Source organism: Clostridium sp. FP2, from assembly GCF_011065955.2.
GTDB classification, from domain to species: domain Bacteria; phylum Bacillota; class Clostridia; order Clostridiales; family Clostridiaceae; genus Clostridium_AD; species Clostridium_AD tagluense.
On the sequence record NZ_JAAMNI020000001.1, the window covers coordinates 1,441,789 to 1,672,474 of the forward strand.

The 230,686-nt window shown below is 31.4% G+C and carries 215 protein-coding genes, 5 pseudogenes and 1 CRISPR repeat array (2 of these 221 running past the window's edge); of the genes and pseudogenes, 166 read left to right on the top strand and 54 right to left on the bottom strand.

All coding sequences use genetic code 11. The features are described from left to right. Positions 1-86, bottom strand: partial view of an HAD family hydrolase gene (locus G9F71_RS06680; protein WP_164951246.1) — the 5' portion only. It extends 625 nt beyond the left edge of the window; 86 of the gene's 711 nt are visible here — the first part of the coding sequence; the start codon lies at positions 84-86; its stop codon lies off the left edge, out of view. Positions 87-326: 240 nt separating this feature from the next. Here G9F71_RS06680 and G9F71_RS06685 point away from each other — a divergent pair, with 240 nt between their 5' ends. Then, the gene (locus G9F71_RS06685; protein ID WP_164951247.1) at positions 327-1,490 is read left to right on the top strand and encodes an iron-containing alcohol dehydrogenase; all 1,164 of its coding nucleotides are present in this window, start codon (positions 327-329) and stop codon (positions 1,488-1,490) included. Positions 1,491-1,579: 89 nt separating this feature from the next. On the opposite strand, the gene G9F71_RS06690 is transcribed toward G9F71_RS06685, so the two are convergent. After that, the gene (locus G9F71_RS06690) at positions 1,580-1,750 is read right to left on the bottom strand and encodes a hypothetical protein (protein WP_164951248.1); all 171 of its coding nucleotides are present in this window, start codon (positions 1,748-1,750) and stop codon (positions 1,580-1,582) included. A gap of 271 nt (positions 1,751-2,021) precedes the next feature. On the opposite strand from G9F71_RS06690, the gene G9F71_RS27560 reads away from it, so the two are divergent. The 4 genes from G9F71_RS27560 (at position 2,022) to G9F71_RS06715 (ending at position 6,231) form a co-directional block, all read left to right on the top strand. Then, entirely contained in the window at positions 2,022-3,383 is a 1,362-nt protein-coding gene (locus G9F71_RS27560; RefSeq protein WP_164951249.1) for a tetratricopeptide repeat protein, read from the top strand. A gap of 77 nt (positions 3,384-3,460) precedes the next feature. Continuing rightward, positions 3,461-3,994, top strand: coding sequence for a GNAT family N-acetyltransferase (locus G9F71_RS06705; protein WP_164951250.1), 534 nt, complete (start codon positions 3,461-3,463; stop codon positions 3,992-3,994). Between the two features lie 226 nt (positions 3,995-4,220). Further along, on the top strand, positions 4,221-5,486 hold the full coding sequence (locus tag G9F71_RS06710; protein WP_164951251.1) for an MFS transporter: 1,266 nt from the start codon (positions 4,221-4,223) through the stop codon (positions 5,484-5,486). A gap of 151 nt (positions 5,487-5,637) precedes the next feature. Beyond that, on the top strand, positions 5,638-6,231 hold the full coding sequence (locus G9F71_RS06715; protein ID WP_164951252.1) for an ArsR/SmtB family transcription factor: 594 nt from the start codon (positions 5,638-5,640) through the stop codon (positions 6,229-6,231). Here G9F71_RS06715 and G9F71_RS06720 read toward each other — a convergent pair. Continuing rightward, entirely contained in the window at positions 6,224-6,901 is a 678-nt protein-coding gene (locus G9F71_RS06720) for a GNAT family N-acetyltransferase (protein ID WP_164951253.1), read from the bottom strand. The genes G9F71_RS06715 and G9F71_RS06720 overlap by 8 nt on opposite strands. A 32-nt stretch (positions 6,902-6,933) precedes the next feature. After that, positions 6,934-7,380 (bottom strand): GNAT family N-acetyltransferase, encoded by a 447-nt coding sequence (locus G9F71_RS06725; protein ID WP_164951254.1) that lies wholly within the window; start codon positions 7,378-7,380, stop codon positions 6,934-6,936. Between the two features lie 255 nt (positions 7,381-7,635). Here G9F71_RS06725 and G9F71_RS06730 point away from each other — a divergent pair, with 255 nt between their 5' ends. From G9F71_RS06730 to G9F71_RS06765, 8 genes are all read left to right on the top strand, one after another. Beyond that, on the top strand, positions 7,636-9,459 hold the full coding sequence (locus G9F71_RS06730; protein ID WP_187353497.1) for an ABC transporter ATP-binding protein: 1,824 nt from the start codon (positions 7,636-7,638) through the stop codon (positions 9,457-9,459). Then, positions 9,460-11,256, top strand: a complete 1,797-nt coding sequence (locus tag G9F71_RS06735) for an ABC transporter ATP-binding protein (protein WP_164951255.1) — start codon at positions 9,460-9,462, stop codon at positions 11,254-11,256. 109 nt (positions 11,257-11,365) lie between these two features. After that, the gene (locus G9F71_RS06740; RefSeq protein WP_164951256.1) at positions 11,366-11,512 is read left to right on the top strand and encodes a hypothetical protein; all 147 of its coding nucleotides are present in this window, start codon (positions 11,366-11,368) and stop codon (positions 11,510-11,512) included. Between the two features lie 217 nt (positions 11,513-11,729). Further along, the gene (locus G9F71_RS06745; RefSeq protein WP_164951257.1) at positions 11,730-12,398 is read left to right on the top strand and encodes a hypothetical protein; all 669 of its coding nucleotides are present in this window, start codon (positions 11,730-11,732) and stop codon (positions 12,396-12,398) included. Positions 12,399-12,501: 103 nt separating this feature from the next. Further along, positions 12,502-13,701 carry a glucosaminidase domain-containing protein gene (locus G9F71_RS06750; RefSeq protein ID WP_164951258.1) on the top strand — a complete coding sequence of 400 codons (1,200 nt, stop codon included), beginning with the start codon at positions 12,502-12,504 and terminating at the stop codon, positions 13,699-13,701. 134 nt (positions 13,702-13,835) lie between these two features. Next, positions 13,836-14,738 carry a GNAT family N-acetyltransferase gene (locus G9F71_RS06755; protein ID WP_164951259.1) on the top strand — a complete coding sequence of 301 codons (903 nt, stop codon included), beginning with the start codon at positions 13,836-13,838 and terminating at the stop codon, positions 14,736-14,738. A 267-nt stretch (positions 14,739-15,005) separates the two neighbouring features. Continuing rightward, the gene (locus G9F71_RS06760) at positions 15,006-15,560 is read left to right on the top strand and encodes an RNA polymerase sigma factor (RefSeq protein WP_164951260.1); all 555 of its coding nucleotides are present in this window, start codon (positions 15,006-15,008) and stop codon (positions 15,558-15,560) included. After that, positions 15,561-17,114, top strand: a complete 1,554-nt coding sequence (locus G9F71_RS06765; RefSeq protein ID WP_164951261.1) for a DUF4179 domain-containing protein — start codon at positions 15,561-15,563, stop codon at positions 17,112-17,114. A 58-nt stretch (positions 17,115-17,172) separates the two neighbouring features. Here the strand turns inward: G9F71_RS06765 and G9F71_RS06770 are convergent, their stop codons facing one another. Further along, the gene (locus tag G9F71_RS06770) at positions 17,173-17,364 is read right to left on the bottom strand and encodes a hypothetical protein (RefSeq protein ID WP_164945436.1); all 192 of its coding nucleotides are present in this window, start codon (positions 17,362-17,364) and stop codon (positions 17,173-17,175) included. A gap of 175 nt (positions 17,365-17,539) precedes the next feature. Here G9F71_RS06770 and G9F71_RS06775 point away from each other — a divergent pair, with 175 nt between their 5' ends. The 6 genes from G9F71_RS06775 (at position 17,540) to G9F71_RS06800 (ending at position 20,745) form a co-directional block, all read left to right on the top strand. Next, entirely contained in the window at positions 17,540-18,118 is a 579-nt protein-coding gene (locus tag G9F71_RS06775) for a 5' nucleotidase, NT5C type (protein WP_164951262.1), read from the top strand. A gap of 193 nt (positions 18,119-18,311) precedes the next feature. After that, positions 18,312-18,716 carry a VOC family protein gene (locus G9F71_RS06780; RefSeq protein ID WP_164951263.1) on the top strand — a complete coding sequence of 135 codons (405 nt, stop codon included), beginning with the start codon at positions 18,312-18,314 and terminating at the stop codon, positions 18,714-18,716. A gap of 12 nt (positions 18,717-18,728) precedes the next feature. Continuing rightward, complete coding sequence (locus tag G9F71_RS06785; RefSeq protein ID WP_164951264.1) at positions 18,729-19,073, top strand: histidine phosphatase family protein; 345 nt, start codon at positions 18,729-18,731, stop codon at positions 19,071-19,073. Between the two features lie 5 nt (positions 19,074-19,078). Continuing rightward, the gene (locus G9F71_RS06790) at positions 19,079-19,564 is read left to right on the top strand and encodes a hypothetical protein (protein ID WP_164951265.1); all 486 of its coding nucleotides are present in this window, start codon (positions 19,079-19,081) and stop codon (positions 19,562-19,564) included. 84 nt (positions 19,565-19,648) lie between these two features. Continuing rightward, complete coding sequence (locus G9F71_RS06795; protein ID WP_164951266.1) at positions 19,649-20,359, top strand: HAD family hydrolase; 711 nt, start codon at positions 19,649-19,651, stop codon at positions 20,357-20,359. A 62-nt stretch (positions 20,360-20,421) separates the two neighbouring features. Then, the gene (locus tag G9F71_RS06800; protein ID WP_164951267.1) at positions 20,422-20,745 is read left to right on the top strand and encodes a thioredoxin family protein; all 324 of its coding nucleotides are present in this window, start codon (positions 20,422-20,424) and stop codon (positions 20,743-20,745) included. 56 nt (positions 20,746-20,801) lie between these two features. Here the strand turns inward: G9F71_RS06800 and queC are convergent, their stop codons facing one another. Genes queC through queD form a run of 4 tightly spaced genes read right to left on the bottom strand, consistent with a single transcriptional unit; the run spans position 20,802 to position 23,169 of the window. Beyond that, on the bottom strand, positions 20,802-21,458 hold the full coding sequence (queC, locus tag G9F71_RS06805; RefSeq protein ID WP_164951268.1) for a 7-cyano-7-deazaguanine synthase QueC: 657 nt from the start codon (positions 21,456-21,458) through the stop codon (positions 20,802-20,804). Between the two features lie 17 nt (positions 21,459-21,475). Then, positions 21,476-22,066 (bottom strand): GTP cyclohydrolase I, encoded by a 591-nt coding sequence (folE, locus tag G9F71_RS06810; protein ID WP_125006600.1) that lies wholly within the window; start codon positions 22,064-22,066, stop codon positions 21,476-21,478. A gap of 4 nt (positions 22,067-22,070) precedes the next feature. Next, a complete protein-coding gene (gene queE / locus G9F71_RS06815; protein WP_164951269.1) occupies positions 22,071-22,736 on the bottom strand; it encodes a putative 7-carboxy-7-deazaguanine synthase QueE in 666 nt (221 codons plus the stop codon). 1 nt (position 22,737) lies between these two features. Continuing rightward, positions 22,738-23,169: a 6-carboxytetrahydropterin synthase QueD gene (queD, locus tag G9F71_RS06820; protein ID WP_125006596.1), complete on the bottom strand. Its 432-nt coding sequence runs from the start codon at positions 23,167-23,169 to the stop codon at positions 22,738-22,740. A 391-nt stretch (positions 23,170-23,560) separates the two neighbouring features. On the opposite strand from queD, the gene G9F71_RS06825 reads away from it, so the two are divergent. The 10 genes from G9F71_RS06825 (at position 23,561) to G9F71_RS06870 (ending at position 34,305) form a co-directional block, all read left to right on the top strand. Next, complete coding sequence (locus G9F71_RS06825; RefSeq protein ID WP_164951270.1) at positions 23,561-25,066, top strand: DUF1846 domain-containing protein; 1,506 nt, start codon at positions 23,561-23,563, stop codon at positions 25,064-25,066. Positions 25,067-25,357: 291 nt separating this feature from the next. Then, on the top strand, positions 25,358-26,044 hold the full coding sequence (locus G9F71_RS06830; RefSeq protein ID WP_164951271.1) for a response regulator transcription factor: 687 nt from the start codon (positions 25,358-25,360) through the stop codon (positions 26,042-26,044). 1 nt (position 26,045) lies between these two features. After that, entirely contained in the window at positions 26,046-27,020 is a 975-nt protein-coding gene (locus tag G9F71_RS06835; protein ID WP_224626235.1) for a sensor histidine kinase, read from the top strand. A 195-nt stretch (positions 27,021-27,215) separates the two neighbouring features. Continuing rightward, entirely contained in the window at positions 27,216-27,974 is a 759-nt protein-coding gene (locus G9F71_RS06840; protein WP_164951272.1) for an ABC transporter ATP-binding protein, read from the top strand. After that, entirely contained in the window at positions 27,961-28,473 is a 513-nt protein-coding gene (locus tag G9F71_RS06845; RefSeq protein WP_224626238.1) for an FtsX-like permease family protein, read from the top strand. Before G9F71_RS06840 ends, G9F71_RS06845 begins: the two co-directional genes overlap by 14 nt. Positions 28,474-28,502: 29 nt before the next feature. Next, complete coding sequence (locus G9F71_RS06850) at positions 28,503-29,867, top strand: ABC transporter permease (protein WP_224626240.1); 1,365 nt, start codon at positions 28,503-28,505, stop codon at positions 29,865-29,867. A 165-nt stretch (positions 29,868-30,032) separates the two neighbouring features. Further along, positions 30,033-30,815 carry a MerR family transcriptional regulator gene (locus tag G9F71_RS06855; protein ID WP_164951273.1) on the top strand — a complete coding sequence of 261 codons (783 nt, stop codon included), beginning with the start codon at positions 30,033-30,035 and terminating at the stop codon, positions 30,813-30,815. 201 nt (positions 30,816-31,016) lie between these two features. Continuing rightward, complete coding sequence (locus tag G9F71_RS06860) at positions 31,017-32,306, top strand: ATP-binding protein (RefSeq protein ID WP_164945447.1); 1,290 nt, start codon at positions 31,017-31,019, stop codon at positions 32,304-32,306. 119 nt (positions 32,307-32,425) lie between these two features. Further along, on the top strand, positions 32,426-33,142 hold the full coding sequence (locus G9F71_RS27565; protein ID WP_224626644.1) for a response regulator: 717 nt from the start codon (positions 32,426-32,428) through the stop codon (positions 33,140-33,142). Positions 33,143-33,273: 131 nt separating this feature from the next. Beyond that, complete coding sequence (locus tag G9F71_RS06870; protein WP_164945448.1) at positions 33,274-34,305, top strand: PTS sugar transporter subunit IIC; 1,032 nt, start codon at positions 33,274-33,276, stop codon at positions 34,303-34,305. Positions 34,306-34,401: 96 nt separating this feature from the next. Here the strand turns inward: G9F71_RS06870 and G9F71_RS06875 are convergent, their stop codons facing one another. Continuing rightward, a complete protein-coding gene (locus G9F71_RS06875) occupies positions 34,402-35,160 on the bottom strand; it encodes an acyl-CoA dehydratase activase (protein WP_164951274.1) in 759 nt (252 codons plus the stop codon). Further along, on the bottom strand, positions 35,148-36,158 hold the full coding sequence (locus G9F71_RS06880) for a 2-hydroxyacyl-CoA dehydratase family protein (protein WP_164951275.1): 1,011 nt from the start codon (positions 36,156-36,158) through the stop codon (positions 35,148-35,150). Before G9F71_RS06880 ends, G9F71_RS06875 begins: the two co-directional genes overlap by 13 nt. A 601-nt stretch (positions 36,159-36,759) precedes the next feature. On the opposite strand from G9F71_RS06880, the gene G9F71_RS06885 reads away from it, so the two are divergent. Together G9F71_RS06885 and G9F71_RS06890 are read left to right on the top strand one after the other, a co-directional pair. After that, entirely contained in the window at positions 36,760-38,247 is a 1,488-nt protein-coding gene (locus tag G9F71_RS06885) for an MBOAT family O-acyltransferase (protein WP_164951276.1), read from the top strand. 168 nt (positions 38,248-38,415) lie between these two features. Continuing rightward, the gene (locus G9F71_RS06890) at positions 38,416-39,447 is read left to right on the top strand and encodes a hypothetical protein (protein ID WP_164951277.1); all 1,032 of its coding nucleotides are present in this window, start codon (positions 38,416-38,418) and stop codon (positions 39,445-39,447) included. Positions 39,448-39,530: 83 nt separating this feature from the next. Here G9F71_RS06890 and G9F71_RS06895 read toward each other — a convergent pair whose 3' ends face one another. Continuing rightward, complete coding sequence (locus tag G9F71_RS06895) at positions 39,531-40,406, bottom strand: 3D domain-containing protein (protein ID WP_164951278.1); 876 nt, start codon at positions 40,404-40,406, stop codon at positions 39,531-39,533. Between the two features lie 578 nt (positions 40,407-40,984). On the opposite strand from G9F71_RS06895, the gene G9F71_RS06900 reads away from it, so the two are divergent. Then, a complete protein-coding gene (locus tag G9F71_RS06900; protein WP_164951185.1) occupies positions 40,985-41,209 on the top strand; it encodes a hypothetical protein in 225 nt (74 codons plus the stop codon). On the opposite strand, the gene G9F71_RS27735 is transcribed toward G9F71_RS06900, so the two are convergent. Together G9F71_RS27735 and G9F71_RS06910 are read right to left on the bottom strand one after the other, a co-directional pair. Next, positions 41,120-41,308 carry a sporulation initiation factor Spo0A C-terminal domain-containing protein gene (locus tag G9F71_RS27735; protein ID WP_224626242.1) on the bottom strand — a complete coding sequence of 63 codons (189 nt, stop codon included), beginning with the start codon at positions 41,306-41,308 and terminating at the stop codon, positions 41,120-41,122. The genes G9F71_RS06900 and G9F71_RS27735 overlap by 90 nt on opposite strands. A gap of 58 nt (positions 41,309-41,366) precedes the next feature. After that, the gene (locus G9F71_RS06910) at positions 41,367-41,864 is read right to left on the bottom strand and encodes a response regulator (RefSeq protein ID WP_224626244.1); all 498 of its coding nucleotides are present in this window, start codon (positions 41,862-41,864) and stop codon (positions 41,367-41,369) included. A 135-nt stretch (positions 41,865-41,999) separates the two neighbouring features. On the opposite strand from G9F71_RS06910, the gene G9F71_RS06915 reads away from it, so the two are divergent. The 8 genes from G9F71_RS06915 to G9F71_RS27230 all read left to right on the top strand — a co-directional run bounded on the left by G9F71_RS06915 (position 42,000) and on the right by G9F71_RS27230 (position 51,615). Further along, positions 42,000-42,146: a hypothetical protein gene (locus G9F71_RS06915; RefSeq protein ID WP_164951279.1), complete on the top strand. Its 147-nt coding sequence runs from the start codon at positions 42,000-42,002 to the stop codon at positions 42,144-42,146. A gap of 209 nt (positions 42,147-42,355) precedes the next feature. Next, complete coding sequence (locus G9F71_RS06920; protein WP_164945454.1) at positions 42,356-43,054, top strand: FadR/GntR family transcriptional regulator; 699 nt, start codon at positions 42,356-42,358, stop codon at positions 43,052-43,054. A 213-nt stretch (positions 43,055-43,267) separates the two neighbouring features. Further along, positions 43,268-44,056: an electron transfer flavoprotein subunit beta/FixA family protein gene (locus tag G9F71_RS06925; RefSeq protein ID WP_164951280.1), complete on the top strand. Its 789-nt coding sequence runs from the start codon at positions 43,268-43,270 to the stop codon at positions 44,054-44,056. A 17-nt stretch (positions 44,057-44,073) separates the two neighbouring features. Next, the gene (locus G9F71_RS06930; RefSeq protein WP_164951281.1) at positions 44,074-45,282 is read left to right on the top strand and encodes an electron transfer flavoprotein subunit alpha; all 1,209 of its coding nucleotides are present in this window, start codon (positions 44,074-44,076) and stop codon (positions 45,280-45,282) included. An 83-nt stretch (positions 45,283-45,365) separates the two neighbouring features. Next, positions 45,366-46,763, top strand: a complete 1,398-nt coding sequence (locus G9F71_RS06935) for an FAD-binding oxidoreductase (protein WP_164951282.1) — start codon at positions 45,366-45,368, stop codon at positions 46,761-46,763. A gap of 81 nt (positions 46,764-46,844) precedes the next feature. Continuing rightward, complete coding sequence (larA, locus tag G9F71_RS06940) at positions 46,845-48,119, top strand: nickel-dependent lactate racemase (RefSeq protein WP_164951283.1); 1,275 nt, start codon at positions 46,845-46,847, stop codon at positions 48,117-48,119. A 224-nt stretch (positions 48,120-48,343) separates the two neighbouring features. Next, positions 48,344-51,352: a DEAD/DEAH box helicase gene (locus G9F71_RS06945; protein WP_164951284.1), complete on the top strand. Its 3,009-nt coding sequence runs from the start codon at positions 48,344-48,346 to the stop codon at positions 51,350-51,352. Between the two features lie 131 nt (positions 51,353-51,483). Further along, positions 51,484-51,615: a hypothetical protein gene (locus G9F71_RS27230; protein ID WP_263488177.1), complete on the top strand. Its 132-nt coding sequence runs from the start codon at positions 51,484-51,486 to the stop codon at positions 51,613-51,615. Between the two features lie 138 nt (positions 51,616-51,753). Here the strand turns inward: G9F71_RS27230 and G9F71_RS06950 are convergent, their stop codons facing one another. After that, positions 51,754-52,152, bottom strand: coding sequence for a YmaF family protein (locus tag G9F71_RS06950; RefSeq protein ID WP_164951285.1), 399 nt, complete (start codon positions 52,150-52,152; stop codon positions 51,754-51,756). 239 nt (positions 52,153-52,391) lie between these two features. Between G9F71_RS06950 and G9F71_RS06955 the strand changes: the two genes are divergently transcribed. Beyond that, on the top strand, positions 52,392-52,805 hold the full coding sequence (locus G9F71_RS06955; protein ID WP_164951286.1) for a hypothetical protein: 414 nt from the start codon (positions 52,392-52,394) through the stop codon (positions 52,803-52,805). A 239-nt stretch (positions 52,806-53,044) separates the two neighbouring features. Here G9F71_RS06955 and G9F71_RS27740 read toward each other — a convergent pair. Both G9F71_RS27740 and G9F71_RS27745 read right to left on the bottom strand, forming a co-directional pair. Beyond that, positions 53,045-53,578: pseudogene (locus tag G9F71_RS27740) on the bottom strand (DUF2935 domain-containing protein); the annotation flags it as partial. 38 nt (positions 53,579-53,616) lie between these two features. Further along, a pseudogene (locus G9F71_RS27745) lies at positions 53,617-53,919 on the bottom strand (DUF2935 domain-containing protein); the annotation flags it as partial. 853 nt (positions 53,920-54,772) lie between these two features. On the opposite strand from G9F71_RS27745, the gene G9F71_RS06965 reads away from it, so the two are divergent. The 3 genes from G9F71_RS06965 (at position 54,773) to G9F71_RS06975 (ending at position 57,306) form a co-directional block, all read left to right on the top strand. Further along, entirely contained in the window at positions 54,773-55,066 is a 294-nt protein-coding gene (locus G9F71_RS06965; RefSeq protein ID WP_164951287.1) for a hypothetical protein, read from the top strand. A gap of 548 nt (positions 55,067-55,614) precedes the next feature. Then, positions 55,615-56,226 carry a recombinase family protein gene (locus G9F71_RS06970; RefSeq protein WP_164951288.1) on the top strand — a complete coding sequence of 204 codons (612 nt, stop codon included), beginning with the start codon at positions 55,615-55,617 and terminating at the stop codon, positions 56,224-56,226. A 735-nt stretch (positions 56,227-56,961) separates the two neighbouring features. After that, positions 56,962-57,306: a hypothetical protein gene (locus G9F71_RS06975; protein WP_164951289.1), complete on the top strand. Its 345-nt coding sequence runs from the start codon at positions 56,962-56,964 to the stop codon at positions 57,304-57,306. Positions 57,307-58,127: 821 nt separating this feature from the next. Here G9F71_RS06975 and G9F71_RS06980 read toward each other — a convergent pair. Further along, a complete protein-coding gene (locus G9F71_RS06980; RefSeq protein ID WP_164951290.1) occupies positions 58,128-59,861 on the bottom strand; it encodes a glycosyltransferase in 1,734 nt (577 codons plus the stop codon). Between the two features lie 263 nt (positions 59,862-60,124). On the opposite strand from G9F71_RS06980, the gene G9F71_RS06985 reads away from it, so the two are divergent. The 4 genes from G9F71_RS06985 to G9F71_RS07000 all read left to right on the top strand — a co-directional run bounded on the left by G9F71_RS06985 (position 60,125) and on the right by G9F71_RS07000 (position 66,588). After that, positions 60,125-61,864 carry a glycosyltransferase gene (locus G9F71_RS06985; RefSeq protein WP_164951291.1) on the top strand — a complete coding sequence of 580 codons (1,740 nt, stop codon included), beginning with the start codon at positions 60,125-60,127 and terminating at the stop codon, positions 61,862-61,864. A 246-nt stretch (positions 61,865-62,110) separates the two neighbouring features. After that, positions 62,111-63,457, top strand: a complete 1,347-nt coding sequence (locus tag G9F71_RS06990; RefSeq protein ID WP_224626246.1) for an NTTRR-F1 domain — start codon at positions 62,111-62,113, stop codon at positions 63,455-63,457. A 460-nt stretch (positions 63,458-63,917) separates the two neighbouring features. Next, positions 63,918-65,339, top strand: a complete 1,422-nt coding sequence (gene ltrA, locus G9F71_RS06995) for a group II intron reverse transcriptase/maturase (RefSeq protein ID WP_164951293.1) — start codon at positions 63,918-63,920, stop codon at positions 65,337-65,339. A 166-nt stretch (positions 65,340-65,505) separates the two neighbouring features. Then, positions 65,506-66,588 (top strand): glycosyltransferase, encoded by a 1,083-nt coding sequence (locus G9F71_RS07000; protein ID WP_164951294.1) that lies wholly within the window; start codon positions 65,506-65,508, stop codon positions 66,586-66,588. A gap of 88 nt (positions 66,589-66,676) precedes the next feature. Here G9F71_RS07000 and G9F71_RS07005 read toward each other — a convergent pair whose 3' ends face one another. After that, positions 66,677-68,266, bottom strand: a complete 1,590-nt coding sequence (locus G9F71_RS07005) for a glycosyltransferase family 2 protein (protein WP_224626248.1) — start codon at positions 68,264-68,266, stop codon at positions 66,677-66,679. Between the two features lie 317 nt (positions 68,267-68,583). Here G9F71_RS07005 and G9F71_RS07010 point away from each other — a divergent pair, with 317 nt between their 5' ends. The 5 genes from G9F71_RS07010 to G9F71_RS07030 all read left to right on the top strand — a co-directional run bounded on the left by G9F71_RS07010 (position 68,584) and on the right by G9F71_RS07030 (position 72,455). Then, positions 68,584-69,369, top strand: a complete 786-nt coding sequence (locus tag G9F71_RS07010) for a glycosyltransferase family 2 protein (RefSeq protein ID WP_164951296.1) — start codon at positions 68,584-68,586, stop codon at positions 69,367-69,369. A 31-nt stretch (positions 69,370-69,400) separates the two neighbouring features. Then, positions 69,401-70,162 (top strand): glycosyltransferase family 2 protein, encoded by a 762-nt coding sequence (locus G9F71_RS07015; RefSeq protein WP_164951297.1) that lies wholly within the window; start codon positions 69,401-69,403, stop codon positions 70,160-70,162. 79 nt (positions 70,163-70,241) lie between these two features. Continuing rightward, a complete protein-coding gene (locus G9F71_RS07020; protein ID WP_164951298.1) occupies positions 70,242-70,934 on the top strand; it encodes a glycosyltransferase family protein in 693 nt (230 codons plus the stop codon). Between the two features lie 38 nt (positions 70,935-70,972). Beyond that, positions 70,973-71,701 (top strand): glycosyltransferase, encoded by a 729-nt coding sequence (locus tag G9F71_RS07025; protein WP_164951299.1) that lies wholly within the window; start codon positions 70,973-70,975, stop codon positions 71,699-71,701. A 46-nt stretch (positions 71,702-71,747) separates the two neighbouring features. After that, a complete protein-coding gene (locus G9F71_RS07030) occupies positions 71,748-72,455 on the top strand; it encodes a glycosyltransferase (protein WP_164951300.1) in 708 nt (235 codons plus the stop codon). Positions 72,456-72,624: 169 nt separating this feature from the next. Here the strand turns inward: G9F71_RS07030 and G9F71_RS07035 are convergent, their stop codons facing one another. Next, positions 72,625-73,893, bottom strand: a complete 1,269-nt coding sequence (locus G9F71_RS07035; protein WP_164951301.1) for a nucleotide sugar dehydrogenase — start codon at positions 73,891-73,893, stop codon at positions 72,625-72,627. 219 nt (positions 73,894-74,112) lie between these two features. Here G9F71_RS07035 and G9F71_RS07040 point away from each other — a divergent pair, with 219 nt between their 5' ends. Next, positions 74,113-75,258 (top strand): aminotransferase class V-fold PLP-dependent enzyme, encoded by a 1,146-nt coding sequence (locus G9F71_RS07040; RefSeq protein WP_164951302.1) that lies wholly within the window; start codon positions 74,113-74,115, stop codon positions 75,256-75,258. 202 nt (positions 75,259-75,460) lie between these two features. Next, a complete protein-coding gene (locus G9F71_RS07045; RefSeq protein ID WP_164951303.1) occupies positions 75,461-75,721 on the top strand; it encodes a DUF3343 domain-containing protein in 261 nt (86 codons plus the stop codon). 86 nt (positions 75,722-75,807) lie between these two features. Here G9F71_RS07045 and G9F71_RS07050 read toward each other — a convergent pair whose 3' ends face one another. Then, the gene (locus tag G9F71_RS07050; RefSeq protein WP_164951304.1) at positions 75,808-76,566 is read right to left on the bottom strand and encodes a glycosyltransferase; all 759 of its coding nucleotides are present in this window, start codon (positions 76,564-76,566) and stop codon (positions 75,808-75,810) included. A gap of 139 nt (positions 76,567-76,705) precedes the next feature. Between G9F71_RS07050 and G9F71_RS07055 the strand changes: the two genes are divergently transcribed. Beyond that, positions 76,706-77,680: a glycosyltransferase family 2 protein gene (locus G9F71_RS07055; protein WP_164951305.1), complete on the top strand. Its 975-nt coding sequence runs from the start codon at positions 76,706-76,708 to the stop codon at positions 77,678-77,680. A 62-nt stretch (positions 77,681-77,742) separates the two neighbouring features. On the opposite strand, the gene G9F71_RS07060 is transcribed toward G9F71_RS07055, so the two are convergent. Continuing rightward, entirely contained in the window at positions 77,743-78,525 is a 783-nt protein-coding gene (locus tag G9F71_RS07060) for a hypothetical protein (protein ID WP_164951306.1), read from the bottom strand. A 174-nt stretch (positions 78,526-78,699) separates the two neighbouring features. On the opposite strand from G9F71_RS07060, the gene G9F71_RS07065 reads away from it, so the two are divergent. Beyond that, positions 78,700-80,292, top strand: coding sequence for a hypothetical protein (locus tag G9F71_RS07065; RefSeq protein ID WP_164951307.1), 1,593 nt, complete (start codon positions 78,700-78,702; stop codon positions 80,290-80,292). 319 nt (positions 80,293-80,611) lie between these two features. Here the strand turns inward: G9F71_RS07065 and G9F71_RS07070 are convergent, their stop codons facing one another. From G9F71_RS07070 to rfbA, 3 genes are all read right to left on the bottom strand, one after another. Next, positions 80,612-81,271, bottom strand: coding sequence for an acetyltransferase (locus G9F71_RS07070; RefSeq protein ID WP_202017980.1), 660 nt, complete (start codon positions 81,269-81,271; stop codon positions 80,612-80,614). Between the two features lie 42 nt (positions 81,272-81,313). Beyond that, positions 81,314-82,390, bottom strand: coding sequence for a DegT/DnrJ/EryC1/StrS family aminotransferase (locus G9F71_RS07075; RefSeq protein WP_164951309.1), 1,077 nt, complete (start codon positions 82,388-82,390; stop codon positions 81,314-81,316). A gap of 285 nt (positions 82,391-82,675) precedes the next feature. Then, complete coding sequence (gene rfbA, locus G9F71_RS07080; protein WP_164951310.1) at positions 82,676-83,578, bottom strand: glucose-1-phosphate thymidylyltransferase RfbA; 903 nt, start codon at positions 83,576-83,578, stop codon at positions 82,676-82,678. A 413-nt stretch (positions 83,579-83,991) separates the two neighbouring features. On the opposite strand from rfbA, the gene G9F71_RS07085 reads away from it, so the two are divergent. After that, positions 83,992-85,476: a glycosyltransferase gene (locus G9F71_RS07085; protein WP_164951311.1), complete on the top strand. Its 1,485-nt coding sequence runs from the start codon at positions 83,992-83,994 to the stop codon at positions 85,474-85,476. Between the two features lie 185 nt (positions 85,477-85,661). On the opposite strand, the gene G9F71_RS07090 is transcribed toward G9F71_RS07085, so the two are convergent. Further along, the gene (locus G9F71_RS07090; protein ID WP_164951312.1) at positions 85,662-87,446 is read right to left on the bottom strand and encodes a glycosyltransferase; all 1,785 of its coding nucleotides are present in this window, start codon (positions 87,444-87,446) and stop codon (positions 85,662-85,664) included. A gap of 200 nt (positions 87,447-87,646) precedes the next feature. Between G9F71_RS07090 and G9F71_RS07095 the strand changes: the two genes are divergently transcribed. The 12 genes and pseudogenes from G9F71_RS07095 to G9F71_RS07150 all read left to right on the top strand — a co-directional run bounded on the left by G9F71_RS07095 (position 87,647) and on the right by G9F71_RS07150 (position 98,552). Further along, positions 87,647-87,943 carry a hypothetical protein gene (locus tag G9F71_RS07095; protein ID WP_164945477.1) on the top strand — a complete coding sequence of 99 codons (297 nt, stop codon included), beginning with the start codon at positions 87,647-87,649 and terminating at the stop codon, positions 87,941-87,943. A gap of 79 nt (positions 87,944-88,022) precedes the next feature. Beyond that, positions 88,023-88,343 carry a hypothetical protein gene (locus tag G9F71_RS07100; RefSeq protein ID WP_164945478.1) on the top strand — a complete coding sequence of 107 codons (321 nt, stop codon included), beginning with the start codon at positions 88,023-88,025 and terminating at the stop codon, positions 88,341-88,343. A 141-nt stretch (positions 88,344-88,484) separates the two neighbouring features. Further along, a complete protein-coding gene (locus G9F71_RS07105) occupies positions 88,485-90,506 on the top strand; it encodes a glycosyltransferase (RefSeq protein ID WP_224626250.1) in 2,022 nt (673 codons plus the stop codon). 2 nt (positions 90,507-90,508) lie between these two features. Further along, positions 90,509-91,585: a non-hydrolyzing UDP-N-acetylglucosamine 2-epimerase gene (wecB, locus tag G9F71_RS07110; protein WP_164945480.1), complete on the top strand. Its 1,077-nt coding sequence runs from the start codon at positions 90,509-90,511 to the stop codon at positions 91,583-91,585. Between the two features lie 12 nt (positions 91,586-91,597). Beyond that, positions 91,598-92,458, top strand: coding sequence for a dTDP-4-dehydrorhamnose reductase family protein (locus G9F71_RS07115; RefSeq protein WP_164945481.1), 861 nt, complete (start codon positions 91,598-91,600; stop codon positions 92,456-92,458). A gap of 79 nt (positions 92,459-92,537) precedes the next feature. Beyond that, positions 92,538-93,554: an SDR family NAD(P)-dependent oxidoreductase gene (locus G9F71_RS07120; protein ID WP_164951314.1), complete on the top strand. Its 1,017-nt coding sequence runs from the start codon at positions 92,538-92,540 to the stop codon at positions 93,552-93,554. 154 nt (positions 93,555-93,708) lie between these two features. Further along, positions 93,709-93,807, top strand: a pseudogene (locus G9F71_RS07125) (ribosomal protein L7/L12); the annotation flags it as partial. Positions 93,808-93,828: 21 nt separating this feature from the next. Then, positions 93,829-94,425 carry a sugar O-acetyltransferase gene (locus G9F71_RS07130; protein ID WP_164945483.1) on the top strand — a complete coding sequence of 199 codons (597 nt, stop codon included), beginning with the start codon at positions 93,829-93,831 and terminating at the stop codon, positions 94,423-94,425. 168 nt (positions 94,426-94,593) lie between these two features. Beyond that, on the top strand, positions 94,594-95,037 hold the full coding sequence (locus G9F71_RS07135) for a tellurite resistance TerB family protein (RefSeq protein ID WP_164945484.1): 444 nt from the start codon (positions 94,594-94,596) through the stop codon (positions 95,035-95,037). Between the two features lie 187 nt (positions 95,038-95,224). Further along, positions 95,225-96,154 (top strand): ABC transporter permease, encoded by a 930-nt coding sequence (locus tag G9F71_RS07140; protein WP_224626252.1) that lies wholly within the window; start codon positions 95,225-95,227, stop codon positions 96,152-96,154. Between the two features lie 10 nt (positions 96,155-96,164). Further along, positions 96,165-97,046 carry a carbohydrate ABC transporter permease gene (locus G9F71_RS07145; protein ID WP_164951315.1) on the top strand — a complete coding sequence of 294 codons (882 nt, stop codon included), beginning with the start codon at positions 96,165-96,167 and terminating at the stop codon, positions 97,044-97,046. Positions 97,047-97,094: 48 nt separating this feature from the next. Next, positions 97,095-98,552, top strand: coding sequence for an extracellular solute-binding protein (locus G9F71_RS07150; protein ID WP_164951316.1), 1,458 nt, complete (start codon positions 97,095-97,097; stop codon positions 98,550-98,552). Positions 98,553-98,677: 125 nt separating this feature from the next. Here the strand turns inward: G9F71_RS07150 and G9F71_RS07155 are convergent, their stop codons facing one another. Then, positions 98,678-101,179, bottom strand: a complete 2,502-nt coding sequence (locus G9F71_RS07155) for a M4 family metallopeptidase (protein ID WP_164951317.1) — start codon at positions 101,177-101,179, stop codon at positions 98,678-98,680. 684 nt (positions 101,180-101,863) lie between these two features. On the opposite strand from G9F71_RS07155, the gene G9F71_RS07160 reads away from it, so the two are divergent. The 3 genes from G9F71_RS07160 (at position 101,864) to G9F71_RS07170 (ending at position 106,214) form a co-directional block, all read left to right on the top strand. Continuing rightward, a complete protein-coding gene (locus G9F71_RS07160; RefSeq protein ID WP_164945488.1) occupies positions 101,864-103,531 on the top strand; it encodes a DNA repair helicase XPB in 1,668 nt (555 codons plus the stop codon). 73 nt (positions 103,532-103,604) lie between these two features. Beyond that, a complete protein-coding gene (locus G9F71_RS07165) occupies positions 103,605-105,314 on the top strand; it encodes a helicase-associated domain-containing protein (protein ID WP_164951318.1) in 1,710 nt (569 codons plus the stop codon). 63 nt (positions 105,315-105,377) lie between these two features. Continuing rightward, positions 105,378-106,214 (top strand): Rpn family recombination-promoting nuclease/putative transposase, encoded by an 837-nt coding sequence (locus G9F71_RS07170; protein ID WP_164945490.1) that lies wholly within the window; start codon positions 105,378-105,380, stop codon positions 106,212-106,214. A 339-nt stretch (positions 106,215-106,553) separates the two neighbouring features. Here G9F71_RS07170 and G9F71_RS07175 read toward each other — a convergent pair whose 3' ends face one another. Then, a complete protein-coding gene (locus G9F71_RS07175; RefSeq protein ID WP_164951319.1) occupies positions 106,554-107,012 on the bottom strand; it encodes a rhodanese-like domain-containing protein in 459 nt (152 codons plus the stop codon). A 399-nt stretch (positions 107,013-107,411) separates the two neighbouring features. On the opposite strand from G9F71_RS07175, the gene G9F71_RS27750 reads away from it, so the two are divergent. The 14 genes and pseudogenes from G9F71_RS27750 (at position 107,412) to serS (ending at position 130,737) form a co-directional block, all read left to right on the top strand. After that, positions 107,412-107,498: a helix-turn-helix domain-containing protein gene (locus tag G9F71_RS27750; RefSeq protein ID WP_164951415.1), complete on the top strand. Its 87-nt coding sequence runs from the start codon at positions 107,412-107,414 to the stop codon at positions 107,496-107,498. Positions 107,499-107,545: 47 nt separating this feature from the next. Next, positions 107,546-107,867: pseudogene (locus G9F71_RS07185) on the top strand (RNA-guided endonuclease TnpB family protein); the annotation flags it as partial. Between the two features lie 466 nt (positions 107,868-108,333). Continuing rightward, the gene (locus tag G9F71_RS07190; RefSeq protein ID WP_164951320.1) at positions 108,334-109,323 is read left to right on the top strand and encodes a helix-turn-helix transcriptional regulator; all 990 of its coding nucleotides are present in this window, start codon (positions 108,334-108,336) and stop codon (positions 109,321-109,323) included. Between the two features lie 140 nt (positions 109,324-109,463). Further along, positions 109,464-112,511, top strand: a complete 3,048-nt coding sequence (cas10d, locus tag G9F71_RS07195; RefSeq protein ID WP_164951321.1) for a type I-D CRISPR-associated protein Cas10d/Csc3 — start codon at positions 109,464-109,466, stop codon at positions 112,509-112,511. A 2-nt stretch (positions 112,512-112,513) separates the two neighbouring features. Next, positions 112,514-113,488 (top strand): type I-D CRISPR-associated protein Cas7/Csc2, encoded by a 975-nt coding sequence (cas7d, locus tag G9F71_RS07200; RefSeq protein ID WP_202017982.1) that lies wholly within the window; start codon positions 112,514-112,516, stop codon positions 113,486-113,488. Positions 113,489-113,490: 2 nt separating this feature from the next. Continuing rightward, complete coding sequence (gene cas5d, locus G9F71_RS07205; RefSeq protein ID WP_164951322.1) at positions 113,491-114,150, top strand: type I-D CRISPR-associated protein Cas5/Csc1; 660 nt, start codon at positions 113,491-113,493, stop codon at positions 114,148-114,150. Then, positions 114,147-116,516, top strand: coding sequence for a type I-D CRISPR-associated helicase Cas3' (cas3, locus tag G9F71_RS07210; protein WP_164951323.1), 2,370 nt, complete (start codon positions 114,147-114,149; stop codon positions 116,514-116,516). The genes cas5d and cas3 overlap by 4 nt, the downstream gene beginning before the upstream one ends. 104 nt (positions 116,517-116,620) lie before the next feature. After that, entirely contained in the window at positions 116,621-117,382 is a 762-nt protein-coding gene (cas6, locus tag G9F71_RS07215; protein WP_164951324.1) for a CRISPR-associated endoribonuclease Cas6, read from the top strand. After that, a complete protein-coding gene (cas4, locus tag G9F71_RS07220) occupies positions 117,361-117,981 on the top strand; it encodes a CRISPR-associated protein Cas4 (protein WP_164951325.1) in 621 nt (206 codons plus the stop codon). Before cas6 ends, cas4 begins: the two co-directional genes overlap by 22 nt. Before the next feature lie 5 nt (positions 117,982-117,986). Beyond that, positions 117,987-119,018, top strand: coding sequence for a CRISPR-associated endonuclease Cas1 (gene cas1, locus G9F71_RS07225; protein WP_164951326.1), 1,032 nt, complete (start codon positions 117,987-117,989; stop codon positions 119,016-119,018). Between the two features lie 17 nt (positions 119,019-119,035). After that, entirely contained in the window at positions 119,036-119,308 is a 273-nt protein-coding gene (gene cas2, locus G9F71_RS07230) for a CRISPR-associated endonuclease Cas2 (RefSeq protein WP_164951327.1), read from the top strand. A 165-nt stretch (positions 119,309-119,473) separates the two neighbouring features. After that, positions 119,474-125,162: direct repeats of the CRISPR family, unit length 37 nt; unit sequence ATTCCTAAAGACATTAAGCTCCATTGGAGATTGAAAC. 430 nt (positions 125,163-125,592) lie between these two features. Beyond that, positions 125,593-127,269 (top strand): methyl-accepting chemotaxis protein, encoded by a 1,677-nt coding sequence (locus G9F71_RS07235; RefSeq protein WP_164951328.1) that lies wholly within the window; start codon positions 125,593-125,595, stop codon positions 127,267-127,269. 23 nt (positions 127,270-127,292) lie between these two features. After that, a complete protein-coding gene (locus G9F71_RS07240) occupies positions 127,293-128,414 on the top strand; it encodes a 4-hydroxybutyrate dehydrogenase (protein WP_164947822.1) in 1,122 nt (373 codons plus the stop codon). A 1,048-nt stretch (positions 128,415-129,462) separates the two neighbouring features. Continuing rightward, a complete protein-coding gene (gene serS / locus G9F71_RS07245; protein WP_164951329.1) occupies positions 129,463-130,737 on the top strand; it encodes a serine--tRNA ligase in 1,275 nt (424 codons plus the stop codon). An 86-nt stretch (positions 130,738-130,823) separates the two neighbouring features. On the opposite strand, the gene G9F71_RS07250 is transcribed toward serS, so the two are convergent. Then, complete coding sequence (locus G9F71_RS07250; RefSeq protein WP_164951330.1) at positions 130,824-132,023, bottom strand: hypothetical protein; 1,200 nt, start codon at positions 132,021-132,023, stop codon at positions 130,824-130,826. 447 nt (positions 132,024-132,470) lie between these two features. Between G9F71_RS07250 and G9F71_RS07255 the strand changes: the two genes are divergently transcribed. The 3 genes from G9F71_RS07255 to G9F71_RS07265 are packed head-to-tail and all read left to right on the top strand — an operon-like array spanning position 132,471 to position 135,087. Next, a complete protein-coding gene (locus G9F71_RS07255; protein ID WP_164951331.1) occupies positions 132,471-133,388 on the top strand; it encodes a metal ABC transporter substrate-binding protein in 918 nt (305 codons plus the stop codon). A 53-nt stretch (positions 133,389-133,441) separates the two neighbouring features. Beyond that, entirely contained in the window at positions 133,442-134,245 is an 804-nt protein-coding gene (locus G9F71_RS07260) for a metal ABC transporter ATP-binding protein (protein ID WP_164951417.1), read from the top strand. Further along, the gene (locus tag G9F71_RS07265; RefSeq protein WP_124997512.1) at positions 134,245-135,087 is read left to right on the top strand and encodes a metal ABC transporter permease; all 843 of its coding nucleotides are present in this window, start codon (positions 134,245-134,247) and stop codon (positions 135,085-135,087) included. The genes G9F71_RS07260 and G9F71_RS07265 overlap by 1 nt, the downstream gene beginning before the upstream one ends. Positions 135,088-135,175: 88 nt before the next feature. On the opposite strand, the gene G9F71_RS07270 is transcribed toward G9F71_RS07265, so the two are convergent. The 7 genes from G9F71_RS07270 to G9F71_RS07300 form a co-directional block, all read right to left on the bottom strand. Further along, on the bottom strand, positions 135,176-135,985 hold the full coding sequence (locus G9F71_RS07270) for a TIGR03943 family putative permease subunit (protein WP_164951332.1): 810 nt from the start codon (positions 135,983-135,985) through the stop codon (positions 135,176-135,178). 14 nt (positions 135,986-135,999) lie between these two features. Beyond that, positions 136,000-137,571: a permease gene (locus G9F71_RS07275; RefSeq protein WP_164951333.1), complete on the bottom strand. Its 1,572-nt coding sequence runs from the start codon at positions 137,569-137,571 to the stop codon at positions 136,000-136,002. A gap of 14 nt (positions 137,572-137,585) precedes the next feature. Continuing rightward, on the bottom strand, positions 137,586-138,578 hold the full coding sequence (locus G9F71_RS07280; protein ID WP_164951334.1) for a GTP-binding protein: 993 nt from the start codon (positions 138,576-138,578) through the stop codon (positions 137,586-137,588). A 182-nt stretch (positions 138,579-138,760) separates the two neighbouring features. Next, positions 138,761-139,378 carry a hypothetical protein gene (locus G9F71_RS07285; RefSeq protein WP_164951335.1) on the bottom strand — a complete coding sequence of 206 codons (618 nt, stop codon included), beginning with the start codon at positions 139,376-139,378 and terminating at the stop codon, positions 138,761-138,763. 1 nt (position 139,379) lies between these two features. Next, positions 139,380-140,168: a hypothetical protein gene (locus G9F71_RS07290; RefSeq protein WP_164951336.1), complete on the bottom strand. Its 789-nt coding sequence runs from the start codon at positions 140,166-140,168 to the stop codon at positions 139,380-139,382. After that, a complete protein-coding gene (locus tag G9F71_RS07295) occupies positions 140,152-141,021 on the bottom strand; it encodes an ABC transporter ATP-binding protein (protein ID WP_164951337.1) in 870 nt (289 codons plus the stop codon). Before G9F71_RS07295 ends, G9F71_RS07290 begins: the two co-directional genes overlap by 17 nt. Before the next feature lie 12 nt (positions 141,022-141,033). Then, positions 141,034-141,396, bottom strand: a complete 363-nt coding sequence (locus G9F71_RS07300) for a GntR family transcriptional regulator (protein WP_124997526.1) — start codon at positions 141,394-141,396, stop codon at positions 141,034-141,036. 243 nt (positions 141,397-141,639) lie between these two features. On the opposite strand from G9F71_RS07300, the gene G9F71_RS07305 reads away from it, so the two are divergent. Continuing rightward, positions 141,640-142,209, top strand: coding sequence for a GDSL-type esterase/lipase family protein (locus G9F71_RS07305; protein ID WP_164951338.1), 570 nt, complete (start codon positions 141,640-141,642; stop codon positions 142,207-142,209). A 409-nt stretch (positions 142,210-142,618) separates the two neighbouring features. Here the strand turns inward: G9F71_RS07305 and G9F71_RS07310 are convergent, their stop codons facing one another. Both G9F71_RS07310 and G9F71_RS07315 read right to left on the bottom strand, forming a co-directional pair. Beyond that, a complete protein-coding gene (locus tag G9F71_RS07310; RefSeq protein ID WP_164951339.1) occupies positions 142,619-143,464 on the bottom strand; it encodes a DUF2785 domain-containing protein in 846 nt (281 codons plus the stop codon). 122 nt (positions 143,465-143,586) lie between these two features. Then, positions 143,587-144,372 carry a GNAT family N-acetyltransferase gene (locus G9F71_RS07315; protein WP_224626255.1) on the bottom strand — a complete coding sequence of 262 codons (786 nt, stop codon included), beginning with the start codon at positions 144,370-144,372 and terminating at the stop codon, positions 143,587-143,589. A gap of 635 nt (positions 144,373-145,007) precedes the next feature. Between G9F71_RS07315 and abc-f the strand changes: the two genes are divergently transcribed. After that, a complete protein-coding gene (abc-f, locus tag G9F71_RS07320; RefSeq protein ID WP_164951340.1) occupies positions 145,008-146,621 on the top strand; it encodes a ribosomal protection-like ABC-F family protein in 1,614 nt (537 codons plus the stop codon). Between the two features lie 20 nt (positions 146,622-146,641). Here the strand turns inward: abc-f and G9F71_RS07325 are convergent, their stop codons facing one another. After that, positions 146,642-147,616, bottom strand: a complete 975-nt coding sequence (locus G9F71_RS07325; protein ID WP_164951341.1) for a glycoside hydrolase family 73 protein — start codon at positions 147,614-147,616, stop codon at positions 146,642-146,644. A 317-nt stretch (positions 147,617-147,933) separates the two neighbouring features. Here G9F71_RS07325 and G9F71_RS07330 point away from each other — a divergent pair, with 317 nt between their 5' ends. The 4 genes from G9F71_RS07330 (at position 147,934) to G9F71_RS07345 (ending at position 153,246) form a co-directional block, all read left to right on the top strand. Then, a complete protein-coding gene (locus G9F71_RS07330; protein ID WP_164951342.1) occupies positions 147,934-148,620 on the top strand; it encodes an ABC transporter ATP-binding protein in 687 nt (228 codons plus the stop codon). 12 nt (positions 148,621-148,632) lie between these two features. Next, on the top strand, positions 148,633-151,137 hold the full coding sequence (locus tag G9F71_RS07335) for an ABC transporter permease (RefSeq protein ID WP_187353498.1): 2,505 nt from the start codon (positions 148,633-148,635) through the stop codon (positions 151,135-151,137). 113 nt (positions 151,138-151,250) lie between these two features. After that, complete coding sequence (locus tag G9F71_RS07340) at positions 151,251-151,961, top strand: response regulator transcription factor (RefSeq protein WP_164951343.1); 711 nt, start codon at positions 151,251-151,253, stop codon at positions 151,959-151,961. A gap of 43 nt (positions 151,962-152,004) precedes the next feature. Continuing rightward, on the top strand, positions 152,005-153,246 hold the full coding sequence (locus G9F71_RS07345; protein ID WP_164951344.1) for a sensor histidine kinase: 1,242 nt from the start codon (positions 152,005-152,007) through the stop codon (positions 153,244-153,246). A gap of 41 nt (positions 153,247-153,287) precedes the next feature. Here G9F71_RS07345 and G9F71_RS07350 read toward each other — a convergent pair whose 3' ends face one another. Continuing rightward, complete coding sequence (locus G9F71_RS07350; protein WP_164951345.1) at positions 153,288-154,340, bottom strand: HD-GYP domain-containing protein; 1,053 nt, start codon at positions 154,338-154,340, stop codon at positions 153,288-153,290. 220 nt (positions 154,341-154,560) lie between these two features. After that, the gene (locus G9F71_RS07355; RefSeq protein WP_124997546.1) at positions 154,561-154,866 is read right to left on the bottom strand and encodes a hypothetical protein; all 306 of its coding nucleotides are present in this window, start codon (positions 154,864-154,866) and stop codon (positions 154,561-154,563) included. Between the two features lie 144 nt (positions 154,867-155,010). Between G9F71_RS07355 and treR the strand changes: the two genes are divergently transcribed. The 3 genes from treR (at position 155,011) to treC (ending at position 159,114) form a co-directional block, all read left to right on the top strand. After that, positions 155,011-155,721, top strand: coding sequence for a trehalose operon repressor (gene treR / locus G9F71_RS07360; protein WP_164951346.1), 711 nt, complete (start codon positions 155,011-155,013; stop codon positions 155,719-155,721). Between the two features lie 205 nt (positions 155,722-155,926). Continuing rightward, on the top strand, positions 155,927-157,363 hold the full coding sequence (gene treP / locus G9F71_RS07365; protein ID WP_164951347.1) for a PTS system trehalose-specific EIIBC component: 1,437 nt from the start codon (positions 155,927-155,929) through the stop codon (positions 157,361-157,363). A 92-nt stretch (positions 157,364-157,455) separates the two neighbouring features. After that, on the top strand, positions 157,456-159,114 hold the full coding sequence (gene treC / locus G9F71_RS07370) for an alpha,alpha-phosphotrehalase (RefSeq protein ID WP_164951348.1): 1,659 nt from the start codon (positions 157,456-157,458) through the stop codon (positions 159,112-159,114). Between the two features lie 139 nt (positions 159,115-159,253). On the opposite strand, the gene G9F71_RS07375 is transcribed toward treC, so the two are convergent. Next, positions 159,254-160,729: a 4Fe-4S dicluster domain-containing protein gene (locus tag G9F71_RS07375; RefSeq protein ID WP_164951349.1), complete on the bottom strand. Its 1,476-nt coding sequence runs from the start codon at positions 160,727-160,729 to the stop codon at positions 159,254-159,256. A gap of 374 nt (positions 160,730-161,103) precedes the next feature. On the opposite strand from G9F71_RS07375, the gene G9F71_RS07380 reads away from it, so the two are divergent. Both G9F71_RS07380 and G9F71_RS07385 read left to right on the top strand, forming a co-directional pair. Then, a complete protein-coding gene (locus G9F71_RS07380) occupies positions 161,104-161,574 on the top strand; it encodes a gamma-glutamylcyclotransferase (protein ID WP_164951350.1) in 471 nt (156 codons plus the stop codon). A gap of 21 nt (positions 161,575-161,595) precedes the next feature. Then, positions 161,596-162,249, top strand: a complete 654-nt coding sequence (locus tag G9F71_RS07385) for a (Fe-S)-binding protein (RefSeq protein WP_164951351.1) — start codon at positions 161,596-161,598, stop codon at positions 162,247-162,249. Between the two features lie 92 nt (positions 162,250-162,341). Here the strand turns inward: G9F71_RS07385 and G9F71_RS07390 are convergent, their stop codons facing one another. The 5 genes from G9F71_RS07390 to G9F71_RS07410 all read right to left on the bottom strand — a co-directional run bounded on the left by G9F71_RS07390 (position 162,342) and on the right by G9F71_RS07410 (position 167,876). Then, a complete protein-coding gene (locus tag G9F71_RS07390) occupies positions 162,342-163,046 on the bottom strand; it encodes an MIP/aquaporin family protein (RefSeq protein ID WP_164944980.1) in 705 nt (234 codons plus the stop codon). Between the two features lie 80 nt (positions 163,047-163,126). Beyond that, a complete protein-coding gene (gene glpK / locus G9F71_RS07395; protein WP_164951352.1) occupies positions 163,127-164,620 on the bottom strand; it encodes a glycerol kinase GlpK in 1,494 nt (497 codons plus the stop codon). 169 nt (positions 164,621-164,789) lie between these two features. Further along, positions 164,790-165,155: a DUF1667 domain-containing protein gene (locus G9F71_RS07400; protein WP_124997564.1), complete on the bottom strand. Its 366-nt coding sequence runs from the start codon at positions 165,153-165,155 to the stop codon at positions 164,790-164,792. A 6-nt stretch (positions 165,156-165,161) separates the two neighbouring features. Next, positions 165,162-166,421: an NAD(P)/FAD-dependent oxidoreductase gene (locus G9F71_RS07405; RefSeq protein ID WP_164951353.1), complete on the bottom strand. Its 1,260-nt coding sequence runs from the start codon at positions 166,419-166,421 to the stop codon at positions 165,162-165,164. Positions 166,422-166,436: 15 nt separating this feature from the next. Then, a complete protein-coding gene (locus tag G9F71_RS07410) occupies positions 166,437-167,876 on the bottom strand; it encodes an NAD(P)/FAD-dependent oxidoreductase (RefSeq protein WP_164951420.1) in 1,440 nt (479 codons plus the stop codon). A gap of 419 nt (positions 167,877-168,295) precedes the next feature. On the opposite strand from G9F71_RS07410, the gene G9F71_RS07415 reads away from it, so the two are divergent. Then, positions 168,296-168,868: a glycerol-3-phosphate responsive antiterminator gene (locus G9F71_RS07415; RefSeq protein ID WP_124997569.1), complete on the top strand. Its 573-nt coding sequence runs from the start codon at positions 168,296-168,298 to the stop codon at positions 168,866-168,868. Between the two features lie 152 nt (positions 168,869-169,020). Here G9F71_RS07415 and G9F71_RS07420 read toward each other — a convergent pair whose 3' ends face one another. The 4 genes from G9F71_RS07420 to G9F71_RS07435 form a co-directional block, all read right to left on the bottom strand. Continuing rightward, entirely contained in the window at positions 169,021-169,854 is an 834-nt protein-coding gene (locus tag G9F71_RS07420) for a carbohydrate ABC transporter permease (protein WP_164951354.1), read from the bottom strand. Further along, entirely contained in the window at positions 169,851-170,714 is an 864-nt protein-coding gene (locus G9F71_RS07425) for a carbohydrate ABC transporter permease (protein ID WP_164951421.1), read from the bottom strand. Before G9F71_RS07425 ends, G9F71_RS07420 begins: the two co-directional genes overlap by 4 nt. A gap of 163 nt (positions 170,715-170,877) precedes the next feature. Then, the gene (locus G9F71_RS07430; RefSeq protein ID WP_164951355.1) at positions 170,878-172,200 is read right to left on the bottom strand and encodes an ABC transporter substrate-binding protein; all 1,323 of its coding nucleotides are present in this window, start codon (positions 172,198-172,200) and stop codon (positions 170,878-170,880) included. A gap of 320 nt (positions 172,201-172,520) precedes the next feature. Further along, on the bottom strand, positions 172,521-172,685 hold the full coding sequence (locus G9F71_RS07435; RefSeq protein WP_164951356.1) for a hypothetical protein: 165 nt from the start codon (positions 172,683-172,685) through the stop codon (positions 172,521-172,523). Positions 172,686-172,881: 196 nt separating this feature from the next. Between G9F71_RS07435 and G9F71_RS07440 the strand changes: the two genes are divergently transcribed. From G9F71_RS07440 to G9F71_RS07745, 62 genes and pseudogenes are all read left to right on the top strand, one after another. Beyond that, positions 172,882-173,301: a HutP family protein gene (locus tag G9F71_RS07440; protein ID WP_124997577.1), complete on the top strand. Its 420-nt coding sequence runs from the start codon at positions 172,882-172,884 to the stop codon at positions 173,299-173,301. Between the two features lie 304 nt (positions 173,302-173,605). Beyond that, positions 173,606-174,616, top strand: coding sequence for an ABC transporter substrate-binding protein (locus G9F71_RS07445; RefSeq protein WP_164951357.1), 1,011 nt, complete (start codon positions 173,606-173,608; stop codon positions 174,614-174,616). Next, entirely contained in the window at positions 174,616-175,509 is an 894-nt protein-coding gene (locus tag G9F71_RS07450) for an ABC transporter permease (protein WP_164951358.1), read from the top strand. Before G9F71_RS07445 ends, G9F71_RS07450 begins: the two co-directional genes overlap by 1 nt. After that, the gene (locus G9F71_RS07455; protein ID WP_124997583.1) at positions 175,493-176,287 is read left to right on the top strand and encodes an ABC transporter ATP-binding protein; all 795 of its coding nucleotides are present in this window, start codon (positions 175,493-175,495) and stop codon (positions 176,285-176,287) included. The genes G9F71_RS07450 and G9F71_RS07455 overlap by 17 nt, the downstream gene beginning before the upstream one ends. Positions 176,288-176,437: 150 nt before the next feature. Further along, entirely contained in the window at positions 176,438-177,442 is a 1,005-nt protein-coding gene (locus tag G9F71_RS07460) for a type II CAAX endopeptidase family protein (RefSeq protein WP_164951359.1), read from the top strand. Between the two features lie 77 nt (positions 177,443-177,519). Continuing rightward, on the top strand, positions 177,520-177,960 hold the full coding sequence (locus G9F71_RS07465) for a GNAT family N-acetyltransferase (protein ID WP_164951360.1): 441 nt from the start codon (positions 177,520-177,522) through the stop codon (positions 177,958-177,960). Positions 177,961-178,038: 78 nt separating this feature from the next. Then, positions 178,039-178,740 carry a response regulator transcription factor gene (locus G9F71_RS07470; RefSeq protein ID WP_164951361.1) on the top strand — a complete coding sequence of 234 codons (702 nt, stop codon included), beginning with the start codon at positions 178,039-178,041 and terminating at the stop codon, positions 178,738-178,740. A 105-nt stretch (positions 178,741-178,845) separates the two neighbouring features. Further along, entirely contained in the window at positions 178,846-179,757 is a 912-nt protein-coding gene (locus tag G9F71_RS07475; protein ID WP_164951362.1) for an ABC transporter ATP-binding protein, read from the top strand. Next, positions 179,750-180,490: a hypothetical protein gene (locus G9F71_RS07480; RefSeq protein WP_164951363.1), complete on the top strand. Its 741-nt coding sequence runs from the start codon at positions 179,750-179,752 to the stop codon at positions 180,488-180,490. The genes G9F71_RS07475 and G9F71_RS07480 overlap by 8 nt, the downstream gene beginning before the upstream one ends. An 18-nt stretch (positions 180,491-180,508) precedes the next feature. Continuing rightward, a complete protein-coding gene (locus G9F71_RS07485; RefSeq protein WP_164951364.1) occupies positions 180,509-181,195 on the top strand; it encodes an ABC transporter permease in 687 nt (228 codons plus the stop codon). Positions 181,196-181,301: 106 nt separating this feature from the next. Next, a complete protein-coding gene (locus tag G9F71_RS07490; protein WP_164951365.1) occupies positions 181,302-182,225 on the top strand; it encodes an ABC transporter ATP-binding protein in 924 nt (307 codons plus the stop codon). Next, on the top strand, positions 182,218-182,961 hold the full coding sequence (locus G9F71_RS07495) for an ABC transporter permease (RefSeq protein WP_164951366.1): 744 nt from the start codon (positions 182,218-182,220) through the stop codon (positions 182,959-182,961). The genes G9F71_RS07490 and G9F71_RS07495 overlap by 8 nt, the downstream gene beginning before the upstream one ends. Positions 182,962-183,051: 90 nt before the next feature. Further along, positions 183,052-183,957, top strand: coding sequence for a sensor histidine kinase (locus tag G9F71_RS07500; RefSeq protein ID WP_164951367.1), 906 nt, complete (start codon positions 183,052-183,054; stop codon positions 183,955-183,957). Between the two features lie 130 nt (positions 183,958-184,087). Then, the gene (locus G9F71_RS07505) at positions 184,088-184,333 is read left to right on the top strand and encodes a hypothetical protein (protein ID WP_164944966.1); all 246 of its coding nucleotides are present in this window, start codon (positions 184,088-184,090) and stop codon (positions 184,331-184,333) included. A gap of 26 nt (positions 184,334-184,359) precedes the next feature. Continuing rightward, a complete protein-coding gene (yidC, locus tag G9F71_RS07510; RefSeq protein WP_164951368.1) occupies positions 184,360-185,004 on the top strand; it encodes a membrane protein insertase YidC in 645 nt (214 codons plus the stop codon). A 211-nt stretch (positions 185,005-185,215) separates the two neighbouring features. After that, on the top strand, positions 185,216-186,385 hold the full coding sequence (locus G9F71_RS07515; RefSeq protein ID WP_164951369.1) for a 1-propanol dehydrogenase PduQ: 1,170 nt from the start codon (positions 185,216-185,218) through the stop codon (positions 186,383-186,385). Positions 186,386-186,609: 224 nt separating this feature from the next. Continuing rightward, the gene (gene eutS, locus G9F71_RS07520; protein ID WP_124997607.1) at positions 186,610-186,954 is read left to right on the top strand and encodes an ethanolamine utilization microcompartment protein EutS; all 345 of its coding nucleotides are present in this window, start codon (positions 186,610-186,612) and stop codon (positions 186,952-186,954) included. A gap of 9 nt (positions 186,955-186,963) precedes the next feature. Beyond that, positions 186,964-187,395 carry a EutP/PduV family microcompartment system protein gene (locus G9F71_RS07525; RefSeq protein WP_164951370.1) on the top strand — a complete coding sequence of 144 codons (432 nt, stop codon included), beginning with the start codon at positions 186,964-186,966 and terminating at the stop codon, positions 187,393-187,395. Between the two features lie 38 nt (positions 187,396-187,433). Continuing rightward, entirely contained in the window at positions 187,434-188,006 is a 573-nt protein-coding gene (locus G9F71_RS07530; protein ID WP_124997611.1) for an ANTAR domain-containing response regulator, read from the top strand. Beyond that, positions 187,999-189,408, top strand: a complete 1,410-nt coding sequence (locus G9F71_RS07535) for a sensor histidine kinase (protein WP_164951371.1) — start codon at positions 187,999-188,001, stop codon at positions 189,406-189,408. Before G9F71_RS07530 ends, G9F71_RS07535 begins: the two co-directional genes overlap by 8 nt. Positions 189,409-189,586: 178 nt before the next feature. Continuing rightward, on the top strand, positions 189,587-191,020 hold the full coding sequence (gene eutA, locus G9F71_RS07540; protein ID WP_164951372.1) for an ethanolamine ammonia-lyase reactivating factor EutA: 1,434 nt from the start codon (positions 189,587-189,589) through the stop codon (positions 191,018-191,020). 22 nt (positions 191,021-191,042) lie between these two features. After that, positions 191,043-192,407: an ethanolamine ammonia-lyase subunit EutB gene (locus G9F71_RS07545; RefSeq protein WP_164951373.1), complete on the top strand. Its 1,365-nt coding sequence runs from the start codon at positions 191,043-191,045 to the stop codon at positions 192,405-192,407. An 18-nt stretch (positions 192,408-192,425) separates the two neighbouring features. After that, positions 192,426-193,304, top strand: coding sequence for an ethanolamine ammonia-lyase subunit EutC (gene eutC / locus G9F71_RS07550; protein ID WP_164951374.1), 879 nt, complete (start codon positions 192,426-192,428; stop codon positions 193,302-193,304). Positions 193,305-193,334: 30 nt separating this feature from the next. Then, on the top strand, positions 193,335-193,988 hold the full coding sequence (gene eutL / locus G9F71_RS07555; protein WP_124997621.1) for an ethanolamine utilization microcompartment protein EutL: 654 nt from the start codon (positions 193,335-193,337) through the stop codon (positions 193,986-193,988). A 14-nt stretch (positions 193,989-194,002) separates the two neighbouring features. Next, the gene (locus G9F71_RS07560; protein ID WP_164951375.1) at positions 194,003-194,608 is read left to right on the top strand and encodes a BMC domain-containing protein; all 606 of its coding nucleotides are present in this window, start codon (positions 194,003-194,005) and stop codon (positions 194,606-194,608) included. Continuing rightward, positions 194,608-196,074 carry an acetaldehyde dehydrogenase (acetylating) gene (locus G9F71_RS07565; protein WP_202017984.1) on the top strand — a complete coding sequence of 489 codons (1,467 nt, stop codon included), beginning with the start codon at positions 194,608-194,610 and terminating at the stop codon, positions 196,072-196,074. The genes G9F71_RS07560 and G9F71_RS07565 overlap by 1 nt, the downstream gene beginning before the upstream one ends. A gap of 45 nt (positions 196,075-196,119) precedes the next feature. Next, positions 196,120-196,416: a BMC domain-containing protein gene (locus G9F71_RS07570; protein WP_124997627.1), complete on the top strand. Its 297-nt coding sequence runs from the start codon at positions 196,120-196,122 to the stop codon at positions 196,414-196,416. A 151-nt stretch (positions 196,417-196,567) separates the two neighbouring features. Further along, complete coding sequence (locus G9F71_RS07575; RefSeq protein WP_164951376.1) at positions 196,568-197,323, top strand: cobalamin adenosyltransferase; 756 nt, start codon at positions 196,568-196,570, stop codon at positions 197,321-197,323. A 13-nt stretch (positions 197,324-197,336) separates the two neighbouring features. Next, on the top strand, positions 197,337-197,963 hold the full coding sequence (gene eutD, locus G9F71_RS07580) for an ethanolamine utilization phosphate acetyltransferase EutD (RefSeq protein WP_164951377.1): 627 nt from the start codon (positions 197,337-197,339) through the stop codon (positions 197,961-197,963). 48 nt (positions 197,964-198,011) lie between these two features. Then, positions 198,012-198,767: a hypothetical protein gene (locus G9F71_RS07585; protein ID WP_207712070.1), complete on the top strand. Its 756-nt coding sequence runs from the start codon at positions 198,012-198,014 to the stop codon at positions 198,765-198,767. A gap of 74 nt (positions 198,768-198,841) precedes the next feature. Then, on the top strand, positions 198,842-199,123 hold the full coding sequence (locus tag G9F71_RS07590; RefSeq protein WP_164951379.1) for a EutN/CcmL family microcompartment protein: 282 nt from the start codon (positions 198,842-198,844) through the stop codon (positions 199,121-199,123). 65 nt (positions 199,124-199,188) lie between these two features. Next, positions 199,189-200,301, top strand: a complete 1,113-nt coding sequence (gene eutH / locus G9F71_RS07595) for an ethanolamine utilization protein EutH (RefSeq protein WP_164944953.1) — start codon at positions 199,189-199,191, stop codon at positions 200,299-200,301. A gap of 87 nt (positions 200,302-200,388) precedes the next feature. Then, positions 200,389-200,841: an ethanolamine utilization protein gene (locus G9F71_RS07600; protein WP_164951380.1), complete on the top strand. Its 453-nt coding sequence runs from the start codon at positions 200,389-200,391 to the stop codon at positions 200,839-200,841. 135 nt (positions 200,842-200,976) lie between these two features. Further along, a complete protein-coding gene (locus G9F71_RS07605) occupies positions 200,977-201,291 on the top strand; it encodes a hypothetical protein (RefSeq protein ID WP_164951381.1) in 315 nt (104 codons plus the stop codon). A gap of 147 nt (positions 201,292-201,438) precedes the next feature. Next, entirely contained in the window at positions 201,439-201,930 is a 492-nt protein-coding gene (locus G9F71_RS07610; protein WP_124997643.1) for a molybdenum cofactor biosynthesis protein B, read from the top strand. A gap of 204 nt (positions 201,931-202,134) precedes the next feature. After that, positions 202,135-203,094, top strand: a complete 960-nt coding sequence (gene moaA, locus G9F71_RS07615) for a GTP 3',8-cyclase MoaA (protein ID WP_164951382.1) — start codon at positions 202,135-202,137, stop codon at positions 203,092-203,094. A gap of 18 nt (positions 203,095-203,112) precedes the next feature. Beyond that, positions 203,113-203,592, top strand: a complete 480-nt coding sequence (moaC, locus tag G9F71_RS07620) for a cyclic pyranopterin monophosphate synthase MoaC (protein WP_164951383.1) — start codon at positions 203,113-203,115, stop codon at positions 203,590-203,592. Continuing rightward, positions 203,592-204,026, top strand: coding sequence for an MOSC domain-containing protein (locus G9F71_RS07625; RefSeq protein ID WP_164951384.1), 435 nt, complete (start codon positions 203,592-203,594; stop codon positions 204,024-204,026). Before moaC ends, G9F71_RS07625 begins: the two co-directional genes overlap by 1 nt. A gap of 349 nt (positions 204,027-204,375) precedes the next feature. Beyond that, positions 204,376-205,356: a lipoate--protein ligase gene (locus G9F71_RS07630; RefSeq protein ID WP_164951385.1), complete on the top strand. Its 981-nt coding sequence runs from the start codon at positions 204,376-204,378 to the stop codon at positions 205,354-205,356. 25 nt (positions 205,357-205,381) lie between these two features. After that, on the top strand, positions 205,382-206,242 hold the full coding sequence (gene lipA, locus G9F71_RS07635; protein WP_164951386.1) for a lipoyl synthase: 861 nt from the start codon (positions 205,382-205,384) through the stop codon (positions 206,240-206,242). 785 nt (positions 206,243-207,027) lie between these two features. Further along, positions 207,028-208,110, top strand: a complete 1,083-nt coding sequence (locus G9F71_RS07640; RefSeq protein WP_164951387.1) for a hypothetical protein — start codon at positions 207,028-207,030, stop codon at positions 208,108-208,110. 4 nt (positions 208,111-208,114) lie between these two features. Next, positions 208,115-208,381 carry a hypothetical protein gene (locus G9F71_RS07645; RefSeq protein WP_164951388.1) on the top strand — a complete coding sequence of 89 codons (267 nt, stop codon included), beginning with the start codon at positions 208,115-208,117 and terminating at the stop codon, positions 208,379-208,381. A gap of 486 nt (positions 208,382-208,867) precedes the next feature. Then, positions 208,868-209,161, top strand: a pseudogene (locus G9F71_RS07650) (BMC domain-containing protein); the annotation flags it as partial. A 6-nt stretch (positions 209,162-209,167) separates the two neighbouring features. Further along, positions 209,168-209,479, top strand: a complete 312-nt coding sequence (locus G9F71_RS07655; RefSeq protein WP_224626647.1) for a BMC domain-containing protein — start codon at positions 209,168-209,170, stop codon at positions 209,477-209,479. 78 nt (positions 209,480-209,557) lie between these two features. Next, positions 209,558-211,048, top strand: coding sequence for an aldehyde dehydrogenase family protein (locus G9F71_RS07660; RefSeq protein ID WP_164951390.1), 1,491 nt, complete (start codon positions 209,558-209,560; stop codon positions 211,046-211,048). A gap of 99 nt (positions 211,049-211,147) precedes the next feature. Continuing rightward, the gene (cutC, locus tag G9F71_RS07665; protein ID WP_164951391.1) at positions 211,148-213,688 is read left to right on the top strand and encodes a choline trimethylamine-lyase; all 2,541 of its coding nucleotides are present in this window, start codon (positions 211,148-211,150) and stop codon (positions 213,686-213,688) included. Positions 213,689-213,806: 118 nt separating this feature from the next. Beyond that, complete coding sequence (cutD, locus tag G9F71_RS07670) at positions 213,807-214,757, top strand: choline TMA-lyase-activating enzyme (protein WP_164951392.1); 951 nt, start codon at positions 213,807-213,809, stop codon at positions 214,755-214,757. Between the two features lie 43 nt (positions 214,758-214,800). Further along, entirely contained in the window at positions 214,801-215,154 is a 354-nt protein-coding gene (locus G9F71_RS07675) for a BMC domain-containing protein (RefSeq protein WP_164944940.1), read from the top strand. Next, positions 215,151-215,615 carry a EutP/PduV family microcompartment system protein gene (locus G9F71_RS07680; RefSeq protein WP_164951393.1) on the top strand — a complete coding sequence of 155 codons (465 nt, stop codon included), beginning with the start codon at positions 215,151-215,153 and terminating at the stop codon, positions 215,613-215,615. The genes G9F71_RS07675 and G9F71_RS07680 overlap by 4 nt, the downstream gene beginning before the upstream one ends. Beyond that, the gene (locus G9F71_RS07685) at positions 215,612-216,298 is read left to right on the top strand and encodes an ethanolamine utilization protein (protein WP_164951394.1); all 687 of its coding nucleotides are present in this window, start codon (positions 215,612-215,614) and stop codon (positions 216,296-216,298) included. The genes G9F71_RS07680 and G9F71_RS07685 overlap by 4 nt, the downstream gene beginning before the upstream one ends. Continuing rightward, complete coding sequence (gene eutJ / locus G9F71_RS07690) at positions 216,280-217,125, top strand: ethanolamine utilization protein EutJ (RefSeq protein ID WP_164944937.1); 846 nt, start codon at positions 216,280-216,282, stop codon at positions 217,123-217,125. Before G9F71_RS07685 ends, eutJ begins: the two co-directional genes overlap by 19 nt. 17 nt (positions 217,126-217,142) lie before the next feature. Then, positions 217,143-217,448, top strand: coding sequence for a BMC domain-containing protein (locus tag G9F71_RS07695; RefSeq protein ID WP_124997675.1), 306 nt, complete (start codon positions 217,143-217,145; stop codon positions 217,446-217,448). Beyond that, a complete protein-coding gene (locus G9F71_RS07700; protein ID WP_124997677.1) occupies positions 217,442-217,705 on the top strand; it encodes a EutN/CcmL family microcompartment protein in 264 nt (87 codons plus the stop codon). Before G9F71_RS07695 ends, G9F71_RS07700 begins: the two co-directional genes overlap by 7 nt. Positions 217,706-217,813: 108 nt before the next feature. Next, the gene (locus tag G9F71_RS07705) at positions 217,814-219,142 is read left to right on the top strand and encodes a 4Fe-4S dicluster domain-containing protein (RefSeq protein WP_164951423.1); all 1,329 of its coding nucleotides are present in this window, start codon (positions 217,814-217,816) and stop codon (positions 219,140-219,142) included. Position 219,143: 1 nt separating this feature from the next. Continuing rightward, positions 219,144-219,692, top strand: a complete 549-nt coding sequence (locus G9F71_RS07710; RefSeq protein WP_124997681.1) for a BMC domain-containing protein — start codon at positions 219,144-219,146, stop codon at positions 219,690-219,692. A 37-nt stretch (positions 219,693-219,729) separates the two neighbouring features. Further along, the gene (locus G9F71_RS07715) at positions 219,730-220,440 is read left to right on the top strand and encodes a cupin domain-containing protein (RefSeq protein WP_164951395.1); all 711 of its coding nucleotides are present in this window, start codon (positions 219,730-219,732) and stop codon (positions 220,438-220,440) included. Between the two features lie 32 nt (positions 220,441-220,472). After that, positions 220,473-221,129: a BMC domain-containing protein gene (locus tag G9F71_RS07720; RefSeq protein ID WP_164944935.1), complete on the top strand. Its 657-nt coding sequence runs from the start codon at positions 220,473-220,475 to the stop codon at positions 221,127-221,129. A 68-nt stretch (positions 221,130-221,197) separates the two neighbouring features. Further along, positions 221,198-222,733, top strand: a complete 1,536-nt coding sequence (locus G9F71_RS07725) for an acetaldehyde dehydrogenase (acetylating) (protein WP_164951396.1) — start codon at positions 221,198-221,200, stop codon at positions 222,731-222,733. 1 nt (position 222,734) lies between these two features. Then, positions 222,735-223,385: a phosphate propanoyltransferase gene (locus G9F71_RS07730; protein ID WP_124997688.1), complete on the top strand. Its 651-nt coding sequence runs from the start codon at positions 222,735-222,737 to the stop codon at positions 223,383-223,385. 27 nt (positions 223,386-223,412) lie between these two features. Next, positions 223,413-223,712, top strand: a complete 300-nt coding sequence (gene eutM / locus G9F71_RS07735) for an ethanolamine utilization microcompartment protein EutM (protein ID WP_124997690.1) — start codon at positions 223,413-223,415, stop codon at positions 223,710-223,712. An 82-nt stretch (positions 223,713-223,794) separates the two neighbouring features. Further along, entirely contained in the window at positions 223,795-224,094 is a 300-nt protein-coding gene (gene eutM, locus G9F71_RS07740) for an ethanolamine utilization microcompartment protein EutM (protein WP_164944933.1), read from the top strand. Between the two features lie 162 nt (positions 224,095-224,256). Then, entirely contained in the window at positions 224,257-224,910 is a 654-nt protein-coding gene (locus G9F71_RS07745; protein WP_164951397.1) for a heterodisulfide reductase-related iron-sulfur binding cluster, read from the top strand. A gap of 155 nt (positions 224,911-225,065) precedes the next feature. On the opposite strand, the gene G9F71_RS07750 is transcribed toward G9F71_RS07745, so the two are convergent. The 3 genes from G9F71_RS07750 to G9F71_RS07760 form a co-directional block, all read right to left on the bottom strand. Further along, entirely contained in the window at positions 225,066-225,836 is a 771-nt protein-coding gene (locus tag G9F71_RS07750; protein WP_164951398.1) for a helix-turn-helix domain-containing protein, read from the bottom strand. Further along, a complete protein-coding gene (locus G9F71_RS07755) occupies positions 225,833-227,032 on the bottom strand; it encodes a sensor histidine kinase (RefSeq protein ID WP_164951399.1) in 1,200 nt (399 codons plus the stop codon). Before G9F71_RS07755 ends, G9F71_RS07750 begins: the two co-directional genes overlap by 4 nt. Positions 227,033-227,274: 242 nt before the next feature. Next, a complete protein-coding gene (locus G9F71_RS07760) occupies positions 227,275-228,414 on the bottom strand; it encodes a 1-propanol dehydrogenase PduQ (protein ID WP_187353499.1) in 1,140 nt (379 codons plus the stop codon). Between the two features lie 297 nt (positions 228,415-228,711). Between G9F71_RS07760 and G9F71_RS07765 the strand changes: the two genes are divergently transcribed. Both G9F71_RS07765 and G9F71_RS07770 read left to right on the top strand, forming a co-directional pair. Then, a complete protein-coding gene (locus G9F71_RS07765) occupies positions 228,712-229,626 on the top strand; it encodes a phosphotransferase (RefSeq protein WP_164951400.1) in 915 nt (304 codons plus the stop codon). A gap of 483 nt (positions 229,627-230,109) precedes the next feature. Continuing rightward, on the top strand, positions 230,110-230,686 hold the 5' portion of the coding sequence (locus tag G9F71_RS07770; RefSeq protein WP_164951401.1) for a hypothetical protein. The gene runs 515 nt beyond the window's last position; 577 of the gene's 1,092 nt are visible here — the first part of the coding sequence; the start codon lies at positions 230,110-230,112; its stop codon lies beyond the right edge, outside the window.

Below are 230,686 nucleotides of genomic sequence, written 5' to 3' on the forward strand. Positions count from 1 at the left end.
GAAAGCTCTTCAAAATATAGTTTTTCAAATAGAATCATGTCTATAGGAAGTAAGGTACCATCTAGATCAAATAATATTGTATTCATTTATTTACACCCCTTAAATTTAAATAATTATTAATTTTTTATATTATAGGCAATAAAGAAATATTATGTTTAATTTCGAATTTTGTCAATGAAAAATATCGGTATCATTATAGTAACTATATGTTAAAAAAGTGTGTACTTGCATTGAATGATTATAGTGGTAAAATTAAAGTTGTACAATAAAAATTGTAATAAAGGGAGAGGATGCCCTTTGTTTAAAAATAAAAGGAGAGATTATTAATGAAAAATTTTAATTATTCAATTCCAACTAAGGTGTTTTTCGGTAAAGACAAAATAAATGTACTTGCTAGGGAAATAAAAAACTACGGTTCTAAGGTATTGCTTGTTTACGGAGGCGGTAGCATAAAGAAAAGTGGATTACATGACAAAATTACTGGAATATTAAAAGCTAATAATATTAGTTTTTGGGAACTTGCAGGAGTAGAACCAAACCCAAGAGTAACCAGCGTAAGAAAAGGCGCTCAGCTTTGCCGTGATAATAAAATAGACCTTATACTTGCAGTAGGCGGCGGAAGCTCTATTGACTGTGCAAAGGTTATAGCAGCAGCTTACTACTATGAAGGAGATGCATGGGATATAGTGCTGGATCCAAGTAAAATTAAAAAGGTGCTTCCACTTGCTACTATATTAACACTAGCGGCCACTGGTTCGGAAATGAATGCAGGAGCTGTAATTACAAACTTTGAAACAAAGGAAAAATTAGCTACAGGACATGAAGATATGGCACCTAAGTTCTCTATATTAGATCCTACTTATACCTTCACATTGCCTGTAAAACAAACAGCAGCAGGTACTGCAGATATAACTAGTCATATTTTTGAGGTATATTTTAGCAGTACAAAAGAAGCATTTTTGCAAAATAGAATGGCTGAGGGAATGCTTAAAACTTGTATAAAATATGGTCCAATAGCTCTAAAAGATCCAGAAAATTATGAAGCAAGATCTAATTTAATGTGGACTTCAAGTCTAGCAATAAATGGACTTATAAGCTACGGTAAAGAAACAGAGTGGAGTGTTCATGCAATGGAACATGAATTAAGTGCATACTATGATATTACTCATGGAGTGGGTCTTGCAATTTTAACACCACACTGGATGAAATACATTTTAAATGATGCAACTTTAGATAAATTTGTTGAATATGGAGTAAATGTTTGGAATATTGACGAAAATGGAGAAAAATATGCAATAGCTAACGCAGCAATTGAAAAAACAAGAGAATACTATAATTCCTTAGGAATTCCTTCTTCATTAAAGGAAGTTGGCATCAATGAAGAAAAATTAGAGGAAATGGCAAAGCAATCTATAAGAAGAGGTAAACTAGGAAATTTCAGAGTTTTAGAAGCAGAAGATGTGCTTAGTATATTTAGAGCAGCATTATAATATACTGCATATGAAAAAATAGACTAGTATAATGACTAGTGATTTTTGGGAAATACCAAAGTATAAAAAGCTCCAAAATCTTAGAAGTATTAAGATTTTGGAGTTTTTATATTTTTAACGATGGGTTGGTCTAATAAGTATGCTCGTTTATTAAAAGGTTTCACACCATCTTCTTCATCAAATTTTAAATATTTGTTGCCTGTGGCTATCCTTGCCTTTTCTGTTTCTGATTTAAGAAGGTAAAGCTCCTCATAGAACATAATCCCTCTGTTAGAGATATAATCTATCTGTTATTGATAATAATATGCTTGGATTATGTTATTATAGTTAGGGGCGTTTTAAAAGTCCTTAAATTATAGGAAGAAAAGAATAGAAGTTAATGGTCAAGATGATATATTTAAGAAATTTGGAAAAGTTTTTAGTAAATTGTCCGCCTAAAGCTCCTTTCAAAATAATTAGTCAGAATGATAGGTATTTGATACAGGAGACTAATTATAATAATTTTACGAAAATCAAAAGGAGAAAATTAAAATGAAAGATTATGACAAAATATTAGATAGTTCATCTGATACACCCGCAAATGAGATTAAAAAAGCATATTTTCAAATGGCAAGAAGGTATCTACCAGATAGATATCCAAATGAATTTATGGAAATAGGAAGGGCATATGAAACCTTAAGTAATGAAAAAACTAAAAAAGAATATGACATGCTTGCATCAATGTCAAACATGACTCACATAGACCTTGAGCGTGCTAAGAAATTTTTAGAAGAAAATGAGATATCAAAAGCTATAAGTATTTTAGAAGATATTTTGATTAGGCAGCCAGAGCTTTTAATACCTAAAAGTTTACTGGGTGAAGTATATATAACCAATGGTAACAGCGGGAAGGCAGTCAAAATATATGAGGATCTTGTAAAAAAGGAACCTGATAATGCTGGATTTAGAGGGCATTTGGCTTATGCTTATATTCAAAGAAAGTATAATAAAAAAGCTATTAAAGCTTTTGAAAGTGCAATAAAACAAGATGATGAGAATATTTCATTATGGTTTGGACTTAGTGAAGCATATATCCAAAGTGATTTACCTAGGGAGGCTAAGAAGACTTTAAACAAGACTATAGAAATAGGTTCTTCAAAAGAAATGGATATTACTAGTCTTTATTTTAAAATTATATTTATAGATGTGGAAACAGATTCACAGGAAGAGATGATGGAGGATTTAGACAAGCTTATAAATGTTGCTATGCAAAAGGATGAACTTAGAGAAAATGTGGCATGGGATCTTGTTGAAGTGTCTAAATTGATTATAGGTAGTGGACTGACTACTGAGGCTATAGTTGTGGCTGAGACAGCCTTAAGATTAAGACCGGGAGACAAAAGTATTCTAACATTAAAAGATGAATTTAGTGAATTTGAAAAAATTCAAGTGCCCTTTGAGGCGTTTTCAGAAGATGACAGATTTCATGAGGATATTGTAACCCTTATAGCAATGGAAGTTGTTCCTATAGATGCAATGGATATGAAAAAGGAAGAGCATAAGGATTATAAGACTATGATTGAGACGTCATTGTTAATTGAGTGTGAAAAATATGTAAGTGATATAAAAAGAATAAAAAAATATTATCCAGAGCTTTATAAAGTGAAAGAGGGATTTTTTGAAGCTATTTTGAATAGTGAAAATTCACAGAAATTGCTAGAAAAACATGAAAAAGAATTTAATAAAATGGGTTTTTCAAATGAAATGATAGATCAGTATGATTTAGATGTGGATAGTTTTGATGAAGAGATAGAAGAACCCTTTGTTAGAGAAGAAGAGAAAACAGGAAGAAATGACCCATGTCCCTGTGGAAGTGGGAAAAAATATAAAAAATGTTGTGGTAAGAATATATAATTCTTTCCCTTGATTCAACTATATAATGTATGCAAAAATATACATGTAACAAAATAGAAAAACTTGGGGGAAAATAAATGATAGAAGTAACTACTCAAAGACTAAAAATTATACCATTAGATATTGAAAATTATAGATTATATATAGAAAATTCTAATGAAATGGAAGAAAATTTAGGCTTGAAAATAACTAACAAGATATGGGATGAAAATATTAAAGGTGCTTTTCAATATAGATTTAAAAAGGTTTCTGAAAATAAGGAGCGATATTTGTGGGAAACCTTATGGATTGTCATATGCAAAGAGGAAAATCGTGAGATAGCAAGTCTTATGATAAAAGGTTATCCCAATGAAAAGGGTGAGGTCATAATAGGTTACGGTACAAATGAAACTTTCCAAAACAAAGGATATATGACTGAAGCCGTAGAAGGATTAATAAAATGGATATTTACAAATCCCAAAGCCTTATCAATTGTAGCGGATACTGAAAAAACTAATATTGCATCTCATAGAGTATTAGAGAAAAATGGATTTATTAAATATAAGGAAAGTGTTAAAACATCAGATGAGGGAGAAGTAGAGGAACTAGTATGGTGGAGGCTTGTTAAATAAAAATTTTGTGAAAGATTAGTTAAGATGAACTAATAAAAATGGGGGCATTTCATATACCTTAACGATAGATAAAACCATGTAGGTACTTGTACCTTATGGTTTTTTGTTTTGAAAAATAAATTATAGAATATTGAATTATATGTTTACTTTTCCATAATATGATGTTAAAATTATTTTAACGTTAAAATAATTTTGACGTTAAAAAATTTTAGAGGGGGTATTATAAATGGAAACTGTAGTAACAAATAAAAAAAATGGAATTAAGGAGTTACTTCCTCATAAAAGTTATGTAACTTTAGTCTTTGCAAATATTATATCTCGTTTTGGTGATTCATTGGATTCTATTGCTTTTGGATGGATGGTTTACATTTTAACAGGTTCAAAACTTTTACTAGGTACACTTTTAGCTGTAAATGCAGTTCCCAATATTCTATTTAGTGTTTTTGCAGGAGTATTAGTAGACAGATTAAAGAAAAAATCTGTACTAATAGTAGGATATATAGGAAGAGGCATTATGGTATCTATAGTAGCTTTTTTATTTATGACAAAATCATTAAGACCGTGGCATTTATTTATATTCACATTTATAAGCTCAACATTCGAGAGCTTTACATCACCTGCACAAAGCTCTATATTACCCCTACTTTTACCTAAAGAACTTTTTTTAGCAGCTAACGCTATATCTACATCTGCATATAAATTTGCTGAACTTATTGGACTCGGTGCAGCTACGGCTATTATTACCGTTTTTGGAATTTCTGGTGCATTCTTTATTGATGGAGCAACTTTTTTTATAGCTGCTATTCTCATACTTTTTATTAAAGTGAAAAATGATATAAGCAGTATTGTTAAATTAACTTTAAACTCTTATTTTGCTGAACTTAAAGAAGGGTTTTCATTTATCAAAAACAATAAATTATTACGTACTATTATAATATTATTTGCACTAATAAACTTATGTCTTTCCCCTGTAGGTGTTATGTTACCAGCATTTGTTAAAGAGAACTTGAAAAGTGGTGTCGAGATGCAAAGTGTTCTAGGAATTTCATTAACAGTAGGAATGATACTGGGAGGATTTTTAGTAGCACAAATTGGTTCCCATTTTAAAATATCAACTCTTATTATATTAGGTTTCTTTTCCCTTGGTATAAATTATGCTTTACTTTATATACCAGGGAATGTTATCACTAATACTAATATATCTTGCATTTTAGCAAGTGTATTATTTGGATTAATCGGATTGGCAGTACCGGTCATTTCAAGCCCGGTATCCACCTATTTCTTAAATGTAACTCCAAGAGAAATATTAGGTCGTGTATCTGCTGTAGTAGGTATGGTATCTATGTGTGCTCTTCCATTGGGAAGTGCTACTTCTGGAGTTGTAAGTGAATATATTTCAATATCAGTTTTATTTGCAGCAATGGGAATAATAATAATTTTAATATCTTTATTACTTGTTTTTAATAAAAAATTTCGTGAAGCAACTGAGTAAAGGAGTAAGGGTATAGATTGCTAAAGTGATGATTTCTCCCCTAAGGTATCTTCAAAAATTAGTCAGTATGAAATTTTTGAAGATACTTAATTGTTTTTTTATATATGATTCACCTAAAAATAAGTTATAATAGGATTAGAGGTGATATACAATGGATGAATCAAAAATATTATCAACCATAGAACAGGTAAAGGCAATATCTGACCCTTACAAATTTAGAATTCTAAAAACTTTTCAAGCTATAAATGAACCTGCTACTGTAAAACAGGTAGCAGACTATTTAAATGAAGTTCCGGCAAAAGTATATTATCACGTGAAAAAAATGGAGAAGTTAGGCATACTACAACTTATATTTACTAAAGAGATAAATGGTATAATTGCTAAATATTACGAACCCACAGCATCACATTTTGAAGTGAAATGTGATGATAACATAGATGATGCCTATAAAGCTGTAATGTTAGGTGAGACACAAATAATGATTGCTGAAATTTACAATAATAGCAAGAATATTTTTTTAGAAGACATAAGTCTTAGTGAAAAAAATGATAAAAAACCCGAAAGTAAATTAACTATGGCAGATTTATATCTTACAGAGAATCAGTCAAAAGAGTTTTCTAAATACATAGAAGATTTTATCTTAGAACATGGGATTAAGGACAAAAATGCTACTGATGTAAATAAATATCATTGTTTTATGAGTTTTATAAAATTAAGTGATGATAGTAATATTAAGCCTAAATAACCCTATTTGGGTACATACTCCAAAAGCCAATATCCTTAAACCCTAATCTTCTATAAATAGCTCCCGCTTTAGGGTTTCTATAAAATAAACATAGTGTTTTGCCTTGTGCTATCATATCATCACATAACATTTTTATACAAGCAGAGGCAAATCCCTTCCCTCTATAATCTCTATCTGTCATTACACTCAAAACCATTGCAGATATGCTATTTTCTGCTGAAGTTTGGGCATATGAAACTATTTTACCATCACATTCTATAAAATATACGTGGGTTGTACCTGATTTAATATTATTTATAAGAATTTCTTTGAATTTTTTATTTCCATTACTAAATTCTTTGATTGTATTTTTTAGTCTTACTATTTTAGCTATATCATCTAAAGTAGCTATTTTAACTTCCAAAGTTTCTTCTATTACGAAATCCGAATTTATGTCATTTAATACTGCAAAATGATGTTGTTCTGGCTGATCAAGTTGGAGTGATGTTCCTTCAAATTTCAAGATAACCTCAGTTTTTTCAACCAACATGCTAAAATCTTTATTATTAATTAACTCCACATACCCTTGTAAATCATAATCACCTTTTGAATAAACCATAAATGCGTTAAAATATCGCACAAGTACTGACTCTAATTCTCCCCCAAAATTTAAATTTTCTAAATTGTACATATTCTTTTCAATTCGTTTATTCCAGCTTAAATTTAATATTTAAGCACATAAAATACTTCATCATCTGCCTCTAGTCCAGTAATTCGCGGCTTAAATCCAAAACTAGAATATAAACTTTCCGCTACTATACTTTCTGGATGGAAGCTCAACCATATTTCATTAAAATCATTTTCACTTTTAATCTTCTTTAATATTCCATCCAAAGCACATTTTCCATAACCTTTTCCTTGATAGTTCTCATCAATCATAAAACGAAATAAACACATAGTATTGTCTGCTATATCCACACCATACATTGCAAAACCTATCATTTCATTGCCAGTATATATGCCTAAAGCAGTCCAAGTAGGATTAAACTTCCACTCAGCTATTGAAACTACATTTGGGTGCGGCAAATATGCCTCTTGCTCCTTTTTGATTTTTAAGGTAACACATTCGCTCCAATTGTTTTCATCTATTTCCCTTAAAAATATGTTCATTGTGATCTACCTCTCTTTGTTTTTTTTGTTACCTTTTTAAACTTAAAGGCTTATTACCATATGTATTCATTCAAAGAATGTAACATATATATAATTTTAACAAAATATTTCATGTTTTCCAAGCTGAAAGTTAATTAAAATAATATTTTCCCAAAAGATTCCTATCAATTAGTGTAAAATTGGTTTGTTTACATTATATAAAAAAAATGTTATTATTTATATTAATTAGAAGCAAAATACAGGAGGGGGATTCGTTTGAAAAAAAACAAATACCAAGAAAATAGAAGTGTTATGACAAATATCAAGTTTTTAGTTGCAAATGCATGGAAATGGGACAAGGGTTTATTCGGATATTTTGGATTTTACACAATTTTAACAGCTATGCTTCCATTTATAGGTATATTTGCTCCTAAGTTTTTGATTGATGAATTAACTGGGGCAAAAAGAACTGATATTTTAATGATGATTCTTGTCATTTTCTTTGTTCTTTCAGTAACTGTTAATTATTTGGTAGCTTATTTAGGGGGAGCATATTACCCTAAAATGATTAAGATAAGATTTAAGTTTATTACTATGATGCAGAAGAAAAGCATGACAATGGATTTTAAATATACAGAAGATCCTAAAACCCTAAATGATATTGAAAATGCATGGAGCGCAGCTGAGAATAATGATAATGGAATAGAGGGTGTATTTCATAGGTTATTTGCTTTGTTTGGAAGTGCAATTGCTTTTATGGGATATATTGCTATTGTTTCAACTTTAAATCCATTTATACTTTTGTATCTCCTTGCTAATGTGTTAATAATATATTTTTTAACACTTAAAGTTAAAAGATATGAGCACAGTAGAAAAGATGATATATCTGAATTAAATAGAAAATCAGGGTATGTATATAATATCATGCATGATTTTTCTTATGGCAAGGATATAAGAATATATGGCCTTGGAAATTGGTTTTCAAAGAAATTTAAAAATTTTAGGGGTGAAAAAGTTAAAATAAATGAAAAAATAAAATATAAGTATTTTGTAGTATCAGCATTTGATGTGATGCTTCTCTTATTTCGCGAAGGTATTATTTATGCTTATTTAATTTATAGAGTAATATATAAAGGTATGGGAATTGGTGATTTTTCTATGTACTTTGTTACAATAGGTGGATTTGCAACTTGGATGCAAAATATCATGACGGATATAGCACATATAAGGGCTCAAAACTTATATATAAATGATTATCGTGATTTTTTAGAATTTGATGATGGAATATTAAACCCAAATCCAAAGCCTATTCCAGATAAAACTCCATATGAAATTGAATTTAAAAATGTTGCTTTTAAATATCCTAACAGTGAAAAATATATTTATAAAAATTTATCCTTAAAAATAAAAGCTGGTGAGCGACTTGCTATAGTTGGAATTAATGGTGCAGGAAAAACTACCTTTGTAAAGTTGATAACAAGACTTTATGAGCCAATAGAAGGAAAAATATTACTTAATGGGGTAAATATTGCGAGTTTTGATAAGGATGAGTATTATAAAAAGTTTTCTGTTGTGTTTCAAGAAATAAAGATGCTTGCCTTTTCAGTAGCAGAAAATGTTGCATTGGTAAGCGAAGGTAATATTGACCGTGAAAAAATTAATAAATGTATTGATAAAGCAGGAGTAGCTGCTAAAATTAATTCATTAGAAAAGGGCATTGATACAAGTGTTTTAAAGATACTTGATGAAAAAGGGGTAGAGTTCTCAGGAGGAGAAAATCAAAAGCTTGCGTTAGCACGAGCGCTTTATAAAGAAGGAGACATTATAGTTCTAGATGAGCCTACAGCTGCCCTTGATCCGATTGCAGAATATAATATTTATAGAGGCTTTGACGAAATGATAGGGAATAAAACTGCAATATATATTTCACATAGACTTTCAAGTACACGTTTTTGTGATGTTATAGCATTTTTTGAAGATGGTGAAATTAAGGAATACGGTACTCATGATGAGCTTTTAAGTAAAGATGGAAGGTACGCTGAAATGTTTAATATACAAGCGCATTACTACAAGGAAAAAACTTTAGAGGAGGTTATATAGATGAAAAATGATAGATTAGCAGGACTCAAAAAAGACTTTGAAATTATGAGATATTTTCTAAAGTTATCTTCTAAAATGTCTAAAAGCTATATACCAGTTTTATGTTCATCTGCAATATTTAAAGCTATAACCCCCTTTATTAATATCATTATGCCTAAATTTATCATAGATGAACTTTTAGGACAGAAGAGAGTAAATGTTTTTATAATGTTAGTTTCCATTATTGTAGTAGCAAATGGAATTTTAAATCTTATTAGTAGATGGATTGATACCTTAGTGGACATAAAAAACATGGAGATAATAAATGGTTTTGATTTATTGATTGGACAAAAAATAATGGATATGGATTTTGAGAAAATTGAAGATCCAGATATATTAAACTTAAAAGAAAGAGCTATATTTCCTTTGCGTAATCAAGGCGTTTTAGAACGTATGATAAAATGCATAGTAGATTCAATCTCACAATTTGTTACTGCCATAGGTCTTTTAGTAGTAATATCAACATTGAATTTCCTTATAGTTTTTCTAATACTGGGAATCGTTTTACTTAATTCATTTTTATTTAAGAAATCACAGGCGGCGCAGTATAAATTTCATGGGGAGTTAATCCCTCTTAATAGAAAATTCGGATATTACGCAAAAATAACTTCGGATTTTTCTATGGGTAAAGATGTGAGATTATATAACATAAGGCCGCTTATCGTGGAGAAAATAGAAGGTTATAATGAAAAGAGTGTTGAATGCTTTGGAAAGCTATTTAGGCTCATGGGAAAATATAATGGGTTAAATGAAGTCAATATGCAGCTTCAAATGATAGTTGTTTATGCTTATATGACCTATAAGGTATTTAAAAATAGTATTGGAATAGGTGATTTTACAATGTATATAAGCGCCGCTAATAAATTTAGCACATCTATATCTGATTTCTTTAAAAGTTTTATAGAGTTTAGACAAATGTGTAGATATCTTGATTTATATCTGGAATTTGAGCAGATAGAATCTTCTAAAAATAAAGAGGGTAAAAGGATTGAAAATATAAATGAATGCAATATTGAGTTTAAAAATGTATCATTTAAATATCCAAGAAGTGAAAATTATACCTTAAAGAATGTATCTATTAATATTAATAATGGTGAAAAATTATCTGTAGTAGGGCTAAATGGTGCAGGAAAAACCACCTTTATAAAACTTCTTACAAGATTGTATGAGCCCGCAGAAGGTGAGATTTTACTTAATGGCGTTAATATAGGTGAATATAATTATGATGATTATATGAAGCTTTTATCGGTAGTTTTCCAGGATTATAAACTATTGGCGTTTTCAGTTAAAGAAAATATTGCTTTTGAAGAATATAAAAGTGTCAGCGATAATGAAATAATGGAGGTGCTTAATAAATCTGGATTAGAAAAGGCTATTAAAAAGCTAGATAAAGGAATATACACATCTATTTATAAAACCTTTGATAAGGATGGTATAGAATTTTCAGGAGGACAATCTCAAAAGTTAGCAATGGCTAGGGCCGTATATAAAAATGCTCCAATTGTGGTTTTGGATGAACCAACAGCAGCCCTTGATCCAATTGCTGAATTTGAAATTTATACTAGATTTAATGAACTTATAGGAGATAAAACTACAATATACATTTCTCATAGGCTATCAAGCTGTAAATTTTGTGATAAAATTGCTGTGTTTCATAAAGGTGAGATTGTTCAATATGGAACCCATGATGAATTAATCAAAGAATCAGGAAGTCAGTATGAAGCTATGTATATGGCGCAGGCACAATACTATGTGTAAACTTGTTAAGGAAGGATTAATAAGTGTATAAAAAGGGAGAGTTATTTATATAATGGTACCTATAGGAAGGACATTTTGAAAAAAAGTGTTTGGACTATAGGTAATTTTTTTGTATAATTTTGAATTTGTACAAGCTTTTTTAGATTTTGCTAAAGAAAAGTATGATCTGACAAGCATAGGATTATTAGTAGCTAAATTTAATGACATTTCAGAAGGAAAGTTCTTTACTTTTATAAGTAGAGGACTTTTCTTTTAAATATTGATAATTCAAAATAATAATAAAGATTTAGAATGTGGAATAAATTATGACTGAAATGGGTATATTAGCTAAAGGTGTAAAAAATCAAGTTTAATTATATACGGAGCAGAAATAGTAAACTAGAATTATAAAGGATTCTTACTAGCTAGGGTAAAAGTATTATAGTCATTCTGTTAGCACATATTATAACTAGGTGGTTGCAAGGAGAAGCAAAATGGAAAAGTATGTTTATGTTATTATTTCAAGAACACCAACTTACACAGGAAAGATAATTAGAAAGTTTTTAAGAGCAAAATATAATCATGCTTCAATTAGCTTAGATGAAAATCTAAGCCAAATGTATTCCTTTTGTAGACTGTCAGTTAGCAATCCTCTTGTAGGTGGTATTATCAGGGAAAGTGTATTTACACTTAACATGGGAGTTAAGGATGATGTTCCTATTAATGTATATCGCATACCTGTAACTTCAGATCAATATGAACTAATAAGTAAATTTATATATGATGTATATAATGATTCTGAGGTATATTACTACAATTTACTTCAAGCCATTGGGATTATTTCTAATAAAAAGCATGCTCTTTATAAGACCTATATATGCTCTGAATTTGTAATGAAAGCCTTAAGCAAGGGAGGAATACAGCTTACTTCCTTAGAATTCTATAAGATAACGCCAACAGATATTTGTGGAATTATGAGGAGATTTATTTATTATTCAGGAAATCTCAAGGATTATCCATTCAAACAAAATATAAAAACAAAAGATGATGAGTTTTTCTTTTGTAAGACAGGGCTTATTTATGAAGGGATGCATACAGTTAGTCACTTTTGGAAGGTTATGTCTAGGGATAGGAATAGCAAAAAGGGTAGAAGAGAATTTTAAATTGGAATTTATATCAATACAAGGTATAATATTGATACAAAACTAATTAAAAAAATGCTTAAAAGCCCTTTAAAATATATTTGTTTGGAGTAGTGTTAAAGTTATGAAGAATGTAATTGATGAATTAAAAGGCTCCTTTGTTTTGACAAGGCAAGAGATAGAAAAAATAAAATTATATGTTGTGAAAAAATATCCTAATAATTCTTCTAAAGAAAATGCCTCCATATTATCACGGACTATGTATGAAATTATTGATAAGAATTTAGAAGGAATAAATAGAGAAGACAAGCAGAATATTAAAAGAAATATCATGCAAAGCACAATTTTAAAAAACAAGGACAATATATTAAAATCGGATGTTTTTAATGCTTTCATTATTGAATCAGAAGAAAATCCACAGCTAAAAACTTCACTTATTAAATGGATAAATAAAAACCAAAAAAATACTGTATCCCAAGAAGATTTTGAAAAATATGTGGGGTCATTGAATGTGTCAAATGATATTGAAAAGTTACCTTATAAAAGAGCTGAATTAGCAACTATGGATAATGTGGTTAAATTTAAGGGGGCATCAATTTGTAAACATAATTCTAAAAACTTAATATGTAAATATAAAAGGGGACTAGCAGTAAGGATTAATAGTGCTTCTGAAACAATAAATATGATGTTGGAGGTTGTTGCAAACAAGATTTCATCTACAAAAATAGCCCTTTCTGTATTAATCTTATTGATATTATCTTTATATTCCTTAAATAATCCTATTAATATTAGTAAAATCATAGGAGATGAAAATAAAAATAAAAATGAAATAAAGCAGAAGGATGTATTAAGTAGTGATAAATATGATTTATTTGTTGCAGATGCAATGAGCTATCATCCTCACCTGCCTGAGTATTTTAATTATAAAACCATTGATAAAGGCAAATTATTAGAATTTTTAAATTCAAGAAATTCAATACTTGCTGAGGAACCATATTTCTCTGCTATAATTAGAACTTCTAAAGAGTTTAATTTAAATCCACATATCTTATTTGCTATTACAGGACAGGAACAGTCTTTTGTTCCAAAGAGCCATGAAAATGCACAAAAGATTGCAAACAATCCCTTTAATGTATTCCATAGTTGGAAGGAATATAATACTGATATCTATGATTCTAGCAGAATAGCTGCTAGGACTGTTATTAATTTATCTAAGGACAAGCCTACTAATATGGATATTTTTGATTGGATAAATAGTAAATATGCAGAGGATAAGAGTTGGGGAAAAGGAGTTAAAGAGATTTTTGAAGAACTTGGTGAATAATAAAATATAACTAGGAATTTAATTTGTAGTGATTGAATTGTTAAAAAACAAATATAATTGTTTTTTACATTGAGCTGGACTAAAATATAGGTTATATTTTAAGTAGGAATTTTAAAATTAGGGAGGAAAAAATAATGGACAATCACCAGCATACTATTACTATGACTATGAAGTTGGAATTAAATCAAGAAGATTATGCAGCTATTAAAGCTCTAGAAGCTGTTTGCTGTGAAAAACAAAAAACTGAGTTAAAATTAGAACTTGAATTTAAAATGCAGAAAAGAAAAAACTCCATAAAAAATAAGATTATGGCAGAATTTTTCTATTATGATAATGAAATTTTAGTAGGTTATTTAGGTTTATGTAATTTCCATGGAACTTCAGTAGAAGTTAGTGGTATGGTACACCCTGAGTTTCGTCGTAAAGGAATTTTTAAAAAGTTATATTTGCTTGCTAAGGAAGAATGGCAAAAAATAAACCCGGCAGAGGTGTTACTGCTATGCGACCATACATCCATTCCTGGTTTAGCTTTTATAAATCACATTGGAGCTGAATATGGATCTGCAGAGTATAAGATGTGTTTGAATAAAAAAAAATTTGAGTCTAATCCGAACCAGGTTATTAAGCTTAGAATGGCAACTAATGATGATGCACCTGAAATTGAAAGACAAAGTTCTATTTATTTTGGATTACCAGAAGAAGAGGTTGATGATAAAGAGGACTTAGAAAAACCAACCATTCAGCTAGATAATAATTTTATCAGCTATATTGCGGAGCTTAAGGGGATAATTATAGGTAAGGTTCATATTAGTGTCACTGATAATGAAGGGTTTATTTATGGATTTGGAGTAATTCCAGAATATAGAGGAAAGGGCTATGGACGAGAAATTTTGTGCTTAGCACTGGATATATTGAAGAAAAAACAGGTAGACAATATTTTTCTTGAAGTTGCTACAGAAAATAAAAAAGCACTTGGACTTTATGAATCTTGTGGGTTTGAAGAAATTTCTGTAATGGATTATTATATAGTATTTTAAAACATTAAGGACTGACATCGGCAGTCCTCTTTTTATTGATTTTTCTTCAAATTCATATTTGAAGTATTCATTGGGTGTGAAAATAATATTATATAGAAATTAATATTATGATAAAAAAATATATAAAATGTATAAGTAAACACCTGCTTTTAGTTTTGTGGATGTTTATTTTTTATACAAATTAATATTTGTGAAAATAGCATAATTAAATGGAACTTTTTACATAGATTGAAACTCTAATTGTATGAAAAGGGGTGAATAAGAATAATGATTGAGTTAGTTAGCAAATTAATATATCACAAGAAAAATAACAAAGTTAAAAATATGTTTATTGAGCGGATAAAGAAAAAAGATATGAATGCATTAATAAATTGGATGGAGGGAAAAAAAGACAAATACTATAAGATCGGATGGTGTTATTTATGTAATCAGTATGATATAGAAGATGTATTTCAAACAACTATTATAAAGGGTTATGAAAATATATGGCAGTTAAAAGAAGAAAGGTATTTTGAAACATGGATAACCTCAATATTTATAAATGAATGTAAAAAAATAATTAAAAATAAAAAAAGAAGCATTCCTTTTGAAAATATTCACCAGGCAAATACTTCATATGAAGATCACACAAATTTTGAATTTATAGAGCAATTAAATAAACTAGAGGATATTCATAAAGAGGTAATTCTACTTAAGTATATTAGTGGATATTCTCAAGAAGAAATATCAAAATCACTCCATATACCAGTAGGTACAGTTAAGTCAAGAATTTATAGAGCCTTAAAAGCATTGAAAAATCAAATAAATAAGGAGGGAGTATAATTGAATTGTGAAGATATTGGAGAGAAATTAATAGAATATATAGATGATAGTTTAGATGAACAAGAAAAAAAAATAATAGCAGAGCATATAAAAGAATGTGAGCAGTGTAGGCTAGAGTTAGAAGAATTACAAAGTATAACTTTATATGTAGAAAATAAAAAACAAGAGATAATAACACCGAATAATTTATTTAAAAATATCAAAGTAAAACTAAGCAATAAACCAAGCTTCAAAATGAAAAAAAGAGGAGTTAAGGTAACGGTTATAGCAGCTGCAATGGTTGTATTACTAACAGTGACAGTATTTGCTGTTGAGAAATTGAATTTATCCCTTAAATGGTGGCAAAAGACCTCTGTTAAGGAAAACAGTGCTATTGAACAATTAATAAAGGAGGGGTATGGGCAAACAGTGGATCTTTCGGTCAGTGATAATAATATAAAAATCACCATTGAAAATATAATTGGTGATGATTTAAATACTTTAGTAACCTTTAAGATAGAGGATTTACAAAAAAAAGAAAAATATGTATTAGATTTAGCAGATGGAATTGTGGCTGATGGAGATTTTAATAATAAGGATAAAAAATTTGATAAAAATATAGGAGGATTTATGAATTTTTATTCTGATAATCCTTATGTGCAAAGAGGTTGTATAACACTTAACCCTGTCACTAAAAAACAGTCAATGCTTCATTTGGTTATTAATAAAATTAATAAGATGGGAAGCAGAGAAGTTGTAGTAAAGGGAAAATGGGAGTTTAATATTCCCGTTACTAAATATGAATCTAAAACCTATATTTTAAATAAGGAAATGATTATTGATGAGCATAAGCTTACCTTTGAAGAGGTAATAATTGCGCCAACTGCAACAGTGTTAAAATATAAAGACAAAAGAAATAGTGTTAAAGGCTACAGCATTGATTATTTTTCAAATATTACGCTTATAGGTAGCGGAAAAGAATATAAAGAAAAGGTTATGGGAAGTGGCAATTATTATAGCAGTGGTGGTAATGGGTGGGATGGAAGTACAGTAGAGTTTGATTCTATGTATATTGATAACCCAGGTAAGGTTAAGATTAAAATGGGAAAATATGGAATAAATATAAATAATTTTAAAAAATTCAACATTGATATGAACAAAGCATTTCCGCAAGAGTTTGAATATATGGGAAGCAAAATAATAATTAAAGACATTATGCTTCAGCAAGATACCGCTAAAATAATTATAACAGAATCACTTGACAATAGAAATTATGAAAATTTAGATATGGGAATTAAATGTGCTAATAATATTTCTATAACACAAGTACAACAATGTGATGGATATACTATTGATAAAGACAGAACAAAGGTTAGTATGAGTGAAGGCTTCTTTGCTGGGGATGAATTAAATAAACCTAAGAGCTATGTAACAAAGAGAACTATAACCTTGAAAAAGGCATCTCCAATAGAGAAGAAGGATAAAATACAAAAAATAATTCCTATGACATTAGATATTAATGGATATAGCGAAACTAGATATATTGATAAAAGCATAAAAGTAAAATTACACTAATAGAAAAAGTAAAGATGCCAAGTGCCACCCATGTGGCACTTGGCATCTTTACTTTTTCTTACCAGGTATGTCCTTCAGAGCATTTATGATTACCAGAATGTCCTTCACACAATTCACATTTTCGCACGTTGCACTTAGGACAGGAATGACTGCAATGAGCTGTAGTTTCATCATTATTAGAAGAATTAATTAGTTGGCCTTTAACTAATAGTTCCTTTTGCATAAAACCGTCATATGGTAAATTTGACATTTTACAACAACTCCCTTGTAGTTTATTCTTATAGTTATTATTTGATATTTAATGATTTATATTCGCAGTTTAAATATTACTAAAATTCTCAAAATTTAAACAAATCATAATACAAGTTTAACTTGTTCTTAACTTTTAACGCATATAATAAAAGCATAAGGGAGATGAAGATAATATGAAAAATTTAAATATATGCATTGATATTGATGGGACAATAACGGATGCTTATTATTGGCTTAATATTACTAATAAATATTTTAACAAAAATATAACTGAAAAGCAGATAACTAAATATTATATCCATGAGGTAATGGGCATTAAGCAGAGCGAATATGAGGAATTTTATGAAAAAAATAAAATTCAAATTCATTCAGAACAAAAGCTTCGCGAAGATGTGCAAATTGTTATAAAAAAACTAAGTCTTATGCATAATATATTTTTCGTTACGGCAAGAGAAAAATCACTTACTATGTTAACTCATTCATATCTAAGGAAAAATGAGATTCCATATGATGATTTGTTTGTTTTAGGTAGCCATTATAAAGTGGATAAAGCAAGAGAATTAGAGTGCAATGTGTTTATTGAAGATAATTATGATAACGCAGTTCAGCTATCAAAGGCAGGATTGAAGGTTCTTTTATTAGATACTAATTATAATCGAAAGCCACTAAATGAAAATATAATTAGGGTTTTTAGTTGGAAAGAAATATACTCAATAATAGATAAACTGATATTACAATGCAAAGCAATGTAATATCAGTTTATTTTATTATCAGGCATGACCATCAGAGTATTTATAATTATTCATTAGTTATAAAGAGGGTAACATATAACAAAATATAGAAATTAATGTTATAATTAGGGCGTAAACAAGCTACAGTTTAGTGGATTCTTGTATAATAATACAAAATAAATTGTACAACTACATATATAAAGGAGACTATACTATGAACGTAAAAATGCTACACCATGTCTGTATCCAAACAGAAAAATATGAAGAATCACTTAAGTTTTATACTGAAATTTTAGAATTTGAATTAGTTAAAACAGCAGTAAATTTCCATAAACGAGATTTTAATACATGGTTAAGACTAGGAACATTTATGATCGAATTACAGACTGCTAAAAAGGGAGATAAATTAAAGGATTGGAGTTCGTTAAATGAAGGCATAGTACATATGTGTTTTTTAGTTGATAGTGTTCAGGTCGAGTTTGAGAGGATAGAAAAATTAGGTTATGCCAACTTTAAGATTAAAAATGGAGAAAAAATTTATAAAGTTGGAGATGGATATTTATTTAAAATTAAAGCACCAGAAGGTACTGAAATTGAAATAAGGGATATGCTAATATAAAAATCTATACAATTGCTACAAGATGATTTCATGGAAGAATTTTTAAAACATAAAATAGATATACCCTATCCAGAGGGTGAATGTGGCAAGGATGTTTGGGAACGCTCAATAAAAGTAATAAATGAAATTACAAGTAGTGATTTGAATAATGTAGCAGTTGTTACACACGGTGGCGTAATTAGAGCTCTAATAAGTGGGTTTTTAGGACTTGCACAAGAAAGAAGATTTTATATAGGGTTTCCTCCAGAAAATTGTAGCATAAGTATTATAAAATATGATAAAAGCACTGGAGAATTTTATGTTCATTGTGTTAATGATTATGCTCATTTAGAAGAATTAGAGGATAAAAGAGCTTAGAAAATTTGGAATCTATTTTTTCGGGTTTTGTATTCCAAAATAAAAATTTAATTGGAAGTGTATTTCCTGTTATGGTAGCTTTTAGCATATTAGTTTTCGATAATACAATTAAAAAGTATAAAAAGCAAGAGCATAGTAGAAAGAAAATGTTGGTAGATATTTTCACTCAGTGTGATATTTATATAATTATATATGGACTGATTGTATTTGTTTTTAAAATAGAAATAATGCTGATTATCAAAATAATGATTATCCAGATATTTATATTAATTTATTCTATTTCTAAACATTCTGTTTCTAAAGCAAGTTATAAAATGAAAGTAATTTTTAATATATTATTCTTTTCCATCGCTATAGGAATAGGAATGTACTCAATTTACGTAACAAATGAGAAAATTAATTCAATTGACATGCTACTATATTCAATAGTTTCAGCATCAGCAGTATCGGCACTGTTTTGTAGCTTTATTAAATTAGATACCAATAGTTAATAAAAGAAAAATAGTAGATGATTAGTAATTAAAACTAGTTAAAGATGCCAATTGCCACGTGGGTGGCACCTGGGGGGGATAAAAATGATAGATACTAAAAATATAAAAGCAATATTATTTGATTCTGGGCGCGTACTTAATAGAGCTAGAACAGGGCATTGGTTTATGCCACCAAATTTTTTTAAATATGTTGATAAGAATAAATTTGAAAATTTAAATATAGATCTCGTAGAAAAAGCATTTTATAAAGGCGATGAGTACTTTCATAAGCATCCACTAATATTAACTGAAATAGAAGAATTAGAACATTTTATAGAATTTTATAATATATTTGCAAAGGAGCTACCAGAGCTTGGGATAAGTGCGGAGTATATTATAGAATTAGCTAGAGATACAGTTTATAATGATGAAAAATTTGAATTTTATAAAGATGTATTTCAAGTTATACCAAGATTAAGTCAGCATTATAAGCTAGGGGTAGTATCCGATACTTGGCCTTCACTAGAGCGTGTATTTAAAAATGCTGGCTTAAGAGAATACTTTTCTACCTTTGTTATGTCTTCCGTGATTGGGGTATTGAAACCACATGAGCTAATGTTTAATACAGCGATTTCTGGGTTAAACATTAGGCAAGAAGAAGCGATATTTATTGATGATAATATTGTGAACGTTGAAGCGGCTATAAAGCTCGGCATGCAGGGAATTCTGATATTAAGGGGAGATGAATTAGAAGAGTGTACAGATGTTAAATGTGTTGATGATTTAAGTGAGCTTGAAGAGCTATTAGTGAGGTAGACTTTTAAAAAAATCCGGATAAAGTTGTGTATTGACATTTGTAAATACTAGGAGGAATAATAATGATAGAGTTAGATACTTTAGAGGAAATGGATGAGTTCATAAAAAATAATACAATAGCAATGTTTTACTTTAGTTCAGAAAGCTGCAGTATATGTGGCTCATTACTTCCGAAAATTGAGGAAATGTTAATTAAATTTCCCGAAATTAAGATAAGTAAAATTAAAGTTGATACATTTACCAAGGCAGCAGGACAGTACTCAATATTTACTTTGCCTGGAATTATTGTTTATATTGAGGGTAAAGAGGTTATTCGCGAGGCAAGATTTATTAGCGTTGAAATGCTAGAAGAAACTATAGAGAGATATTATAGTCTTTTGTTTTAAAAAAACAAAAAACAAGGCTTAGTAAACATTAAAATTTACTAAGCCTTGTTTCATTTTTAAAGGTATTTTTCTTTGAATTCCAAATATCCTTTTTTTCTCAATTTACAAGAAGGGCAGTCCCCACAACCATTACCTTTTATTCCATTATAACAAGTTAAAGTATCCTTTTTAACTACAGGGAGTACTCCTAAATCATAAGCCATTTTCCAAGTTTCTGCTTTGTTAATCCACATTAAAGGGGTTTCAATTACAAAATCATAGCCCATAGCTAAGTTTAAGGTAACATTCAAGGATTTTATAAACACATCTCTACAATCTGGGTAACCACTAAAATCACTTTGAGATACACCAGTTATAATATTATTTATCCCTCTTTGCTTTGCAAATACCGCTACAAAGGTTAAGAATAATAAGTTTCTTCCATCTACAAAGGAATTAGGGACACCATCACTGGGAGCATCAGTGTCTACTTCCATATCTTTTCTTGTTAAGGAATTTGGTGCTAACTGATTTAAAAGATTTAGGTCTAAAGAATGATATTCTACACCATGTTTTTTACATATATCCTTTGCACAATCTAGTTCTAATATATGTTTTTGACTATAATCAAAAGATACAGCTATAACCTCTTTATATTTCTTTAACGCCCAAAACAGGCAAGTTGTGCTATCTTGTCCACCACTGAATACTACTACTGCTTTTTCACTATTCATTACTAATACACCATCCTTTATTTATTATAAAGCATCATCAATTTATTATTCAAAATTACATCCGTGTTAAATCTTCCTCTAAAAGTAGTTGACATTGTTTTAGTGCCTGGTTTTTTTATTCCGCGAGTTGTCATGCAGCCATGTTCACCTTCTATAATAATGGCCACATCCGGGGAGTTAGTTACCTTCTGCATAATATCAGCTATGTCTGTTCCTATTCTTTCTTGAAGTTGCAATCTGCGACCTACCATATCAGCTATTCTTGCTATTTTACTTAGTCCAATAATCTTTTTAGTAGGGACATATGCAACTGAAACTTTCATATTATACATAAGGGCTAAATGGTGTTCACAATGGCTGAATATTTGGATATCTTTCATTATAACTATATCCAGGGAGTCATCATTAACTATTAAATCATCAACAAACGTTGTATTAAACATCTCAGCAATTTCATCATTGCTATAGCACATGCCAGCGAATACTTCTTCATACATCTTGGCTACACGTGCAGGGGTATCTTTAAGTCCCTCACGACATGGGTCATCACCTAAAGCTATTAAAATTCCTCTTATATGTTCTTCTATTGCTTTTGTATCAATTGCCATAATTTTATACACCTCTCTTATTTGGATCCCAGATGATTTTATGAAGTTGAATTTGAAGATTAACACCATTCATTTTATTATCCTTCATAAAGTCTACAATCATCTCTAGGTCAATTTGTCCAAATACTGGACTAATATATACATTGGTTTTATTAGAAAGCTCATATTTATCTATTATGAATTTGGTCTTTTGTAAATCTTCATTGCTACCACACACAAATTTAACAGTATCTTTATAACTTAAAGATGCAAAGTTATCTAAATTCATTTTATCTTCCATATTACTCCAGGGTAATTTATAATCCATATTAAAGCTGGGCGGATTTTCTATAATGTTAAATTCATTTAAAGAGGCACTGCCATTAGTTTCAATTTCAATATGAAGCAAGCTATCTTTAGAAAGCATTTCTAACAATTCTATAATTCCTTCTTGAAGTAAGGGCTCGCCACCGGTTAAGGTTACATTTTTAATTTCGGTAGATTTAATATATTTATATATGTCTGTTGCTGTCATGAGGTCATAACACACATCGGGAGTATTAGCCCAAGTGGTATCGCAGTAGCTACAATTTAAATTACAGCCTGCAAATCTTATAAATACTACAAGCTGACCTGAAAGAGGACCTTCTCCGTTGACGCTTGTGAACTTTTCAACTACTTTAAATTTCATTTTAACGTGCCTCGCTTTCTTCATATGTTGCACTGTTAGTTGGTGTTTCATAAACCGTAGTTCTTTTTACATTATAGCCTATATCCTTCATTAGTTTAAAGAAAAACCCTGCAAAGTTTTCTGCTGTTGGTCTAAAATCAACCACAATCACATTAAAGCCATCTTGTTTTATACAATTTAAGGTTTCGAAACGCATAGTGCCTTCTTGCACTATTAAGGCGTGGTCATAACAATCTACCATGGCTTTAACATCTTTTTTTAAATCCCCAAAATCTATTACCATACCATCAAGTTGACCGCCTTTTAGCAAGGTTTCTGATTGTACGTAAACTTCAACCTTCCATCTATGTCCGTGAATATTTGAACATTTTCCCACGTAACCAGAAAGAAAATGTGCACTGTCAAAGCTATGTTCTGCCTTTAAAATATACATATAGGACACTCCCCCTAGAATTTATGTTAATTTAATTATTATTTTTCCCGAAATCTACATAATTTTTATATTTTATAGTTTTTTTATAAATAAAAAAGGGCATAATACACCCTATACAAAAAAAAGCTACCTAAAACGGTAGTTACGTCCTAGTTTTGTTTATAGACAGGATGGTTTAGAACTGTCTTATTAAGTTTTAACATTTTTATGGTACTATAAATTACTTGCTATGTCAAATTTCAATTACAATTTCAGTTTACTTTAAACTAAAATTGTGTAATAATATTAAGTTGTAAAAGCAAATTTAATTGTATTATTTATGGTAAAATATTGGTTATAAAATATTTGTTATAAAATATCTAAAAAATAACGGTGCAAGTGAGGAGTAATAATGAAAATAGGATTTGATCAGAAAAAATATTTAGAAGAACAATCAAAGTTTATCTTAGAAAGAGTTAATGATTATGATAAGTTATATTTAGAATTTGGTGGGAAACTTTTCAATGATCTTCATGCAAAAAGAGTTTTGCCAGGTTTTGATGAAAATGCAAAAATTAAGTTACTACATAAATTAAAAGAAAAAGTTGAGGTTATTATTTGTGTATATGCAGGAGATATCGAAAGAAACAAAATAAGAGGGGACTATGGTATCACTTATGATGTGGATGTCTTAAGATTAATTGATGATTTACGCGCTTATGAACTTGATGTAAATAGCGTTGTTATCACTAGATATGATGAGCAACCAGCAACTAAGATTTTTATAAATAAGCTTGAACGCAGAGGCATAAAAGTATATAAACATAGGGCAACTAAAGGATATCCTTCAGATGTAGATGCAATTGTAAGTGATGAGGGATATGGTAAAAATCCATTTATTGAAACAACAAAATCTATTGTGGTTGTAACTGCACCAGGACCAGGAAGTGGTAAGCTAGGTACTTGCCTTAGTCAACTTTATCATGAACATAAGCAAGGAAGAGCTGCCGGTTATTCAAAATTTGAAACCTTCCCAGTATGGAATGTTCCACTAAAGCATCCACTAAATATTGCATACGAAGCTGCAACAGCAGATCTTAACGATATAAATATGCTGGATTCCTTCCATTTTGATGCTTATAATAAGATATCTGTAAACTATAACCGTGATATTGAGACTTTTCCTGTACTTAGGAGAATTATAGAAAGAATAACAGGAGAAGAAGCTGTTTATAAATCTCCAACAGATATGGGAGTTAATAGAGTAGGATTTGGAATTATTGACGATGAGGTTATAAAAGAAGCATCTAAACAAGAAATAATAAGAAGGTATTTCAAAACAGGTTGTGAATATAAAAAAGGTTATATAGATAAAGAAACCTTCGAGAGAGTAAAGCTTCTTATGGAAGAACTTAATTTAAAACAGCAAGATAGAAAAGTTGTTATGCCTGCAAGAGAGCGCTCAGCTAATTTAAAGCAATGTTCTAATAAAAATGAAGCTTGCCCAGCACTTGCAATAGAGCTTAATGATGGAACAATATTAACTAGTAAAAGTTCAGATATAATGGATGCAACAGCTGCTATAATTTTAAATGCTGTTAAATATTTTGCAAATATAGATGACGAAATTCATCTTATTTCTCCAGTTATACTTGAGCCAATTATAAATCTAAAATCAAAAATATTGGGCAGTAAGAAACCAGCTTTAGATTGTGAAAATGTACTAATTGCACTTAGTATATGTGCTGCTACTAATCCAACAGCAAAGGTAGCTATGGATAAGTTAGTAATGTTAAAAGGATGTCAAGCTCACTCAACCACAATTGTAAGTACAAATGATGAGCAAACTTTTAGAAAGCTTGGTATAGATATAACATCTGATGCAGAATACGCAACGGAAAGTCTTTACTACATATAGTGCCACACATGTGGCAAGTGGCATGGTGTAAGTCAAAAAAATGTCATCCGCGTGATAAATGGTAAATTATACAAATAAATAATAGGGATAGTTAATAACTTTAATAAATTATTAACTGTCCCTATTATTTTGTTTTATTATTTGTTTGAAATTATCCTATAGATAGTAGTATAAAATAATAAAAGTAACGACTATAAATGATAGAGTAGACTTATTATTGGTAATGAGATGATTAATAGCAAAAAAAATAGTATGATTAATATTAACTTGTGTTGAAAGGGGATAAATTATATGTATAAAGTATTATTAATTGAAGATGATAGTTCAATTTCTGAATTGTTGGCAAATCATATAGAGAAATATGGTATTGAATGTTTAGTATGCACTGATTTTGATAATGTTACTGAGGAATTTATAAAAATTGATCCTCACCTTGTATTAATGGATGTTAATTTGCCTAAATACGATGGATTTTACTGGTGCAGAAAATTAAGACAAATATCAAAATGCCCAATCATATTTATTTCAGCAAGACTTGGTGACATAGATCAGGTATATGCTATGGAAAATGGTGCTGATGATTATATTACAAAACCATTTTCATTTGACATTGTTCTAGCAAAAATAAATGCCAATTTAAGAAGGGTATATGGAGATTATGCAAAGGAGCAACAAGAGCGAACACTGATAAAGGGAAGTTTAATATTCTATTTTGAAAGTCTTATTATTGAGAATGATGCTAAAAAAGTAATGCTTACAAAGAAGGAAGGAACCCTTGCAGCAGTTTTGATAGAAAATTCTCCAAAGGTTTTAAGTCGTGAAAAATTACTTGCCAAGATTTGGGATGATGAAAGCTTTGTTGAGGAGAACACACTAAATGTCAATGTTGCCAGACTTCGAAAAAAATTTGAGGAAATCCATGCAAAAGTAGAAATTGAAGCAGTACGTGGACTAGGCTATCGTCTAATTGAGGTGTAATATGAAATTATTTTTAAAGGATATTATGGGATTCGTAATACTTTATATAGTTAGCTTTATAGCTTTAGTATTTCTTTATAAGAAATTAGATGGTTTTGAGCAAAACATGGGTTATTTTATATTCTTAAGTTCATTTTTACTCTTTTGTTTTTTAATATACAGGTATATTTCAAATAGACAACTTTATAGAAAGCTTTCAGAAAAACCAGAACACATTGAAGACATGTTAACTCAAGATGCTCATTCAGAATTAGAAAAAGCTTTTTCAAAAAACATGCAGGAATATATGAAACTTTACAACAGTGAAATAAACAGTTTGGAAAATGCTCAAAAAGAGTATAAAATAATGCTAAATCAATGGGTACATCAGATGAAGACACCTATTTCTGTTATAAATCTGCTGGCTGAGAATAATATGGATAATACAGATTTTCAAAAGGTGATATTTCAAACTCAAAGACTTGATTATGATCTCTTACAAATATTAACTTTTCTTAGGATGGATGATTTTGCAAAAGACATGAAAATCGAAAATATAAATCTTAAAGAAACTGTTTTACAGGTAGTAAATGAGTTGAAAGAATTTTTTATTATTCAATCTGTATTTCCAAAAGTATCAATACCTACTGAGTTAATTATAAACACAGATAAAAAATGGTTAAAATATGCAATTTATCAAATAATAAATAATGCTATAAAATATAGCGATAAAAATAAAATTGTCAATATAAACTCATATGTGGAAAAGGATATGCTTATTCTTGAAATTAGAAATGAAGGTGTAGGTATAAAAAAAAGCGATATTAACAGAGTTTTTAATTTATTTTTTACTGGTGACAATGGTCGTACTTTTGGAGAATCAACTGGAGTAGGATTATATATTGTAAAAAAAATAATGGATTTGCTGGGACATAAAATTTATGTGAAATCAAAGCCAGGAGAACAAACAACATTTTATATGCATTTTAAGTCTTGATAAATATTTCAGGGCTTTTTTTATTACAAAGATGTAATGAAAGTGAAATGTTAATAAATTGTTGGAATTAGAACATTGAAGTATTATTAATGTAATAAGAGGAACAAAATGCTTGTTCATGGTATGAAAAAAATATCACATTGCTTAATAGTGACTAGCAAATGATAACTTAAAAAAATTGAAGGAGGATTTATTATGAGTATATTAGAAGTAAAACAGCTTGAAAAAATATATTGTGGCAAAGTAAACTATACAGCTTTAAATGGTGTGAGTTTTGACTTGGAAGAGGGTGAATTTGTTGCTATAATGGGACCTTCAGGTAGTGGAAAGACCACTTTGCTTAATTGTGTGTCTACAATTGACAGCCCTACCGGTGGGCAAATTATAGTAAATGGTAAGGAACCTCATGAATTAAATAATGATAAGCTTGCGAAATTTAGAAGGCAGGAACTTGGTTTTGTTTTCCAAGATTTTAATTTGGTAAACACCTTGACTGTAGAGGAAAATACAATTTTGCCTCTTACTCTTGATAGCATTCCAGAAAAAACTATGAATAAGCGATTGAAAAGTGTAGCGGAACTACTCAGTATTGAAGATCTACTTAAAAAGCGCACCTTTGAAATCTCTGGTGGTCAAGCTCAGAGAGTGGCAATTGCTAGAGCAATAATTCATGAACCTTCTTTACTTCTTGCAGATGAACCCACAGGTAACCTAGATTCAAAAGCTGTGAAAGACGTAATGGATCTTTTTGCATCAATAAATAAAAGTCTTCATACCACAATTTTAATGGTTACCCATGATGCTTATGTGGCCAGTTTTTGTAGTAGAGTAATTTTTATTAAAGATGGGAAATTATATAACGAAATTCATTGCGGACATAATAAAAGTGAATTTTATGGAAAAATTATTGATATGCTAAGCTTTTTGGGAGGGGAAAGAAATGACCTTAAATAAACTTGCTTTAAATAATGTGGTAAGGGATAAGTGGACATATTTTGCATACTTTTTAAGCAGTATGTTTTCGGTTTTTATATTCTTTTCTTTTTCAGTTTCAATGTTTCATCCTGATTTAAGCATTATCCAAAATGGCTCTGCACTATCCATGGCGATGGCGGCTGGAGCTACGCTTGTATATGTTTTTTCATTTATGTTTATCTCTTATTCTGTAAGAGCTTTTATGAAATCTCGGAAAAAAACTTTAGGACTTTTCACAATAATGGGTGCATCCAAGAAGCAACTTAATAAAATGATATTTAAAGAAAATATGCTCATCGGTGTTGCAGCAATAATAACGGCAATTATATTTGGACTTGTGTTTTCACCACTTTTTTTAATGCTTGCAAAAAAAATAATGGTTGTTGAAGGTTTTGCAATGTATGTTCCAATTAAAGCCATACTTTTGACTTTTGGTATGTTCTTTATATTATTTTTAATAATATCACTTATTTCTTAATTTTTATTGGCAAAGAAAAGGTTATAAAAATGTTGAAATCAGATAAAACAGATGAAAGGGAGATGGTATTCTCACTTTTATTTATGATAATTGGAGTATTAATAATTTTATCTTGTATTTTTATCTTTCTATTTTATAGTAAAGTTGATGCATTGAAGGCTTTTATGGATACTGGAATGGGTACTTGGTTGATGTTTGGAGTTCTTCTAGTTGTAATATATATTTTATATGTACAAATATCAATTTTAATAATAGAAAGTATGAAAAAAAGAAAAATGTATCATAGAAGAACCAATATGATTATAATAGCTGATATTAAATCAAAACTTCGTGAAAATGTAAAAATGATGTATCTTATTACGATTTTATTTACAGTAGCATTTTATACAATTGTTATGCTTTATGCTCAAAATATAGATGTGGAAAAGAATACAAAGGCTAATTTTCCACTTAACTATATTTATGTATCACAAAGCAATAATAATCATGAAAAGGAACATGTAAAACTGCTTCAGGATGCTTTAAGCGGAAAAAATGGGTATGAAGAATATAAATATAAAGTAAAGTATAAAGGTGAAGATAATAGAAATGGCATAATGTCTGAGAGTGAGTATAATTTAGCTTTAAAGGGTACTTATGGTAAATCAATTTCACTTAAAAAGAATGAGGTTTATATAGTGAGTGGTTCACCAAAAATTATGCCACCTAATTACATAAGCAATCAGATAAAAAGAAGTTTAGAAAAAGAAGGGGTTACGCCCATTGTAGCAGGCATAAGTAAACAAAATATAACACCATCAGGCTTTTTTGACACAATCACCATATTTAATGATGAAATATTAAGGGAATTAGATAGAAAAGAAACTTATAATGTTGTGAAAATTTATGGGTATAATACAAATAGCTGGAAAGAAGAAGGAAATATTACAAAAAAATTGAAATCAAAGATAATAATGGAGAAAGAATATAAGTTTGGATTTTTTAGTGCAAATGAACTTTTAGAAACTGAAAAAAATTCTAAAAACCTTATGCTTTATGTAGGCTTTTCTATAAGTTTAATTTTTGTTATTGCAGCTTCAAGTATGATATATTTCAGACTTATTACAGAACTTGAAAAAGAATGTGTTAAGTTTAAAGGAATAGTAAAGCTTGGCCTTTCAAAAAAAGAACTTTCGAAGATTATATCTACACAGAATTTTATATTGATGTTTGTTCCATTTCTAGTAGCGCTAATATTGCTCTTTATAGGCATAGGATCTACAAGTAACAATTCAGGTAAATCATATTTTACAGTTGCACTGTCCTGTTCTGCAGCATTTTTAATGATTCAGAGTATGGGTTATATTATGGTGAATTCAAAATATAAAAAGGCTGTATTCAAAGAAGTTATTTAATATTAAAAATTCATATTGACTCTGACCTAACGTTATAGTTTATTATAAATTTATAGGAGGATAATAGTAAATGCATTTATAGTTTGACACTTTAGTGCATGTATCATAAAAAATCATGAGAAGCTTGGAAGGTGATTACTAATTAAGAATAGTGGAGTTGATTTTATGCCTTATAAAATAAAAGAAGTAGCTGATATTGTTGGGGTAAGCGTACGTACACTTCATCATTATGATCAAATTGGTATATTAAAGCCAGATTCTGTAACAGCAGCCGGATACAGACTTTACAATGATGTTGACCTTGAAAGATTACAGCAAGTTTTGTTTTTTAAAGAACTGGATTTCAATTTGGAAGAAATAAAAGAAATTTTAGATAATCCAGACTTTGATAGAAAACATGCATTAAGAGCTCACAGAGAACTACTGATAGAAAAAAAGAAGAGACTAAGTAAGATAATAAAATCTGTAGATAAAACTATAGATTCCATTGAAGGAGGAATAGATATGAATAACAAGGAAATGTTTGAAGGCTTTGATATTAGCGAAATAGAAGCAGCTAAAGAAAAATATGCAGAGGAGACAAAGCAAAAATATGGTGACTCTGAGGCCTACAAGGAAAGCGTTAAAAAAACCTCAAAATACACAAAAGCGGATTGGGATAGAATAAATATAACAAATGAAAAAATCTACAGTAAAATTGTAGCTAATATGCATAAGGGAATAGCGGACCAAGAAGTTCAAAATGCAGTAGCTGAGCTAAGACAGGAAATTACAAATAGTTTCTATAATTGTACTATAGAAATATTTAGAGGCCTTGGAGATTTATACGTTAATGATGAACGCTTTACAGCTAATATCGATAAGCATAAAGAAGGTTTAGCTAAGTTCTTAAATGAGGCAATGAAGTATTATTGTGATGGTGCAACCAACGTGGCACGTGGCAAGTAAGAGGAGGGACAGTTAATAATTTTTATAAATTATTAACTGTCCCATTTAAGATTCTATTATTACATGTTTTACAAAAAACAACAAAATAACAAATAAAATTGTAACATTTATATTAAAATGGTACTATTAAGCTGTAAATCCTTAAATTCTATAACGGATTCCATTATTATATTTTAAATTTTGTTGCGGGGATAAATAAATATGGCGATTATAAAGAATAACAAATTAAAAAGAATGATTGTAATATCTATAATTATTGCAATCACTTCACAAATAAATATGAATTTGCTTATATCTGATTTTAGAGTTTCGGTGGCAATAATATTATTTCCTGTATTTCTATACTTTTTTAATGAACTAGATACTATAAAAACAGGGGTTATGTGTGCTATTTCTGTTTATCTTTTAAGAGTAGGTATTTATTTTATTGAAAACGGGAGTTTTATTGAAATTTTATTAGCTTATTTCCCAGAGATATTCTTTTATGCTTTTTATAGTATATTTTTTAAAATCTTTAATAAAACAATAACCACAATTGATTTAAAAAGATTATTAATAACATTGATATTAAGTGATTACCTAGGAAATTTTGTAGAAATAATAATAAGAAACTTTGAGAAGTTTACTATGCTAAAATTAAATGCAGTTACCACATTATTTTATGTTGCAGTTATACGTTCTATTATAAGTTTAATAATATTAAATAGTCTAAAGTTTTATAAGTTACTTCTTCTAAAAGAGGAACATGAAAAAAGATATAAAAAACTTCTACTACTAACTTCTGATTTAAAAACAGAAATGTATTGGATGAAAAAAAACATGAGTGGCATAGAAAAAGTTATGAGTAACGCTTATGAATTATTTGAAAAAATATCCATAGAAGAAGAGCCAGACACCTGGGCTAAGCGGTCTTTAAATATTGCTAAAGATGTTCACGAAATAAAGAAAGAATACGGACTTGTTGTAAGGGGTATTGAAGAAATAACAGAAGATAAGACTACGGATAAAGGTATGTATTTTAAGGATATTATTAATATATTAGAAGATAGTATGAAAAATGAAGTGAAATTTAGAGAACTTAATGTAGCTTTAGTTTTTAAGATAAATAAAAATTTTTATACAACTAAACATTATTATCTTATGTCTATTTTTAGAAATTTAATTATGAATTCACTAGATGCACTAAGTGCTAGAACTCATAATGTTTGTATTTCATTTGTAGAAAAGTCAATAGAGGAAAAATTTATTTTTGTGATAAGTGATACAGGCTCTGGAATAAAAGAATGCGATTTAATGTACATATTCTCTCCAGGATTCTCAACTAAAATCAATTATAGTACAGGTGAAATAAACCGTGGGCTTGGGTTAAGTATTGTTAAAAACATTGTTGAAGAAGGTTTAAAGGGTACTATTAAAGTGAAATCTATAGAAAATTCTGGAACTACTTTTTACATAACTATTAATAAATCAGAACTGGAGGACTCAGAATGAATATATTTATAATCGAAGATGATATTATTATTGTTAAGATTTTAGAAAAAATAATATGTGATAGAGATTTGGGTACCGTTTTAGGATATTCTCTTAAAGGTTGAGAAGGCCTAGAGGAGATTCAGTGTCTGAATCCAGATATAGTTTTATTAGATCTTTTCATCCCTGGCGTTGATGGATTATCCATAGTTAAGAATGTAAAACCTACGCGTCCTGAAATGCAATTTATAATGATTTCTCAGGTATCAGCTAAAAATATGATTGAAAAAGCCTATAAAAATGGAATAGAATTTTATATACAAAAACCAATAAACGCAGTTGAGATTGAAACTATTATAAAAAAAGTGTCTGAAAATTTAGAAACCAACCGAACTTTAAATCAAATTCATAAACTTTTTAATAAAGATACGATTATTCTAGATAGTAATTGTTTGAAGTCAGAAGATGAAATGCAAACAATAAAAAATATAATGCTCAGAATAGGAATAATAGGTGAAGTGGGCAGTAAAGATTTAATTGATATTACTGTATTCTTAATGAAAAATAATGAATACATGGACAACTATACCTTAAAAGAATTATGTAATAAATTTACTGATAATCCTAAATCCATGGAGCAAAGGATTAGAAGAACCATTTCTACGGCTATGAGCAATATTGCCAGTTTAGGAATAGAAGATTATATGAACGATGTTTTTGTAGAATATTCAACTGGACTTTTTAATTTTGAACAAGTAAAAAAGGAAATGGACTATATTAGAAAAAAGAGCTCTGATAGAGGGAAAGTAACCATAAAAAAATTTATTGATGGGCTTATTTCCTACTGCGAAAAATAATTATTAAAATTTTTTTATTGCATTTTGAAGTCTTGCGAAGTTTTTTGAAACTTTGCAATTATAATAATTGTATGACAAATCGCAATATTGAAAATTCATTGTAATTATTTTAAAGTACAAAGGAGGAAAATATGTTTATATTAATTAAAGGTATTGGATTATTACTTTTCACATTATTCCTGTTTTCACTTTTTAGTTTAAAAATGCCTAAAGGTCAAAAGGCTATGTCTGGACTTGCAAATGCCGCTGTAGCAACATTTTTAGTTGAAGCAATACATAAATACATAAGCGGAAATTTATTACACATTAAATTTTTAGGTGAAGTGGGTGCTGCGTCTGGAAACATGGGCGGTGTTGCTGCTGTAATACTAGTTGGTTTAAATATGGGATTAAATCCTGTATATGCAGTAACGGCTGGTGCTGCGGTATTGGGATATGGCATTCTGCCAGGATTTGTAGCTGGATATATAATTTCATTTATCGGACCTATTTTAGAGAAAAAACTTCCAAAAGGATTAGATATAATAGTTGGTGCTCTTTTGATCGCACCGCTTGCAAGAGGAATTGCTTTTGGGGTGGATCCAATAGTAAATTCAACGTTACTTAGTATTGGAGGTATGATTGCAGTTGCTGCAGTGCAATCTCCTTATATAATGGGTTTCTTATTGGGCGGAATTATGAAAATGATATGTACATCTCCTTTAAGTTCTATGGCACTAACAGCAATGCTTGGATTACAAGGTCTTGCAATGGGTATAGCATCTATCGCCTGTGTTGGTGGATCTTTTACAAATGGTATAATGTTCAAAAGGCTTAAACTTGGGGATAGAAGCAATGTAGTAGCTGTGATGCTTGAACCACTAACGCAAGCTGATATAGTAACTGCAAACGCACTTCCTATATATTGTTCAAACTTTATAGGTGGAGGACTCGCTGGGTTAAGTGCTGCTTATTTTAAAATAATAAATAATGCACCTGGTACAGCATCACCTATTCCGGGATTACTTGCACCATTTGGTTTCAATGAACCTAAATCAGTTATTTTTGCTGTATTATTTGCTATATGTGGTGGAATTATTGGTGGACTTGTTGGTTCTACTATAACTCTTCATCTTAGAAAGAAAACGAGTAAAATGGTTGAAGAAGAAACAATTGCAGCATAATATGCAATCTACAGGTCAAGTTGAATAAGTAAAGAATAAAATCCCACTGATATCAAAGGATACAGTGGGATTTTTATAATAAACAAGTAGTCAGTGCTATAAAAATTTACTTCCATAATAACAGCACCCAATGGCTCCATTAAATTGTGGATCCTCAATAGACACTATCTCTTCATAATCATCTTTTAAATATTTCTTTATTGCAGCATTACTAGCAACACCGCCAGTTAAAATTAATTTTTTACCTTTAAATTTACTTAAAAGTGGTTTAAGCCTTTTGTATAGAGAGAAATTAACACTAGAACACAAGCACTCTATACTCACACCTTCAGCTATTTTTCCAATTAACTCTGACTCAGAAAACACAGCACAGGTCGAATTAAGTTCCACAGGATTTTCATAATGCACACTCATGTCCTGGAGTGATATTTCCAGTATATTTGCCATATTCTCTAGATACCTACCACAGGATGCAGCACATTTTTCGTTAAGCTCTAGGTCTGTAATGAGGCCTTTTTCCACTTTTACAACCTTAACATCTTGCCCACCTACATCTAAAAGTATAAAATCTTTTAATCCAGTTTGATAAAAACCTCCATACACATGTGCTTTTAGTTCATTTATTGGGGTGAACAGCAATAAATCGGTGTTGTTTTTTCCATAGCCTGTAGACACAGCCTTATCAATTTGACCAATATTAAGCTTTTCTAAATTAACAATAATCTTACCATCAAAGTCGCAGTAATTTTTGTAAAAGTTCATGGTACTTACTTTTACCTTCTGTATTATGTTATTGTCTTCCATTAAAACAATTTTAACCTCGCGGCTTCCAAGGTCTATACCTAACACTCGCATTTTACAGCCTCCTTTAAGTCTAGTAGCATATCAAGAAAAGCTTCTAACCTAAGTTTTGTTCTTGCATCTAAGACATTTAACTTATCACCTTCGATATTTAATATGGGAATATCCAATTTTTCTTTTAATACAATATGTTCTACGGCTCTATAGCAAAAGGCTTGAGTGTAATGAATTATACCATCTAATTTTCTTTCATGGATTTGCTTTTGTAATTCTTGAGTCCTAAAGTTTGTATCATAAGGATAAGTGTAGTCGTAATATTGCTGAAATATATCTAATGCACTATCTGCTCTTGGAAAAGCAAATTCTCTTTGAACCTCATTGTACACAAAATTAGCATCAAACTTCTCTACAAATTCATATATATCTGCAGTCATAGGAGGAACCCCTATATATCCAAGTCGCAGTTTTTTATTTACTTGTTTTCTGTTTTTCATATCACAAATAACTTTTTTAAGGTCAGCTTCAAATACATCTATATCTCCATTAAAATCGCTTGTGCACACCTGGTGTAGATGGTTTTCAAAGCCCGTAGCTTTATTATGAATATAGGTCAATTCATCAATTTCTTTAGCGAGGCATCTAATTTCATTTAGTCTTTTTCTAACAACTTCAACCTCGTCAATTGTTACATTAAAGGTGCTCATAAATTCATTTATTTCACGTTTTACATCCTCTGTTTTATGACTATGTGGAAAGGAAAAGGGATAAACTTTAATTCCTTTTAACTCAAGTACGTCAATAAGAGCTTTTGTATTAGAACAATCACCCTCCACAACTCCAACTATTTCTGTGATGTTGTTTTCTAAGCACGCACCATAAATTCCCTTTGTCCAAGTGCAGAGGCTTTTAGGAAATCCATCCCTTTCTGCAATATCTATATATTTCAAATAGTCCTTAGAGGTTATAAAAACATTATTTAGATCTACTGGGGTAAAACCTGCTGCAATAAGAACCTCTACTGGTACGGTAGTTGTTAAGCCTATTTTTTTCATTATAAATCCTCCTAGTTGGTATAACTTATAGTTGGTAATTGATGGTGGACAGCGAGTGTCATCTATTTTTTCTATGCAAAATTAAGCAAATAAAAAAGGGCGTAAACCGCCCTTAAACAAAAAACTACCTAAAAACAGTAGTTACGTCCTAGTTTTGTTTATAGACAGGATGGTTTAGAACTGTCTTATTTAAGTTTTATATTTATAAAGTTTACTATATGCTGAGCAGTATGTCAAATAGAAGGTGGCACCCACGTGGTAAGTCTGCTTTATACATTAAGATATTCAAATTGACATGTTGTTGCCACATTAATGAAGTATGATAAGATAAGATAAATTATATTATTTATTACTAAATATAATAGAGAAGTTTCAATTTGCATACTATAAATATTAAAATCTTGTTAATAGAGTGTAAAGTTTTATTTAATATTGCAAAAACTTCACGTTTCGTTGATTTAACCTGTGATATAGTATAAATTAATTGATAGTAAATTTTTTAATTAAATATTTAAAATCATTTAAAAATATTCAAAAATATGTAAAAATGCAGAAGTATAAACGCGCAAAATGTATAAAGGTGTATAAAAGGGGTGTTAATTTGTTATTTAATTCCATTGGGTTTTTAATATTTTTTCCACTAGTTACAATTCTATATTTTTTAATACCCCACAAGTTTAGATGGGTATGGCTACTAATAACTAGTTACTATTTCTATATGTGTTGGAATCCCAAATATGCAATATTACTGGGTATATCAACTATAATTACATATATAAGTGGATTATTAATAGGAAAAGTAAATATAATTAAAGATGTACATAGGGCTACTAGACTAAAGAAAATCATTGTTTTTGCAAGTTTTGCTAGTAATTTAGGAATTTTGTTCACATTTAAATATTTAAATTTCTTTCTTTCAAGTTTAAATACGGTACTATTAAAATTTCATATTTTGCTAACAATACCAACCTTTGATTTTTTGTTGCCAGCAGGTATTTCCTTTTACACATTCCAAGCTTTAAGCTATACTATGGATGTTTATAGGGGAGATATTAAACCAGTAAAAAATTTAGGGAAATATGCTTTATTTGTATCTTTTTTTCCACAATTAGTAGCGGGACCTATAGAAAAATCCAAGGATTTATTATATCAATTTAATGAAAAACATTATTTTGATTATGATAGAGTAAAAAATGGTTTATTACTAATGCTGTGGGGATTTGTTCAAAAAGTTTTAATTGCAGATAGGTTAGCACTATTAGTTAATACAGTATATGATAATCCAAAGAATTATAAAGGTTTTGAAATTATAATTGCTACTGTTTTTTTTGCTTTTCAAATATATTGTGATTTTTCATCCTATTCTGATATAGCAAGGGGCTCAGCAGAAGTTATGGGTTTTAGACTATCTAAAAATTTTGAAAATCCTTATTTTTCGAAATCTATAAAAGAGTTTTGGAGACGTTGGCATATTACTTTAAGTGGATGGTTTAAGGACTATTTGTATTTTCCTTTAGGAGGAAACAGATGTAGTAAACTAAGAAATTATTTTAATATCATGGTTGTATTTATAGCCAGTGGATTGTGGCATGGCGCAGCAATAAATTTTGTTATTTGGGGAGGATTACATGGAATATACCAAGTATTAGGAGATTTATTTAAACCAGTAAAAGAAAAACTAATAAGTATATTTAAGATTAAAACCGATGTTTTGGCATATAAGGTTTTTCAGGCTTTAACTACATTTATACTTGTTGATTTTGCATGGATATTTTTTAGATCAGGCTCATTTACCTATGCTAAAATAACGATTAAAAATATGATGACCTTTAACCCGTGGGTATTTACTGATGGTTCTATATTTAAGTTAGGCTTAGATGAAAAAGATTTTTTAATATCAGTAATTGGCATATTTATTGTTTTAGCTATAAATGCTATTCAGTCATGTAAAAGCTTGCGATTAGAATTAGCAAAGCAAAATCTAATATTCAAATGGAGTTTGTATCTAGTTACTATAACATCAATATTGGTATTTGGAATGTATGGTCCAACATTTGATGTTCAAAAATTTATATATTTTCAATTTTAATGACATTTCAGAAGGAAGGTATCCCATTTCTATAAGTGGGGGTCAGATACTACAACAAAAAAAATCAGCGGGAGTCTAAATTTCCTTCTGAAGTCATTAATTGCAGCTCCGCAGGAGATGATTTAATGACATTTTAGGATTATGGTTGTAACTATAGGAGGCGCTCCAGTGAGTAAAAAAAGAATTTTAAAAATAAGTGTTTTTACTATTATACTAATGTTTATTCTATTAGGTTTAAATTGGTTATTCATATTAAAAACAGGTTATCGTAATAATTTATATCAAGGGTTATATGCAAATACAGGGGATAAATATGATGTAGTATTATTAGGATCTAGTCATATGCATTCAGGTATTAGTCCGAATTTACTATGGAAAGATTATGGAATAACTAGTTTTAATTATGCAACAGCTGGGGAACCTATTGATGTTACATATTATCTATTAAAAGAAATATTAAAAAAACAGGAGAAACCTATTGTTGTAGTAGATTTATATTATTTAGGCTTAACTGAGGAATATGGAGAAGAAGGGTACATTAGTTATGTGCTTGATAACATGAAATTCTCTAAAAATAAAACTGAAGCAATTTTAGCCACTACGCCTAAAGATGAAAGAGCAAATTATTTTATTCCATTTATAAGGTATCACAGCAGATGGAAAGAAGTATCTAAATTGGATATTCAATTTAAAAATTTAGATAATTATTATGAAAAGGGCTTTAGCGCTGGAGAAGAAAAGTATGGTAAAGAAAATAAAGCTAATCTTTCGAGCAAGGGGGTAGGACAACTTCCACCCAAATCAGAAGAGTATTTATACAAAATGATTAATTTATCTAAAGAGCAGGGATTTAAGCTTATATTTACTAATATGCCATACGATGAAACAAGTACAACGGGTATGAAAAATTGGACTCAAAATCCAGGGGAAATGTTTAATAAGGTAGAACAAATATGTAAAGAAAATAATATTGAGTTCATTAATTATAACAATAAGTATAAAGAAATTGGATTTGATTTTAAGTCTGATATGTTTAATAATGGTCATTTAAATATTTGGGGATCCAATAAAGTTACAAATTATTTAGGTGAATTATTGAAGACAAAGTATGATTTAACGGACCACAGAAATGATAAAAGCTTTGAACAATGGAATGAGGATTATTTACTGTATTTGAAAAATCATCCAATTACAAAGTAGCTAACTGATAAACTTTTATGGTTTAAATGCAAAGAACTGCCACAGAGATATTATCTGTGGCAGTTCTTATTGTGTGCTATAAACTAATTAAGTAATTGTACTTTTATGTATTTAACACCCCAATTAGAAACTTCTGCATTTGTATTGAAAAATACATCTACAAAATTTCCTTTTATACCAGAACCTGTATCAGCCGCTACAGCATAGCCGTAACCTTCAACATATAGCTTTGTTCCCATGGGAATGATTCTAGGGTCTACAGCTATGGTGCTATAACCGTTTGGATTTCGGACAGCTTTTTTTCCAGAAGAGGTATAAGCGCTGTTTATTCCATCAGCTGCAGAATAAGCAGTGGCCTTTACATTAATAATTTTTCCGGCGTTATTTGAAGAGCCTCCTCTTGAGAAGGTTATGGCTTTTAAAGTGCCTTGAACTATAATTTTACTCTGTGGTGCTTTAATTACCGTTTCTTTAATAAGTTCTCTAGCAATTTCTTTTCCGTTCTCATAAGTTACATTTGAAGTAACACTTTTTTCGCCTGGTTTTCCTACTTGTGAAACCTTGCTTTGAGATGTTAGTGTGTTATTATCAGCTTTAATTACTGTTTTAAAATCAATAGGCTTTTTTTTGGTTTCTGTTACCGTTTTAAACCTTGTTATTATAATTTTCATATCGCTTGATATCTGGGTTTCTAATGATGGCGAAATCTTATCCGTAGCACCAAAAGCTATCCTTTGTGCTTTTAGCATTTCGGCAATATTTTTCTCAGTAGATTTTATATTAAGTTCCCTATTATCTACAAAGACTTTAAGATCTACAGGCGTAATAGCATTGCTAGCTAAAGTGCTGCTAAAAGTTTTTTGGTAAGTTACTGGTTCAAGTTGTTTACCATCTACAACTACCGTACTATCCTCTTTTATGAAGCACATAAAAATAGTTAAGGCTGAAATTATTGTCACCAGTATAAAATTAATTACAATATTTCCTCGTTTATATTTTATAAATTTAACTATAACAATCATCTCCTATTATAAATTTGGGTATAATTATCTATGTGGTAAGTCTAAAAGTGCAGCTTTTTTTTATATTTGATGCTTAAGAGTAATCTGAAAAGATGCATGAGATAGGGGATTTATGTATGTCTATACCATTATATGTATGATTATTTATCGTAATAGTAGTATAGCACAGTTGTAAGTGCATGGGAATTATTATTTTTTTTTCAATTCATATTGAGTATAATAAAGTAAATTTAAGACCGAGAGCCGAGGTGTTTTTTTATAAAAGGAAATAGAATAAGTGCGTATGAAGCTTGTTGAAGAGTATGAAAATTAGACGACGTAATTATTGAAATTGGAAGTACGAACAATGGTCTTTGAAAATTGAATAATACGGTATTGAAAATAAGAATAATTGCTATATTTTACAAAAATAGTGATTATTCATATAAAAATATGCTATAATTACCATTAGTTAAGACGACACCGTAAGAAAGTTTGAATTAAAGGTTAGTTATATTAGCATTGGAGGAAAAATAATGGATATACAGGTTGTAAAAGTTAATAACGATGAGAAAGAGATACTTCAAAATTTGCTTGAATTATATTGTTATGAGTGGTCTCAGTATAACAAGCTTGATGTTAATCAATTTGGGTCATATGAATTCGCAGTATTAGATTGTTGGACAGAAGAAAATCATTATCCTTTTTTCATAAAAGTTGAAAAACCGAATAATCCCTTTAAATGCCGTATTATTACATAACTGAATTTTACGGCATTTACTAGCAGTAGTGTTAAATTTTTTACCTATTGAGGGATACAATTCTTTTGTAACTGAAGATAAAAGTTCAATATCATTCACTACCAAGTTTATGGATTAGCTCAATACATATATACATTTATATGGTCAGGTATTCCAATTAATGAATAATACTAGTTATTTCAGTGATCATATCTGTTGGTTGACTTTTATTAATTTTACTTTCGTTTTCATTAAGATAAGTAATTACTTTTTTCACATCCCTATTATATATGCTGTTATCTACCAATTGTCTAATTCTTTCAACTAATACTTCCAGGGCAAAAGGTTTTACAATATAATAATCTGCTCCTAGTAACATGGCTCTTTGGATTATTTTATCATGACTAACTGCTGATAAGACTATAATACGAGGCATTGGATCTAAATTCATTGTATTTAACCTCTCTAGAACACCCAAACCATCAAGATTAGGCATAATTATATCAAGTATAACTAAATCAGGTTTTTTATCTTCAATCATTTTTAATGCTTCTTCTCCATCTTCTGCTATTCCAGTAACAACAATATCCTTTTGAAATGATATATGTTCATTTAGCAAATCACGAAAATCTTTGCTATCTTCAACAATGATTATGTTTATTTTTGGTTCTTCCATGTTTATGATCTCCTTTACAATTTGGTTATATATACCAATAATAATTTCAACAAAACATGGTAAAATCCTTCTAATCAAAAACATATTTATAAATATTGTTGAATGAGCAATATAAAAGACTATAAAAGTAGATAAATGATAATCGAGAATGCTATGGAAGAATTAAAAGAAAAAAACATTATATTAGAATTGGAGAATGAGAAATTAAAAATTATGAATGCAAACCAGGAAGAAATTATAAAAAACATACATGAAACATTAAAGATGAGTGCCTTGTTATAAAAAAGTCACTTATCGAGCTATCATCGCTAAGTGGCTTTCGTCAAAAATTATACATAAACATTAACTAAGTATAATAATATAGGTCTAAATATATTTTACTAAAGCCGTTGGCATCACTTGATTACATGAAATATAATAGAATAAAAGTTTTAACATATGTTATAGTGTATATAATATATGGGTTTTGAATATTATAAGGGAGGCACAACATGTTTAGTCCTATAAAGAATACAAAAGTTTACGAACAGGTAATAGCTCAAATAAAAGATATGATCGATAAAGGTATCCTTAAAAAGGGAGACAAACTTCCTTCAGAGAGAAATTTAGTGCAGCAATTAATGGTAAGTAGGGCTTCTATTAGGGAGGCGCTTAGAGCATTAGAAGTTATTGGACTTATCGAGTGTAGACAAGGAGAAGGTAATTACATAAAAACAAGTTTTCAAGATAATTTATTTGAGCCACTATCAATTATGTTTATGTTAGAGGGAAGTGATCCAGAAGCAATCTGGGAGCTTAGGAAAATCATGGAGGTGGAGGCCGCAGGTCTGGCTTCAAAGAGGATAACCTGTGAACAACTAAGTCAGCTAAAGGAGATTACTGAAAAATTCATGAATTGTGGGGATGAAAATATTAATGCTGAAATTGACAAACAATTTCATTATAAGATTGCAGAATGCTCAGGAAATGTTTTAATATTTAATATTCTTAAAACAGTTTCGACCCTTGTAGATCACTTTATTGTGGATGCAAGAAAATTAATATTAGCTCATAAGGAAAATAAGGATATACTTTTTAATCAACATAATGAGATATATTTATCTATGGAAAAACATAGTTCAGCAGGTGCTCGAAAGGCAATGCGAGAACATTTAGACTTTGCAAATAAGTATATGAAAAAAGAAAACTAATTTTGAAATATATGGTTTTATGCAAAACGAAAAATGAGAGTAATATCAAATATTACTCTTATTTTTTTTTTGCATAAAATAAATCTTACCGTTAACTATTTAACTATTATAGAAATATTTTAAATAGTGTGTTATTATAATTTAAAGGTGGTCAGACCATACTACCAAAAATGAGATTTTGAATTTTCTATAAGAATGATTGGAGGAAAATATATGAAAATTTTAGTTTGTATCAAACAAGTTCCAGGAACTTCAAAAGTTGAAGTAGATCCAGTTACAGGTGTTTTAAAAAGGGATGGGGTAGATTCAAAAATGAATCCCTTTGATTTATATGCATTAGAAACAGCACTTAAAATTAAGGAACAAAAGGGTGGAATAATTAAAGTTATAACTATGGGACCACCACAAGCAAAGGATGTAATTCGAGAGGCATACATGATGGGCGCAGATGAGGGCGCATTAATATCTGATAGAAAGTTTGCAGGAGCAGATGTTCTTGCTACATCTTATACAATTTCGCAAGGCGTAAGACAAATGGGAAAATTTGATCTTATATTATGTGGAAAGCAGACTACAGACGGAGATACTGCTCAAGTAGGACCAGAAATGGCTGAATATTTAGGTATTCCACATATTGCAAACGTTTTAAAGATAATAGAATTAAAAGAAAAATCAGTTGTTGTAGAAATGGATATGGCAAATACTATTGAAGTAGCTGAAATTAAGTTTCCTTGTCTTTTAACTGTAGATAAAGATATATTTCAACCAAGACTTCCATCTTATAAGAAAAAAATAGCTACAAAAGATAGAGAAATAAAAATGATAACACTGAATGACTTTGAGGATAAAGATGAAAAGAAATATGGACTTAATGGGTCACCAACTCAGGTTGAAAGAATATTTCCACCATCTGCAAATAATGATCGAGAAACATGGACAGGCAGTGCTGAAGAGCTTAGCCTTAAAATAGCTACAAAACTTAAAGAGTTAAAATTTGTATAAAGAAGGGTGGAATTTTCATGAGTAAGTTAATTTGTAACGGAGAGAAACTAAATGAATCAAATGTTCAAGAATTAATAAAGGTTTGCCCTTTTGGTGCTATTGAATACGTTGACGGAAAAATTGAAATTAATGCAGGGTGTAAAATGTGTAAGGTTTGCGTTAAAAAAGGTCCTACCGGAGTAATGGAATTTATTGAAACAGCGGCAGTAAAAGTTGACAAGAGTTTATGGAGGGGTATAGGAGTATATGTGGATCATGTAGAAGGTGATATACATCCTGTAACAATGGAACTTATTGGAAAAGCTAGAGAGCTTGCTTGCGTTGTAAATTTTCCAGTATATTGTGTATTTATTGGTTATAACATAAAAGAAAAGGCTAAAGAATTACTTTATTATGGTGTTGATGAGGTTTTTGTATACGACTACGAAGAACTTAAGGATTTTAGGATAGAACCTTATACTGCTGCTTTTGAAGATTTTGTAAATAAGGTAAAGCCATCCTCATTGCTAGTTGGAGCTACAACTATTGGTAGATCTCTTGCCCCTAGAGTAGCTGCAAGGTTTAGAACAGGACTTACAGCTGACTGTACAATGCTTAAAATGAAAGAAAATACAGACCTTGTGCAGATAAGACCTGCTTTTGGTGGTAATATTATGGCTCAAATTTTATGCCCGAATACTAGGCCTCAGATGTCAACAGTAAGATATAAGGTTATGGATGCCCCTAAAAAACAATGTGATGCAAAAGGTAAAATTACAATATGTGAAATAGATAAAGCAAAACTTGCGTCTAATATTGAAGTGCTAAAAGTTACAAAAAAAGAAGCCGAAGAAAATATTTCAGATGCAGAGGTAATTGTTGCAGTTGGTAGAGCTTTAAAGTCTGAAAAGGATATGGTTATGATTAAGGAACTAGCAGAGCTTCTACATGCTCAAATAGCTGGGACAAGACCTACAATTGAAGCTGGTTTTATTGATGCTAAAAAGCAAATTGGTCTTTCTGGTAGAACAGTTAAACCAAAGTTAATAATAGCTCTTGGAATTTCTGGAGCGGTTCAGTTTACAGCTGGGATGAACAGTTCAGAACGTATATTTGCAATAAATAAGGATGCAAATGCTTCTATATTCAATGTAGCTCATTACGGCATAGTGGGAGACATATATGAAATAGTTCCTCAATTGATCGAAAATATTAAAAACTCAGGAGCAGAGTATTGCCTGCGTTAATATTATAGCTGCATAGATAATAATTTATACTGGATTTAAAGATAATAAGTAACATTATCATATGAACCGAGGAGGTAACTTTTATGAATTATAAAAAACTTGATGCTAAGGATATAGAGTTTTTAGTTTCAATATTAGATAAAGATAGAGTGTTTATAGGTGACGCAATAAATGATGATTTCAGCCACGATGAACTGGGTGGAATAAGCAAAATGCCAGAGGTATTAGTTGAAGTTCTGGCTACAGATGAAGTATCAAAGATTATGAAATATGCATATGAAAACATGATTCCTGTTGTAGCAAGAGGCTCAGGAACAGGACTTGTTGGAGCATCAGTTCCAATTTTCGGTGGGATTATGATAAATATGTCCCGAATGAATAAAATACTTGAAATTGATGAGGAAAATTTAACATTGACGCTTGAACCTGGGGTACTTTTAATGGAGATAAGTAAATATGTTGAAGAGTTTGATTTATTTTATCCACCAGATCCAGGTGAAAAATCCGCTACTATTGCTGGTAACATAAGTACAAATGCAGGTGGAATGAGAGCTGTTAAGTATGGAGTTACTAGAGACTATATAAGAGGACTTGAAGTAGTTCTCCCAAGCGGAGAAATACTTAATGTGGGAGGGAAAGTAGTTAAAAATTCTACTGGCTATAGTATAAAAGACTTAATTTGTGGGTCTGAAGGAACACTAGGAATAGTTACAAAAGCTATACTAAAGCTTATACCACTACCTAAAAAAGCAGTATCACTTTTAGTACCTTTCCCAAATTTGGATATGGCAATAGGTACAGTTCCAAAGATAGTTAAATCAAAATCTGCGCCAACTGCTATAGAATTTATGCAAAGAGAAGTTATTATAGCTGCTGAAGAGTTCCTCGGGAAAAAATTCCCTGATAATTCCTCAGATGCATACCTTTTATTAACTTTTGATGGTAATAGTATAGAGGAGATAGAAAAAGCTTATGAAAAGGTAGCTAATATTTGCCTTGAGGAAGGTGCTCTTGATGTATTTATAACGGATACAGATGAAAGAAAAGAAGCTGTTTGGTCTGCAAGGGGAGCATTTCTTGAAGCTGTTAAAGCAACAACAAGTGATATGGATGAATGTGATGTTGTTGTTCCAAGAAATAAGGTTGCTGAGTTTATTAAGTATACTAATGAACTTCAAAAGCAATTTAATATAAGAATAAGAAGCTTTGGACATGCGGGTGATGGTAACTTACATGTGTATGTATTAAAGGATGAGCTCTCCGATAGTGAATGGGAAAATAAGATTACTGAAGTATTTGAAGCAATGTATAAAAAATCAAGAGAATTAGATGGCCTAGTATCTGGAGAACATGGAATTGGATTTGCTAAGAAAGAATATATGCTAGAACAACTTGGACCTGTATATGTAAATCTTATGAAGAATATAAAATTGGCATTTGATCCTAAAAACATATTAAACCCAGGAAAAATTTGCCAATAAAAAAGACTGGTAGTGATACCTCTACTTAGGATTAATTACGTACTACAGAGCAAATTTTTTTACAATGTAAGGGGAATATAAATGACTAAAATTAAAATACCATATTCAAAACAGTTTTTAGAAATTGAAATACCAGACAATAATTTGGTAGCAATATTAGAATCAAAAGCTCATGCATACAAAGTTGAACAAACTCAGCAGGAAATTGTAAGTAAGGCACTTGATAACCCTATTGGAAGTGCAAAACTAGAAGACTTAGTTAAATCCGTGAAAAATTTAGTATTAATAACTAGTGATCACACAAGACCTGTACCAAGCAAAATAACAATGCCAATACTCCTTTCTAGAATCAGAAGCGCAAACCCTAAAATTAAAATAACAATATTAATTGCTACTGGATTTCATAGACCTACCACAAGGGAGGAAATGATCGATAAGTTTGGAGCTGAAATTGTAGATAATGAGGTTATAATAAATCATGTATCAGAGGATTATAACAGCGTTGTTCGTGTTGGAACGCTTCCTTCTGGTGGCGAACTATGGCTAAGTAAAATAGCAATGGAAGCAGAACTTTTAATTTCAGAAGGCTTTATAGAGCCACACTTCTTTGCAGGATTTTCTGGAGGTCGTAAGAGCGTTCTTCCTGGAGTGGCATCAGCAAAGACAGTTATGGCAAATCATTGCTCTGAATTTATAGCAAGTGAATATGCACGGTCCGGAGTTATTGTAAATAATCCAATTCATAGGGATATGATTTATGCTGCAAAGCAAGCAAAACTGGCCTTCATATTAAATGTTGTTATTGATAGTGATAAGAAGGTTATAAATGCATTTGCGGGAGATAGTGAGCTTGCCCATATTGATGGATGTAAATTTGTAATGGAACTTGCATCTGTGAAAGCTGTTAAAGCAGATATTGTGGTATCCACTAATGGAGGATATCCTCTTGATCAAAATATATATCAATCTGTAAAAGGTATGACAGCAGGTGAAGCAACTTGCAGAGAGGGTGGAGTTATAATCATGGTGTCTGCTTGTAATGATGGGCATGGTGGACAGTCTTTCTATGACAATATAGCAAATGCAAGTAGCCCAGGGGTCGTCCTTGATAGGGTGCTTAAAGTAGGAAGAAATGATACGGTGCCAGATCAATGGGAATTTCAAATACTTGCCCGTATACTTGACACGCATACTGTGATTCTTGTTACAGATATGTGTGACCCTGAAATGATAGTGAAAATGCATATGAAGCATGCAGCTACATTTGAAAAAGCACTCCAAATGGCTTTTGAGATAAAAGGAAAAAATGCAAAAATAACAGTAATACCAGATGGAGTTTCGGTTGTTGTAAAATAAAAAAGTGCCATCCTATATAACAAAGAGAAAACTTCAGTGGGAGATTTATACTCCTACTGAAGTTTTCTCTTTGTTATATCACTTTCTTTATCTCAACTTTTCTTAAAAGTGTTATAATTATTATGATTTGTAAAAGTTCAGCACATAAATTTTCAATATTTTTATTAAAGAAGCGTTGCAGTAGGTTTTTCATGGATACCAAACATTAATGTGGAGGTGATTTTTTGAAGTTAATAGAATTAGAGAATATAGTATTTAAATCATCTTCTATTTTAATGAGAAGTGAGGGCGAGAAGGTTTTTAATAGTGGACTCGTTACTAGGATCAAAGGGAAAAAAATTGACAATATATATCATATTTATGGATGTGTCAGAAACAGTACTAAGACCAGCGAATTAAACACCCATATAGCAATAGATATATTAAAGAAAAAATTAGATGGAGTAAAATGTTCTTGTGAAGATTTCAAAGAAAGTTCTACTACGGGCTATTTATTTATGTGTAGCCATTTAACGGCTACAGCCTATAGCTTTTTTAGCAGAGCTACAAAAAATAATTCTGAGAAAAATCAAAATAATGGAATAACCCCAAAAGTAGAAACAAATCAAAAAAAAGAAATAAATGAAAAGCACAAAGAAAACAACCACAATAAGCAAGGTACTATTAGTAATAATAGAACTCATAGCACTATAAAATTAGCTCGCAGGGTTTCAAAAGGTCCTACTTATTATGAAGTGCAACATGCAATAGGCAAGGAGAAAACAGTGCTTGACCCTGAAGACTTAAGAACTTTTTTAGAAGGGGTTAGTGATAAAAGAATCAAGTTTAATTATGATAGCTTTGAGTTTGAAGCTCCAATCTTAAATAGTGATTTGCCATTAACCTTTACATTAAAGATAAGAAAGGAATATTTTGTTTTAACAACCCATAAGCAGTTTCCAGTGTCTTTAAATGATAAGAATAATGTATATTTATTTAATTGGAAGCTTTATCTACCATCAAGAAATCAAATTGCAAAGTATATGATTCTATGCGATAAATTAAAAAGAAATGGTGAAATTATATACCGAAGGGATATAGAAAACTATAACAAACTTACTTCCTTCTTAGGTAGTATTTCAAGTGATATTAATATTAATGAAGAGGTAAAAACCTTTGCAGCAAATTTCATAAAACCTGAATTTCACATATATGAAATGGAAGGTAGTATTTATTGCGATATAAGTGTGATTTATGGTAATGATAAAATCAACATATTAAAGGGAAATAATCCTGTGGATAAAATTTTGCGTGACTTTAAAAAAGAAGGCAAAATCCTTATGGAACTAGAGAAATATAGATTTATAAAAAGAAATGAGAAGTTACTTTTTATAGGTGGAGATGAAGAATTATTTGATATCTTAAGTAAAAGCGAAAACAATCTACATTGCCTAGGAAATGTTACCTTTGGAAAAGGGATTAAACAAAGAAGAATATTGGATTCAAGATTTATTAAAGCTGAAATCCAGGAAATGGAAGGCTGCTATGATTTTTCTTATGCTATTCATGACATTGGAAATAGGGAATTAAATAGTGTTATTGCATCTTTTAAGCAAAAAAATAGATTCTACAAAACTGTGAATAATAATTTTTTAGACTTTGAAGATGCAGGAGTTAAGGATTTTCTTGATTTAGTAATAGTATTAAATAAAAAAGAAAACATAAAAGAGGGTTTAATACAAATAGAAAAAAATAAGGCATTATATTTAAATGAAAAAATAAAAAACAAGAACCTTCAATTTATTAAAGGTATTGAGCTCTTAAAGAATATAGAAAATATTTTATCAAACATAAATAACTTGGATATAAGGATACCAGAGAATCTAAAAGCTACACTTAGAGAATACCAAATTAATGGTTTTAAATGGCTTAAAAGCTTGAGCAGCTTAGGTTTTGGAGGAATACTCGCGGATGAAATGGGCCTTGGTAAAACTATTCAAACCATAGCTTTCCTTTTATCGGAGGAAAATAAGAAATCTATTATAATTAGTCCCACATCCCTTGTTTATAACTGGAAGGCAGAACTAGAAAAATTTGCGCCTAGTTTAAAGGTTGGCATTGTACATGGAGAAAAAAGTGAAAGACATAAATTAATTCATAATTTACTAGATTATGATGTAATATTAACAACCTATGGAACTTTAAGAATGGATATAGAGCAATATGAAGATATTATTTTTGATGCTTGCATTATAGATGAAGCTCAAAATATAAAAAACCATCTAGCCCAAAACACAAGAATTATTAAAGAAGTTAAAGCCAAGGTTAGGTTTGCACTAACAGGCACTCCTATGGAAAATAATTTAACAGAGCTTTGGTCTATATTTGATTTTATAATGCCCGATTATTTATATTCCAAAGAAATTTTTGAATCGAAATTTGTCATAGGAAGACAAGGGAATTTAGAAGAACTTAAATTGTTAATTAAACCTTTTCTCTTAAGAAGAACAAAGGGTGAAGTAATGAAAGAATTGCCAGATAAAATAGAAAAGAAATTTATAGTTGAGATGACAACAGCTCAAAAGGCTGTATATAAATCTTATATTAAAGCAGTCAGGGAAAAAATGAAAAATAACAGTGATGGCAGGATAGAGGTTTTTTCTTATTTAACTAGGCTAAGACAAATTTGCTTAGACCCATCACTTGTAATAGATGAATACAAAGGTGGAAGTGGGAAACTAAAAGTTGCAACAGAACTTATTGAAAAACATATAGATTCACAGGGGAAGGTGCTACTATTTTCTCAATTTACCTCTGCACTTAAAAATATAGGAGAGAATTTAAAGAGAAAAGGAATTCCATACCTTTATTTAGATGGAAAAACAAAACCCAAGGATAGAATTAAATTGGTAGATGAATTTAATAACAGTAGTGATACATTAGTATTTTTAATCTCATTAAAAGCAGGAGGAACAGGTTTAAACTTAGCCACCGCAAATTTAGTTATTCATTTTGACCCTTGGTGGAATCCAGCAGTAGAGGATCAAGCAACTGATAGAGCCCATAGGATTGGCCAAAGAAATGTGGTAGAAGTAATCAAATTAGTAGCTAAGGGAACCATAGAAGAAAAAATCATTCTACTTCAAGAAAATAAAAAGGATTTAATCGACAGTGTAATTACAGGGGAACTTACTAGTAGCGATGTTCTAGGGAAGCTTACAAAGGAAGAATTGCTGGAGCTTTTTAGATTTTAATGAAGCACCGCAGTCCATTTCCGACAATATTACGGATGAAATTTTGAGTAGTGCTATTTTATAAAGTGGTAGGGTTATATATGGGTAAAATAATATAGAATGAGAACTATACGCCCCTCCCCTATAGTTTTATGGTTAACTATAAAAGAATATATTTCTCATTCTACATGGAAGCTGAAATTTGTTATAATGTTATTGAAGTTATGTCAATAATATTATGTTCATATTTTGACATGTTATACTATGGAGAATTATGGATATAAGTATTGTTAGTTTATTTATGTATAATTTATAGGATAATGATTGTAGTGGTATTGTAGAAAATAAATATAAAATAGGAGTGATGGTATGGAATATACTAAAGAGCAGAGTTGTTCAGAAACATCAACTCTGCTTTTATACTAAACTTCTTCTTCAAATATTGGAGCTTCTATAAGTGTAGCAAATATTAATTCATGACAATGGCCGTCATTTACAGTAGTGTTAGCCTCTACAAAATGGACATGCTTGCCTTCACCAACAGGAATCTGTCGGCCTGAGGTTGCTTCAAATTCATGAAAGTGATCAAAGAAGTCTGTTCTTCCCTTAACTCTATGAACATGTCCACCTTGAACTGGTATTGCAGGACTGGATACTCCAGCAAATCTATGATTATGAGGATCATCCTCTAATTCGGCTAATCTAGTGCTACCTTCAAACTCATGATCATGAAATTGTCTTTCTTTTTTACAACAATCATTATCATCATGCTCTTTTTCACAGCAATCTTTAAAATCGTGTTTATTTTCACACTTTGACATAACATCACCTCCTTGTCATTTACAGTATATAATATTCAGGTTAAGTGTATATGACACTAAAAAATAGCGTTCATTTAATGGATCCTGGCTTTTTGTATTAAAGGAAATATTTACCGTTCTAATTTTCGTAGATAAAGAAAGGCTGTGGTAACAATATATGTTGTAAGCTGTAGCACTAGTTAGTATAATATAATAAGATGCCACTTGCCATGTGGGTGGCACGAATGGAGGAATAAAAAATGTACGTAGAATTTAATAATAAAATAGTAGATAGTGAGGATATAAAAAATATAATTGAAAAGAACACAGAATTTAAAGTAGTTAAGGACATGAGTAAAGGTACAAAAAGAGAGGATACATTAGCTTTTAATTTAAGTGTAGATATAAACACCTTAAATGATTTAATGGAGGAAGAATGTGATTTAAATGAATTAACAGAAGATGAGTTATTTGAGGAATACCTTTCACTGGCAGAAGAAATTGCAATGGATATTGAAGAATACGTTCCAGAGGGAGCGATTATGGATATTAAATCTTATAAATGGGATAAATCAGATAATGCTATAAAATTAATTATAATTATAGCCCCTGAGGATATGTACGAAGTTAAATTAAGGGATATTATGAAGAAACTTATAACGCAAGTGGAGTAAAATTGCAGACTAACGTTGAAATAACTAGGTTTTACAAGTAACCAATCCTTTGATTTGGTCTATATGCCACCCCTTTGCCACCCTTAATTATTTTGGGTGGCAAATATATTTTCAAGAATATTTACAGTATCATTTTTCATTTTTAAGGTTACATGAGAATAAGTATCCATAGATCGCCTATATGAATAGACTTTTTTTAGTGTCCATCATATAGGATCCATTTTAATTGCTGTTATTCTTTATAATATTTTATATATTTTTTTTGTAAATATTTTCAATAAACGCAAATAATGATTTGCTTCACGTAAGGTATGATCAGCTAACAATGGTATTATAATGGATTTGATTTTACATTCTAATAATCCTTGCGTACCTTGTGCCTTAAATTTACTTATTTCCATAGTTGCTTTAAGGCTGTCCTGCGTAACTTTTGAAATTGGTATTGTCATGTCCATCGCTTCTTTTGACTTTCTTGTCAGCTTATCAAATTCGTTTCCAAAGTTATTTGCTGTAATTATAAGCTCATTCTCAGTTGGGTCAAGAAGTCCACGAATAAATTTTGAGTGTTCAGTCATAATTTTATTTCAAAATGATTCTTGCTCATAAGCATCTTTCTCCAAATTGATATCCTCACGTTTTTGCAGCCTTTGAACTATCTGAAAATGAAATTTTGCTTCTCTTAAAATATGATATATAAGTAGAGGGTAGTTACTTGTAAATATTCTACAACATATAACCTCTGATAAAATCATAGTTTTAAATTGTGCTAAAGATTTAATTCATCACTACCCATTAATCCCACTTCTGATTACGTTAAACTAATTGGAATATTAACTCCTGTAAAATATGTTGTTGCTGCCTCAGCTTTTATTGTAAAGGGTGTTATTACCTCACCAGACTGTAATACACTAGCGCTAACAACACCATTAGAAAGTGATATAGCTTCTGCTAAAAGCTTGTCAAACTCTATTCGGAAGTTATCTGCCTGTTGGATATAATTTGAGTCTTTTTGTGTAAAACCTGCTTCTAAAAAGAATGAGTGTTCCTTCATAATTCTTGCAAAGAAAAGATGTAATTCCAGAGATTGTCTTATAAATTCATTACTAGATAGCATAGTAAATCCTCCTTAAAAATCCATTCATTATCATTGTATTAACTGAATATGTAAAAGGTTACTATTTTCTATTCTATTTTGCTAAAAATCTATAATCTTGCTAGTTACTGTATGAAAATGAGAAGCCTTTGATTTTTTGGTAGTTTCTAAAATCGGACTTCTACTACTTTTAATTACTTCTTTACTTCTCCATCCTAAAATTTAACATCAAAAGGGTCAGCAAATAATTTTAAATAATGTTTTATAAAACAGCTTATCTATAATCATAAATTTAGCCTTCTTTCTATTTCAATTATTTATAGCCATATCTAACTTTATTCATAAATGATCTAATGAAGATGACTGCATTTACAAGGATTTTTATTTTATACATAGGCTTATTAATCATAGGCAGTTCTTTCGTCCTTTAACGCAACTATTTTATTATCATGGTCATAAGTTGATCCTTATACATCCTCTGTATTGGATAGTTTGGACTTTGTTATTCACCCACAAAGCATATGACTTATATGGCTCATCATCATGATCTCCGCAACTTCCAGTATTGATTTTTTCTTTATAATCTTCAAATAAGAACATATGATGATAATGTAATAAAACTAGCTTGAAAGCTTGAAAAAACCTGAGCAGTATTAATTAAAAGCAAACTGCTTCAGTTTGAAAAATATGTTCGGTGCTTAAGGTAAGCAGGCAAAGAAATTGAAAGCAAGTTATGTGTATGTGTCACTCAGTTAGGAGATTAAAGTATAAAAAGGTTGCAGCAGAGAGAAAGTGCTCCGAATTAAATAATTATTATGCACGTATTTAGACAAGCCCTCATAATATATGTTATAACAAAATAGGAGGTTTATATATGTCTAAAAATTTTCATAAGTCTAATGAAATATCAGATGAAATGATTGATGAATTGATAAAAGAATTATCAGATATTAGGAAAAAACGTAATAATAGGCGCGATGATAGGTTAGATGATGATAGATTTAATAATAACGATTGGTGTCCTGGTTGTTCTAATCAAAGCTTTTGCAATAGCTTTAATGATGATGATGATGATCGGTTTGATAATATTAACGGTTGCAATAGGCATAACCGTTGCAATAGATGCAATAGGCGTAATAGGTGTGACCGTTGTAATAGATTTAGGTAGACAAGCCATTAAACCACTGGAATAAATTACGAACTAACTTTAAATTTAATAATACTATAAAAGACACTTGAAAGGGTGTCTTTTATGCTAAAGAATAGGGACTATTGATTTGAGATTAACTCTTATCAATAGTCTTTTGTTATGTAAAAAAATATAAAATGCTATCTAGCAGACTCTTAATCAAGGGGCACAGGGTTCGAATCCGTGATATGGCACCATAAATCACCAAGAACCTAACTTTCCACTCAGAAGAGGGTGGGGCATTAAGCCCAAAAATGGTACGTAGTATATATAGTCTAGTACTGAGGGGATTTATATGTAGGTTTTATAGGTATATAAATTTTGTATGTAATGTTAAGCATCCTGTAGGTTGCCCAAGGATAATAGGGGGTATCATAATGTATACTTAATGGAACAGTATTGTCATTACCTTATACCAACAGTTTGAATAGTATCAATAAGTTAGAATTGTATTTTTGAAACGTTTCTAAAGTGTATTGACTATATGATACTGTAGTTATATAATTACAGTATTGGAAAAATATTAAATGATTGATATTATGAAAACTGTTGCATATTTAAGAGTAAGTTCAAAAGACCAAAATTTAGATAGACAATTAGATGAAATTAAGAAACTAGGCATAGAAGATAAATATATATATACTGATAAACAGAGTGGTAAAGAGTTTGATAGAATAGGTTATCAATATATGAAAAAAGGATTAGAAAAAGGAGATTTACTTAGAATTAAATCACTTGATAGATTTGCTCGTAGTTATGAGGATATAATGAAACAATGGAATGATATTACTAAAACTATAAGTGCTGATATTAAAGTATTAGACATGGAGCTATTAGATACTACTAAACATAAAGATATCCTAGGTACATTCGTTAGTGATTTAGTATTACAGGTATTATCATTTGTGGCCCATCAAGAGAGAGAGAATATTAAACAACGTCAAAAGGAAGGTATAGCAAGTGCTAAAAATAAAGGTATAAAATTTGGTAGGCGTAAATTAGAAGTTAATAGTGATAATTTTGAGGGTATATATAAGCAATGGAAAAATGGAAAAGTTAAAGGTGTTGAGGCTACACAGATGCTGAACATGACTAAAGCTACATTTTATCGTAGAGGTAAAGAGTATGAAGGTAGATAGCTCATAGTGAATAAGGGTACGTGTATAATACAATTTAATAGGATAATTTGTAAAAAGAAGTGTAATTAAACAAATCTTTTAAAATTAAAGAATAGTTAAAGTGACTCTGAGAGTGTATCGGAGTCACTTTAACTTTTTTCTACAAATTTTAAAGGAGAATTATGAATGTTTGTTGAATTATGTAAATGGAGAGTTTTTATTATAAGTTATGGATTTCAAGTGCGCCCAATGTCTAAAATGGGAAGTGTGCGCCTTGTTTCCGAACAATCTATATAAGAATATATAATAAAATCGGACTACTAGTGAAAAAGAAAATCAAGTAGAAATCGTCATTTGAATTGGTAGGTGAAGTTCCTACCTGACCCTGTGTGAGGGGTAACAAAATTTCTAATACTCCGACGTGCCTAAACAATACCATGTTTGATGTGCGAAGCTCGGTGAAGATTCGGAAAATGTTATCGGTGATGATAGTAAGTACGCTGGAAGCTAAAAAGCAGTCAAGTTTAGAATGTCTTATAGACTGTCGAATACCCGAAAGTACAGTTCGTAAATTTTAGGGTTTCAAATAAGAAGAAACTTGCCCATAGGGGGTGATTAGTAATTCTTCAACTTATAAAGGTATTAGGAACCAAATGATGTTGAATTATTATATATAGATTGTATAATATGGGGGAGTTTTCAGTTAGAAAATACAAGAATAGAGTTGATGCTTAAAAATACCTATTTGAAGTTGAAATGCAGTGGAATACAGAGGATGTAAAAGAAAAATTATCTTGGATTGTTCTTGAAGAAAATGGGTTAGGTACGTTGTATAGCTATTATCCTAGTTTATTTAGGATATTTAAAGCAGTATATCAAATTGATATATGTCCCTGGGAAATAATAAATAGTGAAGTTCCTAATGGTACATGGGAAAGTGAAAGTAATAGGATTAGTGCTGTGAAATGGTTGATCCTAAGAATGAAAGTACAAAATGAACAAATTGATAGGAAGGTTTTTGCCAAATATGGATTAAGCATGTTGTTAGGTAAGTATTATAGCGATAATACAGCAAGAGCTATAAGAAAGCACTTATGGTGAATAGTCCTAATTAAGCTAAGTTTAAAGTGTACAGACATGGTCAATACTTCTAATAAAGGTGATGGTAATGTCTTTTATTTATTTCTGAAATAGAAACAGGAGATCTGAATGGGGTTCATGAGGTCACAAGCGCTACTTGATTCACAAATTATTTGCCCCTTTTTTTGCCCCTTATGGTTTAAAATAAGTAGATATTACCTAAACTTAGTTAAAAAGTATAATGGCTATTTATAAGGGATTGACGGTTCTTTAAGCTTAGCAAAACTCATTTCTTTCGAATCTGAAGGTCGAAGGTTGTACTGGCCAAAATTGGAACAGTTAAATGTGTAATGAATATTCTATTGAATACCAGCTAAAGGAACATAATTGAACAATGGTAGAGAAAAAATCACCGAATTAACATTTCTAACGATTTACCATCTTTCAAAGTAGGAATAAAAACTTTAATCAATAGAGAAATGTTTATGGTGTGGTTAGAAAATATAAGTATGGAGCATAGACAAATATAAGGGTTATAAAAAGGGCAGCAAATTTATCGTATGCCACCCTTTTGCCACCGCTCTATAAAATATAATTAGATACAATTAGTTAATATTTAATCATAAATAATATTTTATACCTCATAGATGGCTTAATATCAATGATTATATGATTGTTTATAATATATGTAGATAAGTTAAAATACAAGGTGTAAATATATAACGCAAGTTGAGTAATATTAGTGGCTGTAACAAAATATTAATAAATTTTGTTACAGTCCCTTTGATTTTCAATATGAATAAATTCTACCAAAAGAATCTGATAGCTTTTTAGAATATAACTCAGATTTCGCAGATGAAAAAGCAGTCAATAAACTTGCCACTTGCCACGTGGGTGGCACCAACTTGTTCAATACAACTATTTTGTTCTGTTTTACAAACATAATTGAAGCGATCTGCAGCATAAATAAAGATCTTATTATCATCACAGTATTTTAGAAACTCTACATCATATCTGCAGAGTTCTTCAGAGAATTTTATTTTATCAAAAACCTCTTTTCTAATGACCATTGTAGGAAATTTCACATATTTAACACGTCTATATTCAATATGTGGTAACATAATTGATAATAACTGATTGGTCTCTGAGTAAGCATAATGGCTATATTTGCCGACTATATCTGCATTGCAGTATTTAAATGTATTCATAGTATCTGATAAATAATTTTTTCCATAATAGTCATCATTGAATATAGCTATATATTCTAAGTTGGAATTTTCAACACCATAGTTTAAACATTGAACTAAAGATTTTATTTCTTCTATTTGAAATATTTTTACATTGGTATAACTTTTAGATTTATTTTGCCATGATGTTAGATTAATATTATCATTATTTAATATAATGATTAGTTCTTTGTTTTCATACAGTTGTCTTTCATAATTTTCAAATATAAGATCCATATTATTTTCTTTATTTGTATATGTTATGATAGATACTCCGAGGGTCACATGCTTTTTATAATTCACTGCTATTTTATCTAAAATAGTTTCAAGTCTTAATGTATAGGTATGATGATTAAAAACTTCTCTTTCACCAAGCAAGGATAACCGATCTCTTTCTTCTTTATTTTTTGTCAAAATTTCTAAATATTTCAAAGTATCCTCTTTCATTCTAGAAAGTTTTACAACTTCAGGGAACATTTTTTCTATTCCTAGAGAATAACTGCTAATTACATTTGTGCCACATGCTAATAATTCAAATACTCTTCTTGAAAACATAGTTGGACTATCATTTACTGAGTTTACATTTAAAAATATGCTATATTTTTTATAAAGGTCAGTAATTTTTTCATATGGCACATATCCTTTAATAAAGGGAAGATATATTTCTGGAAACCTAAAATGATCATAACTGTAGAGAATATTATATGTGTAGTTTCTATCATAAATGTGTAAATTATAGTTTAGAGCTGGTTCTAATAGATACTTCATATTTTTATTTCTATCTAAATGCCCAATATTATAATAGGCACCAGCAAAAGCAACATTACCTAATTCTTTTTGCTCTCTATTAATTGGATTGTGAATTTTTACTTGTGCTGCAAATGGTAATTCATATACTTGATCATGCGTTAAAATTTCTTTATATTTTTTAATACAGTTTTCATCTGTTGTAAAAATATAATCAAATAGTTTAGAGGCCTCAAGGAATTCATCAAAATGATAAGGGTCCTCTTTATTCCAAAAAACTGTAGGTATCAGAAGTTTCTTGCATGAATCAGTTATGTTTTTTAATATAGAGTCTTTCGTGTAGTTTATGTTTTGAACTTTACCAGACCATTTCCTGTTAATTCCTGTCCAAGCAGATTCTACTAATAATAAACTTGGTCTTTCAGTTAATAAAATTTCTGGCCAATCATCTGTATCTAATACTATTAAATCACACTCATATTTTAAACAATGATAACTAAAATCATCAAGAATACATGCTACTTTTAAAAGTGGTTTTTCTATTATGATATTTTCATTTGAGGATCTTTTAATTTTACTTTTAGTATGAGGGTATAAATCCATAAATTATCACCTTCTAAAAAATATTTTAAGCTAGGGTAGAGATAATTAATTTATAATTAATATGTTCTCTTAAATTATAATCATATCTTAATATATACGTGAAAATTGTAAAAGATGACTTGAAATAGTAGGTTACTTTATTATGGCTTAATTGTTTAATAATCCGCTGGCATTAATCACAACATCAGAAATATATTCATATAATCTAATAGATAAACGATGCTAATATTATTACTAATTTTATATTATGGGGTGAGAGTAAAATGTTTGATGTTTTTAAAAATAAATTCCCGATTGCCTTATATGGAAATACCAATAATAAGAAACCATTTATAAAAGTAGCATGCATTTTGGACACTTTTAGTTATGAGTGTCTAAAATATGAATGTAATTTAATTCAATTACAACCATATACTTGTCAAAGTACCATAGTACAAGAAAAACCCGATTTGCTATTGGTGGAATCCGCCTGGAAAGGAATTGATGAAAAGTGGAAGTCAAAGGTTGGATATCTAAACACATCTCGAGATACAACATTAGAAAGATTGGTTGGTTTATGTAAAACATTAAAAATTCCTACAGTCTTCTGGAATAAAGAAGATCCATATCATTTTGATCTTTTCCTTCCAGCAGCGCGATTGTTTGAATATATTTTTACTACCGATGTTAATAGTATAAATAGATATAAAAAACTTGTAGGCCATGATAATGTGTATGTTTTGCCTTTTGCAGCACAACTTAAAATTCATAATCCTATAGATAAAGATAAGGGGAAGCTTGGTCAAGTTGCATTTGCAGGAACTTGGTATAATAGTGGGCATTTAGACAGAAGAAAAAACATGGAAAATGTATTAAACCCAGCTTTAAAGTATAATTTGCACATTTATGATAGAAATTATCATACTGCAAACATAAGTTATAGGTTTCCAGATATGTACCAGAGATTCAATAAAGGATGTATTTCATATGAGCAGATGAATGAAATTTATAAAAGGTATAATGTTTTTTTAAATATAAACTCTATTAATGATAGCCCTACAATGTTTTCAAGAAGAGTTTTTGAATTGTTGGCGTGTGGAACAAATGTAATTAGTAGCTACTCTTTAGGAATAGAAGATATGTTCTTTCAAATAGTTAAGTTATCTAAAAGTAAAGAAGATACGCAAAAACATTTAGAAGTTTTACTAAAAGATAAAGAACTCAGTGATAGATTGTCATTAAAGGGGCAAAGAGAAGTTTTTAGTAAGCATACGTACACTCATCGCTTTGAAAGTATTTTGGATAAAGTGGGAATTATATATGAAAAGCAAGGTAATTCCAGTGTATCAATTATAACGTGTACAAATAGTCCTAGTAGTATTGAAAATATATTTTCAAATTACGAAAGACAGAAATATGAAAATAAGGAACTAATTATTATATTAAATAATAACACTCTGAGCTTAGAAATTTGGCAAGAAAAAGCCAAATGCTATAACAATGTGAAGGTATTCAAATTGTATGAAGAAAAATCCTTAGGCGAATGTTTAAATTATGGAGTAAGTAAAGCTAGTTTTGATTATGTATCTAGATTTGATCATGACAATTATTATGCACCGGAATTTATAGGTGATTTAATGAATGCTTTTAAATATTCTGATGCAGATATTATTGGTAAAAACACATATTATGAATATTTAGGAAACAGCAAAATAATGGTTATTAAATATCCAAATTTAGAAAATTGCTACGTAACATCTTTATGTGCTTCGGCTATGATTATAAAGAAAATGGTGTTTGACAAAGTAAGATTTATTGGTGGATCATCCGAATGTAATACAGAGTTTTTTAAAAGATGTATGGAAAACAGTATTAAATTATATTCTGCAGATAGGTTTAACTTCGCTTGTATTAGTTGCTCATATATTGATGAAGACATTTCAAAATTAAAGGATGAAAAATTTTTAAGAAATTGTAGGATAATTGGATGTGTTGATGATTATAAAGAACTTATAACTGTATAATATTCGAGATGTTGAAAAAGCCTGTACTTTTGAAGTGTAGGCTTTTTTCTACAAATGATGCTATTAATTTTAATCACAAGCAAGAGAAAAGGTACATATAATTATATCTTTATACAAGGAGGATGAATAAACACATCATTAATGTTGTAGCAAATTTTTGAGGAAAACATACAATATATAGACAATATATAAATAATACCTTCATAAAAGTACAAGTTAATATGTACAAGCTAATTTTTAAAAATTATGAATATAAAGGGAGAGGAAAAAATGTCTTTTAATGAGTTAATTGTTAATGGTGGATTTGAGACGGGAACTTTTGATCCATGGACTAAATCCGATGCAATGATAACGTCTCAATTTAGCCATTCTGGCTATTTCGCTGCACAATTAGTAGGTGGAACATCAAATGGATTTATTTTTCAATTCATTCCTATAGATCCAGGGGAAAGATATGAGTTTTTTGTGTCTCTGGCTAGGGTTGGAACTGCACTAAGTCCGCCGGTATCAATCACTATTTCATATTATGATGCCGCTTTTGACTTTCTTGGACTGGGACTTGTTTTAAATATTCCAACAGCTAATCTCCCCAATGTCAATGATGATAATTGGGAGATGATCTATAAAACTACCGATCCAGCACCTGTCGGAACAACTCAGGCTCTTGTGTTTATCAATAAGTTACCTCAAGCAGGCAGTGCTGATATAGTTGTAGATGATGTATCTTTACTGGAAATAGAGGGAGCCACGGGTACTACTGGGGCAACAGGTGCGACGGGTACTACTGGAGCAACAGGAGCAACCGGAACAACTGGTGAGACTGGAGCCACCGGATCTACAGGAGCAACTGGAGCCACTGGAACTACCGGAGCCACAGGAGACACTGGCGTAACAGGTGTAACGGGTGCAACAGGAGACACTGGAACAACCGGAACAACTGGTGAGACTGGAGCCACCGGATCTACAGGAGGAACTGGAGCCACAGGCGTAACAGGTGTAACGGGTGCAACTGGAGATACTGGCGCAACAGGAGCCACTGGGGTAACCGGAGCAACTGGTGAGACTGGGGCCACCGGATCTACAGGAGGAACTGGAGCCACTGGAACTACCGGAGCCACTGGGGACACTGGTGTAACGGGTGTAACGGGTGCAACTGGATCTACAGGAGAAACTGGAGCCACAGGCGCTGGAGGCACTTTACTTTCTACAGAGTCTAGTACCACAACCCCACTTCCGCTTACTACCCAAGTATCAGTTCTTTCTCAAGCGGTAACTACAACTTCTGGTCAGAGCCTAAAATTAGATTCCATGGCAGAAGTTGAGATAACAACAACTGCCAGCGCTAACTATCAATATACAATCACCTATGGACTATTCCGAGATGGATCGGCTATTGCTACAGTAACTGCCGAAAAGGACAAGGACAATGTTAGTCCAACATCACGCTTATTAGGTGAAATTCCTAACTTGACTTGGGTTGATGCTCCTTCTGCTGGACCCCACACTTATGAGATTCGCATTACAGTTACTGGTACAAATATTACAAGCGCAACTGCTCTTACCAAAGCATTAAATATAATTATATTCGGATAAATTATTTTTGTTATGGAGGCTGCCTATCTTCTTTTAGATGGGCACCCTTTTTGTGCGCCCGGCATGGGCGCAGTCTAACGGGTGCAAGTCCCGAGTGCGGGTTGATAGTGCCAAGCACATAGCCGACATCAAGGGTGTCCTTAGCGATGAGGAATCTGAAGGAAGGTCTAGGCAAATCTCTGGTCTGACGAACAGAAACTACATATAAGGCATGAGAATGTTGGGTAAGGTTGCAAAACAAATCGAAGCCCAAAACTATTCAAAACAGACTATGTAAATGTAGCAGATGGATGGAGAGAAAGATTGCGTTCTTACCCGGGGAGGGCTCATGGACATGCTAAGATGTAATTCGATGCGTGGTTGAAATAAGATTTATCATGAGCAGTCAGCAGACGCCATAGTACCAAAGCGGTTATAAATGTTTTTGGGAAGGGCTGAACTATAGGAGGTTTTGGAAATTTTGAAGAACTCAAAGAAATATGTAGAAATCAGAAAACTTCATAATGAAGACTATCTATGTGATGTAGGGTTGGAAATCCAAGACAACATAGAAGTGAGGAGTATTTCTTCGGCGTCAAGGAACGGAAGAGACAACAAGAACCGAGATACTAGTAACCTAATGGAGAAAATACTTCACCGAGACAATTTGAACCAAGCATACAAAAAGGTGAAGAAAAATAAAGGAAGTAGTGGCGTAGATGGAATGACAGTGGATGAACTACTAGAATATCTAAAACGTAACAACACCCAACTTCAAAAGGATTTAATAAAAGAAAGTTATACCCCAATGCCAGTCCGTAGGGTGGAAATAGATAAGCCTGACGGTGGGAAAAGACTCTTAGGAATACCTACGGTAGTAGATAGGGTAGTAGATAGGGTAGTGCAACAGGCGATAGCCCAAGTTTTAACACCAATCTACGAGGAAAAGTTTTCAGAAACAAGTTTTGGATTCCGACCAGGAAGAAGTCAACACAATGCGATTGAAAAATGTAAGGAACATATCAACGACGGTTATAAATGGGTCGTTGACATTGACATATCTAAGTATTTTGATACTGTAAATCATGATAAACTCATGTCCATCCTAGCCAAGGATATAGATGACAAAAAGGTATTAAGATTAATAAGGAAATATTTACAATCAGGTGTAATGATAAACGGAGTGGTTGCAGAAACGGACCTTGGATGCCCGCAGGGTGGTCCAGCTAGTCCGCTACTTAGTAACATTTATCTAAATGAATTGGATAAAGAACTAGAAAGACGTGGGCTAAGATTCTGTCGTTTTGCAGACGACTGTAATGTTTACGTTAGGAGCGAACGCTCTGCGGAAAGAGTAATGAAGTCAGTTACAAAATTTCTGGAAGAAGAACTGAAACTGAAAATAAATCTAAATAAAAGTAAGGTAGCTAGGCCATGGAAACTGAAATATTTAAGTTTTTCATTTTATGGTGGCAAAGATGGGATTCAAGTACGAGTACACCCAAAAGCCATAGAAAAACTTAAGAAAGACATCAAAGAGATAACATCAAGAAGTAATGGGAAAAGCCTAAAATGGAGATTCCAAAAGCTGAAAGATAAACTTCGAGGATGGGTAAATTATTTCAGAATAGCGAATATGAAAACAATAGCAAAAGAGCTAGACCAATGGTTAAGGAGAAGGATACGCCTCTGTATATGGAAACAATGGAAAAGAGTAAGAACGAGATTCAAGGAACTTAAAAAGAGAGGTCTATCCAAACAAAAGGCTTGGGAGTATGCAAATACAAGAAGAAGTTATTGGAGGATATCCAAGAGCCCAATTATGAATATTGCATATAAAGATAAAGACCTAGAAAATCTAGGTCTAATCAGTATAACGAAATATTATCTTAGAACTTGTTAGTTCTTATAGAACCGCCGTGTACCGAACGGTATGCACGGTGGTGTGAGAGGTCGGCTAATCAAATAATGATTAGCCTCCTACTCGATTTCTAAAATAAAGGGAGGTTGTGTCATAATTCTTTATCTTCCATATTATATAGTGTGAAATTTATTTTGTAGGTGATTTTATGATAAGTATTAGTCTATGTATGATAGTAAAAAATGAAGAAGATACAATTGGAAGATGCCTAGAATCAGTGACAGATATAGTAGATGAAATAATAGTTGTAGATACTGGATCTACAGACAAAACAAAAGAAATTGTAAAGAAATATACTCAAAATATCTATGATTTTCAGTGGATCAATGATTTTTCTGATGCAAGAAATTTTTCTTTTAGCAAGGCGACACAAGATTACATTCTTTGGCTAGACGCTGATGATATTTTACTTCCGGAAGATTTAAGGAAATTCAAGTTACTAAAAGAAACTTTAGACCTTTCTATAGATTCTGTAACTATGATGTATAATGTAGGTTTTGATGAGTATGGAAATATAACTTCAAGTTTTCGCCGCAATCGCCTGGTTAAAGGACAGAATGAATTTAAGTGGCACGGATTTGTCCACGAATACTTGGAAGTGCATGGAAACATACTCAATAGCGAAGTTTGTATAACTCATAAAAAGATGCATTCAGCTCCCAAACGAAATCTTGAAATTTATCGAGGTAAATTAGAGCAAGGAGCAGAATTTACTCCCAGAGATATACTTTACTATGGCAATGAATTGTATGACCATAAACTATATGATGAGGCACTAGAATACTACAACAAGTTTTTAGATTCAAAACAAGGCTGGTTTGAAGATAATATTCGAGTATGCGGAAAGCTATGTGATTATTATCAATCAATAAATAAGTTAGAAGAAGCCAGAAAATATGCTTTTAAAAGCTCAGAATATGATACTTTAAGAGCTGAGGCTTGCTGTAAAATTGGATTTTCTTTCCTAAATGAAAAGAAATATAAACAAGCGGCCTTTTGGTATGAGATAGCTACAACACTTGAAAAGCCTAAAGATAGTTGGGGGTTTTTCGATGATGCTTGTTGGACATGGCTGCCCCATTTGCAACTATGTGTTTGCTATGACAGGCTAGGAAATTATAAGTTAGCATACAAGCATAATGAAATCGCTAGTCAATTTAGGCCTAACGATGAAAGAATATTATATAATAAAAAATACTTGGAAGGCTTAGATTTTAAGACAACTATTTAATTGTATCCTTCTACAAGGAAATAAAGTATTCTCTGTAAAGAGGCCTATGCACTTTATATGCATAGGCCTCTTTATACTACTATTTGTACTACTCCCATTTAATTAATTGTGGATTTTCATCTAATATAGATCTATATTGTTCCATAATCCCATACTCTCCTTTTGGATCTAAGTTTAAATATCGAATATATTTGTCATCCCTTAATTTCTGAGTTGACCATCCTAAATGTTTTAGCTTAATGTAGCACACACATCCCTTTAGGTTAAATACATTTTGTGGTAATCTTCCACAATGAAGTGCAGTCTCTTGCCAAAGGTAGGCAAAATTAGGTTGATATCTGATTAAAAAAGGCCTATAGTAATTGTGTGCTTGCCAGTACTCGTCTTCTCTGTAATGGGTCTCATTCCACATATCATATAATCTAAAAGCATAATAGTCAAAGTCTGATTGGTTTATGAGTGTTTCAATCGTATCTGTCATTTTATCTTCAAAAATTTCATCTGCATCCAAGCATAGAATCCAGTCTGGGTTTGTATCTATAGTCATCTGCCATAATTGCTTTCTTAAAATAACTTCATTGTTAAATCCATGTTCCTTATTTGAAACTATCGTAAGCGGAATATCTTTTAATATCTCCTTACATATTTCAACTGTATTATCCTCACTTGCGTCATCCAAAATTACTGCATTATCTATATATCGAGAGGCCTTTATTAAAACCTCTTTAATAAATTTTTCACTCTCATTTCTTACTAGCATTGCTAAAGTTAATTTATTATCTTTAGCTTTCTTTACCCTTTTAAAGCTATAAGCACCAACTTTAAATTCATCAATTGAAGTTTTTTTATCGATTATATTTAAATCTTTTTGGCATCGTTTCTTAAATTCACCAACTCCATTCAAATACTCCGTGCGATATATATGATAAGCAGGATAGGTAGTCTCTACATAAAGCCTAAACCCCAGTGCAGCTGCTCTAATACAAAAGTGCCTATCCTCACCCCAAAAAGATAAATTATAAATTTCATCGTAATTGACACCCTTATCTATCGCATTTTTGCTTATCAATGTACAAGCACCTAATCCGCCCACTTCATAAATCCCTGGCTGTCTTAATTGTTCTATAAAAGAAATATATCTATTATCGGACTCAGTTTGAGCTATTACTTCCCCTCTCTTTTTAGGCACTAGCGAATACTCATCATATAGCCAAACTTGAGGTAACTCCTCAGAAGTTTTCTGCCACTTAGTCCAGAAAACTTCAGATACAATATCCTTATTCGTACTAATTAAGGATATTAAAGTCTTTGGATGAAGGACTAAATCTGAGTCAACTAAAAACAAATAATCATATCCTTCTTTTTTACTATACTCTATAATTCGATTCTTATAGTCCGCTATTTTCCAGATTAAACTTTCCCTCCAATAATGGGTATCTTCCGTACGTAAATAGGTATCAATCTTCTGACCCTGTTCAATAATTACCTTTTCCTCTGAGATTTTTAAGAAATTATAAAGCAAATTACTAGAAACTTCACTGTCATTATCATCTATAAAAAAATAATCTACTAGAATGTTTTCCTTTTGAATTTCTTTTAACGACTCTAAAAATTCATCTAATATTTCGCTATCTTGCCTTACAGGACTTCCAATTAATACTCTGATTTTTTCAAGCACTTCCCGTCCCTCCATTTAGATTAATATACTTATTTGAATATCTTACGGACTTCATTCATTTTTAGTAACTTACATGTTTATAATCAAATTACATAAAAAATTTTAGGGTTACCCTCTGCAAAAATCCTATTATATACTATTACGCCTAATTTTAATTGTTACATTTTATTAAAAAAACTAGTTTTTCAAGTAAAGAACTTAAGCCTATATTAAATTTAAGGGTTATTAAGTACTGAGCACAATTAGGAGTGTTAAACATAAGATGAATTAGGATAAGTGTATTTTATATATATCCTAATTTACTTTAGAGGTGAAAAATGATAGAAGATAAAAACAATATTCCATTAGTAAGTGTGCTTATACCAACCTATAATAGAGCTAATTACCTAGAAATTGCACTGCAAAGTGCACTAGATCAAACCTATAAGAATATAGAGATTATTATTTGTGATGATAGCACTAATGACGATTCGAAGCGGATGTTAATGCGTTATTTAAAAATACACCCACAAATACATTATTATAATAATGGTGGGAACCTAGGAGAGTATGGATTAAACAATTGTAAAAAATGTATTCAGTTGGCAAATGGGGAATATATAAACTTTCTTAATGATGATGATATATTCTATCCTAAAAAAATAGAAAGAATGGTGGAATATATAAAGGATAAAACTATCTCCTTAGTTACTTCAAGGAGAAGTAGAATTGATGAAAGTGGAAATGAGCTTCCGGATATTAGAGCAACTAGACCTATTACCGCTGTAGACAGTATTTATAAAGGGAAAGAACTTGGTAAAAGGATGATTACGCAAAAGATTAATTTTATTGGAGAACCTACTACAGTACTATTTAGAAAAAGAGATGTGGAGAACTTTGGTATGTTTATGGGGAGACAATATCATTGCAATTTTGATATGGCATCTTGGCTCAGTCTAATGTTAAAGGGGAATTGTGTTTATATTGCAGAAATACTAAGTAGTTTTAGGATTCACAGGGAACAATCTGGTTTTATAGATGAAGTTCATAAGTTGGGGCTCAAGGAGCTAGAATATCTTCAGGAAGATGGTCAGAAAGCAGGATTTTTATTAGAGGATGGTTAAAAAGATAAAATAATAAGGAGAGAAATAGTATATGGAACAACCATTAGTAAGTATATTAATTCCAGCATATAATAAGCCGCAGTTTTTAAAAATTGCACTAGAAAGTGTATTATCACAAACCTACGCCAATTTAGAGATAATTATTTGCGATGATAGTAGCAATGATGGAGTACAGAAGATGATTGTTCCATACCTTGCAAAATATCCACAAATTCAATATTTCAACAACGGTGGTCCACTGGGCCAGTATGGAATTAATAATGGAAATAAGTGCCTGAAATTATCTACTGGTGATTATATAAATTTTTTAATGGATGATGACATTTTTTACCCTACCAAAATAGAGACCATGATGAAATATTTTCAAGATGATGAGGTTACTATGGTAACATCACAAAGAAATAGAATTGATGGAGATGGTAAATTACTACCAGAAATTGCTGCTACTAAAAGCATTACCACCATAGTTCGAAAATTTGACGGAATAGAACTTGGTAGAACTATGCTATTAAAGAAAAGGAACTTTATAGGAGAGCCCACCACAGTTTTATTTAAGAAAAAATATATAGAGGGTTTTGGATTATTTATGGGAAGACAATATTTATGTAATGTGGATATTGCTATGTGGTTAAGTCTTCTTTCAAATGGAAAGTGTGTCTATATCCCTGAAACCTTAAGCAGCTTTAGAATACATGATAATTTTCAAAAAACCTTTGATAAAAATATTAGAAAGCTTGGTAAAGAAGAGCTGAATTATCTGCTTATGGATGGAAAAAAATCAGGATTTATTTAGTGAATACTCACATTAATGGATTGAATCATTATTCATTGGTAAAAGTAGATTATATATAGGTTGTTAATAGAGGTGATATATGGTGCAAGAGAAAGTAATAGATAATAAACTTGTTAGTTTTATTTTTTGTATAAGCGATGATTCAACGTGGCAGAAAGCTGTAGAGTATATTAGCAAAATTATTATACCAGAGGGATATTCCATTAATATTATAGAAATAAGAGATGCGAAAGGTCTATGTTCTGGTTATAATTTGGCAATGGATAGAGCAAAGGGTAAATATAAAGTATACATGCATCAGGATGTGTTTATTTATAATCAAAATTTTATAAGTGACTTTATAAGTCTGTTTAATAAATATCCGGACCTTGGAATTATGGGTATGGCTGGTGCGGAAAAACTTCCTAGTAGTGGAATATGGTGGCAGAGTAAATGTAATTTCGGAGCATTATATAGGAAATATGGCGATAGAATAAGACCTGCCCGTATAGGATTGTTTAAAGAAGATTACAAAAAAGTTCAAGCACTAGATGGACTTATTTTAATTACACAATATGACATATTTTGGCGAGAAGATTTGTTTAAAGGATGGCATTTTTATGATATTTCTCAATGTATGGAATTTTTAAAGGCAGGATATAAGGTAGGTATACCAAATCAGGTAGAGCCTTGGGTTGAACATGTTAATGGTAATGATATGACGGGATATACTGAAAATAGAAAAATATTTTTAATGGAATATAGTGATTTTTTTGACTTTAACAATTTTTAAAATCCTATTTAAAGAAAGATATGGAGTGCTGATTTATTATGAGAAAAAAAATGATTATTAATAGCAACTTTAACATTAAGGGTGTTGTACCTAATAGAGATGAGATTTTTACAAAAGAATGGATTGACAGAAGGATGGAACTGTTTATGGAGTATACTATGAAAAGTTTTAAAAACCAAACAAATCAAAATTTTATTTACCTATTAAAGTATGAGGATAGTACAGAAGAGCTTATAAATAATGCATTGATGAGATTCGAAAAGTTGCCTTATAATATTCAATTTATAAAAGCAAATATTTTTAAACAGAAGATATTAGAAGATATAGATAGTTATGATTATGTCTATCTAACAAGAATAGATGCAGATGATATGCTTAGACTAGACTATGTGCAGCAACTATATGATTTTAACCCTAAAAAGGATACTGCCGTATTAATTAATCAAAATGGTTTTATATACGATTCAAGCAAAAATAATATGCTGAAAATCTCCTATCTTTGTCCTCCATTTTACACTTTAGTATATGAGGCATATGTAATGAATAAAAAAATCTATAATTATGCTATACCAGCAGGTCATATACCTTATTATAAATTACCACATGAGATAATTTCTGAATATAATTATATCTGGCATATACACGATAAAAATACAGTTAATCCTTACAGGAGATTTTGTGATGGATATGGACTGGATATTAATATGGATAACTTAATAAAAGATGAAGCGTTAATAAAGGAAATATTAAAAAAGTTTATTGGCTAAAGTAACATCGAATCTGCATAAGGGAGAGGGAAGGGGTGTTTTAGTTTTGATAAATAAAAAAATAATTATAGTTAGTGCTTTTAATACCTTTAATTTTAATGACTCTAGACTTTCAAAGGAGTGGATTGATACAAGGATAAATATCTTTATGAACTATACGCTTAGAAGCTTAAAAAATCAAACTAATCAAGATTTTTTAGCCTTTCTGTTATATGATGCGGCTACAGAGAATATGATTCGCGATGCATTAAGTAGATATGAAAAGCTTCCAGAAAATATACAATTCATAAATTACAAATTTTTCAATCCCACCATGGAGAAAACTATAAAAGATTACGAGTATTTATATCTTGTAAGGATTGATTGCGATGATATGTATCATGTTTCTTATATTCAACAATTGCACGACTTTCAGCATAAAGAGGGAACAAAAGTAATCATAAATCAAAAAGGATATTTATATGATTCTGTTATTAATAGGTTAGCGGATTACTATTTTGAAAGTCCGCCTTTTTATACTTTGATATATAAATCAGAGGACTATATTGGGAAAATAAGATATAAATTACCTGGTGGGCACGCAGGAGCGATACAGCTACCTCATGAGATTATTAATAAAACAAATTTTCTATTTCATATTCACTCAGCAAATACACTTAACAGATTTAATCAACGATTTAATATAGGTGGTTTAATTTTGGATATTAATAAAATTAATAAGATATTACAAAATTATATTGGAAAGGTAGATTAATATTTGGTATATATAAACTATAAATAATGACGATGTCAAACAATAATAAACCTAGATACTAGTCACCTTTCTTTAGTGTCTAATATCTAGGTTACATTTTCTACTTTCTATTTTTAGACATCTCATCTATTAGTTAATCCAAGTTTAGTACAATATTATTTTTTCATTATTAAGCTCTATATAAATTAACGTTATCATATGAAGGAAAAACATTTCTAGTGTCTACTACAATAATCGGAGTTGACATTAATGATTGCATTTCATTTATGTTAAACCTAATACCAGGTTGGTTTGCGGTTATCACTAAACAATCAGAGTTTTTAATACATTCGTCAAAGCTTGAGGTTTGAAAAGCATAGGTAAGTGGAACAAGGGGATCAAATGCCTTTATGTTTGCGCCTTCCTTTACTAAAAGATTAACAATATCTAAGGCGGGGCTTAATCTGCAGTCTGCACAGCAATCTTTCATTGCAAGACCAATTATCGCAATAGAAGAATTAGCAATATTTTTATTCGCATCCTTTAAGGCACGTGTTATCGTTTGTACTACTTTAAGTGGTTTTTCATTATTAATACTTCTTGCAGTGTGCGTTAATTTTAATGGCACATTTAAACCTACTAATGAATCATTTAAATAGCCAAGGGCATTAGGAATACAGTAACCGCCCACACCTGGACCTGGCTCAAGTAACTCTACTCTTGGATGAGTACTAGCTAGATGTTGAAGCTCATATATATCTATATTTAAAGCTGATGCAGCTTCATCTAATTCGTTAGCTAATGCTATATTAACATCTCTGTGTATATTTTGAGCTACTTTTACCATCTCTGCAGTTCTTATATTAGAAGCTTTGTAAATAGGTGCATTTGACAGTGATTTTAGAAATTCTTCGGCTGCTTTATAACTTTCTTCATCAATTCCAGCTAAAACTTTAGGATTATTCTCAAATTCGTCAAAAGCATGAGTTTCTGCAATTGTTTCAGGACAGTATGCCAAGTAAATTGGTATATTAAGAGCTTTTAATTGAGGTAGTATGAAGTTCTCGCAGGTACCAGGAATCATTGTGGTTCTAAAAAGTAATAAATCTTTCGGTACAAGCTTAGGTAACAGTTCATCTAATACGGCTTGTATGGGGGCGAGTTCTTGGGAGTTGTCTTCTTTTGTTCCAATTCCCACAGTAATAGTAAAGATAGATGGTTCATTGTCTATTCTTGTGAATTTTGTGCTTACTGTTAACTGCGTTTGATCTATGAGCTCTTTTATAATTACGGAAATATGTTTATCATTATAGTATTCATATATATTAATATTCCCAGTCTCTATATTCTTTATGGTATTGGGATTTATATCAATTCCGTAGACTTTTTTTCCGCATAAAGCTATAGATCCGCATAAAGGTAATCCTATATGTCCAAGTCCAAAAATATAGACATTCATTTAAAGTTGCCTCCTAGTTAAATTGATTTTTCAACATACTTATGGAACAATTATTATTCCTAATATATATTATATGCAATAAAAAATCGGAGGTTACCTTATTTCTGTTAAATAGAAAATTCAAGTATGTTTTTGTAATTATTCAGCATATTATTCGAGATATTAAAATATTTATATTATATAAAGAATAAATCGCTATATGCAAAATAGGAGGATTTTATGATATATCTTGATAATGCTGCCACTAGTTTTCCAAAACCAGTGGAGGTCTATTCCGAAGTATTAAGGTGCATGGAAAATTATGCTGCAAATCCTGGTAGAAGTTCTCATGATATGGCAGTTGAGGCCTCATCTAAAATTATGGATACGAGAGAAGAGCTCAGTGAAATTTTTAATATTCCTAATATGTTTAATATTATTTTTACATGTAATGCTACTGAAGCGCTGAATATTGGGATAAAAGGCATATTAAAGTCAGGAGATCATGTTATTAGCACAGTAATTGAACACAACTCAGTTCTTAGACCTTTAAATTATCTAAGTGAAAAAGGTATAACATTTACGCTCCTTAGTGTAGATGAAAATGGATATTTGAATATTAATAATTTAAAAAAGAAAATACGTAGAAATACTAAATTAATAATAATAAATCATACTTCCAATGTATTAGGAACTATTCAAGATATAAGGGCGATAGGAGAGATTGCTAAAGAGTCAGGAATAATCTTTATGATTGACGCATCACAGAGTGCGGGAGTTATACCAATAGATGTAGTACGAGACAATATTGACTTATTAGCGTTTCCAGGTCATAAAGGATTATATGGTCCCCAAGGAACAGGAGGCTTATATATAGGAGAAGGATTAGAACTAGATTCATTTAAACAAGGGGGAACTGGAAGTGAGTCTTTTTCTATGAAGCAACCTGATTTTTTACCTGATAGATTCGAAAGTGGAACTCTAAATACACCAGGAATAGCGGGATTATGCGAGGGTATTAGGTTTATTAAAAAAATAGGAATAGAGAATATAAGAAAACATGAAATTATGTTAGTAGAATATTTGGTAAAAGAATTAAGTCAATTATCTTACGTTAAAATTTATGGCGGAACTGATTATAAAAATAGAGGATCGGTAGTTTCATTAAATCTAGACGATACAGATTGTTCTGAAGTGGGAGAGTTTCTAAATGAAAAAGGAATAGCGGTGAGAACAGGGTTTCACTGTGCACCTTTAATACATGAAATAATTGGTACAAATCGCAGAGGCACAGTTAGAATAAGTCCAGGGTATTATAATAATTTAGAAGATATTGAAAAACTTATCAAAGCTTTAAAAGATATACATGAAAAAAGGTCTCTTTAAAAGAGGCTTTTTTTATTTAAGAGAAAGTTTAAATATAAACTTTCACGTTTAATAGAGTAGATTTTTGTAAATAATATAAAAACCTTTTAGCTATATATGAATATAATGATAGTAGGATAAATCATTCATAAAATGAATTATTTTAATATTTATTGAAATAAATGAAATCTTTTTTCAGTATAGTAAATAGGAGTTGAAGCTCATGAAATTTAAATACCTTGTAGTTTTAGTTTCTAATAGCCATTCAACATTATTATATAAAAACTTGCTCCGTAAGGGTTGTAAAGTTGAATTAGTATCAGCCCCAAGCGATATTTCAATAGGATGTACTAAAGCTATTAGATTTGACGAAAGTGATACCAATATCGTAGCACAGGAAATAAAAAGTAATAAATTAAGTGTTAAAGGTTTCTACAAAATAGTAAATGAGAGCAATAGAGTTAGTTATGTACTAATTTCGTAGATTTTACAAACTTAAAGGGTTTAGAAATGTCCCTTTAAGTTTGTGTTAATTTTAAGTTATAAAACAATTCAGATTATCGCTTTTCTTTATACTGATATAATAGATGTAAAATCAGGTATTTCTGAAATTATTTTAACATGTTTAATAAAATCTTCAGAGTGTATTTTCCAAGTATGTTCCTCTAAATTTTTATGCCTCATTAGGACATAGTTGTATTTATCACTAGAAAAAATTTTAAATCCTAATTCATGACAATCTTCAAGGAATTGTTTGTCTTCTCCAAAAGTTATATTTCGAAATTTCACCTTATTAAAAACTTCCTTTTTAGCTGTAATAGTACCACCGGCTACCGCGAATACATATTTGTACTCCTGATCTTTGCACATAATACCTAAAGTAGTCTTATCCTCAAAATAAACAAAGTAAGTTAATTTGCCTGATATTTTGGCATCAGTATATTTAAATACATTCATATTATCCTCTAAATAGTTTGAGCCATAATAATCATCATCATCCATTTTAGAAATATAATCATATTTTGATTTATCGACTCCAAGGTTTAAACATTCACCAAGGGTGCAAGTTTCATCTAATTGAAATATTTTAACATTATTAAAGTTTGTAGTTTTAAGCATACAATCATTTAAACTAATTTTATTATTATTTATAATTAATAGTAACTCTTTTATAGGATAATTAGACCTAGCATAATTTATAAAAATATTATCAATATAATTAGGTTTATTAGTACAAGCAATTATAGATACACCAGGCTTAGAATCTTGTTTTAATGTTTCTCTAAACTTCGTAATTAATATCTTTTCTCTATTGAACCCTTCAATCATAATTAACCTCCACAATTAAATATTAAGAGAAAATTAGCGGCTTAGTATACATTATTCGTATATACAATTATTGATAACTATTTATTGTAACTATTTATAAAAATAAAAAATAGGTACATTATTTCAATTAACAAATATAATGAATATTAGGTGTATCAATTATCAGAGGGGTTGGTTTTTCATAGAAAGTATAAATGAATTATATGAAATTGAAGGTGTAAGCAAGGTAGATGTTTCAATAATTATTCCCTGTAAAAATGAGGTGAATAATATAAAATGGACAATAGATTCAATACTGGGGTCTAAAAATCATCTTAAGTGTGAAGTTATAGTAGTAGATGATGCTTCAACAGATGGAAGTACGGAGTTTTTGAAATCTTATATAAGCGAAGACAAATATAGAGATATTATTCTAATTAAGGCTAATAATATAGGTGCAGCAGCAGCAAGAAATATGGGGGCAAAAGCTGCTAAGGGAAAATATTTATTTTTCTTTGATGCCCATGTAAAAGTACCTGATATGTGGGCAGATGATTTAATTAATACTTTAGAAAAGGCTAATGCTTCATTAGTCGCCCCATGTATTTCAGATATTTCAAATATCTCATCGGCAGGTTACGGCCAGACATGGAATAATGAATTGAAAATTACTTGGTTTTCAAAGAAACCGAAAGAGGGAGATGAGATCCCACTTGCGGGTGGTGCAGCTCTAGGAATAACAAGGGATGCGTTTGATAGAATAGGTGGGTTTGATCATCTTTTTCAAGTGTGGGGTAAGGAGGATGAAGAGATATGCCTTAAAGCATGGCTTTATGGATATAGAATAGTTATTAATCCTGATGTAATAATTCCACATCTCTTTAGAAATAATTTTCCATATAAAGTAAAAGCGGCGAATGTTACTTATAATACTATATGTCTTGCTTGCTCACATTTTGGAATAGAGAGACTTAAGAAGGTTATGGATATAGTAAAAGCAGATTATTATTTTTTTACTGCAGCAAGTGAGATAGATAGAACTTCAGGTTTAATCGTAAATCAGAGAAATAAATACATGAAAGAACGTGTATATGGTGATGACTATTTTTTTAAAAAATTTAATGTTTTGTTTTAATTTTGTTACTTAAATAAGGATATCCTCACACTTGTGAGGATATCCTTATTTATAGATTTTAATTAGCCACAGCTTGGTGTACAAGTTGGTGTTGGAGGACATAGTGTTGGACAAATTGGTTGTGGACATGGTGTGTTAAGGCAAGAAGGTGTAGGACATACATCTGGTAGTATAAAGGAACCAGTGAATTTTACAACAGTATCTTCACATGGAGAACCAGTTGCAGGAGTACAATCTTCACATTTTTCAGCAGAAGCAGTTACAGTAACAATAAGACTACTAGCAGGGATAGGTTTAGGTTGAGCTTCACTTAATGTTGGTGGACATTGTTGATAACTTACAATAGTATTTATACTTTGTGATCCTTCACAGCATATAGCCCCACTAAGAGTAGTTCCACAAAGGCCACCAGCACAATTTTCACCTACAGCATTACCAGTAAAGGTTTTAAAATCAATACAACCAATTACCCTTGTAGGATATAATGTTAAGCAAAATGTAGGACAGCCTGCTCCAGGTGTAACGGTAATAGGACAAGGACAAGGGTCAGTAAAGCAGAACAAGTTACTGTTATATTGTATAGTAGTAAGGGTATCATCAATTATTACAGAGTAACCTGTTCCAATGGTTGTTTTACAGCAAAAATCTATTGTGGTGATGCAGTCTCCACAGTCAGGAGAACATGTAGGATCAATTCTTAATCCAGCTTTAGATTTGAATCCATTTGATCCCATAAGTTCTTTAAGGGTTTCTTCAGTCAATGTAGTTGCTATCTGTTTTTCTGATAGACTTTCCATTTCTAGCATTATGTCCTTAATTTCTTTTTTTGTACTAAATTGTTTCACAATACGTACCTCCCCTATAAAATGAATATAAGTAGTATAGATTTATATTTCCATACTAACATAATATGAATTATTATAAAATGTGTGCTAATTGAGGAAAAAAATTAAAGTTATAATTAGCAATATGCTTAGCATATTTTATATAAAGAATAATTTAAAAGAAGGGATAAAGTAATGTTTTTGCCTGAAAAAACTTTTTATGTTATAAAGCAATCAGACTATACTACTTGGAATTTTACATATGATAAAAATAGGGGGATTTTATATAGAATACTAAAAGAAGATAACGAATCCAATTATAAAGCGTTAGAAAAGGATAGTAGTGGAAATTTTTCTGTGTTATTACTTCCTAATGATGATATATATTTTTTATATGAAGATTTAAAGGGAAATATAAAGCTCCGAATTTTAAATAAAGATAAATGGAGTGAGGATATAGTTATTCTAAAAAAGACGACTGAAATATATGACATATCTTTTAAGGCTATATTGAATAAAAATGAAATTTATTTATTTTATAATGTACTGAATAAAGAAACAAAAATTAGAACATTATTTCATCAAGTAGTTGATGAAAATTTTAATCTAGCATCCCCTAGAATAATAGATAAAAGCTACGATAAATACAACTATTCTTTTAGTATTTTTGCAGATGACAACAATAAGCTATTAATTATGTATCAAAAATCACAAAAAAACTATAAACTTGGATATAAAATTTTAAACCCTGAATTTGAAAGCTGGTCGGATTTTTATATAATAGAAGAAAGTAGAGAGCCATTTATAGATTATTCTTTTTTAGCAATTAATGACGAGATACATTCATTATATATAAAAAAGGAAAAAAATAAGAATTTGTTAATTTATTCACAGAGTGAAACTATAAAAGAGAGACATAAGATATTATTTGAGGGTATGGACATAAAATCCTGCTCTTTCTTTGCCATAGAAGGTCATTTATATTGCTCATGGATAAATAATAATGAAATTTATAATTGTTTAACAAAGGATATAGGAAAGACTTTTAGTTCACCTTCAGCTATTCAATTATTAGCTTCATTGGATGTTATTAAATCAATATATATGTCTAATTTAACTAGAACTATAAGGAATTTAATTATTAACGAAATGTATGTAATGGATGATGATGAAGTAGAAGTTTTAATAATTCCAAATGAATATAACCCTTTAGAAAGTAGTATTACGAATAAGAATAAATCTTATAAAGAATGTGACCAATGCTTATTGGAAGCTAAATCTTACTTAAATGTTGCTTATAATAAAATGCTTTTATATGAAAAACAACTAAAACAGAAAGAAGAATTAATTGCTTTACTTAAAAATACTATACAAGAACATGCTATTAGAAATGAAATTTACGAAAAAAAATTGAAAGATATAAATACACAATATGTAAAATTTCAAGAGGATAAGAAGTTATTGAATGGAAACATAAATTATCTTCAAGAGAGTTTAATAAGCAAAGAAAGGAAAATCAATGAATTAGAAAATGCTAGCGTTGATCAAGGAAGAGAGATATTAGTTTTTAGAGAGCAGTTTGACGAAAAACAAAAACAAATTACAAAGTTGCAAGAGAAAACTTTTGAGCAAGAGAAGGTCAATATGGAAAAGGAAAGTAAGATTTTATATTTTAATGAAGAAGTTGATACTTTAAGAAATCAATTGGAATACCTAAACTCAAAATTAATAATAACAGACTCAAAAATCAAGGAATCCCTTTTAAAACGATTATTTAATAATAGATAGTAATGTGACTAGATATAGTATGCATATACAAATAATTTTTAAATGTTTATTAAAGATTACTATATTAATTTAATGCAGTAATCTTTTTATTTATGTAACAAAAGTAGGTAGTAGGTTAATATAATATACTGAACTTTAAAAATATATATAGATAATTAGTATATATGGTGATTGACTTAATGGGAAGATTTTCAAAGAGGAGAATAAATCTCCTTATGAAGAGACTGAACAATGGTTATTAGTGGCACCTGCACAAAAAGGGTGTATCAAAATAATTTTGATATACCCTTCTTTTACTCGATATAAGCTATTTTTTATTTTATAAATATTTTTCCCCTGCAATTCTACCTCTAATTACTTTCGCTGGAGTACCATATGCTACAACACACTTTGGAATATTTTTTATTACAGTGGATCCAGTTCCTATTATGGTATGCTCTCCAATTGTTATTCCGTGAATTACTTTTGCACCTAAGGAAACAGCCGTAAACAAACCTATTTTTACATTTCCACCAATAGAAGAACCTGGTGCTAAACTTGAATAATCTAGCATTTTACTATCATGATCTAAGGATGAATTATTATTTATTATACAAAAATCGCCTACTGTTGCATCACTACTTATAGTAGTATTGGCCATTATCACTGTGCCTTTTCCGATTAGTGCATTTCTGGCTATTTGTGCAGAAGGATGAATTACTTTAATAAAGTTAAACTGAGGGATATTTTGTGAAATTTTTTCATAAACAGTATGTCTAATAAAATTATCTCCAATCGCAATAATGCCACCCTCTATTTTATATATTTTTATTAAATTGTGTAAATTCTCTTCTTTTCCAATTATTTTGTATCCGAAGGAGCTAGAACCGACTTCTTTAAATCTGTCGAGCAATCCAATTATTTCATATTTATTTTCTTTTTCAATACTATCAATTACAACTTTTGCATGTCCAGAAGAACCAATAACAATAATATTCAAAACAAACATCTCCTAAAAATATTGCCAGTATTTTTTTGTTATTTAAGCTATTTTATTTATAATGTCTATAATATTTTTTTGTGCTGTAAGTTCTAGTGAATCATATAAAGGCAAGCAAAGGATTCTGCTTGAAACAAACTCTGAATTGGGGGCCTTATGAGTTTTGTCTTTTATATAGGGTAAATCGTTGAGAGATGGATAAAAATATCTTCTTGCATAAATATTTTTACTTGCAAGGACTTCTTTTATTTTTAATGAGGTATCCTCATCTTTAAATAGTACCGGAAAATAGCAATAATTTAGGCTGCTATTTATATTTTGATCTTGTCTAATCACATTTTCACTTAAATAGTTCATATAGTTTTCATATACTTTTTTTCTGTTTTCAAATATTTTGTCAATGTCATCCAATACACATAATCCCATTGCTGCTTGAAATTCATTCATCTTTCCGTTAATACCAACCTCAGTTATATGCTCTGAGTCACCTATTCCAAAATTAATTACTCTTATGGCCTTGTCATAAATTTCATCATCGTTTATTACAAGTGCACCACCTTCTATGGTATGGAAAATTTTAGTGGCATGAAAACTAAGGGTAGATATATCTCCATAATTGAGTACACTATTTCCTTTGTATTTAACTCCAAAAGCATGAGCAGCATCGTAAATTACTTTTAAATTAAATTGTTTTGATATTTCATCTATTTTTTCTACATCACAGGCATTTCCAAATACATGGACAGGAATTATAGCTGAAGTAGTTTTTGAAATTTTCTCTTCGATTTTTTTATAATCTATATTAAAGGTGTCTTTATTTATATCTACAAAAACTGGATTGATTCCTTCCCATACTTGACTACTAGTAGTTGCTACAAAAGAAAAGGGTGTCGTAATCGCTTCACCTTTTATATCTAAAAGCTTATAGGCAATCTGAAGGGCTATTGTTCCATTTGCAACCAAGAGTATATGCTTTATTCCTAAATATTTTTCCAATCTATTTTGCAGTTCTTTAACTAATGGACCATTATTGGTAATAAAGCCATGTTTAAATATTTTTTCTAAATATGCTTCATATTTCTTTATTTCAGGAAGGTAAGTTTTCGTTACATTAATCATTTTTTCCTCTCCTATACTGTTTTATTTTGTGGATTAATCTATATTATTATATGCACAAATATAGATTTTGCTTATGTTATGGCTACTGGATGTACAAACTATAGCGACAGTCTTAAAAGAATCTTGAAACTAATTGAGCAAGAATAAATAAAGGAAACCAGAAAATTTAGAGCGTTGTTCATAAATTTCTGGTTTTAACTTTTTTAAATGCATAAGTTAATTTATTTGAATTTATAATTTTTATCTCTGAATATTTATTTAAGATGTGATGAACAAAGTTTCAACCTATAAATCCAGCCCCACTTCCCCCTCAGATATTAAAAATTCATCAGCAATTTGCAATAAATATCTACCATAGTCTGTTTTCATTAAAGGTTCTGCTAATTTTAAAAGTTGCTCTCTATTTATAAAGCCATTTCTAAAAGCTATTGCTTCTATACAAGCTACATATAAACCTTGTCTTGTTTGGATAGATTCTACAAAAGTGGCTGCATCTAATAGACTTCTGTGAGTTCCCGTATCAAGCCATGCAAATCCTCTTCCCAAAAGCTCTACTTTTAAATTACCACGCCTTAAATATTCATTATTTATTTCTGTTATTTCTATCTCACCTCTAGCAGAAGGCTTAATATTTTTAGCGATATCAACTACGTTATTATCATAGAAATACAACCCTGGAACAGCATAATTTGATTTTGGTTTTTTAGGTTTTTCTTCAATTGATACTACATTGTTATTTTCATCAAATTCAACAATACCAAATTCAGTTGGATTGCTTACTTGGTAACCAAAAATAGTAGCCCCTTCTTCTCTAGCTGTTGCTCTTTTTAGTCTCTCTGTAAAACCACAACCATAGAAAACGTTATCTCCGAGTACTAATGCTACTTTGTCTTTACCTATAAATTCTTTTCCAATAATAAATGCATCTGCAAGTCCTCTAGGATATTCTTGAACAGCATACTGTATATTTAGCCCTATACCACTTCCATCACCTAGTAATTCTTGAAAAGTAACTATATCCCTAAGTGTTGAAATAATTAATATTTCTTTTATACATGCAAGCATTAATACGGATAATGGATAATATATCATAGGCTTATCGTATACTGGGAGTATTTGTTTTGATATTGCTTTTGTTACTGGGTATAGTCTTGTTCCGGAACCACCAGCTAAAATAATACCTTTCATTTTTGCCTCCTTATAAATCTTAGGTATTGCCTTATAACTTATTCATATATTAACTTCTAATAATTAATTACTTTGATATACTTATCATTTCTTACTATTAATGTCGTTATTATTTAGAATGCGAGAAATATTTATAAGTATAATATTTCACTTTGAAGGAATTGTTTACAGCTGCAAAAAATAGAATTATCTACAAAGTAAAAAATGCAACATACTAGAGTGGATTTACCTAAATCCACCATGTTCCATATTATTAAAGTTATCAATTTAAGATATTCAAAGAGTACAAGCTTTGTGCCATATATAAATTAACAAAACTAGTAGAATTTTTAATTAAATCAACATATTATAATGCGACAGTAAATATAAACAAGTAGGAATAAGGAAATATTACAAAATAGGAGTGAAAGAAAATGAAATTGGAATACAGTCTGTTTAACAGACTTAAAGATATTCAAAGCAGTTCTTTTTTGAATGATTTTGGAGGGGGTGACCCATTATCTAAATGTTATATTATGGCATATTTAGCATCCTTCTTTAAGTTGAAAAATTATGTGGAGATTGGTGTGTATAAAGGTAGGAGCCTATTTTCTGTTGCTCAGGCATTTAAAGATAATGAAGGAAAAGCTTATGGAATCGATCCTTATCTCCTTGTTGATGAAATGTATAATCAGGTATTAATAAATACAGAAGTATTTCAACTTTCTAAAGTTGTTGAAATTATAAGAAAAACCTCTATAGAAGCCGCTTCATATTTCAAAGCTATTAAAATAGATATGCTTCATATTAATGGTTACCATGATTATGAAAGTGTACAGGCTGATATTAATAATTATACACCACTAATAAGAGAGGGTGGAATAATTGTATTTGATAGCCTAAACGTGGATTATGTAAAACGTTGCTATGATCAATATAAAAATGATTATATAATATTACTTGAAACAAATAACTTCGGTATTCTGATGAAAAATCAGAAAAACCAGAAAAATTTAGACAGTGCAGTTGTTATATCAAAAAAAATGAACAATCTGTATTCTAGGTTGATTGAAATAGAGAATAAAACAGTAGAAAAAAAAACTACCGTCAATGTAGGGGTAATAGCATATAACCACGAAAAATATATAGTTGATTGCCTTAATTCAATAATAATACAAAAAGGTGATTTCAATTTAAACATTGTTATTTGTGAAGATAAATCCACCGATGGAACCGCAGCGATTATAGAAGCCTATATTAAATATGTACCAGTTGGCAAAAACGTAACTTTTGAATATTTGAGAAGCGAAGTAAATTTAGGCATGGTAAAAAATTTAAAGCGATTATTAGAAGCTTGTAGCAAAAGCAAGTATACTGCGTTAATTGATGGTGATGATTACTGGGATGATGAGAACAAATTACAAAGTCATATAGAATTTATGGAAAGCCATCCTGAATGCTCTATGTCATTCGATGATATAACAGTTAAAAATGAAGATAAGTATCACTTTTATAATATACAGCAACAAATCAAAGGCGATATTTTCAGTACACTAGATATAACAAGTATAAATTTTATAGGAAATATATCCTGCTGTTTTTATTATAGCAAATATTTAGATCAACTTCCTAATGGATTTTATGAAATGTTTGTAGGCGATTGGATGTTAAATATTATATATTCATTGTTTGGAGAAATAGGACACATCAAAAAAGCAATGACCATATACAGAAAGCATAGTCAGGGTATTTGGAATAGAATGGACGACTATGAAAAGAATGAAAAAACTATAGAATTAATTGATGATTACAATAAATTTTTAAATTACACCTATGATGAACAATTTTCTAATATTCGTAAATTCTGTGGAAAAAAATTAGGTAATAGATATTTAGAATCTATGTTGTACAGACACTAGACTTGAATTATAGTACTGGATCTGATTTTATATCCAGTACTGGAACAAAAGGAGTTGCCTCTTCAAATGACTTTTTAATCATTTAAAGAGGCAATCCTTCTTTTACTCAACCTAAGCTATTCTTTATTTTATATTACCTATTATTTTTTTAATGTATAGATGACATGATTACACAAAGTATTTGCTTAGCACAGTAATATCTCCAAACCTTCTCCATCATAAACTTCAAATTCTTTTATTGATCTCATTATTTCTTTTTTAGCAAGTTCAATATATCCATAGCTATAATATAGTTTTCCAAGATTAAGTAGTACAAATTTATTATTTATTAAATTTAGTAAGTTTACGGCTATTTCAAGTTCATTAAACTTATTATTTATGAGCAAAATTTCACAGATTTCTAAAATAATATCAAGGTATTCCTGGTCATTTTCTTCTTCAGATAAAACAGAAGTGGGCTCTTTTGTAAATAAGTTTAAGAGTTGTGAGTAAACTTTATATTGCTTTTTATTATACTTAGATAAATCATCTTCTTTAAAATTACTTAATAAAGCTAGTGCATTATCATAATTATTAGTTAATATGCTACTTATAACCTTGTACATGGAAAAATATAAATAACTAGAACTACTTTCAGCTATACTATTCATTTTAATGCATTCATTAAAGTCGCCAGACATTACAAGACAATTAGCTTTAAGCAACATTAGGTCTTCTGGAATAATTCCAGCAAGTTCACATTTTTCTACGTACTCCAATGCTGTTTTATAAAAGCCTTCGGTGTAAAATAAATTTGCAATAATGATATTAGCTTTGGGATAATCAGAAAAGAACTCTTCTATTATTTTTTTGAAATCATCGAAAGGCGTATTTTTATTCTTTAATATATGACCAATAGAATATAGTGGATTAATGAAATCAGGATTTGATTTCATTGCTTCAATATAATAATTGTATGCAGCATCATAATCCTTAAGTTTCAAATATGCATTACCTAACTCATAATATGCTTTGAAACTTCCTACTCCATATAAACACTTTAATTCAGAAGGTGCTTCTCCGAGCTCAATGCATTTCTCCAGGGACTTTATCTGAAGTGTAGGCATATTCATATCTTTTAAAATAAGAGCTTTTAAAAAATATAAGTCAGTAAACTTAGGATAGTTCTCAAGACCAATATTTATAAATTTAAACGCTGTATCGTAATCTTTTATATTATAATTTAAAAAGACTATCCTGAATATAAGTAAAAAACTATATCCATTGTGAGGTTCAAAGTTTTCATAGGATTTATAATAATGTTCCAAAGCTGTTTTTACGTCATCCAGAGCTGCGTATTCAGTGCCTAGATTGAAGTGTGCAAAATAATTATCTGGATCTTTTTTTATTTGCTGCTTTAACAGTGTTATATTTCTAGTTCTCTTATCCTTAGAATCTATGCTTTTATTCATATACCCAAAATGGTGAATTTTTACTAGCATGTAAATTGCATTATATTTATTTTCTGAAAATATTAACTGATTATGAATTTCTCCATCATAGTGAGTTCCCTGGTTATTTTTATATAGCCTTGGATTTAGATTTATAGTAATTGAATTATCATCAATGGTACTTCCATAATAGTTTAAGGTTTCAAAATAATAAATTGCATTTTCATCTAACTGCCTAGTTAATAAATCTCTTAAATTTTCTTGATCGCCTGGATATAATTCATCATCTCCGTCCAAAATCAATATCCAATCTTTAGTAGCATATTTTAATGATTCATTTCTAGCATCACTAAAGTTATTATTCCACTTAAAATAGTGAACATTAGCTCCAAAGCTTTTAGCGATATCTATAGTTCTGTCTGTGGAACCTGTGTCAACTATAATAATTTCATCAACAATATCCTTGATGCTGCTTAGGCATCTAGGCAAGTAGGTTTCTTCGTTCTTAACAATCATACACAAACTTACTTCATTTTTCATTTATTATCCTCCAATTAAAAACAATCAAATACTTCCATATATATTATGTAGAATTTAATTAACAGTTCTTAATTCATTTTCGAAATCTTGAGATATTTGAAATCACTTTAAAAAAACTATTAGGTACATTCTATATACAAGTTCATATATTATAACAGGATGAAAATCCTTAAAAATAAATTTGTGGAGATGGATTTTTTATGGCTTTAACACTCAACTTTGATACTCCAAAAACTAGTTCACCGCGTGTGGTTGCTGTTACAGGAACAGTTGCGGCATATAGTCTTGGATATTTGACAATTAGCCTTAACGTTACTAACGCTTCTACTGCATCTAGAAACCGTTCATTTTACAGAACAATAACCTATAATAATACAGCCGGGGCTACAGCTCAAGTAGTTAATACTTCTTATACTTTGTCAATTGTACCAAAAATTTTAGGATCGGATACTATTTTGTCTGCAACTCAAGCTTGGTCATACACCCCTAACGTTTAATATTATCTATTTTAAATATCATGGAGCCATAATTGGCTCCATGATCTAAGTTTAGGAACAATGGAGGTATTTTTAGATAATGAAGAACCCAGATGTGCAAGAATACTGTTATTTTCATATAAAAGTGGTTATGAGATGTGAGTGCGGAGAAGCTACTATAACAAAAGTCAGAGTTATAGGAACAGTAGCAGAAGATTCGCTATATAATGCCGTAGTAAATATTGGTGTAGAAAGAGCCAGCAGTGGTCATACGGATAATTATTATGTTGTTGATCAATATAATAACTTATTAAGCGGTATCCCTCTTTATATAGATAAAATCTATAATATGGCTATTATCCCAAAGGAAACCACCGGTGATGTTGAAACTACGAACTTTTATGGTTCTTATAAAGCATAGAGTATTTTTTTAGTAAGTTAGTTATTTAAAACTGTATAGTGCCTCAGAACAAAGTACTAAATGGATTTTAATGGGTAGCTGTTAATGGGGATTAATACTTTTAAGTTACCCAGTGCAAACAGTGAAGGGAGGTATAATTTAGTGGAAAACATCAGTAATATAAAATTTAATTCTAAGAAAACTGATAAAAAAAACATTGTTTTTTTTGTAAAACAGGGATTAGATAGCTTTTTGGAAGATATTATTATGGGATTATCAAGTGAATATGAAACTAAAAAGATAATTGTAACAGATTTCAAACAAATTGATGAGGAAATGAAATGGGCTGATATATGCTGGTTTGAGTGGTGTGATGAACTAATATCCTATGGAAGTAAACTTAATATTGCTAAAGAAAAGAAAATTATATGTAGAATACACAGTTATGAGGCTTTTACAGATTATCCAGCTAATGTTGCTTGGGAAGACGTGGATAAAATTATATTTGTGGCAGAACATATTAAAAATTTTGTTATTGAAAATTTTAGCATAGATGAAGAAAAGGCAATAGTTATTTCTAACGGTATTGATGAGGAAAAATGGACATTTACTGAGAGAAGACCTGGATTTAATATTGCTTATGTAGGTTATATAAATTATAAAAAGGGGCCCATGTTATTAGTACATGCTTTTAAAAGCATTTATGATAGAAATAACCAATATAAATTATTTATTGCTGGTAAGTTTCAAGATCAAAGAGATGTTTTGTATTTTAATCAAATGATAAAAGAATTTGGATTAGAAGATAATATAATTTATGAGGGCTGGCAGAATAACCTGGATAAATGGCTAGAAGATAAAAATTATATACTATGTACAAGTATCTTAGAATCTCAAAACACGAGTGTTATGCAAGCTATGGTAAAAGGAATAAAACCTATAATTCATAATTTTGTTGGTGCAAGAAACATATATCCTAAGTCTTTAGTTTGGAACACAATAAATGAAGCTGCCCATATGATAACTGACAATGAATATAATTCAAAAGAATATTGCTCATTTGTTTTGAATGGTTTTGAACTTCATCACCAAATAGAAAAACTAAAGTCAGTATTTACAAATCTACTCCAAACTAAAAAAACTGCCATGATTGAACAACCATTAGTTACTATAGGAATTACAAATTATAATGGTAAACAATATCTATCAAAATGTGTAGAATCTTTTATAAATCAAACTTATAAAAATATAGAAATTTTACTTATTGACGATTGTTCAACGGATGGTTCTGAAGAAATAATCAAAGATTATGAGGAAAAATATAAAAATATAAATGCAATATATCATAGTGTGAACTCAGGTGGAGCATCAAAAGCAATTCAAGAAATTATTAGTGATGCAAAAGGAAAATATTTTCAGTGGATTGCTTGTGATGATTTCCCTGAAAGAGATGCTATCTATAAATTTGTAGACTATTTAGAGAAAAACCCTAGTAAGGACTATGTATATAGTAACTTCAATATAGTAAATCAGGATAATATAAAAATTAACCAATGGAAATACCAGGTTTGCTCACAAAATAAAGTTGTTGAGCATATTTTCAAGTCTGCCTCTGGTGTAATTCCTATGAATTGTTTATATAGATTGAGCTTTTTTAAAGATAATAAAATAAATTGGATAATATACAGAGATAACGATTTTTCCGCAGATACATTAAATTCACTACAGTTTATAAAATATAATTGGAATTATGGAAAAATTGATGGTGCAGTAATAAATTATAGAATTCATTCAAATAATCTATCACATAACCTACAAAAAAGAATAGACTCAGCCGTTTCAATTTTTGATTATATAATTAAAAATTTTAAAGAAGAAGTGTATGCTTCAGAAATTCAATGGAATCAATTTGAAAATAGAGACCAATTAAAAAATTATGTAATAGCACAATTTTATTATGATCAAATTGAAAATCATGTAAATATGAATGCAATACCTGAATATGTAAAAGGCAATGTCACCAAGGAGGAATTAATGAAATATTGCTTTGTATTTGCAAAAGAGGGAATGAATTATGTTGATGAAGGCCTAGAGCAAGGAATAACTTTTTCAAGTGAACTTATTAAACTTAAAGAACTATATGGTAAGTATATGGAAAAAGTTAAAGACTTAGGAGTGATTTAGCTATGAAAGTAATGACGATTCTAGGGACTAGACCAGAAATAATAAGACTATCATTAATTATAAAAAAATTAGACAAGAACTGTGATCACGTTTTAGTTCATACAGGTCAAAACTATTCTTCACTGTTAAACGATATATTCTTTCAGGAACTTAACATAAGAAAACCTGATTACTATTTGCAAGTACCTGCGGATAGTTTTGGCATGCAAGTGGGGAAATTACTACAACTTATAGAAGAAATTATATTAAGTGAAAAACCAGATAAAATACTAATACTGGGGGACACAAATAGTGGTTTATCCGCAATTATAGCTGAGAGACTGGGCATACCTGTATTTCATATGGAAGCAGGTAATAGATGTTTTGACTTAAAGGTTCCAGAGGAGAAAAATCGAAGAATAATAGATGCAATTTCAACTTATGCAATGCCTTATACTGCAGGAAGTAGGGAAAATCTTTTAAAAGATGGTATAGCAAAAAACAAAATATTTGTATCAGGTAACCCAATATTTGAGGTACTGAGATATTATGATGAAAATATTGAAAAAAGCAATATTTTAAGGGACTTAAATTTAGAAAAAGGCAGATATATATTGGCCACCATTCATAGAGCGGAAAATGTGGATGTGAAAGAACGTTTAGAAATAATACTAAAGGCTATTGATTCGGTGCAAAAAGAATTTAATCGTAAAATAATCTTTAGTGTTCACCCAAGAACTAAAAGCAAAATAGATGAATTCGGCTTTCTAAATGCAAATAAAAATATAATTTATAGTGAACCATTTGGTTTTTTTGATTTTGTAAAGCTTGAAAAAAATGGGGCCTGTGTGCTAACAGATAGTGGCACGGTCCAAGAAGAGTGCTGCATATTCCAAGTTCCTACAATTACAATTAGAGATACTACTGAAAGACCAGAAACAGTTGAATGTGGAAGTAATGTGGTTTCAGGTGTTAATTACGAGAAGATTATTATGTGTTCAAGGCTTATGGCAAAGGCAAATAAATGCTGGGGCTATCCAGATGGGTATAGTGACAATAATGTTTCTAGTAAAGTTGTAAATTTTTTATTATCAAATTAGGGGTGAGGGCATGTGAAAAAAATTTTAATGCTAGGTGCAACAGGTATGGCCGGGCATATGATTAGCAACTATTTTAAAACCTTATCAGAAAAATATGTAGTGTATGATATATGCCACACTATTAAATTAGAAGAAAATTCCATAGTATTAGATATACATGATTTAAACTTATTAAACACAATTATTGTAGAGCTTAATCCAGATATCATAATCAATTCTATTGGAATCCTTAATAAAAATGCTGAAGATGACCCTTCTAATACTATATTTATTAATTCTTATTTACCAAGATACTTAGAAGAGAGATTTAAAAATACTAATATTAAGATTATTCATCTAAGTACAGATTGTGTTTTTTCGGGTGACACAGGCAATTACAACGAAATTTCTGTACCAGATGGAATAGATCTGTATGCGAAAACTAAAATACTGGGTGAAGTAAATAATAATAAAGACCTAACAGTCCGCACTTCAATAATAGGACCGGAACTAAAACAGAACGGCACAGGATTATTCCATTGGTTTATGAAACAAAAGGCCACAGCTAGCGGATATTCCAAGGTTATCTGGTCGGGAGTTACTACACTGGAGCTAGGCAAGTGTCTGGATTTTATGATAGAAAATGACTTAAGTGGATTATATAATCTAACTTCAAAAGTTTCAATTAGTAAATATGAGTTATTAAAAATTATTAATTCTGTATTCGATAAAAGGATACTAATTAAATGTTTTGATGGAGTTCAAAATGATAAATCTCTCATTAGTATCAGAAAAGATTTTTTTGTAGAATTGCCTGCTTATACAGAAATGGTTAGTGAATTAAAGGATTGGATGCTAAAAAATAGTAAGTTATATTCGCAATATTTTTTGTAAGTAGGTGATAATAGGAATATCAGACAGTATGTAAAAAGCAAAGCTTTGCATTTTTATAATATTAATGGGGGGACATCATATGTTTGAAGGCAAATCTATTTTAATTACAGGAGGTACAGGTTCCTGGGGAAATGAGCTTACAACTCAACTCTTACAAATGAACCCTAATCAAATAATTATATATTCTAGAAGTGAATTAAACCAAGTCAATATGCAACGTAAATTTAATAATCCTAAGTTGAAATTTATTATAGGTGATATAAGGGATTATGACTCAATAAAACAAGCTACAAAAGATGTACAGTATATTTTCCATTTGGCTGCCTTAAAGCATGTGCCTATTTGTGAGGAGCAGCCCTACGAGGCAATCAAAACCAATATTACTGGTGTCAAAAATCTTATTAATGCAGCAATTGAAAATAACGTTGTCAAAGTAATTGATGTTTCTACAGATAAGGCCGTTGAGCCAATAAACGTTTATGGAATGACAAAGGCTATTGGCGAAAAATTAATAATTCATGCCAGTACTATAAGCGAAAACACCAAATTTGTTTGCATCCGAGCGGGTAATGTATTAGGAACAAATGGAAGTGTTGTGCCATATTTTATAGACCAAGTAAAGAGATTTAATGAAATTACAATTACGGATACTGAAATGACAAGGTATTTCTTAACTTTAAAGCAGGCAATACAGTTAATATTCAAAGCAATTAAGAGTAGTATAGGCGGGGAAACCTTTGTAATGAAAATGCCTGGTTATAAAATAGTGGATATTGCGAGTATTATACAAAATGAATTTGGAAATGAACACTGCAGTGTTAAAATTATAGGTAAAAGACCTGGTGAAAAGGTGCATGAAGTATTAATATCAAAGTATGAAGCTGAAAATGCATATATTTATGATAAGGACTATTTTGTTATTCTACCTCAAATAAATATAGAGGGTTTAAAAGAGTATTATAAAAAATTAAATTTGAAATCTCTAAATAAAAAAGAGTATTCATCTAATGATTATGTATTAGGATACAATGAAGCTAAGGAGATGCTTATTAAGGGTGGATTTATTGATAATAAAGAAAATAATATAAATTTATAGAAACAGCCATTTCTAGCTGTTTCTTTTTTCTTGTGAAATTGACTAGGTATAATGGTATAATAAATGTTACAGTTAATGTTAACTTGTACAATATAACCAGTCTATCATAGGACTATTTATTAATGTGAATTAAAAAAATATTTTAGAAGGTAAAAAGATTAGAGCAATAAAAAAATATAGGATGCTTACTGGACTTGGGTTAAAGGAAGCCAAAGATTATGTTGATTTACTGAGTGAAGAAAAATTTAAATAGAATAAGATGGAGGTAATGTTTATGACAGAAAAAGAAAAAATGATAGGTGGAAAAGCATATAAAGCATTTGGAGAAGAATTATCATCTGAACGCCAAGCTGCAAAAGAAATGACATTTGACTATAACAGCCTACGCCCAAGCGAAGGGAATAAGCAAAAGGAAATTTTAAAAAAACTACTAGGTGTGGTTCGTAATGATTTTTATATAGAACCACCATTTCGATGTGATTATGGATATAATATTTCTATCGGAGAAAATTTTTATAGCAATTACAATTGCACTATTTTAGATTGTGCTAAGGTTACAATTGGTGATAATGTTATGTTTGCACCAAACGTAAGCCTTTTTACAGCAGGCCACCCTATTCATTTTGAACCACGAAATGCAGGACTTGAATATGCATTTCCAATTAATATAGGGAATAATGTTTGGTTAGGTGGCGGTGTTATAGTAAATCCAGGAATTACAATTGGCGATAATGTAGTTATTGGTTCTGGTAGTGTTGTAACTAAAGATATTCCGCCTAATTCTATAGCTGTGGGTAATCCTTGTAAAGTAATAGGACAAATTTCAGAAGAAGATAAGAAATACTATTTTAAAAATTTAAAAATTGAATAAACTTGAGTAGGATTGAATTGTAAATAATTTATTAAATTTTTAAAAATATACAGGAAAAATATAATAAATGTAGAATGTAACAAGTGTAGGTGAATTATATTCAAGACACTTGTAAAATAAAGATTGAGTAAAATTTATTAATATAAAAAAGTTTAAGGAGTGTTAATTATGGGAATTGGTGATTGGTTAAGAGAACAGAAGGATAAAACACAAGCAGGAATTAAACAATTTGCAAACAAAGATTTTATGGAAGCGATAGCAGCAGGTTGTGCACTTATTGCAAGTGCTGATGGAGATATAAGCTCAGACGAAAAACAAAAGATGGTAGGGTACATTAATCTTAATGAGTCATTAAAGGTTTTCAAATTAAATGATGTATTAGCCAGATTTAATCATTATGCAGATATGTTTGCATTTGATTATAATGTTGGAAAGGCAGAAGCCATGAAGGCAATTACTAAAATGAAAAGCAAACCAGATGCAGCAAAAACATTAATAGCAGTATGTTGCTCAATAGGCGCTGCAGATGGAACTTTTGACAAAGATGAAATTGCTTTGGTTAGAGAAATGTGCTCAAACCTTGGTGTGAATCCAGCAGATTTTAAACTTTAATAATAGGTACATAAATGCAAACCTATGGGACAATAAAATGTTCTATAGGTTTTTTGTTAAATTAAGGGATGTTTATAAAAAAGGTTGGTAATATATTGAGGTCAATGATAAAATATGGATAGATATGTTAAATTAGAGGCTTAACGACAAAGTAAAGTTGAATTGTAAAGAGTAGGGGAGGAATCAATTGGAGAAGGCGAAAATAAAGGATAAACATAAATTTAAAGCAAAGTGGAAAAAAATAAAAGAAGATAGAGTACTATATCTAATGCTTTTACTACCACTTATATATTTTATAATATTTCATTTAATACCTTTAGCGGGTATGTCCCTTGCATTTCAAGATTATAGAATCATAGGAGATAATGTTTTTGTAGGCTTAAAGCATTTTAAAACACTATTCAGTTCTGCTAGTTTTTTTCATGTTCTTAAAAATACTATAATAATAAGTACTATGAAAATAGTATTTTTCTTTCCAATACCAATAATTTTCTCTTTACTTATAAGTGAAGTAAAATCGATAAAGTTTAGAAAATATGTACAATCAGTAGTATATTTACCACACTTTCTTTCATGGGTAGTAATTACAGGTATATGGATTAAGTTATTATCGCAAACAAATGGGGGAGTAAATAATATCTTGAACATATTTAATGTACCCTCTATTGATTTTATGACAAGCAAAGGATATATAAGATGGGTCCTGGTTTTTTCAGAAATGTGGAGAAGTGCGGGATGGGATTCAATAATATATTTAGCTGCTATAATGAGGATAAGTCCTGCATTATATGAATCTGCAAGAATAGATGGTGCATCTAGGTTTGATGAGATGATACATATTACAATACCAGAACTTACAACAACAATAGTTACAGTATTTATTTTGAATTTAGGATTTTTTATGAATGCAGGCTTTGATCAAGTTTTTAATTTTATGAATGATTCGGTTATAAGTGTAATTGATATACTTGATACCTATGTTTATAGGATAGGATTAATAAATGGTCAGTATGCGTTCGCTACAGCTGCAAGTTTATTTAAAGGTGTAATTGGAATTATGTTGATCTTTACCACACACTTTTTAGCTAAAAAAATATCTGGGAAAGGGTTATGGTAGGGTGAATGATATGAAAAATAAAGAAAATTTAGGTCGCTTCATCTTTTATATATTACTGTTTATTGTTACTTTAACTATGCTTGTACCAATTGTGAATTTACTAGCACTGTCATTAACGGACCCTGCTCGCGTAAAAGAAGTTACAGGGCTTACCATTATCCCTAAGGGATTTTCTTTTGATAATTATAGAGTTTTATTTTCTAATCCTCAGATTATGAAAAGTCTTTTTAACTCAGTATTTATAACAGTAATAGGCACTGCGTTAAATTTAGCTTTAACAATAATGGCAGCTTATGCACTTACAAGGCCAGGTCTTGTGGGAAAAAAATTCTTTATGGTAATTTTAATAATTGTTATGGTATTTGAACCAGGATTAATTCCAGAATATCTACTAATTAAAAGCATAGGACTTTTAGATACTTACTCTTCAGTAATTTTATATAAGGCACTAAATGTATATTATTTAATTATACTTATGAGATTTTTTGAAGAGGTGCCAGAAGCACTTATTGATGCAGCAAGGGTAGATGGTGCAGGACATTTAACTGTTCTATTTAAAATACTAATTCCGCTTTCGAAGTCTTCCATTGCAACTATAGGTTTGTTTTATGGGGTTTTTCACTGGAATGAATATTTTAGAGCATCAATATACTTAAATGATTCGGCTAAATGGCCATTACAATTAGTGCTTCGGCAGTTTGTGGTGTTAAGTGATACCACATCAATGCTGGGGGCCAATAGTCTACTATCTTTTGATAAGGCATCTCAGCTAAGTTATAAGGCATTACAAGCAGGAACTATAATGATTGCAATAGTTCCTATACTTTTAATATATCCATTTATACTTAAAAATTACACCAAGGGAACAATGGAAGGAGGAGTTAAGGAGTAGCTGTTTTAATAAATAGTATTTTTAAAAAATAATCTTAGGGGTGATATTATGAAAAAGTCAATAGCTTTGATGCTTGTAATTATAAGTACGCTGAGTTTAGTATCATGCAAACCAAAAAGCGATGATGAGGTGGGTAAAAATAACTTGATTGAGCCAATAGTGGTGAGAATGGTGATGAAAGATGTAAGTCCCAAAGATCCTATAGCTCAAAAATATATAGGACTTATAGAAAAGGGCCTAGCGCAGGAGGGAACAAAAGTTCAGATCAAACTTGAAGAAATGCCTTCAGGTAACTACGCTGAAAAATTAAATTTAAAGTTACTTGGTAAAGATATTCCTGATATTATATACTTCCAAGGAGGAGACCAACAGATATCTCAGCAAGGATTACTCGAGGACTTAACACCATATATAAAAAAATCTAAGTATATAAAACCTAATTTAGAACCACAAAATAAAAAGAGACTCGAGAACTATCCTTACTTATTATGGATTAAACCTCTTGCATCAAAGGTGCCAGTAATGAGAAGTGATTGGTTTAATAAATTAAGTACATCTAAAAAGCTCATGGAAGATCCTACTATAGATAATTATTATGCATTTTTAAAACAATTAAAAGATTCTAATTTAGGTGGGAAAGGATCACCAGCCTATGCATTAACAGCTGCTGGGAATACTTTAGAGATTGATGAAATATTTGACCAAGCTTTTGGAAATAAATCCACTTGGACTAAAGATAAAAATGGTAAATATATTTTTAATAAAGTTTCTAAAAGCGAAAAAGAAAAGTTAACTTTTTATAATAAACTTTATAAAGAAGGAATACTAGATCCAGAATTCTTAACTAAAAAATGGGACACAAAAGAAAAAGCTTTTTATGAAAATGGAGCTGCTATAATAGCTGGAACAGCAGGAAAAGTTATAGATATTTATGAAGGTAAAGTCAAAAAGGCTAACGCTACAGGACTTACGGTTTTACCACCAGCAAAGGGAAAAGCTCAAGGATATTTACCTATAGATGTTTCTAAAGAAAATAGAGGTATAGCTATTTCTTCTACATCTAAAAATAAAGATATTTCCTTTAAAATTCTAGACTTTTTAGCTAGTGAGAAAGGTCAAATGATAGATCGTTTAGGTTTTGAAGGTGAGCATTATGTAATTAAAGATAATAAAATCCAGTTAACTGAAAAATCACAAGAATGGTATGCGAAATTTTGGGAGCCTTCAAAAATTTCGCTAGGAAAAGAACTTGCAAAACCACTACTCGGAGCTGCAGGAACTAAGTCATTAGAAGATGTTAATAAGCTTTATACTGAAGATATTAATTTTATAATTCCAGAAGAATTTTCTGTTAAATGGGATTCTATAAATAATTTATATAAAGAATATTCAGCAGATATAATTACAGGAAAACGTCCAATAAGTGATTTTGATAAATTCGTAGCGCAGTGGTATAAAAATGGTGGAGAAGATATAACTAAACATGCAAATGAAGTATTAAAGTAATTGTAACCATAGCATGAATTTATCATTTGAAGAGAGAATAAGAGGCGAGGTAAATTCTTGTAAACCTATTGTAGATATATAACAAAAGCCGCTATCATAAATTCAGATAGCGGCTTTAAATCTATTTATTTATTAGAAATACTCATTGGTTCTAAAAGTTCCTTCATTATATTAGCTGGTTTATCAAGGGATAATTGCTTATCTGAATAATATCCAACTTGATCTATTGTATAACCATAGGCAGTGACACTGGCATCAGTTACTAAATTAACGTTAATTGTATCACCATCAACTTGTGCCCAGAATCCACTCTTTGTTCCATCATATTTTGATATGACATTATTGTTTTTATCTTTGATATTTACAAAGTCATATCCAGCTTCGGTTTCAAGTCTTGAGAAATGTACAGAAACCTTTTGCGCTCCGGCCTTTGTATAGGTGTAGGTATTGTTATACTTGTTTGCATAGTTGTGAGGTGAATCAACTGTCTTTGTTTCATAGTACCATTGGTTAGCACTAGTGCCAGTTGGGTAGTTAGCCTTAAGAGTATATGGGGCAGATGTACTGTAAGCTCCACTGTAACCAATTACTTTAACATAGTATTTACCAGCAGCGGGTGATGAATATGCGATACTCTCATTAGAGGTGCCTCCAGTTTCTGATTTAGCAACAGTTGTTCCACTTGAATCAAGTAGATAAACATCATAATCCTTTGGTATGTTAGTTAAACTAACTGCTATTGCTCCTGGTGCTGTTGTATTAAAATAGTAATAATCAGTATCTGTTGATGAATAAATATAAGAATTGTAAACTGTGTCACTTGTTATTGGGCCGTATGCAGTAGCAGTAGAATTATTTGGTTCATATGTGTCATTGCCAACAACTGTTCCACCAATTCCAACCTGTGTAAAAGCATTTGCAATTGCGGTATATTCAGCGCCGTTTGCTCCATATAAATCTGTTGCTGCTTGTAATAATGCGGTTCTAGCATCGTCAAACTGTGATGTAGCAGTTAAGTATGTTGATAATGCACGGTAATAGATTTTTGATGTTTTGGAGTTGTCATTTATTGTACTAGCTAAAAGATAAAATGCTTTATTAGTAATACCACTATTTGTATGAACTCCGCCCCAATCACCAGCTTGTGTTTCAGGCTTAGTAACATAAGCACTCATATTATCTGGTTGGCCGTATAATGTAGGGGTCTTTAAATCTCTTAGTGCATCTCCAGGTGTATTTGGAGTAAAGCAATCTTCGCCCATTTGCCAATCCGATACATCTCCTTCAATTAAATACCCAAATACATCAGACATAGATTCATTTAATGCGCCAGATTGGCTTCTATATTCTAAATTAGCTGTCTTTTCAGTTACTGCATGAGTAAATTCATGCCCTACAACATCAAGAGCTGCTGATAAAGCCTTAAACCTACTACCATCACCATCTCCATATACCATTTGAATGCCATTCCAATAAGCATTATTGTAATTTGATCCATAATGTACAGAAGATTTTATTGTTGCACCAGCATTATCAAAGCTATTTCTATTGAAGTTATTTTTATAAAAATCATAAACTAAACCAATATTATAGTGAGCATCTACTGCAGCACCCTGAACAGCTGAGTTAAAATTGTTATCTGTATCTGTAGCAAGTGTTCCAGGAAGATTTTCATCATTAGTGCTATTATCCATGCTATAAGTGTATATACTTGCGCCCTTTGTTAAATCAGTTAAACTATATTTGCTGTTAGTATAATCTAAGTTTAAATTTCTTGTCTGCCCATTTACACCCACACCGGTTCCTGTTGCAGCAGAATTATCAATAGCATTAAAGGAATCTATTACATTACCGGTTTCTGCATTAACGAATATTTTCCAGTTGCCTGGCTTAGGTCCCATAAATTGCAAAGTAACTAATTGTACTGCTTGCCACTGTCCTTTATAATTATATAAATAAGGTACTGATACTGGTTCAGAGTTGTAGATGACCTTATTTGACTTCACGGCTAAATTATCTTTTACAACTTTGTTAGTTGTAGAATCAACGTTATTAGTCGGATAATCAAGTTTATCTGATTCTAAGTGTAAATAAGCTTCTGCAACTTTAATAGCTTTGCTAGCTGAAATCTTTATTTTGTTATTCCATATATCAGTTGGGATACTTTGATCAGCTTGCCCATTAATTGAATACACATTGCCGTTATTATCTGTATGAACTATTAATTCTGTTCCATATACAGGTATACCATCTACAAATAATTTGTATCTATAATGTTTTGTTCCTAATTTATCTGAATCAACCCTTTCAATTTCAAAGTTACCATACTCTAAATTAAATAGAGCCTTATTATCATTTAAGAAATTTAATGCATCAGTTTCATTCTGAACGGGCTTTTCTGACAAATTACCAGTAACAAATGTAGGGATTCCCTTCTTTTCGTTCCAGATGATTTTTAATTCTTTTTTTGATTTTCCCGAGGCTTTTGTGAATTTATCCAAAATGCTTACCTGCTTATTCTTTTTATCAATTCTATCATCCTTTTTCACACCAGGATAAGTAGCTCCTTGAGCCGTTATGCCAAATGTAAACACAAATACCAATAAAAAAGCAACTGTCTTTTTCAATTAATAATCCTCCTTTTAATTTTAATTTAGATTTCGATGCTATCATTGATGTAAGGACCAATGTACTATATTACCATAGGCATACTCCCTCTCATTTTTATTTGAACATATGGATGGCCGTATATTTGAAACTATAGTTATACAAATTTAGTTGCACAAATAAAATCTATGCATACTAAAAGCAAGTCCTTAATTGATTCTCAAAACAATTATAATAAATTAAGTAGGATAATTAGGGATTCTGATTTACCTGGTGTGTTTTGGATTATGAATTGAGTTGAATTAAATAACACTGTTTATGTGAGGTTACAAGAAGTTCAGCAAGGTGCTGTTTTTTTATCAATCTTTATCGAAGGTTGTTTATAATGAATCTTCTATATATGTTAAATATTAACATATATAGAAATACAATTCAACACTTTTGTTAAATATTTGTTACTTTTTTTTAGCGATGTTTTATAAATCCTAGTAGGAAAACTCCATAAAGTAATTAGTGAATTTTCTCCTATGGGTAATCATATATGGTACTTGGAATAGCTATGATCATATTAATAGTGTTTACTATGAAATATATGAATGAAAGGCTTGGACTTAAGCAAAATTGATTTCTCTCAATAAAATAGTATAATATAATAAGATGCCACTTGCCACGTGAGGGGCACTAGCCACCTAAGGAGGGGAATTATGAGTTACAACACTAATAATCCAATAATAATTCAGAGTGATAAAACTTTATTAGTAGAGGTAAATAATGATTTATATGAGGAAGTAAGAGATCAAGTATCAAGATTTGCAGAACTTGAAAAAAGTCCAGAATATATACATACATATAAAATTTCACCACTTTCCTTATGGAATGCAGCTTCTAGTGGTATGTCTTCACAAAAAATATTGGAAATTTTAGAAAACTACAGTAAATATGAAGTGCCACAGAATGTAATAAAAGATATAGAACATAATATAGAGAAATATGGAAAAATAAAGTTAATAAAAGAAGATAATAGGCTAATATTAATATGTGATGATAAGTACATAATGACTGAAATTTTAAATTATAAATCTATGGATAAATATATATTAGAAAAAATAGATGAGCGCAAAGTGATTATAAATTCTCTAATGAGAGGTTCAATAAAGCAGTTTTTAATTAAACTTGGTTACCCAGTAGAAGATTTAGCAGGGTACATTGAAGGTGCAAAGTTTGACACCACACTTAGAAAAAAGACGCTACATGGAGACGCGCTTACAATAAGAGATTATCAGAAAGAAGCAGCAGATATATTTTATGCTAATGGAACGGCTAAGGGTGGAAGTGGAGTAATTGTCCTTCCTTGTGGTGCTGGTAAAACAATAACAGCTATGGCCACGATGGATAAAATTAATACAGAAACTTTAATTTTAACTACCAATATAACAGCGCTAAGACAATGGAAGTCTGAAATAATTGATAAAATGAATATAAAAGAGGAAGATATAGGAGAATATAGTGGTGAAATAAAGGAAATAAAGCCTATAACTATAACTACCTATCAAATACTTACCTATAGGAAAAGTTCCGTATCAGAGTTCGCCCATATGAAATTGTTTAATGATAAGAAATGGGGCTTTATTATATATGACGAAGTCCATACATTGCCAGCGCCAATTTTTAGAGCAGTAGCAGATATTCAAGCAACTAGGAGACTAGGCTTAACTGCGACTCTTGTTCGGGAAGATAAAAAAGAAGATGATGTATTTACGTTAATAGGACCTAAAAAGTATGATGTGCCTTGGAAGGTGTTAGAAAAGCAAGGGTGGATAGCAACAGCTGAATGCAAAGAAATCAGAGTGGCGATGCCAGAAAATCTTAAAATGGAATATGCTGTAGGGGAAAGTGCAAAGAAATTTAGGATAGCTTCAGAAAACTATAGTAAAATAGATGTATTAAAGGATCTTATAAATGTGCATAAAAATGATAGCATACTTATAATTGGTCAGTATGTGCAGCAGCTTAACATAATAGCGAAGGAGCTTAATCTTCCGCTTATAACGGGAAAAACAAAGAACGCGGATAGGGAAGAGTTGTACCATAAATTTAAAAATGGAGAGGTTAAAATTCTTGTAGTTTCAAAGGTTGCAAATTATGCTATTGATTTACCTGATGCTAATGTGGCTGTTCAAGTATCTGGTACCTTTGGCTCAAGGCAGGAAGAAGCTCAAAGACTGGGAAGGATATTAAGGCCTAAAGGTGGAGATAACAAGGCGTATTTCTATTCTGTAGTTACAGCGGATAGTCGCGAACAAGAATTTGCAAGTAAAAGGCAGCTTTTTTTAACAGAGCAAGGATATAGATATATTATTGAAAATAGATAATTTTTTTAGCGATTAAAAGTAAATTAACAATATTCCAGCACCTAAGGTGATGAGTAAGAAAAGGCGGTAAATCATGAATATAATAATTAGAAATCAAATAGAGCAATTACCCACATATAACTTAACTGATTATTTAAAAGTTTCAGATATAAGACCACTACCTAAAAGAAAAGCTGATATGGTAGATGCTATAGAGAAAATAATCACTGATGAAATTCAAATATTAAAAATATGGAAAAATCTAAGTGATTTAGACAAAGAACTAATGGAAGCCTTTATCAGAGGAGAAGGTGCAATTGACTCAAGTGAAATAGATAGTATATATGAAAAGCACCATGCCAATTCGCAGGAAGGTTCTAGGAATAGAAATTATAGGAGACATATATTATCAGAGAATTCAAAAGCAAATCTATTTTTTATTAATGGTAGTATTCCTATCAATGTATTTAAGCTATTAAAAGCTCAGTTAAAAGAAATAGAAATAAAGTTTGAACCTGTTGAAATAAATATAGAAAATTATGTGTATGATAAAGATATTAAATATATTTCAATAGGAGAGGATTTTGAAAAAGATTTTTTGTCTATAATAAAGCTTATTAATTCTAGCAACTTAAAAGTAACTGAATCAATGCAATTACCTAATAAAACTGCTTTGGTAAAAATGAATGAAGCTTTAAAAAACAAAGAAATTTTTAGAATGGATGAAATAAAGTCAATAGAAAAATCCACTAGGTTGTATGGTATATTCTATTTGCTAATGATTGGAGAAATCTTAGAAGTTGAGAATAGAAGCCTTATATTAACTGAGGATACAGAAAATTTTCTAGAGTTAAATATGGTAGAAAAATGCAAATATTTGTTGGATATATATTTAAATTGTGAGGTGGATGAACTAGCAAGAATAAATGAAATGAAGCTAATGAGTGAAAAAACAGAGAGGCTGGACCGGTGTAGAAAAACAATTTTAACTTATATTAAGAAAGCCCCTATGGATGAGTGGATTGACATGAAGCAACTTGCTGAGTTAATTAAAAAAACAAATAGAAACTTTTTAGTAAAAGCAGTAGGAGCAATAACAAAATATGATGACTACCATAGATATTATTACGATATTGACAGCTGGGAAGTATCCGGAAGATTTTTAGACGTTGTTTTCATTGAATATTTATCTACTATTGGAATAGTAGATTTAATAGTTAAAGCAAGGTATAACGATTATGATGTTTCATATATTGCGGTAAAATATTTTAAATTAACAGCACTTGGAGCACATGTACTAGGCGTAAATAATGAATATAAAAATAATATAGTCCTGCAAGATGCAGGTATGATTATTCAGCCTAATTTTGAAATAATGGTGCCACAGGGTAGTAGGAAAGAAAGCTATTGTCTTAATCTGGATAGATTTGCAGAGAAGAAATGTGAAGATCTAATGAATATATATGAATTGAATTTTAAATCCATGATAAGAGCGCTTGATAGTGATATTTCCATTGAGTGGATAATTGAGTTCCTTTTGGAAAATTCAAAAAACAATATGCCAGGTAATGTATTAACTACCCTGGAAAAGTGGAAACAAGATAGCAGTAAGATAAAGATTAGAACAGTAACTATAGTAGAAACTGAGGATAAATATCTTCTTGAAGAGTTAAGGAGTTATAAGGGAGTAAATAAGTACATAGAAAATCAGCTCCCACATGCATTTGAAATTGATGAACGTCATGCAAATAAGGTTAAAAGAGAAATAGAGAAAAAGGCACATTTTTGTATATTATCTGAATAAGCAATCTAGTTTAACTAAATAGATGGTATTTATAGTATTTTAAATATAAAGAGGAGTGATTATATGTGTAGGTTGAATCCGAAAATAGATCTTGTTTTTAAAAAGTTATTTGGCTCAGAAGAAAATAAAGATATACTAATAGCTTTTATTAATTCAGTATTATCTGAAGACCAGCAGATAGTTAATGTTGAGTTAAGAAATCCTTATAATATAGCAAGTTACTTTAAAGGAAAAATGTCTACAATAGATATAAAAGCAGTAGATGAAGATGGCAAATGGTACGATATAGAGATGCAGATAGCAGAACAGGGAGCTTACGATAAGAGAGCTTTTTATTATTGGTCGAAAGCATTTTCAGAACAAATTGAGAGCGGAGAACAATATGCAGAATTAAAGAAAACTATAGGAATTCATATTCTTGATTTCAACCTTGAGCAGTTAGAATGCGAAGAAGACTATCATAGTACTATAAAACCGTATATTGAAAAAAGTAAAAATCAGTTTTCCGACTTATTTGAATTGCACTTTATAGAACTTAATAAGTTCAAAAAAGATTATAATGAGATAAAGACAGCTATGGATAGATGGACGGCTTTTTTAAGCAAAGCTCATCAATTTGATAAAGAACATATACCAAAAGAACTAGCAGAAGACAAGGCTGTAAAAAAGGCAGTAGAACAATTAGATATAATGTATATGAGCAAAGAAGAACGAGAAGTTTATGAATATGAGAGAAAAGCTAGAATGAATTATAAGGAAGAAATGAGGACTGTATTAGAAAATCAAAAGGTAGAAATAGCTAGAAATCTATTAGATGTATTAAGCGATGAAATAATATCTAATAAGACAGGATTAACTATTGAGAAAATCAGAAAGTTAAGAAAAGAACTAGCTAATTAGAAAGACAAGAGGATTATGTAATATTTATAGGACTTATTTTCTTTGTAACAACAGCAAGCTTCTTATATAATTACTGTAGTACATTTTTTCTTTGCCATTAGTTCATTAAAATATGCTTTTGGAATTGAGGTAATTGTACCGGCATTACAGATTATATGGATTATGTTGATTGTTCAAATTATATATTTTCTTGTTATAAGAAAAAACTATTTATTGGAGATTAAGAAAAGTTTATTGTAAATTATTTCAAATAAACAAGATATACAAACATATATATTAGATGAAAAAGAGCAGAGATGAATTAATCATTCTCTGCTTTTTTGTATTGTAGAATTTAAATTATTTTTCTAACAAGTTATCATGAGGCCAACCTTTTTGACCTTTTTCTAAGATAAATAGTCTACTAGCGTCTATGCCTTTTTCATCAATTAAATATCCTATAGTGTTTTTTGCACCGCTACCACCACCTGGGCAAACTACAATGATTGGGTCTTTTGTGGCATTAATTTTATCAAAAGCTACATCTATTTTAGATTTTAATTTTGCAGTATCTGCTGGATACGCATAAGTTGGTATTGTATTAACAATGTGATGAGCCTTATAGTCAGCTTCAACTTGGATATCTATTAGGTACATTGGCGCCTTTTTTTCTATTGCAGTTTTCAATTGATCTGCTGTATAGTACTGATATTTTTTTTGTGCTTCAGTTTTTGGCGAAGCGGTTGATTTAGCACAGCCTATAAGCATGGATGACATAATTATACAGATAGTTAATAAAAGAGCAAATTTCTTTTTCATTTAAATATCCCCGATTGATTTAATTAAACAATTGTTACATTTAATAGTATATATGAACAGTATTGTAAAAACCAATAGATATTGCTAATAGATAGTAGAATTAGTATTAGGGGAGTTATACTATCGAGTATGAGTCATATATCAAGAAGATGGCAAGATATCCTATGGGGTCGCACCGGACACCTAAAAAAAAGATAATAGCGCGTGAGTAGGAACATGTAGGAATAGTTTTCATTAAATTTATTGAAAATAAGACATATTAATTTTATAATGGTGTATCATTTTTAGTTTAAAGAAACTCTATTTTATTTTAAATAAAATTTAGAACATTTAAATATATAAGATAAAAATAATATGATAATATATAATAGAGACATAATTTTATAAGACAAATAGAAAATGATACTGGGGAAGAAAGTTAGATTATACCCAACTAAAAAGCAAGAACAGAAATTAATTTGCTTAATGAAGTATCTAATAATGTAGATAAATAGGCTGTTAAAGGTGGGTGGATAAATACAAAGAAAAGTTAAATACCTATGAATTGTAAATACTCTAATCCAAGAATAAGTTTTGATGGAATGTACTGGTATATATCAGTTGGAATAGAAAAAGAGCAACTAGCTACATAGATTACAACGTAGGGTATCTCGCAAATACCTAAAAAATAACGAAGGGAGTAAGTTTGTCAAAACAAGTAATGCTATAAAAATCGAAAAACAGATTAAGTTACTTCACAGAAAATTAGCAAATATAAGAAGTAACCATAATCGAAAAGCAACGAATATGATAGTGGAAACCAAGCCATCAAGAGTTGTTATAGAAACACTTAATATTAAAGGTATGATGAAGAATTAAAAAAGAGCAGAGACTAAGTTAAATTGCACTCCATTGGATGATACAATTAAGAAAGAATTATATCATCCAAGGGGGTGTTTTTTTCTATGTAAAGTAATACAGTAGAGTTAGTAGATATATGAGGGCAAAGAATATAGTTATTTAAGGTTGCTCAAGTGTTTAAAATATCCAATTATAGGTGAAAATAAAGACATAAAAATATTAATTGATTTGCTAGCCAATTAGAGGCTGGTGAGATGGATAGTAGGAGTGAAAAATAAATCAAAAGGGTTTAAATAAACTATGTGAGTATATAAATGATAATATGTATATTGTTATAAAGTGATGGAACGAGTATCATGGATATTAAAGTTTGATTTCTAAATTATAATTTGTGTGACAGTTAAATATATAAAAACACGAGAAGAAAAAAATATATATGAGAAAACGATGCAGATTTAAAAACTGTACTGGGGGGGGGAATATGTTAGTAAAGATGAACAATAAAAATATATCTAGTAAAACAGAAAAAAGAAATGCAATGACTTATATTATATACGAATTATTAAAAGGAACAAAGATCTCAACAAAAGAAATGGCAGAGCTAGTTGGAAAAAATCAAAGAACTTGTGAAAGATATGTAAAAGACATAGAAGAAAGTGATTTGCCTATAAGGAGAGATGGAGCGAAATATTATTTAAATACAGATGATGGATATTTACCTTTTTATTTACCAAAGGAAAAAATAAATATGATTTATATTTCTCTAATATCTTTTAGTGCATTTGGTAGAGATTTAAAGCTCATAAATGAGGTGCTTGAAAAGATAGAACAGTTAGTATCACCAAAAGATAAGGATTTACTAGATAGTATAAAGGAAAATCTTGTGGTTAAAAGAAGATACGAAATTATAAGTGATTGTAGTTATAGCAGCTATGAAATATTTATGTTATTACTTGAAGCGTTTACTAAAAGACGTAGTATTAGAATTAAGTATAAGGCTAAGAAAAATCATGATTATAGGGTAATAGATGTTTATGGTTTTTGTTTAGCAAAGGAAACCTATTACATTAATGCTTATTGTCATAAAGTAGATAAAGTTTTAATGCTTAGAATAGATAGGATGACAGAATGTTCACTAGATGATGGATATTATAGTATTCCAGATGAATTTGATTTAAAAGAATATTATAAATATACTTGGGAAGTTGAAAATTCAAAAGAACCCTTTGATTTTGAGATTTTATTTTCTGGTAGGGCAGTTCATAATGTTAGGGAAAGAAAATGCTGCGAGAATCAAGAGATAGTTGAGTATAAGGAAGGCACTATTATATTTAAAGGGACAACATCCTCACAGATAGAATTTAAAAAATGGATTTTAAGCTTTGGAAGTGAAGCTAAGGTTATTAAACCAATGTGGTTAAAGGATGTAATAAAAGATGAATTAAATAGGGCAATGAGGTTATATGATTGAAATTTAAAAGTTGTAAAAAGCATAGCGACATATATACTGTCGTGGTGGTTCTTTATAACTTTTATTTTTTATATTGTAATTTATAGTTAAGTAGGAGTATAATGTAATTAACAAAGCAAATATAGAAAATAAATATTAATATGGTCAAAAATGAAAAATATGAAAAATATTACAGTGCGTATATAAAGCTTTGTGACAAATTAAAGAAAGAGGGTGAGAGTATTAGTAGTAAATTGAAAGAGTTCCTTAAATTAAGATTAGCTTCATTGAAAGAGACAGGTATCTTTAATGAATATTATGAAAAAATAGTAAACAAAAAATTAAGCAAGTATAAAAAAATAGTTCAATATGGAATGAAAAAAAACCAAACATTGTACAGTCATGTTCTTGATATGATAGGGGTTCTAGATAGTATTAAAAGTATTTTACCAATAAATGAATTAGAATTAAGAGTATTAATTGTTGCTGTAACAATACATGATCTTAATAAATTAGAAGAACACAGTGAAAAGTCATATTTAAGAATTATATCAGAACAAAATAATAAGGGAGAGTATGCCAATATATTAAAAGAATGTGAGGCATTAAATATTGAAGATTTCTTCCCGCAATATATGGAATATATCGAGGACATTCGAGCTATAATAGGTGAGCATTCAGCACATCTCAGTTCTTTTGCTGAAAATCTAATTTGTAATCCAGAAAGATACAAACTTGGAGATGAAAAAATTAAAATTTTAAAATCTATAATTAGAGCTTTGGATGTCTTAGATTTATCCAAGACTATGGAGGAAAAAGAGAAAAAAAGACAATTTTTAAACAATGTTAATAATGCAACAAAATACAAGGGTAAACAATATAAACTAATCACTCATATTATAAGTGAAGACAGAGGAATACTTACCAATATATGTCACAATACTGTGGTTAAATTTTTGCAAGAAAAAGGATTTGTTGATGTTGCTTATTATAAAGAGGGAGTTCTTTATTTAGCTCCGGATAAAGAAATCGTTTTCGGTGAAAAAGATAAAGATATTCTAGCTTTTAACTGTGTTAAGTCTATTAAAAGTAAAATTTTCAGTGATTTTAAAGTATATATAAAAAATGCTCAATCAGGTATACAGGTTGATGAAAAATGCTTAGGTATTACTTCAGTAGAAAACATAATTTATGAAATTAAAAATAGGTGTGAGAGATCAAAGCTTCCAGATGTTGATAAGAAAAACAAGATTATTAAGGCGCTTGTTGAAAAGTATACAGAGCTATATTCTGGTGAAAAATTAGAAGAGTTTGAGGAACTTGTTGCAAAATTAAAAGTAGATATAGAGACTACAACGGATAAGAAAATTTTAAGTAAGTTCAATAAGGATTTAAAAGAAAGGCTTTCTTCATTAAAGGAGCAAAAAACAGGGAAAAGTATTTTGGATAGAAAGTTCACAGAAGAATATTTTATAGAAGCAAATGAAGACAAGCTTAGATTTTCAGAATTAATAAGATCCTTTTATAATTTTTTAAAGGAACACGTTTGTACCAGTCCTTTATTAAGTTGGGTTGAACTATATGAGTTTTTTAATATTTCAGAAGCAGATAGGGATTATCTAGATGTGTTTGAAGGCTTATATATAAGACCTTATGTTTTAGGTCAGATGATATATGCTGAATATAAAGGGCGGGACGAAGAATTAACAAACAGGATAATAAAATACCTGGAAGATAAGCTTTTAAATCAAGAAAATAAAGAAGAAGATGTTATGTGGACTGATTTAAAGGATTATATTGGTAAAAATATAATCCTATCCTTCGATAATAACAATGTATTTAAAAAAGAAAATGCATTAAAGAGCTATGCGGAGAAGAAAAGTAGCAAATGCTGTTTATGTAGCAGTGAGTATGAAACAAGCAATTGGATGGCAGTTAATGTGCCATATAAGCTAAAAATACAGAACTTTTCTAATAAAATAAATGCAGGTGCTAGAGAGCCTAAAAGGAATATCTGCTCTATATGCAATATAGAGTACCTACTTCATAAAGTTACTTATAAATCAAATATGGAAGTAAGTCGAAGATATTTAAGTATACTTCCTAGAGGATTTAATACAAAGTCCTACATTAAGGCATTTAGAGAGAGTATTAATGAATTTAGAAGCAAGGATATAGGTTCAATTTATTTTAATGAATATAGTACATTTCTAGCAGGTGCTACTGAAAATGTAGATGAAATAGAACCACTTTTTACAGAAGCAAAGGTAAATGGTATAGCTATACCAAATTATGCAGAGACATTAACAAATTATTTCATTTTGCCTATACATTTAGTTAAAAGCGATAATGAAACGTCAAAATGGATTTCAACCTTGCTTTATGCATTAACTTTCAATGTATACTTTGATTCGAAAATAGTTATAAGTGAGTTTCCAGTGCCTATATTAAATCAAAGTGAAATGGAAGAAATATATGTGGGGGATGTTCCAGTACTCTTTAAGAATATATTTGAAAAAAGTTGGACTAAGGATGAGTGCCTAGGTACAATAAAATTATTTATAAATTTATTCACAATGGCTAAGACCTTGGGAGAGAAATCGGATATAGTTTATGATTCATTAAAAGCTGTGGCGAAGGGGCGAATAAGCTTTATATATTGTATATATAAAAAGCTACAGAGTTTACAAAAGAAAAGTCAAAAAAAATATAATCTTAATTCTAAGATAAAAGATATTGATAAATTTGTAGATGGAATTTTAAGTTATGTGGAGGATGGTGAAAAATTAGTGTCAAATATTAAAGATTTAGCCCTATTTGCTAATGAAAATCATATAAGGGGAAATATAACTGGAGGAGATATAAAGGATAATTCTATAAACAAACCTCTTAATATAATTATTGATATATTATGTAGATCGAACAAGAATATAGATACAGATGCAAGTGAAGAAGATATAACAGCCTTTTGTAAAAGAGAAATCCAAAAATATTTTGAAAGAATTGACCCTTCTTATAAGAAATATAAAAATAAAAGGAATGAGGAAATAGAAAAGTATGTAGATTTATTTATGAATAAAATTCTAGGTGAGGAACTAGGTGGTAAGATATATAACCTTGAAAATGAAAAGAAAAGAATATTATCTACTTATAGCTATTACTATAGACTAGCAATGACTAAATCAAATAAAAATGGGAGTGAAGAATAATTATGAAAAGAGAAGATATAATTAAGGGCAAAGAAAATAATTTCATGGAGAAATATACACATTTTCCAGAGGGAAAATATATTACAATAGCTGTATTAAGAGAAGCTCAATCGGAGTGTGTTTTTAGGACAGAAGGTTCTGGAGAAGGCTTAAATAAGGAAAGAGTTTCACTGGGAATGGAAAATAAGGTAAAGGATTTTAGAGCAATTATAAGTAAAAGAAAGCAATGTGCAGTGGAAAGAAGGACAGGTAGAGAGTATTTAAGGCTTAATGATTTGTTATTTACTACTAAGGATAAGAGTTTATGTGCGTTAAATAAGAATACTCCTTGTGGAAAATGTTTAGATTGCAAAACTAATGGATATGCAGTAGGAGATGGTGGTGCACAAAAATCAAGAATGATATATGATAATGCTTATTCTATACTACCTTTCAATATGGTAACTGGTGTTAAAACTTTTAATGCTCTTTATGATAATGGAACTATGAGGGATGAAAAGGGTAATGCTTCATCATCAATAAATGAGGATGAATATATTAAACCAGGAACAGTATTTATGGATATGATAACTTTTAAAGATGTAACTTTTATTGAATTTATATATGGTTTATCTAATGTACTTAGAAGTAAGAGATATGGTGCTATTTCTAGTAGAATAGGTAAGATGAATAATACAATATTAAAGGTAGCTTTTTCAGATTGTGAGCTTTTTTCAAACCTTGAATTAACTCAAAGTGTGTATGATAAGTTAGCTGTAGCTTCGGAAATAGAGTTTCCTCTTGAAACAAGCAAAGTTAAGGAATATGCAAAACAATCCTTTGAAGAGTTGAAAAAAGGTGTATTTGGTAATGTTACAGAGCTTAATGAGGTAGAACTAAGCACTTTACTAGAATACATAAAAAGTGTTTACCAAGAGGATGGAGAGGAAAAAGCAGCAGATTTATTTAAAGAACAATCAAAGCAGTATGGCGAATAGTAATGGAAATTTATAAATACACCTTAGAATTTATGGAAGAAGTGTTTTTTTCAAGTCAGGAAATAGATACGTTATTCTCAACTAAGCCTTTTATTGGTAACTATGCGCTTACTTATGCTATGGGGTGGTGTAGATCTAAATATAATCAAAACTATATCAGTTATGAAGAAGACTTCAAATTAGTCAATAATAGGGGATTGTATATTACACCAGCTTATATAAAAGAACCTAAATACAGTATATCTACATTTAATGCTTTATCGGATCAATATTATCACAAGATGGAAAGAGCTTTGTCTAATTATCCTCAAGTTGGAAAAATAAAAGCTTTATCTGTAGGTAATAAGGCTGAGGGTTTGATATTTTCTAAGGACGCGCTTAAAAAAGTTAGTTATATTCGTCTTGGGAAATTTCTTGGTAAAGTTAAGGTTAGTTATGAAAAATGCGAATTTGCTATTGATAGCAGTGATAAACAGTGCTATGGATTAGTTAATTCGGTGGATTTAAGTGAAGATTTTAACGTTAAAGGGTTTGACCTTATAAACATGCATCCTGTTTCTCTCCTCAAAAATTTGAGGGGGGAAGGTAAAATGTATCAGATAAAAACAAATGCGGGTGAAATATTTTACCCTTGTAATGTAAAACTTGGAGGTAATATATGAAGCATTATACTGTAAAAGGGGAGTCTTTGAAAAAAGCTCCCTCATCTCCTTATTTATACCATCAAAAAAGAACACTTGATGAGCTCATGAGCAATTCAGTTGTATTCAATACTTATCCAACAGGTGCTGGAAAAACTATAGCATCTTTGTTATATATAAAGGAAAATCCAGATGTAGATACATTGTTCATAGCACCTACCAATGAACTTCTAAGACAACATTCAGAGGATATAAAAGAATTTGTTACAAAAAACAATTTACCACATATAGTTGTAAAGATTGATGCGGCTGTCATAGAAAAGTTGCGTGAGGGCCATAGAAAGGGGGCCACCCTATATGAAGTACTTAGTAATCCACTACAATTTAGAGAGGAACTTTGTATAGAGGATATAGAGTATGATGGTAAAAGACCTATAATAGTAGTGGTCAATCCAGATATTTTTTATTATTGTTTTTATTCGCTTTATGGGAACTTAGATAAGGGTAACTTAATGGATATTATAATTAAAAAATTTAATTATATAGTTATTGATGAGTTTCATTATTATAACTCTAAGCAGTTAGCTAATTTCTTGTTTTTTATGCTTTTATCTAAGAAATTTAATTATTTCGAACATGGTAGAAAAATGTGCATACTGACAGCTACTCCAGATGAACTGGTAGAGCAATATTTAAAACGTGGGGGTATCGAATATAAAATAATATCTAATGAAAATGAAAATTTAGAAAGTGAAGATTATGAAAAATTAAAAACTCTTTCGGAGCTAGATTTATATGTTACGAACCAGAGTTTAGAGGAAGTTGTTAGTGAACTATATAAAGACAATACATTTAAGGATGATGTTGTGGTTATAAGTCAGTCAATATATATAGTTAATAAGATAAAGGAACAGCTTATTAACAGTGGGATTAACAAGGATAATATAGGGGTTATTACGGGGGCTATAAAGTCAAAAGAGAGGAAAAAAGCTGTAGAAAAACATCTTATATTGGCAACACCAACAGTTGATATAGGGTATAATTTTAAAAAAGAAAATAAGGAAGGACAAAATATTGATGAAGTAATAACAGAAGCGAGTACCTGTGATCAAGCGCTACAGAGACTAGGTAGAGCAGGAAGAATACTTGGTAAGAAAATTCAAAATGAGAGAAGTAAGGTTGTATTATGTGTTGCTGATGCTATATATGAAGCTTTTAAAGAAGAAACTGGAGTGATATCAAGACTTGAACTTAAAAAACTTATAAAAGAAGCTATGCCAGAGCGAAATATAATGAAAAAATACATAGAGAGTAACGGTATATTAGAATTGTGTTTTCCAATGAAGGAAATATATAGAAAGATGGCACAGCAGAGTAAACATATTGTAGAAAATATATTTAATATGGTGATATCAGTATTTGCACCAAAGAGCAAGGCAAGTTTTAAAAGCTTGTCAGCAAAAATAAACAAGTATCAAAAGCAATGTATATTTATAAATGAATATGAAAAGTCAAGTGAAAAAAAAGAAGCAGTAGAAAGCATCGATAATAAGCTATTTATTGATTTTTATAAAAATTATTGTCCAGATGAAGAAGATGAAGAAGATGAAAAAGATGAAGAATTTATAGATGACTCAATGCTTGATGATTTTTCAGAAGAAGATATAAAAGTTTTAAAATTAGATGCGGAAAAAGATATGATTCATTATATAAATTCAGAAATAACTAAAACAAAGTCTTTACTTAATTTTAGAGGGTCTGATATCTGTAAGCCTGCTCTAGTTTTTGATAAGTATTATAAATTTGGGCAGGAACATCGAATATTTGTATATGATATATTTCATTTGATGCGATATTATGATATTGAATGGTATGAAAGTAAGGGAACCTTTGAGAAAGCAGCCAAAATAAAACTTAGTGATTATGAACAAGAAATAAATGGAGTAGATAATATAGACGTTTTTATAATAGTTAATGGAATTAGAGAAAATGCAATAGAAATCACTTGGGAATATGGATTTTATGGTGAACAAAGTGATTTTGAGGAAAAATATACAAGTAAAGTTGAAGCTATAAATAATCTCATTTTAATTGGATATGAATATACAACGATAGGAAGAGAAAGAGTAGTTTTTCCGGAAAAAATAACTAAAGCATTCAAAGAAAGTTATATACCAATATACACGATATCACAGGAGTCAAAGGAAGAGTACAAAATCAGAAAAATAATAAAAAATCAGCCTATATTTCTTCAGAAATTAAATGTTCAGTTTTCGGAAAGTGAGAAGGAATATTTAGTAATAACAGGGACCAATAGTATCATTGTGGATAGTGAGGTTGTGAAAATTAGGAATAATGCTGTAAAAGAAGATTCTTTTATATGGTAATGGGAGTTCAGTATGATTAATATAAAGCACATTAAAATAAATAAGTAGTTAGGATAGTATATTTGACTTGTTATTTATTTTCATGTGCCTAATTGGAGGGTAAAATGTTAAATTATTATACTATATGTTTTAGAAATACGGAAAAAATAGAAAATACAATTGATACAGCTAGAATATGGCACGGTATATTTTTCAAGATATTAAAGGAATATAATGAGGAAATTTCAACACAATATCATGAGCAGCCAAGCAAGCAATCTTTTTCTATATCCCCTATATTTTGCGAAGAAAATTCTAACAACAAATGTTTTAGTAAATATTCTTTATTAAAAGTCAATATAGCTTTATTTACTGATGAAATGCATAAGGGATTGTTTGAATTTATTAGGAAAAATAAAAGTGTTAATTATGGAGAGGCAGAGCTTTTAATAGAGGAGGTACACTTTAAGATTATAGATGAAGAAGTTTTAGAACAAGGTAGAGTTAAGAGAGGAACAATGAGCTTTATAAGTCCAACAGCTTTTAGAATAAATCCAGTAAACTCACCACTTCCAAGTCCTAAAAGGATATTTAAAAGCTTGAACAAGAGTTATAGTGAGATTTTTAGTAGTGAACTTTTGAATGATGAGATTATTGAGCAGCTTGAAAAATACGTTGTAGTAGAAGGACTTAACATTAATACGGAGGTAGCAAAATATAAGAAATTTGATATAACCGGCTTTAAAGGAAAGGTTAATTTAAATTTGAAATTTCCGGATGAAGAAGTTCAGAAAAATCTAGAAAAACTGTTTGCTTTGGCATCATATGTAGGTATAGGTTACAAAACAGGAATGGGGATGGGGCAATGTATAGTGTTGAAGAAATAGATAAAGATTCTTTTTATATAGAAGCCAGTGCTGTTAATACTTATCTTTATTGTCCGAGGCGTTGTTATTATGAATATATTCAAAATGAATTTGAAAGTAATGTGCATACCATACTTGGTGACCAAGTTCATGAAAATGTGGATGAGTTTGGTGAAGAAGAAAGACGCGGCAAGGTTATATATAAAAGTGCTAAGCTTATTTCGGATATGTATGGTGTAGTGCTTAAGGTTGATACAGTAGAAGAGAATGGTGATGAAATTTATCCAGTTGAATATAAGAAGGGTAAAAAGGGCCTGTGGAAAAATGATAAGTACCAAATGGCATTACAAGCTATGCTATTAGAAGAAAAGCTTAAGAGACCAGTAACTAAAGGTTACATTTATTATGTTGGTTCAAAGGAGAGAGTGGAATTTAAGATAACTGATAAACTTAAAGAAGAAATTATTAATGCCATTGAGGATATAAGAAGATTATATAATTCAATGAAGATACCTGAGGGCGTGGATGACAATAGATGTAAATATTGTAGCATAAATAATATATGTTTGCCGAAGGAGAGGAATATACTTAAGGCTATGAAAAATTCACGAGAGGAGTAAAATATTTGATAGATAATACATTAGTAGGAGATGATGAATTGAGTACTCTTTATGTAACGCAGCAATACACTACATTGAGAAAAGAGGATGAAAGATTAAAGCTATATAAGGCCAAAGAGCTTTTAATTGATGTACCTATATTTAAAATAAAGCAAGTTGTTATATTTGGACAAGTAACGGTTACAGCTTCAACTATAAGGCTATTTGCTGAAAATAAGATAACCTTATGCTACTTAACAGAGTGGTGGAAATTTATAGCACGAATGGAAGGTGATGTATCAAAAAATGTTATCGTGAGATTAAAGCAGTATGAAAATCATATAGATATAGACAATGGTTCTGTGAAGTTCGCTAGAGTATTTGTATCTGGGAAAATTAAAAATAGTAGAACTACACTTATGAAAAGTAATCGTGGTAAAGAAAAAAGTGAAGCTTTTAGGGGAGCTATAGATGAACTGAATAGACTTGAAAAACGTCTTGAAGACCAAGATAATGTAGATTCTATAAGAGGGATAGAAGGCAGAGCAGCAGCAGTATATTTTTCTGTTTTTTCGGAAATGATAAAGGGCGATTTCACTTTTGAAACCCGTAATAAAAGACCACCTAAAGATCCTATAAATGCTATGTTAAGTTTTGGATATGTATTGCTTGCAAATGAAATTTCTTCAGCAGTATCAAGTGTAGGTCTTGACCCAAATATAGGATATCTCCATAGATTGAGATATGGAAGACCGTCACTAGCGCTTGATTTAATGGAGGAATTTAGGTCTTTGTTTGTAGATAGGTTAGTGCTTAGTATAGTCAATAATAAAATACTTAAAGAGGATGATTTCGAAACGGTTTTGGGCGAAGTGAAAATGAGTAAAAAAGCTATTAAAAAATTCCTTGAAGCATATGAAGGGAAAAAATATGATGAAATATATCATCCTTTATTTAAGTATAAAACTACATATCAACAATGCTTTCACATGCAAGCAAGATTATTCAGTAAGGCCTTGATGGAAGAGCTTGAATATGTACCATTTTTAATTAGATAAAAGGAAGGGAATGTGATATGATATATTTAGTTAGTTATGATATAGTTAATGATAAAAAAAGAACTAGACTTCATAAGATGTTAAAAAATTATGGTGCTAGAAACCAATATAGTGTTTTTGAATGTGATTTAGATGGTAAAAAATATATTGAACTTGAATATAAAATTAAAAAAATCAAGATAGAACTAGGTGACAGTATTATGGTGTACCCTATATGCTCATCTTGTGAATCTAAAATTATAAGAAAAGGCATATTTGCACCAATTGATGTTAAAAACATGATTTATTAAATCGCAAGCTTATGTGTAACGAAAAACACGGGACCCTGGCGATGCTTGTAAATAGCCATTTTGGCGGGATTTACTATAATATTTGTTCTATGTTTTTATGAAAAAATGATACTTTGCGAATAATGGGGTCTGAAACCAGTGGTTTCAAGGGGTAAAACGCGAGCGATTCCTAAAGACATTAAGCTCCATTGGAGATTGAAACTGTTCCATTTCTTCAAACTGCGTAACATACTCTGCATTCCTAAAGACATTAAGCTCCATTGGAGATTGAAACACTAACCTCTAGCCCTAACTCTCTATTAGTCTTTAAATTCCTAAAGACATTAAGCTCCATTGGAGATTGAAACAGATATAAGCACAGAGGGCACTAAAATTCAAACTGATTCCTAAAGACATTAAGCTCCATTGGAGATTGAAACCTGCTGGCACGAGCTTGCCAACCGAAAATGTATTTGATTCCTAAAGACATTAAGCTCCATTGGAGATTGAAACAGGTGATTATAAATACATTGAACCCAATATCCAATTTGATTCCTAAAGACATTAAGCTCCATTGGAGATTGAAACTACCGACTACAAGAAGTTAGGGCATAGGATGCCTACAAATTCCTAAAGACATTAAGCTCCATTGGAGATTGAAACAGGCGTGGGTTTAAGCTTATTAAGTGTGTTATCAAAAGATTCCTAAAGACATTAAGCTCCATTGGAGATTGAAACAGGTGATTATAAATACATTGAACCCAATATCCAATTTGATTCCTAAAGACATTAAGCTCCATTGGAGATTGAAACACTGCTATTGGTGGAGAAAAAACAGATAATGCAGTATTCCTAAAGACATTAAGCTCCATTGGAGATTGAAACTTAAATGTATTTTTACTTAGCATTTTTAGCCTTCTTGATTCCTAAAGACATTAAGCTCCATTGGAGATTGAAACTGAAGAAAGACATTATTAAAAAGGTTATACTATATGATTCCTAAAGACATTAAGCTCCATTGGAGATTGAAACTGATATATGCTAATTGATTTCCACCATAATTTTTAATATTCCTAAAGACATTAAGCTCCATTGGAGATTGAAACATAAGTGCAAATATAGAAGAAATTAAAAATATAGAAGATTCCTAAAGACATTAAGCTCCATTGGAGATTGAAACAGCGCCATATAGAACATTCCCAGAAGTAGACCAGCCATTCCTAAAGACATTAAGCTCCATTGGAGATTGAAACTTGGCCATCTACTTTTATATCTTTAATGCCAAAACTAATTCCTAAAGACATTAAGCTCCATTGGAGATTGAAACTAAATAAAAATCGTATAACTGCAAATGCAGTAGTGTCTTATTCCTAAAGACATTAAGCTCCATTGGAGATTGAAACATTGAGAGTGAAACTTCTGCAAATTATATTAAGAGTATTCCTAAAGACATTAAGCTCCATTGGAGATTGAAACTTTGCGTGTACTTTCATCTAAACTATTAAGATAATTATTCCTAAAGACATTAAGCTCCATTGGAGATTGAAACAAAATAGTTGTATTAGTAAAATTAATTGCAGCTAGCATTCCTAAAGACATTAAGCTCCATTGGAGATTGAAACTGGAAAGATATAGCTTACTGCACAACCATTAATTCATTCCTAAAGACATTAAGCTCCATTGGAGATTGAAACTTATAAAATAGTCTATTATTCTATTGAATAGTTTGATTCCTAAAGACATTAAGCTCCATTGGAGATTGAAACACAAATGTTACTTCACTTTTCAGATATGTGGTGCAGTAGATTCCTAAAGACATTAAGCTCCATTGGAGATTGAAACGCGGATATGTGGAACTTCATCACGTGATATACCGTAGATTCCTAAAGACATTAAGCTCCATTGGAGATTGAAACATGTAATATAGAATCATACATAACATCGCCTACATTGATTCCTAAAGACATTAAGCTCCATTGGAGATTGAAACTTGAGGTTCTAACCCTATAGCTACAGTAAGCGAACTTTATTCCTAAAGACATTAAGCTCCATTGGAGATTGAAACAGGCCTTATATTAGTTGTGTCCATTGTTGCATTTGTATTCCTAAAGACATTAAGCTCCATTGGAGATTGAAACATTGAGCACTTCTGTTGACCACCTTGTAAGCTATTTGATTCCTAAAGACATTAAGCTCCATTGGAGATTGAAACTGTAGGAATTCCAGTTTGGTGTTGTCTAAAAATTGGGATTCCTAAAGACATTAAGCTCCATTGGAGATTGAAACCTGTTTGTTTACCACCATACGTATACACTTCCGTGCATTCCTAAAGACATTAAGCTCCATTGGAGATTGAAACTTAATATATCTATTGCATTGATAACTGCAGGTGGTAAATTCCTAAAGACATTAAGCTCCATTGGAGATTGAAACCTACGCCCCAATAACTAAATCTTTCTGCTCCCGTAGAAATTCCTAAAGACATTAAGCTCCATTGGAGATTGAAACTTTATTCATGCTAACTATTTTATCAACTACACCTTTTATTCCTAAAGACATTAAGCTCCATTGGAGATTGAAACATAAGAGGGGTCTAGTATCTCCTCATTTGATAATGTATTCCTAAAGACATTAAGCTCCATTGGAGATTGAAACTTACATATGTATAATTATCAAATGCCCTGTGATTTGATTCCTAAAGACATTAAGCTCCATTGGAGATTGAAACATTGCTTTTCTATCCATAAATTTTACTGCTTCTTTGATTCCTAAAGACATTAAGCTCCATTGGAGATTGAAACACAATACAAACCGCCTCCTACCCAACTTTAACATCTATTCCTAAAGACATTAAGCTCCATTGGAGATTGAAACATATATTGTACATTCTCGGGTGTATATTTAGCTTTATTCCTAAAGACATTAAGCTCCATTGGAGATTGAAACACTAGTCCCACAATGCCATCTACGATTGCATTAGCATTCCTAAAGACATTAAGCTCCATTGGAGATTGAAACTTTGGCATGATTCTATAATAGTTATGCTTTCATTCCATTCCTAAAGACATTAAGCTCCATTGGAGATTGAAACCTTGTCCATCTTGTGCAATACCTTTTGTAGCTTCTGATTCCTAAAGACATTAAGCTCCATTGGAGATTGAAACGCGGAGGAGTTAAAACAGACTACAAGGCAATTATAATTCCTAAAGACATTAAGCTCCATTGGAGATTGAAACACAAATGAGGTATTGCGTGTATGAGTAATGATAATAGATTCCTAAAGACATTAAGCTCCATTGGAGATTGAAACTCTACTGGTACCTTAGCAACTACTACTGGTGTAAGATTCCTAAAGACATTAAGCTCCATTGGAGATTGAAACATATGCAAGGTAACAAAATACTTATTTATTATACTGGATTCCTAAAGACATTAAGCTCCATTGGAGATTGAAACACTAGAGCTCAATTCGTGACTACTGAAGGTAAGGATATTCCTAAAGACATTAAGCTCCATTGGAGATTGAAACAAATTTAAAGTTGGGCATGAATATCAACTTGAATTTATTCCTAAAGACATTAAGCTCCATTGGAGATTGAAACAATGGCAGGACTTGGTACGTGTGTTCTGTGCAGTGTATTCCTAAAGACATTAAGCTCCATTGGAGATTGAAACTAACAAAATTAGTTGAAACCTTAGAGTCTACAGAAGATTCCTAAAGACATTAAGCTCCATTGGAGATTGAAACAAGAAAGGTGCTTAGTCAAGGGGGGTAAAACCCTCTATTCCTAAAGACATTAAGCTCCATTGGAGATTGAAACTCATGGTAATTGGGGAAGCACAAGTGAATGGCTTTAATTCCTAAAGACATTAAGCTCCATTGGAGATTGAAACCCATAATATCCTCCTTTCATACCTTTTGGGTTTGTATTATTCCTAAAGACATTAAGCTCCATTGGAGATTGAAACAATTGAAACTGGAATGTTGCCAAATGATTTAGACATATTCCTAAAGACATTAAGCTCCATTGGAGATTGAAACTTCATTTTCTACTGTAATTACATCAGTAGCATTAAGTATTCCTAAAGACATTAAGCTCCATTGGAGATTGAAACAATCTGAAATAAATATCACATCATCACATTGATTTATTCCTAAAGACATTAAGCTCCATTGGAGATTGAAACTAGAAAACAACTTACTGATTAAATCTAAAGAATACATATTCCTAAAGACATTAAGCTCCATTGGAGATTGAAACTCGCTATCCGATTCTTTTGCATTAGAAATTTGGGATTCCTAAAGACATTAAGCTCCATTGGAGATTGAAACAATATTTCCGCAACATTCTCGGGAACTTCTACACTATTCCTAAAGACATTAAGCTCCATTGGAGATTGAAACTAAAGTTTCACCGCATATAGGACATATGATGATAAATTCCTAAAGACATTAAGCTCCATTGGAGATTGAAACCATATGAATATGCCATGTCAGAAATGTTAAATGTATTTATTCCTAAAGACATTAAGCTCCATTGGAGATTGAAACTATGGAAAAAGATTTAAACCAAGAACTTATGGAAGATATTCCTAAAGACATTAAGCTCCATTGGAGATTGAAACTTGAGGATTTTTGTTTGATAGGAGATCACAACCCAGATTCCTAAAGACATTAAGCTCCATTGGAGATTGAAACTTGGTTAGGTAATAGAGCAAGTGCCAAGTGGAAAGAATTCCTAAAGACATTAAGCTCCATTGGAGATTGAAACCTAGTTTCACGTGCTATGGGTGATGCAGGTATTAAAAATTCCTAAAGACATTAAGCTCCATTGGAGATTGAAACTCAGTAGTTGCTACCATAGGGACTGCTACTTTCTGATTCCTAAAGACATTAAGCTCCATTGGAGATTGAAACTTAAGAACTTTGTCTATAATTTGATTAGGAGTATTTAATTCCTAAAGACATTAAGCTCCATTGGAGATTGAAACTCTAATCTTCTCCCAGTATCTTTGTCTTAGTTCTATATATTCCTAAAGACATTAAGCTCCATTGGAGATTGAAACTTGGGCTTTTCGCCTTCTACACTTTCTGCAATAACCGATTCCTAAAGACATTAAGCTCCATTGGAGATTGAAACATAAAAACGATAGAGTTGTAAAATTCGCTATGGATAATTCCTAAAGACATTAAGCTCCATTGGAGATTGAAACTTAAAGAAAAGAGTTCGTAAAGAATGGGAGTATGGATTCCTAAAGACATTAAGCTCCATTGGAGATTGAAACTTGAAAGTCGGGAATGTAGGCTAAAACTTCGTATTTTATTCCTAAAGACATTAAGCTCCATTGGAGATTGAAACATGTCTACAGAGAATTACACGAGCCTAACTTAATACTATTCCTAAAGACATTAAGCTCCATTGGAGATTGAAACTAAAGCAGACAAAGACCATAGTATAGATAAAATGAAAATTCCTAAAGACATTAAGCTCCATTGGAGATTGAAACCCAATATAATTATTAACTGTGTATAGTGGTAATATTAATTCCTAAAGACATTAAGCTCCATTGGAGATTGAAACTTATGATATTTAAGATTTAAGGCTAAATCAATATAATTCCTAAAGACATTAAGCTCCATTGGAGATTGAAACCTTTGTATTTTTCAACATCTTCATTAGCTATTTTAAATATTCCTAAAGACATTAAGCTCCATTGGAGATTGAAACTTCAATGATTATTAAGTTAAACAGGACTTAGAATAAATTCCTAAAGACATTAAGCTCCATTGGAGATTGAAACACATGCACCGTATTAGCTCCTAACGGGAGTAAATACATTCCTAAAGACATTAAGCTCCATTGGAGATTGAAACATAAATTAGCGCTTAAAAACATGGAGGAAAGTTTAAATTCCTAAAGACATTAAGCTCCTTGTATTTAAATTGTTGTAATTGAGTTGCTTGGGCTTGGAATTGTTGTGTTGAACCTTAACATTAGATGTATTTAAATACTGCAGGGCTTGTTTTAGGTATATCTTTTAATGAAATTATGACGATTTTAACAGCACCAGATTCACTCTTTACCTAGCCCTGGTTGGAAATATATATTAAGACGCTAAAAAAATATGGTTACCTGTGGTCAATCTTTCCAATAGTTTAAATTTCCAATAGTTTATGATAGAATAGGTAGTTATGGATTGTAATGCCATAGTAGAATAATGGATTTTTAGCAAGACTGTTTCGTTTTAAGAATGTAACTGTTAAGCTTGGGATTCAATTTTTTTATATTAAAGGAGTGATACAAATGAAAAATGAAAAATCAAAGACATTAAAGGGGAAGTTAGTTTTTATAACTTTAGCTATTTTCTTTGCGGTATTATTACTAAGTACATTTGTTGTAAGTCTTCTCATAAAAAATGAGATGAAAACTGTTTTACTAAGTAAATCATTGGAAACAGCAAAGGAGATTTCTTATCAGGTGAAAACCATATTAGACACAAAAGACAGTAATATTGAAGATTTACAAAGCTTTGTTGTTAACAAGGCAAAGCAAAGCAATATTACTTACATAGCTATATTAGATACCAATGTCAAAGCTATAGCTCACAGTGATAGTATGAAAATAGGAAAAGTTTATGATGATGATTATACTATAGACGGAGCAAAGAATGGAAATATAAAAACCTCAAGATTTTATGCTGATGTTCAAAAAAATTGGACATATGACATTATGGTACCGGTATACAAAAATGAAAAATTAATGGGAACACTTGATATTGGTATACCAGAAGCAGGTATAACAGAGGTTGCAAATAAAACATTGCTTATTCAATCTATAATATCTATTGTTTCACTTATAATAATTAGTATCTTGCTTATGTTTATTTTTGGCAGAGCACTTGCACCACTTAACAAGATGGTAACGGGAATTGATAAAATCGGTAAATTTGATTTTACTGATAGCCAGGAGATCAATGAACTTACAAAAAGGCAAGATGAAATAGGCAAAATAGCAAATTCATTATCCGATATGCGAAATGGAGTTTCTCATTTGATAAAAGGGATTATGGATAATTCCCAGACTCTTACAACATCCTCAGAGGAACTTTCAACAACCATGGAGGAATTAACATCAACAATTGTAACAGTAGACAATGCTGTTAAGAATATTGCAAATGGAATGCAAGACTCAAGTGCAGCAACTGAGGAAATAAGTGCATCCATAGAAGAAGTAGATTCAAGCATTAACGAGCTTTCTCAAAAGGCTATGGATGGAAGTAATAATGCAAATATAGCAAAAGAAAGGGCTACAGAGGTTAAAAAAAGCAGTGAAAAAGCCATAGAAGATACTCAGAAATTGTACGCCGAAAAGAAAGATAAGATGCTAATAGCTATTGAGGATGGTAAGGTAGTAGATAGTATCAAGGTTATGGCAAATACCATAGCAACTATTGCGGAACAGACTAACTTACTTGCATTAAATGCCGCTATAGAAGCAGCGAGAGCTGGTGAACAGGGAAGAGGATTTGCAGTGGTTGCTGATGAGGTTAGAAAACTTGCAGAAAAATCATCCCAGGCAGTAACAAGTATTCAAGATACAATTATAAGAGTTCAGGGTGCATTTAAAAGTAGTACTAGTACTGGCAGTGATATATTAGAATTTATTAACAAGGATATACAGGTACAATTTGATGCATATGGTGAAACAGGAAATCAGTATTATAATGACTCTGATTTTGCAAGCAGAATGGCTGAGGAAATTGCGGCTATGTCAGAAGAAATTACAGCTACAGTAGGTCAAGTAAGCGAAGCAGTACAGAATATGGCACAATCCTCACAAGAATCCAATGAACATGCTGAAACAATAAAAGAGAGTATGGATGATACTACGAAAGCTACAAAACAGGTAGCGATGATTGCACAAAGTCAAGCGGGACTTGCTCAAAAGCTTAATGAAATGGTGCAAAAGTTTAAAATATGATTAAGAAACACGGGGAGGTAACAATGAAACTTTTAGAATTAAAACCACAAATATATAAATTCAGTAATTGCTTAGAGTTTGCTAATGAATTTAAACTGGGAGAAAAGGACTTAATATTCACTAACAAATTTTTATATGACAAATTCCTTGAAAAATTAAATATAAACTGTAACTATATATTTAAAGGAGATTACAATATCCAAGAACCTTCAGATGATATAATAGATAAAATAATAGGAGAAATAAAGTACAAGAAAATAGATAGAGTTGTTGCAATAGGTGGGGGTTCTATAATAGATATTGCCAAAATATTAATACTAAAGGACGTAACAACAACTAAAGAGCTTTTTGAAAGAAAGATACCTGTAATAAAGGAAAAGAAGCTTATAATAGTTCCTACAACCTGTGGAACAGGAAGTGAAGTTACAAATATATCAATTACAGAAATAAAATCAAAAGGTACAAAAATGGGTCTTGCTGCAGACGAGCTATATGCTGATTATGCAGTTTTAATACCTGAACTTGTAGAGGAACTTCCTTATGAATTCTTTGTATATAGCTCAATAGATGCGCTTATACATGCTATAGAGTCATTAGTATCCCCTAAAGCAAATACTTATACCGAAATGTTTAGTTTTGAGGCTATTAAGATAATAATAAATGGTTATAAGGCTATAATAGAAAAAGGGGTAGATTATAGAAAAGAGCTAATAGAAGACTTTCTTATAGGGAGTAACTATGCTGGTATAGCATTTGGAAATGCAGGAGTTGGTGCTGTACATGCACTTTCATATCCCTTAGGAGGAAAATATCATGTGCCTCATGGTGAAGCAAATTATGCATTCTTTATAGAAGTGTTTAAATTTTATAATAAAAGTAATCCAAATGGTAAAATCAAGAGAGTTAATCAATTTATAGCTGATATTCTTAATGTGCCAGAGAAAAAAGCTTATGAAGCATTGGAAGAGCTATTAAATAATCTAATAGTAAGGAAGAGCCTAAATGAGTATGGCATGAAGGAAGAAGAAATAGAAATATTTAGTCAAAGTGTTATAGAAACTCAAGGAAGATTACTTCAAAATAATTATGTTGAAATGACCCTAGAGGATATTAAGAAAATATATAAAGATTTATATAAATATTAGATATCTAATCAGAGCTGAAGCATGAAATTTGAAACCTAGTAATTTCAACGATTGTAATGAGTTATTAAAAAAACTTTTTCGTGGAGACTTTAATATATAAAAAATTTACACCTTAATACAATGGTTTAAAATTACAAATTCGGTCTTTAAGTGCAGTGTTTTCTCGCAAAATAAGAGAATTATTTACATGTATTTACTTAAATGATATATGTATGTATTCATAATTAATACATAACTTTTAATTATATCATAAAAAATTCTATTTGTGTTGATGAATGACGTTTTCACGAAAAAAAACATTAAATTAAATTAGTTTTTTCATGCTTCAGCTCTGATATCTAATCAGAGCTGAAGCATGAAATTTGAAACCTAGTAATTTCAACGATTGTAATGAGTTATTAAAAAAACTTTTTCGTGGAGACTTTAATATATAAAAAATTTACACCTTAATACAATGGTTTAAAATTACAAATTCGGTCTTTAAGTGCAGTGTTTTCTCGCAAAATAAGAGAATTATTTACATGTATTTACTTAAATGATATATGTATGTATTCATAATTAATACATAACTTTTAATTATATCATAAAAAATTCTATTTGTGTTGATGAATGACGTTTTCACGAAAAAAAACATTAAATTAAATTAGTTTTTTCATGCTTCAGCTCTGATATCTAATATAGATTCTTTACTTTTTTTACATTTAATGATATTATATCTTAAAGAATAGCTTTGCAGATTTAAAATATGTTAATATATTTTAGCAATTATGGAAATTAAGATTATTATAGCAATTAAGAGAGCTGGTGGTTGGTGAAAATCAGTGTGCAATATAATCCCTCCGATTCCATAGCAATAAGCTAAATCGAGAAAGGTTTGTGTCCTTTATCTCACAATAAAGTGGTCATATTTACATATGACAAATTGAGTGGCACCGCGAGAGTTTAGCTCCCGTCTCTATAGTTTTATAGAGATGGGAGTTTTTTGTTTTAAAAAAATATTAACTACAATGTCTAAGCTATTGAAAATATATTAAGGAGGTATTATATTATGTTAGATTTGAATTTAATTAGAGAAAACACCCAAATGGTTAAAGAGGCACTTTCTAAGCGCATGGATAATATTGATTTTGATGAGCTACTTCAATGGGATGCAGAAAGAAGAAAATTAATATTTGACATTGATATCTTAAAAAATAAAAAAAATAAAGTGTCTAAAGAAATACCGGAACTTAAAAGAAAGGGTGAAAATATTGAAATTTATTATTTGGAAATGAAAGAGGTTTCAAGTAACATAAAGATGCTCGAGGATAGATTGACGCCACTTGGAGAAAAAATAAATACCTTCTTAGAGGCCTTACCTAATTTACCAGATAATGATGTAGTGGCTGGAGGAAAGGAAAATAATAAGGTGATAAGGGAGTGGGGTAAAAAACCTGATTTTAAATTTATTCCGAGAGATCATGTAGAGCTTGTAACAATGCATAATTTAATAGATTATGAAAGAGGCGTAAAGCTTGCAGGAAATGGTTTTTGGATTTATAAGGGTGATGGTGCTATGCTTGAATGGGCACTTCTTAATTATTTTATAGAAGAACATATAAAGGATGGGTATGAGTTTATTTTACCTCCACATATTTTATCATACCGGTGTGGATTAACAGCAGGTCAGTTTCCTAAATTTCAGGATGAAGTTTTTAAGGTTACTGATAATAAAAACAATGAAAATAGTCAATTTTTACTTCCAACCTCTGAAACTGCATTAATTAATTTGCATAGAGATGAAATTCTAAAGGAAGAGGAACTTCCAAAAAAATATTTTTCATATACCCCTTGTTATCGGGTGGAAGCAGGAAGCTACAGAGCATCAGAAAGAGGAATGATTAGAGGACACCAATTTAATAAGGTAGAAATGTTTCAATATACAAAGCCAGAAGATTCGGATGCTGCTTTCGAAGAACTTTTGGGTAAGGCAGAGAAGCTTGTTCAAGGATTAGGACTTCATTATCGCGTGACTAAATTAGCTGCAAAAGATTGCAGTGCATCTATGGCAAGGACTTATGATATTGAAATATGGATTCCTAGCATGAATGAGTATAAAGAAGTAAGTTCAGCATCAAATGCTCGGGATTATCAAGCAAGACGGGGAATGATTCGGTTTAAAAGAAATGGAAGCAAAAATACAGAGTATGTTCATACTCTAAATGCATCTGGTCTAGCTACAAGTAGATTACTTCCTGCGATAGTAGAACAAATGCAGCAAGAAGATGGAAGCATTATTGTCCCAGAAGTATTAAGAAAGTGGATGGGGAAAGAAAAATTATAGAAAAAGGGGAATGTAGCTAGATTTATTTACACAAATCTAGCTACATTCCCCAGAAATCATTTCAAATTTCGGTTACTCATTTTATGTTATTTAGTTGGCTCTAAAACTACTAGCTGATTTCCGATTTTTTGATTCTTCCAATTAAAAATCATACATGAATCTAATTTAGGGTCATACATATTAACAGCTTCATCTTTGAGAAAGTTTTTTAAGTTAAAGGCTGCATATATAAAAGCTGCCTTTTTCTTGTTCACAGTTGGGTATTTTCTCATATTAATTAATCCACAAGCCATGCCTGCTAGATGGAAGGATGGATCATATAAACTATTACGACTATCGCAAACTATTAACTTAACGTTTTCTCGAAGCTTGCTTATAAGTTGTCTTAAAAGAGTCATCCCTTTTCCTTGAGGAAGCTCTACGTCTGTTATTTCAGCACTTAAGCTTTCACATACCTTACTCCATAATTCCCTATCTGACTCTTTATCAATTTCTAAACAATCGCCAATGGTTATGGACTCAAGATATCTTAAATCGTGGAAAACATTACAATCCTCTAGTAAGTCACAAAAATCAATTATAATAGGCTTATTTTCAGTAATTATAATATTATCTCCTTGAAAATCTCCATGTGCATAGGAGGTAAGACAAATTACCTTTAAATTATTCCAAACATTTTCATTATTAAAATAATAATATGGATTAGGTAGTAATATGTCTGTTCCATCTAAAGATATCCATTTTATATTTTTGTCTATCCCTATTGATTCAAAAGATTTTATATATTTACTGTCCATATATCTATATGAAAGTTCATTTTTAACTATATCTATTGGAGACATGTTTTGTTTAACATGCTCTTTGTTCCAAGTAAATAAAAACTTAGTTATTGTTGAAATTATAGTATCTTTAAGCTCATCTTCATTTAGAACCTTATCCAAAAATGTCATACTATTGTATATATCATCCCCAGCTAAATCATATAAGTTGACATAAAATGTAGCTTTGCTTTTGTCTTGAATTTTATAACTAGATATGAGTTTAGCTATATACTTTTGCATATTGTTTTCTACAGCTAGTGCGTAAGCTTTTTGAAATACTTTTCCTTCATTGCTTTTAGTTACCTTTAAAATACCTACTCTATTAGCACTGCCGTATTCAACCATATATACTCCCGCAGCAGACCTTCCACTTTTAAACTTTTTTAATACTTGAAAAGGAGCAATTTTATCTTTTGTATCTTCACCTATCTTATTTATTTGATTTAGTACATCTACGATATCCATAGTTAACCCTCCCTAGTACCTTTTATAAAATTGTGCTATTTTAAAAATAAGCTCAACTGCATATAGTATAATATAATCACTAAGAATACACAAACTATTATGTGTGATTTTTACTTTATACAAAAAATATGTATTTTATAATAAATATGCAGTTTATATTATTGACAAAGATTGGATTTACATGTATTATATAAATGCGAATGCAAATCATTTGCAACGGATTATTTTATAAGTTATTAAAAGAATTCAGAGTAATTAATTGGTATGTAAAAAGTGAAATGTAGATTTTAAACTTCATAATAACCTGCCTAGAAATAAGGAAAAACTTTTTTGAATTTTAGATAATAGTTAATTAAAATTAAAGTTGCAAATTATTATCAGTAATACTATAATATAAAAGATGCTTAGATGCAAATGATTTGCATTTAACGAAAGGGTGAATAAAAAATGAAAAATATAAGGGCTAAACTAACATCACTAATGATTGTATCTGTAATGCTTTTTAGTGGATGTACGACGCAAAAAAACAATGAGGTATCAGCTGGTGCTGGTGCAAATAATAAAAAAACATTGACGGTTGCAACCTCCTTCTATCCTATGTACATATTTTCATTAAATGTGGCTAAGGATATTCCAAATGTAAAAGTTATAAATATGACAAAACCCACTACAGGATGTCTTCATGATTATTCAATTACTACTGATGATATGAAAACACTAGATGCTTCCCAGGTGTTTGTAACTAATGGTGCAGATATGGAATCATTTATGGATAAGGTAACAAAGCAAATGCCTAAGCTTAAAGTTATTGATTCAAGCAAAGGAATAAAATTGATTAAAGGTGAGGGGGACGAGGGATACAACCCACATTTATGGGTAAGTATTTCTAATGGTATAACTCAAGTGAAAAATATAGGACAGCAGCTAGCTACAATAGATCCTACTAATGCACAAAAGTACAAAGAAAATACTGATGCATATGTAGTGAAACTTGAGGCTCAAAGAGATAAAATGCACAAGTCATTGGATAATATTAAAAATCGTGACATAGTTACTTTCCACGAGGCATTTCCGTATTTTGCCAAGGAATTTAATCTTAACATAGTAGGAGTTATTGAACGTGAACCTGGTTCTGCTCCAAGTGCAAAGGAGTTGCAAGAGACTGTTGAGCAGGTGAAAAAACTAAAAGTAAAAGCATTGTTTGCAGAACCACAATATCCTCTTAAAGCTGTTGAAACTATTGCAAAAGAATCAGGTTCTAAGGTTTATACCCTTGATCCAGGCGTTACAGGACCTATGGATGCAGACGCGTATATTAATATAATGAACAGTAATTTAAAAATATTGGAAGAGGCATTAAAATGATAAATAATAATAAATTAATAAGTGGTAATAAAATGACAAATAGTAACAAGATAATGAATAGTGATAAAATTAAAAATATAGATTGTAAGAAATGTAGCTGTGGATTATGTTGCACAAAAATAAAAGATTTTGGTGTAACTATTGGAAAAACAGAAATATTAAAAGATGTCAATCTCCATATTCATTGCGGAGATTTGACTGCTATAATAGGAGCAAATGGTGCGGGAAAGAGTACGCTCATAAAAGCCTTATTGGGAGGAATACCACATTCAGGGCATATTACTTTTGCTGGCGGAAATAAAAAGGTTATAAATAACCCTAAAATGGGATATGTACCTCAAAAACTTGATTTTGATAATAGCTCACCTGTAAGTGTTATGGATATTTTTGCAGCTACATTAAGTAGTAGACCGATTTGGTTTTCTATTTCAAAAGATATAAGGCGAAAAGCTCTTAAGAGTTTATCTTTGGTTGATGGAGAATATCTTATAGATAAGCGGTTAGGGGTACTGTCCGGTGGAGAATTGCAAAGAGTGCTTTTAGCCTTAGCACTAGAGCCTATACCAGATATATTATTATTAGATGAACCAGTATCAGGAATTGATCAAAATGGGCTAAAATTATTCTATAAAACTGTATCAAATTTAAGAAAAGAATATGATTTATCTATTATTTTAGTTTCTCATGATCTACATTTAGTATCAAAATATGCAGATCGCATTGCATTTATCAATAATAAAACCATTGAATGCTGTGGTACGGCAGAGGAAGTATTTAGCAATGAGAAAGTAATTGATGTGTTTGGTGTAGATTGGAATAAGGTTTTGGTAGATAGAAACGATGGGGAGGATAACTAATGTCTTTATGGTATAGTATGGTAGATTTTTTACTTCCCTTTGATTGGGCTCATTATACATTTATGAAAAATGCATTATTAGGGGTTTTATTGGTTACTCCTATGTTTGGTTTACTTGGTACCATGGTTGTAAATAATAAAATGGCTTTTTTTTCAGATGCACTGGGACATTCAGCTCTCACGGGAATAGCAATTGGGGTAATTTTAGGTATTAAAAATCCAATATGGTCTATGCTAGCATTTTCACTTATGCTTGCTGTAGTAATAACTAAAGTTAAGAATGTAAATACTTCTTCAACGGATACTATAATAGGTGTTTTTTCATCTACAGCAGTTGCGCTTGGAGTCGTAATGTTATCATTTGGAGGCGGCTTTACAAAATATTCGGTTTATCTTATAGGTGATTTATTAAGCATTAGTCAAATTGATTTGTTAATACTTCCAATTATATTTGTAATTGTGGTTATTATCTGGGTAATTGCCTTTAATAAGCTTTTATTAGTAAGTGTAAATCCTTTATTGGCAAGAAGCAGAGGTATTAACATTAATTTTTATGAGTATTTATTTACAACTACTGTTGCAATTATTGTAACAATGTCCATCCAATGGGTAGGAGTTCTAATTATAAGTTCCATGCTGGTGCTACCTGCCGCTGCTGCAAGAAATATTTCTAGCAATATGAGGCAGTACCATATATATTCTATAGCAATTGCCCTTATTTCAGGAGTAGCAGGACTTATTTTATCTTATTTTTTAGGTTCTGCTTCGGGTGCTACTATGGTGCTGATTTCATCAATGTTTTTTGGAATTACATTTTTTATGAAAATGAAAATTTACTCATAAAAAAAGGAGCTGTGGCTCCTTTTTTTTATGAACTTAAATAGATAGGGTTATTAAATTAGAAGTGAGATAAATTGTACTAATCTAATTATTAAAAAGGATAGACGTACTCGTTTTTTGGCTTTTCCGCATTGGCTATACTTTGTGCTACAATTATAGCAATTCTTTCACCCTTATAATCTATTATTTCTACTTTGCCTTTAACAAGTATCCATGTATCTTGTTTTAAATCCTTAGCTTTATCATAATGACACAAAAGGCCCACTGGCTGTAGGTCTGCTGCGCAACAGGACATCATAAATCTAGCTGGAACAAACTCATTTATTTTAAACGCCTTATCTTTAAATACGAAACCCGTTAGTTCAATTTTCTTACCTTCGTATTTATTCATATTATAAGAAATCTCTTGTACCCATTTCACAAAATTATTATCATTAATAATGATGGTGTTATCCTCCATTTTTAAAGCTTTATCTACTTTACTAGCATTTATTTTTGCAGTATCTGTAGTTTTAGTAGTATCTATTATATTATTGTCTGAAATGTTATTCTGCTTTGTAACAACAATTTTTTCAACGTTTTTAGGAGTTGTACGTGACATTGACTTTGAAGAAACTGATGCTGTTGGTATTAGGAAGGTCATAAACAGAGGAATAATAAAAAATAAATAAGGCTTTATATTTACTTTTCTCTTTGGTTTAAATAATTCGCCTGCAATGAATAGTGAAAGTAAAATCATTGCTACAATTCCAAATTTCATATAGGGGATAATCCTAGGGCTAACGTAAAGTAGCACTTTATCTGTTTTTATTATGTAATAAAAGAAAAATGCGAATCCGATTAATATAATTAGTTTTAATAATACTTCTATGTTTATTTTTTTTAGTCTCATTAATTGCATAAGTTATACCTCCATTAGAATAGCATAGAGAAAAAAATTAATACCACGAAGGAAATCAAAGTTATTAGAATTACAAGTTTAATAACAACCCTTTTTTCAAAGTTTCCCAAAAGCATAAGCAAGTTCTTTATATCTAACATAGGACCAAGTACTAAAAACCCCATTACTGCTCCCAGAGGAAATTGATTTATAAAAGGTCTTGCTATAAAAGCATCGGATGTTGAGCATACTGAAAGTATAAATGCAAATAACATCATGATTAAAATTGAAATTATAATTCCGCAACCTAAGGTTGGAAATAGATCTTTTGGGATTATAGTCTGCATTATGCTAGAAAGAAACGAACCAATAATTAAGAATTTTCCTACTCCAAAAAATTCAGACCCTGCATGTTTGAATATAGCATCTATCCTTTGCCTAAATCCATCTATATTATTATTATAATCACTACAGAATCCACAATTACAAAATAATTTATTGCTATTGTCTAATAGCATAGAATTTTTTTCGGGAGAAAGAAGAAATACCAAGCCAACAAAAAACGCTACTATAATGCCTAAACATGTCCTATATACCGCTATAAGTGGTTGGTTTGGAAATGCATACAAAGTAGAAGCAATAACAATTGGATTTACTATAGGCGCAGCCAGCATAAATGTTATAGCTGCAGGTAGAGGTACGCCTTTTTTTACAAGTCGTGCGCCTACAGGTACAATGGCACAATCGCATACCGGAAAGAAAAATCCTGCCAATATAGCCACAATAAATTGTAGTGCAGTATTCTTTGGGAAAACCTTTGTTATTTTTTCTGCTGATACAAATACTTGTATTATAGAAGAAAAAAATACACCAAATAATATAAAGGGAAAGGCTTGAATTAAAATGCTTAGAAATATTGTATTGAATCTTTGTAGCCAAGGTAAAATTATATTTGTAATGTCAAAGCCTATTGGTTTTATAATAGAATACAAAAAATAGGCTACAGTTAGAAAAAAGATTGTCATGAGAAGTAAAAGTTCATTATTAAAAAAATTTGGTTTAGTCTCAATTAAAATTTCTTCACTTATTTTAGCTGACTTGTTTATCCCTTTTAAAGTTCCTTTTATACTCTTTATTTTTTCCTTATTTAAAGCAGTTGTATTCTTTAGAATGATAAAATCACTATTTGAAATTTGATTTATAAGCATTTCTCCCAGATTATTCATAAAAAGATCAAAGGTTGTGGCATCAATAAGATGTACAATGTTAGGCGCAGCGCATTTTCTACTTATACTAAAATAGTCAAAGATTTCTAATAAGTCATCAATTTTTTTTATGCCGTTGGCTTCTATAATGATTTTATTTGGTTTATATTTTTCAATGATTTTATTCATATACTCTACATTTATAGGATTTTGTTTGCTTACATTTTCAATAAATAAATTTTCGTTTTCTATACTCACATAATCTATGGTGGTCTGTCCTTTTTCGCATTGTATTATAACTATTTTATTTTTTATCAAATCTTCATTTATAAGCATATCATTTATAAATTTAGTCTTACCAGAACCCAAGAAACCAGTAATTATATCTACTTTTATTTTCATTATCTAAAACCCATCTATTCTGTTACATTAAATAAATTACAAAGTTTATTCTTATTTAAGTTTTCACCAATTATACATAATATTCCTGTGTAATTAGGGTGGATATTTTTCACTTCAAATTCACCAGGCACATAATCAAATTGTAACCATTTATTTTTATCACTTTGTACAATGCCTTTTCCTCTTAAAATAAATCCATAAGTTTTATCATTGGATAAACTGCTGAGAATCTTCTTTAATTCGTCTTCAGTGTATGCATTTGGAGTTTCTACGCTCCAAACTTGAAAAACTTCATTCGCAGCATGGTTATGGGGGTGAGAATTTACATTTTCAGTCTCTTTAGTGTAGGTGTGACTCTTTATAGAAAAGTTTTTTGCACTCCTTATTTGCTTTTCTAAGGATGCTGAATCATTTTGCTCTGCAACATCTATTATAATATCTGAAGTTAGGCACTCTAAGGCTGTAGTTATTATATTAGACTTACTATTTAACTTACGTATAGAATCAACCACAGATTCTAGATTTTTTCTATCAGATTTTTCAGTTCTACTTAAAATGATTGTTTTTGCATTCTCTATTTGATTTTCGAAAAACTCACCAAAGTTATCTATGTATAGTTCATATTTTAATATGTCTACAAGAGTTATAATCATATTAATTTTTATTAGATGTTTTAATTTAGTTGTTTCACAGGCTTTGATTATATCTGAAAGTTTTGCTACTCCAGATGGTTCTATAATTATTCTATCTGGATTATACTTTGTTACAATCTCCTCAATAGCTTTTTCAAACTCACCAACAAGCGTACAACATATACACCCAGAATTAATTTCTTTTACTTCAACATTTGATTTCTCAAGTATGCTTCCATCAATACCAATTTCACCAAATTCATTTTCAATTATAACTATATTTTCGCTATGTAGTTTTTCTTTAAGTAGTTTTTTTATTAAAGTAGTTTTCCCAGACCCTAAAAACCCTGAAATTATGTCGATTTTTGTTTTCATTTTCTATGCCTCCAAAAATAAATTTTTTACTGAATTGTGTAGATGCAAACCATTTGCATTTACATTTGATTCTATTATATTATTATGTATTAAAAATTACAACCTATTTTTGATATATAATAAAAATTTGAACTAGTGAATTGAAAATAAAAAGCGACCTAATAATTAGGTCGCCTGATGATCTAAAATCCCATTACTTTTTTTAATGTTAGTTTATAAGACCTCTTAAGTGTAAATGTTGCTAGGAAACTAACAATTATAATTGCTAGGAGGTCCCAATATAAAACATTAGTAGGGCCAACAATCCGGGAACATAAGGCTATAAAACCCATACCCACAAGTAATATAGTAGATGCATATGACTCTCGATCATTGATTAGCTTAAGTTCACAGGAAGCCAAAGTTGGATAAAGCAAATTTGTACATAAAAGATAAAGCACAATAAAGAATAGGTACAACCAAGGCAATTCCTGATGACTAAAAATTGATACAAAAATAGTACCAATGAAACCTAAAATGTAAATTACATAGGTATGAAGATAAGCAATCTTTATAATATCTTTAGTTCTCATAGGAAGAGTTAAACAGAAAACATATCTTTTTTTCGATATTTCATTCATACCCAAGGGTAAAATGAGAAAGCCTACTATTATTACAAAAAATGTTTCATAAAAGTTACTTCGCACAGTGGCGAAGGCCTTTACTACTGAAGGGCTAATCAAAAGTAATGCATATAAAAAGGTTTTATAAAAAAATCCAATTTTAAGCATTTTAACATAGTTCAATAGTAGTTCTTTCATTTCAATTACCCACCTTCTCAGAGATTTTCAAAGGTAATTTGCAGCCTATAAGATAACTGATTATAGTTGAAATAAGCATAACAATTAACCCTGAAACTCCGCCGATATATCTGCAAGCCTTTAATATAGGAATGAACCTTATTCCTAAACCACTGAATATATTTTGTTGGTTTATTAAAGTACCTGGTTGCAGCTCGGGAAGAGATATCAAATAAAACATAAATATAAGCATTATTAATAAGAGTGCAGGAAACAAGTACCTAAAAGCCTTATATTTATTAGAGGATAAAGATGAAAATCCTATTGATATATTTACAGTCATAGTCCATATACAATAGATAAATACAAAGAATCCTGAATATGCTGATATAAGCTCACTTGTGCTAACAAAAGTATTTAATCCTATAAAATATATTACTACAATAAAATATGGAATACTTACCATTTGAAAAATTCCGAATTTAACATTATATATATCTTTTTTTAATACTGGTGCCTGCATTAGAAAATTATTGAGATTACTGGTGACTTTTATTGTTAAGCCATTAGCACCTTTAGTGCTTAAAATGAATATATAAGATAAGTTGATTAAATTAAGTAACTGAAGAACTATACCTCTGAAATCTACCATTGTTCCTATATTTACATAACTCTGTACGAGTCTTGTTGTATCATAACATATCGTTATTGATATTAGTCCAGTGAAAAATATACAAAATCGTAATAACCACTCAGTATTACTTGGATACATAAACCAAAAGGCTTTAAATATCTTAATAGTTCTTTTCATGATTATCACATCCCCAAATATTAAAAGTTAATAGATTTTCAACACTAGGATTAGTACCTTTGATGTCCCTAAAAAATTCATTAGCCTTTTCTCTTAAAATCAAACCCTCAAAAGCAATCTCACCTTTTCTAATTCCAACAAATTGATTCTCGAGCCCCTTTAGTTCTTCCATGCCTCCAGTTAATACAATATATTTTTCTTCAAGTTTATCAATTGAAAGGCTTTCTATTATTTTACCACCATGAATTAAAGTTATATAATCCGCTATTTTATCTAAATCTGAGGTAATATGTGTTGAAAAGAATACCGATTTTTCTCCATCAGACACAAATTCACGAAGTATATCTAAAATCTCAATTCTTGCAACGGGATCAAGTCCTGCGGTGGGCTCATCAAGGATTAATAGATTTGGCTGATGTGCAAAGGCAAGAGCAAACATTGCTTTTGTTTTCATACCCTTAGAAAACTCACCTATTTTTTGATCTAAGGGAATTCGCCATTTGGAAACATAGTTATTAAAAATATCATTACTCCAATTATCATAAAATAAGCTAAGTGCTTTTGCATGATTGTGCACAGTAGAGGTACTTATAAAATAATCTTCATCTGGTACATAGCCAATATGGGATTTTACAAATATCTCTTCTTTAACATTATCTTTTTGGAAAATTTTAATTTGTCCTGAGGATTTCCCTATTGCATTTAATATTAACTTAATAGTAGTAGTTTTCCCTGCTCCGTTTTGTCCTATAAATCCCATAATGCATCCTTTTTCAAGGGTAAAAGTTACATTGTTCAAGCTAAAACCCTTAAAATCTTTATTTAAATTTAAAACTTCTAATATATTCTCCATTTTTATTGCCCCCTAGATAGTCTGAATTATTTCCATAAGAGTTTCTTTAGTTACCCCAGCTTCTATTATTTCACGAGTCATATTCTTAAATTCCTTAATTAATTTATCTTTTCTTTCTAATAATAACTTTGACACATCCACAGTATTTACAAAAGTACCTTTGCCAGATACCGTATATATTAGGCCTTCATGTTCTAAATCTGTATATGACCTTTTTGTGGTAATAGTGCTGACGTTCAATTCCTTCGCTAGCTGCCTAACTGAGGGAAGGGTGTCATTTGATTGAAGTTTTCCACAAAGTATATTTGATTTGATACAAGCCTTTATCTGTTCATACATAGGTAAGTCACTTGTATAATCTATAGTAATATTCATTAATTCACCTCTTTATAGCTAGCGTATATAAAATGCAATATCGTGTATACCATATATATACGATATCGCATTTTGAACTTATTGTCAATGAATTTAATGTTATACTTATATATATAAATATAACGAAATCATAAATTATGGTTTGTTTTCATTGAAAAGACGAAGAGCTTTTTTATGAAATATGGTTTTATATATTATATATAGTAAATTTAGATATGCTTTAGAAAGGACTGAACAAAATTTATGAAATTGGTATGTTTTGGTGATAGCTTAACCTATGGATATGGGATTATGAGAGGTAAATGTTGGGTAGATTTAATTAGAAAAAAGTTAGATATAGAAGTTATAAATCAAGGTGTTAATGGCGAAACAACTGCTGATATGATTTCTAGGTATTATGTTGATATAGTAGAAAAAACTCCAAGTCATGTAATTATAATGGGTGGTAGTAATGATTTTTTTAAGGGATATACGGTGAGTAGTGTTGAAGCGAAAATAAGCCGCCTAATTAAGGAAGCAAAAGAATATGGAATAATACCTATTATAGGCATACAAACTCTAACAGACAAAGATTTAGCACTTGAACATTGGAGTTTTGATGTGGACTATTTAAAAGTAAATGAAAAGATCAAATTGTATAGGCAGTGGGTATTAAATTATTGTAGTGAAGAACAAGTTTTGTTTATAGATTTTTATAATGCTTTAGAAACTGCTAAAAAAACTTTATATCCTAAACAATTGTACATTGACGGGATTCATCTAACAGAAAAAGGGCATGAAATTATGAGCGAATGTGCATTATTAACGATTTAAGAAGGGGATATTTACAAAGAATTTGTGCGGAAAGCCCACTCTCTTTATGTGTGGGATGGATAGCACTACTAAAATATACCATTAGACATGGTTATTTTAGTACGATATAATATACCTAGGTTTTGAAACGAGCCATATACTATCGTTAATGTATCAATTGTGATGCTTGATAGTGAAATTCTTGAAGAAAATAATTAGTTTTTATATGTTGTAATTTATAGTTTTTATTATAAATGAGAGTATAAAAGAAGTTATTTAGTATTTAAGAACCCCATTCATTTATGTGTGGGAGTTTCAGTATTGATACTAATATATTTGATTTAACTTAGAAAAATAGTGCCATTGGGGCACTACTTTTTTGTAACTTGCCACGTGGGTGGCACCTTGGGTTAAAAATTCTACTATGCAACTATTTAAAATGATTTGGAGTTGTATTATTTAATACCTGCTCTATTGTATCCATAAATGATTTTTTCTCATTTCTCCTTTTAAGTCTAAAATATAGTGCTGATAAAAAGTTTTTGCGGTTACTTGTTATATTGTGGTCCTCTGGATACTTGCCAGTAAGTTTAATATTTTCAAAGCTTTTTATCCAATTTATAAACTCTTCATCATTAAGAATTGCTCTCTCAATTATTTTGGTAACAGCACTTATGAGCCTTTCGTCCTCACAATTTGTATATGCATAATGGTTTATACATACCTTCTCTTTTATTGCTTTTAACATTTCTATTAATTCTGGCTTCTTAGTTTCTTTGCAGCTTGCAATTTGACTAAACACATCAGCTGTATGAGCAGTTGAATGTGCCCAACCCTTAATTTCTACGTACCCTCTTGCATCTTTTTCTTGCCTTGAATATCTTATTACCTCTGCATAAATCCTTTTTATTTGTTCTTCTGTAAAAAGGGGATCCTCACTTTGGTTATGACGATAGAGTATTAAATCTAAAACTAATAGAGTAAAGGTTCTATTAAAAACAGAATCATCTTCAGTTTTATTTATATTGTAAAATAAATGTTTTTCACTTAATGATAATTCCAATATATTTTTTACCTCTTCATTTGTTAAATAGTTTTCTACAATCATGTCTGAAAGAAGTTCTAAAATAAGCCCATCTCTAAGGTCGGGATCTATTGAACCTATATTTTCTAGCATCTCTAGGGCTAGTTCATACTTATCAGTACCACTTGGAATACTCCAGTTATTGTCTCTAATATCTATTAACTGCTGTTTTAATTGATTTACGTCTTTCATTTACTTATCCTCCTTGTTTATTGATTAGCAAAGATATCCACAAATAACCTTACCATTTTTTTAAAGATATTTCATAATTATACCATGTAAACAATTACAATTAAAGTTAAAATATAATTATTTTAGTTCTCTTTGGAATGAATATAGTATGTGTCATAAGACTCGTCTAGCACATAGCCAAGCTTTTGGGCTAAAGCTACAGATTCAAGGTTAGCCGCATCATAGCTAGGATATTTTCCTCTGTGGAGACAATCTAAAATCAATGCAGAAGTTGCTACAGTTGCGAGTCCTTTTCTCCTATGATCAGGATGTGTATCAATTTCAATCTCAATTCCACCATCATAAACGCTATATGAGGATGCACCACATACAACTTGGCCCTTATGCAAAATACAAAACCCTAGGCCTTTATTCATATAATCATCTATGGATATATACTGGCTTGTAAAATCTTCTGATAGTGATTGGAATGATGGATCCTGTGCTAAAGATGTATCTATTTTTTTTAGTTCATATCCTTCTGGTAATTTTGATAAAAAGGATTGTATATGATTAGAATTTAGATGTTCAGGATTTTTTTTGAATGCATAACGTTGAAATTTTTCTATAGAACCTTTATAAAAAGTTTCTATACGATTTTTCCATTCATTAGTATTTACAATTACTAGAATGTCTTTAGGCAGATTAAGTAGTAACTCTTCTGTGGCCTTTGCATGGGGATTCCCAGCGTAAAATACAAAAATACCTACCGAAACTTGTGCAACTGTAGGGGTTGTAAGATTATCAACCCAAGCAGTTCCCATATGTCCTTGGAGACATGAGAGAATAATAGTGTTATTCGTATTTCCGAACATAGAAAATAATTGTTTCCTTAAATTAATATCAGTTTTATAGATAATTATAATCACTTCTTCCTATATTTTTTTTACGAAAATTCGAGATATCCAATGAGTTTCTTTATATATAAACTAATCAATGTTATTATCACACGCATTGTATATGGAATACAATGGAAAGAATTTTTATAAGAAAACTTTCCTGATTTTAAAACTTATTAGTTAAAGTAGGAAAGTAAAAAAACAACTTCTAAAATTTTATTAATTATTAGGTTGTCATTACTTTCATGGCCTTAACATGTAATAGTTAAAAAAAAATTGACAATTGTATGAATTAATGTTAAATTTTAAATATTAACAATAAATTCTAACTTATAAAAATACATATTAAAAAGGAGATAAAATCATGATGATAGTCAGTTTTAACTAGATGTATTAATTGAATACGGTTCTAAGAGAGGCACAGTTTTCTTTTAGAAAAATGAGTTAAGAACATTGGCTATGTTACAATTTATGATATTGAAATAAACCATACTGTGCTCTTAGGTGCACGGTATTTTTATATCCATTTATTTAAAAAATAGTATTATATGCATGTTTTATGGATATATATTTATGTGTATTTATAAGCTGTAAATGGACTTTAGTTCGTTTATAGCTTATTTTTATTAATTGCTAATCATAAACTGATTAAGGAAGGTGTTAAAATGATTGAATTATCATTAAGAAATATAGAAAAATATTATGGTGCAACTAGGGTACTCGAGGACATAACTTTTAATGTTAAAACAGGTCAAAAAATAGGAATAGTTGGGTTAAATGGCAGTGGAAAAACCACATTATTTAAAGTGATTTGCGGCACCGAAAAGTATGAAAATGGAAAGATTGATATAAGAAAAAATGCAACTATAGGATATTTGGAGCAGGTACCTGAAGCTTTAGAAAAATATAAAGTTATTGATATTTTGCGGTCAGCCTTTGAAGAGGTATTAGATGTTCGGAGTAAAATAGTGAATCTTGAAAATAAAATGCAAATCCTTCAAGGAAAAAGCTTAGAAAATGCTATAAGTAAATATGGTGAACTTCAAGGAAAGTTTGAGCATATGGGTGGATATGATATTGATACAAACATAAAATATGTTTGTATGGGATTAAAGATTGATGAGGATATGAAGGAAAGAATCTTTAATACTTTAAGTGGAGGAGAAAAAACTACAATTCTTCTTGGGAAGATTCTTCTTCAAAAGGCAGATATACTTCTTTTAGATGAACCTAGCAATCATCTTGATATACAAGCAATAGAATGGCTTGAAGGATACTTAAAAGAATATGAAGGAGCAGTTCTTATCATATCCCATGATAGATATTTCATGGATAGAGTAGTTAAAAAAATTGTTGATATAGAAAAGGGAAAATCAACAATGTATCATGGGAATTATTCTCATTATATTAAAGATAAAAGAAATAGGTATAATAGAAAGTTAAGTTTATATAACATACAAAATAAAAAGATGATGACCATTAAAAATTCTATTGATAGATTAAGAAGATGGGAAATGAAAGGGGGTAGCGGTAAGTTCTATATCAAAGCTGCAAGTATGCAGAAAAGACTAGATAAGATTGTTAAAATGGAAAAGCCATCTTTGGAAAATAAGAAGATTAATATAGATTTTGTTTTAAGGGATAAAGAGGTTAATGAGGTACTAGAGGTTGTAGGACTTTCTAAATCCTTCCATAATAAGATGCTCTTTGAAAATTTAAATTTAAAGGTTGAATATGGGGACAGGCTTGCCATTGTAGGGAGAAATGGAACAGGAAAAAGTACACTAGCCAAAATGCTTGTAAAAGAATGTAAAGCTGATGAAGGAATTATAAGATATGGCGAAGAGGTTAAAATAGGCTATCTTGCTCAAAATGTTACATTTACAAGTAATGAACAAACAGTCTTAGAAGCCTTTAGAGAGGATTTAGCTATTTCACAGCAGAAAGCAAGAAGTGCCTTGGCAAAGTTTCTATTTACTAAGGATGATGTATTTAAAAGCATAGGAACCTTGTCTGGTGGAGAAAGAAGTAGGCTTAGGATATGCAAGCTTATGCAGCAAGATATCAATTTATTAATTTTAGATGAAACTACCAACCACTTCGATATTAACTCAAGAGAAATGATAGAAAAATCTTTAATGAATTTTGAAGGTACGATAATTTGTATTTCTCATGATAGGTACTTTATTAATAAAATCGCTGAAAAAGTTGTTGAGCTCACTAAGGATGGAGCTCGTCAATATAAGATAAAAGAGACTTCAGAAATTATGGAAAAATAGTGCCACCTGGGTGGCACTATTTATTTTTGACTCTGGGCTCTATTATCAATAAGCTGTAAATCATTTTCTTTTATTATGGAAACCAATAAATCGGCATATACATTATTTCCACTATTATCTTGCTTAGTACTATATCCCGCATTTTCAAGTGCTTGAGCTTGCTGTATATACTGAGAAGCCTCAAAAACTCCATTTTTTTTATATCTATCATTATCAAAAAGAAATTTTCCATAATCATCTAGAGAATCTACTTTGTTTTCATATCGTCTAAAATTAGCTTTTATAATTGTATCATTATATTCTGAGGTAGTCATATTTACACTTTTACCACTCCAACTACTATCGGATTTTATTCCAAATAAATTATTTGCTTTAACACTTAAAGTTGATTTACCCCAAGCCGATTCTAATATACATTGAGCTATTGTGATAGAAGGAAGGATTTTATATTTATTATATAGTTCAATAGATTTTGGTGAAAGTTCCTCAATAAAAATTCTACATGAAGAATCCTTCTTTAAATTGCCAGTTACTAAACCTATAAATTCTAGTTGTGCTAAGTATTTATGAATTTTATCTTTATTTTTATTATTAAAAGATAAGTTATTTAACACATCATCTATACTTATAAGTTTGTAATTAATTTTTTTACTGCTTGTACTATTTTTTATTAAAAATAGTTCCCCTAATTCTTTTAAATTTTCTTTATTAGCTTTTGAAAAATCTTTTTTATATCTAACTCCATCAATAGCAGCTAAGTTTTTCCAATCAACTTGAAGTTTACCTTTACTTACAGCATCAGCTGCATTTATATAAAGATTTATCTCTGATTTACTTAGAGTAATATAATCATCTTTAGTAAAATAATTTATGGCTATAAGCGAGATACATATAATCATAACACCCAAAAGTATCTTGCTAAATATTTTTTTCGGTTTTTTCTTAGTTCTGATTCCAACTCTTCTATTTTCTTGCGTTTCTAAGTTATTATCCATATAAACCCTCCATAATATTAGTTTTTATAAGTTATTAATTCTAGAAATATAATATTAACCCATTATAGTTTATAATTATACATATTAGGTTAAGTTTATTACAACTTATTCATTTTGGCTATAAATAAATTGTAATATAGTTGTAAACTTTATAAGTACACGATAATATTTGTTAGTGTGTTTTTAGGTTATCTTACAAAACTGTAAGATAACCTTTTTATTTGTAAGTGGAGAGACATGGAGTGCATGCAATGTATGAAGTATAGTATGTATATAGTGATGAGAAAACGAGAAACAAGAAAAGGGGAGAGATATAAATGGAAGTTTTAAAGGTTGAAAATTTAACTAAAACTTATGGCAAAGGTGAAAATGAGGTGGAGGCACTTAAAAATATAAATTTATCAGTACATAAGGGAGAGTTTGTAGCAATTGTAGGAGCATCAGGTTCTGGGAAAAGTACGCTTCTTCATTTACTGGGTGGACTCGATAGACCAACATCTGGAAATGTAGTTATTGATGGAGAAAGTATTTATGATTATAAGGAAGAAAAACTTGCAGTGTTTAGAAGAAGAAAGATAGGTTTTATATTTCAATTTTTTAACTTACTACCTATTTTAGATATAGAAGAAAATATAGCACTTCCAGCACTTCTTGATAATGATAAGGTGGATAAAATCTATTTAGAAGAGCTTATTAAGGTACTCGGACTTAGCGAGCGGAGAAATCATCTTCCATCAGAATTATCAGGTGGGCAACAGCAAAGGGTATCAATCGGTAGAGCGGTATTTAATAAGCCGTCAATAATACTTGCAGATGAACCAACAGGAAATCTTGATACTAAAAATTCAAAAGATGTTATGGAATTTTTAAAATTTACTACTAAAAAATATAATCAAACACTAATACTTATAACACATGACGTTAATATAGCAGCTATGGCAGATAGAGTTATCACCATTTACGATGGTGAAATAACTTCGGATAAAAATTTAAAAGTAAAATAGGAGGTGAAAGAGATGATAACTAGTTATAAACAGCTCACAGGGAAATATTTAAAGAAAAACAAGAAAAGAACCGCACTTACGATTATTGGAATAATGTTATCAGTTGCACTTATATCAACAACAGGACTTTTCTTTAAAGGAATGCAAGATACGCAGATACAAGATGCTAAAAGTAGTGGTGGTTCGTATCATTTAGCATTTCAAAAAACCAATGAAAAGTTAATATCTAAAATAGTTAATAACCCTAAAGTGGCGAGATCTGGATTGTATACTATAAGCAAAGAAATAAATATAGGTGATAAATTAGGTGTTAACGTAATAACAGCAACAGATAAGGCTTTAGAACTTTTTCCTTATAAAGCAAAGATAGGGAGATTGCCGGAAAAAGAAAATGAAGTAGCTGTGGAGAAGTGGATATTACAAGCTATTGATAAAAACGCTAAAGTAGGGAATAAAATTAAAGTTAGTAATAAGGAGTATACTCTTGTAGGAATACTTGAGGATAGTTTAGCAGGTCAAATGGCTGGTAGCGGAGTAATTTTATCCAAAAATGATAATATTAATAAACAAAATGCCGCGTTACTCGTAGAAATAAGCTCAAAAACAAACTTAAAAACTGCCCTGCGCGAATTAAAGCAGTTAGGTGAGAAAGATTCTGTTTCAGAAAATGGTCGGTTGCTAAACATGCAGGGAGCAGGAGATTCTGGTTCAAGTCTTAAAGGGTTATATGTAGCCCTAGCAATAATAATTGGAATAGTTTTAATAGCGACAATAGCCGTAATATATAATTCATTTCAAATAAGCGTTGTAGAGCGGATTAAACAGTTTGGACTTTTAAGAGCAGTGGGAACTACTCCAATGCAAATTAGAAAAATTGTCCTAAGAGAGGCAACAATCCTGGCGGCAATAGCTATTCCATTAGGCCTCATATGCAGCATTATAGGTATATATGGAATAAATATTGCATTTAAATTAATTGGTGCAGATTCAGTCATGAATATGAAAATCTCTATATCACCTATGGTTTTATTGGTAAGCGCAGCAGTAGGTCTTATAGCAATATACCTATCAGCACTAGTGCCAGCATTCTTTGCAGGAAGAATTTCACCACTGAATGCTATAAGTGGTAGAACATCTATAACAAAGGAGAAAATAAAAAGAAGAAAGAATAAAGTTATTCAAAAAATATTTGGATTTGAGGGAGCATTGGCTGTTAAAAATATTAAGCGAAATAGAAAAAGATATAGATTAACTATTTTTTCTATAGTAATAAGTGTGGTGTTATTTGTTGCTTTTAAATCTTTCATGGATATGTCACTTAATATATCAGATGAGCTTAATGAGTCTAAAAACATTCACTTCCAAGTTGTAGGAGGATTTCCAGGTGGCGCAGACAATGTAACTATAAGTAATAAAATAGAAGATGATATTAAATCACTGAAGTCCGTGGATAAGGTGTATGGAGTCTATGATCCATATTATTTCGATATGGCAATAAATAAAAATAGTCAAGTAAAAGAAATTCAGGATATGGGAAGTGTATACAAAAAAACAAATTTAGGTGGAGTAGAGAAAACCCTTATAGAAAGTTCTATTGCAATTTATGATAAGGATTCACTTGAAGTTTCTAAAAAATATTTAGAGTCTGGTAATATTGATATAGAAAAACTAAATAGTGAAAATGGAGTAATATTGATTAACAAAAATAGAATACATGACGAAGCTACAAAGAAAGATTATTTCGGACCGATAGCAAATATAAAAGTAGGAGATGAAATAGATCTTCAATATGATGATTATGGGGAAGCCGCTAAGGCAAAGACTGTATTTGGTAAAGGCAAAGTTAATAAAGTAAAGGTTATGGCAATTCTTGAGAGTGAGCCTTTTGATTATTTCGAATTTCCAAATGGATTAAAAATAATCACAACAGAAGAAATGGGAAAGAAATTGACAGGCGGCAAGGACATTAAACCTTATAACTTAAATATAATTCTTAAAGATGTAAAAAATGAAGAGGCAGCGAAAATAGGAATAGAAAATGTCATAAAATCAAACCCCGCTTTAATGAAAATAAATAATATGGATTTTAATAGAACTAAAAAATCCACAATGTTAATGGTCCAAATATTATTGTATGGATTTATACTAGTAGTGACATTAATAGGTAGTGTTAATATTATAAATACATTAACAACAAATATTATTCTTAGAAAAAGTGAGTTTGCTACATTAAAGTCTATAGGGCTAACTCAGAAGGGTTTAAAGAAAATGATTGTACTAGAAGGACTTCTTTATGGTATCGTTGGGTCTATATACGGCTCGATAATAGGTTGCGGAGTATCTTACCTCCTAGGATTATCAATGGGCTCATTTAGAGAGTTCGGCTGGATGGTACCCTTTGAGGCAATAGCTATTGCAGGAGCTGCATCTATAGCAATAAGCTATATTTCAGTATTAGCGCCACTTTCAAGAATTAAAAAAGAAAATTTAATTGAAGCAGTTAGAGAAGATTATTAATAATAATCTTCTTTTTTCTTATTTGCATTTATAGGTTTCCTTTAAATTAACCCATAAGTAAGGTATTATTAAGGTATTAATTGTTTGCAATATTTTAAAATGAGGTGAGAAGTATGAATAGATTATTATTAGTAGAAGATGATGAATCCTTGGCCCTTGGCATAGGATTTTCACTAGAAGATGGTGGATACGAGGTTTCCAGAGCTTCAACGGTAGAAGGTGGAAAAGAATTATTCCATTTAGAGAAGTTTGATTTGATTTTATTAGATGTTAACCTGCCTGATGGAAATGGATATGAATTATGTAAATACATAAGGAGCAAAAGTGATGTGCTCATAATATTTTTAACCGCCTGTGATGATGAGGTTAATATAGTGCAGGGGCTAGAAATAGGTGGAGATGATTATATAACAAAGCCTTTTCGCGTAAGAGAACTTTTATCAAGAATAAAGGTTTTAATAAGGCGCAACTCTAAAAATATGAACTTAGAAAATAAATCATTAGAAAATATATTGAAAAGCGAAAGTATATTTATTGATAATATAAAAGGAGCAGTAAGGAAAAATGGCGATATTATAAATCTAACAGCACAAGAATATAAGCTTTTATTAATATTTATGAATAAACCTAATGTTTTAATGAAGAGGGATGAGATATTGTGTGAATTATTAGAAGGACAAGATCCTTTTTTTGATGAAAACACACTATCTGTTTATATTAAGAGATTAAGAGAGAAAATAGAAGACAATCCTAAGGAGCCTCAGTATATAGTTAATAAACGTGGACTAGGGTATAAATGGAATAAGGATGTTGTGGCAACCTAGGTGATAAACAATTTAGAAGAAGATAATTAAGGAGCAAATTACTATGAGGAGATATTTTATTAATTCTGGACTGAAAATAAGCACGGCTGTTCTTTTGTTGTTAATGACACTATTTTTACTAATTACTTGCTTGTGTTTAAAAACCCATAATGATAATTTAAAGGCTGACTATATAAAAAGTTTAGGAGCAATTAGCGCAAGGGTAGTTGAAAAGAACCCTGAAATGGAAAAGGAGATTATACCACTTATTACAAAGGAGGTTTCTAAGGAAGAAGCTACACGTGGAAGTGTTTTTTTAAAACAATATGGGTTAACAGAAAGTGTGGAAGATGAGCTATTCCCCTATGTAAATAGGGCGATTGTAAAAAACAACTATTCAATTATTTTAATTTTTATTATTATGGCTGCTATATTATTTACACTTAATTATTTTCAATATAGTTTTTTCTATAAAAGAATAAGAAGTTTAACATTTGCTGCAAAGAAGGTAGTTGAGGGTGATTATGACATAGCTATAAATGAAAATAAAGAAGGAGATTTTTCAAAGCTGGCAAATTCTTTTAACTTTATGAGAGGAATCATTAGGAGTAATTTAAGCGAGCTTAGGCGAGAAAAACAATTTCTAGTAGAGTTGTTATCAGATATATCTCATCAGCTAAAAACTCCACTTTCATCTGTAATTTTATATAATGATATTATGATTACAAAGCAGTTGCCATCAAAGCAAAGGGAGGACTTTTTATTAAACAATCAAAACCAACTAGAAAAGATGAACTGGCTGATAAAAAACATACTTAAGCTTGCTAAATTAGATGCTAAAGCTATAGAAATAGTGAAAGAAAAACAAAGCTTAAATGAAACATTGCAAGATGCAATAGATGCACTGGAGAGCAAGGCATATGATGCACAGGTTGTGATTGATTTTAAAGAAAAAGAAGAGATAGATTTTAAGCATGATAGATTGTGGCTTGAAGAGGCACTTATTAATATTATTAAGAATGGTATAGAACATACGCCTAGAGGTGGAACAATTGATTTGGAACTTTTGGAAAACCCATTGTATACAAGAATTACAATAGAAGATACAGGAGAAGGGATAAATGAGGCTGATTTACCTAATATATTTAAGCGGTTTTATAAAGCAAAGACCTCAAAGAAAAGCGATTCTATTGGAATAGGGCTTGCCCTTTCAAAATCAATAGTTGAAGCGCATAATGGAATGATTGAAGTGCGAAGTAAGGTGGAGGTAGGAACCAGATTTATTATTACATTTGTTAAATGCTAAAGATGTATGAATGCCCTACATCTTTAGCATTAAAGTGATTATCAGATTAGCAATTTTTCAACATACAAATCTTTCTCTTTTTTTAAGTCTATGAATCCATTATCATCAAGCATAATAGGATTTGTTAAGTCATTTATTTGAATTTGGATAATCTTGCAGGAACGCTTATCGCTCAGTAGTACATTTTCACCCATATAGTAAGTTATTATCTGGTTTAAAAACATATTGCAATATATGGGATCAAGTTCTGTAATACTCTCATCTTGAATCACTTTTAGAGCTTCAAGTGGGCCTTTGATTTTTTTAGCATATCTGTTAGAGTTAAGTTCGTCAAACTCATCCGCAATTGCTATTATTTTAGCGAATTTTGGTATTTTATCATTGCTAACATGTAGAGGGTACCCAGATCCGTCCATTCTTTCATGGTGCATCAGCACTGTAAGGCCCACAGAAGGATCTAGATATGGAATTTGTTTAACAAAATGATACCCTACCACGGGGTGTGTCTTTAAAGTATCAGATTCATCAGAGGTTAGATTCTCTTTTTTGTTTAGAATATCCTTACTTATTTCTAGTTTACCAAAATCATGCAATATTGCCGAATAGGTTAATAAACCTAGTTCTTTTTCATCAAGCCCTAACCATTTGCCTAGTATAAAACTAATAGCGGCTACATTTACGCTATGCCTATAAATTGAATCATTTCCACTACCATAGAAGATTATATTTCTAATAACTATCCCCGTTGCTGTGAATTCCTGCTGAATATTTTGTGAGAAAGTTCTTAGTTCGTTCATTTGAGGAACATCTAAGGTAGATATATTATCAAATATATTTTCTAAATTAGAAGAAAATTCATTAAAGGTACTTTCAAGTTCTTTTACGGTTTTAAGTTTCAAAGACTTGCTTGAATTATCTTCTAAATAAACCTCTAGCTCATCAATAGGATAGTTCTTTTTTAGATTGATTAGTATTGATTCTGTAATAGCGATACCACTACCTAGCAATATATTACCTTGAATGGTTATATCGTTGGCAGAAATCATTCCTACCTGTAGTTCATTAATTGGTAATGTTTTTTTGAACGATAACATAAATTCACCTCATATTTGATTTTTTAGCATAACATATTAAATTATTTCATATTATTATCATTATTGAATATATGACATTTATGTATATATTATCGTGTTAATTATATTTTTCTAAAGGGTTTTATTGCAAATAAATAGATTTTTCTATATTTTTTTTGCTTATACTCAATTTTATATTCGAATTATTCAAAATGAAATCATTCTGCTTAAGAAAAATGTTCTAAATCTTAGTTTTTTTTCGTATTATCTTTTGTATATTTGAGAATAAACCCAGAAGAACTCCCATTAGAATGGATTGAATCCCATAGGTAAAAGTGTTAGATATACGCAAAATCATTGATAATGTTCCGACTACTATTGCACTAAGTACTAAAGATATTGTTATAAAAGCAAATAATCCTAAAAAATTAGTTATTTTAAGCTTTGTTTGCACTTTATTGCTAATTAATAGTTTTTTATCAAAGTAAATAAATAGACCAGCTGGAACTAATAGTAGTAGTAGTTTTATTAGCATGTTTGTATCCATGTTTTATCATCTCCTGTGTAATATTAAGCTTATTAAAATTATAACACAGTATTAAACAACCTAGTGATAATTAAAACACTCTTAATTCTTAGGGGTTTTATGATATAATTAATTTTATATGATTTTACTTTATGGAGGATTGAAATGAAAAAACTATACACAGATATATATGATAATATAAAAAAAAATATTGTTAAGGGAATTTATACACCAGGAGAAAAGCTACCTTCAGAAAATGATTTTTGTAAAGAGTTTGGAGCAAGTCGTGGAACTGTTAGAAAAGCACTTGAGATGCTTGCAGAGGAAGGCCTTGTTAATAGTCTTCATGGAAAAGGCGTATTTGTTTTAGAAAATGATTTTATTAATTTCTCTTTTGGTGGGCTCGTAAGTTTTAAGGAAGCCAGTGAAAGTAGCAAGCAAAAATTTAGTACCACGGTACCTAAATTTGAGGAAGTTATTATAGATGAAGCAATAAGCAAAAAAAGTAATTTAGCTATTGGAAAGGAAGCTTATAAATTATATAGAGTGCGCAGTTTAGAAGATGAAAAAATAATTTTTGATATTAATTATTTTTTGAAGGATATAGTACAAGGACTAACAGTGGAAATTGGAGAAAAATCTATTTATGAATATATTGAAGAGAGTTTAAATGTAAAAATAGGTTTTGCTAGTAAAGTTATTCAAGTTGAAACTGCTACTTTAAGAGATAAATTAAATTTAGATATGAAATCTTATAATTTTGTTGTGGTGGTTAAAAATTATGTATACTTAAGTGATGGAACACAATTTGAATATACTGAATCACGCCATCGCCCAGATCGTTTTGTGTTTTCTGATTTTGCTCGTCGCCGATAAGGCGATTTTTTTTATGCTTTCATATATAAATTAAATATTTTCGTATCGTTTACATTTTTTTAGTTAAATCTATTGACTAACTTGTATATATGAGTTAATATGAAAATATAAAGAACTTGTACAGACAAGCTGTGCATATAAGTTTTAGCGAAATTTCAGCATTGAAGTGCATTAAAGATAAAAAAATTAAACAGGGGGAATTTTTATGAGTAAATTCACAGAAGATTCAAAACAATTACTAGAACACATTGGTGGTAGCGAAAACATTGTAGCAGTATCCCATTGTGCCACCCGTATGAGATTTGTTTTAAAGGAGGATAAAAAAGCAGATATTAAAAAAATCAAAAGTATTAAATCTGTAAAAGGAACATTTGCACAGGCTGGACAATTTCAAGTTATTATAGGAAATGAAGTTCCTGATTTTTATAATGAGTTTGTGAGAGTGTCAGGAGTAGATGGGGTTAGTAAGGATAAGGCGAAGGATGCAGCAAAAGGTAACATGAATTTTATTCAACGAATGCTTGCTAATTTAGCAGAAATATTTACACCACTTATTCCAGCACTAATAGTTGGAGGTTTGATATTAGGCTTTCGTAACGTAATTGGAGATATCAAATTACTTGAAGGTGGAACTAAAACAATAACTCAGCTGTATCCATTTTGGGCTGGAGTTCATTCCTTCTTGTGGTTAATTGGTGAAGCTATATTTTTCTACTTACCAGTAGGAATAACTTGGTCTATTTCTAAAAAGATGGGCACAACTCAAATACTAGGAATTGTATTAGGTCTTACTTTAGTATCTCCTCAGCTTTTAAATGCCTATGATGTAGCAAAGACTGCTGCAGATAAAATTCCGTTTTGGGATTTTGGGACTTTCCACATTCAAATGGTAGGGTATCAAGCGCAAGTTATCCCAGCCATCCTTGCAGGTTTTGTTTTAGCAATATTAGAAAAGAATGTGCGTAAGATTGTTCCAGAATATATATCTATGATAGTAGTACCTTTTCTAGCATTGGTGCCAACTGTAATAATAGCACATACTGTTTTAGGCCCAATAGGTTGGGCGATAGGTTCAGCTATATCAGGTGTAGTGTACAGCAGTTTGACTTCTGCTTTTGGATGGTTATTTGCAGCGGTTTTTGGATTCTTTTATGCCCCCTTAGTAATTACAGGGCTACATCATATGTCAAATGCTATTGATCTGCAACTTATGGCTGAGTTTGGCGGAACAAATTTATGGCCAATGATTGCATTGTCAAACATAGCTCAAGGATCTGCAGTTGTAGCAATGATATTTATAAACAAAAAAACTAAACCAGAAGAAGAACAAGTGTCAATTCCAGCTGCTATTTCATGTTACCTAGGAGTAACTGAGCCAGCTATGTTTGGTATTAATTTAAAATACGTATATCCATTCCTAGCAGCTATGGTAGGATCAGCAATTGCAGGGGTAATATCTGTAGCCTCAGGAGTTATGGCAAACTCCATTGGTGTTGGTGGACTTCCCGGTATATTATCTATTCAACCTAAATATATGTTGGTTTTCTCATTGGCAATGCTGGTTGCAATAGTGGTTCCCTTTATATTAACTCTTGTTCTTTCTAAAACAAAATTTGCAGCAAAGTTTGCACCAGAGGATTAAACATTAAGTAACTATAAATTTATAATGTATATAAAAGGAATATTTCATATAAATCCTTTTATATGCATTCATTTAAAGGAGTATCAGAGTTTATGAAAGATTTTAAAAAAAGTGTGGTTTATCAAATTTATCCTAGATCATTTAAGGATTCAAATGGAGATGGAATTGGTGATTTAAAAGGTGTTACTGAAAAATTAAATTATTTAAAAGAATTGGGAGTAGACTATATATGGTTAACACCATTTTATAATTCACCTCAAAAGGACAATGGTTATGATGTATCGGATTATTGCAGTATTGATAGTAATTTTGGAACTATGGAAGATTTTGATGAAATGGTTATAGCAGCTAAAAAATTAGGCATAGATGTTATGCTAGATATGGTATTTAACCATACATCTACAAAGCATAAATGGTTTCAAAAGGCTATAAAGGGCGATGAAAAATATAAAAATTACTATATATTTAAACAAGCTGTTGATGGGAAACAGCCAACTAATTGGATTTCCAAGTTTGGAGGTTCTGCTTGGGAATATACAGAAGAATTCAATGAATACTATTTACATTTATTTGACAAAACACAAGCAGATCTTAATTGGGAAAATCAAGAATTGAAACAAGAAGTATTTCAAGTGGTTAATTTTTGGATAGAAAAAGGTGTAAAGGGATTTCGTTTTGATGTAATTAACTTAATTTCAAAACCAGAAAAATATGAAGATGATTATACAGGCGATGGTCGCCGTTTTTATACAGATGGTCCTAAAATTCATGAATATTTAAAACAACTTAATAAGGAAAGTTTTGGAAAACATGAAGATATTATTACAGTTGGAGAAATGTCTTCAACAACTATAGAAAATTGTGGTAAATATTCAAATCCAAAGGAAAAGGAATTGTCTATGGTATTTAATTTTCATCATCTTAAAGTGGATTATAAAAATGGTGATAAGTGGAGTTTGATGGATTTTGATTTTTTAGGGTTAAAACAAATTCTTAATGACTGGCAGGTTGGTATTGAGGAAAGTAATGGTTGGAATGCACTATTTTGGTGCAATCATGATCAGCCCCGGATTGTGTCTCGTTTTGGAGATGATAAAAAATACCATAGTGAATCTGCAAAAATGCTGGCAACAACGCTACATATGTTAAGAGGAACACCTTATATTTATCAAGGCGAAGAGTTTGGTATGACAAATCCATATTTTGATAAAATTGAGTTATATAAAGATGTAGAATCGATTAATTGTTATAATATTTTAAAAGATGAGGGTATGGATAATAAAGAAATAATTAAAATCTTGCAATCAAAATCAAGAGATAATTCCCGTACTCCAGTTCAATGGAATGATAATGTAAATGCTGGTTTTACTGCAGGGACACCGCTTATATCAATAAGTAGCAATTATAAGAAAATAAATGCTGAGAATGCATTAAAGGACGAAGATTCTATTTTTTATCACTACAAGAAGCTTATAAAGCTTAGAAAAAAATATGATATAATTGCCTATGGTGATTTTGAGATTATATTAGAAGAGGATCCACAGATATTTGCTTATGTTCGTTCAATGAAGAAGGAAAGACTTTTAGTTATAAATAATTTTTATGGGAAAGAAGTTAATTTTATATTGCCAGAAGGTTTAAAATTTAAGGGCAAATCCACTATTTTAATATCAAATTATAAAGATACTGAAAATAATATTGAAAAACTAACTTTAAGACCATATGAAGCTATTGTTTTTTATATAAAATAGAATCTGAAGTTATAGTATCTAGATTTTTAAAGGGAATTAATGAAATAATGCATAAAAGAGCATAAACTATTTTTAGTTTATGCTCTTTTATAAAGATTATTTTATAATTGGATAGAATATTAATTTTAAAGATAAATTATTATTTAGACATAAAGTCTTTGCCACGATGTAAATCAATTTCATCTAATTTAATTACTCTCAATGAATCACTGACATCTTTTTCTAAGGCTAACTGCCCATATTTATCTACTTCTTTTTTATCCTTTGGACCATGATTAAGGGAGGCTGGCCCACCTATACATCCACCACTACAGGCCATTCCTTCTATGAAATTACCGTTTAATCTGTTGAATTTCAATAATTTTAGTGCTTTATCGCATTCAATAAGGCCATCACAACTTATAGGTGTAAACTCAAGTGAAGTATTTTCAGCTTCTACTAAATGTTTTACAGCTTCTGTAAGACCACCTGATTTAGCAAAAATTCTTCCATAGAAAGAAGCATTGTTTAAGGGAAGTTCCTCGCATTCTAGAAGATCTATGTCAAAAGCATCAAGCATTGCCTGAAGCTCCTCAAAAGTCATTGCATAATCAGTAATGCCTTTTATATCGGCCTCATTTATTTCCATTTTTTTAGCCGTACAAGGTCCCATAAATACAATTTTAGCTAGTGGGTCTGTATTTCTAATTAGTTTAGAAATTGCTATCATTGGTGAAACCGTGTTTGAAACATATTTGCCGAGTTCTGGGTAGTTTTTCTTAATGTAAGACACAAAAGCTGGGCAACAAGAGCTTGTCATAGCTTTGAGCTGCTCAATATTTTCTAAAAATTCGCTTGTTTCATTTTGTGCTACCATATCTGCACCAAGGGCGACCTCTATGACATCTTGAAAACCCATTTTCTTTATTCCTGAGACTACTTGACCAATTTTAGCATAAGTAAATTGGCTAGAAATTGCAGGTGCAACTATGGCATATACATGTTTATTTTTATCTTCTTTTGCTGCTAGCAATAAATTAGTAATCTCTACTACTGAAGATTTATCCATAATTGCACCAAAAGGGCATTGATAAACGCAAGCACCGCATTGTATACATTTCTGATTATTAATTACCGCCTTTTTATCTTCATCAATGCTTAAAGCACCTGCATTACAAGCCCTAATACAAGGCCTTTTAACATCAGAGATTGCATTGTATGGACAAACATCTCTGCATTTACCGCATTCAATACATTTGTTGGTGTCAATATAAGAGCGTCTATTTATAGAGTGAATTGCACCAACTGGGCATACTTGAACACATTTGTGGGTTAGACAACCTCTGCAAGCTTCAGTAACAGTAAATCGTTGTATGGGGCATTCGTCACAAGCAATATTTATTACTTCAACAACATTTTTATTTTTTTTATCTCCACCCATTACAAGTTTTATTCTCTCACCAATAATTGCTCTTTCCTTATGAATGCAACAACGGGTTCTTGCTTTGGGTCCTGGAACAAGTACCTTAAATAGATTTTTACCTTCTTTTTTTAGAGTTCCTTTAATAGAAAGCTTAACTACTTCTCTTATTACCTCATATTTTATAAGCTGTATATCATTATCGAAAGTTTTCATATTTATCGCCGCTCCTATTTTTACAATATTGTGATATAAATACTAAATTCTAAAATTCAAACAGGGAGCAAAGTATATTTACTGTTTTCATAAATATATATATTACTCCAGGTAAATTGTTTTAATTACATAAGAATAATATCATTATGTTAATAAATTATCAAGTTGTTTCATTTGGTATTAGCAAGGGAGTGAGGTGTTCATATTGTTTTTTTAGAGTTAATATATCTTTTTAAATCATAGTTTATTATAAAATAACTAGGAACTGCATATATCAACACACCTATTATAAATTTTTGCTCACAAATGGATTATTTAAAGTGATATAATCTATATAACGCAATTAAGAATAACAATTTATGGAGGGGTGTAATATGGTAGGTAAATTTCAAACAGGGGGAGAAAATATTCAATCTGGAAGTAGTTTAGAGGAATACATTAGTAAAATCAAAGAAGCTGTAGATGAATTATCTGAATCAATAGTGGTTTTTGTCTATGGAACACTTATGAGTGGAAATAGTAATCATGAAAGATACCTGTCAAAGGCTAGATTTGCAGGAGATGTTATAGCAGAAGGATTTGCACTATACGATTTAGGTAGTTACCCTGGAATAATTCACAGTGAGAATGATAATGTTAAAGGCCAGCTTTATATTATTGATAGTAGAATATTGAGCGAACTAGATATACTTGAGGAAGAAGGAAGTTTATACATAAAAAAATTAATTAACGTAGTCAATTATAGGAATGAGACTCAAGAAGCATATGTCTATGTGTATAATCATGATGTTTCAGGAAAAGTTAAAGTTGATTATGAAAGCCAACCTTGGGGATTAAAAATTTAAAAAGATTGGTAGGAGATTATTATGAAAAAAGTATTTGCACCAGGGTGTGCTTTAATGATTTACAAACCAGAGCTAGGGAGAAAAGTGCTAGATTTTTTAAATAATGATTTAGGAAAGATAGATGAATATTTAATTTGCTGTAGACATGAACCAACTTTAGACAGAGGGACACAAATAATAAATACTTGTTCTGGTTGCGATAGACGTTATAGAGAGCTCTATGAAGGAATAACAACAATTTCACTTTGGGAGGTATTAGCTGAGAGTAAAACATTTTCATTTCCTGATTACAAAGGAAAAGAAATGGCAATTCTGGATGCATGTCCTACAAGGCATCAGGAGAGAATTCATAATGCAGTAAGAGTGTTATTGAAAAGGATGAATATCATTGTGTTAGAGCCAGAAAAAACAAGAACAAAGGGTACTTGCTGTGGAGATAGTTTTTACGGTGTTCTTCCTCTGGAGCAAGTTAAAGATAAAATGAAAGAGCGTGCTGGAGAGATGCCAGCTGCTGATGTTGTTGTTTATTGTGTTTCCTGCTCTAAATCAATATATATAGGAGGTAAGAAACCTAGATATTTAGTAGACCTTTTATTTGGAGAGGATACAATCCCTGGTACTTTTGGACCAGATGAGTGGCATGGGCAGATTAATGATTTCATAAATGAACATTAAATAATTAATTAAAGCCGAAGCCTCCATGTTTGATGGAGGCTTCGGCTTTTGTTAAATATATTTTTTTATACAACAAAGTTTAAATTATAGATTTAACCAAATAGAGCAACTACTGCTAGTGCACCTGCGATGCCACCGCAAATAGGAGCGACTACTGGTATCCATGCATATCCCCAATCAGAATCTCCTTTACCAGCTATTGGCAATATAGCATGAGCTATTCTTGGTCCTAAATCTCTGGCAGGATTAATAGCATATCCAGTTGTACCGCCTAAAGATAAACCTATTACTAAAATGATAAATGCGGCAATAAGTGGTCCAAATCCAGGAGATGATTTTGTTTGAGCAACTCCAAGTAATGTAAATACTAATACAAATGTACCAATAAATTCTGATATAAAGTTTGATGGTGTATGTCTAATTGCAGGTGCTGTACAAAATACAGCAAGTTTTCCTGCTTTGTCATCTGTAACTGCCCAATGAGGATAATACATTATCCAAACAAGAACTCCGCCGACTATAGCTCCAAGCATCTCAGCTATGATATAACCAGGTACTACAGACCAGGATAATTTGCCAATTACAGCCAAGGCTAAAGTAAGTGCAGGATTAAAAGATGCTCCGCTTACTGTAAATATGTAAGCTGGAACTCCGACTGCAAATGCCCAACCAAAACAAATAACTATCCATCCAGAGTTATTTCCTTTTGTCTTATTGAGAACTACATTTGCAACTACACCATCACCAAGAAGAATAAGTAACATTGTTCCAAAAAACTCTGCTAAATATATTAGCATATTATTATACCCCCTATATAATTTATTTGATTCAGAACTAAAATGTACACTACATTTTAGTTCTGATATTTACATTTTCTTTATTTTTCCACCCAGTCCATTGATCTTCCAACAGCCTTATGCCAACCTTTTAAAAGTTTTACTCTTTTTTCTTCTCCCATTTTTGATTCAAAGGATTTTGAAAGTGCCCAGTTTTTTGCGATTTCTTCTTGATCTTTCCAATATCCAACTGCAAGTCCTGCCAAATATGCAGCGCCAAGGGCTGTTGTTTCAATAACTTCTGGTCTGTCAACTTGAACATCTAATATATCTGATTGGAACTGCATTAAGAAGTTATTAGCACAGGCGCCACCATCAACTTTTAAAGCCTTAAGTGTAATACCTGAATCTTCTTGCATAGCTTTTAATACATCATTTGTCTGATAAGCTAAGGATTCAAGAGCGGCTCTTATGAAGTGTTCTTTCTTGGTGCCGCGAGTTAACCCGACTACGGCTCCTCTTGCATATGGATCCCAATAAGGTGCGCCAAGTCCGACGAAGGCTGGAACCATGTATACACCGTTTGTATCTTCAACAGCGGTAGCATATTCTTCTGATTCAGGTGCGGTCTTTATCATTCGAAGTTCATCTCTTAACCATTGAATAGTTGCTCCTGCAACAAATACACTTCCCTCAAGAGCGTAGTTAACTTTGCCATTAATACCATAGGCTATAGTTGTAAGCAAACCGTTGTGGGAATCAACTGCTTTTTCACCAGTGTTCATTAATAAGAAGCAACCAGTACCATAGGTGTTTTTAGCTGTTCCTGCTTGATAACAGGTTTGTCCAAATAAAGCAGCTTGTTGATCACCGGCGGCTCCTGCTATTGCTATAGGAGAACCAAATATTGAATTATCAGTATATCCATAAAGACAACTTGATGGTTTTACCTGCGCAAGCATTGATTTAGGGATATCTAAAGTACTAAGTAGTTCATCGTCCCATGTAAGTTTATGAATGTTATATAGCATTGTTCTGGAAGCGTTTGTATAATCTGTTACATGAACCTCTCCTCTGGTTAATTTCCAAATTAACCAGGTATCTATAGTACCAAATATTAAATTGCCTTTTTCAGCTTCGTCTCTAGCACCATTAACGTTATCAAGTATCCATTTTATTTTTGTTCCAGAAAAATAAGCATCAAGTATAAGGCCAGTTTTCTCTCTTACCACTTTATCAAAACCAGTAGCTTTTAATTCATCACAAGTACCAGCTGTTCTTCTACACTGCCAAACTATTGCGTTGTATACAGGAACTCCAGTGTGTTTATTCCAAACTACTGTAGTTTCTCTTTGGTTTGTGATACCGATAGAGGCGATATCTTCTGCTGTTACATTGATTTTAGCCATAGCTTCTTGTGCCACACCTAATTGAGTAGCCCAAATTTCCATAGGATCATGCTCAACCCAACCTGCACTCGGAAATATCTGTGTAAATTCTTTTTGTGCTACACTTGCAATTAGTCCTTCTTTGTTAAACAAAATGCATCTTGAACTTGTTGTTCCTTGGTCTAATGCCATTACATACTTAGCCATAAATTTTTACACTCCTTCTTGAATTTATTGGAAAACGTTTACTTGAAGTTTGTATAAACACGGTATTATATTCATTAATACCGTGAATTTAACAATAATTAATTTGCCATCAAGGTGGAACTTGACACATGCCATTTGCCACCTTGATGGCACTATGCTACAAAGAACATTATGCCTCTTCAATATCCTTAGTTGCTATAATATTTACGCCTGTGTTAAGTACGTTTTTCAGTACTACATCACCTATATGGATGGGAGCTTTTACTGAAAGATTTTTTAATGCTCCTACACAGTCATAAATCAAATTCTTTGGAATATCCTTCTCAGTCTTTACAGGAAGTATCGCACTTTTTCCGTTTGTTACTAAAACAGATGATGTAACAACTCTTGTTGGATTTGTACATTCCTTCTTACCATAGTTTTCACCGATTTTACAGGTATTGCCGGATACACTTATAACTTCATTGCCAGAAAGCTCTACTGTAAGAGCACAACCCACTGGACAGCCTATGCAAGTCAATTCTCTAGTACTCATAATATACTACTCCTTTTCTACTTTTATAGTAATCTTCGTACATTCACTATATTTATCAAAAACTGCTTTAGTTAATTTAAAACTTTCCATTTCGCCAGGGGTCAAAATCTTCTTTTTCAAATGCATTTCTAAAGCATCATCAAAGTATACGGATATATAAGAATTTTTATAGACCTCGCCTACTCTAAATCTAACATCTATTCCATTACCGATATTTTCAGCATTGATAGTCGTTGGTACTGTATATCTAACACCACCTGTTGCGAAAATTGGAATCCCAATTCCCTCGTGGTGAATTCCATTTATATAATCTGCGGCATTTCTACCAGCAGTGTAGCTTTCAGTAGTTACATTGTCTACCAAATCGTGAACATGAAGCACATTACCACAGGTAAATATACCAGAAATACTTGTCTGCATACTTTCATCAACCTCAGGTCCTCCAGTAACTCTAGAAAGTTTAACATTTGCTTTTCTAGAAAGTTCATTTTCAGGTAGAAGTCCAACAGATAAGAGTAATGTATCGCAAGGAATATATTCCTCAGTGCCAGCAATTATCTTTCTCTTATCATCAACTGCAGCTATTGTAACTCCAGAAAGTCTATCTCCACCATGTATATTTATTATAGTGTGGCTTAATTTTAGTGGAATATCAAAATCGTCTAAGCACTGTACAATATTCCTCTTAAGTCCACTTGAATGGGGCATAAGTTCTATACAAGCTTTTACTTTTGCTCCTTCTAGGGTCATTCTTCTTGCCATTATAAGTCCGATATCTCCGGAACCAAGGATTACTACTTCTTTGCCTGGCATTAAGCCTTCCACATTAACATATTTTTGAGCTGTTCCTGCTGTATAAATACCTGAACATCTTGAGCCTGGTATGTTTAAAGCTCCCCTTGGTCTTTCACGACAGCCCATTGCAAGTATTATTGCTTTTGCCTTAATCTCAAGAATACCGTCCTGCGCATTTACTGCAGTAACTTGTTTATTATCATTTACATCCAAAACCATAGTATCTAGCTTATATTCAATGCCAAGACTAACAACCTTGTCAATAAATCGTTTTGAATATTCAGGACCAGTTAATTCTTCTTTAAAGGTATGAAGACCGAAACCATTATGAATACATTGATTTAGAATACCACCTAATTGGTCATCTCTTTCTATAATTAAAATGCTATTTATGCCTTGATCCTTTGCAGAAACCGCAGCTGCAAGTCCTGCTGGACCGCCACCTATTATGACTAAATCATATTCTTGCATATTTATTCCTCCAATTTATAGTAAGTCTTTATTTTTGCCAGTTATTAAAATAGAATTCCCACCTGATTTTGTAACCTGGTCGCGAGGTATATTAAGTTCTTTTGATAGTATGTCTACAACTCTTGTAGCACAAAAGCCTGATTGGCATCTCCCCATTCCAGCTCTTGTACGTCTTTTAACTCCATCAAGTGTTGTTGCTCCAAGGGGTCTTCTTATTGAATCTATAATTTCGCCTTCAGTTACGGTTTCACACCTGCAAATAATTTTACCGTATTCAGGTATTTCTTTAATTATTTCTTTTCGCTCTTCATTTGACATTTCTCTAAATTTTCTTATACCTTGTCGTATAGGATTAAATTCTGAATTTTTTTCAGGTGTTAATTTTCCTATTACTATATCAGCTACCATTACAGCAATGCTTGGAGCACTAGTTAAACCTGGTGAATCAATTGATGCTACATTAATAAAGTTTTTAGCATCAATTGCCTCCCCAATTATAAAATCATTTCCACTATTTTTTGCTCTATTACCTGCAAAAGAGGTTATTACCATATTCATAGGAAGTGGCTCTTGAATGCTGAGTCCTGCGTTTAATAAAATATCATCAATACCTTCCTTAGTTGTACAAAGATTATTTTTGCTTTCTACATCTACAGCATCAGGACCAACGAGCAGATTGCCATCCACAGTAGGTGTAACTAAAACACCTTTTCCAAGTTTAGTTGGAAGTTGGAAAATAGTTTTTGTAACTAAATCTCCTACAGCTTTATCAAATAAAACGTATTCTCCTCGTTTTGGAAGTATTTTAAACTTGTGATCGCTTACCATATTATTAATTTCATCCGAGAACAAACCAGCTGCGTTTATGATTATTTTTGTTTCAATGATACCTTTATTAGTTTTTATAATATAATTATTTGATTTTTTTTCTATATCAATGACTCCAGTTTCAAATTCAAATTTCACACCGTTGTTATATGCGTTTTCTGCCATAGCAATAGTCATTTCATATGGACAAACTATTCCACCTGTTGGAGCATATAGTGCAGCAACACATTTTTTAGTTATATTAGGTTCCATTTCGCGAACCTGATCCCCAGTAAGAATAACTAAACCAGGTACTCCGTTTTTTTCTCCTTGATGAAGTAAATTTTCTAGATCTCCTAGGTGCTGTTTGTCAAAACATAAAACCAATGATCCATTTCTCTTAAATGGGAAATCTAATTCCTTGGCAAGGTCTGTATACATTGCATTACCTAGGGCGTTTAATTTCCCCTTCAGAGTACTTGGATCTGCATCATGCCCTGCATGAACAATAGCACTATTTGCCTTTGAGGTTCCAGAACCCACATCACTAGATTTATCAAGTACACATGTTTTCAAATTATATTTAGATAGCTCTCTTGAAATGGAGCATCCCACAATACCAGCACCAATAATAGTTACATCAAACATCATATTACCTCCTAAACGCAAACAAAAAGAGAACCTTGAAAAATAGGTATAAAATACCTATAGATCAAGGCTCTCTTCTCTTCGCCTCTAAATTATTTAATTTAATGCTAACATAATAATTAAACAATTGCAAGAGTAAATAATTATAAAACCAAATAATGTATATATAATATAATTCCCATAGATGATTTAATTAGAATGTTCTGATTAAAACGTAAAGATTATATTTGTGTATTTGGTATAAAAGTATAACAAATAAATAAACTTGAAAGAAAAATAGCAGTGTGATAAAATTAATTTTATTAATATAAGGTCGAAGATAAGGGAACTATAATTTAAGGTAGCGTAGTCTTGATATTTTGTTTTATTATATTAGGTTATATTATGGAAACTAAAATAAATGTTTGGGGGATATATTATTGGAAAACTTAGATCAATTACTAATAGAAAACCCGGTTATTGCAGCAATAAGAAATGAAGAAGATTTAGAAAAAGTAATTCATAGTGGTGTTCTTATTGTGTTTGTATTGTATGGAAGCATAATAAGTCTAAAGAAAATATGTGTGAGGCTTAAAGAGGCAGGCAAAGTAGTATTTGTTCATGTGGATTTGATAGAAGGATTAAAAGGGGATTATACTGGACTGCTTTTTATAAAGCAATGCGGAGAACCCTACGGTATTATAACTACAAAAGCAACAAATATAAAAAATGGAAAAAAATTAAATTTTTGTGTTATACAGAGAATATTTGTGGTGGATTCACTTTCCCTTAAAACAGGAATACATAATATACAATCTGTGCTACCAGACGCTGTAGAAGTTATGCCAGGAGTTGCAAGCAAGATTATTAAAAGTATGGAAAATCAAGTTCGAGTACCAATTATAGCAGGGGGCTTAATTCAAACTAAAAAGGATATAATGGAATCAATTAGTGCAGGAGCCATGGCAATTTCAACAACAAAACAAGAATTATGGACTTTATCTGAGGAGTAAAGGGAACAAGGATTTCAAGTATAATTACTTTGAAATCCTTGTCTTTTATTTTCAGCAGTTTATGCACGCGTTTGCACGAAACAATAGGGAATAATAAAAAATATCTTTACCTCAAGTGAATTTAAGGTAAAGATATTTTTTAGGGAAATTGATTATTTTATACTTCCAGCTGCTATAGATTTTATAATTTGTTTTTGTGCTAAAAAATAAAATATTACAACGGGAATAATTGCGAGAGTTAACCCAGCAAGAGCTAAATGCCATTGCTTGGTATATTCACCAAAGAAGAAGAAAGTTCGCAGTGGTAATGTTTGTGTCTCTGGTGTATTGATAACCAAGGAAGGCAATAGAAAATCATTCCAAAGCCAAACTGTATTTAAAATAGAAACCGTAACAGTTATTGGCTTTAATAGTGGGAATATTATATACCAAAAGGTTTGAAATTTGTTACAACCATCTAACATGGAAGCCTCATCTAACTCTTTTGGGATTCCTTTTACAAAACCATGATATAGAAATATGGATAAGGCTGCTCCAAAGCCAAGATACATAAATATGAGTCCGCCCATATTTAATAATTTAAGGTTGCCCATAATTCTAATTAGTGGCAACATGATGGCTTGAAAAGGTATTAACATGGATGCAACAAATAATAAAAGAATAGCATTGCTTAACTTTGATTTTGTTCGCTCTAGCATCCAGCCAGCCATTGAAGCAAATATTGCAATAAGAATAACACCACTTATTGTTATTATTAAAGAATTTGTAATTGCACTTACATAGTGTAATCTATCAAATGCTTCTTTGTAATTATTAAAAGTGAATATTTTAGGAAAGGATAATACACTTCCAAATAACTCTTTTTTTGTTTTGAATGAATTGATAATAATAATATAAAAAGGTGATAAAAACAATATACCTAAGGCAACACCAACAACTCCTAGAGTTACGTTACCTGCCGTTAATTTTTTAGTCTTTTTTATCATGCTTCCACCTCATTTTTCTTAGAAAAATACACTTGTGTTAAAGTGATTACACCAACTATTAAAAGAAATATAACAGCTTTTGCTTGCGCTACGCCCATATGATTAAATTTAAATGCTGTGTTGTAAATATTCATAGCTAGCATCTGTGTTGAATTAGCAGGTCCACCTGCAGTTAAAGATAAGTTTTGGTCGTAAAGCTTAAAGGAATTAGATAAAGTTAAAAATAAACTTACTGTAAATGCAGGTCCTACAAGAGGGAATGTAATGTTTTTTATTCTTTGCCATGCATTTGCACCATCTATTTTAGCTGCTTCCGTAAGCTCTGGTGGTATGTTTTGAAGAGCAGCTACATAAATAACCATTAAATACCCTGACATCTGCCATGACATTAGTATTACTAATCCGAAAAATCCAGTAGTGCCATCCGATAACCAACCTAGTAGCCAGTTCTGATGAAGGAGATTTCCAAGTCCGGCAAAAACTTGTGTGAAAATAAACTGCCAAATAAATCCAAGTATAAGTCCACCAATTAAGTTAGGCATAAAAAATATAGTTCTAAGTAGATTGTTACCTTTCATTCCAGTTGTTACAAGTAAAGCAAGTCCAAATCCGATACAATTTATTACTACTACTGAAACTACAGTAAATAAAGCTGTAAATTTGAATGAATCAAGAAAAGTTGGATCATTAAAAGCGGTTACATAATTTGTGAATCCAACCCAAGTTATTTTGGAGCTAATTCCATTCCAGTCTGTAAAAGAATAATAAACTCCAAAAATCAATGGTATGAGTATAACTAAAGTGAATACAGCTAAGATTGGTCCAACAAACATCCAAAAGGACAAATTATTTTTTTTCATCACATTATTTTTAAAGAAATTGAGCATTTTCTTACATATGTTTAGTCGATTATTTTTTTTCATCACATTATCTCCTTTCATGCACTATCCATAATATTAAAATAATCCTGGAAGGACTTTGATTTTTCCAGGATTATGAAATATTAAGTCTTATTGAGTTATACTATTTTTTTCTTGAATCTGCCCATGATTTTTTGACATTTTCTACTAATTTATCCCATGTGATAGTGCCAGCAGTATATTTTTGGACATCTGTTCCGAATTTTTCCATGCCCCAACCTGTAGGATATCCCATGAATACCCATGGCATTGTTTTTCCTTCGGTTACATATTTAAGGACTTCTTTACCTAGTGCATCTTGTGGTTGCAAGTTTGCGCCTTCAAAACCTTTTAAAGCTGGTATAAACTTAAAGTCTTTAATAATCATTTCTTTACCTCTGTCTGAAGTATATAACCAGTTTAAGAAGTCGGCAGAAGCTTTTTTTGCTGCATCATCTTTTGAACTGTTAATAGCCCAATACATAGGTACTCCAACTGGAATACAACCTTCTTTAACACCATCTAAAGGCGTTGGTAATATACCAATGTTTTTAGATAATTCTGGGTCGATACCATCGATTGATCCAAAAGCCCAGTTTCCTTGTTGAATAATTGCTACTTTACCCATAGAGAACATTTTTTCAACTTGCGTTGAATAATCTAAGCTATTAATTGATTTATTAGAACCATCTGGTTTATATGCATATTTAATTTGAAGATCTAATAGTTTTTTTAATGGTTGATTTTGTTTAAATGTTGTTGTTTTTGCATTAAATGCATCTAAAACTGTTGGAAATTCATTTGCAAAAGCAATGTTAGATAAGTGGAGTCCAGTTACCCAAGTTTCCTTGCCAGGCAAAGCAAATACCGCATCTAGTTTTAAGTCTTTTTTCTTTGAATCCAATGTTTTTGATGCAGCTTCTAAATCTGCATAGGTTTTAATTTTTGAAGCATCAATTCCTGCTTTTGTGAATATCTCTTTATTGTAAATAAGTCCATATCCTTCCTGGTTAAATGGCATACCCACAAGTTTACCATCCATTTTCACAGCGTCTAAGGTTCCAGGGTAAGCTTGTGCTACCCAAGGCTCTTTTGAAAAATCTTGAAGTTTTGCCTTCCAGTCAAGTGCATCTTGAGGTCCACCTATATTGTATATGGTTGGTTCTTGTCCTGATGCAAATTTAGATTTTAATGCTGCACCATAATCTTCTCCACCACCAACTGTTTGTACATTAATTTTAACATTTTTATTTAATGCCATGTATTCTTTTGTAGCTTTTTCAAGAGCATCTTTAGCCTCAACTTTAAATTGGAATATATCTACTACTACATTCTTCGCTGCCGCTTCTGGAGCAGCAGGCTTGGTACCCTTACTACAACCAGACAATACACTTGCCATTACAGCAATTGTACATGCAACTGAAATAAGTTTTTTTGTATTTTTCATTATTTATTCCCCCTTATTTTAATTAAACTTTATTTGTGCAATCGTTTGCTTAATAAAACAATAAACCATTTCAAGAAGATTGTCAATATAGTAATATTATTTATTTATCTATCTATTTAAACACCTTCTTGATTGGTGGGTAACCCTAGGCAGTGTTGTAGGTTAGTGCGTAAAATTGTTAATGTAGTAGCATCGCATATGATGATTTAATAGAGCTAGATATATGTGTCAAAAGTGTTGCATTAAATTTAAGCTTAAAAAAAAGCAATCTCTTTACCTGAAATAAATTTAAGGTAAAGAGATTGCTTTTTTTAGATTGTTTAAAGTTGTTTGTCACAATCTAAAGGCCCACATATGTCAAACTCGGAATCTGATGGTTCTGGCACAAAATTTGCATCTTTTTTTGCTTTTTCAAGTTTAGCTTTTTCTATTTTTACTGATTCCTCTGGGCTCAAGTTTTTGGGTTGTATTTCTTTATCTGTCATTAGTAATCCTCTCCTTTTTTAATAGTGTAGTATAGTTTATTTACTATACTATAACCCTAAATCTAAATTATATCAATGATTGTGAACAAATATTAATTATTATATTAGATTAATTATTTGTTGTTTTTAAATTTTGGATGCTACTATAATATATGTTATAATACAAGTAAAAAATATTAAGGTAGAGGTGATACTTATGGATCATAAAAGTACAGACATTGCTAAAGTTTCTGTAAAAATGTCCCTATGTTCAAGAGCTAGTGAAGAAAAGCTCATAATAGCTTACAAAGAAAAAGGAGTAATAGTTACTGCAATAGATATTGGAGGTAATTTTTCGGGATTTACTACAAAGGTAATTGAAAGTGCTATTGTAGCATCTAAAAGAGGTGGACTTATAAAGGATTGTCACGTTCATGAGGGTGCTGTAGCGGGTGCTACTAAAGAAGCCTTATCGCAGATTGCATCTAAAGCAAACGGCTTAAATGTGGGCGGTAAAATAGGAATAGCTAGATCTGGTGAACATATAAGTGTGTGTATATTTTTAAGTATAGGACTACTCCATTTGAATGAAGTTGTAATAGGACTTGCACATCGTTCTATACCTGATATTTATTAATTAGGATTTAACATTTAAAAGTTTCGTATTTTAAAATATATTAAAAGTTTCGTATTTTAAAATATATTGACATTTCAAATAAGTTGTTATATTATATCTATAAAGTTTTAAAGAGGTAGTAGTAACAAATTTGAGGAAGACCATAATGTAGATAATGTAGGTAATGTAGGTAATGTAGGTAATGTAGAATGGTAGCGTAGCATGGTAGGCATTAAATGGTAGGAATTAATACGTAAATAAAGCTGGCTATAAATTAAATAGTAGCTTTTATTTTTATAACTAAATATTTTAGGAGGATGGTAGTATGGTAGCAAAAAAATTATTATTAGGTGTAATAGGCATGTCTTTTTTAGGTGCCTTTGTTTTAACAGGCTGTTTATCTGCTAAAACAAAAAATCAAAGTAATTCTGATAAGGTGATAAAAATCGGAATAAGTCAACTCGTAGAACATCCAGCATTAGACAAAACTCGCATAGGATTTATAGACGCCCTTAGCTCTAAGGGGTTTAAAGATGGCGAAAAAATCAAGATAGACTTTCAAAATGCCCAAGGGGACATACCAACAGCTCAAACTATTGCAAGCAACTTCATTTCCGAAAAGAAGGATTTAATATTTGCTATAGCAACACCTAGCGCGCAGGCAGCATATAGCGGTACTAAAAATATTCCTATACTTATAACTGCTGTAACTGATCCTGTAAAATCCGGTCTTGTAAAATCTCTAAATAAACCAGGTACAAATGTTACAGGCACTAGTGATATATTGCCTATGGATAAACAATTTCAGTTAATGAAAAAATTAATACCTAACTGCAAAAAGGTAGGTATATTGTATAATACTAGTGAAGCAAATTCAGAAATCCAAGTAAATATGGCAAAAGAAAAAGGGTTAAAGATGAATTTAGAAATAATAGCTGTGGGGATTTCAAGTTCTAATGAGATATCACAAGCATTAAATTCATTGATTCCTAAAATTGATGCTTTATATACAGTAACAGATAATTTGGTAGCATCTTCAATGCCTCTCATTAGTTCTAAAGCCATTGAAAAAGGAATTCCTATAATAGGCGCTGAAAAAGCCCATGTTGAGGCTGGTGCACTAGCTACAGAGGGTATAGACTACTACAAACTTGGTTTTCAAACAGGTCTTATGGCAGTTGATATCATAAATGGTAAAAAGCCAAAAGATATGCCAGTGCAGACGTTAAAGGAAACAACACTTACCATAAATGAAGTCGTGGCAAGCAAACTTAAGATTACCATACCTAGTGATTTAAAGTCAAAAGCAGTGCTAGTTAAGGGTGGTGCTAAGTAATGGATGGCTTAATTATAAATATATTAGAACAAGGATTTATATTTGCAATAATGGCTATAGGTGTTTATATAACTTATAGAATATTAGATTTTCCTGATTTATCTGTAGATGGAACATTTGCATTAGGTGCTGCAGTTACAGCAGCTGCACTAATAAAAGGTGTAAATCCTTATATATCACTACTTTTAGCTTTCGTTTCAGGTATGATGGCTGGAGGAGTTACTGGGATACTTCATGTAAAGCTTAAAATAACAAATTTACTTTCGGGTATTCTAGTTATGATTGGACTTTACTCTATAAATCTTAGAATAATGGGCAAAGCTAATATACCACTATTTTCACAAAACACTATTTTTTCTAATGATATTTCCCCGGTAATCATAATTGCACTATTTGCTATTTTAGCTAAGATAGCTTTAGATTTGTTTTTAAAAACAAAACTTGGTTTTATATTAAGAGCGACAGGGGATAATCCTCAAATGGTAACTTCACTAGGCGTTGATATAGGAACTATTAAAATACTTGGTCTTATGATTTCAAATGGTCTTGTAGCAGTTTCAGGGTCTATGATGGCTCAATATCAAAGATTTTCTGATGTAGGTATGGGAACTGGAATTATAGTTATGGGGCTAGCTTCTGTTATCCTAGGAGAAGCTATTTTCAAAAAAGCTTCATGGTGGGTTCCAACAACTACGGCAATTTTAGGCTCAATATTATACAAAGGTAGTATATCTTTCGCTTTAAAATTAGGTTTACCACCAACAGATTTAAAACTTGTAACTTGTATAATTGTTATATTTGCTTTGGCTTTAAACGGGCGAAAATTTAATTTTAATTTTAAAAGGTTAAAAAGAGTTAATTTGGGAGGTGTGCCAATTGCTCCAAATAAATAATCTTAAAAAAGTTTTCAATAAAGGCACAATAAATGAAAAAGTAATATTCAACAATTTTAACCTTCATATAAATAAAGGGGATTTCATTACTGTAATAGGTAGCAACGGTGCCGGAAAATCAACCCTTTTAAATTTAATATCTGGTTCAATATTACCGACTGGAGGATCTATTTCTTTAAATGGAAGAGATATATCAGCCCTTCCTGAACATAAAAGAACAAAATTTATAGGTAGGGTATTCCAAAATCCAACTTTAGGTACATCCCCTTCTATGTCTATATTAGAAAACTTATCCATGGCTTCTAATAAAGGACGTAAGTTTGGATTAACTCCTGGCATTAACAAGAAAAAAATAGCTCTATTTAAGGAATCATTATCAGGACTATCTTTAGGCCTTGAAAATAATTTAAGTAAAAAGGTTGGTTTGTTATCTGGTGGTCAAAGACAAGCTTTGTCGCTACTTATATCAACCATATCTAATCCAGACTTATTGCTGCTGGATGAACATACAGCAGCCTTGGATCCTAAAACTTCTGAAAATATAATAAAATTAACTAAAAGTACTGTTAGTGAAAAAAATATAACTACAGTGATGATAACTCACAATTTAAATTATGCTATAGATATAGGAAATAGATTAATAATGCTCCATGCTGGAGAAATACTACTAGATATTAGCGGTGAGGAAAAGAAAAATTTGACTATACCTAAACTATTAGAATTATTTAACAATAAAAGTTCTGTGGACTTTATAAGTGACGAAGTAGCATTCTCTTAAAAATTTTGGAAAGGAGGTAACTTTAAGTTATCTCCTTATTTTAGTTTATAAATTTATTGATACTTAGGTGTACATTTACATGAGAAGGAATTATATACTTAATGTAGAATATAGTATATAGTATATTTTAGAAAAATTGGAGGAATTTTTATGGACGAAAATTTAAAACAAACAAAAGATGAAGTCTCACTATTTTTATTTATAACATTTTTAATCACTTTTCTTATGGGAGGGTTTATGCTCTATGTCCATAAAACCATGATAAATGTTAACTTAGCAACATTTGCAGGTGTGCAAATGTTTTATCCAGCTTTTGTTGTTATTGCTTTAAAGATGTTTTACTATAAAGAGGAAATAAACAATAACATATTGATATTTTACAAAATTTATATAGGGTTATTTATAATTTCTTTTGCTATTCAAATACTAGGAGTCTTTCTTTTTCCACATAAATTAGAGATTGTACAAGCAATAGTGCTTAGCATATTTAGCATAGTAACTTTTAGTTTGGTTACAAAAAATAAAGAAAATTGTTTCGATAAAATAAATATGGTTTTTGGTAAGAATTTTAAAATGGTAATTATATTAGCATTAATATTTTTCATACTAAAATTAGTTGTTTCCCTTGTATATGCAATCTTACCGGGACAAGTATTTTCAATATCTGGTAATGATATTTCAAAAACTATCTTATCAATCATTACAATTCCAATTAACATTGTACTAATTTGGACTATGTTTTTTGGTGAAGAATTTGCATGGAGAGGATATTTACAACCAAGACTTCAGGTTATGTTTGGTAAAAAGCTAGGAGTAATAATTTTAGGAGTTATTTGGGGATTTTGGCATTTTCCATTATGTTTTATGTTATACAGTCCAGCTACACCTATACTCTGCGTTATTTCTCATGTTTTTTATTGTACTATAATTGGAGTGTTTTTAGGATATGTTTATATGAAAACAGGCAACCTGTGGTCCGTTATAATTATTCATATAATTAACAATTCTTCCTTGTCAGCTGAAGCGGGTTATGGAGCAATATTGACGTTAAAAGATGTGGCTATTTCAATTTTATTGTTTGCTATAGTTTATTTACCTTTCATATTTACTAAAGAATATAAGGCTGATAAGAATGAATTTAATATACAAGAATAAATAGATAGAGAGGATTTCATCTCTTAAGTGCTGAGTAGCTTACGAGAATTTGTCTGAAATCCTGGAGGGAATAATGTATGAATATATATTTTAAAAAAGTAACAAGTGAAAATTATAAAAAGGTAATATTACTATCAGTAGAAGAAAGTCAGAGAAACTTTATTGAAAGTAATGAAGTTTCTTTGGAAGAGTCAAAAACAGGAGATCATTGGAGGCCGGTTGCTATATACAATGATAATGATATTATTGGATTTGCAATGTATGGGTATTTTCATTGTGAAAAACGTGTGTGGCTTGATAGACTTATGATTGATAAAAATCATCAAGGGAAAGGTTACGGTAAGATTGTACTAAAGTTATTAATAAATCACATTATATCAGAGTATAAATGTGATGAAATTTATTTAAGTATTTTAAAAGACAATGTTAAGGCACAAAGATTATATGAAGAATTTAATTTTAGGTTTAATGGAGAATTAGATATTAGTGGAGAATTTATAATGGTATTAAAAATATAAAATATTCCAGTAAAATGGATTCACAGGAACAACTAGGAAACTTGCCGGGTAGTGGCACCTGTGCTCTGAGGAGAGAATATGAATAAAAATATTAATATACTAATAGTAGAAGATGATAATACCATAAATACTTTACTCGCTAGGCTTATGGAGAAAAAAGGATACAATGTAGTGCAAGCTTATTCAGGTACAGAGGCTATGTTATGTATTGAAGCCAAGGAATTTCAATTAATACTTTTGGATTTGATGTTGCCAGGAATAGCCGGGGATGAATTAATTAAAAATATAAGAAAAACTAAAGAAATGCCTGTGATTGTAATCTCAGCTAAAATTGATAAAAAAGATAAGGTGGAGATACTTAATCTAGGAGCAGATGACTATATTACTAAGCCTTTTGATATAGAAGAAGTATCAGCTAGAGTTTATTCAAATCTTAGAAGGTACATGAAGTTTAATAATAACAATGATGAAAACCAAAATTTAGTTTATAAAAATATAACCTTGAATAAAGAAACCAAACAAGTTTATGTAAACAATAAAGAAGTTAATTTCACAGCAAGAGAATTTAATATACTCCAATTATTTTTGAGCTATCCCCAAAAGGTATTTTCAAAGGCGAATTTATTTGAGAGTGTATGGAAAGAAGAATATTTAGGTGATGATAATACGATAAATGTTCATATGAGTAATTTAAGAAACAAATTACAAAAAGCTAATCCAAAAGAAGAGTATATAGAAACTTTATGGGGAATGGGTTATAAACTTAAAGGACAAACTTAAGATTTTCTTAAGGAATCCTTTAAGTTTTTTTATGTTTTGGGCTATAGAATAATCTTAACAGATTAAATTAAATCTGAATTTTTTAGATTTAGGGGGAGATTATTTATGAATGAAGTTTTAAAAGTTAATGATGTAACTAAAGTTTACGGAAAACAAACGGTACTTGATAATGTTAATTTATCCTTGGAACAAGGTGAAATTATGGGGTTGGTAGGACCTAATGGTGCAGGAAAGACTACTCTTATGAAAATCATTACAGGACTTATTAAAAAATATGATGGAGATGTTTATATAAAAGATGAAAATATAAAAAGCAAGAAAAAACATAATACAAAACAAATAGGTTGTGTAATAGAAACACCTGGTTTTTATCCAGACTTAACAGGCTATGAAAATTTATTATTTTTCGCTGAAATATCTGGATTAAAAGATAAAAATGAAATCAATGAAATAGTTAAAAAATTAGGCATTGAAAGTTATGTGAATAAAAAAGCAAAAAAATATTCTTTAGGAATGAAACAAAGACTGGGAGTAGCTCAGGCAGTTTTAACGTATCCAGCTATATTAATATTAGATGAACCTACTAATGGATTAGATCCTGCCATAGTGCCAGAGCTTAGGAAATTCATAAAGTATATAGCAAAGGAAAAGAAAACGGCAGTACTTATATCAAGTCATATTCTTTCTGAGATAGAACTAATGTGTGACAAAGTTGCATTTATACAAGAAGGAAAAATAATTAAAATTGAAAGTTTAAAGAAAAGTGAAAAAGATACCGCTGTCATTGCTTTTGTAACAAGTAAATTAGAAGAATTAAAGAGCTTTTTTAATGATAAAAAGCTGAATTATAAAATATTAGGTGAAGATAAATTGCATGTTGCATTAAATCCAAATGAATTAGAAAATTTAGTTTTAAGTATAAGCAAAGAGAATATACCCATTAGAAGCGTATTCGAGGTAAAAGAAAGCTTAGAACAAAAATACTTAAAAACTATGGGAGATGAGAAAAATGCATAAGTTACTAAAGATATCTTGGCTTAATGTTAAAAATGCAGCATACTCCAAGGAGTTTTTATTAGGAATAATTGCAGCTTTTTCTTATTCTATGTTATGGGTTTTTCTTGTTCACCCTGCGCAATATGGACTGGAGGGCTACGATTTTGAATTTGGACGTTTTTTATATGTAATAATACTATATGCAGCTGTTTCAATTATTAGAAATGATATAAGGTTTAACACCACAAAAACTATTTTTACAGGAGTCTTTAGCAGAATAGAAATAATGATTTCAAAAGGGATAGGTTTAATTATATGGGGAATTATTTTTTCTGTAATAGTTGAGATAAATAATGTATTAGTATCTTGCATCTTGCATGAAAAAATAGGAATCACTGGATTTTTGACGCTCAATCATTTGCACCTATTTATTACTTATATTGTTATAACATTTTGTATGGGCAGTCTTATGGTGCTTATTGTTTCTATAATGTTTAGCGAAAAAAAATCTATTTTATTTTTTATAGTAATACTTAGCATGGTGAATTTTTACACTGCTTATTTTACAATTCTTATTTATAACCATCCAGAAGTTGCAAAAAACTTTTCCACTTATATGAAAACACCTTTTTATAATACAGTAATGTTAATGCAGGGTCAATTTAATTTGAAATCAGTATTAATAAATATAGCATGGTCAGTGTTCTTTTGTGTTTTATCTGCTTTTATTATTAATAAAAGAGAAATTAAATAGAATAGGAGATGATTTGTTTTGGAAAGAATTTTAAAGGTTATAACCTTAGAGATAAAGAAAAAAAGATTTTTAAAGAATTTAATAATTTCTTTATTTGCTTTGACTTGTATTTTATTTCTAGCTTGTGTAAAAGGTGGAATGACAAGAATACCATCAATGTTATTACAACTGGTTCCATATATAATTTTAGTTATTTACAGTGTCTCATTAACACAGGAGTTTGAAAATAAAACAGATAAAATCATATTTACAGGTATATTTAGTAGAAATGAAATAATGGTTTCTAAAATAATTAGTTGTATAGTTACATCTATAATATGCTTTATATTTTATGAAATCCTATCGATTATATGCAATACTTTTAATGGAGCAACATTTTTTAATGAATTAAATGTATTTCTTATTTATGCTTTTACTCTGGGTTCTTTTATATTATTAGTTTCAGTTATCACGCCTAACGCTATACTTACAGGGATTATTGGTTATGTAATGTACTTTGATTTGATATTAGTACTTTTAAATCAAGCATTAGAATCTAGCAGAAATGAAATGTTAAAACATGTTATACTAAATTTACCATTATATATAGCTAATACTGGATTTCATATAGGAAATTATACTCTGCACCAATCCATTATTATGATAAGCTGTGGAATACTATTTTTAGGATCAGCTTGTGTTATAATTAACAGAAAAAACATGTAGGATGGTTATTATAACAAGCTAGATGGAATTTTAATTAATATGTGAAAGCAGCCTGGAATATTTAATTAAAAACTTTTATTAGTTGATTATGGAGGATATTTATGAGATGGATAGCTTTGTATTAAAAATAAATAAGCTTACAAAAAAATATAAAAATATAAGTGTGCTTAACAATATTAGTATGACAGTAAAAAAAGGACAAATATATGGCCTTATTGGTCTAAATGGAGCGGGAAAAAGTACCTTAATAAAAATTGTAACAGGGCTTATAGAAAAAAACAGTGGAAGCATGGAGTTGTTTTGTGAGCATGAAGCTTTGAAAATAGAAAATAGTCGGAGGCGAATAGGTGCCATTATAGAGTCGCCAGCACTTTATGAAAATAGAACCGTTTATGAGAATATGCATATGGATAGAATTCAAAAAGGCATTCCAGGAAAAGCGTGTATAGAAAAGTGGTTGTGCATAGTAGGCCTAATGGATGTACAATATAAAAAGGTGAAAACACTGTCCTTAGGAAGTAAGCAAAGATTAGGTATAGCAATGGCACTACTTGGTGAACCAGAATTTTTAATTTTAGATGAACCAATTAATGGGTTGGATCCAATAGGTATAATTGAGATACGTGAATTATTGAAAAAATTAAATGTAGAATATGGAATGACAATTCTCATTTCTAGTCATATATTAGAAGAACTTTATCATATTGCGAATTACTATGGAATAATTCATAAAGGCAGATTAATAGAAGAAATAACTGCAGATGAGTTAAATGAAAGATGTAAAAAATTTATTCATATTAAAGTTGATAATGCATCTAAAGCAGCCGTTATAATAGAAAAAAAGCTAAAAACTTCAAATTATAATATTTTATCTGATAATATTATAAAACTATATGATTATATAGATGATTCAGGAAAAGTAACAGGGATACTTGTAAATCAGGGAATTACAGTGGAACAAATTATGCCTATGAGAGAAAATTTGGAAACATATTTTGCTAAAGTCATAGGAGGACTACAAAATGCTTAATTTAATAAAAGTTGAATTCTATAAATTAAAAACTTCTAAGTTATTTTATTTCATAATATTTGTTAATTTACTCCAAGCTGTTGTAATTTATATTTTTTCAGACAATTTAAGAGTTATGAATGGCAAAAAATCACTAGCATTTATATTTAATATGCAAAGTTCCTTAGCATTAATAATATTAATAGGAATATTTGCTTCGGATTATATAGTAACTGAGTTTACTTCTGGATGTATCAAAAACATAATTGCCTATGGACATAAAAGAATAAGTATTTTCACAGCAAAAAGTATAGCCTATTATGTAGGTATTGTAATTATTAGTTCTATACCACCATTATTAATGACAGGTATAAATACGGTAATCAATGGATACGGGGAAGCAATTACGGTTAATTCTCTATTGTTTGTAGCACGGGTATATCTGCTAATGTTACTTGTACATATTGCTATAGGGAGTGTTTGCGTTTTAATAGCATTTATTTCTAGAAATGTTAGTGTTACTATGGCGCTAATTGTATCTCTGGATTTCATTAATAGAATATGTATGGCAATAGCTACTCAAAAATCTGGAATTATGTTAATTTATGACAAGATAATATTTGCCCAGCCTAGTATAGTAGCATCAAATAGCTGTACATCAGCTGAAGATCTACAGGCAGTTATTGTATCTATAATAACGATATTTATAGCTACAACAATAGGTGGGTATGCTTTCAAAAGAGCCGACATAAGTTGAAGTCGTTAATGTAACAGTACCAAAGGTGATGACTTAAGGAAAGGCTAAACTTCTAAAGTAGAGGGTAACTCACGAAAGGCGGGGAGGAAAATGATATATATAATTGCAGTCTTATTAATTATAGTAACATTTTTAATAACTCGTTTGTTTTATGTGGAAAGAGGAGTAGAAAGTATAACAAAGCAGCTTATAGATATTAATGAAAATAAAAGAGATAAAAAGTTAACCATAGGATTATTAAGTAAAAGGATTGAAGCATTAGCTGAGGAAATAAATAGGATTATACAGGTAAAAAAACAAAGTAAGGCAAATAAAATCAAGAGTGAAAATGATTTAAGACAAACAATTGCAAATATGTCTCACGATCTTAGAACACCTTTAACATCAATTATAGGGTATATTCAATTTTTAAAACTAGATAATATAAGTGAAGATGAAAAAAAAGAATATTTGGATATAGCGGAGCTAAGAGCAAAATCACTAGAGTGTTTGTTAAATGATTTTTATGAGTTGTCTTTAATAGAATCATTAGATTATGAGTTGGATTTACAAAAAATAAATATCAATAAAATACTGCAAGAAGTTATGCTAAGCAAATATGCTGATTTTATGAATAGAGAAATAAGGGTAAACATAAAAATACCTAAAGAAAACATATATATAGTAGCTGAAGAAAAATCCTTAGAGCGTGTAATAGAAAATTTATTAAGTAATACCCTTAAATATGCAAAAGATACTGTGGATATTTGTTTGAAAGTAGAGAATAATATGGTACTACTGAGAATTAGTAACATTGCTAAAGATTTGACCTTAGATGATGCGAAACATATTTTTGATAGATTTTATATGGCGGATAAAACAAGGAGTGATAAAGGAACTGGTTTGGGACTTGCCATTGTAAAAGGATTAGTTCAGAAGATGAACGGGAATATAACAGCAGATATTATAGATAAAACCTTAAATATTTATTGTAAGTTTCAAATTATCAAATCATAATTGATATTTATATTTAAAATGATAATATAATTTGTTTATAAATGGGATAATTTAAAATTATAAGAGTATGTATAATAATTTTCCAATATATGATACAATGATTTAAAATAATAGATAGGGGGAGTGTAAGTTGAATTATGACTTAATAAATTTAATTCAGTTAATGTTTTTAGTAATATGTTTTACTGGCATATTCTCTTATACGGTATACGCCTATAAAAATCTTAAGCATAAAGTTGAAGAAAAAATTACAAAAAATATTTTAATTCAGTGGCTTGGATTTATAAAAAATATACTTCCTGAAGATTACATAATTTATGAAAAGTATGGTATATGGATATATTTAGAGCGTTTTAAAATGGAAATGATGTTTTAGCCAAAATTATTCTAAGGAGGATAAAAATGAACATCATTTTTAATTTTTTAAGCGGTTTATTAAATTCAATTTTTAATTTTACTGGGGATTGGGGACTAGCAATAGTTTTACTTACATTAGTGGTGAGATTAGTACTTTCACCAATGTCTTTTAAACAAAAAAAATCCATGCAACAGCAACAAAGGTTCGCTATAAAAATGAAAGAAATTAAGGAGAAATATAAAGATAATAAAGAAAAACTTGAAGAAGCAGTTAAAAAACAATCTACTCAAAGTGCAAAAAGCATGATGGGTTGCTTGGTAACTTTGCTCCAATTGCCTATATTAATGACTATGTGGAGTGTATTTAATAAAATTCCTGTGGACGTGGGAACATATCTTATACCTTGGGTGTCTAGTATTAAGATATCTGACAGTTATTTTGTTGTTCCACTAATATATGTGATTGTATTATTAACTCCAAGCTTGCTTTCATATGTAACTTTATTAAAAATTGAAGGTCAGGCTAAAATTAGTAAAAGTAGTATTATAGTAATGGCAGTAGGTGGTTTATTTGTTGCTAAAGCAGCGCCAATTGCAGTGGGTATATATTTGATAACCACAAGTGTGTTTAATTTTTTAGAAGAGCTTGTTTTTAGAATGCATATGAGAAATTTAAAAACTGAAAAGTAACAGTAATATGCACATAGGATTTTCGAATTTAAAATTGAATTACTTTAAATTATTAATTCTTGACATATCATAATATAAAATATAAAATTCAACTATAGTATAATTTCATATTTTTATTATGCACAATGAAGTGTATTAAATGAGCAAAGGTGCTCCATGGGAAATAATTCCTATGGGGCTTTTTTTATTGTATTGTGAAAGGAGAATATTAATGGAAAGTTTTAACATCAAAACACAGATATATTTTGGGGACGATTCATTAGAAAGATTAAGTAAGCTTAATTGTCATAAGGTATTTATAGTTACGGATCCGTTTATGGTAAAGTCAGGTGCTATAAATAAAATTACTGATGAAGTTTTAAAGGGAGATGCTAAGTATCTAATATTTTCAGATATTTTACCAGATCCACCCATTGAAGTTGTAGTAAAAGGTATAGAGGTTATGATGAGATTTAATCCAGAGGTAGTTATAGCTCTAGGTGGTGGTTCTGCTATAGATGCAGCAAAGGCAATATGTTCTTTTAGTTCTAAAGTGCAAGAGCGTATAGGATGCGGAGTTAAAAATACTAATAAAATTAAATTTATAGCTATACCTACAACTAGTGGTACAGGTTCAGAGGTCACAAGTTTTTCTGTGATTACAGATGCAAGTAAAAATATAAAATATCCACTAGTATCAGATGAATTAATTCCTGATGAGGCTATATTAGATGCACAGCTTGTTATACCTGTACCAAATTTCATAACAGCAGATACCGGTATGGATGTACTAACCCATGCTATAGAAGCCTATGTTTCTACAAAGGCAACAGACTATACGGATGCCTTAGCCGAAAAAGCTATAAAATTGGTTTTTCAAAATTTAATGAGGGTTTATAAGAATGGTAATGATATTGAAGCAAGAAAGAAAATGCATAATGCTTCATGCATAGCAGGGATAGCGTTTAATAATGCATCACTTGGGCTAAATCATGGAATGGCACATATTATTGGTGGGAAATTTCATGTGTCTCATGGAAGAGCTAATGCTATAGTACTGCCCCATGTAATAGAATACAATGCACATATAAAAGGTTTTAATTCAAGTGATTATACAGAGGCAGCTAAAAGATATTGTGAAATAGCTAAAATATTAGGTTTGCCATCTTCAAATGTTAGACAAGGGGTAAAAAATCTAATAGGAGCTATAAATAAGCTTTTAAAGGAATTAAATATGCCCAAAACACTAAAAGAAGCAGGAATAAGGGAAGAAGATTTTCAAAAGGAAATTTTAGAAATGTCTAATATAGCTATAGCGGATAGATGTACTGAAACAAACCCAAGAATACCTCACCAAGGGGAAATAAAAGATTTATTTGAAAGGGTTTTTTATGAAAATTAATAAGGCACATTAAAATAAATCACACTAAAAAATTCACAATATTAAAAATATTTTCTATTGATTGAATTTTAACATTGACAAATTAAACCAAGGGGTATAGAATCTAAATATGGGTGCACAATGGCGTGCAAGTCTTAAAGAAAGCAATGTGGCTTCTTAAAAATATAATTATATTTTTAAGAAGCCTATATTTTTATAAAATTTAAAGGATTTGTGGTGATACTATGGAAGAAAAACAAAGAGTAATACAGGAATATGTTCCTGGAAAGCAAGTTACATTAGCCCATTTAATTGCGAATCCCAACAAAGATCTATATAAAAAACTAGGACTTACATCAGATCATAAGGATGCCTTAGGAATACTTACTATAACACCTAGTGAGGCTTCTATTATAGCAGCAGATGTGGCGACAAAGTCAGCAGATGTATCTATTGGTTTTGTAGACAGATTTAGTGGCTCAGTGGTTATAGTTGGTGATGTAGGTAGCGTAGAGTCAGCACTTACTGAAGTTATAAAGGTTCTTACTAATGTGCTTGATTTTTCCGAATGTAAAATAACTAGATCTTAGAGGTGCAATATGAAAACGTTAATGTTAATTGGAAAAACAAGTTGTGGAAAAACTACTTTGACTCAAGCTTTAAACCAAGAAGAATTACAGTATAAAAAAACCCAGACAGTTGAAGTTATTGATGGCATTATAGATACTCCCGGTGAGTACATTGAAAACAGATCTTATTATAGGGCACTTATAGTTACTTCTGTAGAAAGCGATGTAATCGCTTTGATTCAGGATTGCAGCGAGGAAGCTAATATTTTTCCTCCAAGCTTTGCTAGTATATTTGCAAAGCCAGTTATTGGAATTATTACAAAAACTGATTTGTGCTGTGATGAAAACAAGATAAAAGCAGCAGAAGAGGTTCTAATAAGCGCAGGTGTAGAAAGAATTTTTAAAGTAAGTGCTTTTGGTAAAATTGGTTTAGAAAACTTAAAGGATTATCTTATTGATTAAACTTTTCAAAAATCTATTTTTATTTTATGAGGTGAAATATGAATAAAAGAATAGTAATAGCCGATGATGAGCCTATTACAAGAATGGATTTAAAAGAAATATTAGAAGCTGAAGGATACGATGTTGTAGGAGAAGCTTCAGATGGATTTGATGCAGTAGAATTGTGTAGAAAACATTCACCTGACTTAGTGCTTATGGATATAAAGATGCCTCTTCTTGATGGACTAAATGCAGCTAAAATAATTCAAAATGAAAATTTAGGTAGTGGAGTAGTATTAATCACTGCTTATAGTGGCAAAGAGTTCGTAGAAAAAGCTACTAAGGTAGGCGCTATAGGATATATAGTTAAGCCTATAGATGAAAAATCACTTATTCCAACTTTAGAGGTAGCTATATCCAAGAGTGCAGAAATAAAAAAAATAAAAATAGAAATTGAAAAAGTTTCGAGTAAGTTAGAGGAAAGAAAAATTGTAGAAAAAGCTAAAGGCTTGTTGATGCAAAGAGATAAAATCATTGAGCAAGATGCTTATGACAATATTAGAACACTTAGTATGAAGAAGAGATGTTCAATGGGAGATATAGCCCAGGCTATAATAATGAGTTATGAATAGTGGAAATATATATGAACTATGCAAAATGTACACTAATTTAGATGAGGATGATATTTTAAAAATAGAACAAATGTCATCTTGTATTAAATCTTTTGCGGATATTCTAAATGCAGATGTTTTTATAGATTGTCCAACTAGAGAAGCTGATGAAGCAATAGTTGTAGCTGAAGCAAAACCTATTAACAGACCTTCATTGTATCAAAACACTGTAGTAGGTGAACTAGCGTTAAGAGATAATGAGCCTGCTGTGCTTAGAACCTTAGATCTTGGCATAGCAACAAAAGACTTGAAGGCTCTGACTCAAGAACATATAAATGTGAGGCAAACGGTGTCACCTATAGAGAATAATAGCAAAATTATAGGGGTTCTAATAGTAGAAAAGGACATAACAGAAAAAATAAATAAAAATAAGCATATGGAAATGTTAGCAGAAGGCTATGAGCAGCTAGCAAATACCTTAGTATCTTCTACTGAAAATGAAAATAACATAGCAGATCACTTAGATGAAGCTATTATTATCTTTGATGAAGAAGGTGTAGTTAGGTTTAAAAATCCTATTGCGGAGTTATTATACAAAAAACTTGGCTATAAAGAAACCCTAATAGGCATGGATTATGACAATTTAGCTTTAGATGATACTAATTTTGAGCAGGTAATGAGTTCTCCGAATTCTAATGAATGTGAAGTGCATTTAGGAAAATTGTTTTTTAAAGTTAAGAGAATAATATTAACTGATAAAAATTTAAAACTGGTTACTATGATTAGGGACATAACAATGATGAAGGAAAAAGACAAGGAATTAATTTTAAAATCTGTAGCTATTAAAGAAATTCACCATAGAGTGAAAAACAATCTACAGACTATAGCAAGTCTACTTAGACTTCAAGCAAGAAGAAGTGATAACCAGCAGACTAAAGATTCATTAAATGAAAGTATGAATAGAATTTTAAGCATAGCAGCTACCCATGAATTATTATCTCAAGAGGGTTTGGATGAAGTAAATATACAAGAAGTTATTATTAATATCAAAAATAACGCTATTAGATATTTTAATGCAGCTAATAAAAATATTGAAGTAAATTTAATTGGAGATAATTTTAAAGTAAGTTCTGATAAAGCAACCTCAATAGCCCTTGTAGTAAATGAATTACTTCAGAATTCATTGCAATATGCTTTTATAGATAAAGATTCTGGGAATATAGATCTTATAATTGAAAAAAGTAGAATATATTCTACTATTACTGTAGTTGACAATGGCACAGGTTTTGATATAAATAATGTTAGAAAAAATAGCCTAGGACTTAGCGTAGTAAATAGTATAGTTGTGGATAAGCTAAATGGGAATATTAATATAGCTTCAGATTCAGAAGGAACTAAAGTTTTATTTGATTTTAAGAATTAAGGGTTACATAAAAGATTAGATTTTTTATAAATTAATATGGATAACCGAAACACAATGATGTGTTTTTGGGGTAAGCGATGAGGCTTAAAGTTATTTTTGATAAATAACTTTAAGCCTTTTTTGTTACCTAAATTGTGTTTCTAAAAATCTATATAAACATTTGAAAAGAGGAATTAATATGAGAGAAGAAATTCTAAGTGTTGGTATAGATATTGGTACTTCCACAACACAACTTGTATTTAGCAAGTTAACTATAGAAAATTTAGCCTCAAGTTTTGCCATACCTAGAATATCCATTGTGGATAAAGAAGTTATATATAGAAGTGAAATATACTTCACCCCACTTAAATCTCAAAAGGAGATAGATGGGGAAAAGGTTCGGGAAATAGTAGAAAGAGAATATCACAGTGCGGGAATAGCTACATCAGATGTTATAACTGGGGCTGTTATAATAACCGGGGAAACTGCTAGAAAGCAAAATGCAAATGAGGTGCTGCAAAATTTAAGTGGATTAGCAGGAGATTTTGTTGTTGCCACTGCTGGACCTGATTTAGAATCAATAATTTCTGCAAAGGGTGCAGGAGCAGATAAAATTTCAGAGGATTACGACTCTACTGTAGTTAACTTGGATGTTGGTGGAGGAACTACTAATATAGCAGTTTTTAAAGATGGAAAGCTTTTAGATACAGGATGTTTAGATATAGGTGGAAGACTTATTAAAATTGATAAGGAGTCAGGTGTCATTATATATATTGCTGAGAAGATAAAGGAACTGGCAGAGTTAAAGCATATCCATATAGAAGAAGGTGAAAAGCCTTCAGTTGAAGCTTTGAATATCATAGTGGATGAAATGGTTAAACTTTTAGAGGAAAGTGTGAATATAAGACCTAAGAGCAATTTCTATGAAAGAATACTTACCAATAAGGGAATTAAGAAGGATATAGAAGTAGAGTATATTACTTTCTCTGGAGGAGTTGCTGATTATGTTTACAAAATGGACACTGAGGATATGTTTAAGTATGGAGATATAGGTGTATTACTTGGAGTGGCTATTAGTAAGTCAAACTTATGTACTAAACTTGTGGTTAAAAGATCTATAGAAACCATAAGGGCTACAGTGGTAGGAGCTGGTTCACACACCACAAATATTAGCGGAAGTACAATAACATATACAGAGGATAAGTTTCCTATTAAAAACCTTCCAATACTAAAGCTTTCAGAGGAAGAAGAAAATTCCGGTTATGAAAACATGGTAAAAGTTATAAAGGAAAAACTTAAGTGGTTTACACTTGAAAATGAGCTTCAACCTGTTGCTATAGCTATAAAAGGGAAATTAAATCCTAGTTTTGTAGAAATACAAAAATTAGGTAAAACTTTAATGGCAGGTATGGAAGATATTTTAAAATCGGATTTTCCAACTATTTTAGTAATAGAAAATGATATAGCCAAGGTTTTGGGACAAACTTTATATAGGCAGCTTGACTTTAAAAAACAAGTTATCTGTATTGACACTATAAAGGTTGAAAATGGTGACTACATAGACATAGGTAAACCTCTAGCAAATGGTAGAGTTTTGCCAGTAATAATCAAAACGCTGATATTTAGTTCATAAAAAATAAGAGGGGTGAATTATCTTGAAATTAAAAACAAAGTTATTTGGAAAAGTGTATGATTTTAAATCAATAATGGAAGTTATGGCAAAGGCAAATGAAGAAAAATCAGGAGATAAGCTTGCTGGGATTGCAGCAGAATCTTCAGAGGAGCGAGTAGCGGCTAAGGTAGTTTTAAGTCATTTAACTTTAGAAGATTTAAGAAATTGCCCGGCAGTACCTTACGAAATAGATGAGGTAACTAGGATAATTCAAGATGATGTTAATGAAAAGATATACGCTGAAATTAAAAACTTAACAGTATCTGATTTTAGAGAGTGGATTCTAGATGAAAATACCACAGGAGAAAATATTAAGAGGGCTAGCCGCGGTATTACTAGTGAGATGGTAGCTGCCGTAACTAAGTTAATGTCAAATTTGGATTTGATTTATGCAGCAAAAAAGATAAGAATTACTGCACATTGTAATACAACGATAGGACTTGAGGGAACCTTGTCTGCAAGACTTCAGCCTAACCATACCACAGATAATCCACAGGGGATTTTAGCATCTCTTATGGAAGGATTAACTTATGGTGTTGGGGATGCGGTTATAGGATTAAATCCAGTAGATGATTCCGTTGAAAGTGTAATGAGAATTCTTAAAACCTTTGAGGACTTTAAGAATGAATGGGAAATTCCAACTCAAAACTGTGTACTAGCTCATGTAACAACACAAATGGAAGCTATAAGACGTGGAGCTCCTGCAGATTTAATTTTCCAAAGTATAGCAGGTTCTCAAAAAGGAAATGAAGCTTTTGGAATAACAGCAGATATGTTGGAAGAGGCAAGACAATTAGCACTTAAAGAAGGAACAGGTTCTGGTCCTAATGTAATGTATTTTGAGACAGGACAAGGATCTGAATTATCTTCAGATAGTCATTATGGTGTTGACCAATTAACTATGGAAGCAAGATGTTATGGATTTGCTAAAAGATATAGCCCATTCTTAGTAAATACTGTTGTTGGATTTATCGGACCTGAGTATTTATATGATAGCAAAGAAGTTATAAGAGCAGGTCTTGAGGATCACTTCATGGGTAAATTAACTGGAATACCAATGGGTGTTGATGCTTGTTATACAAATCATATGAAAGCAGATCAAAATGATATAGAAAATTTATCTGTACTTCTTACAACAGCAGGATGTAACTACTTTATGGGATTACCTCATGGGGATGATATAATGCTTAACTATCAATCTACTGGATATCATGAAACAGCAACACTAAGAGATCTATTAAATTTAAAACCAATAAAAGAGTTTGATGATTGGATGGAAAAAATGGGATTCACAAAAGATGGAAAATTAACTGAAAAAGCAGGAGACGCATCTGTATTTCTTAAATAATGAGAGGAGGAATAAATAATGGTATCAGAAAACGAATTAAAAAAATTGGTTGAGCAGGTGTTATTAGATATGACATCTAAATCTAAGCCAGTGGTAGCGAAGGCTGAAAATGTTATTAATGCTGAGGTTGAAGATGGATTTATTGAGGATATTACAACTGTTGACATAAAAAAACAACTTTTAGTTCCAAATCCAGCAGATGCTAAAGGATATTTAAAAATGAAACAATCTACTCCAGCAAGATTAGGGATTTGGAGAGCGGGTCCTAGGTATAAAACAGAAACAGCTTTAAGAGTTAGAGCAGACCATGCGGCAGCTCAAGATTCAGTTTTTTCATATGTTTCAGAGGAATTCTTAAAGGAAATGAATTTATTTTCGATTAAAACAGAGTGCAAAGATAAGAATGAATATATAACAAGACCAGATTTAGGGAAAAAAATAACTTCCGAGGGTATAAAAGCTATAAAAGATAACTGCAAAATGAGACCGCAGGTACAAATATATGTATCAGATGGATTAAGCTCAGCAGCTATAGAAGCTAATGTTCGTGACGTACTTCCAGCTATTGTGCAAGGTCTTGAGGGTTACAGAATTTCTGTAGGAACCCCCTTCTTTCTTAAAAATGGAAGAGTAGGGGCTATGGATGTAGTATCTGAAACTACAGAAGCTGAAGTTACTTGTGTACTTATAGGAGAAAGACCAGGTCTAGTTACAGCAGAAAGTATGAGTGCCTATATAGCATACAAAGCTACTGTAAATATGCCAGAAGCTAGAAGAACTGTTGTATCTAATATCCATAAAGGCGGTACACCTCCAGTAGAAGCAGGTGCTCACCTAGCCGATATAATAAAATTAATGCTTGAAAAGAAAGCAAGTGGAGTAGATTTAAAATTATAGTAAAGAAATTATAAGTAGGAGGGCAAATATATGAAAAATGAAGCTATTCGTGCAACGGTATTAGGTGTAAAAATAATATCAAATGTTAGCCAAGATTTGGTAGAGGCGTTTAATTTATCTCCACATCATAAGAGTTTAGGAATTATAACAGCAGATATAGATGATGTTACGTATACTGCTTTAGATGAAGCTACTAAATCAGCAGAGGTAGAAATAGTGTATGCTAAATCAATGTATGCAGGTTCTGCAAATGCAAGTACAAAACTTGCAGGTGAAGTTATAGGAATAATGGCCGGTCCAAGTCCAGCAGAGGTTAGCAGTGGACTTAATTGTGCTATAGATTTCATTGGAAATGGAGCGAATTTTGTAAGTGCTAATGATGATAATTCAGTGCCATATTTTGCTCACTGTGTATCAAGAACAGGAAGTTTCTTATCCAAATCAGCAAATATTAAAGAAGGAGAGCCTTTAGCTTACTTAATAGCACCTCCACTTGAAGCTATGTATGCATTAGATGCAGCGCTGAAAGCAGCAGATGTTAAGCTCGTGACTTTCTACGGACCACCATCAGAAACTAACTTTGGTGGAGCATTGCTTACAGGAAGCCAATCAGCTTGTAAAGCTGCTTGTGATGCATTTGCAGCAGCAGTTCAATTTGTAGCTGAAAATCCTACAAGCTTTTAAAGTAGGAAAGTTATATGAATAGGAGAGCCTTAGGTTTAGTTGAGGTAAAAGGCTACCTTGGTGCCATAGAAGCTGCAGATATAGCACTTAAGGCAGCTAATGTAAATCTAATAGGTTGTGAAATAGTTAAAGGTGGTTTGGTTACTGTAAAGCTAGAAGGTGATGTTTCTTCAGTAAAAGCAGCTGTAGAGGCTGTTGAAATTGGTATGATAAAGTTAGATTTTTTAGTAGGAGTTCATGTAATTGCAAGGCCAGATACATCAGTTTGGGATATGATTGAGAAAAATGTAAATACTGATGATAAAATTTATGAACACAAAAAAAATAATGAAGATTTACTATTTATTGAAAGTGAAAGCATTGAGGATGAATTTAAAAAAATCGAGAATGTAAATCAAGAAGAAAAAATACAAAGGATTAAAGAGATAGAGTTTAAAGATAATTCACTAGAAAACAGTACAAGCCTAAGAGAAGAGTTAGAGAATAAAAAAGTAAATGATCTCAGAACATTAGCAAGAAGTCTTAGCTTAGATAATATGACTAAGAAACAGATAAAATTTGCTAAAAAAGATAGGCTTGTAGAAGAGATTATATTGTTCTATCAAAGGAGGACGAAGTAGTGGATAAGGATTTAGTGTCAATTCAAGAAGTTAGAAATCTTATAGCTAACGCAAAGCTAGCACAAAAGAAATTAGGTCAAATGAGTCAAAATGAAATAGACAAAATAGTTAAAGCTATTTGTGATTCAGCTTACAATAATGCTGAGAAATTAGCTAAAATGGCAGAAGAAGAAACTGGATTTGGAAAATGGCAAGATAAGATTGTGAAAAACACCTTTGCTAGCAAATCAGTTTATGAATATATAAAAGATTTAAAAACTGTAGGAATAATAAATGAAGATAAAGATAAGAAATTAATTGAGGTAGCAGTCCCGGTAGGAGTTATTGCAGGACTTATTCCGTCAACTAATCCTACATCTACAGCTATATATAAAGCAATGATAGCTATAAAAGCAGGAAATTCAATAGTTTTCTCACCACATCCAATGGCTACAAAATGTATATTAGAAACTGTGAGAATAATATCGCAAGCAGCTGTGGCCGCAGGAGCACCAGAAGGTGCTATTGCATGTATGTCAATACCTACAATGCAAGGTACAGATCAATTAATGAAGCATAATGATATTTCATTAATACTCGCAACCGGTGGCACTCCTATGGTTAAAGCAGCTTATAGTTCAGGTAACCCAGCTATAGGTGTAGGCCCAGGAAATGGACCAGCTTTCATAGAAAAATCTGCAGATATTGCACTAGCAGTAAAGAGAATATTAGACAGTAAGACTTTTGATAACGGAACTATATGTGCCTCCGAACAATCTATTGTAGTTGAAGCTTGCACTAAAGATAAAGTAATTTCTGAATTAAAAGCGCAGGGAGCTTATTTCTTAAATAAAGAAGAGGCTGATAGACTAGCAGGATTTATACTTAGAAGTAATGGGTCAATGAATCCTCAAATAGTAGGGAAAAGTGTGGAAGCTATAGCTAAAATGGCGAACTTAAATGTTTCAACTGGAGCTAGAGTACTTATAGCCCAGGAAACAAATGTAGGGCATGGGTATCCATATTCAAGAGAAAAATTAGCTCCAATTTTAGGATTCTATTGTGAAGAAACTTGGGAAAAGGCTTGCGAAAAATGTATTGAAATATTAAACAATGAGGGAGCAGGACATACTCTTATGATTCATTCAAATAATGAAGCTATAATTAGAGCGTTTGCACTTAAAAAGCCTGTATCAAGACTATTGGTTAATACCCCAGGGTCCCTTGGTGGAATCGGAGCTACTACAAGTCTCGTACCAGCTTTAACATTAGGCTGTGGAGCAGTTGGGGGAAGTGCAACTTCAGATAATATTGGGCCTATGAATTTGATCAATATAAGAAGAATGGCTTATGGAACAGGAGAAATAGAGGATATAGTAGATAGAAATAATACTGCGAGTTCAAGTATCAAAAGTGAAAGTTTAAATGAAGACTCTATAAATCTAATAGTAGAAAAAATCATGGAAAAATTAAGAAGCCAATTATAAAAATAATTGATATAAATAAAAAATAAATTTTAGGAGGAATATAAAATGGCAAGTACAAATGCATTAGGAATGATTGAAACAAGAGGATTAATAGGTGCAATAGAGGCGGCAGATGCTATGGTTAAAGCTGCAAATGTTACATTAGTAGGGAAAGAACATATTGGTGCAGGACTAGTAACTGTAATGGTTAGAGGAGACGTTGGAGCTGTTAAAGCGGCGACTGATGCAGGAGCTGCAGCCGCAGAGAGGGTAGGAGAATTAATTTCTGTTCATGTAATTCCAAGACCACATGCTGAAGTAGATGCAATACTTCCAAAAGTAAAAGCAGAAGTAGAAGCCTAATATTTTGAAATATACTATCCCTACAGCTCAAAGAGCTATGGCGGGTAGTATGTTTATATACAACATTCTTAGCGACATTGTAGGAGGAAAGTCTCCGCCAAGTCGTTAATATTGCAGCACCGCAGGTGATGATTAAGGGGATGTGAGTTATATGAGTTTGATAACCGAAAGTGAACTAAGAAAACAACTTAAAAATACGGATATTAAAGAATTTGAAGTAGCAAAGGGGGTTATTATTACACCATCTGCAAAACAATATCTGCAAGATAAAAATATTAAATTGGTAATTGTGGATACCTTATGTGCCAGTAAACAAGATGATTTTAAAAGTGAAAAAGAAGATGAAGGAAAGAATTTTCGGAAATATGTTTGCATTCAGGGTGGTTATTTAGAGGAAAAACCAGAGCATATGACACAGTTATATGGAAACAAATTAGTACCTAAAGATCATAGGAGGATAGAGTTTAGGGGGAGACTCGATAGTCTTGAATCTAATATTTTAGAAACTCAAGTTCTAGCTTCAAAGCTTCAAAATGAAGGGGTAGTAAAAGATTTAGAGCAAATTCTAAATTTTGTACGGAATATATTAAGGGCAGAAGTATTAGAAGAAAAGCTTCCTGAATTCTCGCTACTGGGAATGAGTGAGAATGACCTTCGCGAAATATCACATAATCCTAAAAAGTACTTTAATATGGATCATTTTATGCCTAGTTATAAAATGGGTGAAATAGTTGTTGCACTTAACTCTATAAGAAGTAATACAAGGGAAGTTGAAGTATATGGATTTAAGGCATTTAAAGATATTGATGGGGAGATAACAAGAAATGATATTATGAAATATTTAAATAGATTAAGTAGCTGTTTATATATAATGATGTTTAAGTTTTTATCAGGAAAATATAAATAGAGGAGATGCTTTCATGACAGATATGAACATTGAATATATTGTAGAACAAGTAATAAAAAGAGTAAGTGAAAAGCTGCGAATTATCGTAGAGGCTTCAGGAAGACATGTTCACCTTTCAAGAGAAAGTATTGATCTATTATTTGGAACGGATTATAAATTAACAAAGGCAAAGGAATTATCACAACCAGGGCAATATAGCTGCAGCGAAAGAGTTAGTATAACCGGACCTAAAGGAACAATTAAAAATGTGGTTATACTTGGACCAGAAAGAAGTCAAACCCAGGTAGAAATATCTAAAACTGATGGTCTTATTTTAGGGGTAAAAGCCCCAATTCGCGAATCTGGAAAACTAGAAGGTACTTCAGGTATAACCATAACTACAGAAAAAGCTTCTTTAACAATTAAAGAAGGTTTAATTGTTGCAAAACGCCATATACATCTATCACCAGAAGATGCAAAGCTATTTAAGGTAGGTGATAAAGAAATAGTAAAGGCTGAGGTATCTGGAGAAAGACCATTAATTTTTGATGATGTTGTAATCAGGGTAAGTAGTGAATATAAGAGTACTATGCACATAGATTATGATGAAGCAAATGCTTGTGGATATATTAAGGGCTCTACTGCAAAAATTGTAAAATAGAATTCTTGTTTTAAAAATTATTATTCTTATATAAAGGAAGTGATTTAAGTGGAGATGGAAAAATTAGTGGAGATGATCACGAGAGAAGTTATGAAGAGAATTACCAGCAGTGCAAATAGCATGGTAATCCATAAGAAAAAGGTATTAGTAATAAGTTCCTGTGAAGAAGAATTAAGAGAAGTTAAAGAGCTTTTAGAATATAAATATGAGGTTATTGTTTATGATGGAGAAGATATAAATTTGAAAAACTATGAAAGTATAATAGTTACAAATTTATGTAACAAAGGCTTATCATCAATGGCACTTGGTTTATGCAATGATAAGTTACAAGAACTGATAGTAGAGGCTCTTTTTAAGGGTAAGAGGGTTTATGTATTAAAAGAGGGAATACAATATAGAAAATATTCAACAAAGGATAATGAAGCACTATATAATTTATATAGTCAATATGAATGCAAAATCATGTCCTATGGAGCGATTATAGTAAATGAAAAGGATTTATTGAAAAGCATGGAAATAGGGGCAGATTGCAATGAGAAGTCAGTGCAAAAAGATTGCTCAGTAGAATCATGCAGTGATATTCATAGTAAAAGTGAAGTGCCATCTAAATCCCTGCTTTTAGAAAATAGTGTACAATCTCATCAAGTAATAGAAATAAGTAACAAAAGACTTATTACAGAATCAGACCTTAAAAAATTATATATGAATGGAATAAAGGAAGTAAACTTAATTAAAAAGGCTATATTAACCCCACTGGCTCAAGACTTTATAAGAATAAACCAATTAAAAATAAATAGAGTATAGGATTATTTTAAAATATTTCAGTAGATGAATGATTAATCAGAATAGCTTGTAAATACAATGAAGGGGGACAGTTAATGATTATTGGTAAAGTTATAGGAAGTGTTTGGGCTACAAGAAAAGATGAAAAATTAAATGGATTAAAATTCTTGGTGATAGAACCATCTAAATCTGCAACTGGCCAGGAAAGCACAATTTTTGTTGCCGCAGATATAGTAGGTGCTGGAATTGGGGATAATGTATTAGTAACTAAAGGTAGCGCTGCAAGGGCATCACTACATATAAAAGATGCACCTGTGGATGCTGTTATAGTGGGTATAATAGATAGTTTAGAAGTTGATGAAGAATTTCTAAAATAAAATGGAAAAATTATAAAAATAATATTTATCTTTAAAAAAATATTTATGGTAAGGGGGACAAAAATATGGGAATAAATGAAATTATTATTTATATAATGGTTGTTTTTATGGTTTTAGGTGCAATTGATAAGTGCATAGGAAATAAATTTGGGTTAGGGCAACAATTTGAAGAGGGTTTTATGGCAATGGGTTCATTAACTATAGCCATGGTGGGTGTAGTTTGTTTAGCACCAGTACTTGCTAGTGTATTAAAACCTGTAATAGTTCCAATTTACACTGCACTCGGTGCAGATCCATCAATGTTTGCTACTACTTTACTTGCTTGCGATATGGGAGGATATCCTCTTGCAAAAGAACTTGCACAAACAGCACAGGCGGCAAGTTTCTCAGGTGTAATTATAGGGTCTATGATGGGACCAACTATTGTATTTACTATACCAGTTGCTCTTGGAATAATTAGAAAAGAAGACCATAAGTTTTTAGCAACAGGGGTACTTGCAGGGATAATAACAATTCCTATAGGCGCATTTATAGGAGGACTTATAGCTGGGTTTGGAGTAATAATGGTACTTAAAAACCTTGTACCAATAATAATAGTTGCAGCACTTCTCGCTATAGGATTATGGAGAATTCCTGAAAAAATGATAAAAGGCTTTACTGTTTTTGGAAAAGGGGTAGTTGTGGTTATAACAATAGGTCTCGCAGCAATAATAATAGAAACTCTAACTGGAGTAGTTGTTATTCCTGGTATGGCACCATTATCTGATGGTATCGCTATAGTAGGATCTATTGCAATAGTACTTGCAGGAGCCTTCCCAATGGTTTTTGTTATAACAAAAGTATTTAAAAAACCTCTTATGAAGCTTGGTTCATTACTAGGTATGAATGATATTGCAGCAGCGGGTATGGTGGCAAGTCTTGCAAATAGTATACCAATGTTTGGAATGATGAAGGACATGGATGATAGAGGTAAGATAATAAACGTTGCATTTGCGGTTAGTGCAGCTTTCGTATTTGGAGATCATTTAGGTTTTGTTGCTGGAGTAGAGAAAGGAATGATATTCCCTATGATAGTTGCAAAATTAGTTGGTGGAGTTACAGCAGTTGCTTTAGCTTGTTTTATACTTTCAAAAAATATATCTTCAAATAGTAAAAGAGATAGGTCTGTTAAAGCATAATATTATATAATAATAAAGCACACTCAAATAAATATAATAGTATTTCGATTTCTAATTATTTGAAGGTGCTTAAATGGAGGAGTTAAAATGGAAAATATAGATGCAAAATTAATTGAAGACATGGTTAGAAAAATAATAATAGAAACTTTATCAAAGGAAAAATGTGAATTTGAAAAGCACATAGATCCTAGTGGTATAATGTCAGTAAAATTAAACACTGTAAAACTGGATAAGTTTGATACTGGCAAAGAGAAAGATGACGTACTTTTAAAGGATGTTTTAACATTAGAAGAAAGTCCAAGACTTGGATGTGGACTTATGGAAATGAAAGAGACTTGCTTTGATTGGACATTAAAATATGATGAAATAGATTATGTTATAGATGGAACTTTAGAAGTAAACATTGATGGAAGAAAAGTTGTAGCCAATAAGGGAGAAATAATTTTAATTCCTAGAAACTCTAAAATCCAATTCAGTGTTCCAAATTATGCAAAGTTTATGTATGTAACATATCCTGCTAATTGGGCGGAGTTAGAGTAGACACTTTTTAATTTAAAGAGTACTGCCTCATAATATAAATATAAACAAATTAAATATGTAATAATTAGAAGGAATTTGCAAAGACATAGAGAATATACATATTGTATTATATTATATTATAGAGGAGAGTATCATATGGAATTGAGTAAACTAGAAAATCAGATAATAATTGATATTTATGATGCTGATATGCTACCAGGAATGCCATTTGAAATTCAAAATTATAAATTAGAAGAGAAAGACCCCCATGACAAGAAACAAGAGTTTGCTTTTTATTTAAGAAAATTAAAAAGGTTAGGCTTTATAAAATATGAAGAAGCGGAAGCCTTTTTAAAAGGTGGCAGTCGTAGCATCAAATATGACAATAATGTAAAAAAGGTTTGTGAGGATAAAATACACATAGATTTTGAAGGAATTAGATTGGTTGAACAGGCTAATAAAACCATATGACAAAGTCAAAAGAAGAATTCCAATAATGGAGTTCTTTTTTTATAAATAGTATTTAAGGGAAGAATTATTGAACAAGGAGAAAAAAACAAGGTTCTTAAGTTTCCAGCGCACAAATTGTTAAGAAAGATATATTTAGGAGTGATGAAAATGATAAAAACTGCAATATTAACTATGAGTGATAAAGGTTCTAGAGGAGAAAGAATTGATGGAACGGGGCCTGCACTTAGACGTGAATTAGAAGATAAGGGATTTATTATAAGCTACTACAAAATGATTCCTGATGAAAAACAGGAGATAGAAAGTGAACTTATTTATTTATGTGATGAGCTTAAGGTGGATTTAATTTTAACTAATGGAGGAACGGGGTTTTCACAAAGAGATGTCACTCCAGAGGCAACTCAAAATGTAATTGAGAAATATGTACCGGGTATTGGTGAAGCTATGAGAATGAAATCCCTTGCTATTACACCAAAGGCCATGCTTTCAAGAAGTATTGCAGGGATTCGAAAAAAAACCTTAATTATTAATCTTCCAGGCAGCCCAAAAGCTGCGGTGGAAAATCTAGGATTTATATTGCCCGCAATTCCACATGGGATTGAAATACTCAAAGGAGAGGCTAGTGAATGCGCTAGAACCTAACCAGTGGGCTGCAACTTAAGATAAAATACTGAACTAAAGTGCTTGGAGCAATGACAATGTAATTTTTTAATGTAGTATCTATAGAGGAAGAGCGAAATTTATTAAAGTAATTAGAACTAATGAATTCAAGGGAAAACTCCATAAACTTGGCGGCTATGATTATAGAAAAATGGGGGAAATAATTGAAGTTTAGGAGGGGTTTTTATGAGAGATACTTATGGAAGAAACATAAATTATTTAAGGGTATCGGTAACTGATAGATGTAATTTAAGGTGTGTGTATTGTATGCCAGAAGAGGGCATCAAGAGTTTAAAACATGAAGATATCTTGCGTTTTGAAGATACTTTGAAAATTGTAAGGGCAGCCACGGCACTAGGTATTAATAAAATAAGATATACTGGTGGAGAACCACTAGTTATGAAAGATATAGACAAACTAATATATGAAACTTCTAAAATACCAGGAATAAATGACATTGCCATAACTACAAATGGTATTTTACTATCTGATATGGCAGGGGATTTAAAAAAGGCAGGGCTTAAAAGAGTTAATATTAGCCTTGATACCCTTAATAGTGAAAAGTATAAAAGCATAACAAGAGTAGGAAATTTAGATAAAGTAATGGAAAGTATAGATAAGTGTTTATCACTTGGATTAAAACCTGTTAAAATAAATACGGTATTAATGCGAGGTATAAACGATGTAGAGTTTGAGGATTTTTTAAATTTAACTCGTGAATTACCAGTAGAAATAAGGTTTATAGAGCTTATGCCTATAGGTGAAGGTATTAAGATGTATGAAAAAAACAATTTAAGCTTTATGGAGATGCTAGGACTTCATCCAGAGCTCATTAAAATTGGAACTGAAAAAAGTAGCACTGCGGAGTTGTACAAGCTAACTGGTGCAAAAGGAAGGATTGGGTTCATTAGTCCAGTAAGTTGTAAATTTTGTGGGGATTGTAATAAAATAAGACTTACTTCCACAGGAACAATTAAGCCTTGTCTTCATTCAAAGGAAGAGATAAACCTTAGGAAATATATCAATAATGAAGAGATGCTTACAAATGCAATAAAATCGGCAATTGAGAGTAAACCACTTGAACATCACCTGCCAGAGGAAAGTGCTAGTAGAAGCGTTAAGGGAATGTCCCAAATAGGGGGCTAAATAAAAAGGAGGTAGAAAATGGAACTTACCCATATAAATGAAGAGGGAAGAGCAAAAATGGTGGATGTATCTGAAAAGTGCGATACTGTCCGGGAAGCTATAGCAGTTGGGTCAATATCTATGAAAAGAGAAACTCTAGAAAGAATAAGTGATGGGTCTATTTCAAAGGGAGATGTACTAGCTGTAGCGCAGGTTGGAGGAATTATGGGTGCGAAAAGTACTTCGCAAATAATACCAATGTGCCATGCTATAATGATATCTGGCTGTGATATTAGTTTTAAAATAGACTTTGAAAATAATAAGATTGAAATAACTGCTACAACTAAAACTGTAGGAAAAACAGGAATTGAAATGGAAGCACTAACGGCGGTATCTGTTGCAGCACTAACAATTTATGATATGTGCAAGGCAATTGATAGGGGAATGGTTATAAATAATATTATGCTCGCGCGAAAAAGTGGGGGGAAATCAGGAATATTTGAAAGGAAGGGATTGTAATGGCAAAGGTTACTGCTGTAAATATAAGTGAGAAAAAAGGTGTAGTAAAACATCCTATAGAAAGTGGATTTTTTAAAATTAATCATGGGATTGTTGGAGATGCACATGCTGGAAATTGGCATAGACAGGTTAGTTTTCTTGGAGAAGAGAGCATTGATAAAATGAGAGCTGCTGGAGTAGAAGGCTTATCTTCCGGAAAGTTCGCTGAAAATATTACTACAGAGGGAATAGTTTTGTACGAGCTTCCTGTGGGAACTAAACTTAAAATAGGAGAAGTAGTTTTAGAGGTAACACAAATAGGAAAGGAATGTCATAAAGGCTGTGAAATCATGAAATTAGTTGGCGATTGCATAATGCCTAGAGAAGGCATATTTGCGAGAGTGCTTACAGAGGGATATATCAAAGCTGGAGATGATATTGTAGTGGAGGTATAGTATTATGGATGCACGCAGTATAGATGCAATAAAATGGAGTTAAAACCTGGAAATTTATTTAATACTAAGGTGATAGAAGGTAAGGAATTATGGAGAAAGTTCAATTTTTTGAACAGGAAGAGGATAATAGTTAAATTTTATAAACCTCATGATTATGTTTTATAATCATGGGGTTTTGTTGTGCACCCAAACCTGGGAGCAATATAACGGACTTAAGTCCCCAGGGAGGGTTATTTGTATATTACTAATTAAATTTTCATAAAATCAACAAATATGTAAAAAAGGTTGTTATAATTAATTTTGAAGTCACATTATATTATTATTCTCATAATAGGATAGGGGGAGAGTTATGATATTTATAAATCATAATAATACCAATATATATTTTAATCATGCTGCTGAGCAATATGTATTAGAAAATATTGAGGATGAATGTTTTATGCTATGGAGAAATGAGCCAAGCATATTAATAGGAAGAAATCAAAACACTATGGCAGAAATAAACACAGAATATGTAAAAGAAAAGGGCATAAAAATAGTGAGAAGATTAACTGGAGGTGGAGCTGTCTATAATGATTTAGGTAATATAAATTTCACATTTATAGGCAAATCTTCCGAAAATGTTCTTGAAAATTTTAGAAAATTCACAAAACCTATATTAGAAGCTTTAATTGCTTTAGGTGTAAAAGCTGAATTTTCAGGTAGGAATGATTTGGTTATAGAGGGGAAAAAATTTTCAGGTAATGCTCAGTATTATTATAAAAATAAGGTTTTACACCATGGAACATTACTGTTTTTAACTTCTATGACAGAGTTATCAAAAGCACTTAAGGTAAATCCATTAAAATTCAAAGAAAAATCTGTTAAATCCGTGGAATCTAGGGTAACAAATATAAGTGAGCATTTAAATAATAATATGAATGTGATGGATTTTAAAAAATATATAGTAGATTATGTAATGAAGTCTTTTGCTGAAAAAGAATTGTACGAATTTTCCGGAAAAGACTTAAAGGAAATAGATGAAATAGCAAAGAATAGATTTTCTACTTGGCAGTGGAATTTTGGGAATTCGCCTAAATATAGTTATTCAAAAGAAGCAAGGTGTGGTGGAAGTACTATCCAAGTTAATTTCAACGTTGAAAAGGGATACATAAAAAAAATGAAATTTTATGGAGACTTCTTTTTTAAGAAAGATATAAAGTCATTGGAAGATAAATTTAAAGAAATTAAGCATAGCGAAGAAAATATAAAAGAGATTTTAGACAATATTGATATTAATGAATATATAAATGGGGTAAAAAATGAAGAGATTTTAAGACTTATGTTTTAACAAATAATTAATTTAGGGGTGGCATATGTATAAAAGAAAACCGGAATGGTTAAAGATAAAACTTCAATCTAATGATAATACAAAAAAGGTTAATGTAATTAAAAGAACTTTAAACTTAAATACAGTTTGTGATGAGGCTAATTGTCCTAATAAATTAGAGTGTCACAGTAAAGGAACTGCAACATTTATGATACTTGGTCGTGTGTGTACAAGGAATTGTGGCTTCTGTAATGTGAAAACGGGTAAAGGTGAATATGTAGATATTGGAGAACCAATTCGTGTAGCACAAGCTGTAAAGCAATTAGAGCTTAAGCATGCAGTTATAACCTCTGTTACACGTGATGATTTAGAGGATGGCGGAGCAAGTCAATTTGCAGCAGTAATAAGAGAGATTAGAAAAATAACACCAGATACAACAATAGAAGTTCTTATTCCAGATTTAAAAGGTAATTGGGAGGCCTTAAAGGTGATTTTAGATGAAAAACCAGAGATATTGAATCATAATATTGAGACAATATCAAATTTATATAAAAGGGTAAAACCGCAAGGCATATATAATCGTTCATTAGAACTTTTGAGGAAAGTAAAAGAGATTGATAGGAGTATATTTACTAAATCAGGATTTATGGTAGGTCTAGGGGAAAAAGAGGAAGAGGTTATAGAATTATTAAAGGATTTAAGAGAATATCAATGTGATATAGTTACAATTGGTCAATATCTTCAGCCGTCAAAAGATCATATTGAACTTGTAGAATACGTTCATCCAGATATGTTTAAAAAATATAAGGATATAGGAATGAGGATGGGATTTAGGTATATTGCATCATCGCCATTAGTTAGAAGTTCCTATAATGCAGCTGAAGCTTTAAATCCTAATATTTTGTAGTGCTTATGAAACCAAGTTATACCGAAGGGCATGTAACTTTATTAGAAAGACAACATAACTTAAAATAAACCAAATTAAAATTATTAACACAGAAATAGGACCTTATTACTAAAAATTAAAAAAATACCTTTTAAACACTGTTAATTATTACAAATGTAGGAATATTGGAGGAACATAATAACTAAATATAACCCCCATGATTATAGTTTTATAATCATGGGGGTTATATTTTTGTTATAAAAAGGTTAGAATGGGAAATTAATTATAAAATAAAAAAGTTTGGAATAAATAAATGGAATTATAAGAAAAAATGGATTATGATGTCGAATTAAACATAAAAATAGATACTATTAGTGCAAGAAAATAACTATAGTACAAAAGTTTTAAAAAACTCGGGGATATAATGCAGTAAAATATTTAAAATTATGCCATAGAAAGATGTCTTGTTCAGTTATTATTAACATAAAGTGAAATAGTACTTCCAGACCGCAACATATTGTTAATGAAAACGCTTCAAAGAAATTTCTAATTTACTATGTAAAGAAAAAAGGGGGAGGTAGCAGTAATCGCGGGTGCGAATAATATTCCTTTTGATTTTTTAATCCCCATTCAGGGATCAAGTACTAAAGGCCCTGTAGCTATTATTAAATCCGTAGGTAAGATTATTTATGCATCAATGAATATTGGGACTGATTATATCTGTTCTAGAATACACGTAAAGGTCTGAAAGACTTTATTAAAATGAGGTTTTTTGGAAAAACAACAAAAATATTGGAGGTAATATTATGTCAGAAGCAGTAGCTAATTCGACTGCAGTCGTTGCTAAAAAAAAGTTATTATCAGGATTTTTTAGAAAAGGAGTTACAATTGGTTTATTCTCAGGATTTTCATATGGATTATTCTCAGCATTTTTGGCATATGCTATGACTCAAGGGGTTTGGAGCGATTGGTTTGGTGCAAATACAGCTGGTTTATCTTCATTTGCTCTTGTATATATGCTTGGTGCACTTGGTTGTGGCGTAAATGATACTTGTAGTGCAGTTTGGGCATTAGGTATGGCAGGAATTCGCGGCAAACTTGGAGATTTCTTTAGAACTCTTAATACTAAACCGGGTCGCATGATTATGTTAGCTGCACTTATGGGAGGCCCTATTGCTAATTCAGCTTATGTTATTGGCCTTGCATCAGCTGGTTCAATTATTGTTCCGATTTCTGCCCTTTGCCCAGCTATTGGCGCTATTTTAGGCAGAGTTTTATACAAACAACCATTAACAAAACGTATGATTTTAGGAATTGGTATCTGTGTTTCTGCAAGTGCTTTGATTGGTATCTCAAGTATTACTGGAGGTGCACAAAAGGGTGTAGGGATAGGTATTATAGCTGCTATTATAGCTGCGCTTGGCTGGGGTATTGAAGGCTGTATAGCTGGTTATAGTACAGCAATGGTAGATTCAGAGATTGGTATTGCTATTCGTCAGACAACATCAGGTCTTGCAAATTTAATTATATTTATTCCTATCATAGCTATAGTAGGAGGCAATGCAGGTCTTTCATTCCATGTTATTGGCCAAGCATTTACAAGCGGTCATGCTATGATTTGGTTTGCTGTTAGTGGTCTTTGTGCTTATCTTTCATTTATGAGTTGGTATAAGGGATCTAGTATGACTGGTGTTGCGCTTGGTATGGCAACTAATGGTACTTACTCTTTCTTCGGACCATTCTGCTGCTGGATAATACTTGGTGTGGGGTTCGGGATAAAAGGTTGGACACTCTCTCCTATATCTTGGATTTGTGCTGTATTAATGGCAATTGGTATTTTGATAATCGCAGTAAATCCAATGGATTTACTTAAGAAAAAGGAGGCGTAATTGTATGAAACCACTTAATTATGCTATTTTAAAACATTTTACAAAAATTGAAGGAGCATGTGCAGACGACGTTATTGAAGCTTTAAAAGGTCAATATGGTAACTTCAAAGCTTTTAATAAAGATGCTGTTACTGCAGCTTTAATGACAGCTGAAGCGAATGGTCTTCTTGAAGAAAAAAGTTTTGGTATGGATAAGTCCGGTAATTTAAGGATTTACTATCATGCAAATGATGAAGGCGCAGCTACAATTAATAAATACATTAAGGACTAATAATTTGAGTTATTATATGAATTATATATATATTATTCTATAAATGATGACGGGAGAATGCTATTAAAGAAATATCTTCCAAAGTCTTGGAGATTGTAGAAATTGATTTTTGTATTTGTATTATTTAAATCACATTTTAGAAAGAAAGTCTCCTACTTATGTAAGTGGGAGGCTAAATCTCCTTTAATATCTTGAGTAAAAATAAAAAATAATACTATTAGTGCAAGAATGTAACGATAGTACAAAAACTTCAAAAAAACTGGTGGATATAATGCGGTAAAATAGCGCACTTTATGCCATGAAAAAATGCCTTGTTCAGTTATTATTAACATAAAGTGAAATGATAGTTGAGTTGGTAATAGTGTGATAAAGAAAACGTTTTAGAATGTCTTGCTTAGTAAAGTTAAATTCTGAGGGAGTCAAGACCCTTAATAAGTAAGTGTCTAAAAGATTCCAGAAAATATAATATAAAAGGAGGAATATTTAGTGAGGTATTATGGAGAAGAAGCATTAGGCCTTGTTGAAACATTAGGGATGGTACCTGCAATTGAGGCGGCAGACAAAATGCTTAAGGCTGCCAATGTTGAATTGGTAGCATATGAAAATATAGGTTCCACTCTGGTTACAATTATGGTAAAGGGTGATATTGCTGCCGTTAAGGCGTCTGTAGAAGCAGGAGCTGAGGCAGCTACAGCAATAGGTACATTAACAGCACAAAATGTTATGCCAAGACCGATTAAAGATATTGGAGATATTGTTTCAGTATATGACATCGATGCAAAGGAAATACCACAGGCGAGCAATTACAGAGCTTTAGGTTTAATAGAAACATTTGGTATAGTTTTTGCTTTAGAGGCTGCAGATGCAATGTGTAAAGCTGCAAATGTTGAATTGATTGGTTTTGAAAATGTAGCTTCTGGCTATATTTCGGTGTTGGTTCGTGGAGACGTAGGGGCATGTAGATCAGCTGTAGATACTGGCGTAAAAGCTGTATTAGATATGAGTGCTGAAGTTTATAGCTCAGTTGTTATTGCAAGTCCACACCCGGACCTTGAAAAAATTATTGCACTTTATTCACTTGAAACACTGAATCCTTAATATTTGGCTGATATGGTAGCAATGCATAAAATGCAAAAGTACAATACTTAGTTAATGAAATGAAAAGGAGAGTCAGAAATGAATATTATTGACAATGATTTACTCTCCATCCAAGAAGCTCGAATTCTTGCCGAAAATGCAGGTGAAGCACAAAAACTGCTAGCAACTTTTCCACAGGAAAAATTGGATGAAATTGTTGAACGTATGGCGGAGGAAATCGGAAAGTATGCCTGCGAACTTGCTATGATGTCCCGAGATGAAACTGATTATGGCAAATGGCAGGATAAATATATCAAGAATAGATTTGCCTCCGAGTATTTGCTAGTTAAACTTCGCGGAATGCGTTGTGTAGGTATCATTGATGAGGACCTTCAAAACAAGACCATGGATATAGGCGTACCTATGGGTGTAATTATTGCTTTATGTCCTGCAACCAGTCCGGTTTCTACAACCATCTACAAGGCTTTAATTGCAATCAAGTCCGGCAATGCGATTATTTTTTCACCGCATCCTAGGGCGAAGAAGACAATTTGCAAGGCACTTGATATTATGATTCGAGCAGCAGAAGGGTTTGGACTTCCAGTAGGAGCTCTTGCATACTTACATACTGTGACGCATAGTGGGACAATCCAGTTAATGAATCATAAAGCAACCTCCCTTATTATGAATACAGGCGTTCCTGGAATGCTTAAAGCAGCCTATGAGTCTGCAAAACCTGTCATTTATGGAGGAACTGGCAATGGACCGGCATTTATTGAACGCACAGCTGACATTAAGCAAGCTGCACGCGATATTATTGCTAGTAAAACCTTTGATAACGGAATTGTATCAGGGGCGGAACAATCTATTGTTGTAGATAGCTGTATTGCAGCTGATGTAAAACGCGAACTGCAAAGTAACGGTGCGCATTTTATGACAGAGGAAGAAGCACAAAAACTTGGTTCTCTCTTTTTCCATTGTGATGGGAGTTTGGACTTAGAAATGGTGGGCAAATCCGCACAGGAATTGGCTAAGAGAGCAGGCTTTTCTGTTATGGAGAGTGTAAAACTTTTGATTTCAGAGCAGAAATATGTTTCCGAAACTAATCCTTATTCGAAGGAAAAACTTTGCCCGGTACTGGCTTACTACATCGAAGACGATTGGATGCATGCTTGCGAAAAGTGCATTGAGCTGCTCTTAAGTGAGAGGCACGGACACACTCTTGTTATACATTCAAAAAACGAAGAAGTGATTCGCCAGTTTGCATTAAAAAAACCAGTGGGTAGGGTACTTGTTAATACACCGGCTTCTCTTGGTAGCATGGGTGCTACAACTAATTTGATGCCTGCTTTGACGCTAGGCAGTGGCTCTGCGGGACTAGGTATGACCTCCGATAATGTTTCACCAATGAATCTTATTTATATCCGCAAAGTAGGATATGGTGTGCGGAATATAGAGGATATTATTGATGGAATGATTACAGTGGAAAAAACTCCCCCGCAAGGTATTGCAAAGCAGTCGGAGTATAATTCAGAGGATATAGAGAAGTTGCAGAATATTTTAAAAAAAGCTCTCCAAGAGATTAAATAGCCCTACAGATATGTATGGAGAATGAAAAATAAGCAGTAAACATTAAAAAAAATCAGATGTAAAATCTGAAATAATTATGAAAGAATGAGGGGTAAGAATATGGATATTCGTGAATTTACAAATAAATTTGCAGAAGCGACTAAAAATATGTCTGCAGAAGAACGAGCATCTTTAATGAAGATGTTTGAAGGGGTTTCGAAAGAAATTACAAAAGAGGATACTGTAAGTTATGTGGCATCTAGCGAGAATGATGGAAAAATTCCAAATGGAATTACAGACCGTCTTCAGAGACTGAAAGAAAACTATTTAAAATGGACACCTACTATCACAACTCATCGTGCTAGGGCAATTACTAAGATTGCAAAGGAAAATCCTGGTATGCCTAAAAGTATATTCCGTGGTAAAAGTTTCAAATATTGTTGTGAGACAGCACCTTTGGTAATTCAAGAGGATGAACTAATTGTAGGGGCACCTTGTGGCGCACCTCGTGCTGGATCTTGTTCCCCTGATATTGCATGGAGATGGATGGAAGATGAACTTGAGACTATTGGAACCCGTGCTCAAGATCCTTTTTATATATCTGAAGAAGATAAAAAATTTATGCGTGAAGAACTTTTCCCTTTCTGGAAAGGGAAATCTATTGATGAATACTGTGAAGATCAGTACCGTGAGGCAGGCCTTTGGGAACTTTCCGGCGAATCATATGTTTCAGATTGTTCTTACCATGCAATAAATGGTGGTGGTGATTCAAACCCTGGATATGATGTAATTCTGATGAAGAAGGGAATGCTAGATATTCAGCAGGAAGCAAAGGATCATTTGGAAAAACTGAATTACGAAAACCCTGATGATATTGAAAAAATTTATTATTATAAATCTGTTATTGACACTACTGAAGGAGTTATGATTTATGCTAAGCGTTTATCTGATCATGCTGCGCAACTAGCTGCAAAGGAAACTAATCCTAAGCGTAAAGCAGAATTAATGAAGATTTCTGAAATAAATGCACATGTTCCTGCACATAAGCCTCGTACTTACTGGGAAGCAATTCAGTCTGTTTGGACTATTGAATCACTGCTACTAGTTGAGGAAAACCAAACTGGTATGTCTATCGGTCGTGTTGATCAATATATGTATCCATTCTACAAGGCAGATATGGAACAAGGTCGTATGACTGAGTTTGAAGCATTTGAATTATCTGGTAGTATGCTTATTAAAATGTCTGAGATGATGTGGGTTACAAGTGAAGGCGGTTCTAAGTTCTTTGCAGGATATCAGCCATTTGTAAATATGTGTGTTGGTGGAGTTACTCGTGAGGGTCTTGATGCAACAAATGACCTAACTTACCTACTAATGGATGCTGTTCGTCATGTTAAAATTTATCAACCATCACTAGCTACACGTATTCACAACAAGTCACCTAAGAAGTATTTAAAGAAGATTGTTGACGTTGTTCGTGCTGGTATGGGATTCCCGGCTTGCCATTTTGACGATGCTCATATTAAAATGATGCTATCAAAAGGTGTTTCCATGGAAGATGCACGTGACTATTGCCTTATGGGTTGTGTTGAACCTCAGAAATCAGGTCGTTTGTATCAGTGGACTTCAACTGCTTATACCCAGTGGCCAATATGTATAGAATTAGTTTTAAACCACGGTGTTCCACTATGGTATAAAAAGCAAGTTTGTCCTGATATGGGAGACTTGGATAATTTCAAAACTTATGAACAGTTCGACAATGCTGTTAAGGAACAAATCAAATATATTACAAAGTGGTCAAGTGTTGCTACTGTTATTTCTCAACGTGTCCACAGAGAACTAGCTCCAAAACCTCTAATGTCAATTATGTATGAGGGTACAATGGAGAGTGGCAAGGATGTTTCTGCTGGTGGAGCTATGTATAACTTCGGACCTGGTGTTATATGGTCTGGACTAGCTACTCATACAGACTCTATGGCTGCTATCAAGAAGTTAGTATTCGATGAGAAGAAGTATACTTTGAAGCAACTAAATGAAGGATTAAAAGCTGAATTTGTTGGATATGAACAGATGAAAAGTGATTGCCTGAAAGCTCCTAAGTACGGTAATGATGATGATTATGTAGATTTGATTGCTTCCGATTTGATTAACTTCACAGAGAGGGAACATAGAAAGTATAAGACTCTTTATTCAGTGTTAAGCCATGGTACTTTGTCTATCTCAAACAATACACCTTTTGGACAACTACTTGGTGCATCTGCTAACGGTCGTGAGGCTTGGTCACCATTATCCGATGGTATCAGTCCAACTCAAGGTGCGGATTTTAAAGGACCAACTGCTATTATCAAATCCGTTTCCAAGATGGCTTGTGACACTATGAATATAGGAATGGTTCACAACTTTAAGCTTATGGCGGGACTACTAGATACACCAGAAGGCGAAGAGGGTATTCTTGCATTACTTCGTAGTGCTTGCGTCTTTGGTAATGGAGAGATGCAATTTAATTACCTTGACAATGAGACCTTGATTGCAGCACAGAAAAATCCACAGCAGTATCGTGACTTGATTGTTCGTGTAGCAGGGTACAGTGCATTCTTTGTTGAATTATGCAAGGATGTTCAGGATGAAATTATCAGTAGAACTATGCTGACACATTTCTAATTAGGGTATTCCATTGACTTTAAAATGACTTAACTGACGCCCAATTCTCTTATGATGCAGGTTATGCTAGAGGATTGGGCCCAGTTGAATTATTTATTTGAACGGGAGATTAGATATTATGAGCAATACAAAAGTAGCTGTAATAGAAAGAAAAGCATTGATTTTCAATGTTCAAAAATATAATATGTATGATGGTCCGGGAATAAGGACACTGGTATTTTTTAAAGGATGCCCATTGCGTTGCAAATGGTGTGCTAATCCTGAAGGACTTGAACGAAAATATCAAGTTATGTTTAAAAGAGATGCCTGTATTGATTGTGGTGCCTGTGTTAGTGTTTGTCCGGCTTCTATACATACTATTTCAAAAGAGCTAAAACATGAGATAAACCATAGCATTGATTGTATAGGTTGTCGGAAATGTGAGGAAATTTGTACTGAATCTGCATTATCTATTGTAGGTCAGGTAAAAACTGTTTCCGAACTTATGGAAATTATTCAAGAAGACGTTATGTTTTATGATGTATCAGGTGGTGGCGTTACCTTAGGTGGCGGAGAGGTGCTAATGCAACCTGAATTCGCAACAAATTTACTTATGACATGTAAGCAAGAAGGAATCAATACTGCTATTGAAACATCAGGCTATGCAAAACTGGAATCAATACTTAAGGTTGCTGAATTTACAGACTTATTTCTTTTTGATATAAAGCATGTTGATGCCAAGCGTCACTATGAACTTACGGGAGTTCACAATGAGAGAATACTAGAAAACTTAAAGGAACTTTTAAAACGTAGGTATAATGTTAAGGTTAGAATGCCCTTGCTTAAAGGCATAAATGATAGGCAGGATGAGATTGAGAGTGTAGTTGAATTTTTGATGCCTTTCCGTGAATACAAAAATTTTAAGGGAATAGATTTGCTTCCTTACCACAAAATGGGTGTAAATAAGTACACACAATTAGAAATGGACTATCCAATAGAGGGAGATCCAAGCTTAAGCAGCGAAGAACTTGACATGATTGAGAGCTGGATTAAAAAATATGATTTCCCAGTTGCGGTTATCAAGCACTGATAAATGATTTTTAGAATAGAAAATAGATTGAGAGGTAACTTTTATGGGAGCAGTTGGTGAAAAATCTATACAACGTGTCATAGAAGAATCGGTACCTGGAAAGCAGGTTACAATTGCTCATGTTATTGCCTCACCTATGCCGGATATTTATGAGCGCTTGGGGATAGACAATAAGGGGTCAATTGGAATTTTAACTATAACACCCTACGAAGCCGCTATTATTGCAGCGGATGTTGCAACAAAGGCAGCGGATGTTGAAATTGGATTTTTGGACCGTTTTACGGGGTCTGTAATTATCACTGGTGATGTGCAGAGCGTTGAAACAGCACTTAATGCGGTAAATGATACATTGAAAAATTTGCTAGACTTTATGACAGCTCCTATTACAAGAACATGAGAAAGAAGCGAGTAATGGTGATAGGACCGATGAATTGCGGAAAGACCACATTGGTTAATGAGCTTAATGATTATGATGGACCACTCAGGAAAACACAGGATATTATTTATGGAAAGAATACTATAGATGCTCCAGGTGCTTATATTGAAAGCCCCTGGATGTACAAACATTTAATTGCAACCGCGCAAGATGCATCACATATTTTGATTTTAGTTGATCAGTCAAGAGTCAGTAACGTTTATCCACCTGGTTTTGTAAAGGCGTTTAGATGCCCTGTAATTGGTGTAATAACGAAAAGTGATTTAATGGCGGAAAATGAAGATTTGTGTTTCCAGCAGCTGAAGCAAATAGGAATACCTGAGCCTTATTATAAGATTAGTGCTTCTAGTGATGTAGGCATGGTTGCTTTAAAAGAATATTTATTTACTTTTGAAAAAAAAAGTAAAGGGGGAATAAAATGAAATTTATTACCGAAAGTGATTTGCGGGATTTCAATAAAATAGAACCTTTTACAACTTATGAGTTAGAACCAGGAGCAAGACTTACGCCTGGAGCACGTCAGTTTCTGTCGGACCATCGGATCAATATGTATGAAAATGATCCTTTTACAAAGAAAAGTACTGTAAATGTAAAAGAAAAACAGCTACCTGAAGTACCTGAGAAGAAGAATAATTGGAAAAAGAAGAAACTTCGTAGCAAGATGAAGTCCACGGAGGCATTGTTTCTTTTATCTGAACAAGAACTTTTGAGTGAGGATGTTTTCTTGGCACAGAGAGTTATTAATTTAGGCAAACAATTCACCTGCATTAAAAATGCTGCGGAGGGGAAAGGTTCTGCCGAGAACCTCAGTTTCACTGAATGCACAGGGGTTAATTCAGATAAATTTTCTGATGATTTAGATGACTGTTTTGAAATTACAGAGTTCCATATGCAGCTTGCAAAGGGAAGGGAAATCATAATTTTGCATAGGCTACGTTGCAATCTTCGCGAAATTGAACCAGTTGTTTTAGAAGTATATGAGGGAAGTAATGAGGATAATGAGCTGTGCATAGAAATTATCGGGAAGGTTAATCAGATTGTTAATACCTTGTCCCAAATGATTTGTTCGGTTTTAGGAGGTGGAAAATGTCAGAAAAAAAGTTAAATTTTGAATACTGTGATCAGCTTGTCCGGGATTTTGAATATGTAGTGGAACATCCCATTGTAGGTAAATCTTCTGTTTATTATACAGGAGTTGATTTGGGAACGGCATGTGTTGTTTTAGCGGTTTTGGATGAAAATTACAAACCCGTGGCAGGTGCTTATAGGTATGCAGATGTAGTTCGAGATGGTATGGTTGTAGATTATATGGGTGCAATTAAAATTGTAAGAGAACTGAAGCAGGAGATTGAGGAGAAGATTGGTACAGAACTTATTTATGCAGCGGCTGCCATTCCGCCGGGGACAGATGCTTTGGATTCAGGAGCAGTTAAGAATGTGGTTGAGGCTGCTGGTTTTGAAGTGACAAATGTGCTTGATGAATGTACAGCTGCTAATAATGTCCTTAAAATTAAGGATGGTGCAGTTGTAGATGTTGGCGGTGGAACAACCGGAATTTCGATTTTAAAGGATGGAGAAGTTGTTTGCATTGAGGATGAGCCAACAGGAGGTACACATTTTTCCTTAGTTGTTTCAGGTGCATATAAAATGTCTTTTCCGGAAGGCGAATTGTATAAGCGTGATCCTAAAAATCACAAGGAACTGTTACCAGTACTTAAGCCAGTAGTTGAAAAAATTGCATCTATTATTAATCAGCATATCAAAGGTTATGATGTAAAGGAAATATGTTTGGTTGGCGGAACATGCTGCCTAACCGGTATTGAAAAAATCATAGAAAAGCAGACAGGTATTTTCACTCATAAGCCGCAAAATCCTATGTTTGTAACCCCACTAGGAATAGCACTTAGCTGCACGCAGCAAAGTATAAGGTAAAGGGGGCGATTTTAGATATGGAGTTTCGAATTATTAAATCACCGACAGTTGGTACTGTAGATATTCTTATGCGGCGAATGGGGCCGGGTGTGGACAAAAACAGGATTTGTGTTGATGCAGTTGGTCTTGTGCAGGGAAGAATGATAGAGATGATTTGCGCAGCGGACATTGCTGAAAAGGCGGTTGGTGTCACAGTAGAAGATATCAGAGGAAGTTGTCCGCAGAACATGATAATGATTGCGATTTTTGGCGATACTGCATCTGTTGAATCTGCAATCCAAGAGATTAAGCAGCAGCTTAAAAAGGAGAAAGATTTATGTTAACAGCAAAACTGATTGATAGCATATGGGCAACAAGAAAAGCAGAATCACTTAATGGACTAAAGTTTATGCTAGCAGAAGTAATTGGCGGTAGTAGTGCCGGCGAGCGTTTGATTGTTGTAGATATTATCGGTGCCGGTATTGGAGATAGGGTTATTGTAAGCACTGGCTCATCGGCTCGCCGAATGCTAGGTAATGATGATATCCCAGTTGATGCGGTTGTTGTGGGAATCATTGATGATGATTGCAATTTCAGATAAATTCAGGAGGCAAAACAATTAATAATTGTTTTGTGCTTACTAGGAATACAGAAGGGAATAACAATTGATAATTGTTATGTGCCCCAGAGAATAACAGGAGGGGTAAGAATGAGTCTTCTTGATATGGTGAGAGAAGCCGGTGTTATTGGTGCAGGGGGTGCAGGGTTCCCTACCCATGTAAAACTAGCATCAAAATCGGAATATATACTTCTTAACGGAGCTGAATGTGAACCTCTGCTTCGGGTGGATCAGCAGTTGATGAAACTATTTCCCGATGAGGTAATTAAAGGATTTGAAGCAGCAGGAAGATTGGTTTCTGCAAGCAAAGCTATTATAGGTATTAAAGGAAAGCATAAAGAAGGAATTTCTATTCTGCGAGAGAGAATTAAGGCATTGCAGGTAGGTGACTTCGTTGAGGTGAAAGAGCTTCCAGATGTTTATCCTGTAGGTGATGAGCAAGTTTTGGTTTATGAATTGACAGGTAGAGTTGTTCCTGAAATGGGTATCCCAATTCAGGTTGGATGTGTAGTAGTCAATACAGAAACGGCATTAAATATTTACAATGCTTCCCTGGGGCAGTCAGTTACAGAAAAATATATCACAGTTGCAGGAGATATACCTAAAAGCTTGACTGTAAAAGTGCCAGTAGGCACACCTATTATAGATGTGCTAAAGCTGAGTGGTATAGAAAATTTTGATGATTATGCAGTTATTGATGGTGGTCCTATGATGGGTCCTGTCATGAGTAATATAGATGGATATGTTACAAAGAAAAATAAGGGATTTGTAATTTTGAAAAAGCAGCATTCTCTGATTCGCAAGAAATCTATGAACTTAGAGCAGGCAAGAAGAGTGAATAGGGCTTCTTGTGAGCAGTGCCGTATGTGTACGGATATGTGTCCTCGCTATCTTCTTGGACATAATGTACAGCCACATAAGATGATGAGAGCTTTAAATTATGCATTAACGGATGTTGAAGGCCAAAAGGTTTCACAGTTATGTTGTCAGTGTAATTTATGTGAATTATTCTCATGCCCGGTAGGATTATATCCGAAATCTGCAAATGTTTATTTTAAAGAAAAATTGGCCCAGCAGAATATAAGGTACAAGCCCATGCAATCAGAATTCGTTTCTCGCAAAAGCCGTGAGTATCGTTTGGTTCCAAGTAAGCGTATTGTCGCTAGACTGGGTTTGAATGATTTTGACAAGCCAGCGCTTATGACGAAAGTTGAAATAAAACCTGAATTGGTACGTATTGCAACAAGACAGCATGTAGGGGCACCTGCAGTGACCGTTGTTTCTACTGGCGATCATGTGCAGCTGGGACAGCTAATCGGCAAAATTCCTGAAGATAATTTGGGGGCTACAATTCATGCTAGCATTTCAGGAACGGTTGTAGAGTGTGGAAATGATTTTATTACGATAAGGAGGGACTGATATGTCGAAAGCAATAGGTATGGTTGAATTTACAAGTATTGCACGAGGTATATATGTAGCAGATCAGATGCTGAAAATTTCTGATGTGGAAATAGTAACAGCTAGTTCTGTTTGCCCCGGTAAGTATATAGTTATTGTTGAGGGCGATGTTGCATCAGTTCAAGATTCCGTAAGTATTGGTGAGCGGTTAGCAGAAGAATTTTTGGTTGATTCTATTGTTATACCAAATGTCAGCCCGTTAGTATTCCCAGCAATCACAGGTGCAACTATGCCAGATGAAATTCAGGCACTAGGAATTATGGAGTCTTTCTCCCTTTCAACCATGGTTATCGCTGCTGATGCAATCTTGAAAGCAGCGGAATTACAGCCCATAGAGCTCCGGTTGGGAAATGGACTAGGCGGTAAGTCATTCTTTACTTTCACCGGCGATGTGGCTGCGGTTGAAACCGGTATTGAAACAGGAAAGGCTATTGCAAAAGAAAAAGGACTGCTTGTAAATGCAGAAGTTATAGCTTCGCCTTCAGGCAGACTGTTGTCATCTTTGTTCTAATATATGAGAACTTATATTTATGAAAGGATGTGAAGGAATGAAAAAATTGATTTGTGTAAAAGATGTTGAGAATGTGGAAAAGAAGGGTCAAAAAGTATTTTATATTGATAGTAATACAATTATTACGCCATCAGCCAAAGACGCAGCGAAAGCTTGTGGAATAGAGTTTTCTACGGAGACCCCTGTATGCGCGGTAAAGACTTCCGAAGCTAATGTTTGTGAGGTAAAGAATTCCCAGGCGCAGGCTTGTGCGGCGAAAAATTCTTGTGAAGAAATAGCTTCATCACTGGCAAAAGCCAGTGATGGTGGAATCGACACAGATATGATTTATAAGGTATTCAAAGCTATGATGGATAAAGGGCTTTTAAACGGAATCCTTGATTCTTTTTCTAATAAGCCATATATTGCTGAGGTTGATCCTTGTGGTTTAAAGGTAGTTCGTGGAAGTTCGGTAAAGATGGAAGTTCTTGATACTGGAAACCCTAGCGACAAAGTATTTTATCAGGAAATCATCAATATTGATGATGGTTGTAAAATGAATGCAGGGGTTATTACAATTGAAGGTTGCAGCTTCGACTGGGAAACCGCTTGCCAAGAGCTATACTATGTTATAGAAGGTACACTTACAGTAACAGTGGATGGAAAGATTTACACTGCACATTCAGGTGATTCAGTATTCTTCCCTAAGGGAGCTAAATTAGCATTTGGTTCACCTGACAAGATGAAAGCATTCTATGCTACATATTAGAACGCTTGACTAAAGTTAAGGAGGGTTAGGAAATGCAGGCACTTGGGTTAATTGAAACAATAGGACTCGTTGCAGCTATTGAGAGTGCAGATGCTATGCTTAAGGCGGCAAATGTGAATCTCTTGGAAAAGACATATGTAGGCGGAGGTCTTGTTACCATTGTTGTAACTGGAGATGTGGGTGCTGTGAAAGCAGCTGTAGAGGCTGGCTGCGCGGCAGTTAGAAAAATAAACAGCACATCCCTAGTTTCAGAGCATGTGATTCCTCGCCCACATGAGGATTTGGAAAACATAATTATACCGCAAGCACCGCTGAAAGATGGAGAAATGTCAACTGCAGAGGCAACAAAAACTGAATCCGAAGCTGAAATAATTGAAGAAGACACTGCAGATGTTGAAGTTGAAGATTTAGTAGTGAAAGATTTAAAAATTACGGAATTCGATGCAGAAAAAACAACTGCTTCTTTGCAAAGGGATTTAAGTGAGATACCTAATAAGGAAGCTGTAGATAAGATGGTACTTGAATATGGTTTGGAAGAAACAATTGAGATTCTGAGCAAGTTTAAGGTTATAGAACTTCGAAATCTAGCTCGTGAATATAAGAACTTTGGTATTGCGGGAAGGTCGGTTTCTAAGGCAAATAAGAGGTTGCTACTTACAAAATTCAGAGAGTATTACGGAAATAATTAACACAGTTATAACAATTATAAAAATATATCATGAAAATTTTACAAGAAAAAGAATGGAGGAATTATAAGATGGAAAATTTCGATAAGGATTTACGATCTATACAAGAGGCAAGAAATCTTGCAAGACTCGGAAAAATCGCAACAGAACAGATAGCTGATTATACTCAGGAACAAATAGATAAGATTTTGTGCAATATGGTTAGAGTAGCAGAAGAAAATGTGGTTTGTTTAGCTAAGATGGCCGTGGAAGAAACTGGTTTTGGAAAAGTTGAGGATAAGGCTTATAAAAACCATATGGCTTCCACTATTGTGTATAATGCTATCAAAGATATGAAGACTATTGGTGTGATTAGTGAAAATGTGGCTGATAGGGTAACTGATATTGCAGAGCCAGTTGGACTAATTATGGGTATTGTACCTTCTACAAATCCAACATCAACTGCTATTTACAAAGCAATAATTGCAATTAAATCACGTAATGCAATTGTATTTTCACCACATCCTGCTGCATTAAAATGTACACTGAAGGCTATAACTCTTATGAATGATGCTGCAGTAGCTGCAGGAGCTCCTGCCAATATTATTAGCGGTATGTCTACGCTATCTGTAGGGGCTACAAATGAGTTAATGAAATGTAGTGAGGTTTCTATGATAATTGCAACTGGAGGCCCTGGAATGGTAAAGGCCGCTTATAGTGCGGGCAAGCCTGCATTGGGTGTTGGTGCTGGAAACTCACCAGCTTACATTGAGAGAAGTGCTAATGTTGCGCAAGCAGTTAAAAATATTATTGCAAGTAAGACTTTTGACTATGGTACCATTTGTGCATCCGAACAGTCTATTATTGTTGAAGAATGCAATCATGATCAGGTAGTATCTGAATTTAAGAAGCAGGGCGGCTATTTTATGACGTCAGAAGAAACTGCAAAAGTTTGTGGACTACTGTTTAAGAATGGTGGGCATAGCATGAGTGCCAAGTTCGTAGGCAAGTCTCCTCAGGTTATTGCAACAGCTGCTGGAATTTCAATTCCAGAAGGAACAAAGGTTCTAATAGGTGAGCAGCAAGGTGTTGGTGATGCTTATCCACTATCCTTCGAAAAATTGACAACTGTACTTGCTTTCTATACAGTTAGAGATTGGCATGAGGCATGTGACCTCAGTATCAAACTGCTTCAAAATGGTATAGGACACACTATGAGCATTCATACAGAGGATAAAGGTATTGTAATGAAGTTTGCTAAAAAACCAGCAGCTCGTATTTTGGTTAATACTGGTGGAACTCAAGGAGGTACTGGTTTAAGCACAGGACTTTTACCTGCATTTACACTAGGTTGCGGTACATGGGGAGGAAGTTCTGTTTCTGAAAATGTTGGTCCGATGCATTTGATTAATATCAAGAGAGTTGCATATGGCATTAAGGATTGTAGTACATTAGCTTCCGAAGATCCTACATTCAACCATCCTGAACTATCTTCCAGTTATGTTAAGCAAGGCGTAGGATGCGGTACAAGTCCTGACTCATATGCATCGAAGGACGCTTCTACTGATAATGAAAAACTTTTGAAGTTGGTAAGCGATCTAGTAAATGCAATGAAGGGAGCTAACTAAAATGGATAACTATGAAACTGCCCTGAAGCTTTTGCTAGAGGCTGTTCAGTCTAATATGTCTTCTAGTGACGTGAAAGGGGATATGTATGAAATTCCAGTAGGAGTTTCTAATCGCCATATTCACATCTCTCAAGCTGATTTGAACAGTCTGTTCGGGGAAGGTTATCAACTTACTAAGAGTAAAGATTTGTCACAACTCGGACAGTATGCATGTAAGGAAACAGTAACAATATGCGGTCCAAAGGGTGCCATTGAGAAAGTTAGAATTCTTGGTCCAGTGCGTAGTAAATCGCAGATAGAAGTTCTGACAGGAGATTCCTTCAAGCTTGGTGTAGTTTCACAGGCAAGGCTATCAGGTGATTTACAAGGAACACCTGGAATTACGCTAATTGGTCCGAAGGGATCTATTCAGACTACAGAAGGTCTGATTGTTGCACAGAGGCATATTCACATGACACCTGAAGATGCGAAGCGTTTCGGCGTGCATGACGGACAGTCAGTGAGTATTGAAATTAGTGGCCCGCGCGGGGGCATTTACAATAATGTTGCCGTTAGAGCAAATGACGCTTCGGCTTTAGAATGTCATATTGACACAGAAGAAGCAAATGCTATGAATCTTAATTCCTTATCAAAAATTAAAATTGTAAAATAAAAAATAAAAAATTAGGAGGAAATAAAAATGAAATATGATGCATTAGGAATGATCGAAACAAAGGGTTTAGTTGGGGCTATTGAAGCTGCAGATGCAATGGTTAAAGCAGCAAATGTTTATCTAGTTGGTAAAGAATTTGTTGGTGGTGGTCTAGTAACAGTAATGGTAAGAGGTGACGTTGGTGCTGTAAAGGCAGCAACTGATGCAGGAGCTGCGGCTGCACAACGTGTTGGAGAATTGATTTCTGTTCATGTTATCCCTCGTCCACACGTTGAAGTTGAAGGTATTCTTCCTAAAATGTTAAAGAGGGAAGAAGATATAAAATAGATTAGTCGGCATGAGAATAATTCATATAAATTATAGATAACAACTTCAAAAATAAAAAATAAAAAATTAGGAGGAAATAAAAATGAAATATGATGCATTAGGAATGATCGAAACAAAGGGTTTAGTTGGGGCTATTGAAGCTGCAGATGCGATGGTTAAAGCAGCAAATGTTTATCTAGTTGGTAAAGAATTTGTTGGTGGTGGTCTAGTAACAGTAATGGTAAGAGGTGACGTTGGTGCTGTAAAGGCGGCAACTGATGCAGGAGCTGCGGCAGCGCAACGTGTTGGAGAATTGATTTCTGTTCATGTTATCCCTCGTCCACATGCTGAAGTTGAAGCTATTCTTCCTAAAACTCTAAAGATAGAAGAAGAAGCAAAATAGATTGCATGTTGCCATTTAAGCAAATAATGGTTGATTATTAAATGTAGGGTTGTTGCACAACTAAAAAATATTTAGGGTGTAACAGCCCTAATTTTTTTGTTAAAACTAAAATGCGGCTTTCCAAACTACCGACATAAGTCAACACTAAAGGAGGGCAAAATTATGAATCAAGTATTTGCACCAGGCTGCACTTTGATGTTATACAAACCGAAGCTTGTAGATAAACTTAAAATGATTATAGTCTCAGAGTTTGGCGAGATGCCCACACTTTTGACTTGCTGCTTTCACGATCCTAAATTGGATCAGGGTACACGAGTAATTACTGTATGTTCAGCTTGTGACAAAAGTTATAGAGAACTATATGAAGGAATCAGGGCGGTATTATTTTGGGAGGTACTGGCTGATAGTGTGACTTTTAATTTCCCTGACTATAAAGGCGTAGAAATGGCTATACAAGATACTTGTTACAGTCGCAAAGAGGAAAGATATCTGAACGCCATTCGTAAATTGTTAGCGAGAATGAATATAAAAGTTATTGAGCCTAAATTAACAGGGTCCAAAGCAATTTGTTGTGGGGACCATTTTTATGGAAAGCTACCTGTAGAACAAGTCAATGAGCTGATGAAAAAACGTGCACAGCAAATGCCTTGTGAGGAAGTTGTGGTCTCTTGTGTTTCCTGCATCAAATCCATGTACATTGGGGGAAAAAAACCACGATTTATTATTGATTTGTTGTTTAGAGAAGATACACTAACAGATAATTATGAAACTCAGAGTTGGCACAAACAAATGGAAGCCTTTATTGAGGCACATTAAAAATTTAAATGATTGTAAAGATATGTGACTGGAATGCATGAGGTAGACATAAATATACTAAAGTGTAGAGCAGTTTAAAAAAATATATTTAAAATCCACAACTAAGGCTTATACAAACCTTGGTTGTGGATTTTAAATATATTAACACCGCAAGTTTAATCCGACGGTTTTGACGCACATATATGTTTTCTATACTTATTGGGAGTCATGTTCATTTTCGCACAGAATACTCTGTTAAAGTAAGACGGATCCGAGAAGCCACATTCAATTGAAATCCGGTAAGCGGGATAATTAGTTGTCTCGAGCAATCTGCAAGCATATTGAATTTTTAAATTAATTACATATTCTGTAAATGCGACACCCATTTCTTTTTTAAAAACATGGCTGAAATATTTTGGATTCATAAACGCCTTAGATGCAACTATTTCCAAAGTCAATCTTTCTCTGAAATGCTCTTTAATATATTTTATGGATTCTTCGATAAAGTTATGAAGGTATTCCTTGGGCTCTGTGCTTTTTTCTTCAGGCGCAGCCTCCACCAGCACAGGACATTCGGCTACCGAGTCCAACATTTTGTGAAAAATATGTTTGAAGGCGTTGGGCTTGATGGGCTTTAATTGGTATTCGAAAACCCTAAGTCTAATAGCTTTCTGTGCATAGGGAAAGTCGGAGTAAGCGGACAAAACGGTGATACACACGTTAGGCAGAAATTTTCTGATCTCCGCAATGGCACTCAGACCATCCATTTCAGGAATCATTACATCCATTATGATAATGTTCGGTCGATACTGCTTTGCTAGTTTGACGGCCTGAACCCCGCTTTCGCAGGTCAGTAGCCTATCTTCGGTGGAAAGATCCTCCAGTACAACTGTTTTGAGGAACTCTTGTTCAAGCATTTCATCTTCCACAATTAAGACTACAATCATAGCGATACCCCCCCAACAGGGTGGGTAGGAATAGTTATGGTAACGGTACTTCCGCTATAGTCAGATTTTACTATTGTAAGTCCGTATTGTTCTCCGTAATATCGTTTTAGACGTTTGTCTGTATTCCAGAACCCTAGACCTGATTTATTTTCAGACTGTTGTATGTTCTGCAAAACATCCTTTGGAAAACCGTTTCCATTATCCATAATGGAAATAACGATTTCGTTTTTATATTCTTCAGCATAAATACTGATTTTACCTCCGTCCCGTTTTGGAGTGATACCGTGGATAAGAGCATTTTCAACAATAGGTTGGATAACCATGTTGGGGATTCTGTAAGACTTAATATTTTCAGGGATATCGCTGTCATATACCAGACGATTTTTAAATCTTACCTTCTGGATATACAGATATTTCTTAATGTTGTCAATTTCGGCACCAATGGTGTGAAGCTGGTCATCTTGTTTTAAATTGTACCGCAGTAAATCGGAAAGGCAATAGATAAGTTCCTCCGTTTTAGAATGCTCAAAATATGCAATGCGGGCGATACAGTTCAAGGTATTAAACAAAAAATGGGGATTCACCATCAGGGACATGTTTTTAGCTTCTAAATCGATGATCTTTTTCTCCAGTATGTCCTTTTCAATGGACAGCCTTACCGCATCTAGATCGGCATGACTTACGCTTTCGGATAAGTCAAGAGAAATATTTTTGGCAATGTGGCCACACAATTGCTCATGTACTTTAATTTTATTTGATTCCACGGTTTTCAGTGAGAGAATTGATTTGGCTATAAACTCCAATTCAGGAGTTTTATCCCTTTGGAGGGACTGGACATCAATCATGAGTTTTTGATATTCATTACCCTCCAAATATGTTTGTACACCGCCTATATAACCCAAAATTTTATCCTGCACCTTTATGGGAAAGAGGATGTTTTCAAGCCCGTATCGGCAGACAAATCTATCCTCACCGCTGGGCTTTAGCCGGCATTTGTAGTCCGGGCATACCCCACCTTTATTTTCCTGGCATATATAGGTACAAAAATCCGGGGATGGAATAAACTCAAACAAAATATCTCCATTTGTATCTACTAAAAATAGGGAGAGATCTGAGAGAGATAAAATACTCATGTAGCGGGTATATAAAATATTGGAGGCTATTAATTTTTTCAGCAGATTATTAGTTTTATTCATGCTTATAGCACTCCTTTTCTGCCATGTAATTTATATTCAAAAGAAAAAAATGTTGAAGTTCTATGGGCTTAAAAGTCTCTTTCGAATCTGATTATGGCTTATTAATTATTATAATGTACAATAGTATAAAAGTAAACAATCAACGATATGTTTTTTCGACGAATTTCGTCAAAAAAAGAGGCTAAAACTCAGGTTTTAGCCTTTTTTTATTCTATCTCATTCTTTATGATTTTGGAAACTTATTAATAGCATTTTTGATAGATATTAATAAGGTCTTCCTTAGAAGGCTGCCTTGGATTAGTTGGTGTACAACGATCCAGCATGGCTGTTTCGGCCATATGCGAAAGCGATTTTTCAAACTCACTTTGATCAACTCCAAGCGCACGAAGATTATCTTCGACCCCCAGAGCTTTTTTAAGTCTACCTACAGCCTGAATGAAATTCACAGCTCCTTCACGGTGCGTTCGGGCTGGAAGCTGCAGAACCATTGCTAGTTTTGCATACCTTTCCGTAGCATAACCGTTGGCACTTCCCCTTAAGTCGGCGTTATATTCCATCACCGCATTAAGCATAAGCGCATTGGATCGACCGTGAGCAATGTGAAAAGTAGCGCCAATTGCGTGGGCTAAACTGTGATTTATGCCAAGATTCGAATTTGTAAATGCCATTCCTGCCATGCAGGAAGCGTTTTGAACACGATCTCTCGCATCGGAATCCTTCACGTCCTTGTAAAGCTTCTCAATGTTCTCGAAGATCAGTTTTACTGCTTTTTCTGCAAGAGCGTCTGTAAAGTCAGTTGCGTTTGTGGAAACATAGGCTTCGATGGCATGAACCAGAACATCTATGCCAGTATCCACAACCACACGCTGTGGAACATGCTGAATACAGGTAGAGTCAAGTATGGCGATATCTGGTGCGATAAACTCATCTACTATGCATACCTTTTCCTTACCGGAAGTAATAACGGCAAAGTCCGTTACTTCTGAGCCCGTTCCACTTGTGGAGGGAATTGCAATAAACAGCGGTTTTTTCATTTCACGACCAGCTGCGCTTTTAAGCTTCCAGGAAAAATACAGAATTCCCTTGGCAGTATCAATGGCAGAGCCTCCGCCCATTGCAACTAGTACATCTGCATCACTTTCTTCGTATAACTTAAGCCCCTCCGCAATTACATTGACATCCGGATCAGGGCGCACCCCTGAAAAAACAACGGAGCTTATTCCCGCCTTGCTTAGGTAATCTACGACATTTTGAAGATATCCCAACTTTTCCATTATGGAATCCGAGACAATAAATGCTCGGGAGCCAGTAATTTGTTCTAAAACCTGTATGGATTGCTTATTAAAATAAACCTTGGATTTCAGTTTAAAAGTGTCTTCCATGATTTGTACCTCCTATATCTTTGCTACTACAGTAAGACTTATTTCCAGTAACTAAAATGACTGATAATATATGATAGCATACAAAACAATTAGTTTATTGCAGATTCAATATATAGTTTTAGCACTATTGTATCCAGTTAAAAGGAAACATTGTACAATATTGCTTTTCTTGAACAATAGCTACTTTAAAGCTGTGATTTTTTCATTTCTTCTTTTTTGATATAGAAATGTGCTATAATAATAATATATTCAATATTTATAAAATAATAAATTAATATATGTGTGGTGGAATTATTAATGGAAATGGAAGAATTAGTACAAAAAAAACTGCGTCTCGTCTTTAATGACGATAGCATTATATTCGATAAATCCCGTTTTGCAGGCGGACTTACCAATTACAACTACTTTATGAATATCAAGGGAACTGAATATGTTGTACGGCAACCGGGTGGCATGACCAATAAGATGATTGATCGAAAAATTGAAAAGATCAACAATCTCATGGCCTCGGAGTTTGGTCTGAATTGTGATTGTGTTTATTTTGATGATGTAAGTGGTATTAAAATCAGCGTATGCATTAAGAACAGCAAAAACATTGCCCTTATTGATCCATGCTGCATCGCGAACTTGAGAGCTGTTTCTGGTCTGCTGAAAAAAACCCACTCCAGCCCAAAGAATTTTCCTAATTCCTTTGATTGGCAAACGGAGCTTAATAAATACGAACAGATTATTCAAGACCTTAACGGCGGTTTTTTCTTTGACTACTCTACACTTAAAAAAGAATTGGTTGATTTTATGCAAAAAAATATTAAAAATACAATTTCTGTACCTTGTCATAATGACACAGTGCCTGAAAACTTTGTTGTGGATGACAATGGCAGAACTTACCTTGTAGATTGGGAATATTCTGGAATGAACGATCCAAGCTGGGATGTGGCTGCTTATATCCTTGAATCTAGACTTACCGAAGAGGCAATTCAATATTTTCTTTTGGACTACTATGGCCAATTTCTGACGCCAGGAGAAATATTAAAAATAAAATGCTACATGGTAGCCCAGGATTTGCTTTGGATGGTATGGGCCATGATTAGACACTACAGTGGCGACGATTTTCTCGACTACTGTAGTGCTAGATATGAACGCTTTCAGAAGAATGTCAAGGCAATTACGGTTTCAGGAGATTGCTCTATTGCCGATATGGTAAAGAATTAGGAAGCTATAAGGGTTGGTAGAGAAAGTGTTTTTGATGTTTGAAGTGCACCCCATAAATTAAATGGACACAACTAAAAAAGAGTTGTGTCCATTCAATTTATGGGGTGTTTTTATGGTAAATAAACCATAATTTTCTCTTATGGTGCCTTGATTTGAACTATTAGTGCAATAAAGTAACGATAGTACAAAAACTTCAAAAAACTGGCGGATATAATGCAGTAAAAAATTGCACTTTATGCCATGAAAAAATCTCTTATTAAGTTATATTAGTAGGGGGCGTGTAAGCTGGGGCCGGCATTCGTTGTTAGGGAAAACGGTTTCTAATTTCCCTCTAAGTAAGGGTAAATTTTAAGGAGATTAAAGTTGCATAAAACTCTGCAAGAAATTTCTAATGACTGTGTTAAGAAAAAGGGTCATTATAAATTATAAATTACAATTTAATGATAATATACTAAAAATATTTAAAAGAAGGGGGTTTTGTTTATGAGCGAAGTGACAGGAACAGTTAGTGCATCGGCAATTGCTGCTAAAAAGAAGCTATCATCACAATTTTACAAAAAGGGTATATCAATCGCTTTATTCTCAGGTCTTATGTATGGATTTTATTCAGCATTTTTGACATTAGGTATGTCTAAGGGGGTTTGGGGTGATTGGTATGGTACTAACACGGCTGGTTTATCAGCTTTTGCTATTACATATTTACTAGGTGCACTTGGTAGTGCAGTAAATGATACTTGTAGTGCTGTTTGGGCATTACTTTATGCAGGGGTTAAAGGTAAACTTGGAGATTTCTTTAGATGTATTAATACTACTCCAGGTCGAGTGATGATTTTAGCGGCTCTTATAGGAGGTCCTATTTCCAGCACAGCTTATGTTGTTGGTCTTCAGATGGCTGGTTCAATAGTTATTCCTATTACTGCCCTTTGTCCAGCTATTGGTGCTATTTTAGGTAAAATATTATTCAAACAAAAATTAAACAAGCGTATGATGGTAGGCATTGGTATTTGTGTTCTTGCTAGTTTTATGATTGGTAGCACAAGTATTGGTGGAGATGCACCAA

Excerpts from the sequence above, each read along its gene's own strand:
- G9F71_RS07440 (WP_124997577.1), top strand. The coding sequence starts at position 172,882 with ATGGATCATAAAAGTACAGACATTGCTAAAGTTTCTGTAAAAATGTCC.
- G9F71_RS07190 (WP_164951320.1), top strand. The coding sequence starts at position 108,334 with ATGTTAGTAAAGATGAACAATAAAAATATATCTAGTAAAACAGAAAAA.
- G9F71_RS07475 (WP_164951362.1), top strand. The coding sequence starts at position 178,846 with ATGAATGAAGTTTTAAAAGTTAATGATGTAACTAAAGTTTACGGAAAA.
- G9F71_RS06955 (WP_164951286.1), top strand. The coding sequence starts at position 52,392 with ATGTACGTAGAATTTAATAATAAAATAGTAGATAGTGAGGATATAAAA.
- G9F71_RS07100 (WP_164945478.1), top strand. The coding sequence starts at position 88,023 with ATGAAGAACCCAGATGTGCAAGAATACTGTTATTTTCATATAAAAGTG.
- G9F71_RS06780 (WP_164951263.1), top strand. The coding sequence starts at position 18,312 with ATGAACGTAAAAATGCTACACCATGTCTGTATCCAAACAGAAAAATAT.
- G9F71_RS07290 (WP_164951336.1), bottom strand. The coding sequence starts at position 140,168 with ATGAAAAGAACTATTAAGATATTTAAAGCCTTTTGGTTTATGTATCCA.
- G9F71_RS07490 (WP_164951365.1), top strand. The coding sequence starts at position 181,302 with ATGGATAGCTTTGTATTAAAAATAAATAAGCTTACAAAAAAATATAAA.
- cas6 (WP_164951324.1), top strand. The coding sequence starts at position 116,621 with ATGTTAAATTATTATACTATATGTTTTAGAAATACGGAAAAAATAGAA.
- G9F71_RS06840 (WP_164951272.1), top strand. The coding sequence starts at position 27,216 with ATGAGTATATTAGAAGTAAAACAGCTTGAAAAAATATATTGTGGCAAA.
- G9F71_RS07610 (WP_124997643.1), top strand. The coding sequence starts at position 201,439 with ATGATAAAAACTGCAATATTAACTATGAGTGATAAAGGTTCTAGAGGA.
- queC (WP_164951268.1), bottom strand. The coding sequence starts at position 21,458 with ATGAATAGTGAAAAAGCAGTAGTAGTATTCAGTGGTGGACAAGATAGC.
- G9F71_RS06710 (WP_164951251.1), top strand. The coding sequence starts at position 4,221 with ATGGAAACTGTAGTAACAAATAAAAAAAATGGAATTAAGGAGTTACTT.
- cas3 (WP_164951323.1), top strand. The coding sequence starts at position 114,147 with ATGAAGCATTATACTGTAAAAGGGGAGTCTTTGAAAAAAGCTCCCTCA.
- G9F71_RS06875 (WP_164951274.1), bottom strand. The coding sequence starts at position 35,160 with ATGCGAGTGTTAGGTATAGACCTTGGAAGCCGCGAGGTTAAAATTGTT.
- G9F71_RS07560 (WP_164951375.1), top strand. The coding sequence starts at position 194,003 with ATGAATAGGAGAGCCTTAGGTTTAGTTGAGGTAAAAGGCTACCTTGGT.
- lipA (WP_164951386.1), top strand. The coding sequence starts at position 205,382 with ATGTATAAAAGAAAACCGGAATGGTTAAAGATAAAACTTCAATCTAAT.
- G9F71_RS07450 (WP_164951358.1), top strand. The coding sequence starts at position 174,616 with ATGGATGGCTTAATTATAAATATATTAGAACAAGGATTTATATTTGCA.
- G9F71_RS07325 (WP_164951341.1), bottom strand. The coding sequence starts at position 147,616 with ATGGATAATAACTTAGAAACGCAAGAAAATAGAAGAGTTGGAATCAGA.
- G9F71_RS07410 (WP_164951420.1), bottom strand. The coding sequence starts at position 167,876 with ATGTTTGATGTAACTATTATTGGTGCTGGTATTGTGGGATGCTCCATT.
- G9F71_RS07695 (WP_124997675.1), top strand. The coding sequence starts at position 217,143 with ATGGAGTTTCGAATTATTAAATCACCGACAGTTGGTACTGTAGATATT.
- abc-f (WP_164951340.1), top strand. The coding sequence starts at position 145,008 with ATGATTGAATTATCATTAAGAAATATAGAAAAATATTATGGTGCAACT.
- G9F71_RS06795 (WP_164951266.1), top strand. The coding sequence starts at position 19,649 with ATGATAGATACTAAAAATATAAAAGCAATATTATTTGATTCTGGGCGC.
- G9F71_RS07095 (WP_164945477.1), top strand. The coding sequence starts at position 87,647 with ATGGCTTTAACACTCAACTTTGATACTCCAAAAACTAGTTCACCGCGT.
- G9F71_RS07175 (WP_164951319.1), bottom strand. The coding sequence starts at position 107,012 with ATGAAAAAGAAATTTGCTCTTTTATTAACTATCTGTATAATTATGTCA.
- G9F71_RS06685 (WP_164951247.1), top strand. The coding sequence starts at position 327 with ATGAAAAATTTTAATTATTCAATTCCAACTAAGGTGTTTTTCGGTAAA.
- G9F71_RS27750 (WP_164951415.1), top strand. The coding sequence starts at position 107,412 with ATGATACTGGGGAAGAAAGTTAGATTATACCCAACTAAAAAGCAAGAA.
- G9F71_RS07050 (WP_164951304.1), bottom strand. The coding sequence starts at position 76,566 with ATGATTGAAGGGTTCAATAGAGAAAAGATATTAATTACGAAGTTTAGA.
- G9F71_RS07495 (WP_164951366.1), top strand. The coding sequence starts at position 182,218 with ATGCTTAATTTAATAAAAGTTGAATTCTATAAATTAAAAACTTCTAAG.
- eutS (WP_124997607.1), top strand. The coding sequence starts at position 186,610 with ATGGAAGAAAAACAAAGAGTAATACAGGAATATGTTCCTGGAAAGCAA.
- G9F71_RS07750 (WP_164951398.1), bottom strand. The coding sequence starts at position 225,836 with ATGATTGTAGTCTTAATTGTGGAAGATGAAATGCTTGAACAAGAGTTC.
- G9F71_RS06690 (WP_164951248.1), bottom strand. The coding sequence starts at position 1,750 with ATGTTCTATGAGGAGCTTTACCTTCTTAAATCAGAAACAGAAAAGGCA.
- G9F71_RS07500 (WP_164951367.1), top strand. The coding sequence starts at position 183,052 with ATGATATATATAATTGCAGTCTTATTAATTATAGTAACATTTTTAATA.
- G9F71_RS07425 (WP_164951421.1), bottom strand. The coding sequence starts at position 170,714 with ATGAAAAAAAATAATTTGTCCTTTTGGATGTTTGTTGGACCAATCTTA.
- G9F71_RS07020 (WP_164951298.1), top strand. The coding sequence starts at position 70,242 with ATGGTGCAAGAGAAAGTAATAGATAATAAACTTGTTAGTTTTATTTTT.
- treP (WP_164951347.1), top strand. The coding sequence starts at position 155,927 with ATGAGTAAATTCACAGAAGATTCAAAACAATTACTAGAACACATTGGT.
- G9F71_RS07480 (WP_164951363.1), top strand. The coding sequence starts at position 179,750 with ATGCATAAGTTACTAAAGATATCTTGGCTTAATGTTAAAAATGCAGCA.
- cutC (WP_164951391.1), top strand. The coding sequence starts at position 211,148 with ATGGATATTCGTGAATTTACAAATAAATTTGCAGAAGCGACTAAAAAT.
- G9F71_RS07265 (WP_124997512.1), top strand. The coding sequence starts at position 134,245 with ATGTCTTTATGGTATAGTATGGTAGATTTTTTACTTCCCTTTGATTGG.
- G9F71_RS06745 (WP_164951257.1), top strand. The coding sequence starts at position 11,730 with ATGGAAAAGTATGTTTATGTTATTATTTCAAGAACACCAACTTACACA.
- G9F71_RS06900 (WP_164951185.1), top strand. The coding sequence starts at position 40,985 with ATGGATATACAGGTTGTAAAAGTTAATAACGATGAGAAAGAGATACTT.
- G9F71_RS07120 (WP_164951314.1), top strand. The coding sequence starts at position 92,538 with ATGTTTGAAGGCAAATCTATTTTAATTACAGGAGGTACAGGTTCCTGG.
- G9F71_RS07345 (WP_164951344.1), top strand. The coding sequence starts at position 152,005 with ATGAGGAGATATTTTATTAATTCTGGACTGAAAATAAGCACGGCTGTT.
- moaC (WP_164951383.1), top strand. The coding sequence starts at position 203,113 with ATGGAACTTACCCATATAAATGAAGAGGGAAGAGCAAAAATGGTGGAT.
- glpK (WP_164951352.1), bottom strand. The coding sequence starts at position 164,620 with ATGGCTAAGTATGTAATGGCATTAGACCAAGGAACAACAAGTTCAAGA.
- G9F71_RS07170 (WP_164945490.1), top strand. The coding sequence starts at position 105,378 with ATGTGTAGGTTGAATCCGAAAATAGATCTTGTTTTTAAAAAGTTATTT.
- G9F71_RS07755 (WP_164951399.1), bottom strand. The coding sequence starts at position 227,032 with ATGAATAAAACTAATAATCTGCTGAAAAAATTAATAGCCTCCAATATT.
- G9F71_RS07280 (WP_164951334.1), bottom strand. The coding sequence starts at position 138,578 with ATGAAAACAAAAATCGACATAATTTCAGGGTTTTTAGGGTCTGGGAAA.
- G9F71_RS07460 (WP_164951359.1), top strand. The coding sequence starts at position 176,438 with ATGGACGAAAATTTAAAACAAACAAAAGATGAAGTCTCACTATTTTTA.
- G9F71_RS07295 (WP_164951337.1), bottom strand. The coding sequence starts at position 141,021 with ATGGAGAATATATTAGAAGTTTTAAATTTAAATAAAGATTTTAAGGGT.
- G9F71_RS06970 (WP_164951288.1), top strand. The coding sequence starts at position 55,615 with ATGATTGATATTATGAAAACTGTTGCATATTTAAGAGTAAGTTCAAAA.
- cas4 (WP_164951325.1), top strand. The coding sequence starts at position 117,361 with ATGTATAGTGTTGAAGAAATAGATAAAGATTCTTTTTATATAGAAGCC.
- larA (WP_164951283.1), top strand. The coding sequence starts at position 46,845 with ATGACTAAAATTAAAATACCATATTCAAAACAGTTTTTAGAAATTGAA.
- G9F71_RS07145 (WP_164951315.1), top strand. The coding sequence starts at position 96,165 with ATGAAAAATAAAGAAAATTTAGGTCGCTTCATCTTTTATATATTACTG.
- G9F71_RS06760 (WP_164951260.1), top strand. The coding sequence starts at position 15,006 with ATGATTGAGTTAGTTAGCAAATTAATATATCACAAGAAAAATAACAAA.
- G9F71_RS06935 (WP_164951282.1), top strand. The coding sequence starts at position 45,366 with ATGAATTATAAAAAACTTGATGCTAAGGATATAGAGTTTTTAGTTTCA.
- eutA (WP_164951372.1), top strand. The coding sequence starts at position 189,587 with ATGAGAGAAGAAATTCTAAGTGTTGGTATAGATATTGGTACTTCCACA.
- G9F71_RS06870 (WP_164945448.1), top strand. The coding sequence starts at position 33,274 with ATGTTTATATTAATTAAAGGTATTGGATTATTACTTTTCACATTATTC.
- G9F71_RS07135 (WP_164945484.1), top strand. The coding sequence starts at position 94,594 with ATGGGAATTGGTGATTGGTTAAGAGAACAGAAGGATAAAACACAAGCA.
- G9F71_RS07015 (WP_164951297.1), top strand. The coding sequence starts at position 69,401 with ATGGAACAACCATTAGTAAGTATATTAATTCCAGCATATAATAAGCCG.
- G9F71_RS07715 (WP_164951395.1), top strand. The coding sequence starts at position 219,730 with ATGAAAAAATTGATTTGTGTAAAAGATGTTGAGAATGTGGAAAAGAAG.
- G9F71_RS07675 (WP_164944940.1), top strand. The coding sequence starts at position 214,801 with ATGGGAGCAGTTGGTGAAAAATCTATACAACGTGTCATAGAAGAATCG.
- G9F71_RS07350 (WP_164951345.1), bottom strand. The coding sequence starts at position 154,340 with ATGTTATCGTTCAAAAAAACATTACCAATTAATGAACTACAGGTAGGA.
- eutJ (WP_164944937.1), top strand. The coding sequence starts at position 216,280 with ATGTCAGAAAAAAAGTTAAATTTTGAATACTGTGATCAGCTTGTCCGG.
- G9F71_RS07235 (WP_164951328.1), top strand. The coding sequence starts at position 125,593 with ATGAAAAATGAAAAATCAAAGACATTAAAGGGGAAGTTAGTTTTTATA.
- G9F71_RS07025 (WP_164951299.1), top strand. The coding sequence starts at position 70,973 with ATGAGAAAAAAAATGATTATTAATAGCAACTTTAACATTAAGGGTGTT.
- G9F71_RS07745 (WP_164951397.1), top strand. The coding sequence starts at position 224,257 with ATGAATCAAGTATTTGCACCAGGCTGCACTTTGATGTTATACAAACCG.
- G9F71_RS06750 (WP_164951258.1), top strand. The coding sequence starts at position 12,502 with ATGAAGAATGTAATTGATGAATTAAAAGGCTCCTTTGTTTTGACAAGG.
- G9F71_RS06855 (WP_164951273.1), top strand. The coding sequence starts at position 30,033 with ATGCCTTATAAAATAAAAGAAGTAGCTGATATTGTTGGGGTAAGCGTA.
- G9F71_RS07470 (WP_164951361.1), top strand. The coding sequence starts at position 178,039 with ATGAATAAAAATATTAATATACTAATAGTAGAAGATGATAATACCATA.
- G9F71_RS07305 (WP_164951338.1), top strand. The coding sequence starts at position 141,640 with ATGAAATTGGTATGTTTTGGTGATAGCTTAACCTATGGATATGGGATT.
- G9F71_RS07705 (WP_164951423.1), top strand. The coding sequence starts at position 217,814 with ATGAGTCTTCTTGATATGGTGAGAGAAGCCGGTGTTATTGGTGCAGGG.
- G9F71_RS07250 (WP_164951330.1), bottom strand. The coding sequence starts at position 132,023 with ATGGATATCGTAGATGTACTAAATCAAATAAATAAGATAGGTGAAGAT.
- G9F71_RS06910 (WP_224626244.1), bottom strand. The coding sequence starts at position 41,864 with ATGGAAGAACCAAAAATAAACATAATCATTGTTGAAGATAGCAAAGAT.
- G9F71_RS06720 (WP_164951253.1), bottom strand. The coding sequence starts at position 6,901 with ATGTACAATTTAGAAAATTTAAATTTTGGGGGAGAATTAGAGTCAGTA.
- G9F71_RS06850 (WP_224626240.1), top strand. The coding sequence starts at position 28,503 with ATGTTGAAATCAGATAAAACAGATGAAAGGGAGATGGTATTCTCACTT.
- G9F71_RS07380 (WP_164951350.1), top strand. The coding sequence starts at position 161,104 with ATGGTAGGTAAATTTCAAACAGGGGGAGAAAATATTCAATCTGGAAGT.
- G9F71_RS07335 (WP_187353498.1), top strand. The coding sequence starts at position 148,633 with ATGATAACTAGTTATAAACAGCTCACAGGGAAATATTTAAAGAAAAAC.
- eutL (WP_124997621.1), top strand. The coding sequence starts at position 193,335 with ATGAAAAATGAAGCTATTCGTGCAACGGTATTAGGTGTAAAAATAATA.
- G9F71_RS07285 (WP_164951335.1), bottom strand. The coding sequence starts at position 139,378 with ATGAAAGAACTACTATTGAACTATGTTAAAATGCTTAAAATTGGATTT.
- G9F71_RS27230 (WP_263488177.1), top strand. The coding sequence starts at position 51,484 with ATGGTTAACTATAAAAGAATATATTTCTCATTCTACATGGAAGCTGAA.
- G9F71_RS06775 (WP_164951262.1), top strand. The coding sequence starts at position 17,540 with ATGAAAAATTTAAATATATGCATTGATATTGATGGGACAATAACGGAT.
- G9F71_RS07575 (WP_164951376.1), top strand. The coding sequence starts at position 196,568 with ATGAGTTTGATAACCGAAAGTGAACTAAGAAAACAACTTAAAAATACG.
- G9F71_RS07310 (WP_164951339.1), bottom strand. The coding sequence starts at position 143,464 with ATGAAAGACGTAAATCAATTAAAACAGCAGTTAATAGATATTAGAGAC.
- treC (WP_164951348.1), top strand. The coding sequence starts at position 157,456 with ATGAAAGATTTTAAAAAAAGTGTGGTTTATCAAATTTATCCTAGATCA.
- eutM (WP_124997690.1), top strand. The coding sequence starts at position 223,413 with ATGAAATATGATGCATTAGGAATGATCGAAACAAAGGGTTTAGTTGGG.
- G9F71_RS06755 (WP_164951259.1), top strand. The coding sequence starts at position 13,836 with ATGGACAATCACCAGCATACTATTACTATGACTATGAAGTTGGAATTA.
- G9F71_RS06770 (WP_164945436.1), bottom strand. The coding sequence starts at position 17,364 with ATGTCAAATTTACCATATGACGGTTTTATGCAAAAGGAACTATTAGTT.
- G9F71_RS07390 (WP_164944980.1), bottom strand. The coding sequence starts at position 163,046 with ATGCTAATATATTTAGCAGAGTTTTTTGGAACAATGTTACTTATTCTT.
- G9F71_RS07090 (WP_164951312.1), bottom strand. The coding sequence starts at position 87,446 with ATGAAAAATGAAGTAAGTTTGTGTATGATTGTTAAGAACGAAGAAACC.
- G9F71_RS07700 (WP_124997677.1), top strand. The coding sequence starts at position 217,442 with ATGTTAACAGCAAAACTGATTGATAGCATATGGGCAACAAGAAAAGCA.
- G9F71_RS07065 (WP_164951307.1), top strand. The coding sequence starts at position 78,700 with ATGTTTTTGCCTGAAAAAACTTTTTATGTTATAAAGCAATCAGACTAT.
- G9F71_RS07130 (WP_164945483.1), top strand. The coding sequence starts at position 93,829 with ATGACAGAAAAAGAAAAAATGATAGGTGGAAAAGCATATAAAGCATTT.
- G9F71_RS07765 (WP_164951400.1), top strand. The coding sequence starts at position 228,712 with ATGGAAATGGAAGAATTAGTACAAAAAAAACTGCGTCTCGTCTTTAAT.
- G9F71_RS07275 (WP_164951333.1), bottom strand. The coding sequence starts at position 137,571 with ATGAAAATAAAAGTAGATATAATTACTGGTTTCTTGGGTTCTGGTAAG.
- G9F71_RS07685 (WP_164951394.1), top strand. The coding sequence starts at position 215,612 with ATGAAATTTATTACCGAAAGTGATTTGCGGGATTTCAATAAAATAGAA.
- folE (WP_125006600.1), bottom strand. The coding sequence starts at position 22,066 with ATGGCAATTGATACAAAAGCAATAGAAGAACATATAAGAGGAATTTTA.
- G9F71_RS07010 (WP_164951296.1), top strand. The coding sequence starts at position 68,584 with ATGATAGAAGATAAAAACAATATTCCATTAGTAAGTGTGCTTATACCA.
- G9F71_RS07000 (WP_164951294.1), top strand. The coding sequence starts at position 65,506 with ATGATAAGTATTAGTCTATGTATGATAGTAAAAAATGAAGAAGATACA.
- G9F71_RS06845 (WP_224626238.1), top strand. The coding sequence starts at position 27,961 with ATGACCTTAAATAAACTTGCTTTAAATAATGTGGTAAGGGATAAGTGG.
- G9F71_RS07730 (WP_124997688.1), top strand. The coding sequence starts at position 222,735 with ATGGATAACTATGAAACTGCCCTGAAGCTTTTGCTAGAGGCTGTTCAG.
- cas2 (WP_164951327.1), top strand. The coding sequence starts at position 119,036 with ATGATATATTTAGTTAGTTATGATATAGTTAATGATAAAAAAAGAACT.
- eutD (WP_164951377.1), top strand. The coding sequence starts at position 197,337 with ATGACAGATATGAACATTGAATATATTGTAGAACAAGTAATAAAAAGA.
- G9F71_RS07340 (WP_164951343.1), top strand. The coding sequence starts at position 151,251 with ATGAATAGATTATTATTAGTAGAAGATGATGAATCCTTGGCCCTTGGC.
- G9F71_RS07330 (WP_164951342.1), top strand. The coding sequence starts at position 147,934 with ATGGAAGTTTTAAAGGTTGAAAATTTAACTAAAACTTATGGCAAAGGT.
- cas7d (WP_202017982.1), top strand. The coding sequence starts at position 112,514 with ATGAAAAGAGAAGATATAATTAAGGGCAAAGAAAATAATTTCATGGAG.
- G9F71_RS07430 (WP_164951355.1), bottom strand. The coding sequence starts at position 172,200 with ATGAAAAATACAAAAAAACTTATTTCAGTTGCATGTACAATTGCTGTA.
- G9F71_RS07660 (WP_164951390.1), top strand. The coding sequence starts at position 209,558 with ATGAATATTATTGACAATGATTTACTCTCCATCCAAGAAGCTCGAATT.
- G9F71_RS07710 (WP_124997681.1), top strand. The coding sequence starts at position 219,144 with ATGTCGAAAGCAATAGGTATGGTTGAATTTACAAGTATTGCACGAGGT.
- G9F71_RS07725 (WP_164951396.1), top strand. The coding sequence starts at position 221,198 with ATGGAAAATTTCGATAAGGATTTACGATCTATACAAGAGGCAAGAAAT.
- G9F71_RS07680 (WP_164951393.1), top strand. The coding sequence starts at position 215,151 with ATGAGAAAGAAGCGAGTAATGGTGATAGGACCGATGAATTGCGGAAAG.
- G9F71_RS06965 (WP_164951287.1), top strand. The coding sequence starts at position 54,773 with ATGTCTAAAAATTTTCATAAGTCTAATGAAATATCAGATGAAATGATT.
- G9F71_RS07055 (WP_164951305.1), top strand. The coding sequence starts at position 76,706 with ATGAATATTAGGTGTATCAATTATCAGAGGGGTTGGTTTTTCATAGAA.
- eutH (WP_164944953.1), top strand. The coding sequence starts at position 199,189 with ATGGGAATAAATGAAATTATTATTTATATAATGGTTGTTTTTATGGTT.
- G9F71_RS06860 (WP_164945447.1), top strand. The coding sequence starts at position 31,017 with ATGGCGATTATAAAGAATAACAAATTAAAAAGAATGATTGTAATATCT.
- G9F71_RS07530 (WP_124997611.1), top strand. The coding sequence starts at position 187,434 with ATGAATAAAAGAATAGTAATAGCCGATGATGAGCCTATTACAAGAATG.
- G9F71_RS06985 (WP_164951291.1), top strand. The coding sequence starts at position 60,125 with ATGTTTGATGTTTTTAAAAATAAATTCCCGATTGCCTTATATGGAAAT.
- serS (WP_164951329.1), top strand. The coding sequence starts at position 129,463 with ATGTTAGATTTGAATTTAATTAGAGAAAACACCCAAATGGTTAAAGAG.
- G9F71_RS06835 (WP_224626235.1), top strand. The coding sequence starts at position 26,046 with ATGAAATTATTTTTAAAGGATATTATGGGATTCGTAATACTTTATATA.
- G9F71_RS06725 (WP_164951254.1), bottom strand. The coding sequence starts at position 7,380 with ATGAACATATTTTTAAGGGAAATAGATGAAAACAATTGGAGCGAATGT.
- G9F71_RS07760 (WP_187353499.1), bottom strand. The coding sequence starts at position 228,414 with ATGGAAGACACTTTTAAACTGAAATCCAAGGTTTATTTTAATAAGCAA.
- G9F71_RS07625 (WP_164951384.1), top strand. The coding sequence starts at position 203,592 with ATGGCAAAGGTTACTGCTGTAAATATAAGTGAGAAAAAAGGTGTAGTA.
- G9F71_RS07590 (WP_164951379.1), top strand. The coding sequence starts at position 198,842 with ATGATTATTGGTAAAGTTATAGGAAGTGTTTGGGCTACAAGAAAAGAT.
- G9F71_RS27560 (WP_164951249.1), top strand. The coding sequence starts at position 2,022 with ATGAAAGATTATGACAAAATATTAGATAGTTCATCTGATACACCCGCA.
- G9F71_RS06880 (WP_164951275.1), bottom strand. The coding sequence starts at position 36,158 with ATGAAAAAAATAGGCTTAACAACTACCGTACCAGTAGAGGTTCTTATT.
- queE (WP_164951269.1), bottom strand. The coding sequence starts at position 22,736 with ATGAAATTTAAAGTAGTTGAAAAGTTCACAAGCGTCAACGGAGAAGGT.
- G9F71_RS07605 (WP_164951381.1), top strand. The coding sequence starts at position 200,977 with ATGGAATTGAGTAAACTAGAAAATCAGATAATAATTGATATTTATGAT.
- eutC (WP_164951374.1), top strand. The coding sequence starts at position 192,426 with ATGGTATCAGAAAACGAATTAAAAAAATTGGTTGAGCAGGTGTTATTA.
- G9F71_RS07240 (WP_164947822.1), top strand. The coding sequence starts at position 127,293 with ATGAAACTTTTAGAATTAAAACCACAAATATATAAATTCAGTAATTGC.
- rfbA (WP_164951310.1), bottom strand. The coding sequence starts at position 83,578 with ATGAAAGGTATTATTTTAGCTGGTGGTTCCGGAACAAGACTATACCCA.
- G9F71_RS07630 (WP_164951385.1), top strand. The coding sequence starts at position 204,376 with ATGATATTTATAAATCATAATAATACCAATATATATTTTAATCATGCT.
- moaA (WP_164951382.1), top strand. The coding sequence starts at position 202,135 with ATGAGAGATACTTATGGAAGAAACATAAATTATTTAAGGGTATCGGTA.
- G9F71_RS07375 (WP_164951349.1), bottom strand. The coding sequence starts at position 160,729 with ATGAAAACTTTCGATAATGATATACAGCTTATAAAATATGAGGTAATA.
- G9F71_RS07040 (WP_164951302.1), top strand. The coding sequence starts at position 74,113 with ATGATATATCTTGATAATGCTGCCACTAGTTTTCCAAAACCAGTGGAG.
- G9F71_RS07640 (WP_164951387.1), top strand. The coding sequence starts at position 207,028 with ATGTCAGAAGCAGTAGCTAATTCGACTGCAGTCGTTGCTAAAAAAAAG.
- G9F71_RS07420 (WP_164951354.1), bottom strand. The coding sequence starts at position 169,854 with ATGATAAAAAAGACTAAAAAATTAACGGCAGGTAACGTAACTCTAGGA.
- eutM (WP_164944933.1), top strand. The coding sequence starts at position 223,795 with ATGAAATATGATGCATTAGGAATGATCGAAACAAAGGGTTTAGTTGGG.
- G9F71_RS07515 (WP_164951369.1), top strand. The coding sequence starts at position 185,216 with ATGGAAAGTTTTAACATCAAAACACAGATATATTTTGGGGACGATTCA.
- cas5d (WP_164951322.1), top strand. The coding sequence starts at position 113,491 with ATGGAAATTTATAAATACACCTTAGAATTTATGGAAGAAGTGTTTTTT.
- G9F71_RS07645 (WP_164951388.1), top strand. The coding sequence starts at position 208,115 with ATGAAACCACTTAATTATGCTATTTTAAAACATTTTACAAAAATTGAA.
- G9F71_RS07165 (WP_164951318.1), top strand. The coding sequence starts at position 103,605 with ATGAATATAATAATTAGAAATCAAATAGAGCAATTACCCACATATAAC.
- G9F71_RS07150 (WP_164951316.1), top strand. The coding sequence starts at position 97,095 with ATGAAAAAGTCAATAGCTTTGATGCTTGTAATTATAAGTACGCTGAGT.
- G9F71_RS07405 (WP_164951353.1), bottom strand. The coding sequence starts at position 166,421 with ATGCAAGAATATGATTTAGTCATAATAGGTGGCGGTCCAGCAGGACTT.
- yidC (WP_164951368.1), top strand. The coding sequence starts at position 184,360 with ATGAACATCATTTTTAATTTTTTAAGCGGTTTATTAAATTCAATTTTT.
- G9F71_RS06800 (WP_164951267.1), top strand. The coding sequence starts at position 20,422 with ATGATAGAGTTAGATACTTTAGAGGAAATGGATGAGTTCATAAAAAAT.
- G9F71_RS07525 (WP_164951370.1), top strand. The coding sequence starts at position 186,964 with ATGAAAACGTTAATGTTAATTGGAAAAACAAGTTGTGGAAAAACTACT.
- G9F71_RS06975 (WP_164951289.1), top strand. The coding sequence starts at position 56,962 with ATGCAGTGGAATACAGAGGATGTAAAAGAAAAATTATCTTGGATTGTT.
- G9F71_RS07720 (WP_164944935.1), top strand. The coding sequence starts at position 220,473 with ATGCAGGCACTTGGGTTAATTGAAACAATAGGACTCGTTGCAGCTATT.
- G9F71_RS07160 (WP_164945488.1), top strand. The coding sequence starts at position 101,864 with ATGAGTTACAACACTAATAATCCAATAATAATTCAGAGTGATAAAACT.
- G9F71_RS06990 (WP_224626246.1), top strand. The coding sequence starts at position 62,111 with ATGAATATAAAGGGAGAGGAAAAAATGTCTTTTAATGAGTTAATTGTT.
- cas10d (WP_164951321.1), top strand. The coding sequence starts at position 109,464 with ATGGTCAAAAATGAAAAATATGAAAAATATTACAGTGCGTATATAAAG.
- G9F71_RS07535 (WP_164951371.1), top strand. The coding sequence starts at position 187,999 with ATGAATAGTGGAAATATATATGAACTATGCAAAATGTACACTAATTTA.
- treR (WP_164951346.1), top strand. The coding sequence starts at position 155,011 with ATGAAAAAACTATACACAGATATATATGATAATATAAAAAAAAATATT.
- G9F71_RS07435 (WP_164951356.1), bottom strand. The coding sequence starts at position 172,685 with ATGACAGATAAAGAAATACAACCCAAAAACTTGAGCCCAGAGGAATCA.
- G9F71_RS07255 (WP_164951331.1), top strand. The coding sequence starts at position 132,471 with ATGAAAAATATAAGGGCTAAACTAACATCACTAATGATTGTATCTGTA.
- G9F71_RS07075 (WP_164951309.1), bottom strand. The coding sequence starts at position 82,390 with ATGATTAATGTAACGAAAACTTACCTTCCTGAAATAAAGAAATATGAA.
- G9F71_RS07355 (WP_124997546.1), bottom strand. The coding sequence starts at position 154,866 with ATGGATACAAACATGCTAATAAAACTACTACTACTATTAGTTCCAGCT.
- G9F71_RS06715 (WP_164951252.1), top strand. The coding sequence starts at position 5,638 with ATGGATGAATCAAAAATATTATCAACCATAGAACAGGTAAAGGCAATA.
- G9F71_RS07260 (WP_164951417.1), top strand. The coding sequence starts at position 133,442 with ATGAATAGTGATAAAATTAAAAATATAGATTGTAAGAAATGTAGCTGT.
- G9F71_RS07570 (WP_124997627.1), top strand. The coding sequence starts at position 196,120 with ATGGCAAGTACAAATGCATTAGGAATGATTGAAACAAGAGGATTAATA.
- G9F71_RS07085 (WP_164951311.1), top strand. The coding sequence starts at position 83,992 with ATGAAATTGGAATACAGTCTGTTTAACAGACTTAAAGATATTCAAAGC.
- G9F71_RS06950 (WP_164951285.1), bottom strand. The coding sequence starts at position 52,152 with ATGTCAAAGTGTGAAAATAAACACGATTTTAAAGATTGCTGTGAAAAA.
- G9F71_RS06930 (WP_164951281.1), top strand. The coding sequence starts at position 44,074 with ATGAGTAAGTTAATTTGTAACGGAGAGAAACTAAATGAATCAAATGTT.
- wecB (WP_164945480.1), top strand. The coding sequence starts at position 90,509 with ATGAAAGTAATGACGATTCTAGGGACTAGACCAGAAATAATAAGACTA.
- G9F71_RS06735 (WP_164951255.1), top strand. The coding sequence starts at position 9,460 with ATGAAAAATGATAGATTAGCAGGACTCAAAAAAGACTTTGAAATTATG.
- G9F71_RS07045 (WP_164951303.1), top strand. The coding sequence starts at position 75,461 with ATGAAATTTAAATACCTTGTAGTTTTAGTTTCTAATAGCCATTCAACA.
- G9F71_RS07385 (WP_164951351.1), top strand. The coding sequence starts at position 161,596 with ATGAAAAAAGTATTTGCACCAGGGTGTGCTTTAATGATTTACAAACCA.
- G9F71_RS06920 (WP_164945454.1), top strand. The coding sequence starts at position 42,356 with ATGTTTAGTCCTATAAAGAATACAAAAGTTTACGAACAGGTAATAGCT.
- G9F71_RS06705 (WP_164951250.1), top strand. The coding sequence starts at position 3,461 with ATGATAGAAGTAACTACTCAAAGACTAAAAATTATACCATTAGATATT.
- G9F71_RS07445 (WP_164951357.1), top strand. The coding sequence starts at position 173,606 with ATGGTAGCAAAAAAATTATTATTAGGTGTAATAGGCATGTCTTTTTTA.
- G9F71_RS07035 (WP_164951301.1), bottom strand. The coding sequence starts at position 73,893 with ATGAATGTCTATATTTTTGGACTTGGACATATAGGATTACCTTTATGC.
- G9F71_RS06915 (WP_164951279.1), top strand. The coding sequence starts at position 42,000 with ATGATAATCGAGAATGCTATGGAAGAATTAAAAGAAAAAAACATTATA.
- G9F71_RS07600 (WP_164951380.1), top strand. The coding sequence starts at position 200,389 with ATGGAAAATATAGATGCAAAATTAATTGAAGACATGGTTAGAAAAATA.
- G9F71_RS07270 (WP_164951332.1), bottom strand. The coding sequence starts at position 135,985 with ATGCAATTAATGAGACTAAAAAAAATAAACATAGAAGTATTATTAAAA.
- G9F71_RS07465 (WP_164951360.1), top strand. The coding sequence starts at position 177,520 with ATGAATATATATTTTAAAAAAGTAACAAGTGAAAATTATAAAAAGGTA.
- G9F71_RS06980 (WP_164951290.1), bottom strand. The coding sequence starts at position 59,861 with ATGGATTTATACCCTCATACTAAAAGTAAAATTAAAAGATCCTCAAAT.
- G9F71_RS07300 (WP_124997526.1), bottom strand. The coding sequence starts at position 141,396 with ATGAATATTACTATAGATTATACAAGTGACTTACCTATGTATGAACAG.
- G9F71_RS06925 (WP_164951280.1), top strand. The coding sequence starts at position 43,268 with ATGAAAATTTTAGTTTGTATCAAACAAGTTCCAGGAACTTCAAAAGTT.
- cutD (WP_164951392.1), top strand. The coding sequence starts at position 213,807 with ATGAGCAATACAAAAGTAGCTGTAATAGAAAGAAAAGCATTGATTTTC.
- queD (WP_125006596.1), bottom strand. The coding sequence starts at position 23,169 with ATGTATATTTTAAAGGCAGAACATAGCTTTGACAGTGCACATTTTCTT.
- G9F71_RS06830 (WP_164951271.1), top strand. The coding sequence starts at position 25,358 with ATGTATAAAGTATTATTAATTGAAGATGATAGTTCAATTTCTGAATTG.
- G9F71_RS07400 (WP_124997564.1), bottom strand. The coding sequence starts at position 165,155 with ATGAGTACTAGAGAATTGACTTGCATAGGCTGTCCAGTGGGTTGTGCT.
- G9F71_RS06825 (WP_164951270.1), top strand. The coding sequence starts at position 23,561 with ATGAAAATAGGATTTGATCAGAAAAAATATTTAGAAGAACAATCAAAG.